General features: G+C 65.9%; 207 protein-coding genes, 4 tRNA genes, 1 other RNA gene and 1 pseudogene (1 of these 213 cut by a window edge). 103 read left to right on the top strand and 110 right to left on the bottom strand.

Annotated features, from left to right (window positions below):
* Positions 1-41: 41 nt before the first annotated feature.
* From tnpC to tnpA, 3 genes are all read right to left on the bottom strand, one after another.
* A complete protein-coding gene (tnpC, locus tag ACODRZ_RS04765) occupies positions 42-1,616 on the bottom strand; it encodes an IS66 family transposase (protein ID WP_488969965.1) in 1,575 nt (524 codons plus the stop codon).
* A gap of 129 nt (positions 1,617-1,745) precedes the next feature.
* Positions 1,746-2,099 carry an IS66 family insertion sequence element accessory protein TnpB gene (tnpB, locus tag ACODRZ_RS04770; protein ID WP_009822160.1) on the bottom strand — a complete coding sequence of 118 codons (354 nt, stop codon included), beginning with the start codon at positions 2,097-2,099 and terminating at the stop codon, positions 1,746-1,748.
* Entirely contained in the window at positions 2,096-2,551 is a 456-nt protein-coding gene (tnpA, locus tag ACODRZ_RS04775; protein ID WP_488969956.1) for an IS66-like element accessory protein TnpA, read from the bottom strand. The genes tnpB and tnpA overlap by 4 nt, the downstream gene beginning before the upstream one ends.
* Positions 2,552-2,672: 121 nt before the next feature.
* On the opposite strand from tnpA, the gene ACODRZ_RS04780 reads away from it, so the two are divergent.
* Positions 2,673-3,773 (top strand): hypothetical protein, encoded by a 1,101-nt coding sequence (locus ACODRZ_RS04780; RefSeq protein ID WP_488969955.1) that lies wholly within the window; start codon positions 2,673-2,675, stop codon positions 3,771-3,773.
* A gap of 22 nt (positions 3,774-3,795) precedes the next feature.
* Here ACODRZ_RS04780 and ACODRZ_RS04785 read toward each other — a convergent pair whose 3' ends face one another.
* The 6 genes from ACODRZ_RS04785 to ACODRZ_RS04810 form a co-directional block, all read right to left on the bottom strand.
* Positions 3,796-4,260, bottom strand: a complete 465-nt coding sequence (locus tag ACODRZ_RS04785) for a septal ring lytic transglycosylase RlpA family protein (protein WP_036523491.1) — start codon at positions 4,258-4,260, stop codon at positions 3,796-3,798.
* 156 nt (positions 4,261-4,416) lie between these two features.
* A complete protein-coding gene (locus tag ACODRZ_RS04790) occupies positions 4,417-5,637 on the bottom strand; it encodes an argininosuccinate synthase (RefSeq protein WP_488969954.1) in 1,221 nt (406 codons plus the stop codon).
* Between the two features lie 90 nt (positions 5,638-5,727).
* Positions 5,728-6,975 (bottom strand): class I SAM-dependent methyltransferase, encoded by a 1,248-nt coding sequence (locus tag ACODRZ_RS04795; RefSeq protein WP_488969953.1) that lies wholly within the window; start codon positions 6,973-6,975, stop codon positions 5,728-5,730.
* Positions 6,976-7,051: 76 nt separating this feature from the next.
* Entirely contained in the window at positions 7,052-7,789 is a 738-nt protein-coding gene (locus ACODRZ_RS04800) for an SDR family oxidoreductase (RefSeq protein ID WP_488969964.1), read from the bottom strand.
* 289 nt (positions 7,790-8,078) lie between these two features.
* Positions 8,079-8,405 carry a glycine zipper 2TM domain-containing protein gene (locus tag ACODRZ_RS04805; RefSeq protein WP_488969952.1) on the bottom strand — a complete coding sequence of 109 codons (327 nt, stop codon included), beginning with the start codon at positions 8,403-8,405 and terminating at the stop codon, positions 8,079-8,081.
* Positions 8,406-8,637: 232 nt separating this feature from the next.
* On the bottom strand, positions 8,638-9,051 hold the full coding sequence (locus ACODRZ_RS04810) for a glycine zipper 2TM domain-containing protein (RefSeq protein WP_488969951.1): 414 nt from the start codon (positions 9,049-9,051) through the stop codon (positions 8,638-8,640).
* Positions 9,052-9,214: 163 nt separating this feature from the next.
* Between ACODRZ_RS04810 and ACODRZ_RS04815 the strand changes: the two genes are divergently transcribed.
* Positions 9,215-10,057: a PhzF family phenazine biosynthesis protein gene (locus ACODRZ_RS04815; RefSeq protein WP_488969950.1), complete on the top strand. Its 843-nt coding sequence runs from the start codon at positions 9,215-9,217 to the stop codon at positions 10,055-10,057.
* A 125-nt stretch (positions 10,058-10,182) separates the two neighbouring features.
* Here ACODRZ_RS04815 and ACODRZ_RS04820 read toward each other — a convergent pair whose 3' ends face one another.
* The 3 genes from ACODRZ_RS04820 to ACODRZ_RS04830 all read right to left on the bottom strand — a co-directional run bounded on the left by ACODRZ_RS04820 (position 10,183) and on the right by ACODRZ_RS04830 (position 12,586).
* On the bottom strand, positions 10,183-11,346 hold the full coding sequence (locus ACODRZ_RS04820; RefSeq protein ID WP_488969949.1) for an FAS1-like dehydratase domain-containing protein: 1,164 nt from the start codon (positions 11,344-11,346) through the stop codon (positions 10,183-10,185).
* Between the two features lie 8 nt (positions 11,347-11,354).
* Entirely contained in the window at positions 11,355-11,870 is a 516-nt protein-coding gene (locus ACODRZ_RS04825; protein WP_488969948.1) for a nitroreductase/quinone reductase family protein, read from the bottom strand.
* A gap of 101 nt (positions 11,871-11,971) precedes the next feature.
* The gene (locus ACODRZ_RS04830; RefSeq protein ID WP_488969947.1) at positions 11,972-12,586 is read right to left on the bottom strand and encodes a TetR/AcrR family transcriptional regulator; all 615 of its coding nucleotides are present in this window, start codon (positions 12,584-12,586) and stop codon (positions 11,972-11,974) included.
* 68 nt (positions 12,587-12,654) lie between these two features.
* On the opposite strand from ACODRZ_RS04830, the gene ACODRZ_RS04835 reads away from it, so the two are divergent.
* The 4 genes from ACODRZ_RS04835 (at position 12,655) to ACODRZ_RS04850 (ending at position 17,564) form a co-directional block, all read left to right on the top strand.
* Positions 12,655-14,109, top strand: coding sequence for an efflux transporter outer membrane subunit (locus ACODRZ_RS04835; protein WP_488969946.1), 1,455 nt, complete (start codon positions 12,655-12,657; stop codon positions 14,107-14,109).
* On the top strand, positions 14,102-15,244 hold the full coding sequence (locus ACODRZ_RS04840) for an EmrA/EmrK family multidrug efflux transporter periplasmic adaptor subunit (protein ID WP_488969945.1): 1,143 nt from the start codon (positions 14,102-14,104) through the stop codon (positions 15,242-15,244). The genes ACODRZ_RS04835 and ACODRZ_RS04840 overlap by 8 nt, the downstream gene beginning before the upstream one ends.
* On the top strand, positions 15,244-16,794 hold the full coding sequence (locus tag ACODRZ_RS04845; protein ID WP_488969944.1) for a DHA2 family efflux MFS transporter permease subunit: 1,551 nt from the start codon (positions 15,244-15,246) through the stop codon (positions 16,792-16,794). The genes ACODRZ_RS04840 and ACODRZ_RS04845 overlap by 1 nt, the downstream gene beginning before the upstream one ends.
* Positions 16,795-16,958: 164 nt before the next feature.
* Complete coding sequence (locus tag ACODRZ_RS04850; protein WP_488969943.1) at positions 16,959-17,564, top strand: DUF938 domain-containing protein; 606 nt, start codon at positions 16,959-16,961, stop codon at positions 17,562-17,564.
* On the opposite strand, the gene ACODRZ_RS04855 is transcribed toward ACODRZ_RS04850, so the two are convergent.
* Positions 17,551-18,834, bottom strand: coding sequence for an MATE family efflux transporter (locus ACODRZ_RS04855; protein ID WP_488969963.1), 1,284 nt, complete (start codon positions 18,832-18,834; stop codon positions 17,551-17,553). The genes ACODRZ_RS04850 and ACODRZ_RS04855 overlap by 14 nt on opposite strands.
* A gap of 619 nt (positions 18,835-19,453) precedes the next feature.
* Between ACODRZ_RS04855 and ACODRZ_RS04860 the strand changes: the two genes are divergently transcribed.
* Positions 19,454-20,338 carry an alpha/beta fold hydrolase gene (locus ACODRZ_RS04860; protein WP_488969942.1) on the top strand — a complete coding sequence of 295 codons (885 nt, stop codon included), beginning with the start codon at positions 19,454-19,456 and terminating at the stop codon, positions 20,336-20,338.
* Between the two features lie 4 nt (positions 20,339-20,342).
* Here the strand turns inward: ACODRZ_RS04860 and ACODRZ_RS04865 are convergent, their stop codons facing one another.
* Both ACODRZ_RS04865 and ACODRZ_RS04870 read right to left on the bottom strand, forming a co-directional pair.
* Positions 20,343-21,602: a cytochrome P450 gene (locus tag ACODRZ_RS04865; protein WP_488969941.1), complete on the bottom strand. Its 1,260-nt coding sequence runs from the start codon at positions 21,600-21,602 to the stop codon at positions 20,343-20,345.
* A gap of 13 nt (positions 21,603-21,615) precedes the next feature.
* Complete coding sequence (locus ACODRZ_RS04870; RefSeq protein WP_488969940.1) at positions 21,616-21,942, bottom strand: 2Fe-2S iron-sulfur cluster-binding protein; 327 nt, start codon at positions 21,940-21,942, stop codon at positions 21,616-21,618.
* A 125-nt stretch (positions 21,943-22,067) separates the two neighbouring features.
* Between ACODRZ_RS04870 and ACODRZ_RS04875 the strand changes: the two genes are divergently transcribed.
* The gene (locus tag ACODRZ_RS04875) at positions 22,068-22,712 is read left to right on the top strand and encodes a TetR/AcrR family transcriptional regulator (protein ID WP_488969939.1); all 645 of its coding nucleotides are present in this window, start codon (positions 22,068-22,070) and stop codon (positions 22,710-22,712) included.
* A gap of 80 nt (positions 22,713-22,792) precedes the next feature.
* Here ACODRZ_RS04875 and ACODRZ_RS04880 read toward each other — a convergent pair whose 3' ends face one another.
* From ACODRZ_RS04880 to ACODRZ_RS04890, 3 genes are all read right to left on the bottom strand, one after another.
* Positions 22,793-24,880, bottom strand: coding sequence for a putative bifunctional diguanylate cyclase/phosphodiesterase (locus ACODRZ_RS04880; RefSeq protein WP_488986170.1), 2,088 nt, complete (start codon positions 24,878-24,880; stop codon positions 22,793-22,795).
* 231 nt (positions 24,881-25,111) lie between these two features.
* Entirely contained in the window at positions 25,112-25,282 is a 171-nt protein-coding gene (locus ACODRZ_RS04885; protein ID WP_488969937.1) for a hypothetical protein, read from the bottom strand.
* Positions 25,283-25,592: 310 nt separating this feature from the next.
* Positions 25,593-27,179: an isocitrate lyase gene (locus tag ACODRZ_RS04890; protein WP_488969936.1), complete on the bottom strand. Its 1,587-nt coding sequence runs from the start codon at positions 27,177-27,179 to the stop codon at positions 25,593-25,595.
* A gap of 294 nt (positions 27,180-27,473) precedes the next feature.
* Here ACODRZ_RS04890 and ACODRZ_RS04895 point away from each other — a divergent pair, with 294 nt between their 5' ends.
* Positions 27,474-28,871, top strand: a complete 1,398-nt coding sequence (locus ACODRZ_RS04895; protein WP_488969935.1) for a helix-turn-helix domain-containing protein — start codon at positions 27,474-27,476, stop codon at positions 28,869-28,871.
* 133 nt (positions 28,872-29,004) lie between these two features.
* Here ACODRZ_RS04895 and ACODRZ_RS04900 read toward each other — a convergent pair whose 3' ends face one another.
* The 5 genes from ACODRZ_RS04900 to ACODRZ_RS04920 all read right to left on the bottom strand — a co-directional run bounded on the left by ACODRZ_RS04900 (position 29,005) and on the right by ACODRZ_RS04920 (position 34,742).
* Positions 29,005-30,321, bottom strand: a complete 1,317-nt coding sequence (locus ACODRZ_RS04900; protein ID WP_488969934.1) for a cytochrome P450 — start codon at positions 30,319-30,321, stop codon at positions 29,005-29,007.
* Positions 30,321-31,520 (bottom strand): amidohydrolase family protein, encoded by a 1,200-nt coding sequence (locus ACODRZ_RS04905; protein WP_488969933.1) that lies wholly within the window; start codon positions 31,518-31,520, stop codon positions 30,321-30,323. The genes ACODRZ_RS04900 and ACODRZ_RS04905 overlap by 1 nt, the downstream gene beginning before the upstream one ends.
* A gap of 258 nt (positions 31,521-31,778) precedes the next feature.
* The gene (locus ACODRZ_RS04910; RefSeq protein WP_488969932.1) at positions 31,779-32,963 is read right to left on the bottom strand and encodes a thiolase family protein; all 1,185 of its coding nucleotides are present in this window, start codon (positions 32,961-32,963) and stop codon (positions 31,779-31,781) included.
* A 181-nt stretch (positions 32,964-33,144) separates the two neighbouring features.
* Positions 33,145-33,534 carry a Zn-ribbon domain-containing OB-fold protein gene (locus tag ACODRZ_RS04915; protein ID WP_488969931.1) on the bottom strand — a complete coding sequence of 130 codons (390 nt, stop codon included), beginning with the start codon at positions 33,532-33,534 and terminating at the stop codon, positions 33,145-33,147.
* Positions 33,534-34,742 (bottom strand): CaiB/BaiF CoA transferase family protein, encoded by a 1,209-nt coding sequence (locus ACODRZ_RS04920; RefSeq protein WP_488969930.1) that lies wholly within the window; start codon positions 34,740-34,742, stop codon positions 33,534-33,536. Before ACODRZ_RS04920 ends, ACODRZ_RS04915 begins: the two co-directional genes overlap by 1 nt.
* A 116-nt stretch (positions 34,743-34,858) precedes the next feature.
* Here ACODRZ_RS04920 and ACODRZ_RS04925 point away from each other — a divergent pair, with 116 nt between their 5' ends.
* On the top strand, positions 34,859-35,929 hold the full coding sequence (locus tag ACODRZ_RS04925; protein WP_488969929.1) for a phosphotransferase: 1,071 nt from the start codon (positions 34,859-34,861) through the stop codon (positions 35,927-35,929).
* A 100-nt stretch (positions 35,930-36,029) separates the two neighbouring features.
* Here the strand turns inward: ACODRZ_RS04925 and ACODRZ_RS04930 are convergent, their stop codons facing one another.
* Together ACODRZ_RS04930 and ACODRZ_RS04935 are read right to left on the bottom strand one after the other, a co-directional pair.
* Complete coding sequence (locus ACODRZ_RS04930; RefSeq protein ID WP_488969928.1) at positions 36,030-38,561, bottom strand: TonB-dependent receptor; 2,532 nt, start codon at positions 38,559-38,561, stop codon at positions 36,030-36,032.
* A gap of 337 nt (positions 38,562-38,898) precedes the next feature.
* Complete coding sequence (locus ACODRZ_RS04935; RefSeq protein WP_488969927.1) at positions 38,899-39,618, bottom strand: dienelactone hydrolase family protein; 720 nt, start codon at positions 39,616-39,618, stop codon at positions 38,899-38,901.
* Between the two features lie 118 nt (positions 39,619-39,736).
* Between ACODRZ_RS04935 and ACODRZ_RS04940 the strand changes: the two genes are divergently transcribed.
* The 5 genes from ACODRZ_RS04940 to ACODRZ_RS04960 all read left to right on the top strand — a co-directional run bounded on the left by ACODRZ_RS04940 (position 39,737) and on the right by ACODRZ_RS04960 (position 44,235).
* Positions 39,737-40,465 (top strand): TonB family protein, encoded by a 729-nt coding sequence (locus ACODRZ_RS04940; RefSeq protein WP_488969926.1) that lies wholly within the window; start codon positions 39,737-39,739, stop codon positions 40,463-40,465.
* A gap of 91 nt (positions 40,466-40,556) precedes the next feature.
* Positions 40,557-41,603, top strand: coding sequence for a mannose-1-phosphate guanylyltransferase (locus ACODRZ_RS04945; protein ID WP_488969925.1), 1,047 nt, complete (start codon positions 40,557-40,559; stop codon positions 41,601-41,603).
* A 10-nt stretch (positions 41,604-41,613) separates the two neighbouring features.
* Entirely contained in the window at positions 41,614-42,450 is an 837-nt protein-coding gene (locus ACODRZ_RS04950) for a class I mannose-6-phosphate isomerase (RefSeq protein ID WP_488969924.1), read from the top strand.
* A 17-nt stretch (positions 42,451-42,467) separates the two neighbouring features.
* Complete coding sequence (locus tag ACODRZ_RS04955; RefSeq protein ID WP_488969923.1) at positions 42,468-42,908, top strand: DUF2721 domain-containing protein; 441 nt, start codon at positions 42,468-42,470, stop codon at positions 42,906-42,908.
* Positions 42,909-42,975: 67 nt separating this feature from the next.
* Positions 42,976-44,235: an MFS transporter gene (locus tag ACODRZ_RS04960; RefSeq protein WP_488969922.1), complete on the top strand. Its 1,260-nt coding sequence runs from the start codon at positions 42,976-42,978 to the stop codon at positions 44,233-44,235.
* Here the strand turns inward: ACODRZ_RS04960 and ACODRZ_RS04965 are convergent.
* From ACODRZ_RS04965 to ACODRZ_RS04975, 3 genes are all read right to left on the bottom strand, one after another.
* Complete coding sequence (locus ACODRZ_RS04965; RefSeq protein ID WP_488969921.1) at positions 44,214-44,711, bottom strand: DUF421 domain-containing protein; 498 nt, start codon at positions 44,709-44,711, stop codon at positions 44,214-44,216. The two genes, ACODRZ_RS04960 and ACODRZ_RS04965, sit on opposite strands and share 22 nt — an antisense overlap.
* Positions 44,712-44,748: 37 nt before the next feature.
* On the bottom strand, positions 44,749-45,282 hold the full coding sequence (locus ACODRZ_RS04970; protein ID WP_488969920.1) for a hypothetical protein: 534 nt from the start codon (positions 45,280-45,282) through the stop codon (positions 44,749-44,751).
* 98 nt (positions 45,283-45,380) lie between these two features.
* A complete protein-coding gene (locus ACODRZ_RS04975; RefSeq protein ID WP_488969919.1) occupies positions 45,381-47,141 on the bottom strand; it encodes a fatty acyl-AMP ligase in 1,761 nt (586 codons plus the stop codon).
* Positions 47,142-47,291: 150 nt separating this feature from the next.
* Between ACODRZ_RS04975 and ACODRZ_RS04980 the strand changes: the two genes are divergently transcribed.
* The 5 genes and pseudogenes from ACODRZ_RS04980 to ACODRZ_RS05000 all read left to right on the top strand — a co-directional run.
* Complete coding sequence (locus ACODRZ_RS04980; RefSeq protein ID WP_488969918.1) at positions 47,292-47,852, top strand: regulatory protein RecX; 561 nt, start codon at positions 47,292-47,294, stop codon at positions 47,850-47,852.
* Positions 47,853-48,344 (top strand): DUF192 domain-containing protein, encoded by a 492-nt coding sequence (locus tag ACODRZ_RS04985; protein ID WP_488969917.1) that lies wholly within the window; start codon positions 47,853-47,855, stop codon positions 48,342-48,344.
* Between the two features lie 292 nt (positions 48,345-48,636).
* A complete protein-coding gene (locus tag ACODRZ_RS04990; protein WP_488969916.1) occupies positions 48,637-49,383 on the top strand; it encodes an SDR family oxidoreductase in 747 nt (248 codons plus the stop codon).
* A 60-nt stretch (positions 49,384-49,443) separates the two neighbouring features.
* Positions 49,444-49,851, top strand: a complete 408-nt coding sequence (locus ACODRZ_RS04995) for an NADH:ubiquinone oxidoreductase subunit NDUFA12 (protein ID WP_008830824.1) — start codon at positions 49,444-49,446, stop codon at positions 49,849-49,851.
* A 253-nt stretch (positions 49,852-50,104) separates the two neighbouring features.
* Positions 50,105-50,287: pseudogene (locus ACODRZ_RS05000) on the top strand (DUF2155 domain-containing protein); the annotation flags it as partial.
* 35 nt (positions 50,288-50,322) lie between these two features.
* On the opposite strand, the gene aat reads toward ACODRZ_RS05000, so the two are convergent.
* On the bottom strand, positions 50,323-51,120 hold the full coding sequence (gene aat / locus ACODRZ_RS05005) for a leucyl/phenylalanyl-tRNA--protein transferase (protein WP_488969915.1): 798 nt from the start codon (positions 51,118-51,120) through the stop codon (positions 50,323-50,325).
* A 113-nt stretch (positions 51,121-51,233) separates the two neighbouring features.
* On the opposite strand from aat, the gene ACODRZ_RS05010 reads away from it, so the two are divergent.
* The 8 genes from ACODRZ_RS05010 to ACODRZ_RS05045 all read left to right on the top strand — a co-directional run bounded on the left by ACODRZ_RS05010 (position 51,234) and on the right by ACODRZ_RS05045 (position 57,606).
* Positions 51,234-51,309, top strand: a tRNA-Trp gene (locus tag ACODRZ_RS05010).
* Positions 51,310-51,578: 269 nt separating this feature from the next.
* Positions 51,579-53,105 carry a hypothetical protein gene (locus ACODRZ_RS05015; RefSeq protein WP_488969914.1) on the top strand — a complete coding sequence of 509 codons (1,527 nt, stop codon included), beginning with the start codon at positions 51,579-51,581 and terminating at the stop codon, positions 53,103-53,105.
* A 133-nt stretch (positions 53,106-53,238) separates the two neighbouring features.
* Positions 53,239-53,433 (top strand): preprotein translocase subunit SecE, encoded by a 195-nt coding sequence (secE, locus tag ACODRZ_RS05020; protein WP_488969913.1) that lies wholly within the window; start codon positions 53,239-53,241, stop codon positions 53,431-53,433.
* Between the two features lie 28 nt (positions 53,434-53,461).
* On the top strand, positions 53,462-53,998 hold the full coding sequence (gene nusG, locus ACODRZ_RS05025) for a transcription termination/antitermination protein NusG (RefSeq protein WP_488969912.1): 537 nt from the start codon (positions 53,462-53,464) through the stop codon (positions 53,996-53,998).
* Between the two features lie 113 nt (positions 53,999-54,111).
* A complete protein-coding gene (locus tag ACODRZ_RS05030; protein ID WP_488969911.1) occupies positions 54,112-55,167 on the top strand; it encodes an acyltransferase family protein in 1,056 nt (351 codons plus the stop codon).
* Positions 55,168-55,336: 169 nt separating this feature from the next.
* Positions 55,337-55,768 (top strand): 50S ribosomal protein L11, encoded by a 432-nt coding sequence (gene rplK / locus ACODRZ_RS05035; RefSeq protein ID WP_008830816.1) that lies wholly within the window; start codon positions 55,337-55,339, stop codon positions 55,766-55,768.
* A 4-nt stretch (positions 55,769-55,772) separates the two neighbouring features.
* Entirely contained in the window at positions 55,773-56,471 is a 699-nt protein-coding gene (rplA, locus tag ACODRZ_RS05040) for a 50S ribosomal protein L1 (RefSeq protein ID WP_008830815.1), read from the top strand.
* Positions 56,472-56,757: 286 nt separating this feature from the next.
* The gene (locus ACODRZ_RS05045; protein ID WP_285017054.1) at positions 56,758-57,606 is read left to right on the top strand and encodes a TauD/TfdA dioxygenase family protein; all 849 of its coding nucleotides are present in this window, start codon (positions 56,758-56,760) and stop codon (positions 57,604-57,606) included.
* A 180-nt stretch (positions 57,607-57,786) separates the two neighbouring features.
* On the opposite strand, the gene ACODRZ_RS05050 is transcribed toward ACODRZ_RS05045, so the two are convergent.
* The 5 genes from ACODRZ_RS05050 to rimO all read right to left on the bottom strand — a co-directional run bounded on the left by ACODRZ_RS05050 (position 57,787) and on the right by rimO (position 61,758).
* Positions 57,787-58,344, bottom strand: coding sequence for a hypothetical protein (locus ACODRZ_RS05050; RefSeq protein WP_488969910.1), 558 nt, complete (start codon positions 58,342-58,344; stop codon positions 57,787-57,789).
* Complete coding sequence (locus ACODRZ_RS05055) at positions 58,334-59,095, bottom strand: competence/damage-inducible protein A (protein ID WP_488969909.1); 762 nt, start codon at positions 59,093-59,095, stop codon at positions 58,334-58,336. Before ACODRZ_RS05055 ends, ACODRZ_RS05050 begins: the two co-directional genes overlap by 11 nt.
* Before the next feature lie 79 nt (positions 59,096-59,174).
* Entirely contained in the window at positions 59,175-59,396 is a 222-nt protein-coding gene (locus tag ACODRZ_RS05060; protein ID WP_488969908.1) for a hypothetical protein, read from the bottom strand.
* Entirely contained in the window at positions 59,384-60,046 is a 663-nt protein-coding gene (gene tenA / locus ACODRZ_RS05065; RefSeq protein ID WP_488969907.1) for a thiaminase II, read from the bottom strand. Before tenA ends, ACODRZ_RS05060 begins: the two co-directional genes overlap by 13 nt.
* A 332-nt stretch (positions 60,047-60,378) precedes the next feature.
* Positions 60,379-61,758 (bottom strand): 30S ribosomal protein S12 methylthiotransferase RimO, encoded by a 1,380-nt coding sequence (rimO, locus tag ACODRZ_RS05070; protein WP_488969906.1) that lies wholly within the window; start codon positions 61,756-61,758, stop codon positions 60,379-60,381.
* Between the two features lie 150 nt (positions 61,759-61,908).
* Between rimO and ACODRZ_RS05075 the strand changes: the two genes are divergently transcribed.
* Positions 61,909-62,301, top strand: a complete 393-nt coding sequence (locus ACODRZ_RS05075; protein ID WP_488969905.1) for a DUF1761 domain-containing protein — start codon at positions 61,909-61,911, stop codon at positions 62,299-62,301.
* A gap of 156 nt (positions 62,302-62,457) precedes the next feature.
* On the opposite strand, the gene ACODRZ_RS05080 is transcribed toward ACODRZ_RS05075, so the two are convergent.
* The 5 genes from ACODRZ_RS05080 to ACODRZ_RS05100 all read right to left on the bottom strand — a co-directional run bounded on the left by ACODRZ_RS05080 (position 62,458) and on the right by ACODRZ_RS05100 (position 66,929).
* Positions 62,458-63,483 carry a potassium channel family protein gene (locus ACODRZ_RS05080; RefSeq protein WP_488969904.1) on the bottom strand — a complete coding sequence of 342 codons (1,026 nt, stop codon included), beginning with the start codon at positions 63,481-63,483 and terminating at the stop codon, positions 62,458-62,460.
* Complete coding sequence (locus ACODRZ_RS05085; protein WP_488969903.1) at positions 63,480-64,556, bottom strand: LysM peptidoglycan-binding domain-containing protein; 1,077 nt, start codon at positions 64,554-64,556, stop codon at positions 63,480-63,482. Before ACODRZ_RS05085 ends, ACODRZ_RS05080 begins: the two co-directional genes overlap by 4 nt.
* Positions 64,556-65,317, bottom strand: a complete 762-nt coding sequence (gene surE, locus ACODRZ_RS05090) for a 5'/3'-nucleotidase SurE (RefSeq protein WP_488969902.1) — start codon at positions 65,315-65,317, stop codon at positions 64,556-64,558. The genes ACODRZ_RS05085 and surE overlap by 1 nt, the downstream gene beginning before the upstream one ends.
* Before the next feature lie 158 nt (positions 65,318-65,475).
* Positions 65,476-66,756 carry a serine--tRNA ligase gene (gene serS, locus ACODRZ_RS05095; RefSeq protein WP_488969901.1) on the bottom strand — a complete coding sequence of 427 codons (1,281 nt, stop codon included), beginning with the start codon at positions 66,754-66,756 and terminating at the stop codon, positions 65,476-65,478.
* A gap of 98 nt (positions 66,757-66,854) precedes the next feature.
* Positions 66,855-66,929, bottom strand: a tRNA-Val gene (locus tag ACODRZ_RS05100).
* Between the two features lie 78 nt (positions 66,930-67,007).
* Here ACODRZ_RS05100 and ACODRZ_RS05105 point away from each other — a divergent pair.
* Positions 67,008-67,322 carry a DUF3297 family protein gene (locus ACODRZ_RS05105; RefSeq protein ID WP_488969900.1) on the top strand — a complete coding sequence of 105 codons (315 nt, stop codon included), beginning with the start codon at positions 67,008-67,010 and terminating at the stop codon, positions 67,320-67,322.
* Between the two features lie 66 nt (positions 67,323-67,388).
* Here ACODRZ_RS05105 and ACODRZ_RS05110 read toward each other — a convergent pair whose 3' ends face one another.
* Entirely contained in the window at positions 67,389-68,045 is a 657-nt protein-coding gene (locus tag ACODRZ_RS05110; RefSeq protein ID WP_488969899.1) for a CHAP domain-containing protein, read from the bottom strand.
* A gap of 296 nt (positions 68,046-68,341) precedes the next feature.
* Between ACODRZ_RS05110 and der the strand changes: the two genes are divergently transcribed.
* The gene (gene der, locus ACODRZ_RS05115) at positions 68,342-69,721 is read left to right on the top strand and encodes a ribosome biogenesis GTPase Der (protein ID WP_488969898.1); all 1,380 of its coding nucleotides are present in this window, start codon (positions 68,342-68,344) and stop codon (positions 69,719-69,721) included.
* 103 nt (positions 69,722-69,824) lie between these two features.
* Here the strand turns inward: der and ACODRZ_RS05120 are convergent, their stop codons facing one another.
* The 5 genes from ACODRZ_RS05120 to ACODRZ_RS05140 form a co-directional block, all read right to left on the bottom strand.
* Entirely contained in the window at positions 69,825-70,979 is a 1,155-nt protein-coding gene (locus ACODRZ_RS05120; protein WP_488969897.1) for an AI-2E family transporter, read from the bottom strand.
* Between the two features lie 199 nt (positions 70,980-71,178).
* Complete coding sequence (gene bfr, locus ACODRZ_RS05125) at positions 71,179-71,667, bottom strand: bacterioferritin (protein ID WP_232495929.1); 489 nt, start codon at positions 71,665-71,667, stop codon at positions 71,179-71,181.
* A 72-nt stretch (positions 71,668-71,739) separates the two neighbouring features.
* Positions 71,740-71,934, bottom strand: coding sequence for a (2Fe-2S)-binding protein (locus ACODRZ_RS05130; protein ID WP_488969896.1), 195 nt, complete (start codon positions 71,932-71,934; stop codon positions 71,740-71,742).
* 66 nt (positions 71,935-72,000) lie between these two features.
* Positions 72,001-73,281 (bottom strand): DUF418 domain-containing protein, encoded by a 1,281-nt coding sequence (locus ACODRZ_RS05135; RefSeq protein ID WP_488969895.1) that lies wholly within the window; start codon positions 73,279-73,281, stop codon positions 72,001-72,003.
* The gene (locus tag ACODRZ_RS05140; RefSeq protein WP_488969894.1) at positions 73,260-74,315 is read right to left on the bottom strand and encodes an SPOR domain-containing protein; all 1,056 of its coding nucleotides are present in this window, start codon (positions 74,313-74,315) and stop codon (positions 73,260-73,262) included. Before ACODRZ_RS05140 ends, ACODRZ_RS05135 begins: the two co-directional genes overlap by 22 nt.
* A gap of 219 nt (positions 74,316-74,534) precedes the next feature.
* Here ACODRZ_RS05140 and ACODRZ_RS05145 point away from each other — a divergent pair, with 219 nt between their 5' ends.
* Both ACODRZ_RS05145 and ACODRZ_RS05150 read left to right on the top strand, forming a co-directional pair.
* Complete coding sequence (locus ACODRZ_RS05145) at positions 74,535-75,254, top strand: AAA family ATPase (protein WP_488969893.1); 720 nt, start codon at positions 74,535-74,537, stop codon at positions 75,252-75,254.
* A gap of 15 nt (positions 75,255-75,269) precedes the next feature.
* A complete protein-coding gene (locus ACODRZ_RS05150) occupies positions 75,270-76,535 on the top strand; it encodes an SPOR domain-containing protein (protein WP_488969892.1) in 1,266 nt (421 codons plus the stop codon).
* A 173-nt stretch (positions 76,536-76,708) separates the two neighbouring features.
* Here ACODRZ_RS05150 and ACODRZ_RS05155 read toward each other — a convergent pair whose 3' ends face one another.
* Positions 76,709-77,962, bottom strand: a complete 1,254-nt coding sequence (locus ACODRZ_RS05155; protein ID WP_488969891.1) for a dihydroorotase — start codon at positions 77,960-77,962, stop codon at positions 76,709-76,711.
* Positions 77,959-78,939, bottom strand: a complete 981-nt coding sequence (locus tag ACODRZ_RS05160; protein WP_488969890.1) for an aspartate carbamoyltransferase catalytic subunit — start codon at positions 78,937-78,939, stop codon at positions 77,959-77,961. The genes ACODRZ_RS05155 and ACODRZ_RS05160 overlap by 4 nt, the downstream gene beginning before the upstream one ends.
* Positions 78,940-79,094: 155 nt before the next feature.
* On the opposite strand from ACODRZ_RS05160, the gene sppA reads away from it, so the two are divergent.
* Positions 79,095-80,993 (top strand): signal peptide peptidase SppA, encoded by a 1,899-nt coding sequence (gene sppA / locus ACODRZ_RS05165; RefSeq protein ID WP_488969889.1) that lies wholly within the window; start codon positions 79,095-79,097, stop codon positions 80,991-80,993.
* 184 nt (positions 80,994-81,177) lie between these two features.
* On the opposite strand, the gene ACODRZ_RS05170 is transcribed toward sppA, so the two are convergent.
* A complete protein-coding gene (locus tag ACODRZ_RS05170) occupies positions 81,178-81,342 on the bottom strand; it encodes a hypothetical protein (RefSeq protein WP_172705199.1) in 165 nt (54 codons plus the stop codon).
* Positions 81,343-81,486: 144 nt separating this feature from the next.
* Between ACODRZ_RS05170 and ACODRZ_RS05175 the strand changes: the two genes are divergently transcribed.
* Positions 81,487-81,571: transfer RNA gene (locus ACODRZ_RS05175), tRNA-Leu, on the top strand.
* A gap of 76 nt (positions 81,572-81,647) precedes the next feature.
* Positions 81,648-83,204: a trigger factor gene (gene tig / locus ACODRZ_RS05180; RefSeq protein ID WP_488969888.1), complete on the top strand. Its 1,557-nt coding sequence runs from the start codon at positions 81,648-81,650 to the stop codon at positions 83,202-83,204.
* 199 nt (positions 83,205-83,403) lie between these two features.
* Here the strand turns inward: tig and ACODRZ_RS05185 are convergent, their stop codons facing one another.
* Positions 83,404-84,048, bottom strand: a complete 645-nt coding sequence (locus tag ACODRZ_RS05185) for a hypothetical protein (protein WP_488969887.1) — start codon at positions 84,046-84,048, stop codon at positions 83,404-83,406.
* Positions 84,049-84,190: 142 nt separating this feature from the next.
* A complete protein-coding gene (locus ACODRZ_RS05190; protein ID WP_488969886.1) occupies positions 84,191-85,645 on the bottom strand; it encodes an amidase in 1,455 nt (484 codons plus the stop codon).
* Between the two features lie 1,032 nt (positions 85,646-86,677).
* Between ACODRZ_RS05190 and clpP the strand changes: the two genes are divergently transcribed.
* The 3 genes from clpP to ACODRZ_RS05205 all read left to right on the top strand — a co-directional run bounded on the left by clpP (position 86,678) and on the right by ACODRZ_RS05205 (position 89,734).
* Complete coding sequence (gene clpP / locus ACODRZ_RS05195; protein ID WP_488969885.1) at positions 86,678-87,346, top strand: ATP-dependent Clp endopeptidase proteolytic subunit ClpP; 669 nt, start codon at positions 86,678-86,680, stop codon at positions 87,344-87,346.
* 120 nt (positions 87,347-87,466) lie between these two features.
* On the top strand, positions 87,467-88,729 hold the full coding sequence (gene clpX, locus ACODRZ_RS05200) for an ATP-dependent Clp protease ATP-binding subunit ClpX (RefSeq protein WP_330702008.1): 1,263 nt from the start codon (positions 87,467-87,469) through the stop codon (positions 88,727-88,729).
* 153 nt (positions 88,730-88,882) lie between these two features.
* On the top strand, positions 88,883-89,734 hold the full coding sequence (locus ACODRZ_RS05205; RefSeq protein ID WP_488969884.1) for a VOC family protein: 852 nt from the start codon (positions 88,883-88,885) through the stop codon (positions 89,732-89,734).
* Here the strand turns inward: ACODRZ_RS05205 and ACODRZ_RS05210 are convergent, their stop codons facing one another.
* Positions 89,735-90,688 (bottom strand): cation diffusion facilitator family transporter, encoded by a 954-nt coding sequence (locus tag ACODRZ_RS05210; RefSeq protein ID WP_488969962.1) that lies wholly within the window; start codon positions 90,686-90,688, stop codon positions 89,735-89,737. It lies immediately after the preceding gene.
* A gap of 356 nt (positions 90,689-91,044) precedes the next feature.
* Between ACODRZ_RS05210 and ACODRZ_RS05215 the strand changes: the two genes are divergently transcribed.
* Positions 91,045-93,675, top strand: coding sequence for a TonB-dependent receptor (locus ACODRZ_RS05215; protein WP_488969883.1), 2,631 nt, complete (start codon positions 91,045-91,047; stop codon positions 93,673-93,675).
* Between the two features lie 381 nt (positions 93,676-94,056).
* Here the strand turns inward: ACODRZ_RS05215 and mtgA are convergent, their stop codons facing one another.
* Positions 94,057-94,722: a monofunctional biosynthetic peptidoglycan transglycosylase gene (gene mtgA / locus ACODRZ_RS05220; RefSeq protein ID WP_488969882.1), complete on the bottom strand. Its 666-nt coding sequence runs from the start codon at positions 94,720-94,722 to the stop codon at positions 94,057-94,059.
* Positions 94,723-94,906: 184 nt separating this feature from the next.
* Between mtgA and ACODRZ_RS05225 the strand changes: the two genes are divergently transcribed.
* Complete coding sequence (locus ACODRZ_RS05225; protein ID WP_488969881.1) at positions 94,907-96,136, top strand: MFS transporter; 1,230 nt, start codon at positions 94,907-94,909, stop codon at positions 96,134-96,136.
* Between the two features lie 60 nt (positions 96,137-96,196).
* Here ACODRZ_RS05225 and rpoH read toward each other — a convergent pair whose 3' ends face one another.
* Both rpoH and ACODRZ_RS05235 read right to left on the bottom strand, forming a co-directional pair.
* Positions 96,197-97,102 carry an RNA polymerase sigma factor RpoH gene (rpoH, locus tag ACODRZ_RS05230; protein WP_271184712.1) on the bottom strand — a complete coding sequence of 302 codons (906 nt, stop codon included), beginning with the start codon at positions 97,100-97,102 and terminating at the stop codon, positions 96,197-96,199.
* A gap of 89 nt (positions 97,103-97,191) precedes the next feature.
* Entirely contained in the window at positions 97,192-98,133 is a 942-nt protein-coding gene (locus tag ACODRZ_RS05235) for an RluA family pseudouridine synthase (protein ID WP_488969880.1), read from the bottom strand.
* Between the two features lie 18 nt (positions 98,134-98,151).
* On the opposite strand from ACODRZ_RS05235, the gene ACODRZ_RS05240 reads away from it, so the two are divergent.
* From ACODRZ_RS05240 to rnpB, 4 genes are all read left to right on the top strand, one after another.
* The gene (locus ACODRZ_RS05240; RefSeq protein WP_488969879.1) at positions 98,152-98,544 is read left to right on the top strand and encodes a M67 family metallopeptidase; all 393 of its coding nucleotides are present in this window, start codon (positions 98,152-98,154) and stop codon (positions 98,542-98,544) included.
* Between the two features lie 38 nt (positions 98,545-98,582).
* On the top strand, positions 98,583-99,224 hold the full coding sequence (locus tag ACODRZ_RS05245; RefSeq protein ID WP_488969878.1) for a histidine phosphotransferase family protein: 642 nt from the start codon (positions 98,583-98,585) through the stop codon (positions 99,222-99,224).
* A 32-nt stretch (positions 99,225-99,256) separates the two neighbouring features.
* Entirely contained in the window at positions 99,257-99,961 is a 705-nt protein-coding gene (locus ACODRZ_RS05250; protein ID WP_488969877.1) for an N-acetylmuramoyl-L-alanine amidase, read from the top strand.
* Between the two features lie 9 nt (positions 99,962-99,970).
* Positions 99,971-100,422: RNase P RNA component class A (rnpB, locus tag ACODRZ_RS05255), an RNA gene on the top strand.
* Between the two features lie 23 nt (positions 100,423-100,445).
* Here rnpB and ACODRZ_RS05260 read toward each other — a convergent pair.
* Positions 100,446-101,237 (bottom strand): metallophosphoesterase, encoded by a 792-nt coding sequence (locus ACODRZ_RS05260; protein ID WP_488969876.1) that lies wholly within the window; start codon positions 101,235-101,237, stop codon positions 100,446-100,448.
* A gap of 245 nt (positions 101,238-101,482) precedes the next feature.
* Here ACODRZ_RS05260 and ACODRZ_RS05265 point away from each other — a divergent pair, with 245 nt between their 5' ends.
* Positions 101,483-102,247 (top strand): TorF family putative porin, encoded by a 765-nt coding sequence (locus ACODRZ_RS05265; protein WP_488969875.1) that lies wholly within the window; start codon positions 101,483-101,485, stop codon positions 102,245-102,247.
* 53 nt (positions 102,248-102,300) lie between these two features.
* Here ACODRZ_RS05265 and ACODRZ_RS05270 read toward each other — a convergent pair whose 3' ends face one another.
* Positions 102,301-103,056 carry an SIMPL domain-containing protein gene (locus tag ACODRZ_RS05270; RefSeq protein WP_488969961.1) on the bottom strand — a complete coding sequence of 252 codons (756 nt, stop codon included), beginning with the start codon at positions 103,054-103,056 and terminating at the stop codon, positions 102,301-102,303.
* A gap of 94 nt (positions 103,057-103,150) precedes the next feature.
* On the opposite strand from ACODRZ_RS05270, the gene ACODRZ_RS05275 reads away from it, so the two are divergent.
* The 6 genes from ACODRZ_RS05275 to ACODRZ_RS05300 all read left to right on the top strand — a co-directional run bounded on the left by ACODRZ_RS05275 (position 103,151) and on the right by ACODRZ_RS05300 (position 109,680).
* Positions 103,151-103,582, top strand: a complete 432-nt coding sequence (locus ACODRZ_RS05275) for a VOC family protein (protein ID WP_488969874.1) — start codon at positions 103,151-103,153, stop codon at positions 103,580-103,582.
* A gap of 137 nt (positions 103,583-103,719) precedes the next feature.
* The gene (locus tag ACODRZ_RS05280; protein WP_488969873.1) at positions 103,720-105,135 is read left to right on the top strand and encodes a glycosyl transferase family protein; all 1,416 of its coding nucleotides are present in this window, start codon (positions 103,720-103,722) and stop codon (positions 105,133-105,135) included.
* Between the two features lie 452 nt (positions 105,136-105,587).
* On the top strand, positions 105,588-106,217 hold the full coding sequence (locus tag ACODRZ_RS05285; RefSeq protein WP_488969872.1) for a hypothetical protein: 630 nt from the start codon (positions 105,588-105,590) through the stop codon (positions 106,215-106,217).
* Positions 106,218-106,263: 46 nt separating this feature from the next.
* Positions 106,264-107,178 carry a sulfite exporter TauE/SafE family protein gene (locus ACODRZ_RS05290; RefSeq protein WP_008828324.1) on the top strand — a complete coding sequence of 305 codons (915 nt, stop codon included), beginning with the start codon at positions 106,264-106,266 and terminating at the stop codon, positions 107,176-107,178.
* Positions 107,175-107,927 carry a TIGR02186 family protein gene (locus tag ACODRZ_RS05295; protein WP_008828323.1) on the top strand — a complete coding sequence of 251 codons (753 nt, stop codon included), beginning with the start codon at positions 107,175-107,177 and terminating at the stop codon, positions 107,925-107,927. The genes ACODRZ_RS05290 and ACODRZ_RS05295 overlap by 4 nt, the downstream gene beginning before the upstream one ends.
* A gap of 91 nt (positions 107,928-108,018) precedes the next feature.
* Positions 108,019-109,680: an ATP-binding protein gene (locus ACODRZ_RS05300; RefSeq protein ID WP_488969960.1), complete on the top strand. Its 1,662-nt coding sequence runs from the start codon at positions 108,019-108,021 to the stop codon at positions 109,678-109,680.
* Between the two features lies 1 nt (position 109,681).
* Here the strand turns inward: ACODRZ_RS05300 and ACODRZ_RS05305 are convergent, their stop codons facing one another.
* From ACODRZ_RS05305 to ACODRZ_RS05315, 3 genes are all read right to left on the bottom strand, one after another.
* Positions 109,682-111,121, bottom strand: coding sequence for an MATE family efflux transporter (locus ACODRZ_RS05305; protein ID WP_488969871.1), 1,440 nt, complete (start codon positions 111,119-111,121; stop codon positions 109,682-109,684).
* Positions 111,118-111,864 (bottom strand): 7-carboxy-7-deazaguanine synthase QueE, encoded by a 747-nt coding sequence (locus tag ACODRZ_RS05310; protein WP_069708089.1) that lies wholly within the window; start codon positions 111,862-111,864, stop codon positions 111,118-111,120. The genes ACODRZ_RS05305 and ACODRZ_RS05310 overlap by 4 nt, the downstream gene beginning before the upstream one ends.
* 401 nt (positions 111,865-112,265) lie before the next feature.
* On the bottom strand, positions 112,266-114,956 hold the full coding sequence (locus ACODRZ_RS05315; RefSeq protein WP_488969870.1) for a valine--tRNA ligase: 2,691 nt from the start codon (positions 114,954-114,956) through the stop codon (positions 112,266-112,268).
* A gap of 260 nt (positions 114,957-115,216) precedes the next feature.
* Here ACODRZ_RS05315 and ACODRZ_RS05320 point away from each other — a divergent pair, with 260 nt between their 5' ends.
* From ACODRZ_RS05320 to ACODRZ_RS05340, 5 genes are all read left to right on the top strand, one after another.
* Positions 115,217-116,332, top strand: coding sequence for an ABC transporter permease (locus tag ACODRZ_RS05320; protein WP_488969869.1), 1,116 nt, complete (start codon positions 115,217-115,219; stop codon positions 116,330-116,332).
* Positions 116,329-117,222 carry an ABC transporter ATP-binding protein gene (locus tag ACODRZ_RS05325; protein WP_488969868.1) on the top strand — a complete coding sequence of 298 codons (894 nt, stop codon included), beginning with the start codon at positions 116,329-116,331 and terminating at the stop codon, positions 117,220-117,222. Before ACODRZ_RS05320 ends, ACODRZ_RS05325 begins: the two co-directional genes overlap by 4 nt.
* A gap of 11 nt (positions 117,223-117,233) precedes the next feature.
* Positions 117,234-118,172 carry an MlaD family protein gene (locus ACODRZ_RS05330; protein ID WP_271184726.1) on the top strand — a complete coding sequence of 313 codons (939 nt, stop codon included), beginning with the start codon at positions 117,234-117,236 and terminating at the stop codon, positions 118,170-118,172.
* A gap of 11 nt (positions 118,173-118,183) precedes the next feature.
* On the top strand, positions 118,184-118,777 hold the full coding sequence (locus tag ACODRZ_RS05335; RefSeq protein WP_488969867.1) for an ABC-type transport auxiliary lipoprotein family protein: 594 nt from the start codon (positions 118,184-118,186) through the stop codon (positions 118,775-118,777).
* A gap of 418 nt (positions 118,778-119,195) precedes the next feature.
* Positions 119,196-119,750 (top strand): outer membrane protein, encoded by a 555-nt coding sequence (locus ACODRZ_RS05340; protein WP_488969866.1) that lies wholly within the window; start codon positions 119,196-119,198, stop codon positions 119,748-119,750.
* Between the two features lie 83 nt (positions 119,751-119,833).
* Here ACODRZ_RS05340 and ACODRZ_RS05345 read toward each other — a convergent pair whose 3' ends face one another.
* From ACODRZ_RS05345 to ACODRZ_RS05365, 5 genes are read right to left on the bottom strand one after another with little or no spacing between them, the layout of a single operon-like run.
* A complete protein-coding gene (locus ACODRZ_RS05345) occupies positions 119,834-120,526 on the bottom strand; it encodes an ATP12 family chaperone protein (protein WP_488969865.1) in 693 nt (230 codons plus the stop codon).
* Positions 120,523-120,750, bottom strand: coding sequence for a hypothetical protein (locus ACODRZ_RS05350; RefSeq protein ID WP_488969864.1), 228 nt, complete (start codon positions 120,748-120,750; stop codon positions 120,523-120,525). The genes ACODRZ_RS05345 and ACODRZ_RS05350 overlap by 4 nt, the downstream gene beginning before the upstream one ends.
* Positions 120,747-121,397, bottom strand: a complete 651-nt coding sequence (locus tag ACODRZ_RS05355) for an HAD-IA family hydrolase (RefSeq protein ID WP_488969863.1) — start codon at positions 121,395-121,397, stop codon at positions 120,747-120,749. Before ACODRZ_RS05355 ends, ACODRZ_RS05350 begins: the two co-directional genes overlap by 4 nt.
* Entirely contained in the window at positions 121,394-122,683 is a 1,290-nt protein-coding gene (locus tag ACODRZ_RS05360) for an RluA family pseudouridine synthase (protein ID WP_488969862.1), read from the bottom strand. The genes ACODRZ_RS05355 and ACODRZ_RS05360 overlap by 4 nt, the downstream gene beginning before the upstream one ends.
* Complete coding sequence (locus ACODRZ_RS05365) at positions 122,680-123,087, bottom strand: CrcB family protein (protein WP_488969861.1); 408 nt, start codon at positions 123,085-123,087, stop codon at positions 122,680-122,682. The genes ACODRZ_RS05360 and ACODRZ_RS05365 overlap by 4 nt, the downstream gene beginning before the upstream one ends.
* A gap of 201 nt (positions 123,088-123,288) precedes the next feature.
* Here ACODRZ_RS05365 and rpsU point away from each other — a divergent pair, with 201 nt between their 5' ends.
* The 6 genes from rpsU (at position 123,289) to gatB (ending at position 128,241) form a co-directional block, all read left to right on the top strand.
* Positions 123,289-123,495 carry a 30S ribosomal protein S21 gene (gene rpsU / locus ACODRZ_RS05370; protein WP_008832565.1) on the top strand — a complete coding sequence of 69 codons (207 nt, stop codon included), beginning with the start codon at positions 123,289-123,291 and terminating at the stop codon, positions 123,493-123,495.
* Positions 123,496-123,660: 165 nt separating this feature from the next.
* Positions 123,661-124,215 carry an FKBP-type peptidyl-prolyl cis-trans isomerase gene (locus ACODRZ_RS05375; protein ID WP_488969860.1) on the top strand — a complete coding sequence of 185 codons (555 nt, stop codon included), beginning with the start codon at positions 123,661-123,663 and terminating at the stop codon, positions 124,213-124,215.
* On the top strand, positions 124,212-124,706 hold the full coding sequence (locus ACODRZ_RS05380) for an FKBP-type peptidyl-prolyl cis-trans isomerase (RefSeq protein WP_488969859.1): 495 nt from the start codon (positions 124,212-124,214) through the stop codon (positions 124,704-124,706). The genes ACODRZ_RS05375 and ACODRZ_RS05380 overlap by 4 nt, the downstream gene beginning before the upstream one ends.
* Positions 124,707-124,821: 115 nt before the next feature.
* Complete coding sequence (gene gatC, locus ACODRZ_RS05385) at positions 124,822-125,124, top strand: Asp-tRNA(Asn)/Glu-tRNA(Gln) amidotransferase subunit GatC (RefSeq protein ID WP_488969858.1); 303 nt, start codon at positions 124,822-124,824, stop codon at positions 125,122-125,124.
* Between the two features lie 134 nt (positions 125,125-125,258).
* Positions 125,259-126,743 carry an Asp-tRNA(Asn)/Glu-tRNA(Gln) amidotransferase subunit GatA gene (gene gatA / locus ACODRZ_RS05390; RefSeq protein ID WP_488969857.1) on the top strand — a complete coding sequence of 495 codons (1,485 nt, stop codon included), beginning with the start codon at positions 125,259-125,261 and terminating at the stop codon, positions 126,741-126,743.
* Position 126,744: 1 nt separating this feature from the next.
* Complete coding sequence (gene gatB, locus ACODRZ_RS05395) at positions 126,745-128,241, top strand: Asp-tRNA(Asn)/Glu-tRNA(Gln) amidotransferase subunit GatB (RefSeq protein WP_488969856.1); 1,497 nt, start codon at positions 126,745-126,747, stop codon at positions 128,239-128,241.
* Positions 128,242-128,576: 335 nt separating this feature from the next.
* On the opposite strand, the gene ACODRZ_RS05400 is transcribed toward gatB, so the two are convergent.
* The 3 genes from ACODRZ_RS05400 to ACODRZ_RS05410 form a co-directional block, all read right to left on the bottom strand.
* Entirely contained in the window at positions 128,577-128,882 is a 306-nt protein-coding gene (locus ACODRZ_RS05400) for a hypothetical protein (protein ID WP_488969855.1), read from the bottom strand.
* On the bottom strand, positions 128,879-131,803 hold the full coding sequence (locus tag ACODRZ_RS05405) for a M16 family metallopeptidase (RefSeq protein WP_488969854.1): 2,925 nt from the start codon (positions 131,801-131,803) through the stop codon (positions 128,879-128,881). The genes ACODRZ_RS05400 and ACODRZ_RS05405 overlap by 4 nt, the downstream gene beginning before the upstream one ends.
* A 175-nt stretch (positions 131,804-131,978) precedes the next feature.
* On the bottom strand, positions 131,979-132,434 hold the full coding sequence (locus ACODRZ_RS05410) for a nuclear transport factor 2 family protein (protein ID WP_488969853.1): 456 nt from the start codon (positions 132,432-132,434) through the stop codon (positions 131,979-131,981).
* Positions 132,435-132,827: 393 nt separating this feature from the next.
* Here ACODRZ_RS05410 and clpB point away from each other — a divergent pair, with 393 nt between their 5' ends.
* Entirely contained in the window at positions 132,828-135,407 is a 2,580-nt protein-coding gene (gene clpB, locus ACODRZ_RS05415; RefSeq protein ID WP_488969852.1) for an ATP-dependent chaperone ClpB, read from the top strand.
* A gap of 62 nt (positions 135,408-135,469) precedes the next feature.
* Here the strand turns inward: clpB and ACODRZ_RS05420 are convergent, their stop codons facing one another.
* Both ACODRZ_RS05420 and ACODRZ_RS05425 read right to left on the bottom strand, forming a co-directional pair.
* Complete coding sequence (locus tag ACODRZ_RS05420) at positions 135,470-138,442, bottom strand: TonB-dependent receptor domain-containing protein (protein WP_488969851.1); 2,973 nt, start codon at positions 138,440-138,442, stop codon at positions 135,470-135,472.
* 271 nt (positions 138,443-138,713) lie between these two features.
* Positions 138,714-141,719 (bottom strand): TonB-dependent receptor plug domain-containing protein, encoded by a 3,006-nt coding sequence (locus ACODRZ_RS05425; RefSeq protein ID WP_488969850.1) that lies wholly within the window; start codon positions 141,717-141,719, stop codon positions 138,714-138,716.
* A 468-nt stretch (positions 141,720-142,187) separates the two neighbouring features.
* On the opposite strand from ACODRZ_RS05425, the gene ACODRZ_RS05430 reads away from it, so the two are divergent.
* The 4 genes from ACODRZ_RS05430 (at position 142,188) to ACODRZ_RS05445 (ending at position 145,132) form a co-directional block, all read left to right on the top strand.
* Positions 142,188-142,973 carry an SDR family oxidoreductase gene (locus ACODRZ_RS05430; RefSeq protein ID WP_488969849.1) on the top strand — a complete coding sequence of 262 codons (786 nt, stop codon included), beginning with the start codon at positions 142,188-142,190 and terminating at the stop codon, positions 142,971-142,973.
* Between the two features lie 6 nt (positions 142,974-142,979).
* A complete protein-coding gene (locus ACODRZ_RS05435) occupies positions 142,980-143,618 on the top strand; it encodes a TetR family transcriptional regulator (protein ID WP_488969848.1) in 639 nt (212 codons plus the stop codon).
* Positions 143,618-143,899: a hypothetical protein gene (locus ACODRZ_RS05440; RefSeq protein WP_488969847.1), complete on the top strand. Its 282-nt coding sequence runs from the start codon at positions 143,618-143,620 to the stop codon at positions 143,897-143,899. Before ACODRZ_RS05435 ends, ACODRZ_RS05440 begins: the two co-directional genes overlap by 1 nt.
* 81 nt (positions 143,900-143,980) lie before the next feature.
* The gene (locus ACODRZ_RS05445; protein ID WP_488969846.1) at positions 143,981-145,132 is read left to right on the top strand and encodes an acyltransferase family protein; all 1,152 of its coding nucleotides are present in this window, start codon (positions 143,981-143,983) and stop codon (positions 145,130-145,132) included.
* Positions 145,133-145,141: 9 nt separating this feature from the next.
* Here ACODRZ_RS05445 and ACODRZ_RS05450 read toward each other — a convergent pair whose 3' ends face one another.
* From ACODRZ_RS05450 to ACODRZ_RS05480, 7 genes are all read right to left on the bottom strand, one after another.
* Positions 145,142-146,155 carry a type II secretion system F family protein gene (locus ACODRZ_RS05450; protein ID WP_488969845.1) on the bottom strand — a complete coding sequence of 338 codons (1,014 nt, stop codon included), beginning with the start codon at positions 146,153-146,155 and terminating at the stop codon, positions 145,142-145,144.
* A 10-nt stretch (positions 146,156-146,165) separates the two neighbouring features.
* A complete protein-coding gene (locus tag ACODRZ_RS05455; protein WP_488969844.1) occupies positions 146,166-147,137 on the bottom strand; it encodes a type II secretion system F family protein in 972 nt (323 codons plus the stop codon).
* A gap of 42 nt (positions 147,138-147,179) precedes the next feature.
* On the bottom strand, positions 147,180-148,445 hold the full coding sequence (locus tag ACODRZ_RS05460; RefSeq protein ID WP_488969959.1) for a pilus assembly protein CpaE: 1,266 nt from the start codon (positions 148,443-148,445) through the stop codon (positions 147,180-147,182).
* A 5-nt stretch (positions 148,446-148,450) separates the two neighbouring features.
* Entirely contained in the window at positions 148,451-149,089 is a 639-nt protein-coding gene (locus ACODRZ_RS05465) for a CpaD family pilus assembly protein (protein ID WP_488969843.1), read from the bottom strand.
* An 18-nt stretch (positions 149,090-149,107) separates the two neighbouring features.
* Complete coding sequence (locus ACODRZ_RS05470) at positions 149,108-150,649, bottom strand: type II and III secretion system protein family protein (RefSeq protein WP_488969842.1); 1,542 nt, start codon at positions 150,647-150,649, stop codon at positions 149,108-149,110.
* 47 nt (positions 150,650-150,696) lie between these two features.
* The gene (gene cpaB / locus ACODRZ_RS05475; protein WP_488969841.1) at positions 150,697-151,707 is read right to left on the bottom strand and encodes a Flp pilus assembly protein CpaB; all 1,011 of its coding nucleotides are present in this window, start codon (positions 151,705-151,707) and stop codon (positions 150,697-150,699) included.
* Between the two features lie 102 nt (positions 151,708-151,809).
* The gene (locus ACODRZ_RS05480) at positions 151,810-152,532 is read right to left on the bottom strand and encodes an A24 family peptidase (RefSeq protein ID WP_488969840.1); all 723 of its coding nucleotides are present in this window, start codon (positions 152,530-152,532) and stop codon (positions 151,810-151,812) included.
* 97 nt (positions 152,533-152,629) lie between these two features.
* Between ACODRZ_RS05480 and ACODRZ_RS05485 the strand changes: the two genes are divergently transcribed.
* The 3 genes from ACODRZ_RS05485 to ACODRZ_RS05495 all read left to right on the top strand — a co-directional run bounded on the left by ACODRZ_RS05485 (position 152,630) and on the right by ACODRZ_RS05495 (position 155,074).
* Positions 152,630-153,613 carry an alpha/beta hydrolase gene (locus ACODRZ_RS05485; RefSeq protein ID WP_488969839.1) on the top strand — a complete coding sequence of 328 codons (984 nt, stop codon included), beginning with the start codon at positions 152,630-152,632 and terminating at the stop codon, positions 153,611-153,613.
* Positions 153,614-153,724: 111 nt separating this feature from the next.
* Positions 153,725-154,810, top strand: a complete 1,086-nt coding sequence (locus tag ACODRZ_RS05490; RefSeq protein ID WP_488969838.1) for an NAD(P)/FAD-dependent oxidoreductase — start codon at positions 153,725-153,727, stop codon at positions 154,808-154,810.
* Positions 154,811-154,891: 81 nt separating this feature from the next.
* On the top strand, positions 154,892-155,074 hold the full coding sequence (locus ACODRZ_RS05495; protein ID WP_232494084.1) for a YegP family protein: 183 nt from the start codon (positions 154,892-154,894) through the stop codon (positions 155,072-155,074).
* Positions 155,075-155,077: 3 nt separating this feature from the next.
* Here ACODRZ_RS05495 and ACODRZ_RS05500 read toward each other — a convergent pair whose 3' ends face one another.
* The 4 genes from ACODRZ_RS05500 to ispH form a co-directional block, all read right to left on the bottom strand.
* Positions 155,078-156,196, bottom strand: coding sequence for an FUSC family protein (locus tag ACODRZ_RS05500; protein WP_488969837.1), 1,119 nt, complete (start codon positions 156,194-156,196; stop codon positions 155,078-155,080).
* 131 nt (positions 156,197-156,327) lie between these two features.
* Positions 156,328-156,762: a ribonuclease HI gene (rnhA, locus tag ACODRZ_RS05505; protein WP_488969836.1), complete on the bottom strand. Its 435-nt coding sequence runs from the start codon at positions 156,760-156,762 to the stop codon at positions 156,328-156,330.
* On the bottom strand, positions 156,759-157,748 hold the full coding sequence (gene thrB / locus ACODRZ_RS05510) for a homoserine kinase (RefSeq protein WP_488969835.1): 990 nt from the start codon (positions 157,746-157,748) through the stop codon (positions 156,759-156,761). The genes rnhA and thrB overlap by 4 nt, the downstream gene beginning before the upstream one ends.
* Entirely contained in the window at positions 157,748-158,722 is a 975-nt protein-coding gene (gene ispH, locus ACODRZ_RS05515; RefSeq protein WP_488969834.1) for a 4-hydroxy-3-methylbut-2-enyl diphosphate reductase, read from the bottom strand. Before ispH ends, thrB begins: the two co-directional genes overlap by 1 nt.
* Before the next feature lie 68 nt (positions 158,723-158,790).
* Between ispH and ACODRZ_RS05520 the strand changes: the two genes are divergently transcribed.
* Complete coding sequence (locus ACODRZ_RS05520; RefSeq protein ID WP_488969833.1) at positions 158,791-159,450, top strand: hypothetical protein; 660 nt, start codon at positions 158,791-158,793, stop codon at positions 159,448-159,450.
* 64 nt (positions 159,451-159,514) lie between these two features.
* Here ACODRZ_RS05520 and ACODRZ_RS05525 read toward each other — a convergent pair whose 3' ends face one another.
* The 6 genes from ACODRZ_RS05525 to ACODRZ_RS05550 all read right to left on the bottom strand — a co-directional run bounded on the left by ACODRZ_RS05525 (position 159,515) and on the right by ACODRZ_RS05550 (position 163,229).
* Positions 159,515-160,267, bottom strand: coding sequence for a lysophospholipid acyltransferase family protein (locus ACODRZ_RS05525; RefSeq protein ID WP_488969832.1), 753 nt, complete (start codon positions 160,265-160,267; stop codon positions 159,515-159,517).
* A gap of 20 nt (positions 160,268-160,287) precedes the next feature.
* Positions 160,288-160,731 carry a Fur family transcriptional regulator gene (locus tag ACODRZ_RS05530; protein WP_488969831.1) on the bottom strand — a complete coding sequence of 148 codons (444 nt, stop codon included), beginning with the start codon at positions 160,729-160,731 and terminating at the stop codon, positions 160,288-160,290.
* 188 nt (positions 160,732-160,919) lie between these two features.
* Positions 160,920-161,366 carry a Ros/MucR family transcriptional regulator gene (locus ACODRZ_RS05535; protein ID WP_103098264.1) on the bottom strand — a complete coding sequence of 149 codons (447 nt, stop codon included), beginning with the start codon at positions 161,364-161,366 and terminating at the stop codon, positions 160,920-160,922.
* Between the two features lie 168 nt (positions 161,367-161,534).
* The gene (locus ACODRZ_RS05540) at positions 161,535-161,993 is read right to left on the bottom strand and encodes a GNAT family N-acetyltransferase (RefSeq protein WP_488969830.1); all 459 of its coding nucleotides are present in this window, start codon (positions 161,991-161,993) and stop codon (positions 161,535-161,537) included.
* The gene (tsaB, locus tag ACODRZ_RS05545; protein WP_488969829.1) at positions 161,990-162,619 is read right to left on the bottom strand and encodes a tRNA (adenosine(37)-N6)-threonylcarbamoyltransferase complex dimerization subunit type 1 TsaB; all 630 of its coding nucleotides are present in this window, start codon (positions 162,617-162,619) and stop codon (positions 161,990-161,992) included. Before tsaB ends, ACODRZ_RS05540 begins: the two co-directional genes overlap by 4 nt.
* A gap of 34 nt (positions 162,620-162,653) precedes the next feature.
* Entirely contained in the window at positions 162,654-163,229 is a 576-nt protein-coding gene (locus ACODRZ_RS05550) for a NifU family protein (protein WP_488969828.1), read from the bottom strand.
* A gap of 129 nt (positions 163,230-163,358) precedes the next feature.
* Between ACODRZ_RS05550 and ACODRZ_RS05555 the strand changes: the two genes are divergently transcribed.
* From ACODRZ_RS05555 to ACODRZ_RS05565, 3 genes are all read left to right on the top strand, one after another.
* Positions 163,359-166,346 carry a M16 family metallopeptidase gene (locus ACODRZ_RS05555; protein WP_488969827.1) on the top strand — a complete coding sequence of 996 codons (2,988 nt, stop codon included), beginning with the start codon at positions 163,359-163,361 and terminating at the stop codon, positions 166,344-166,346.
* 285 nt (positions 166,347-166,631) lie between these two features.
* Positions 166,632-168,005: a class II 3-deoxy-7-phosphoheptulonate synthase gene (locus tag ACODRZ_RS05560; RefSeq protein ID WP_488969826.1), complete on the top strand. Its 1,374-nt coding sequence runs from the start codon at positions 166,632-166,634 to the stop codon at positions 168,003-168,005.
* A 233-nt stretch (positions 168,006-168,238) separates the two neighbouring features.
* Entirely contained in the window at positions 168,239-170,119 is a 1,881-nt protein-coding gene (locus ACODRZ_RS05565) for a CocE/NonD family hydrolase (protein WP_488969825.1), read from the top strand.
* Positions 170,120-170,261: 142 nt separating this feature from the next.
* Here ACODRZ_RS05565 and ACODRZ_RS05570 read toward each other — a convergent pair whose 3' ends face one another.
* Both ACODRZ_RS05570 and ACODRZ_RS05575 read right to left on the bottom strand, forming a co-directional pair.
* Positions 170,262-172,013 carry a chloride channel protein gene (locus ACODRZ_RS05570; protein ID WP_488969824.1) on the bottom strand — a complete coding sequence of 584 codons (1,752 nt, stop codon included), beginning with the start codon at positions 172,011-172,013 and terminating at the stop codon, positions 170,262-170,264.
* A 133-nt stretch (positions 172,014-172,146) separates the two neighbouring features.
* Positions 172,147-172,941, bottom strand: coding sequence for an SDR family oxidoreductase (locus ACODRZ_RS05575; protein WP_488969823.1), 795 nt, complete (start codon positions 172,939-172,941; stop codon positions 172,147-172,149).
* A gap of 191 nt (positions 172,942-173,132) precedes the next feature.
* On the opposite strand from ACODRZ_RS05575, the gene ACODRZ_RS05580 reads away from it, so the two are divergent.
* On the top strand, positions 173,133-173,951 hold the full coding sequence (locus tag ACODRZ_RS05580; RefSeq protein ID WP_488969822.1) for a transporter: 819 nt from the start codon (positions 173,133-173,135) through the stop codon (positions 173,949-173,951).
* 9 nt (positions 173,952-173,960) lie between these two features.
* Here the strand turns inward: ACODRZ_RS05580 and ACODRZ_RS05585 are convergent, their stop codons facing one another.
* The 7 genes from ACODRZ_RS05585 to ACODRZ_RS05615 all read right to left on the bottom strand — a co-directional run bounded on the left by ACODRZ_RS05585 (position 173,961) and on the right by ACODRZ_RS05615 (position 181,527).
* On the bottom strand, positions 173,961-174,404 hold the full coding sequence (locus ACODRZ_RS05585; RefSeq protein WP_488969821.1) for an Rrf2 family transcriptional regulator: 444 nt from the start codon (positions 174,402-174,404) through the stop codon (positions 173,961-173,963).
* Positions 174,405-174,539: 135 nt separating this feature from the next.
* On the bottom strand, positions 174,540-175,193 hold the full coding sequence (locus tag ACODRZ_RS05590; RefSeq protein WP_488969820.1) for a YjbE family putative metal transport protein: 654 nt from the start codon (positions 175,191-175,193) through the stop codon (positions 174,540-174,542).
* Positions 175,190-176,260 (bottom strand): D-alanine--D-alanine ligase family protein, encoded by a 1,071-nt coding sequence (locus ACODRZ_RS05595; protein WP_488969819.1) that lies wholly within the window; start codon positions 176,258-176,260, stop codon positions 175,190-175,192. Before ACODRZ_RS05595 ends, ACODRZ_RS05590 begins: the two co-directional genes overlap by 4 nt.
* Positions 176,253-177,326: an AbrB family transcriptional regulator gene (locus tag ACODRZ_RS05600; protein ID WP_488969818.1), complete on the bottom strand. Its 1,074-nt coding sequence runs from the start codon at positions 177,324-177,326 to the stop codon at positions 176,253-176,255. The genes ACODRZ_RS05595 and ACODRZ_RS05600 overlap by 8 nt, the downstream gene beginning before the upstream one ends.
* A 279-nt stretch (positions 177,327-177,605) precedes the next feature.
* Positions 177,606-178,907 (bottom strand): CitMHS family transporter, encoded by a 1,302-nt coding sequence (locus ACODRZ_RS05605; protein WP_488969817.1) that lies wholly within the window; start codon positions 178,905-178,907, stop codon positions 177,606-177,608.
* 41 nt (positions 178,908-178,948) lie between these two features.
* Positions 178,949-180,433: an OprO/OprP family phosphate-selective porin gene (locus tag ACODRZ_RS05610; RefSeq protein WP_488969816.1), complete on the bottom strand. Its 1,485-nt coding sequence runs from the start codon at positions 180,431-180,433 to the stop codon at positions 178,949-178,951.
* Positions 180,430-181,527 (bottom strand): ABC transporter substrate-binding protein, encoded by a 1,098-nt coding sequence (locus tag ACODRZ_RS05615; protein ID WP_488969815.1) that lies wholly within the window; start codon positions 181,525-181,527, stop codon positions 180,430-180,432. Before ACODRZ_RS05615 ends, ACODRZ_RS05610 begins: the two co-directional genes overlap by 4 nt.
* A 96-nt stretch (positions 181,528-181,623) precedes the next feature.
* Between ACODRZ_RS05615 and ACODRZ_RS05620 the strand changes: the two genes are divergently transcribed.
* From ACODRZ_RS05620 to ACODRZ_RS05635, 4 genes are all read left to right on the top strand, one after another.
* Positions 181,624-182,289, top strand: a complete 666-nt coding sequence (locus tag ACODRZ_RS05620; RefSeq protein ID WP_488969814.1) for a response regulator — start codon at positions 181,624-181,626, stop codon at positions 182,287-182,289.
* 148 nt (positions 182,290-182,437) lie between these two features.
* The gene (locus tag ACODRZ_RS05625) at positions 182,438-183,799 is read left to right on the top strand and encodes a sensor histidine kinase (RefSeq protein ID WP_488986171.1); all 1,362 of its coding nucleotides are present in this window, start codon (positions 182,438-182,440) and stop codon (positions 183,797-183,799) included.
* Positions 183,800-183,903: 104 nt separating this feature from the next.
* Entirely contained in the window at positions 183,904-184,581 is a 678-nt protein-coding gene (locus tag ACODRZ_RS05630) for a response regulator transcription factor (protein ID WP_488969812.1), read from the top strand.
* Positions 184,578-185,930, top strand: a complete 1,353-nt coding sequence (locus tag ACODRZ_RS05635; RefSeq protein ID WP_488969811.1) for a sensor histidine kinase — start codon at positions 184,578-184,580, stop codon at positions 185,928-185,930. Before ACODRZ_RS05630 ends, ACODRZ_RS05635 begins: the two co-directional genes overlap by 4 nt.
* A gap of 300 nt (positions 185,931-186,230) precedes the next feature.
* Here ACODRZ_RS05635 and ACODRZ_RS05640 read toward each other — a convergent pair whose 3' ends face one another.
* The 4 genes from ACODRZ_RS05640 to yghU form a co-directional block, all read right to left on the bottom strand.
* On the bottom strand, positions 186,231-188,726 hold the full coding sequence (locus ACODRZ_RS05640) for a TonB-dependent receptor (protein WP_488969810.1): 2,496 nt from the start codon (positions 188,724-188,726) through the stop codon (positions 186,231-186,233).
* 198 nt (positions 188,727-188,924) lie between these two features.
* A complete protein-coding gene (locus ACODRZ_RS05645) occupies positions 188,925-189,947 on the bottom strand; it encodes a CorA family divalent cation transporter (protein ID WP_488969809.1) in 1,023 nt (340 codons plus the stop codon).
* Between the two features lie 74 nt (positions 189,948-190,021).
* Positions 190,022-190,096: transfer RNA gene (locus ACODRZ_RS05650), tRNA-Gln, on the bottom strand.
* A gap of 101 nt (positions 190,097-190,197) precedes the next feature.
* Complete coding sequence (gene yghU, locus ACODRZ_RS05655) at positions 190,198-191,043, bottom strand: glutathione-dependent disulfide-bond oxidoreductase (RefSeq protein ID WP_488969808.1); 846 nt, start codon at positions 191,041-191,043, stop codon at positions 190,198-190,200.
* A 188-nt stretch (positions 191,044-191,231) separates the two neighbouring features.
* Between yghU and ACODRZ_RS05660 the strand changes: the two genes are divergently transcribed.
* A complete protein-coding gene (locus ACODRZ_RS05660) occupies positions 191,232-191,819 on the top strand; it encodes a DUF7700 domain-containing protein (protein ID WP_488969807.1) in 588 nt (195 codons plus the stop codon).
* 21 nt (positions 191,820-191,840) lie between these two features.
* Here the strand turns inward: ACODRZ_RS05660 and ACODRZ_RS05665 are convergent, their stop codons facing one another.
* Together ACODRZ_RS05665 and ACODRZ_RS05670 are read right to left on the bottom strand one after the other, a co-directional pair.
* Positions 191,841-192,941: a branched-chain amino acid aminotransferase gene (locus ACODRZ_RS05665; protein WP_488969806.1), complete on the bottom strand. Its 1,101-nt coding sequence runs from the start codon at positions 192,939-192,941 to the stop codon at positions 191,841-191,843.
* Between the two features lie 697 nt (positions 192,942-193,638).
* Complete coding sequence (locus ACODRZ_RS05670; protein WP_488969805.1) at positions 193,639-194,247, bottom strand: hypothetical protein; 609 nt, start codon at positions 194,245-194,247, stop codon at positions 193,639-193,641.
* Here ACODRZ_RS05670 and ACODRZ_RS05675 point away from each other — a divergent pair.
* The 7 genes from ACODRZ_RS05675 (at position 194,246) to ACODRZ_RS05705 (ending at position 199,258) form a co-directional block, all read left to right on the top strand.
* A complete protein-coding gene (locus ACODRZ_RS05675) occupies positions 194,246-195,022 on the top strand; it encodes a TlyA family RNA methyltransferase (RefSeq protein WP_488969804.1) in 777 nt (258 codons plus the stop codon). The two genes, ACODRZ_RS05670 and ACODRZ_RS05675, sit on opposite strands and share 2 nt — an antisense overlap.
* Positions 195,023-195,125: 103 nt before the next feature.
* Positions 195,126-195,680 carry a TspO/MBR family protein gene (locus tag ACODRZ_RS05680; RefSeq protein ID WP_488969803.1) on the top strand — a complete coding sequence of 185 codons (555 nt, stop codon included), beginning with the start codon at positions 195,126-195,128 and terminating at the stop codon, positions 195,678-195,680.
* A 54-nt stretch (positions 195,681-195,734) separates the two neighbouring features.
* Positions 195,735-195,986, top strand: coding sequence for an accessory factor UbiK family protein (locus tag ACODRZ_RS05685; RefSeq protein ID WP_488969802.1), 252 nt, complete (start codon positions 195,735-195,737; stop codon positions 195,984-195,986).
* Between the two features lie 79 nt (positions 195,987-196,065).
* On the top strand, positions 196,066-196,314 hold the full coding sequence (locus ACODRZ_RS05690; protein WP_488969801.1) for a hypothetical protein: 249 nt from the start codon (positions 196,066-196,068) through the stop codon (positions 196,312-196,314).
* Positions 196,315-196,341: 27 nt separating this feature from the next.
* Positions 196,342-196,947 (top strand): DNA repair protein RecO, encoded by a 606-nt coding sequence (gene recO / locus ACODRZ_RS05695; RefSeq protein ID WP_488969800.1) that lies wholly within the window; start codon positions 196,342-196,344, stop codon positions 196,945-196,947.
* Between the two features lie 12 nt (positions 196,948-196,959).
* Positions 196,960-198,003: a 3-isopropylmalate dehydrogenase gene (gene leuB, locus ACODRZ_RS05700; RefSeq protein WP_488969799.1), complete on the top strand. Its 1,044-nt coding sequence runs from the start codon at positions 196,960-196,962 to the stop codon at positions 198,001-198,003.
* Between the two features lie 58 nt (positions 198,004-198,061).
* A complete protein-coding gene (locus ACODRZ_RS05705; protein ID WP_488969798.1) occupies positions 198,062-199,258 on the top strand; it encodes a glycosyltransferase in 1,197 nt (398 codons plus the stop codon).
* A gap of 198 nt (positions 199,259-199,456) precedes the next feature.
* On the opposite strand, the gene ACODRZ_RS05710 is transcribed toward ACODRZ_RS05705, so the two are convergent.
* Positions 199,457-200,737 (bottom strand): phospholipid carrier-dependent glycosyltransferase, encoded by a 1,281-nt coding sequence (locus tag ACODRZ_RS05710; protein ID WP_488969797.1) that lies wholly within the window; start codon positions 200,735-200,737, stop codon positions 199,457-199,459.
* Positions 200,738-200,817: 80 nt separating this feature from the next.
* Between ACODRZ_RS05710 and ACODRZ_RS05715 the strand changes: the two genes are divergently transcribed.
* From ACODRZ_RS05715 to ACODRZ_RS05725, 3 genes are all read left to right on the top strand, one after another.
* Complete coding sequence (locus tag ACODRZ_RS05715; RefSeq protein WP_488969796.1) at positions 200,818-202,026, top strand: trans-sulfuration enzyme family protein; 1,209 nt, start codon at positions 200,818-200,820, stop codon at positions 202,024-202,026.
* A 272-nt stretch (positions 202,027-202,298) separates the two neighbouring features.
* Positions 202,299-202,697: a Co2+/Mg2+ efflux protein ApaG gene (apaG, locus tag ACODRZ_RS05720; protein WP_488969795.1), complete on the top strand. Its 399-nt coding sequence runs from the start codon at positions 202,299-202,301 to the stop codon at positions 202,695-202,697.
* Positions 202,698-202,734: 37 nt separating this feature from the next.
* Positions 202,735-203,523, top strand: coding sequence for a LysR family transcriptional regulator (locus ACODRZ_RS05725; protein WP_488969794.1), 789 nt, complete (start codon positions 202,735-202,737; stop codon positions 203,521-203,523).
* A gap of 139 nt (positions 203,524-203,662) precedes the next feature.
* Here the strand turns inward: ACODRZ_RS05725 and rlmN are convergent, their stop codons facing one another.
* Positions 203,663-204,982: a dual-specificity RNA methyltransferase RlmN gene (rlmN, locus tag ACODRZ_RS05730; protein WP_488969793.1), complete on the bottom strand. Its 1,320-nt coding sequence runs from the start codon at positions 204,980-204,982 to the stop codon at positions 203,663-203,665.
* Positions 204,983-205,272: 290 nt separating this feature from the next.
* Between rlmN and ACODRZ_RS05735 the strand changes: the two genes are divergently transcribed.
* Positions 205,273-205,944: an outer membrane protein gene (locus ACODRZ_RS05735; RefSeq protein WP_488969792.1), complete on the top strand. Its 672-nt coding sequence runs from the start codon at positions 205,273-205,275 to the stop codon at positions 205,942-205,944.
* A 53-nt stretch (positions 205,945-205,997) separates the two neighbouring features.
* On the opposite strand, the gene ACODRZ_RS05740 is transcribed toward ACODRZ_RS05735, so the two are convergent.
* The 5 genes from ACODRZ_RS05740 to ACODRZ_RS05760 are packed head-to-tail and all read right to left on the bottom strand — an operon-like array spanning position 205,998 to position 210,084.
* Positions 205,998-206,492 carry a hypothetical protein gene (locus ACODRZ_RS05740; protein ID WP_488969791.1) on the bottom strand — a complete coding sequence of 165 codons (495 nt, stop codon included), beginning with the start codon at positions 206,490-206,492 and terminating at the stop codon, positions 205,998-206,000.
* 1 nt (position 206,493) lies between these two features.
* Entirely contained in the window at positions 206,494-207,267 is a 774-nt protein-coding gene (locus ACODRZ_RS05745; protein WP_488969958.1) for a TSUP family transporter, read from the bottom strand.
* On the bottom strand, positions 207,267-207,746 hold the full coding sequence (gene greB, locus ACODRZ_RS05750; protein ID WP_488969790.1) for a transcription elongation factor GreB: 480 nt from the start codon (positions 207,744-207,746) through the stop codon (positions 207,267-207,269). Before greB ends, ACODRZ_RS05745 begins: the two co-directional genes overlap by 1 nt.
* A 30-nt stretch (positions 207,747-207,776) precedes the next feature.
* Positions 207,777-208,073 carry a hypothetical protein gene (locus tag ACODRZ_RS05755; RefSeq protein WP_488969789.1) on the bottom strand — a complete coding sequence of 99 codons (297 nt, stop codon included), beginning with the start codon at positions 208,071-208,073 and terminating at the stop codon, positions 207,777-207,779.
* A gap of 19 nt (positions 208,074-208,092) precedes the next feature.
* The gene (locus tag ACODRZ_RS05760; protein WP_488969788.1) at positions 208,093-210,084 is read right to left on the bottom strand and encodes a lytic transglycosylase domain-containing protein; all 1,992 of its coding nucleotides are present in this window, start codon (positions 210,082-210,084) and stop codon (positions 208,093-208,095) included.
* Positions 210,085-210,184: 100 nt separating this feature from the next.
* Between ACODRZ_RS05760 and dapA the strand changes: the two genes are divergently transcribed.
* From dapA to ACODRZ_RS05800, 8 genes are all read left to right on the top strand, one after another.
* The gene (gene dapA / locus ACODRZ_RS05765; protein ID WP_008831276.1) at positions 210,185-211,066 is read left to right on the top strand and encodes a 4-hydroxy-tetrahydrodipicolinate synthase; all 882 of its coding nucleotides are present in this window, start codon (positions 210,185-210,187) and stop codon (positions 211,064-211,066) included.
* Positions 211,067-211,251: 185 nt separating this feature from the next.
* Positions 211,252-211,734 carry an SsrA-binding protein SmpB gene (gene smpB / locus ACODRZ_RS05770; protein ID WP_429274281.1) on the top strand — a complete coding sequence of 161 codons (483 nt, stop codon included), beginning with the start codon at positions 211,252-211,254 and terminating at the stop codon, positions 211,732-211,734.
* Between the two features lie 8 nt (positions 211,735-211,742).
* Positions 211,743-212,330 (top strand): DUF2062 domain-containing protein, encoded by a 588-nt coding sequence (locus tag ACODRZ_RS05775; protein WP_488969787.1) that lies wholly within the window; start codon positions 211,743-211,745, stop codon positions 212,328-212,330.
* Entirely contained in the window at positions 212,327-214,747 is a 2,421-nt protein-coding gene (locus ACODRZ_RS05780; RefSeq protein WP_488969786.1) for a hybrid sensor histidine kinase/response regulator, read from the top strand. The genes ACODRZ_RS05775 and ACODRZ_RS05780 overlap by 4 nt, the downstream gene beginning before the upstream one ends.
* A 110-nt stretch (positions 214,748-214,857) precedes the next feature.
* Positions 214,858-215,931 (top strand): recombinase RecA, encoded by a 1,074-nt coding sequence (gene recA / locus ACODRZ_RS05785; protein ID WP_488969785.1) that lies wholly within the window; start codon positions 214,858-214,860, stop codon positions 215,929-215,931.
* 405 nt (positions 215,932-216,336) lie between these two features.
* Positions 216,337-218,985, top strand: a complete 2,649-nt coding sequence (gene alaS, locus ACODRZ_RS05790; RefSeq protein WP_488969784.1) for an alanine--tRNA ligase — start codon at positions 216,337-216,339, stop codon at positions 218,983-218,985.
* Positions 218,982-219,479, top strand: a complete 498-nt coding sequence (locus ACODRZ_RS05795) for a hypothetical protein (protein WP_488969783.1) — start codon at positions 218,982-218,984, stop codon at positions 219,477-219,479. Before alaS ends, ACODRZ_RS05795 begins: the two co-directional genes overlap by 4 nt.
* Complete coding sequence (locus tag ACODRZ_RS05800; protein ID WP_488969782.1) at positions 219,472-220,416, top strand: glutaminase; 945 nt, start codon at positions 219,472-219,474, stop codon at positions 220,414-220,416. Before ACODRZ_RS05795 ends, ACODRZ_RS05800 begins: the two co-directional genes overlap by 8 nt.
* A gap of 83 nt (positions 220,417-220,499) precedes the next feature.
* Here ACODRZ_RS05800 and ACODRZ_RS05805 read toward each other — a convergent pair whose 3' ends face one another.
* Positions 220,500-221,465 (bottom strand): DMT family transporter, encoded by a 966-nt coding sequence (locus tag ACODRZ_RS05805; RefSeq protein WP_488969781.1) that lies wholly within the window; start codon positions 221,463-221,465, stop codon positions 220,500-220,502.
* Positions 221,466-221,567: 102 nt separating this feature from the next.
* Here ACODRZ_RS05805 and ACODRZ_RS05810 point away from each other — a divergent pair, with 102 nt between their 5' ends.
* On the top strand, positions 221,568-222,044 hold the full coding sequence (locus ACODRZ_RS05810; protein ID WP_488969780.1) for an Lrp/AsnC family transcriptional regulator: 477 nt from the start codon (positions 221,568-221,570) through the stop codon (positions 222,042-222,044).
* Here the strand turns inward: ACODRZ_RS05810 and ACODRZ_RS05815 are convergent.
* Positions 222,041-223,819 carry a cation:proton antiporter domain-containing protein gene (locus tag ACODRZ_RS05815; protein ID WP_488969779.1) on the bottom strand — a complete coding sequence of 593 codons (1,779 nt, stop codon included), beginning with the start codon at positions 223,817-223,819 and terminating at the stop codon, positions 222,041-222,043. The genes ACODRZ_RS05810 and ACODRZ_RS05815 overlap by 4 nt on opposite strands.
* A gap of 101 nt (positions 223,820-223,920) precedes the next feature.
* Here ACODRZ_RS05815 and ACODRZ_RS05820 point away from each other — a divergent pair, with 101 nt between their 5' ends.
* Together ACODRZ_RS05820 and ACODRZ_RS05825 are read left to right on the top strand one after the other, a co-directional pair.
* The gene (locus tag ACODRZ_RS05820; protein WP_488969778.1) at positions 223,921-224,715 is read left to right on the top strand and encodes an outer membrane protein assembly factor BamD; all 795 of its coding nucleotides are present in this window, start codon (positions 223,921-223,923) and stop codon (positions 224,713-224,715) included.
* A 432-nt stretch (positions 224,716-225,147) separates the two neighbouring features.
* Positions 225,148-225,805, top strand: the beginning of a protein-coding gene (locus ACODRZ_RS05825) for a TonB-dependent receptor (RefSeq protein WP_488969777.1). The gene runs 1,889 nt beyond the window's last position; the window shows 658 of its 2,547 coding nt (coding positions 1-658); it begins with the start codon at positions 225,148-225,150; the stop codon falls past the right edge of the window.

The raw sequence follows: 225,805 nt of genomic DNA on the forward strand, positions 1-225,805 counted from the left end.
TGGGGAACAGCACAATGGCTGAAACCTCCCAAAATGCGCGTTCATTCCGGCGGGGTGGCCCAGTTCCATGGCAGCAACTCGTCGATTCGGTTGATCGGATGCCCTGTGCCGATGCGGTCGAGGACGTCAGCCAGCCATTCCTGCGGATTGACGCCGTTGAGTTTGGCCGTTTCCAGCAGTGAATACATGGCAGCAGCACGCTCCCCACCACAGTCGGCACCTGCAAAAAGCCAGTTCTTCCTGCCGAGGCATATACCCCGCAGGGCATTCTCTGCCGGATTGTTGTCGATCTCCAGCCTGCCGTCGTCGGTGTATGTGAGCAGCTGCAGCTTGAGCTTCACGGCATAGCGCAGGGCCTCAGCCAGCGGCGACCGGGCCGATGCCTTGGACAGCACATGATCCGCCCAGGCGAAGAAATCGAGCGCCTTGAGCTTTGAGAGCTTCCGAGCCTTGCGACGAAAATCTGCGGGTTCGCGCACGATCTGCCGCTCAACGTCGTAAAGCTCACCGATCATCTGCAGCCCATCGAGCGCAGCCGAGTTCGGGTCTGCCTTGTAGACATCGTTCAGCTTGCGCCCGGCATGAGCCCAGCACGCAACGGGCGTGATCGGCGCTGGCTGGCGGTCACTTGCGTATAGGCGCTCGAAACCGGCATAAGCATCCGCCTGCAGGAAGCCCGCAAAGGTCTTGAGATGCTCGCGCGGTCGCTCGCCCTTGCGATCCGGGCTGTAGCGGAACAGCGCTGCCGGCTTGTCCAGATGGCTCCATCGTCGGTTATCGCGGAGATACACCCATAGCCTGCCGGTTGCCGTCTTCCCGGTCCCCGGCGCCAGCACCGGGACGGGTGTGTCATCGGCATGGAGCTTCACGCTGGCCATGACGTGATCGGCGATCCGATCGACCAGCGGTTGCAGCAACCAGCTTACCTGGCCGAGCCAGTCCGCCATTGTCGAGCGACTGATCTCCACACCTTCGCGGGCGTAGATCTGCGACTGACGGTATAAGGGCAGGTGATCGGCGAACTTGGAAACGATGACGTGGGCAAGCAAGCCAGGCCCCGCACGGCCCCGCGGCACGGGAAGCGCCGGGGCTGGTGCCTGGCTGATCGCATCGCAGCTGTTGCAGGAAAGCTTGGGCCGAACATGACGGACGACGCGGAAGCAACCGGGGACATACTCCAGCACTTCGGTCACGTCCTCGCCGAGCTTGCCCATCGTGCCCCCACAGGCGGAGCAGCCGTCGGCATCCGGTGCTACGTGCATGACCTCATCGCGAGGAAGGTGGTCGGGCAGCGGAGCACGGCGAGGCTTGCGAGGGGCAGCCTTGGCCGAAGTATCTTCGGGCACATGCCCCTCGATCACGCACTCGGCATGGGCATGCTCGGCCTCGAGATCCTCCAGTGTCAGCTCGAGTTGATCGGCCTGAAGAGAAAGGCGTTCCGACGACTGACCGAACTTCATGCGCCGGAGGCGGGCCAGTTGGACCTTGAACTTCTCGATCTGCAGCGCCGTCAGCTTAATCGAGTTCTGGGCCGTCTCGAGCTTCTGGCGGGTCGCTTCATGGGCCGCCCGTTCGGCTTCCAGCGCCTGTTCCGAGGCAGCCAGACGTGCGCGCATCGCCGCGGCAAAAGCGCGCAGTTCTGCGGGGTCAACAGGGAGTTCGAGATCGTCGGGAGACACGCTTCCCGATAGCAGAATCCGGCCTTCCGCCCAAGCAGAAAGCCCAGAAATGCGGCGATTATCACATCAAATCTGCACCGGCAGGCGGGGCGGATCAGGGGCCACTGTGCGCCGCCAATCCATCGCTTCGATCAGCAGCGCAAACTGCGCTGGGGTCAGCACGACACCACCTTCGATGAGCGGCGGCCAGACGAAACGGCTGCGTTCCAAACGCTTGGCGAACAGGCAGAGCCCGGTGCCATCCCAGTGCAGCGCCTTCAGGTAATTGCCGCTCTTGCTGCGAAACAGGAAGACATGCCCGCCGTAGGGCTCGACCGCGAATAGCGGGCGGACCAATGCTGCCAGCCCATCGAAGCCAAGCCGCATGCTGACCGGCTTGCTCGCCAGATAGACCTTGGTTCCAGGCGCCAGCGAAATCACGACACGTCCCGGAATGCCCGTAGAACGCGGGCCAGCGCCTTCTCGTTAACGTAGCTGTCCACCGACAGGCGAACGCCGCTGGGCAGATCTACGTCTATCGCGCCGGGGCGGGCGCCAGGGTGCGGGCGGATCAGTTCCTCCGCTGAAGGCATCGACGACGAAACAGGTCGCGGCACCTTCTTGGGCTCGGGCATCGCCGGCGCGGCCACAGGCTCTGCCGTCATGATTGCCCCGTAGGGAATGAACTCGAGCGCCTCACTGGCGATTGCTGCTGCCTGGCGGCGCGCCGATCGCCAGTTATAGATCAAGCTCTCGGCAATCTCGTGGCGCTCAGCAATCTGGCGGACCGATACGCCGTCTGCATCCGCCTCGGCGAGGATCGCTGCCTTCTCGGCATCCGAAAACTTCCTGCGCCGTTCGGTACGCGCGATGATCTCCACCCGATTCTTCACTTGGCCTCCTTCTGGAGTCCAGAAAGAGACTCCTTAGCGGAGGTCCATCAGCGCCGAGCCTGAATGCCGCAACACGCGGGAGGCCGTACGCTTACATCCTTCGGATGGTCCCCCTCCCCCGTTGGGGGAGGAACAGGCGCCTCGGTTCGGGCGGGGGTGGGTTCCCGCCTCGCGCGACATTGGTATTCCGGGCGATCAGGCGAGCACTTCGTCGGCCTCGGGCGCGGCGGAAAGGGTCCGGGAGCGCGAGGGCGATGGCCCTCGCATTGTCTCTTCTCCTTCTCCCCATGTCTCGCACACCGCGTGGGACGCCGACCGCAAGGTGCGGTTCCTCGACCAACTCTCGCAGAAGGGCGACGTGCGGGCCGCGTGTGCTTTCGTGGGGATGAGCCGGACTTCGGCTTATCTGCTGCGGCGGCGCGATGCGGTGTTTGCGGATGCGTGGACGGCGGCTCTGGTGCTGGCGCGGCGGCATGTCGAGGAGGTGCTGGCGACGCGGGCGCTCGATGGGGTGGAGGAGGCGGTGTGGTTCCGGGGGGAGCTGGTCGGGGTGCGGCGGCGGTATGACTCGCGGTTGCTGCTGGCGCATCTGGCGCGGCTCGATGTGGCGGGCGAGGGGCATGAGGCTCTGGCCGAGCGGTTCGACGAGGTGCTGGCGCTCGTCGCCGGGGAGGAGCCTTGCGCGGATGTGCCGGGGATGGAGGCGGGCGCGGCGCTGCCTCCGGAGCGGGCGGACTATGTCGCGGCGGCGGGGGAGGCGCGGTTCGGCGATGCGCGGGAGGCGTGGCTCGACACGGTGGATGCGATCGATGCTGCGGCCGGGTACGTGCGGCCGCTGGACGAGGGGGAGGCGGCAGCCGGGGATGGGGCCGAGGCGCCGGACTATCCGGAGGCGCCGGTGCGCGGGCCTTTCCTGCGCGAGAGCGGCGCGCAGTGGGATCGCTGGCAGGCGCGCGCTTTCGCCCGGGTGGACGGGGCGCTCTGGGGCGGGGAGGGCGCGGCGCCGATGGAGTACAAGTCGCTGGAAGGCGGGGGCGGAGTTGCCGCTCTGGACCGTGTAAACCGTGTAAACCTGCTCGCGCTTCGTCGATGGGGAAGCACGGCTGGGCAAAAGTCTTCGGAGGCCGGGAACGCTTGTCCGGCTTCGCTGTTATCGAGTGTGAAGGCCGGCGCGGCGCTTCCCCCACCCCCTCCCAGCTGCGCCGGCCGACCTTTTTCCTGAAAAGTCAGCCTTGCGAGTCGGATCAGTTGCCGAGGACGGCCAGTTCGACCTTGCCGCTGCCCATGCGGGTGATGCCGAGTTCGTCGGCGGCGGCGTCGGACAGGTCGATCACGCGGTTGCCGTGGAAGGGGCCGCGATCGTTGATAGTGACGACGACGACTTCGCCGTTGGCCGGGTTGGTGACCTGCACCTGCGTGCCGAAGGGCAGGGTGCGGTGCGCGGCGGTCAGTCCGTCGGGCGCGTAACGCTCGCCGCTGGCGGTGCGGGCGCCCTTGAGGTGGCGGCCGTAGAAGCTGGCGATGCCGCCTGCGATCGGGGTGACCTGGATGTCGTCGTCTTCGGGCGCGGTGAGGACGGCGGGAACTTCTGCGGCGGCGACGGCGTTGACGCCAGCGACAGGAGCAAGAACGAGAGCTTGCGAAGCTACCGGGGCTTCAGCCTGAGCGGGGCCTGCGAAGGGCAGGACGACGGCAGCGCACAGCGCCATCAGGCTTACGGCTCGAACTTGCAAAACTTACCCCGCTTCGTCGTTGACGATGGCGGAGTCGTACCGGCGCGGGTTCCCGAAGGCCATAGATGCAAAAGCGGCCCGTCGCGCTTTGGCAACGGGCCGCCGGACTCTGTTAACCTGCGAGCAAGGTGTTCAGCGCGAATCCCGCTGGGCCAGCAGGCGCAGGCGAAGGGCGTTGAGCTTGATGAAGCCCGCCGCATCCTTCTGGTCGTAGGCGCCGGCATCGTCCTCGAACGTGACGTGGCGTTCGGAGTAGAGCGAGTCGGCGCTCTTGCGGCCGACCACCGAGACCGAGCCCTTGTAGAGCTTGAGGCGCACGGTGCCGTTGACGCGGGCCTGCGAGTGGTCGATCGCGGCCTGCAGCATCTCGCGCTCGGGGGCGAACCAGAAGCCGTTGTAGATGAGCTCCGCGTACTTGGGCATGAGCTCGTCCTTGAGGTGCGCTGCGCCGCGATCGAGCGTGATCTGCTCGATGCCGCGGTGGGCGCGGGCGTAGATCTCGCCGCCCGGCGTCTCGTACATGCCGCGCGACTTCATGCCGACGAAGCGGTTCTCGACGAGGTCGAGGCGGCCGATGCCGTGCTTGCGGCCAAGCTCGTTGAGCTGGGTGAGGAGGGTCGCCGGGCTCATCGCCACGCCGTTGAGGGCGACGCCGTCACCCTTCTCGAAGTCGATGGTGATGTATTCCGGCGCATCCGGCGCGTCTTCCGGGTTGACGGTGCGCGAGTAAACGTAGTCGGGGGTCTCTTCCCACGGGTCTTCCAGCACCTTGCCCTCGGACGAGGTGTGCAGGAGGTTGGCGTCGGTCGAGAAGGGGCTTTCGCCGCGCTTGTCCTTGGGGACGGGGATCTGGTGCTTTTCGGCCCAGGCGATCAGGGCGGTGCGGCTGGTGAGATCCCACTCGCGCCAGGGGGCGATGACCTTGATGTTCGGGTCGAGCGCGTAGGCCGAGAGTTCGAAGCGGACCTGGTCGTTGCCCTTGCCGGTGGCGCCATGCGCGACGGCGTCGGCGCCGGTCTCGTGGGCGATCTCGATCAGGCGCTTTGAGATCAGCGGGCGGGCGATCGAGGTGCCGAGGAGATAGTCGCCCTCGTAGCGGGCGTTGGCGCGCATCATCGGGAAGACGAAGTCGCGCACGAATTCCTCGCGCAGGTCGTCGATGTAGATGTTCTGGTCCGGCAGGCCCATCAGCTTGGCCTTGGCGCGGGCGGGTTCGAGTTCCTCGCCCTGGCCGAGGTCGGCGGTGAAGGTGACGACCTCGCAGTTGTAGGTGACCTGCAGCCACTTGAGGATGACGCTGGTGTCGAGGCCGCCGGAGTAGGCGAGGACGACCTTCTTGATGCTGTCGGACATGGGGACGGGCTTTCGCGGCATGAGCGGTGGAAGTTTGGGCGCGCGGCTAGCAGGTGCGCCCAAACTTCGCAATCGGGTATCGGGGCGGGGTTACGCGCCCAGCAGCACCTTCTCACCCTCGGCGATGTAGTCGCGGGTGAGGGGCAGGGCGTGGCGGGAGCGGGTATACTGGATCTGGTAGTTGCACATGCCGCCGCTCTCGAAGGCGGCGGTGGCGCCGGAGAGGTAGAAGATCCACATGCGGTAGAAGCGCTCGTCCATCAGGGCGACGATGGCCTCCTTGTTGGCGACGCAGCGCTTGTACCATTCGCGCAGGGTCTTGGCGTAGTGGAGGCGCAGGTTCTCGACGTCGGTGGCGATCAGGCGGACCTTTTCGCTCGATTCCACCGTTTCGCTCAGCGCCGGGATGTAGCCGCCGGGGAAGATGTATTTGCGGGTGAAGGCGTCGGTCGAGCCGGGGCCGCCCATGCGGCCGATTGTGTGGAGGAGCATCACGCCCTCGTCGTCCAGCAGGGTCGCGCAGTCGCGGAAGAAACGGTCGAACTGGGCCTGGCCGACGTGCTCGAACATGCCGACCGAGACGATGCGCTCGAACTTGTCGCCGCGCGCGGCGAGGTCGCGGTAGTCGATCAGCTCGAAGTCGATGCGGCCCGATACCCCGGCGTCGATGGCGCGTTGGCGGGCGAGAACCAGCTGTTCCTCGCTGAGCGTGATGCCCTTGACCGAGACGTCGAAATGCTTGGCGAGGTAGATCGCCATGCCGCCCCAGCCGCAGCCGATGTCGAGCACTTTCTGGCCCGGTTCGATCGCCAGCTTGGCGGCGATGTGGGCGAGCTTGGCGGTCTGCGCCTGCTCCAGCGTGATGTCGTCAGAAGGCCAGTAGGCGCAGGAATACTGCATGTGTTCGGTGTCGAGGAACAGGTTGTAGAGGTCGTTGCCCACGTCGTAGTGGTGGGCGATGTTCTTCTTGGCGCTCGCGGCGCGGTTGATGCCGTCGACGAGAGTGACGGCCTTGCCGATCACCTTCTTGAGCGCGGTCTGCTCCTTCAGTTCGCCGCCCTTGTCCCACCGCGCGTTGGCGCGCAGCAGGTAGACGAGGTCCATGATATCGCCACGCTCGACGTCGAGCTGGCCGTCCATGAAGGCCTCGGCGGCGCCGAGGCGGGGATCGCGCAGGATGCGACGTTCGGCGCCTTTGTCGGTGAGCCGGATGCGGACGTGGGGAAAGCCTTCTGCGGGGGTTCCAAAGCGACGGACGGAGCCGTCGGGGCGGGCCAGTTCGAGCACGCCCTGTCGGACGCCGCGCTCGAGGAAGCGGTCAAGTATGCCGAGTGCCATCAGGGGTTTGTGCGGGGGTAATTACCCTCATGCAAGGGGGCTTGTGTTGAGAAATGCACAATGGGGCTTCCCAACCCTATTCCCGCGCCAGAAACAGCACGTCACGCTTCTGTGCCAGCAGGTGTTGGCCGGAATCGACGTAAAGCGTCTCTCCGCTATCAAGCCAGCCGCCGGCAAGGAACAGCGCCGCGCCCGCGACGTCTTCGGCCGTGGCGCGGCGTCCGAGAAGGTTCATGCGGTGCGAGACTTCGGCTTCCGCCTCGCTCTGGTCGTGGCTTGCGAGGATGGCGCCGGGGGCGATCCCGTAGACGCGGTCGTCCTCCATACGCCGGGCCATGGAGAGCATCGGAATGGTTGCGGAAAGCGCATGCTTGCTCATGGTGTAGGAGAAGAAGTCCGGATTCGGATTGAGCAGCTTCTGGTCGGTGACGTGGATCAGCCGCTTCCCGCCGGAGGCACGGGCATGGGCAAGAAATGCCTGGCCGAGCCGCGCGGGCGTTGCGGCGTTCACCCGCATGGCGGCGGTAAAGGTATCCGGCTCCAGCACGTCGGCCGTGTCGAGGTCGAACACGCCGGCGCAGTTTACCAGCACGCGCCAGTCGTCGAGGCGGGCGGCGAGGCCCTCCACCATGGCGGGGCCTTCATCCCAGTCATCGAGGTTGCATGATACGATCTCGGCACTCGGCAGGCTTGCCGCGAGCGCCTCGGCCTGCGCCTGCGAGTGCCCGTAATGGATCACCACATGCCAGCCCGCCGCACCAAAGGCGCGGGCGATGGCGGCACCGATGCGCTTGGCGCCGCCGGTCACCAGCATGGCGGGGCGGCTCACTGCGCGGCCTCATAAAGTGACACATGAGGTTTACACGGTTTACACGGTCCAGAAGAAGAACTTCCGCCCTTTCCGAAAGGGCTTCCCGGGCCGAAGGCAGGCGAGCCGGTCATGAATGCAAGTCGCTGAAACATGGCCGCATTGGAGCATAGGCAGCGGGTGTAGGAAAGGCTCGATCCACCGATCGCACCGGCGGATGGCCACACCGCGGGCAAAGCAAAAGGCGCGCCGCCTTTCGGGCGACGCGCCTTTCACACGGGACTGCAGGCAGGGATCAGCGGCAGCGCGGACGATCGCCGCCACGGTCGATCTCGCGGCCGAGGACGGCGCCACCGGCGGCGCCGAGCAGGGTGCCGACGGTGCGATCACCGCGGGTGTCGATCGCGCGGCCGGCAAGGGCGCCGGCAACGCCGCCGACCAGCAGGCCGGTGGTGCCATTGGACCTCTTGCAGCGGTAGCGGCCGTCATTGCCGCGCCAGTACTTGACGCCGCGATCGTTGTGGTAGCGACGGTGATCGCGAGCCTCGGCCGGAGCGGTAAAGGCGACGGTCGCCGGAATGGTGAGCGCCATCATAGTGGCGGCGAGAATGGTCTTACGCATGATATGTGCCCTCATCGTTGCGTGGGAATGATCTGGTAACGCCGCTTTTCGTTCATTGATCCACAACGTCAGATGAACGAACGGCGGCAGGTAAAAATCTGTGACGAAGTGCGCCGGGATAGCGATGAAGTGAGGGAAATGTTTCTTCCGGAAACAAAAATACCTCCTCACCGCAAAAGCGCGCGGCCCTTTCGGACCGCGCGCTTCTTGTTTCAAAAGGGATAATCTCAGTTCAGCGGCACTGGATGTCGCCCTTGTCGATCTCGCGCCCCAGCGCTCCGCCGAGGACGCCGCCCAGGATCGTGCCGATGGTCTTGTCACCACGACCGGCGATCTGGTTACCCGCCAGCGCGCCCACGCCGGCACCGATGATCAGGCCGGTCGTCCCGTTGTCGCGCTTGCAATAGTAGCGGCCGTCATTGCCGCGCCAGACACGGTCGTTGCGGGTGATGCGGCGCGGTTCACGATAGCGTCCGCGCGAATCGTACATGTCGCGGCGGTCGTGGCGATCGTGTCGGTCGTACCGGTCATGGTCGCGGCGGCCGTGCGCGGGCGCCCATGGCGGCGGATCGCCCAGCACCGGTGCGACGGGCAGGGCAGTGATAGTGGCGGCAAAGGCCGCCATCGCCAGCAGGGACTTCTTCATGGTTCAAACTCCTGCGATAATTCTTGTTCGAGAACCCGATCGGTCTGGACCCGCACTTCGCAACGGGCGATGAACCGCCGGGCAGGTCGGGAGCGTAAGGGACAAGTTGGACCCGGACTGCGACGAAACGTTCAAAAGTGCAATTAGCTCCGAAAGGCATGCCATGTTTCTCGATCTCGTCGATGTTTTCGGCTCCGGCCCGCTCAGTGGTAATCCGCTGGCGGTCGTGCGCGGCGGTGAGGGGCTGAGCGATGCACAGATGCTGCGCCTGACGCAGTGGCTGGGTTATTCGGAAACGACCTTCCTGCTGCCGCCGACCGATCCGGCCGCCGACTACCGCGTGCGTATCTTTTATCCGGCGGGCGAACTGCCTTTCGCGGGCCATCCGACGCTGGGCAGCGCCCATGCCTGGCTCGCCGCCGGTGGAGTGCCGCAGACGGAGGGCCGCGTGGTGCAGGAATGCGGCATCGGTCTCGTCGAGGTGCGCCGCGACGGCGAGCGGCTGGCGTTCCATGCGCCGCCGCTGATCCGTTCCGGGCCGCTCGATGCCGAAGATCGCGCCGAGACGCTGCGCCTGACCGGGGTGGATGAGGCGCAGGTCGTTGCGGCTGTCCATGCCGCCAACGGGCCGGGGTGGAAACTGCTGCACCTCGCCTCCGCCGAGGCGGTACTGGCGGCCGAGCCCGTCGCTCGCGCGCCGAAGGGGACCGACGTGGCGCTGCTGGGGCCTTGCGCTCCGGGCGGCGCAGCGCAGTTCGAGTTGCGGGCGTTCTTCGCCGACCCGGCGGGCAAGATGGTCGAGGACCCGGTGACCGGCAGCCTCAACGCGGCGGTGGCGCAGTACCTCTTCGCCAGCGGGCAGGCCGAGGGCAGCTATGTCGCTGCGCAGGGCCGCAAGGTCGGGGCGGACGGGCTGGTCTATTGCTCTCAGGACGAGAGCGACGACGTGTGGATCGCCGGGTGCGTGGAGACGGTTTCGACGGGCGGGGCGCTGTTCCCGGCGTAACAGGTTTGTGTTGCGCGTGACACAAACCCCACCCCGCTCAGTCTGAGCTTGTCGAAGGCCCCGAGGCGGGGCGCGAGGCCCGATGCTTCGACAAGCTCAGCATGAGCGGCGTGGGGTGATGGTGTTCAGCCCGCCTTTTTCGGCAGGGCGATCTCGGCCGAACCGGTGCACATCGTCGTGCCCTTCTGGTTCTTCATCAGGTGCTTCACATGGATAAGGTGGCGGCCCTGATCGTCCACCGACTTCTCGGTGACTTCGGCGGTCTGGATCGTCACGTCTCCGGTCAGGGCAGGGCCGCGATAGTTGGCGATCGAATGCACCACCATGCCGTGCTGCCCGGCCCAGCCCGAGAGGTAGTCGGTCACCCATGAGCCCATCGAGGCGCCGTAACCGTAGCCGCGCGGCATGCCGATGCGGCGGGCATATTTGGCGAACAGGTGCCCGCGCGAGGGGCCGTAATAGGCGCCGTCGGTGAGGAACGGGTTCACCTTGAGCATGTCGGGGTCGTTCTCGTACCCCGCCATTTCGCGCGTGAAGCCGAGGCCCTCGAGGTCCTGCTTGCGCAAGTCGAGCGTGCCCCAGGTGTTGACGATATAGGCGCGCCACTCGGTCGCGAAGCTGGCGATGGAATGGGGGCCGAAGACACGCTCGGGCAACTGGTCGCCCACTGCCACGTCGTCCCACCAGCGTTCGTTGCTGCCGAGTTCCTGGAGCATCTTCACCCAGGCGAAGCGGCGCTCCTCCATCTCCTCCAGCGCTTCGTCGGTCCATTCGGGTTCCTCGAAGTCGTCGGTCTTGACGCTGTCGCCGCCCGCTGCCGCGCGGTAGCGGATCGAGGTGGAGCGCTGGCGGGCGATCTCCTCGCCCTTCTGGTTGGAATAGTTGTTGTCGCCGCGCTGGAAGCAGGTGGGGCCGAAGCCGGTCTGTTTGACGGTATAGTCGAAGGGTATGCGGGTGTTGGTGATCACGTCGCCCGGCTCGATCCGCGGGCCGTGGAACCACCACTCGTCGCCGCCGAACAGCAGGTGCGAGTTTTCGATCCGGCCGACGCAGGCAGGTGCGGCGCCGTGGCCGTCGTCGGTGGCGATGGCGAAGCTCTGCGGTGCGACGAGGCGGCCCCATACGCTCGCTTCGGCATGGCCGGGATCGAAGTGGGCGAGGTTGGGGTAATGCATCGCGTGGACCCAGCGGCGGATGTCGTTGGGGGCGATGGCCTCGCGCAAGGGCGAGAAGTCCATCGGCTTGCCGAGGTAATTGTCGATGTCGCTGCAGTCGAAGTCGTCGCTCATATGCTCTCTCAGAATTGCCTGATGCCGGTGGCGTCTTCGGCCTTGAATATGGGGATCGGCTCGATGGCCTTGAGCATGACCAGCGGGATCACGCGGTCCGTCGCCTGCTGGTAGCTTGCGTAGAAGGGGTGGCAGTCGGTCAGGAAGGCCCAGACCTTGTCGCGCTCGGCCCCTTCGGGTTCGCGCCAGGTGGCGCGGAAGGCTTGCGTGGCGACCTGGAAGTCGACCGTCTCGGCCTCGCGGATGTTGAGATACCAGGCGGGGTGATGGTCGGCGCCGCCCTTGGAGGCGCAGATCACGACCTCGCCGCCGATGTCGGCGTAGCAAAGGGGCGTGATGAAGACCTTGCCGCTCTTGCGGCCGACGTACTTGACCAGACAGTGCGTGGCGAAGGACCGGCCGCCGACGGGCGTGATGTCCATGATGTGACCCTGCGCGCCGCCTGACGACAGGTACATGTCGCGGTGCTCGACCACCCAGTCCTTGCGCGTGTCGCGGATCGCGGCCGACGTGTCGTCGCTCATGGGCTTCTCCTCTCCTCCCGAGCCGAGGCGCGAGGATGGGGGAGGGGAGAGCCCTGCGTCCAATCCCGAATGGGAACGCCGGGCAGTGATCGCCCGAGCGTTTAGGCCGCGTCCTTCTCCGGCGGCCAGACGCTGTGCGAGAGGAGGTTGTCGACGAAGGCCTCGTGCTGGGCCTGCCCGACGGGGTCGGGGCGCAGCAGCACGTCGGTGCGATAACCGGTCACCGCCGCGACCGTCAACTGGGTCAGCCGCTGCGCCTCGTCATGTTCGAAGCGGGTGGCGAAGAAGTCCGCGATCGCGCAGCGCAGCTTCACCGGGCCGCGCGTGTAGAAGGTTTCCTTGATCTCGGGAAACCGCTCACCCTCGCTCACCACGAGGCGGTAGAGCATGACCGAATTGGCGCGCAGCAGGCAGTCGATGAAGCGCAGGCACGCGCGGCGCAGCGCCGGGACCGAGAAGGTCTGCCCGGTCAGCACTTCCTCCACATCGCGCGCGAACGTCTCCACGTGGAGGTCGACGACGGCGGTGAACAGCTCCTCCTTGGACGCGAAGTGCGCCCACAAGGTTGCCTTCGATCCGCCCACGGTATCGGCGATCGCGGACATCGTCGTCTCGGCGTAACCTTGTTCGAGGAACATGCCCGAGGCGACCTGCACGATCTCCGCGCGCTTGCGGGCCTTGTTCGCCTCGCGCTTCGAGATTCCTGTGTTTTCCATCATGGTGTACTCTGCAGTACAGTTTTTTATTGACAGAAACAAGCCGGCAAACGATTTGGACCGTACCGATGAGTACAAAATTCTCCCCCCGAGTCGCGACGGCCGCCTTGCTGATCGCCTCCAGCTCGCTCGCCGGGTGCGGTGCGCCCGACCTTGGGCCACGTCCCGAACTGCGCCCGCCGTCGACCCTCGACAGCGCCGCCTCGATCCAGGGCACCGCTGCCGAATGGCCGCAGGAGCGCTGGTGGGCCGCTTACGGCGATCCCCAGCTCGACGGTCTGGTGGACGAGGCGATCAAGGGTTCGCCCGATGTCGCCACCGCGCTGGCCCGCATCCGTCAGGCACAGGGCGCGCTCGAATCCTCGCGCGCCGCGCTGCTGCCCAAGATCGGCGGGCAGGGTTCCGCCTCGGTCGAGAAGCAGAGCTACAACAACGGCACCCCGGCAGAAGCGCTGCCGAAGGGCTGGAAGGACTATGGCATGCTTGCCTTGTCCGCCAACCTCAACCTCGACATCTGGGGCAAGAACCGCGCGCTGCTCGCTGCCGCGACGTCTGCTGCCGAAGCCGCCGTCGCCGACGAGCGACAGGCCGAACTGGTGCTCGCCTCCGAAGTCGTGTCGTCCTACTTCGACCTCGGCCGCCTGCTCGAACGCCAGAAGGTGCTCGACGAGACGCTGGCCGCGCGTGAAAGCTCGGCCAAGCTGGTCGGCCAGCGCGTGACGCAGGGCCTCGACAACCAGAGCCCGCTGCGCCAGTCCAACGCCGAAGCCGCCCGCGCGCGCATCGACGTCGCCGCCAACCGCGAACAGATCGAGAAGCGCCGCCACGCGCTCGCGGCGCTGCTCGGCGCCGGTCCCGACCGCACCCTGACGCTCACCCCCCCGTCGATCGCGAAGATCGCCGCGACGCCGGTGCCGACCGATGCGGGTATCGCACTCGCCGGTCGCCGCCCCGACATCGTCATGGCGCGCAAGCTGGTGCAGGCGGCCGACAAGGGCGTCGAGTACGCCAAGAAGTCGTTCCTTCCCGACATTTCGCTGAGCGGCCTCATCGGCCTCAGCTCGCTCGGCATCTCGCACTTGTTCGACGACGGTTCGGACTATGGCAGCGCGGGCGCGGCGGTGAGCCTGCCGATCTTCCAGGGCGGCGCGCTTTCGGGCCGCTATCGCCTCGCGCGCGGCGGCTATGACACGATGGTCGCCAGCTACAACAAGTCGGTGATCGGCGCGCTTCAGGAAGTCGCCGACGCGCTTTCCACCCGCACCTCGGCCGCCGAGCAGGAGCGCCATGCGTTCGAAGCCCGGACCGAGGCCAATGCCGCCTACGGCCTTGCGCTCCAGCGCTACAAGGCCGGCCTGAGCACCTACATCGACGTGCTCAGCGCCGAGACCACCGCGCTCGACACCCGCCTCGGCGCGGTCGACGCCCACTTCGCCACGCTCGCCAGCGAAGTCGCGCTCAAGCGCGCCCTGGGCGGCGGATATGCAGACGATTCAGCCAAGAAAGCCACCTCCGATGAGTGACCAGACCCCTAACGGCGAAGCCGCTCCCGAAACCGTCGTGGACAAGAGCAAGCGCAAGAACCTCCTGCTCGGCCTCGGCGGCGCGGTCGTGGTGATCGGCGGCCTGTGGTTCCTCTATGCGGAATTCATCGGCAGCCGCACCGTCTCGACCGACAATGCCTATGTCGCCGGTGAGAACGCGCAGGTCACCCCGCTGACCTCTGGCCGCGTGATCGAGGTGCTCGTCACCGACACCCAGCCGGTGCGCAAGGGCCAGCTGCTGTTCCGCATCGAGGACTCCGACCAGAAGATCGCGGTCCAGCAGGCCGAAGCCAACCTTGCGATGATGCAGCGCCGTTACGGCCAGTCGATCGCCAACAACGCGGCGCTGGGCGCCGCCGCAGGGGCGAGCGACGCGCAGATCAACACCGCGCGCGCCGGGCTCGCCTCCGCGCAGGCGACGCTGACCAAGGCTCAGGAAGACTACAAGCGCCGTGCCGCCCTTTCGGGCACCGGTGCGGTGTCGAACGAGGAACTGACCACCGCGCGTCAGGCGCTGGACTCGGCCAAGGCATCCTACCAGCAGGCTCAGGCTGCCGTTTCGCAGGCGCAGGAAAACGCCCGCAGTGCCCGCCGCCAGGAAGAGGCCGCCGTCGCGCTCACCAAGGGCACGACCCTGCAGACCGCACCGGAGATCCTGCAGGCGCAGGCCCAGCTGGAGCAGGCGAAGCTCGACCTCGAACGCACCATCGTGCGCGCGCCGATCGACGGCGTCGTGTCCCGGCGCAGCATCCAGGTCGGCCAGCGCATCCAGAGCGGGCAGGCGGCGATGACCGTCGTGCCGGTGGGTGAGCTGTACGTCGATGCGAATTTCAAGGAAGACCAGCTCGGCAAGGTCCGCTCGGGCCAGAAGGCCGAGCTGACTTCCGACTTCTACGGCGGCGACGTGGTCTACCACGGCAAGGTCGTCGGCTTTTCGGGCGGCACCGGCGCGGCGTTCTCGCTGATCCCGGCGCAGAACGCGACCGGCAACTGGATCAAGGTGGTGCAGCGCCTGCCGGTGCGCATCCAGCTCGATCCCAAGGAGTTGAAGGAACATCCGCTGCGCATCGGCCTGTCGATGGAAGCCGAGATCGACCTGACGGACAACGACTGATGGCCGGCGGCGCTCCGGCTGCAGCGGCGCAGGAAGGCGGCCCCCCGCTGACCGGCGCCAGGCTGATCCTGGCGGGCTTCGTGCTCGCCATGGCCAACTTCATCGTCGTGCTCGACACCACGATCGCCAACGTCTCGGTGCCGCACATCGCGGGCGGCCTTGCCGTCTCGGTGTCGAGCGGCACCTGGGTCATCACGTCCTATGCGGTCGCCGAGGCGATCTGCGTGCCGCTGACGGGCTGGCTCGCCAACCGCTTCGGCACCTTGCGGGTGTTCATGTTCTCGCTGATCGGCTTCGGGATATTCTCGACGCTGTGCGGGCTTTCGGGGACGCTCTCGGCGCTGGTCATCTTCCGTCTCGGGCAGGGCTTCTGCGGCGGGCCGCTGATGCCGCTGACGCAGACGCTGATGCTGAAGATCTTCCCCAAGGAGATGCAGCCCAAGGCCATGGCGATGTGGGCGATGACGGTCGTGACCGCGCCGATCGCCGGTCCGATCCTGGGCGGCTACATCTCCGACAACTGGTCGTGGGAGTGGATCTTCTTCATCAACGTGCCGATCGTGGCGCTGATCTTCTTCGGCGTGGCGGTGCTGCTGCGCGGGCAGGAAACGCCGACCCAGAAGCTGCCGATCGACAAGATCGGGCTGGCGCTGCTGGTGATCTTCGTCGGCGCGTTCCAGATGATGCTCGATCTCGGCCGTGACGAGGACTGGTTCTCGTCCACCAAGATCGTCGCGCTGGCGTGCATAGCGGGCGTGTTCTTCATCGCCTTCCTGATATGGGAACTGACCGAGGAACACCCGATCGTGAACCTCAGTGTGTTCCGTTATCGAGGGTTCTCCGCCTCGACGGCCTCGCTGACGATCGCCTTCGGTACGTACTTTGCCTCTATCGTGATCATCCCGCAGTGGTTGCAGACCTCGATGGGCTACACCGCGACCGAGGCGGGCAGGGCGATGGCGTTCTCGGGCGTGCTGGCGGTGGTCGCATCGCCTTTCGTGCCTGCGCTGATGAAGCGGTTCGATCCGCGCCTGCTGGTGTTCGTCGGCGTCTCGTGGATCGGCGTGTGTTCGCTGATGCGCATGACCTGGTCGACCGACATCACGTTCTGGACGATCGCCATCCCGCAACTGCTGCAGGGGGTCGGCGTCTCGCTGATGATCGTGCCGCTGACGACGATCAGCCTCAGTTCGGTGCAGCCGCACGAGACGGCCTCCGCCGCCGGTATCGCCAACTTCGGGCGAACCCTTGCAGGCGCGGTGGCGACGGCGATCATCACTACCGTGTGGAGCGACATGTCGCGCTCGCGCAGCGCTGACCTGTCTGGCGTGCTCAACGGGGCGGACGCGACCTCGCAGGCGCTCCAGCAGCAGGGCTTCAGTGCCGAGCAGGCGCGCGTAGCGATCGCGCAGCTGGTCGAGAACCAGGGTACAGCGGTCGCGACGGGCGAACTGTTCGTGATCAGCGCCATCGCCCTGTTCCTTGCCGCGATGACCATCTGGCTGGCCCCGCGCCCGCCCAAGAACGTGAAGCCCTCTTCAGGGCACTGATCGAGACAGCCGGCGTCTCCGCCCCCGAAACAGGAGATGCCGGCGCGTCGGCCGGACCGAAAGCACAGACAGCCCCCCAGTCCCCCCGCTTTCCATCCGGCCGACGCACCTTTCGGGCGCAGTTGGCCCTTGCCGACGCGGGCTGCTGATCCCATTGCAAGCCAATGGAAAACGATGCCCGCCGAGAGGCTCCCGCCACTGCCCGCAACCGTGACCCGATCCTGTCGGTCCTGCGCGATGTACTGCCGGTGTCGGGGCATGTGCTGGAGGTCGCCAGCGGCACCGGCGAACATGCTGTCCACTTCGCTGCCGCCTTGCCCGACCTCGTCTGGCAGCCGACCGATCCCGACGTTCAGGCCCGCGCCTCGATCGCGGCGTGGGCGGAGCAGGCGGGACTGGCGAACCTGCGCGCGCCGCTGGAACTGGACGCGGCTTCGCAGGAATGGCCGGTGGCTGAGGCACAGGCGGTCGTCTGCATCAACATGATCCACATCAGCCCCTGGAACGCGACCGAGGGCCTCATGGCCGGTGCCGCGCGGGTGCTGGAATCGGGCTATCCGCTGGTGCTCTACGGTCCCTATCGGCGCGGGGGGCTGACGCTCGAGCCCAGCAACGCGGCCTTCGACGAGGATCTCAAGCGGCGCAACCCGCAATGGGGCCTGCGCAGCGTTGAGACCGTGCGCGCCTGCGCGCTGGACAACGGGCTCGCCTTCGACCGCCTCGTCGAGATGCCGGCCAACAACCTCATGCTCGTCTTCAGGAAGCGCTGAAGCCGCGCCGGACCAGGCGCGGCAGCATGAGCGCCTGACCCACCGCGCGGCCACCGAACAACACCGCGAAAGCCGCCCACAGCCCATGGTTGCCGAGCGGCTGGAGCGTCCATAGCAGGACGAGATAGCCCGCCATCGCCGCCGCCATCGTCCCCAGCATCGCCCGCGTCCAACCGGCGCCGACGAACACTCCGTCGAACACGAAGGAGGAGACGCCGAGCACCGGCAGCAGCGCCAGCCAGGGTGCGTACTGCGCTGTTGCGGCGATCACGGCGGGATCGGTGCTGAACGCCGCAGCAAGGCGCGCTCCGGCCAGCGCATAGAGCACCGCGACGGAGAGCCCGGTCACGCCGCCCCACACCAGCGCCGCGTGCACGGCGGCGGTGAAGCGCGCCCGCGACTGCGCGCCGAGCGCCTCTCCGCAGAGCACTTGCGCGCCGCTCTCGAACCCGTCGAGCAGCAGCGTCGCCAGCATGAAGATCTGGAACAGCACGCCGTTGGCGGCGAGCGTCACCGGCCCCGCGCGGGCACCGACGCGGGCAAACAGCAGGATCGAGCCGGTCAGCAGCAGCGTGCGCACGAACAGGTCGCGGTTGAGCGCGAAGAGGCGCGCCAGTTCGCCGCGCGCCCACGTTCGCTTGCGGCCGAGCGCCGCCAGCGCCTCGCCCGCCGCGCCCTTGCGCACGACGATCGCGGCGAGGAGGAGGAACTTGAGCCCTTCCGAACTTACCGTCGCCGTCGCCACGCCCGCGACGCCCCAGCCCACGACGAGCACCAGCAGCAGGTCGAGTGCGATGTGGACGAGGTTGGCGACGATCTCGACGACGAGCACATGGCGCACCTTGCGCCGTCCGATCAGCCAGCCCACCAGCACGCAGTTCGCCAGCCACACCGGCCCAGCCCAGTATCGGATCGCGACATAGCTGCGGGCGGCATCGCGCACCGGCCCCTCGGCACCGAGCAGGTCCAGGCCGAGGGGCACCGCCAGCGGCATGGCCATGAGCAGCACCGCGCCAATGCCGAGAGCGACGGCCATCGCGCGCGCCAGTGTCTCACCCGCATCGCCCCCGGCGGCATCATGCTCGCCGCGCCCTCTGCTTTGAGCGGTCAACGCCACGGTGCTGGTGCGCAGGAAATTGAACACGTTGAGCAGGCCCAGCATGAACTTCGCGCCAAGTTCGACGGCGCCTTGCGCGGGGGCGTCGCCAAGCCGACCGATCGCCCACATGTCTGCAAGGCCGAACAGCGCGGTCGCCACGTTGGTCAGCATCGCGGGCAGGGTGATCGCCCAGAGCTGGCGAGCGGGAGAGGGCGGCAGGGCGTTCACGACGCCACGATCTAGCCAAGCGCGTGGGCGGGAGCAAATGCGTCAGGGGATCGCCTGCGCGATCAGGACATATTGTCCCACCCCGAGCGAATCGCTCCGGGCGCACGATCCGCGGTTTTCCGGGCGTCAGCCTATGTTGCAACGCGGCGATGGGTCTAAAGTACGAGGCTCCCGGGCGCCGTATCGCTACGATGAGGGGTTGCCAAACCCGTGCAAATCAGGGAGATTGTCGAAAGTTGGTGGATCAGGCAGCTTTTGCTGCATCTGCGAGGAAATCGGCGCGCCGGAGTGATTATCTCATCCCCGGCGCGCTCTCTCCCAACACCGGTAAGGTTACATGAACCTTTCACCAACCACATTGCACAAGAATCCGGCTTTGGCAAAGCGGGAAATGCATTTCATGCTGCGCAACATGCGATTTTTTCGTCGCCCATTTCCCGCGCGTTTCTGCGGTGTTGCATGTCCTGCGCTGTCATCAGCGATACTCGGTGGGCGATGATTGGCGGGCACCTGTTGCGCATCCTTTCCACCGATGATCCGATGGGATGCGAAGGAGAGAGGCATGACCCGAATGGGCATCGACACCGCTGAATCGGGACAGGAACCGGACCCGCAGGCCGTCCTCGATTCGCTCGAGTCGCAGGCGCGCCGGGTCGAGACATCCTGCGGCGACGGGACAATGGTTTGGCGGATCTGGGGAGAGGGGGTGCCGCTGGTTCTTGCGCACGGTGCGCAAGGGTCATGGACGCATTGGGTCCGTAACATCGAGCGATTGTCCCGCCACCGGCAACTCATCGTGCCCGACCTGCCGGGACACGGCGATTCCGCCATGCCCGCGAGCGAGGATCACGCCGGCATCTCGGCGGCACTGGCAGAAGGGCTGAACGATATCCTCGGGGCTGGAAGGCTGCCCGTCGACTTGTGCGGCTTCTCGTTCGGGGGAGTGGCGCTGGCGCATCTGGCCGCGTTGCATCCCGGTGTGGCGCATCGGCTGGTCATCGTCGGCTGCGGCGGGCTGGATACGCCGATGGGGCATCCGCGCCTGGGGCGGATCAGCGGGCTGACGGGCGAAGCCCGCCTTGCCGCGCTCAAGGCGAACCTGCTTGGGCTGATGCTCCATCACCCGGACAGTGCGGACGACCTTGCGATCCACATGCTGTTGCCGACGGCCAAGGCCGCGCGTCTTCATGCATCGCCGCTGGTTCTGCCCGATCGGCTGGTTAAGGTACTGCCGGCGGTAAGGGTGGCCGTGGATGCGATCTGGGGTGCGCACGACCTGCCGCATCCGGACCCCGCCGCGCAGAAGGCGGCGCTCCGCACGGTCCAGCCCGACGCCGAGTTCCGCGTCGTCGAGGAAGCAGGGCACTGGGCGATGTACGAGCGCCCCGAGGCGTTCGAGGCGGCCCTGCTCGCAATTTTCGCAAGGCCGCCCCGCAAGGTGGGGTGAGGCCTTACCAGACCAGCGGCAGGTGCTCCGGTCCGATGACGCCGCCGGGACGGTACTCGATCCGCGTGCCCGGCTTCACCGAGAAGGCGGGGATGCGCTTCAGCCATTCCTGGAGGGCGATCTTCACCTCGAGCCGGGCGAGGTGCGCACCCATGCAACTGTGCACGCCCACGGTAAAGGCGAGGATCGTCTTGCGCGGCCGGTCGAAATCGACCTCCTTCGGGTTCGGGAACACTTCGGGGTCGAAGTTGCAGGCGGGGAGGATGAAGGTGACGCGGTCGCCCTTCTTCATCTGTACGCCGCGCATCTCGTAGTCCTTGTCGAGGACCCGGCCCGAGAACGTGACCGACCAGCGGCGCAGCAGTTCCTCGACGATCCTGTCGATGTCCTGCGGGCGGGAATGGATCTCGGCCAGCTTTTCGGGATGCTCGGCAAGGTAGAGCCAGATGTTGTTCAGCGTCGCGAACACGGTGTCGAGCCCGCCGATGAACAGGAAGCAGACGAAGCCGAAGATTTCCTTGTCCGACAGCGGCACGCCATCCGGGGCGGAATGGGCGATGCGGCTGACGACGCCGTCGTCCGGGTTCGCCTTCTTCTCCTCGATCGCCTGCTTGAGGTAGGCGGTGATCTTGCGCATCGAGTCCGCCATGATCGCGCGGTCGTTCGAATGGAGCAGCTTCACCGCCCAGTCGACGAACTCGTCGCGCATGTCCTGCGGCAGCCCCATGATATCGAGGAACACCGAAACCGGCAGCGGGCGGCCGTAGTCCTCGGTGAACTCGCAGGTTTCTCCGGCAGCCACCTTTGCCTCGATCGCGTCGATCAGGTCGTTGGCGCGCCGGCGGATCTGCTCTTCCAGCTTGAGCACGCCTTGGGGGCTGAACACTGGGTCGACGATGTTGCGGTACTTGCGATGGTGCGGCGGGTCGATCTCGATCGGGATGAAATAGAAATAGTCGTCCGGGTCGCGCGGGAAGGGCGTGGCGCCCTCGTTGGAGAAGACGTCCGGGTGGCGCAGGCCGAACAGCGCATCCTCATGCTTGATGAGGTGCCACATGTTGCCCATCGGGCTGACGTCGTAATAGATCGGCGGCTGCTTTTCATGCAGCGCGGCCATGAAGTCGTGGGGGTTCGCAAGAAAGTCCGGTCCGAAGGTGAGCCCTGACTGGCGGATCAGTTCGGGCGGTACATGGGCGGGAACCTGGTCCATCCCGACGTGGCGCGGGAAGCTGGGCGGGACGGGATTGGCGGCGTCGATCGGCATGGCGTCCTCTCCCTCAGAACTGCGTTTCGGGCAGGTGGACGATGAGCCCGTCGAGCGCGGGGGTGATCTCGATCTGGCACGACAGGCGGCTGGAGGGGCGAAGCTCGGTCGCTACCTGTTCCAGCAGTTCGGCCTCGGCATCGGAGGAGGGGCCGCCGGTGGTGTCGATCCAGTCCTCGTCGACGTAGCAGTGGCACGTCGCGCAGGAGAGACCGCCGCCGCACTCGCCGACGATGCCCTCGATCCCGCTGTAGAGCGCCCCGCGCATGACGTTTTCGCCCAGCGGCACGTCGACGCGCGTCTCGTGCCCGTCATGATCGACGTAAGTGACCTGCGGCATGGTTTCCTCTCTCGTTATCCTGTGAGAACATTGTTCTCATTCTTTTACGCCCGTGGGGGCGGCCAAGTCAATCGCGGGAAGCGCGGGGCTGGACCGGGGCCGCGCACGGGCGTAGCGCAAGGAGCATGACGACCGCCTATCCGCCGCTGTTCACCGCGCCCGAGACGTCCGAGGGCGATCGCACGCTCCTGCTCATCCGCACTGCCTACGACCTGCTCGACGAAGCGGGGCTGGAGGGGCTGACGATCCGCGCGGTGCTGGCGCGGGCGGGGCTGGCGCGGCGGGCGTTCTACGAACGGTTCCAGGGCAAGGACGATCTCGTGCTGGCGGTATTCGACAGCTCGCTGCGTGCGGCGGCGCTGCAGTTCCGGGAGATTACCGCGCGGTGCGAAGGGCCGGTGGAGGCGCTGCGCTTGATCGTGACCGGGATCGTGGTGGGCCAGCTCGGGCAGGACCGGATGGGGGCGAACCGACGCGGGGCAGCGCTCAGCCGGGAGCACTTGCGGCTCGCCCAGACGCGGCCTTCCGAACTGAACTCGGCGCTGGAACCGCTGCTCGACCTGATCGCGGGACACGTGACGGGCGGGATCGCGACCGGCGTGTTCCGGCAGGCCGATCCGCAATTGCAGGCGCGACTGGTCTACAACCTCGTCTCGACCACCGTGCATACCGTGCTGCTGGCGGAAGAAGAGGGCATCCCCGACCGCACCGGGCGCGAGGAACTGGCGGCCGAGCTGTGGGAATTCTGTCGCCGCGCGCTGGTGGCGTGACGGAACGAGGTTGCGAGGTCGGCTGTGACCCTTCGACACGCTCAGGGTGAGCGGGGTTGGAGCAGACCTCCCAATTCCATTCAGGCTGAGCTCGTCGAAGCCCCCGTAGGCATCGCCTTGCCGAACAGGTAGCCCTGTCCCTGGGTGCAGCCCTCGTCACGCAGGTATTCGCGTTCCATGTCGCTTTCGATCCCCTCGGCCGTCACGATCAGGCCGAGGCTGCGGCCGAGGCCGATCACGGCGCGGATGACGGCGCGTGAGTTGGCCTCGTGGTGCAGGTTCAGGATGAACGACTTGTCGATCTTGATCTTGGTGAAGGGGTAGTTGAGCAGGTAGCTCAGCGAGGAATAGCCGGTCCCGAAATCGTCGAGCGAGATGCCGATGCCGAAGGCGCGCAAGTTGCGGATGATCGCGGAAGGGCGCGGGCCTTTTTCCATCAGCACCGCCTCGGTGATCTCCAGTTCCAGACGCTCGGCGGCAAGGCCCGAGGTGGAGAGGGCGTTGATCACCGTGCTCAGCAGGTTGCCGTTGCGGAACTGCAGCGGCGAGACGTTGACCGCGACCTTGACGTGATCGGGCCACTGCATCGCCGCGCTGCACGCACTGCCGAGCACGAAGCGGCCGATCTGGTCGATCAGGCCGATCTCCTCGGCGAGCGGGACAAAAACGTCGGGCGGCACTCTGCCGCGTTCGGGATGGTTCCAGCGCAGCAGCGCCTCGTAGCACTCCACTTGTCCGCTCTGGAGGTCGACGATGGGCTGGTAGTGCACTTCCAGTCTGCCTTCGCGCACGGCGGCGCGCAGGTCGATCTCGAGGCGGTTCTTTTCCTGCGCGGCTGCGTCCATCCCCGATTCGAAGCTGCGGCAACTTCCGCGCCGCTCGCCCTTGGCGGCGTAGAGCGCGAGGTCGGCGTAGCGCAGCAGCGTCTCGGGATCACGGGTGTCGTAAGGCGCTGAAGCGACGCCGACCGTCGCGCCGATGTGGATCATGTGCCCCTGCACGAAGAACGGCTCCGACAGGGTAGTGATGATCGACTTGGACACCAGTTCCGCCTGCGTCATGCTGGAGCGGCGGAAGATCAGCGCGAACTCGTCGCCGCCGATGCGGCACAGCAGGGCTTCGGGCGGAATCAGTTCCCGCATGCGGCGGGCCGCCTCGGTAAGCACGATGTCGCCGAAGTGATGACCGTAGGTATCGTTGACCGGCTTGAAATGATCGAGATCGACCATTGCCAGCGTCACGGTGTCGTGCGGGCCGGCATCGGTCAGCAGTTCGTTGAGGTAAGTGCGACAATGCGATCGGTTGGCAAGGCCGGTGAGTTCGTCGTGGCGCGCCATGTGCGCCATGCGCTGCTCGATGCGGCGGCGCTCGGTGACGTCGAAAATCGAGACGATGGTGCCGGAAAAGCCCTCCAGGTCGGAGAGGCGCGTGGCGATTACCGTCTCGATGCAGCCGCCGTCGCGCCGCAGCATCTTCCAGCTGTCGCCGGTGTCGGCACGGTCGGTGACGAGCAGTTCGGCGGCGCGGGCACGCGATGCGGCGGGGAACAGTTCTTCGGCCGGAAGATCGACCATTTCGGGCGTGGTGTAGCCGAACAGCGCACATGCGGCTTCGTTGGCGGTGCGGATGCAGCCGCTCTCGCGATCATAGACGAACATCGCCAGCGGATTGCGCTCGAACAGCAGGCGGAAGGCTTCTTCCTTCTGCTTGAGGTCGGTGATGTCGACGCGCACGCCGATCGAACCGCCGCTGTCGAGGCGGCGCTCCTCGATCATGATGCAGCGCCCGTTCGACAGCCACTGTTCGTGACGGCGAGAGGGCTGGCGCAGCAGGTCGAGGCGGCTGGCCAGCCACTCCTCCTCGCGTCCGAGCGCTTCGGGATAGTCACCCCGCGCGATGCCGATGCGCAGTGCGTCGCCCAGTTTGGCGCCCCGCTTCAGCAGGTCCGCCGACTTCTCGTAAATCTGCGCGTACTGCTGGTTCCAGAGGATGTAGCGATCCTCCTCGTCGAGGAACACGATGCCCTGCGGAATCGCCTCGATCGCCTCGCGCAGGCGCGTTTCCGCCAGCGATGCAGCCTGCAGCGCGGTGTCGAGCGAAGGCAAGTCGCCGCCCTCCGCTAGGGTGAGCGCGAGTTCTTCGCCGGTTACGTCCTGTTTAAACCCCAAATACAACGCAGATCCCCATCTGGTTTGGAGCAGGCTATGAGGCATCAGGTTAATTTTCTGCCTATGGCGACAAAGACATGACTAACCGGGGCGCGGATTTTCAAGGCTCTGAGGGATGAATTTTTGGTAAGCGACCGACGATCATTTCTGCTCCCCGCGAATGCAAATGGCCCGCCGCACGAGGTGCGACGGGCCAAGCTTTCCTCCCCAGGAAAACTCTAGAAACGGCCTTCAACGGCGGACGGCGCTGCCGAGGCGGTGGTACAGGTTGGAGTACTTGGACGAGATCGGATCGTCCTCGTGCGCCTTGAGGTAGAAGACGACGGCTTCCTGCAGGAGCTTGAAGTCCTCGTTCGAGAGCACCGCGCGCGCGCGGGTCGGTTCTGCGGTCATGGTGGTCATGCTATGTCCTTTCCTTGCTTGCTTTGCGGGGTGCTTCCCCGTCCGGAGGGACTGCCCCTCCGGCTTCTCGTTTCCCGTCATCCTGAACTTGTTTCAGGATCCATCGGGCAGTTGGTCCCGGAGCGTTCCGGCGCGCGCTGCCCTGTCGGTTTGCCGTTTCAGCCACTGAGCTATCGGCTTGATGGACCCTGAAACAAGTTCAGGGTGACGGGGTGGATGTGACGGGTGCGGAGCGCGCACCCGTCGTCGAACTTACGCTGCGAACTGGTTCCCCCGCTGCCTCAGGCAGCGAACTGGTTCCCCCGCTGCCTCAGGCAGCGAACTGGTTCATCGTGTTGTGCGCGCCGCCGGCCTTCAGCGCCGCCTCGCCGGCGAAGTATTCCTTGTGGTCGTCGCCGAGGTCGGAGCCGGCCATGTTCTGGTGCTTCACGCAGGCGATACCCTGGCGGATCTCCTCGCGCTGCACGCCCTTCACGTAGCCGAGCATCCCGGCGTCACCGAAGTATTCCTTCGCCAGATTGTCGGTCGACAGCGCGGCGGTGTGGTACGTCGGCAGGGTGATGAGGTGGTGGAAGATGCCCGCCTCACGCGCCGCGTCCTTCTGGAAGGTGCGGATGCGCTCGTCGGCCTCTGCCGCCAGCTCGGTGGCGTCGTAGTCGATGCTCATCAGGCGCCCCCGGTCGAAGGCCGAGACGTCCTTGCCCGCCGCCTGCCAGGCATCGAAGACCTGCTGGCGGAAGTTGAGCGTCCAGTTGAAGCTGGGCGAGTTGTTGTAGACCAGCTTGGCGTTCGGGATCACCTCGCGGATGCGGCTGACCATTCCGCCGATCTGGCCGATGTGCGGCTTCTCGGTCTCGATCCACAGCAGGTCCGCGCCGTTCTGCAGGGCGTGGATGCTGTCGAGCACGCAGCGGTCCTCGCCGGTTCCCGAACGGAACTGGTAGAGGTTGCTGGGCAGGCGCTTGGGGCGAAGCAGCTTGCCGTCCCGGCTGATGAGAACGTCGCCGTGGCCGACCGTCTCGACTTCCTCGCAATCGAGGAAGGCGTTGTACTGGTCGCCGATGTCGCCCGCTTCACGGGTGAAGGCGATCTGCTTGGTGAGGCCGGCGCCGAGCGAGTCGGTGCGCGCCACGATCAGGCCCTCATCGACGCCCAGTTCCATGAAGGCGTAGCGGACCGCGCGGATCTTCGCGATGAAGTCCTCGTGCGGGACGGTGACCTTGCCGTCCTGGTGACCGCACTGCTTTTCGTCCGAGACCTGGTTCTCGATCTGGATGCAGCAGGCGCCCGCCTCGATGAACTTCTTGGCGAGGAGGTAGGTCGCCTCCGCATTGCCGAAGCCTGCGTCGATGTCGGCGACGATCGGCACCACGTGCGTTTCGTAGGCGTCGATGGCGTGTTCGATGCGCTTGGCCTCCACCTCGTCACCGCCCTCGCGGGCCTTGTCGAGATCGCGGAACAGGCCGCCCAGTTCGCGCGCATCGGCCTGGCGCAGGAAGGTGTACAGTTCCTCGATCAGCGCCGGAACCGACGTCTTCTCGTGCATCGACTGGTCGGGCAGCGGGCCGAACTCGCTGCGCAATGCCGCGACCATCCAGCCCGAGAGGTACAGGTAGCGCCCCTTGGTGGTGCCGAAGTGCTTCTTGATGGAGATCATCTTCTGCTGGCCGATGAAGCCGTGCCAGCAGCCCAGCGACTGTGTGTAGTTGGCGGGGTCGAGATCGTAAGCCGCCATATCCTCGCGCATGATGCGCGCGGTGTAGCGGGCGATGTCGAGGCCGGTCTGGAAGCGGTTCTGCAGGCGCATGCGGGCGACCGATTCGGCCTCGATCCCGTTCCAGTGGGTCTCGGTGCCGATCGTGGTGCCGGCTTCGATGATCTTGCTCTGGTAGGTCACGCTTTGAGTTCCTCTTCGCAGATGCGATTGCTTTCGATGGAGCCGAGGTAGTCGCGGTGACGGCGCGGCGGAATGGCGCGCGAGGTGCTGTTGTCAAACTTTACAGATGTTCTTTGTAAAGTTGTGTGGTAATTACAAGGCGGCTGTAAAAGCCACTTCGTCATCCCAGCGAAGGCTGGGACCGCTGGCAGTGTAGAGCCCAACTATCGGCAAGGTGTCCTGACGATAGTTGGCCGTAACAGGTCAGCGGGCCCAGCCTTCGCTGGGATGACGGGGGGTTGGATAGGGAGTGCAATGGCAGAGAATCGTCCCCTGTACCTTGGTCCGCGCCTGCGCCGCCTGCGCCGGGAACTCGGCCTGACGCAGCAGGCGATGGCCGACGATCTGGATATCTCGCCCAGCTACGTCGCCCTGCTGGAACGCAACCAGCGTCCGGTGACGGCGGACATGCTGCTGCGGCTGGCGAAGACCTACCGCCTCGACATCGCCGACATCGCAGGAGACGACGGGGAGGACTACGCGCGCCGCCTGACCGACGTACTGCGCGACCCGATCTTCGCCGACATCGACCTGCCCAAGCTGGAAGTCGCCGACCTCGCCACCAGCTTTCCCGGCGTCTCCGAAGCGCTCTTGCGGCTGCATCAGGCCTATACCCGCGAGGCGCAGGCGCTGGCCGAACAGCGCGCCGCCGGGCCGATGGCGGACGAGAATGAGCCCGTGCGCGAGGCGCAGCGCTTCCTTGCCGCCAACCGCAACTACTTCCACGCGCTCGATACCCGCGCCGAGGAACTGGCGGGCGAGATCGAGAAGGCAGGCGGGGCGACCGACTGGCTCGGCGCGAAGGGCGTGCGGGTACGCTTCCTGCCGCCTGACGTGCTGGTCGATTCGCTGCGCCGTTTCGACCGGCACAACCAGCAATTGCTGATCGCCGACACGCTCGACCATGCCAGCCGCGCGTTCCAGATCGCCACGCATGTCGCCCACACCGCGCTGCGTTCGGAGATCAAGCAGACGATCCGGGCCGAGGCGTTTTCCAGCCGTACCACCGCGACGCTGCTGCTGCGCGCGCTGGCGGGCTATGCGGCGGCGGCGATCGTCATGCCCTACGGCCGCTTCGCCCGCGCGGCCGATCAGCGGCGCTACGACATCGACGCCCTGTGCGCGCTGTTCGGCGCCAGTTTCGAGCAGGTGGCGCATCGCCTCACCACGCTGCAGCGGCCGGGGGAGGAGCGCGTCGGCTTCTTCTTCATCCGCGTGGACGAGGCGGGCAATGTCTCCAAGCGGCTGGACGGTGCGGGCTTCCCCTTCGCCGCGCATGGCGGCGGGTGCCCCTTGTGGAGCGTGCATCAGGTGTTTCGCCGTCCGGGCGAGATCGTGCCGCAATGGCTCGAACTGCCGGGCGGGGAGCGCTTCTTCTCGATCGCGCGCACGGTGACCGGTGGGGCAGCAGGCTACGGCGGTGCGCGGGTGGTGCGCGCGGTGGCTCTCGCCTGCGCGGCGGAGCAGGCGGGGCGGCTGGTCTATGCCGGAGGTGTGGACCCGGCGGGCGCGCCGACGACGCCGATCGGCGTCACCTGCCGCCTGTGCCAGCGAGCGGAATGCACCGCCCGCTCGGTCCCGCCGATCGGGCGCGACGTGCTGGCGGACGACTACCGCCGTGCCGCGCAGCCCTATACGTTCGCGGAGAGTTGAAACCCTTTCCCATCATCCCAGCGAAAGCTGGGACCGCTGGCCTGTTACGGCCAACTATCGTTCAAACGCCCTGGCGAGGGTTGGGTTTTACGCGGCCAGCGGTCCCAGCCTTCGCTGGGATGACGGGGTAAGGTTACCGCAGCAACACCGGCAGTCCCGACACGCCCTGCTGCTCCAGCCCGCCGGTCATGAACGGCGCGGGCGCTTCGGGATTGAGCCGCAGGTTCGGGAAGTGATCGAGCAGCGCGTTGATGCCGCGATTGATCTCCACCCGCGCCACGTTCATGCCGAGGCATCGGTGCGTGCCGAACCCGAAGGCAAGGTTGGTCTTCTTCGGCCGGAACAGATCGTATTCGTCGGGCCGTTCCCAGCGCGCGGGGTCGCGGTTGGCCGGGCCGAGGCCGAGTTCCAGCACTGCGCCCTTGGGGATCGCGTGGCCGTAAAGCTCGGTATCCTCCATCACCATGCGGTAGAAGTAAGGCGCGGTCGGATACCAGCGCAGGCTTTCCTCCACCGCATCGTCCACCAGCGAGCGGTCGGCGCGCACGGCGTCCAGTTGCTCGGGATGGGTGAGCAGGGCGTAGAGCGCGATGCCCATCTGCCGCCACGAGGTGCCGCCGCCCGCGACCATCACCAGCTTGACGTGCGCCATGATCTCGCGGTCGGTGAGGGCACGCGGTTCCTCGCCCGGCATCTGCAGCTTCATCGTGATGAGGAAGCTGACGAGATCGTCCTTCGGCTCCTGACGGCGGCGCGCGATCAGGCCCAGCACGGTGCTCTCGACGATCTTCGCGTTGGCCTGCCGCTGCTCCATCGTCACCGTCCGGCTCGAACTGGTGGAGTTGAGGTAGGCGTGGCGGAAACGCAGCGCCTCGTCACCGTCGAGGCCGATGGCGGTGGTGATCGTGTAGACCGGGATGCGCGCGCAGTAGTCGAGGTTGAGGTCGGCGCGCTCGCCCCGACCCATCCGCGCTATCAGGCGTTCGATGATGGTGTCGATGGTATGCTCGCGCCACCAGCCCATCGCCTCGGGCATGTTGAAGCGCGGCTGGATGGTGCGGCGATAGGCGCGGTGGAGCGGCGGGTCCATCTCGAGGATGCCCATGGTCTTCTCGCCCGCCGGGTTGTCGTGGCCCTGCACCGAGTTGGAGAACACCGCGGCATTGCGCAGCGCGGCTTCCACCGCCTCGAACGACAGCACCGTCCAGTGCGGTCGCCCCGCTGCACGCGCATGGCGCTCGTGCAGCGGCAGGCCGAGCAGTTCGCGCAGACGGCCTTTCAGAACAGGGCCTTGTTCCCGCAGTGCGTGGATGCGCGGCATGATTTCGGCCACTTCGACGAGGTTGCCGATCGCCTCCGCCTCGCGGCGCACGTCGTAGAGTTCCTCGTAGAGCGGGTCGTCGGCGGTGAGGACGTCGTCGTTCTCGGGCGCGGTGGGGGTGTCCAGCATCAGGCGATCCCCAGCAGCTTGCAGGCGTTGTCGTGGATGATCGCGCGCACGTCGGCCTCCGGCACGCCTTCGAAGTCGCGCAGGATGATCTCGCGCGACTTGGGGAAGGTCGTCTCCGAGTGGGGGTAGTCCGAGGACCACATGATGTTGCGCGCGCCCGGCAGGTCGCGGTTGAGGATGCCGGTGCGGTCCTGGATGAACGAGCCGTAGACGTTGCGGTCCATGTAATAGCTGGGCGGGTTCTTCAGCTGGCTTTCGGTCCAGAAACGCTGCCGTTCCCAGGTGCGGGTGATGTATTCGGTGTACCACGCGAACCAGCCCACGCCGCTTTCCATGCTGCCGATGCGCAAGTCCGGGAAGCGGTCGAAGATGCAGTTGAAGATGAAAATGCCGATGGGTTCGGCCATCGCCATCTTGCTCATCGGCATGTCGGGCAGGAAGAACTCCTTCTGCCCGAAGCGCGGCACCCGCGCGCCGAGGTGGAAGGTGATGACGAGGCCGTGGTCGCACACCGTCTTCCACAGCTTGTCGAACGCCGGGTCGGAATATTGCAGCGCGCCCTTGCTGTCGCCGGTCAGCGCCGAGACCTGCCCGTCCTTCATCGCCGCGATGCCGGACGAGGTCTTCCAGGCGTCCGGGTTCTGCGGGAAGGCGGGCAGGTTGATGGCGCGAAAGCCCTTCTTCGCAAGGCGCGTGACATGCGCGCACGTCTCGTCGATGTCGCGCATCGGCACGTAGCCGACCGGGTAGAGCCGGTCGGGCGCCACCGAGGCGAAGTCCATCACCCAGTTCTGGTACGCCTCGTAGCTGGCGACGTAGAGTTCGTTGTCGAAGGAGCCCAGCGGCCCGCCGCCGAACAGCAGCGCGGCATCCATGCCGTCGGCGTCCATGTCGGCGAGGCGGGTGGCGGGCTCCCAGACCGTGCGCTGGTCGGCGAGGCGGCCCTTCATCTTGAAGTTCTTGCCCTCGCGACCGGCCTGGTTGTTGATCATCATGAAGGGGCGGCGATTGCCCTCGAAGCAGATGTAGTCCCCGTCCTCGGCGTGCTCGATGAAGGGCGCGCGATCCTTGAGGTGGGCGGGGAGGTAGTCCTTCCACATGTCGTGCGGCGGATCGATGTGCGCGTCGGCGTCGAAGATCGGGCCGTACTTCCAGTCGGTAGCCGCGTTCGCGCGGATGGCAGGATCTGCTTCGCTCATGTCCGGTTCCTCTCGTCCCGATCTATTATTCTAAATTGCGAATTGATTATCGCATTAGTGAATGAGTCGGTCAAGGGCGTCCCCCGCGTCGCTTCTCGCTTCATCGTCACCCTGAACTTGTTTCAGGGTCCATCGCGCAGTTCAGGACGATGGGTCGTGTCGCCATCTGCACTGGCGTGGCTGCAGCCTCGGTGTGACACGCATGATGGACCCTGAAACAAGCTCAGGGTGACGCCGTGTGGGTACGAAGGGAGTGAATCAATCCCGCCGCAGGATCATCGCGCCGTAGCCGTAGCCGCCGTTCGAGACGATGCAGGTCCGCGCGTCCCGAACCTGTCGCCCGCCGCCCTGGCCCCAGAGCTGCACGGTGGCCTCATGTATGTGGCCGTAGCCGTGAAACCGCCCGGCCGAGAGCTGGCCGCCGCCGGTGTTGAGCGGCAGTTCGCCGTCCAGCGCGATCCGCTGCCCGCCCTCGGTGAAGCGGCAGGCCTCTCCCTTCGGCACGAGGCCGAGCGCCTCCAGCCACATCCACACGTGGATCGAGAACCCGTCGTAGATCTGCGCGCAGTCCATCTGGGTGGGCGTGAGGTCGGTGCGCTGCCACAGCATCGCCCCCGCGCGGTGGGCGGCGGGCAATTCGGTGAAGTCGCCCTCGTGGCGGCCGACCCACAGCCCGCCCACCGCCATGCCCATCGCCTCGATATGGAGCGGGGGATTGCGCAAGTCCTTCGCCGCATCACGGTGCGACAGGACGATCGCGGTCGAGCCGTCGATATGGCTGTCGCAGTCGAACAGCCTCAGCGGCGAGGAGATCACCCGCGCCGCAAGATAATCGTCGAGGGTGAGCGGCTTGCGGTAGATCGCATTGGGATTGTGCGCGGCGTTGGCGCGATTGTTGACGGCGATGGCGCCCAGTTGCGCCTCGTCGGCGCCGTACTTGTCGAAATAGGCCTGCGCGTAGAGTGCGAAGGTGTTGATCGGCGAGAGCGCGTCGTAGGGCACGGTCCAGGCGTTGTTGCCGTCGACCCGGTCCCGCGCGCCGGACATCAGGGTGGAGGCGCGCGAGGCGAGGCGCGCCTGCGCCTGCGCGACGCTGCGGAACACCACGACATGACGGGCGAGGCCGCAGGCGATCGCGGTCACCGCGTTGAAGATCGGCGCCATGTGGCTGAACCCCTCGGCGGAGGCGAGGATCCAGCGCGGCTCGATGCCGAGCACGGCGGCGGCTTCGGAGGGGCTGACCGGCGCGATGCCGCCGCCTTCGCTGCTCTTGCCGGGATACGTGGCGATCCCGTCGATGTCCGAGGGAGAGAGCCCTGCGTCGGCAATGGCGGCAAGGCAGGCGTCGGCGGTCAGTTGCAGCGCCGTGCGCGGGGAAGGGCGGCCGACCTCGGACTGCGCCGCGCCGGTGATGCACACGTGCTTTTCCGGGAGGTGGGTCATGCTCGCGCGCCCATCCGCCCAGACACGTCGTCACCCTGAACTTGTTTCAGGGTCCATTGTGCCTGAAACGCTGTGCTGTGAGGGGGTAAACCGAGGGACCCGCTGGTGAAGGTACGCTCCGGCACCAACTGCGCGATGGACCCTGAAACAAGTTCAGGGTGACGAAGCGGGGAGGGGAAGGTCATGCCGTGTCCTCCCGGAACATCGGCAGCCAGACGTCGTCGTGGTGCTCGAACTCGACCGTCAGCGGCATGCCGATGCGCACCTCTTTCCCAAGGACATTGGTGAAGAGGTAAAGCCGTGCCTGCTCCGCCAGTTCGACGACGCCGAACATGAAGGGCACGGCCAGCCCCGGCACCCACGCCTCATGATTCACCGTGTAGCTGGCGAGGCGGCCCTTGCCCGAAACCGGCTCCGGCGCGACTGCCTCGCTGCCGCAAGTGGAACAGCGCGGGAAGGGCGGGTGCTGATATGTGCCGCATTGTCCGCAGCGCTGGATGCGCAAGCGCCCGTCCTCGCCCGAGGTCCAGTAGAAGTCGGTCTCAGGCTCCAGCCTTGGCAGCTTGCGCATCAGAACACCACGCCCTGCATCTTGAGGTCGATGATCTCGTCCTCGGAGTAGCCCAGGCTTTCCAGCACCGCGTCGCTGTCGGCTCCGAGGTCAGGCGATCGGGTGGAGGCCAGCGGTATGCCGTCGAAGACCATCGGGAGGCCGACCATCGGGATTTGCGTGCCGTCGCCGTAATCGACGCGCTTGAGGTAGCCGTTGGCCTCTGCCTGCGCATCGTCCTTCATCTCGCCGACGTCCTGAACCACGTCCCACTGGCCCGACTGGCGTGAAAGCACGGCCTTCCATTCAGCCAGCGTCCGGCTCGCGAAGAGGGCCTTCACTTCGGCGTAGCAGGCATCGATGTTCGCCTTGCGCGCGGCGGCATCGGTAAAGCGCGGATCGGCGGCAAGGTCCGGACGTCCGGCAACCTCGCAGAAGGGTGCCCAGTACTTGTCCGCCTGCAACATGCACAGTGCGATGAAACGCCCGTCGGCCGTGCGGTAGTTGCTGACCAGTACGTTGTTGGGCTTGTCGGCGGGCGGCTTGGGGAACTTCTGCACCCCGTCCGCCGTCGCCTGGCAGACGTAGCGCTGCATCGACCACAGCGCGGTGCCCAGCAGCGACACGTCCACCGTCGATGCCTCGCCCGTCAGCGCCCGCCTGGCGATGGCGGCGCAGATCGCGCCCGAGAGCATCGAGCCCGACAGGGTATCGCCGAAGGCCGGTCCCGGCGGCCCGACCGGGTTGGGCGCGTCTGGTTCTGTCAGCGAGGAGGAGATACCCCCGCGCGCCCAGAAGGTGATGGCATCGTAGCCGCCTTTCTCGTGGTCCGGGCCATTGGGGCCGAGCGCGCTGCCGCTGGCGTAGATCAGGTCGGGGTATGCGCCCCGGATCGTCTCGGCATCGATCCGCATCGCGCGCCGCGCCGGGGGCAGCAGGTTGGTGAGGAATACGTCGGCATCCTCCAGCAGCCGGTCGAGCACCGCGCGCCCTGCCGCCTGCTTGAGATCGAGCGTCACCGAGCGCTTGCCGCGGTTATAGCTCTCCCATGAGTAGTCGATTTTCCCGCCCCCAAGACCGCCGATCGAAAGGCCCCGCAGCGGATCGCCGGTCGGCGGCTCGATCTTGATGACGTCGGCGCCAAGGTCCGCGAGCATCCCGCCGCAGGCAGGCACGAAGGCCCACATCGCCACTTCCACGACCTTGATGCCTTCCAGCGGCCTGCCCATCGGCTTCTCCCGTTTGCTACCATCGCTTGACCGATGAAATTCTATATTGCGAAGGATGGACCGAAATGGCGAATTAGGTCAAGCCGAAGGAACAGATATCGGGAAAGGGAAAAGGCATGTCGCAAGTCCTCGAAAGACCGCGTCCGGCGCAGCCGCAAGTCACGGTTCCGGCGACGCTGGAACAGGCGCTCGATCCGCAGTGGCTGCAAGGCGCGCTCGCCGGGATTGCCCAAGGGCGGACCATCGCCAAGGTCGAGCAGGTGGAAGTGATCCGCACCGTCGCCACCAAGGTGCGCTTCGCGGTGACTTTCGCTGACGGAGAGAAGCTGGGCTTCTGCCTCAAGGGGCTGCTCGACGTCGATGCGATGACGGCACGCGGCGGGCCGACCTGCGTGCTGGAATCGGACTTCTACAACAAGGTCGCCCCGGTTATCGCAGTCCGCGTACCCACGTGCGTGGCGACCGTGATCGACCGCGAGGCGCAGCAGGCGGTGACGATCATGCGCGATATCACCGTCGATGGCGCCCGGTTCTGCTCGGCGCTGGATCCCTTCACGGCGGACGATGCGCTGGAGAGCCTGCGGCAATTGTCGCTGCTGCACGCCCGCAGCGACTTGCTCGAAGGTGCGGACTGGATTCGTCCGCGCGCGGCGGAACTGGCGAAGATGAGCTACGTCACGCCCGAGGCCCTGCAGGAACTGCTGGACGGCCCGCGCGGCGACAACCTCTCCGCGCGCGTGCGAAGCGCGGCGAACCTGGCCGTGGCGATCAGGGCACTCGCCGCGCGCGACGGGGGGCGGCCGCAGTTCATGATCCATGGCGACGCCCACGCGGGCAATGTCTTCAGGACTGCGGAGGGAATGGGCGTGATCGACTGGCAACTGCTCCAGCGCGGCGGCTGGGCGCTTGACGTCGCCTATCATCTCAATGCCGTCCTGCCGACCGATGTGGCCGAGGTGGAGGAACGTCGCCTGCTCGGCGAGTACCTTGCGATGATGCGCGCGCACGGCATGGACATGCCTGCCGGGGAGGAGGCCTGGGCGCAGTATCGCGAGGGCGTGACCTACGGCTATTACTTGTGGTCGATTACCCGCCGCGTCGATCCGCCGATCATCGTCCAGTTCGTCGACCGGCTCGGCAAGGCGGTCATGCGGCACGACAGCTTCGGTCTGCTCGGCGTCGCCTGAGCCCATGAAAAAGCCACGCCGGTGACGGCGTGGCCGAGTTTCGGCCCGAAGGCCATGGGAACCCCGCGCACCTGGTGGCGCGGGGTTCTTGTTGTGGAGTTCAGCGTCCGAAGGCGTACTTCAGGCGCACGCCGTACATGCGCGGCGGGCCGTACATGAAGTCGCCGATGCCCGACGAATCGTAGCCGCCGCCCGCCGTCGTGCGGTATTTCTTATTGGTCACGTTCTGCGCGAACACGGCAAGGTCGAAGCCGCTGCCGCCGATGTCGTTGATCCCGGCGTTGAGGTTCAGCAGACTGTAGCTGGGGATCTGGTTGTTTCCATCGACCAGTTGCTTTGCCGTGTAAGTGAAGATCGCGCCGAAGGTCAGTTCGCCCACGTTCTCGCCGAGCGAGACCGAGTAGTCACCCGATAGCGTGAGCTTGTGCTTGGGCGAATAGGTCAGCGGGCCGCCGATCTCGCCGCGCGGGATGATCTGCTCGAACGGGCTGTCGGCCGAGAGCGTCGGCGGGGTGAGTTCCTTCAGTTCGGTATCGAGGTAGGCATAGCCTGCAGAAAGGCGCAGGCCCTGGAACGGCGTGATGCCTGCATCGACTTCCACGCCGCGGATCACCGACTTGCCTGCGTTGATGATCGCCGCGCCGCCGGCCAGCCCGCTGCCTTCCTTGGCGATCAGGGCACCGAAGACCTGCTGGTTCGAGAAGTCGTTCCAGAAACCGGCGATGTTGAAGTAGCCGGGCAGGGCGCCGCGGAACGTCAGCTTGGCGCCGACTTCGTAGGCGTCCACCTTCTCGGGTTTCGCCGTCTCGATGCCGGGGTTGGTGAAGTTGACCGTGCCCTGGCGATAGCCGCGTGCGTACTTGGCATAGATCAGGGTGTCGGGCGTCGGCTTGAAGTCGATGTCGATCAGCCAGGTCGGCTTGTTGGACTTGTTGACGATCCGCGTGCCGCAGGCCGAAGTGTCGCCCCCGTTGGCGAGCAGGTTCACGGTCGGGTGGTTGAGGCTGTCATTGCAAACCCGGCTGACCGGGATGGTGCCGGCACCCGGGATCGTCGCAAGCACCCAGCGGTTGCTCTCCGAATAGCCGTCGATCTTGTCGAATGTCCAGCGCCCGCCGAGGGTCAGCGCCAGCTGCTCGGTGAAGTTGTAGGTGCCCTGGGCGAAGATGCCGTGGTTGTCGAAATCCAGCTTGGTCCGCGATTCGGAGATGATGGCGCCGGGCACCGTCACGCCGGGCGCGATCGGCACGAGCGGCAGCCCGCCGGCGCAGTCCATCACGCCGGGATCGGTGCAATTGCCGTAGATGCCGGTACGCTGCTGGTTCCAGCCGATCGGACGGCTGAATTCGAGATAGCCGCCCACCACGAAGTTGAACTTGCCGTCGGCCGAACGGCCCTGCAGCTGCAGTTCCTCCGTCGTGGTGGATTCCGATGCCGCGTCGTAGCCGGGCTGGGTGCCGAGCTGGATGTAGTCGAAGCGCTGGCCGGGCAGGGGGCCGCCGCGCGACGCGAAGAACCGCGTGACGTCGGTGTTCGGGATGAAGAAATTGTCGCTGTAGAGCTGGAACTGGCTCTGCTCGCGATACTCGCCGTAGCTGACGATGTTCTTGAGCGTGAGCGTGTCGCTCGCCGCCCAGGTCGTAGTGTTGATGACTTGCCAGGTGCGCAGGAACATGCGCGGGTTGGGGTTGCTCACTTCGACATCGAGTGGCCCGTCTCCGCGTGCAGCCTGCCGGTCGATCTGGTCGCAGGCGGCGAGCGAGGTATAATAGCGGGACAGGCTGCCTCCCGCGAGGGGCGAAGCCGGATTGCGATCGCAGAATTCGTAGTGCGAGGCATAGCCGTTCGTATCCGAACGGCTGTAGTGGAAGATCGTGTAGTTCTCCAACTCGGGCGTCAGATCAGCGACGACGCTGAGGCGACCGTAGAAATAGTTGATGTCGTTGAAGTCCTTCGGGCCGATCCCCGAATGGTTCTTCATGTAGCCGTCGCGCTCGTTGCGGTCGATCGAGACGCGGACCTTGAAGGTATCGGCGAGCGGTGCGTTGAACACGGCCTGCAGGCGCTTCTGGTCGTAATTGCCGTAAGTGCCCTCGATCGAGGCTTCGAGCAGGTCGGTGGGCTTGGTCGGTACCAGCAGTACGGCGCCGCCGGTGGTGTTGCGGCCCTGCAGGGTGCCTTGCGGGCCTTTCAGCACCTGCACGTTCTGCAGGTCGGTGAAGGCGCCCGCGCCTACCGTGTTGCCGCCCGCCGTGCCGCCCTGCGCACGCACGCCCACGACGTCGGCGAAGTAGACGCCCACGGTCGGCGCGGTCGAGGCGTCCTGGTTGAAGCCGCGAATGGAGAAGGTCGATTTTTCAGGTCCGTAGCGGGTGTTGACCGAGAGCGAAGGGGTGAAGGCCGCAAGGTCGGAGGCGACCGCGATGTTGCGCTTCTGGATCTGGTCGCCGCTGAACACGGTGATCGAGATCGGCACGTCCTGCAGGCGCTCCTCGGTGCGACGTGCGGTGACGATGATCTCGTCCGGATTGATTCCCTGCGCCAGTGCCGGCGTTGCCGTCAGCCCCGCGAAGGCGACTGCCGGGACCGCGACAGTGCATGTGAGCCGACTCCTGAAATTCCTTGCAATCATGACCTCTCCTCTCCTCCGGAAACAATGTTCTCGTTATCGGCAGACGGTTCTGCGGGACGGCCGGCTCTTGCCGGTCCGCGCGGGAGTTCTCGGATAATCGAAGTCGGGGAAGCGCGCAGGTCCGACATGCCGGCCAGCTTTCGACGCCCCCCACAGCGCCTGTTTTCTCTCCCTGGTGCCGATGCCCGGCAGACCTTCTTGCCTGAGGGAAACACTACGAATCCCTCGTCTGTTTGCAAGGATAACTGCGAGGCATTCAGTTCACAATTGGGAACCATGTATCGAAAATACGAATTTTACTCGCATCGTTGCGAGATTGTAACACCTGTTCAGTCAATCATGCCGCGAGGGTCACTTCGAGGAGAGCCAGAGTGCCGCTCCAGGCAATTCGGTGTGCCGCGGCGTCATAGGCTATCCCCTCGGCGATACCGTCGTGGTCGGGGTCGGTGAAGGCGTGCCGTGCCTGCGCGAACTCGGTTGCGGAGTAGTCCGCGCCTGCGTGATCGAGTTCCGCGCGCAGGGCGTCGAAATCGGCGCGCGGGGCGTATGGGTCGCGCCCTCCCGTCCAGACGGCGATGCGTGCTGCGACGGCTCCGGGCGTCGCCGGGGCATGCGTGGCCAGCAGTCCGTGGACGCTCGACACCGCCCGTACAGGTGCGCCGCTGCGGGCAAGTTCCAGAACGCATTTGCCCCCGAAGCAGTAACCCACCGCCGCAATCCGCGCCGGATCGATGCCGGGCAGGGTGCGGATCGTCTCGAACCAGGTGACCACGCGATCCCGGAGCACTTCGGGCCGGCCCATGAGATCGGCGAAGTATCGTCCCGCCGACTGCGGAGTGGAGATGTCCGCGCCTCGCTCGTACATGCTGACGGCGATAGCGACATAGCCGCGATCAGCGAGTGCGCGGACCGCCGCCTCGAAGCTGGGGCCGGGGCCGGTGGCGCCGGGGATCATCAGGACCGCCGGATGGGGGCCGTGACCGTGCGGTCGGATGGCGAACCCTTCAAGGGCGATGCCGTCGTGATTGCAGGCAATCGGCTCGAATCTCTCGTCCATGGCTTCGCGCTCTCCCTGTGGTCGCAATTGCGAACGTTCTGTCGCCCAAGGGAATGGCGTTCGGCCTGAATCTTGTCAAAGGTTGCACCGCCTTGCACGCCCGTGCGATCACCGGAGCATGACGCGGACCGGATACAGGCAGGAGCGCAGGCCGCGCTGGAAAGTGGCGGCGGTAGTCCTCCTGATGCATGTCGTGGTCATCGCCGGATTGGTGCGGGCCTTCACGCCGGACCTTGCCACAAAAGTCGCGCGGACGGTGACGCAGGCTTTCACGATCCCGGCGGAGCCACCGTCGCCCGAGCCCAGCCCGCCCCCCGCCTCCGGCCGCGCCGCGCCGCGAGAGCAGGGGCACGCTGCCCCTCCCGGTCGCAAGGCGGCCCCGAAGCCGGTCGCCGCACCCCGGGCGCCGGTCGTGATCCGCCCGACGCAGGCGCCTCCCATCGCAGGGAAGGGGGCGGAGAATGCTGCCGGAGCTGCTGCGGCGGGCGAGGGCACGGGGGCGGCGGGCCTCGGATCGGGCACCGGTGCGGGCTCAGGCGGAGAGGGCGCCGGCGGAGGCGGTGGCAGCTCCCCTACAGTGAAGATCGCGGGTGACATCAATTCCGCGAGGGATTACCCGCGCGCCGGCCGGGACTTGCGGGTCGGGTCATCGGTGACCATCGACCTCAGGGTCGGCACCGATGGCCGCGTGGTCGCCTGCCGGGTGGTGCAGCCAAGCCCGGACCCGGAGGCCGACCGCGTGACGTGCGATCTTGCAACGCGCCGGTTCCGTTTCCGCCCCGGAAAAGATACTACGGGAAAACCAGTAGAAGCGACATTTCGCTGGCGACAACGCTGGTTTTATTGACGCAATACACAACCTGTAACGTTGCATTGCAGCAATCGGCGGCTATGACCATTGCACCGGTATCCGTCACCTGACGAGCGAAAACTCCCCTATGTCGACCCTTGTTCCTGTAATTCTCTGCGGCGGCAGCGGCACGCGGCTGTGGCCGCGCAGCCGGGCTGCGATGCCCAAGCCGTTCCTGCCGCTGGTCGGCACCAGCACCCTTTTCGAAGCGGCGCTGGCGCGCTGTCCCGGTTCCGAAGGCTTCGCGGCCCCGGTCGTGGTGACGGGCCACAAGCACCTCGCCCACGTGGAGGCGCAACTTGGCGGGGTCGAGGGCGCGCAGGTCATCGTCGAGCCTTCGGCGCGCAACACCGCCGCCGCCATCGCGCTTGCCGCCTGCCGCCTGCCGGAAGACGCGGTGATGCTCGTGTGCCCGAGCGACCACCACATCGGCAACAACGAAGCCTTCGCCGTCGCCGCTGCCACTGCGGCGGGGCTGGCGCAGCAGGGCTGGCTGGTCTCCTTCGGCATCGAGGCGACCCGGCCCGAGACCGGCTTCGGCTACCTCAAGCGCGGCGAGTCGATCCCGGAGCATGGAGCTTATCGCACCGCCCAGTTCGTCGAGAAGCCGGACCTCGAACGGGCCAAGGCTTTCCTTGCCGAGGGAATCTATGCCTGGAACGGCGGGATCTTTGCGTTCCGGGTGAAGGACTTCCTCGCCGAACTCGCGGCGCACCGGCCCGACGTTGCCGCCAGCGTCGCCGATGCGGTGGCGAAGGGGAGCGAAGACGGCCGGCGCTTCCATCCCGATGCGGCGACTTTCGCCGAGGTGCCCAGCGTCTCGGTGGATTACGCGGTGATGGAGAACACTTCCCGCGCGGCGATGGTGCCCGCCGACATGGACTGGTCGGACATCGGCAACTGGCAGGCGCTGCACGAGGCGCTCGACCGCGATGCGGACGGCAACTCGGTTCGCGGCCCGGGAGCCGTCGAGATGGTCGACTGCCGCAATGTGCTGGTGGACAGCGACGGCCCGCGCGTCTCGGTGATCGGGCTGGAGGACGTGATCGTCGTCGTCGACGGGGACGACATCATGATTACCACGGTTGCGGGCGTGCAGAAGGTCGGCAATCTTTCCGGCGCCAAAAATCAGTGAGGAATCGCCGATGACCGCTACCTGGACTTCCGTCTCGCTGCCGATCCGACAGGTCGAGAAGCCCTGGGGCATGGATGTCCTCCCCGCGCCGTTCAAGGCGCCCGAGGGCCAGCGCATCGGCGAAATCTGGTTCGAGCCGCCCGCCGCTCTGCCCGAGCTTCTGGTCAAGTATATCTTCGCCAGCGAGGCGCTGTCGGTGCAGGTCCATCCGTCCGACGCGCAGACGCTGGCCAAGGGCATCGGGCGGCAGGGCAAGGAGGAATGCTGGCTTATCGTCGATGCCGAGCCGGGCGCGAAGCTGGGCATCGGCTTCGACCAGGAACTCGGCGAGGACGCGATGCGCGCCGCCGCGCTCGACGGGTCGATCGAACACCTGATGACCTGGCATGACGTCGCGCCGGGCGACTTCTTCTACATTCCGGCCAACACCGTCCATGCCATCGGCGCGGGCGTGAGCCTGATCGAGGTGCAGCAGAACAGCGACATCACCTACCGCCTCTACGACTATGGGCGTCCGCGCGAACTGCATCTGGAAGAGGGCATGGCGGTGTCCCATGGCGAGCCCTATTCGCGAGGTCAGTGGCACAAGCACGTGCCGCTCGACGGTTCGCAGGTGCTGGTCGATGGCCCGCTCTTTGTGCTGGACCAGGTCGCGGGGGTGCCGTCGCGCGAAGTGGCGATGCGCTATCCCGATGCGCTGCTGGTGATTCCGCGCGAAGGCACGGTCGAAGTGGCTGGAGAGAGCATCGCTCCGGGCGCCTGCGCGCTGGCGATGAGCATCGACGACGTGCGATTTGCGGAAAACGCGGTGTGCCTGATCGCCAGGGCCTGTAAACTCCCGTCCTGAAGTTGCATGAGGGGCGCATGATCGTCCAGACCATCCAGTTGGCGTTGACGCCGGTGTTCGTGCTCGTGGCCATCGGCAATATCCTCAACATTCTCTCGACGCGGCTCGGGCGCGTGGTCGATCGCGCGCGTATCCTGCAGGAGCGGCACGGCACCACGCAGGGCATGGAGCACGACATCGTCGTCAGCGAACTGCGGCTGGTGAACCGGCGCATGACGCTGATCACTCATGCGGTGCGCTTCATGGTGCTCTCGGCGCTGGCTATCGGCGTGACGGTGGCGGTGCTGTTCCTCTCCGGGCTTGGCGGGATGGACTGGCATGCGGCGGCGGCGGTGACCTTCCTTGCCGCGATCGTGCTGCTGCTGTTCGCGCTGGTGCTGTTCCTGCGCGAGACGCAGGTGGCGGCGGACGCGCTGCGCATTCCCAGCGACTATCTGGAACTTCATCGACAGATTTAGCGCGCTATCGCCGCCGCGATTGGAGTCTGCGCGCTTTGCCCTAGTCTCTCCGGTGGGAGAGAAGAACATGGCTGATGGCGGGGCACTGCAGGAATGGAAGCGCGGCTGGCCGGTGGTCGTCGCGGCGATGGCGGGATTCTCGTTCTTCTCGGTGCTGCTCTCGGCGACCGGGCTGTTCATCGAGCCGCTGGAGCGGGCCTTCGGGTGGGACCGGGCGACGCTCTCGATGGGGCCGGCGATCGCGACCGCGGTGACCGCGCTCCTGTCGCCTTTCTACGGCGCGCTGATCGACCGCTTCGGCTCGCGGCGGCTGGGCGTCCCGGGCGTGATCGTGACGATGGCGGCCACCTGCATGTTCGCATTCGCCAATGGATCGAAGCTGCAATGGGTGGTCATGTGGATCGCCTTCGGACTGATCCTTACGTCCATCAAGTCGACGATCTGGACGACGGCGGTAGCCGGCACGTTCGACAGGGGCAGGGGCCTTGCGCTGGGCCTTGCGGTGACCGGGCCGGCCATCGCGCAGACCCTGGTGCCCCCGCTCGGCAATTTCCTGATCGAGAGTTTCGGCTGGCGCGCCGCCTATGTGTGTTTCGGCCTCGGCTGGGGCGGCGTGACGCTGCTGCTGTGCTGGCTGTTCCTGAGGGATGCTCATGACCGCAAGCCGAGAGGGGACGCAGCTTCGCGCACCGTGCTGCCGGGCCTGCACAAGCGCGAGGCACTGCGCAGCCTCGCGTTGATGCAGGTGGCGGTTTCCTCCTTCCTGGTGATGATGATGACCATAGGCCTGGGCATCCACCTCTTCCCGATCCTGACCGAGGCGGGCGTGGCGCGCAGCGAGGCCGCGTGGCTGCTGTCGCTGGGCGGCATCGCCGGGATCGTCGGCAAGCTGGTGACCGGCGCCCTGCTCGACCGGTTCCGACCGAACTGGACCGGCAGCCTGACGATGGGCGTGACGGCGGTGACTTTCGTGGTGCTGATCCGCTTCCTCGATTCGATGCCGGCGCTGATCGCGGCGCTCGTGATCAACGGTTATGCGGCGGGTTCCAAGACGCAGATCACTGCCTTCCTCACTGCCGGATATGCGGGAATGCGCAACTTCGGGATGATCTACGGCGTCATGTCGGCACTGGTGGCGCTGGCCTCCGGGCTTGGCCCCTGGATCGCGGGCAAGGTCTACGATGCCTCGGGCGGGTACGAGCCGTTCCTCTGGGCAGGGGCACTGGGCTGCGTGCTGGGCGGCGCGCTGCTGTTGGCGCTGCCGCCGATGCCCCGATGGGACCGGGATCGCGATGAGGCCCCCAGTCAGGCTGGCGCTGCGTCCTGACCGTAGCGGGGGTCGAGATCGCCGCCCGAGCCTGATGCGTCCTTGCGGATGAAGCTGATCTTGCCCTCCGGCTCCAGGATGGCCCAGGCGATCTGGTGAAGGCCGGAGATCCCAGCAAGGCGCATCTCGATGGCAAGTTCCGCATCGTCGATCCGCTCCTCGTCGAGGTTGCTCTTGAGCAGGCGGCCGTCTCGGACCAGCACCACCGGACGGCTCTCCAGCACCCGGCGAGCCTTGGGGGAGCGGTGTGAGATCACGCCCATCGCGAAGCTCCACGCCGCGAACGTGAAGATCGCCAGCATCGCGCCGGTCAGCGAGAAGTCCTGATGAGTCACGCCTTGCTGGATGAGGTCGCCGGTGACGATCAGCGAGACCAGTTCGAAGGGCGCCATCTGGCCCAGTTCGCGCTTCCCCATCAGGCGCAGCAAAACATAGACGAGGACGAACATCACCGAGGCGCGGATCACGATTTCCATCAGGACTCTCCGTTCTCTGGCGCATTCATCGTGGAATTCATGGCAGCACTGTCACCTTGACCGGCATCGTCAGCAGGGAGCGTTTCCCGTCCTCGATGCGGATGCTGCCGGACAGGGTGCGCAAGGCGCGCGGCTGGATCTGGCCGTCGAACTTCATACGAAAGCGTTCGCCCGCACGGACCTTGCCGAAGTGGTGGGCGTAGCGCCCGTCGAGCGCCTCGACGCTCTCGGCATCCGGCGTCAGCGTGTCGATGCTCATCCCGCGCCAGAGCGGCTGGTCTACCGCCACGACGAGGTCGGCGACGTCATGTCTGGGCGCGACGTTGAGCACCGTCTCGAACCAGTTGCCGCTGCGCAGCACAGGCTCGTATTCGAGCGTGGCGGCAGCGTCGGCGGCGCGGTACTCGGTGACTTTCGGCGGACCACCGCCCAGCCAGCCGGCGAGGGCGCTGCCCAGCACGACGACGAAGACAGCCGTGGCGACCGGCGTTCGCCAGCGGGCGAGGCGCGGCACCTCGCAATGAAGCGGATCAATGCCGTAAGGGGCTGGCGAAGGCGTGGCGGTTGACATGGCGGAGAAGAAAGCCGCCTGCAGGGGGGCGGTTCCCGCTCATGAAAAAGGCGGGGCACCTTGCGATGCCCCGCCTCATGCCATTCGTCGTGTGCCGATCAGGCCGCCAGCTTGAACGGCTCGATCTCGCCCGAGAGGTACAGCTTCTTCGCCTTGGCGCGGCTGAGCTTGCCCGAGCTGGTGCGCGGAAGGCTCTTGGGCGGCACCAGTTCGACCACGCAGTTCATGCCGGTGATCGAGCGCACCTTGTCACGGATCAGGTCGCGCAGCTCGAGGCGCTTGACCGGATCGGAGACGCGGCAGTGGACGAGCACGGCGGGGGCTTCCTCGCCGTTGTCCGTCTCCACCGAGAACGCCGCGATATCGCCGTGGTTGAAGCCGGGAAGCTGCTCCACGGCCCACTCGATGTCCTGCGGCCAGTGGTTCTTGCCGTTGATGATGATCATGTCCTTGGCGCGGCCGACGATGAACAGGTAGCCGTCGGTCATGTAGCCCATGTCGCCGGTGTCCAGCCATCCATCGACGAGGCACGCGGCGGTCGCCTCGGGGTCGCGGAAGTAGGAATGCATCACCGAAGTGCCGCGGCACCAGATCTTGCCGATCTTGTGGTCGCCCAGCGTGTCGCCGTTTTCGCCGCGGATCACCACTTCCATGTCGCGCACGGCCTTGCCGCAGTTGACGATGGCGCGGTAGCGGGCTGGGCGGTTGAGATCGCGCGGCGCGCCCGACAGGCGCTCCTCTTCGACCAGTTCGACGCGGATGCCTTCGCCCGGCGGCATGACGGTGACCGCCAGCGTCGCTTCAGCCAGGCCGTAGCTGGGCAGGAAGGCGGATGCCTTGAAGCCCGCATCGGCGAAGGCGTTGACGAAGCTCTGCATCACGTCCGGGCGGATCATGTCCGCGCCGTTGCCCGCAATGCGCCAGCGCGACAGGTCGAAACGATCGCTGACCGGGCTCTGGCTGGAAATGCGGCGCGCGCAGATGTCATAGCCGAAGGTCGGCGAATAGGACGCCGAAGTGCCCTTGTTGCGTGTGATGAGGTCCAGCCATGCCAGCGGGCGACGCGCGAAATCCTCGGTCTTGAGGTAATCGGCGGAAACCTGGTTGGCGATCAGCGACAGGAAGCAGCCGACGAGGCCCATGTCGTGATACCACGGCAGCCACGAGATGCAGCGGTCGCTGTCCTGGAACTGCATGCCGTGCGCGTGGCTGGCAAGGTTCGACAACAGCGAGCGGTGAGTCACCGCGACGCCGTGCGGGAAGCGGGTGGAGCCCGAGGAATATTGCAGGTAGCAGATATCGTCCGGATCGGCCTTGGGCAGCGCGACTTCGGGTGCATCTTTCGCAGCGAAATCGGCCCAGGTGGCATGGGCACAGCCCTGACGTTCGGCCGCAGCGGCGGTCATCGTGGCGATCTCGTCCGGGCCGATCAGCAGGATCGGGTCGGAGCTGGAGAGCTGCACGGCCAGCTGGTCGATGTAGTTGTCCTTGCCGCCGAAGCTGGTGGGCAGCGGCAGCGGCACCGGCCAGGCGCCCGCGTAGACCGCGCCGCAGAACAGCGCCGCGAAGTCCACGCCGGTTTCGGCAATGAGGGCGATGCGATCGTCCTTCTTCACGCCGCGCGCGATCAGCGCATAAGCGACCTTGAGCGCGTCTTCGCGCAGCTCCGAGAAGGGGTAGACGCGCGTGAGCGTGCCGCGCGGATCGTGGAAATTGAACCCGCGTTTGCCTGTGGCGGCATAGTCCAGGGCGTCGCCGAAGGTGGCGAAATCGGCGAAAATGCGCGGCAGCGCATCCTCGTTGGGGGTGGGGATAAGTGCCTGCCCCGTATTCGGCACCAGTTCGATGGTGTCGGCCATATGATCTAACCCGTTGTAGTTATACCGTTACTCTCGCGAGACCGGCGCTTCTATCCGGTCCAATCTGAACCGGAGGTAGCTGTGTTGCGTCCCAGTACGGTCTCACGCACTCTCCCCATTTCCAGCCGAGTGTGGCACGAATAGGGCAGCATGTCGGACAAGCGTCGCAATCCACAGCGTGGACCACACCCGCTCAACCCAACCCGTCTGGAGGAACTGGCGCTGGCCTATGTCGCGCGTTTCGCCACGACGCAAGCCAAGTTGCGCGGTTATCTGCAGCGCAAGCTGAGGGAGCGCGGCTGGTCGGAAGAGGATGCACCCGATCTGGAGGCGCTGGTCGAGCGCTATGCGCAGAAGGGCTACGTCGACGATGCCTCGTGGGCGCGGATGAAGGCGGGCAGCCTGCTGCGGCGGGGCTATGGCGCGCGCCGGGTGGGCGAGGCGTTGGGGCAGGCGGGGGTGGATGAGGCCCTGCGCGCCGAAGCCCGGCCCGACGTCACCGAGCAGCGCCGCGCGGCGCTGGTGCTGGCGCGGCGGCGGCGGTTCGGTCCGTTCGCCGTTCAGGCTGCGGAAGACCCGAAGGTGCAAGACCGGCAACTCGCCGCGCTGCTGCGCGCCGGGCACCCGCTCGACATCGCGCGCCGGATCGTCGAGAGCGAGGACGCCGACGCGCTCGAGGAATGGTGCGAGTCGGAATTCGGAGACTATTGAATGCGCCTGACCCGCTCCACGTTCGCCGTTTCGCTGCTGCTGGCCTTCGCCGCGTGCTCGCAAGGGGGGCAGGAGGCCACGGCCAAGGCATCCGCCACGCAGGCGGCGGTGCATCCGATTTCGGGCCTGCCGGTCAAGGACCTCAAGGTGAAGTCGGCGAACGGCACCCATGCGTTCCGGGTGGAGGTCGCCTCGACGTTCAAGGAGCAGGAGCACGGGTTGATGTTCCGCTCCGAGATGGGCGCGGACGAGGGCATGATCTTCCCGAACAAGCCGCCGCGCCGCTCCGCTTTCTGGATGCGCAATACGGTGATCCCGCTCGACATCATCTTCATCGGCACTGACCACCGCATCCTCAACATCGCGGCGAATGCAGTGCCTTATGACGAGACGCCGCTGCCTTCGGACGGCATCGCTGCGGGCGTGCTGGAACTGAACGGCGGCCGCGCGGCGCAGCTGGGCATCAAGGCGGGCGACAAGGTCAGCTGGTAAGAGGTTCGCTGGTAAGCGGGCGTCGTCCCGGACTTGATCCGGGACCGCTGGCAGTGGCCCGCCCACTTCGCGGCGAGGCGGCGCCTGACCCTTCGACAAGCTCAGGGTGAGCGGGATTGGGGTAACGCGCCTTCGCGCCTTAAAGTCTCACGTTTCAAACCCGTCCTCCAAATCCGCTCAGGCTGAGCTTGTCGAAGCCCCATCGGCAGGCCGCCGCCGCTGCCCAATAGGCGAGGTGCCTCCCGCGTCCCGTCTGCCCTAGCTTCCCTCTCGAACGACATGGGAGAGGCAAATGGGTTCGCTGACGGGAAAGACGGCGCTGGTGACCGGCGGTTCGCGCGGGATCGGCCGTGAGGTGGCTCTGAGGCTCGCGGCGGACGGCGCGCGGGTCTGCATCAACTACAACAGCAATGCGGGTGCGGCCGAGGAGGTCGTCTCGGCGATCCGCGATGCCGGGGGCGAGGCCTTTGCGCTGCAGGCCGACGTCGGCTCGGCCGAGGCCCTCGCGGCGATGTTCGCGGCCTTCGATAAAGAGGCGGACGGCCTCGACATCCTCGTCAATAACGCGGGAATCGGCGAGATGGCGACGATCGCCGAGACCGACGAGGCGCTCTACGACGCGATGATGCGGGTCAACGCCAAGGGGCCGTTCTTCGTCACGCAGGCGGCGCTGCCCCGGCTGCGCGGCGGCGGGCGGATCGTGAACCTCTCCTCCATGGTGGCGCGGGCGGCTTATGCCTCGTGCCTTGCCTATGCGATGAGCAAGGCGGCGGTCGAGCATTTCACCCGTTCGCTGGCGCAGGAGCTGGGCACGCGCGGGATCACCGTCAATGCCGTGGCGCCCGGCGCGACGATCACGGATTTCGCGCCCGCACTGTTCAACGATCCGGCGACGGTGGACTATCTCGCCTCGGTCGCGGCGCTCGGGCGGGTGGGGCAGCCGGGCGACGTCGCGCGGGTGATCGGCTTCCTGTGCGGTCCCGATGGCGCGTGGGTGACGGGTCAGGTGATCGAGGCGAGCGGCGGGATGCATTTGTAGTACCCGAAGATGCCTCTTCGCGCTTGCGTTGGGGGGCGCTTCGGGGCTAGTGCGCGGCACATGGGAATCCTGTCCAAGATCTTCACCTGGTGGGACGGCGCCACCATCGGCACCTCGCTCTGGAGCTCGCGCAATGGCGAGCATGTCGGCACCGACGCGCAGGGGAACAAGTACTATCGTTCCAAGAACGCGAAGGTGAAGACCACCGAGGGCTGGGATCGCCGCTGGGTGATCTACGCCGGCGCCAACGACGCCAGCAACGTCCCCGCCGAATGGCACGGCTGGCTGCACCACTCGTATGACGGCGTGCCCGAAAGCCATCTGCCCGCGCCGCGCATCTGGGAAGTGGACTACACCCCCAACGCCACCGGCACCGCGACCGCCTATCGCCCGCAGGGCGCGCTGGAGCGTGGCGGCCGCCGCGCCGCCGCCACCGGCGATTACGAAGCCTGGTCGCCGGAAGCCTGAGGGCTCACGGATGATTTGCGGGAGGGCTTCGGGGAGGGCTTTGACGGCACTCTCGTTGCTGTCGATCCTTACGGCTTGCGGCGGTGAACCTGCGCCCGAGGCGCAGGACACCAGCGTGCCCGATGCCATCGCCGGAATGCAGGCCGGTCCCGCGCAGGCCGCGAAGGGGCAGGAGATCGGCACGCCCAACAAGGACCGCGTGGTCACGCTGGGCGTCCTCAACAAGCGCAACAACCTGACGCAGGACCTGGTGATGAAGCCGGGCGAATCGCGCAGGCTGGGCAACCTCGTCGTCAAGGTCGCCACCTGCGAGAAGACGCTGCCCTGGGAAAAGCCTCAGGAAGAGGGCGCCTTCGTTCAGGTCTTCGTCGAGCAGCGTCGCACGACCGAGGAAAAGCTGGCCTGGAACAAGGTGTTCTCCGGCTGGCTGTTCAAGAACAACCCCGGTGCCAACGTGGTCGAGCACCCGGTCTACGACGTCTGGGTCAAGAGCTGCGCTATGAGCTTCCCGGGTGAAGAGGCGAGCCCGAGCGATTTCGCATCGCCGAGCAGGCCCTCGAACGCTGCGGGCAGTGAAAGCACTCCGGCCCCTGCGGCATCGCCGAGCGCCTCCCCGACGGCGGCCGATCCCGAGCCGGTCGAGGAACCCGCCGTCGAGCAGTGACCCGACTGGGCGGCCTGTAGCAGCGCCAGATATTTCTTCTGCGGCATCTCCACCGCGCCCAGCGAGGCGAGGTGCGAGGTCATGAACTGGCAGTCGAGGAGGGTGATGCCGCCCCGTCGCAGCGCCGCCACCAGCCAGCAAAGCGCGACCTTCGACGAATCGCTGACGCGCGAGAACATCGATTCGCCGCAGAACACCCGGTCGAAGCCGACGCCGTAGAGTCCGCCGACCAGTTCGCCATCGCGCCAGACCTCGATCGAATGCGCGTGGCCGAGGAAATGCAGGTTCTCGTAGCTGGCCTGGATGCGGTGGCTGATCCAGCTGTCCCCATCGTCGCCGTCGCGCGCCTGCCGGGGCGCCGCGCATTCGTCCATGACTTGCGAGAAGGCGCGGTTGCAGGTGACCTCGAACCGACCGCGCTTGAGCGTGCGGGCGAGGGAGGAGGATACGCGAAGCCCATCGAGCGGCAGGATCGCGCGCAGGCGCGGCTCGATCCAGAAGATCTCCGGATCGTCGCGCGCGTCGGACATGGGAAATATCCCGCTGCGATAGGCGAGCATCAGGAGTTCGGGCTCGATGATCGGATTTGAGCGGGGCGCGTGCACGCAAGCGTCCTAGCAGATGGGGATAACGAGCGCGAATCGACATATTCGCTCCGCCGGTCCACAATCGCCGCTTGCCATCGCGCAAGTCCTTCATTAGAGGCCCCCGAGCCCGCAGGAGTGTAGCTCAGTTGGTAGAGCATCGGTCTCCAAAACCGAGGGCCGTGGGTTCGAGTCCCTCCACTCCTGCCAGCATCTTCCCAAGATCGCGATAATCTTCCCTTCGGGGAGACCCGGATGACGGGCGCCGAAGTGTGCCCTGTGCGTGGGTGCTTCGACAAGCTCAGCATGACCCTTCGACAGGCTCAGGGTGAGCGGGGGAAGTGCCATACTCTCCAATCCGCTCATGCTGAGCTTGTCGAAGCACCATCGCGCAGGGCACCAAGTTCAATTGCGGGCCGAGTTGCTTTACGAGAGCCCGTTCGCCGATTCGGGCCACTAGCGGGAAGACACAGTCGCACATGCACGCCAGCGCGCATCCTGACGCCGTGGAGGCCGAAGCGGCCCCGACAAACGACACCTATAAGCGCACGCGCCACGAAGCCTTGTGGATGGGCATCGTCCTGTCGCTGCTGGCGATGCTGCCCGCGATCGTCGCCTGGGCGCCGCAGATGACCGACTATCCTTCGCACCTGGCCGGGTTCAAGGTCATGCTCGATCACGGGCACGACCCGTTCCTGACGCGCTATTTCCTGTTCAAGTGGGAATGGACCGGCAACCTCGGCGCCGAGTTGCTGATGGTGCCGCTCACGAAGATCATGGGGCTGGAAGCTGCGGGCCGCTTCATCGTCGCGGCCATTCCGTTCCTTACCGGCATGGCGATCATGGCGGTCGAATGGAGCCTTAGGAAGCGCATCGGCGTCGGCGCGATCCTGGCCTTCGCGATGATCTGGTCGCCTTCGTTCCTGATGGGCTTCCTCAACTATTCGCTGTCGATCGCCTTCGCGCTGTTCGTGCTGGCGGGCTGGGTGCGGCTGGAGAACTGGCGCTGGCGCTGGGCGGTGATGATCCCGGCCAGCTTCGTGGTGTGGCTGTGCCACGTCTCGGGCTGGGGCGTGATGGGCGTGCTGATCTTCGGCTACGAATGGTCGAAGCGCGCGAGCTGGCGTGACTGGCGGCCCTTCCTCAAACCCTGGCCGCTGATCTTCCCGCTGCTGCCGATGCTGCTCGGCGTGGGGTCCAACTCCAAGGTGTCCTACGGGCGTTTCGGGGTGCTCGAATACAAGTGGCAGATTCTTTACCGCGCGATGCGCAGCTATGACATGACCTTCGACATCGCCAGCCTGTGCGTGGTGGTGGCGGTGATCGTGGCGGCGCTGGCGATCCGCCGCTTCGACGGGCGCGTGGGCTGGGCGGCGCTGATCCTGCTGATCCTGACGCTGGTGGTGCCGCGCCAGATCTTCGGCGGCGACTATGCCGACTATCGCCTGAGCACCGCCGCGCTGCTGGTCGCGTGCCTCGCGATCGACTGGCCGGTGCCGCGCTGGGGCCTCGCGCTGGCGGGGCTGCTGTTCACCGCGCGCATCGCCGTCACCACGGTGGTCTGGTACGAGGACGCGCAGACCGCGCGCCAGCTCGTCACCGCGCTCGATTACGTCCCTGAAGGCTCTCGCGTGGCGACGGCGATCGCGATTCCCCGCCGCCAGTGGTTCTTCGGTCCGTTCGAACACTTCGGCAGTTACGCCGTGGTGCGTCGCAGCTCGATGGAGAATTCCAACTTCGCGCTGCCCGACGTTCACATGCTGTCGATGCGCGAGACGCGCTACCGTTTCAACGACCCGACGCAGCGTATTCTCTATAGCGACAGCCAGCGGATCGACTTGCGCAAGTTCAAGCCCGCGCGCCATGCCGACTACCTCTGGTACATCGGCACGAAGGCCCCGGTGGCGATCCCGGACGGGGCGCGGATCGTCTTCGCGACGCCCAACTCGTTCCTTGCACGCCTGCCGGACTCGGTGGACCTTGCAAATCCGGACAGTGGAAGCTAAATCCCCGTTTCCTCCCGACAGGCGGACTTCATCAGCCCCTCCCGGCCTCGGCCGGGGCGGCGATGGCCCCTAGGCGGAAGAATCGCAGAATTTTCCGCGACCAAAGCGGCATAGCTAAGAGAGCGACGTTAAGATGGCCAAGATCACCCCCGGCGAATTCATGCGCCAGGTTCAGGCGGAAACGCGCAAGATCCACTGGCCCTCGCGCCAGGAGACGGTCACGACCGCGATCTTCGTCGGCCTGATGACGGTGCTGCTGGCGGTGTTCTTCCTGGGCATCGACGCGCTGTTCGGCTGGATCGTCAGCGCTCTGCTGAACGCCCTTTGATCGCCAGAATACAGGACTGAGAGACGACATGGCCCGCTGGTACATCATCCACGCCTACTCCGGCTTCGAGAGCAAGGTTAAGGAAGCCATCATCGCCGAGGCCGAGCGTATCGGTCTTTCGCAGCTCGTCGAGGACGTGCAGGTTCCCTCGGAAACCGTGACCGAAGTGAAGCGCGGCAAGAAGGTCCAGACCGAGCGCAAGACGATGCCGGGTTACGTGCTCGCCAAGCTGACGCTGAACGACGACGTCTACCACCTCGTCAAGAACACCCCGAAGGTCACCGGCTTCCTCGGCGCCAACGGCAAGCCGCAGGCGATCAGCGAGAGCGAGGCCTCGCGCTACTTCGGCGCCGCCGAAGCCGCCGCCGCCGCACCGCGCAAGACCGTCTCGATCGACTACGAGATCGGCGATTCGGTCAAAGTGCTCGACGGCCCCTTCGCGAGCTTCAACGGCATCGTCGAGGAACTCGATTTCGAGAAGAGCCGCGTCAAGGTGGCGGTCTCGATCTTCGGCCGTGCTACCCCGGTGGAGCTGGAATTCGAGCACGTCGAACTCAGCAAGTAAGCTGCCGTCGCTTCGAGCGACGCGGCATACGACAAGAGACGCCCCGCCTCAGTGCGGGGCGTTTTGCGTTTGGGGAAACGGCGAATTAACCAGTTCCGGGCTAATCGGCCCGGATGGACAGGGGGCGCCTTCGATCGCTGGACGGGCTGCGCGGCATCGCTGCGTGCGGCGTCGCGTTCTTCTATCATCCACTGATCGAGTTCAATGCGCGGGCGATCGGGCATGCGCCCGCCGTCCTGCTCTGGCTGCGTACCTGGGGCTGGACCATGGTGGATCTGTTCTTTCTGATCTCCGGCTATGTCTTCGCCCAGGTCTATCTCGGGCGCGCCGGTGGCCGTGCAGGGCTGGAGCAGGCAGCGCTTCCCGACTTTGCCATGGCCCGGTTCGCGCGCCTCTATCCGTTGCATCTGCTTCTGCTGCTGGTGACCGCGGTGCTGTTTGCGTCGGAACCGGCCAACACTGCGGTAGCCTTCGTCGCACATCTGTTCATGATGCAGGCCTTCGTCGCCCCTGTCGGCCATACGTTCGACGGTCCGAGTTGGTCGCTTTCGGTCGAGGTTTTCTGCTACGCCATCTTCGCCGTCGCGGCGGCACGTGGCGATCAGGTGCTGAGGCGCATCACGGTGGCGACAGTGGTGCTGGCGCTGGGCTACATCGTCGTGCTTGGCGGGCGGGAAGGTGGTCCCTGGGCCGCCGACTGTCTCCCGCGCGGACTGCTGGGGTTTTTCCTGGGGCAACTCTTGTGGCGCTGCCGTGCGCAGTTGCAGGCGATATCGGTGCCGTTTCTCGTCGTCGTTCTTGTCCTCGGTCTTGGGATCGACATGGGCACGGCATGGAGCCCGCTGCCGCCGTTGTGCCTGCTGGCATGGCCTTGCGTCCTGGCTCTCGCGCTCCGTATCCCTGCGCTCGGGAGCCGGCCGATGGTCTGGCTGGGGGACCGCAGTTATACGATCTATCTCGTCCACTACCCGATCCTGCTTTGCTTCCGGCCGGAACTGAACGTGCAGCACAGCATCTGGCTGGCGTCTGCAGGAACGCTGGTTTACGTGGCGATCGTGCTGGCGGCCAGCGCGGCTGTCTACCGTTTCTTCGAGATGCCCGCCGGTCGCATGATCCGCGCTGCGTGGGCGCGTCGGCGCGAGGCGGCAAACGCGGTGGCCACGGTGTGAAACGGGCTCTTTCCTTTCATCCGATTCTCGTATAGGGGCGCCCCCTTCGGACATGGCTTCGCCGTGCCCGATTCCCTGCGGGAGGGACGCTGCTCACACGGCGGCCCGCCAAAACCGCTAGACATGAGCCTCGGGAAACCGGGGCGACAGTGTGAAAAGGAGCGGCCCCATGGCCAAGAAGATTACCGGTTACATCAAGCTGCAGGTCCCTGCAGGCAAGGCCAACCCGTCGCCGCCGATCGGTCCGGCTCTGGGTCAGCGCGGCGTGAACATCATGGAATTCTGCAAGGCGTTCAATGCCGCCACGCAGGAACTCGAGAACGGCATGCCGATCCCGACCATCATCACCGTCTACGCCGACCGCAGCTTCACCTTCGTCACGAAGACGCCGCCGGCCACCTTCCTCATCAAGAAGGCCGCCGGTCTGAAGTCGGGCTCGAAGGAGCCGGGCAAGATTTCCGCTGGCAAGATCGCGCGTTCGAAGCTGTCCGAGATCGCCCAGGTCAAGATGGCCGACCTCAATGCCAACGACATCGAGGCCGCAACGAAGATCATCGAAGGCTCCGCTCGCGCGATGGGCCTCGAAGTGGTGGAGGGCTGATCCCATGAAGCAGACCAAGAACCAGAAGGCTCTCGCAGCCAAGCTCGGCGACAACATGAAGCTCTACGGCGTTGACGAAGCGCTGCAGACCCTGCGTGACGTCAAGGCCACCAAGTTCGACGAGACCATCGAAGTCGCGATGAACCTGGGCGTCGATCCCCGCCACGCCGACCAGATGGTCCGCGGCATGGTTTCGCTGCCCGCAGGCACCGGCAAGACCGTTCGCGTCGCCGTGTTCGCCAAGGGTGACAAGGCTGCCGAGGCTCTCGCCGCCGGTGCCGACAAGGTTGGCGCCGAAGACCTCATGGAAGACATGCAGGCCGGCAACCTCGACTACGACCGCGTCATCGCCACCCCGGACATGATGGGCGTCGTCGGCCGTCTCGGCAAGCTGCTGGGTCCCAAGGGCCTGATGCCGAACCCGAAGTTGGGCACCGTCACCCCGAACGTGACGCAGGCCGTGAAGGACGCCAAGGGCGGCCAGATCGAGTTCCGCGTCGAGAAGCAGGGCATCATCCACGCCGGCATCGGCAAGATGTCGTTCTCGGATGCCGACCTGAAGACCAACTTCTCGGCTTTCGTGGACGCCATCGTCAAGGCGAAGCCCTCGGGCGCCAAGGGCAAGTACGTCCGCAAGATCTCGCTCTCGTCCTCGATGGGCCCGGGCCTCAAGATCGACACCACCGAGATCGCCGGCGCCTGATTCAGCGCTGACGTAAACGGACTTGAAGGGCCGGGAGGGAAACCTCCCGGCCCTTTTCGTTTGTGTCCCATTGGCGGGCTCGGTCGCGACCCTTCGACAAGCTCAGGGTGAGCGGGGTTCCTGATATGGCGCGTTAGCCCCATGCCCCCGTTCCCCACGCCCGTTCAGGCTGAGCTTGTCGAAGCCCGCCCCGGCGGTGTGTTCTCAAGCCCGTTTACGCCCGGCACCATAGGGTGTAATGGCGTGCTGTACATATGTTCAGCATAAAGCCGGGAGAGACGGCCAGATGGCTATCCGTTTCGAAGACATCAAGGAATTCATCGGTTCGCGCGTGATCTGGGACGACCGCGCCGACCTGTTCACGCCCGAGGCGGCCGCAGCGATTCGCGCCAAGGTGGAGGAGCGCACCGTTGTGGTGTTCCCGCAGGCGAACCTCACCGACCAGGAGCAGCTCGCCATCACCGAGGCGATGGGCGAGAAAATCCGCCTGACGGCGCGCAATAACGTGCAGAACAACGACCAGGACGTCTACCAGGTCACGCTGGACGAGAAGATCAACCCGCAGCCCGAATACGTGCTGGGCACTTTCTTCTGGCACATGGACGGCATTACCGTGGACATGCCGCCGCCCTTCGCGACGCTGCTATCCTGCCGCATCGCGCCCGACAAGGGCGGCGAGACCGAGTTCGCCAGCACGTATGCCGCTTACGAGGGCCTTCCCGAAGAGGAGAAGCAGGCGCTCGAGGGGCTGAAAGCGGTCCATTCGGTGCGCGCGAGCCTCTCGCCGATCGCCGATGCCATCCCGGAAAAGCACCGCGAGAAGGTGCTCGGCATCGGCCTGATCAAGGAGCATCCGCTGGTCTGGACGCACGAGTCGGGGCGCAAGTCGATGGTCATCGGCACCACGGCGGACCACATCGTCGGCATGGAAGTCCCGGCGGGCCGCGCCATGCTGATCCGCCTGCAGGAATGGGCGGCACAGCCCGCGTTCTCGCTGCGGCACAAGTGGACCAAGGGCGATTTCGTGATCTGGGATAACACCGGCGCGATGCACCGGGCGATCCCCTACGACAAGTCGACCGGGCGCATGATGCACCGCACCTCGATCGCCGGGACCGAGGCCGTCGCGGCGTAACGTTACGTCGTCCCGGACTTGATCCGGGACCGCTTCGGCGAACCGCCCATAGGACGGTGTGGGATGCGGGGGCTTCGACAAGCTCAGCGGTGACCCTTCGACAAGCTCAGGGTGAGCGGAGGTAGTGTAATGCCCTATCAATCCCGCTCAGGCTGAGCTTGTCGAAGCACCCGCCGATGATCAGCGCAGGTTCGCCGCCGTGTAGCACTCGACAAGGTAAGCCAGCGGGCGTCCGTCGGGCAGGACCAGCATCGCCTGATGCGTCGAGATCGTATCCGCCGGGCAATTCTCCGCCGGTCCCGCCACCGTCGCGAGCGGACGCCGCTTGAACCCGAGCGGGGCGACGACTTTGCCGAACGGCGTATTCGTCACGCGCAGAGCCTCGTTCATCGCGGGTGTCAGCCGTGCCGGGACGTACCAGTTCCACGCGACCGAAAGCACCGTGCCGCCGCAGCTCAGGCGCACATTGCGCAAGGCGAAAGTTTCGCCGCCCGCAAGCCTGAGATGCTCGCGCATCGCTGCGGGAGGAGCCTCGCCGCCGGTGGCCAGCGTCTGCGCGGTGATCCGCGGATCGGTGACGCCGCGCATGCCGCACCACTCCTCCAGCGCCAGGGTTGCGCTGTCGTGGCGGCGCAGGACCGTCTCGAACTGTTCCAGCGTGGCGGCGGGCATTGCAGGCGAAGTCGCGGAAGCCATCACGGCCATGATCGCAGCAGGCGCCGCAAGCTCAAATGCCACCGGGGACCGCCGGGCGGCCCATCGCCGCCAGTCCTTCGACGAGCGCGCGGGTGCAGGCGGCGAGATCCTCGGCGCTGACCGAACGGATCACGAAATTCGCGCCGGTGCGCCCTTCGCCCCAGAACGGGTAGGAGCCGATCTGGCAGGTCTCGAACGTCCTTTCGGTTTCGCGCAGCAGTTCGGCCACTTCGCTTTCGCCGACCCAGCAGCCGACCGTCTCGGACAGCAACGGCGCGCCGCCCTCGAGCTGGCCAGAAAGTGCGTCGAGCATGCCTGCGGTGATGCTGGGCACGCCGGCCATGATGAACACGTTGCCGCAGCGGATGCCCGGTGCCCCGGTGTAGCGATTGGGGATCAGGCTGGCACCGTCCGGCGTGCGCGCCATGCGCAGGCGCGCCTCGGTCAGGCCGCCGCGCGTGGTATAGTATTCTTCCAGGATCGCGCGGGCTTCGGGATGCACGATGACCGGCACGCCCAGCGCTTCGGCGATGGCGTCCACGGTGATGTCGTCATGCGTGGGGCCGATGCCGCCGGTGGTGAAGCAGTAGTCGTTGCGGGCGCGAAGAGTGTTCACCGCTTCGACGATCGACGGCGTCTCGTCGGCGACGACACGCACTTCCTTGAGGCGGATACCCTGGATCTGCAGCCAGGTGGCGACCTGGGCGATGTTCTTGTCGTGCGTGCGGCCCGAGAGGATTTCGTCGCCGATGACGACGAGGGCGGCGGTGAAGATTCGCTGCTGGGAAGCCATGGCGGTATCGCTAGGGCAAATGAACGCGCGGGGCTAGGGGGCTGGTTCCATCGCGCCACGCTGCCTCGCCCCAGTTCTTTCAATGGGCGGGTTCTTTCAATGGGTGCCAAAAAGAAAGGGCCGGTCCGAAGACCAGCCCTGTAGAAGTTTTGGGAGAGGATGCCTGAAAGGCCCGATCCTTATGTTCGGAATCGCCCTTTGCTGCAAATGCGAAAAGATTGAGCAAAGTTGCAAGGAATGCAACTTGTTCGATGCGCTCCATTAAACTGCAGTTAACTGCACGTTTTATCAGATCGGCCACGCCTCGACGCGCCAGGCGGAATCCCAGAACATCCACTCGAAACGGGTTGCGTTGCGGAAGGCGATGGCCATCGCATCGCGCGTCACCTGAGTCGCGTTCCCGGCAGCCTCGTCGACGAGGGCGCGGACGCGATCGGTCGCCTCGCCGAACGCGGGCGCGGCGTAAGTGTCGATCCACGCGGCATAGCGATTGGGCGAGACGGCACGCGGCTTCACGTCGCAGCCGACTTCCCAGTAGACCCAGAAGCAGGGGAGGATGCCTGCGATCAGTTCCTCGTAGCTGCGCGTCGCGGCCAGTGCGGAAAGATAACTGGTATAGGCGAGGCAGGCGGGCGTCGGCTCGCTGGCGGCCGCGATCTCTACAGTGACGCCGAACTGGGCGAAGAACGCCTGGTGCAACGCTTCCTCGACCTGCACGGCGACTTTGGCTCCGTCGGAGAATTCGAGGCGGCCGCTCGCGGTCGGTGCGCGCGCCGCAGCAAGAGCGAGGGCGCGGGAATACTCTGCGAGGTAGAGGCTGTCCTGCAGGATGTAATGCCGGAAGCTCTCGGGGGCGAGCGTTCCGGCGGCCAGTTCGTTCAGGAAGGGGTGATCGTGGATCGCCCGGCGCAGCGGTGCGACGTCCTCCCAAACCGTTTGGCTAAAGCTCATGCGCGAAGTTCCCTCGGATGCGAAAGTCGGGCGCGCTTAAAGCAGGATCGATCAAGAATGGCCATCTTCGTCATTGCGAGCGCAGCGAAGCAATCCAGGGCGGGTTACGCGGCCCTTTGCTTCGCTGCGCTCGCAATGACGAAGATACCTGCCTCGCGTCGCGGAACGCAGGCAAAAAGAAAGGGCCGGTCCGAAGACCAGCCCTGTAGAAGTTTTGGGAGAGGATGCCTGAAAGGCACCCCCCATATGCTGTCCAGAGCTGATTCCCGCAAACGCGCAAAGCGCTATCACAGTTGCATGTCTTGCAACGATGGCGCTGTGTGCGCTGAGCGTCAACTTTGCAAAACGGCCCCATAGAGGTCGTGCTCGTCCGCATCTTCGACAAGAACTTCAACGATATCACCAACTTGCAGGCCTGCAGCGTCACGCAGGAAGACGTTGCCATCGATCTCGGGTGCATCGGCCTGCGAGCGGCCGGTTGCGCCGACGTCACCGTCGTCGTCCGCCTCGCCCACTTCGTCGATGATGACAGGCAGGACGCGGCCGACCTTGGCGGCGAGCTTGGCGGCGCTGATCGCGGCGGTCTTTTCCATGATCCGCTGGTAGCGCTCTTCCTTGACCTCTTCCGGCACCGGATCGGGCAGGTGGTTGGCCGAGGCGCCTTCGACCGGTTCGAAGCGGAAGGCGCCGACGCGGTCGAGCTGCGCTTCGTCGAGCCAGTCGAGCAGGTACTGGAAGTCCGCCTCGGTCTCGCCGGGGAAGCCGACGACGAAGCTGGAGCGAATGGCGATGTCCGGGCAGATCTCGCGCCACTTGTGGATGCGGTCGAGCACCTTGGCCTCGTTTGCCGGGCGCTTCATCGCCTTGAGCACCAACGGCGCCGCGTGCTGGAACGGAATGTCGAGGTAGGGCGTGATCAGCCCTTCGGCCATCAGCGGGATGACGTTGTCGACATGCGGATAGGGGTAGACGTAGTGCAGGCGCACCCACGGCTTGCGGCCCTGCGCGTCCTTCAGGCCGCCGAGTTCGCGGGCGAGGTCGGTCATGTGGGTGCGGACCGCGTGGTCCTTCCACATGCGTTCCTCGTGGCGAACGTCGACGCCGTAGGCCGAGGTGTCCTGGCTGATGACGAGCAGTTCGCGCGTCCCGGCCTGCACCAGCTTTTCCGCTTCGCGCAGCACCGCGTCGATGCGGCGGCTCGCCAGCTTGCCGCGCAAGGACGGGATGATGCAAAACGAGCAGGCGTGGTTGCAGCCCTCGGAAATCTTGAGATAGCCGTAGTGGCGCGGCGTCAGCTTGACGCCGGCGTCGTCATAGGCCTGCGGGATCAGGTCGAGGTAGGGCGAGAGTTCGGGCGGGGCCGCCTCGTGCACCGCCTCGACGACCGCCTCGTACTGATGCGCGCCGGTCACCGCGAGGACTTGCGGGAACTTGGCGCGGATCGCTTCGGCCTCGTTGCCCATGCAGCCGGTCACGATCACGCGGCCGTTCTCGGCGATCGCCTCGCCGATCGCGGCAAGGCTTTCTTCCTTCGCGGAATCGAGGAAGCCGCAGGTGTTGACGAGCACGACGTCGGCGCCGGAATAGTCCGGGCTCATGTCGTAGCCGTCCGCGCGCAGGCGGGTGAGGATGCGCTCTGAATCGACGAGCGCTTTCGGGCAGCCGAGGCTGACCATGCCGACTTTCGGCGGGGAGGGGAGTTCGATAGCCATGGGATTGGCGCGCCCGATACTCGGAAATGGGCTGCGAGTCACGAAAAACGAACTTTGCGGGTGATTCGCAAAACTTGCACAAGTGCACGGAGCCTGCAAGACAGGGTAGCAGGGGCACGGGGGCGCACCTAAGGGAAGGATTACGCGAAGATGGGTCCGGTGAACTGGCTGGCGGTAATGCTGGCGGCGGCGCTTGCGGTGGTGATCGGGGTATTGTGGCACGGGCAGCCGTTCCAGGACGGGCGCCAGTTCGTGCCCGGAAAGGGTGAGCGTTTCGGCAATTACCTGACGGCGATCATCGTCTTCCTGATCGGCGCGGCCATGCTCGGGCACAGCCTTGCGCGGATCGGCCCCGATACGCTGGCGCTCAAGCCCTGGCTTTATTTCATGCAGAGCGGCGGGCTGGCGATCGCCTTCGTCATTCCCGCAGTCTGGATCACCCACGTGCGCAACCGCACCGAGCCGATGCGCCGGGTGATCGACTGCGCGTTCTGGCTGGTCGCCTATCTGGCGATGGGGCTGGTGTTCTGGGTGTTCGGGTAGACCTCGAAAATCCCGTCATCCCAGCGTAGGCTGGGACCGCTGGAGGTCCTGCGCCCAACTCTCGTCAACGCGCCTCCATGCTATGTGGTTTTTTACGGCAAGCGGTCCCAGCCTACGCTGGGATGACGGGATTTGCTGCAACAACGAGAACAGGCCTCAAGGCGTGACCGCGATCTCCACGATCAGATCGCCGGCCTGCAGCACTTTCGCGCCGGGCTCCCAGAAGCCGATGCACTGCTCGCCGCGATAGATGCGCACGCCCTTGCCGGTTGCGAGCTGATCGAGCGATTTGCCGATCTCCTCCGGCTGCACCGGGCGTTCCACCAGTTGCACCCGCCCGTCCACCGAGGCGAGGTCGGACATGTATTCGGCTATGTGCTGCCCTTCGGCCGAGCCTGCCAGCAACAGGCCAGTGAAGCGCACCGGGTTGATGACGTTGTCCGCACCCGCCTGCCGCGCAAGCAGTTCGTTGTCGTCCGCGCGCACCACCACGGTGATCGGCACGCCGGGCGCAAGGTGACGCGCGGTCAGCACGATCAGGATCGAGGTGTCGTCACGCCCCGCCGAGACGAGGATGGTGCGCGCGGCATCGATCCTCACGGCGGCCAGCGTCTCGTCGCGGGTAGCGTCGCCTTCCAGCACGTTGCAGCCCTGCTGCTCGGCATGGCGCAGCCGTCCGGCGGAGGGATCGACGACGACGATGCAGGCCGGGTCGGTCCCGCGCGCGATCAGTTCCTGCACCGCCTGCGAGCCGCTGACGCCGAAGCCCAGCACGACGACATGGTCGGACAGGCGTTCCTGAATGCGCTTCATGCGCCAGCTCTCCCAGCTATGCTTGATGAAGTAGTTGTAGGCGGTGCCCACGAAGATGAAGATCACCGCGAAGCGGATCGGCGTGACGATCACCGCCTCGATCAGCCGCGACTTGTCGCTGACGGGCGCGATGTCGCCGAAGCCCGTCGTGGTGATCGAGATCATCGTGAAGTAGAACACGTCGAGGAAGCTGACGGTCCCGTCGTGCGTGTCTTTCAGGCCGTCGCGGTCGATCCAGTGGATCAGCACCACGAACATCACCAGCGCGAAGGCGCCGCCCAGCCTGAGGCAAAGGTCCGCCCAAACCGGCAGGTCCACCGCGCGCTTGAGCGGCTTCGCCAGCTTGGGAGGCAGCTTCGGCTTTTTCACGGAACCTTGGGCAACTGGCTCAGCGGATCGACGGGCTGGCCGTCCTGGCGCACTTCGAAGTGCAGTTCGCTGCCCTTGGCGCGCCCGGTTTTACCGACGAGGCCGATGCGCTCTCCGGCGGCGACTTTCGCGCCTTCCTTCACCGTCACGCGGCTGAGGAAGCCATAGGCGGTGAACCAGCCGTCGCCGTGATCGAGCACGACGAGGTTGCCGAACTGGTCCTTCTCGGCGCCTGCGAACTTGACGATTCCGGCGGCGGCGGCGCGGACCATGGTGCCGGTGGGGGCCGGGATGTCGATGCCGTCGTGATAGTCCGAACCCGTCGCATAGCCGCGCCGAACGGTGCCGGTCAGCGGCCATGCGAAGCGCGCGGAGCGGGAAGCAGGCGCGGCGACCGGCTTCAGTGCGGGCGCGATGGTCTTCGCGGCTCCCTTGGGCGGTTCGATCAGCGTCGGGATCAGCAGGTTCTGGCCCGGCTTCACCGGCGCGGCCGGGTCGAGGTTGTTGGCGAGCGCGATCTGCTCCCACGGCACGGCCGTGTCCATCGAGATCGAGAAGCCGGTCTCTCCGGTCTTCACCAGATGACGGCCGGTGCGCGGAATCTTCAGCTTCTGGCCTACGCGCACGTCATAGGGCGGCTGCAGGCCGTTGGCTTCGGCGATGAGCACGCGGGGCACCTTGGCGCGCGCGGCGATGCCGCCCAGCGTCTCGCCGGTGGCGACGAGGTGTTCGGTCTCGTACTCCGGCGCGCCGGGCGCGGAGGGGGTACGCGCCTCGATCACGCGGGCGGCGGTGGCGACTTTCTTTGCGGCGGGCGCGGCGGCGTCGGCGGTGCGGGCGACTTGCGCCGTCTTGCTCAGGCGCGGAATCGCCAGCTTCTGGCCGACGCGGACCACGTAGGGCTCCTTGAGCGCGTTGGCCTTGACGATGGCGCTCGCGGAGACGCCTGCGCGGTTGGCGATGCCGTTCAGCGTTTCGCCGGACGCGACGATGTGCACCGTCTCTTCCTCGGCGGGTGCGGCGTAAGCGGGTGTGCTCGCAAGGGCGGCTGCGAGGAAGAGGGCGCGCTTCATCAGGCGAAACGCTCCGCCAGCGCCTGCATCGAGGCATCGTGCGTCAGGTCGAGGTGCAGCGGCGTCACCGCAATGTAGCCTTCCGAGATCGCTTCGAGGTCGGTGTTGTGGCCCAAGGTGTGCTCGATCCCGTGGAGACCGAACCAGTAATACGGGAAACCACGCGGGTCGCGGCCCTCGACGACCGATCCGCGCGCGTAGTCGTGGAAGCCCTGACGCACCACCCGGATGCCCTTGATCGCATCGGCGGCAAGCGCGGGGAAGTTGACGTTGACCAGCGTGCGCGGCGCGAAGGGCTGGTCCAGCAGCGGGCGCAGCACTTTGGCGCCCCAGGCTTCGGCCGCGGCGAAGTCCACGCCGTCGCCCATGTCCTCGCGCGAGGGGACCTGGCTCAACGCGATCGAGCGGATGCCCGCCATCGCCCCTTCCATCGCGGCCGAGACGGTTCCCGAATACGTCACGTCATCGCCGAGGTTGGCGCCGCGATTGACACCCGAGAGGATCAGGTCGGGCGGTCCGGGCAGCGCCTTGCGCAGGCCCATCGTCACCGAATCGGTCGGCGTGCCGGTCACCGAGAAGCGCTTTTCCGCATGCTGGCGCATCCGCACCGGGCGGGTCAGCGTCAGCGAGTGGCCTGCGCCGGACTGTTCCTCGCTCGGCGCGCAGATCCAGATGTCGTCGGAAAGCTGCGCGGCGATCTTCTCCAGCACGTAGAGGCCGGGGGCGTTGATGCCGTCGTCGTTCGTGAGGAGAATGCGCATATTCGTGCCTTTAACCATAGTTGCGTGCAGGCGTCGCGTTAAAATCCCATCTTCGACAGGCTCAGCCTGACCCTTCGACAAGCTCAGGGTGAGCGGGGGTGGTGTAAACCTCTCAAACCCGCTCAGGCTGAGCTTGTCGAAGCCCCGGCAAGCTTACGCTACGCCAGCGCTTCCAGCTTCTCGATGCCGCCCATCCAGGGTTTCAGCACCTCGGGCACCAGAACCGAGCCGTCTTCCTGCTGATAGTTTTCGAGAACCGCGACCAGCGTGCGGCCGACAGCAAGGCCCGAGCCGTTCAGCGTATGCACGAACTCGGTCTTCTTCGAGCCTTCCGGCTTGTAGCGCGCGTTCATGCGGCGGGCCTGATAATCGCCGCAGTTCGAGATCGAGCTGATCTCGCGGTAAGCGGCCTGACCCGGCAGCCATACTTCGAGGTCGAAGGTCTTTCGCGCGGTGGCGCCCATGTCGCCCGCGCAGAGCAGCACCTTGCGGTAGGGCAGGCCGAGTGCTTCGAGGATACCCTCTGCGGCCTTGACCATGCGCTCGTGCTCGGCCTCGCTCTCTTCCGGCTTGGCGATGGTGACGAGTTCGACCTTCTCGAACTGATGCTGGCGGATGAACCCGCGCGTGTCGCGCCCGGCCGCGCCCGCTTCCGAGCGGAAGCAGGGGGTGAGGGCGGTCATGCGCAGCGGCAGCGTTTCGGGGGTGAGGATTTCACCGGCGACCGCGTTGGTCAGCGAAACTTCGGCGGTCGGGATCAGCCAGCGGCCGTCGGTGGTGCGGAACAGATCCTCGGAGAACTTGGGCAACTGACCGGTGCCGTAGACGGCTTCGTCCTTGACCAGCAGCGGCACGGCGCATTCCATGTAGCCGTTGGTCGCGGTCTGCGTGTCGAGCATGAACTGCGCCAGCGCGCGGTGCAGGCGCGCCATCTGGCCCTTGAGGAAGGTGAACCGCGCGCCCGACAGCTTAGCCCCCGTCTCGAAATCGAGGCCAAGCGCGGGGCCGAGGTCGGCGTGTTCCTTCGGCGTGAAGGCGAATTCGCGCGGGGTGCCCCAGCGCGAGACTTCGACGTTCTGCGATTCGTCTTCGCCGTCCGGGACTTCGGCGACGGGGATGTTGGGCAGGCCCGCCAGCGCGTCCTGAAGCTGCGCGGAAAGCTCCTTCTCCTCGGCTTCGAGCGCGGGGAGAGTGTCCTTGAGCGTCGCGACTTCGGCCTTGAGCGCCTCGGCCGTGGCGGTGTCGCCCGAGCCCATGGCCTTGCCGATCGCCTTGGAGGCTTCGTTGCGGCGGTTCTGCCCCTCCTGCATGCGCGTGGCGACGGCGCGGCGCTGCTCGTCGAGGGCGACGAGGCTGGCGGCGACGGGCGCTACGCCCCGGCGGGCGAGGCCGGCGTCGAAGGCTTCGGGGTTTTCGCGGATCTGGCGGATGTCGTGCATAGTGCTCGCGCCTATGCCGCGCGGGCGTTGCGCCTGCAAGACGCCCGAACCGAAATGCCACCGATGTCGAGGGAAAAACCGCCATCCTTGGGTAAGGATGGTGGGCGCGACAGGGATTGAACCTGTGACCCCACCCGTGTGAAGGGTGTGCTCTACCGCTGAGCTACGCGCCCGCTCCGTTAGCGGAAGCGCGCCTTTAGACAGGCCGGATCGAATTGACAAGCGGGGAATGCAAGATAAATCGCTGCGGCATGACTGAAGATAACACCACGCCCGAATCCGCACCCGTCGCCTCGGCTTCCGACGTGCCGCCCGATCACCTTGCCATCAATCCGCGCAGCCCGTTCTTCGATCAGGACAAGCTGCAGCGCGGCGTCGGCATCCGCTTCAAGGGCACGGTGCGCACCAATGTCGAGGAATACTCCATCTCCGAAGGCTGGGTGCGCGTGCAGGCGGGCAAGACGCTCGACCGCAAGGGCAATCCGCTGACCGTCAAACTGATGGGTCCGGTCGAGGCATGGTACGAAGACCTCGGCGAGAACCCGCCGGTTGCCAAGAAGGACTGAGCGCCAAAACGAAAAAACGCGCCGTCGCAAGGGCGAGGGCGCGCTTTTTTCGGAGGGGTGAGAAGGTTAGAAGTTACCGGCGATGATGTCGCCGATAGGGTCGCTGCGGCGGCCCTTTTTCCTGGCGGGCTTCGCGGCGCTGACGGCGGCGAGCCGTGCTTCACCGCGATCGGGTGCCGCCTCCTTGAACTTCGTGCCCGGCTTGGCGTTGTAGATGAAGCCCGAGACCGGCCAGTGCGTATTGCCCAGACTGCGTGACGGCCCGTACCAGATGCGCACTTCGCTCCAGTCGTTGTTCGGCGAGACGTCGAGGGCGGTGACGTTGCGTTCGATCTCGCCGGGTACCGACCAGTTGGCGTGGCTGAGCAGCACCGTGCGCGTATCGACGATGCGGCTGACGGTGGCGACATGGCCGAGCTTCGAATTGTTGAACGGCTTGATCGCCATCACCGCGCCCACGCGCGGCGCGGCGCCGGTGGCATAGCGGCCCTTGGCCTGACCCCACCAGGTCCAGGCATCGCCGTAAAGCTGGATGCCCGAAGTGGTGCGCGCATAAGGCACGCATTCGAGGTGGCCGGGCGTATTGGGTACGCTTGCTGCCGAACCCGCCCCGCTGTCGCGCCCGCCGTCCGCATCGATGACGGTGGCGGCGATTGCGGGTGCGGGAAGCATGCTCGCCAGAGCGAGCGCCGCCGCAGTGCAGATGTGTCGAAAAGCCCTCATGAACGCCGTTGTGCCCTCGGAAGATTGCCATGCGTCTTCCGGGGTTGGTTAACGACGAGCGGCCAAAAGGTTCCGGCGAAGCTTTTCGAACCCGCACAAATTAAGACAATCAATCGATTGCAACACCGTTAACGCGGCTTATCCTCCCTCCCAGACCTGCCTGCAAGTGCAGGCAATCAGCGGGTTTTTCGTGAAGCCGGCAGGGCGGATGGGAAGCAATGCAGCCTCTGTCCGAGACAGTGCGAATCACCGCAAAGCTTGCCAAATCCGCAGGAAATGACCAAGCGGGTGGGATCATGCTTCCCCAAGTCATCATTATAGGCCGACCCAACGTCGGCAAGTCCACGCTGTTCAACCGACTCGTCGGCAAGAAGCTGGCGCTCGTGGACGACCAGCCCGGCGTCACGCGCGACCGTCGTTTCGGCGATGCGGAACTGCTCGGCCTCAAATTCCAGATCGTCGACACTGCCGGATGGGAGGACGACGAAGCCGAAACGCTGCCCGGTCGCATGCGCAAGCAGACCGAAGCGGCGCTGGAAACCGCCGATGTCGCGCTGTTCGTGGTGGACGCGCGCGCGGGCCTGACCCCGCTCGACGAGGAGATCGGCAACTGGCTGCGCGCGTCGCCGGTGCCGGTGATCCTGCTCGCCAACAAGGCGGAAGGCCGCGCGGGCGAGGGCGGGCTGCTGGAGGCCTATTCGCTGGGCCTCGGCGATCCGGTCGGCATCTCGGCCGAGCACGGCGAGGGCATGGCCGATCTGTTCGAATCGCTGCTGCCCATCCTCGACCCGCTGCAGCCCGAGGAAAATCCTTTCCCCGAAGAGCTGGACGAGGAAGCGATGCTGCGCGCGCCGCTCAAGCTGGCGATCGTCGGCCGTCCGAATGCGGGCAAGTCCACGCTGATCAACAAGCTGCTGGGCGAGGACCGCCTGCTGACGGGGCCGGAAGCGGGCATTACCCGCGATTCGATCACGATCCAGTGGGACTGGACCGATCCCAAGACGAAGGACGTGCGCCAGCTTCACCTCATCGACACGGCGGGCATGCGCAAGCGCGCCAACGTGGTCGAGAAGCTGGAGCGCATGGCTGTGGCCGACGCACGCCATGCGATCGACTTTGCCGAAGTCGTGGTGCTGCTGCTCGACGCCACGCGCGGGCTGGAGCACCAGGACCTGACGATCGCCTCCAAGGTGCTGGAGGAAGGCCGCGCGCTGATGATCGCGATCAACAAGTGGGACGTGGCCGAGGACGCCTCGGGCCTGTTCAACGGCATTCGCGGGGCGCTGGATGACGGGCTCGCACAGGTGCGCGGGCTGCCGCTGCTGGCGGTTTCGGCGCGTACCGGCAAGGGGCTCGACGACCTGATCGCCGCCGCCTTCTCGATCCGCGAGGCGTGGAGCAAGCGCGTGCCGACTTCGGCGCTCAACCGCTGGTTTGACGATGCGCTCTCCGCCAACCCGCCGCCGGCGCCGGGCGGCAAGCGCATCAAGCTGCGCTACATCACGCAGGCGAAGACCCGTCCGCCGGGCTTCGTGGTGTTCGGCACGCGCCTCGATCTGTTGCCGGAGAGCTACAAGCGCTATCTCATCAACGGGATGCGGCGTGAACTGGGCTTTGAATCGGTGCCGATCCGCCTGAACCTGCGCAGCGCGAAGAACCCCTTCGCGAAGGATTGAGGGGAAACCCACCTTCCGTCATTGCCAGCGAAGCGAAGCAATCCAGTGCAGTTGCACCGCCCTGGATTGCTTCGCTTCGCTGGCAATGACGAGTTTGTATGGTTTACGAAGGATGCGCCACCGCTTCCTCTACAGCCTTCGCGGCGCCAGCCTCGGTCTGCACCGGGATTGGCGAGCCTTCCGCCACGGCCGTCTTGGCCTCGCGCCGGTCGCGGTGCTGGTTCCACACCGCGATGAACAGCGCGGCGATCACCGGGCCGATGATGAAGCCGTTGAGGCCGAACAGTTCCAGCCCTGACAGTGTCGCGATCAGTACCACGAAATCGGGCAGGCGGGTGTCTCGGCCGACGAGTATGGGGCGCAGCACGTTATCGACCATGCCGATGATGAACACGCCGCAGAACACCACGATCCCGCCGTTTACGGTGTTTCCGGAAGCGAACAGGTAGATCGCGGCGGGCACCCAGATGATCCCGGTGCCGACGGCGGGCAGCAGCGAGAAGAAGCCCATCAGCACGCCCCAGATCACCGCGCCCTCGATGCCCAGCACCGAGAACAGCAGCCCGCCGAGCAGCCCTTGCACCACCGCGACGACCACGGTCCCGCGCATCGTCGCGCGCACGACCAGCAGGAAGTTCTGGATCAGCGCATCGCGCGTGTCGGCGTGGAGCGGCATGCTGGTGCGCACCATCTCGCCGTAACGGTCGCCATCGCGCAGCAGGAAGTAGCTGAGGTAGAGCATCACGCCCAGCGCCGCGACGAAGCTCAGCGCGCCCTGGCCGACCGAGAGCACGCGGCCTGCGACGGTCTGCAACCCGCTGGTGATGCTGGAGCCGAACTGGCGGCGGATCGTCTCGAAATCGTTAAGGCCATATTCGGCGACGAGATTGCGCACGCGGTGCGGCAGTGCGCTCTGCACCTGCTGGACGATGCGGCCGAAGTCGATCTGCCCGGTGGTGATCTTCTGGTAGAGCACCGTCGCCTCGTTGACGATGCTGATGCCGAGCAGGATCGTCGGCACCACGAACAGTGCGATCAGGCCGAACAGAACGATCGAGGCGGCAAGGTTCTTGCGCCCGTTCAGCCGGTCGGCGAGCTTCGCGGTCATCGGCTGGAACATGATCGCGGCGACCACGCCCCACAGGACAGCGCCGAAATAGGGGGCAAGCAGATAGGCCCCGGCCAGGGAAATAAGCACTACGAGGACGGCGAAGCCGACATCCTCGGTCTGTAAACCACGCTTTTCGTCAGATCCCATTACCATCCCTTACAACGCAAAACCGCCGCTGCCATCCGATAAACGACGGCAGCGGCGGCGGTTCCCGTTGGAAGCACGGTGGTCCGTCATTGCGAGCGAAGCGAAGCAACCCAGGGCAGCATTACGCCGCCCTGGGTTGCTTCGCTTCGCTCGCAATGACGAAGTGGTGGGGCAGGTCTTTCAGACACCGCCCCTCTGATCAGGATTCCGATTCGCCCGCCGGCTTGCTCTGCAGCTGGCAGTAGTTCTGGATGCCCATGCGGGCGATCATATCGAACTGCTTCTCGAGGAAGTCGACGTGCTCTTCCTCGCTCTCGAGGATGCGGGCGAAGATCTCGCGGCTGACGAAGTCGCGCACGCTCTCGCAATGGGCGATGGCTTCCTTGAGCATCGGGATCGCGTCGTATTCGAGCGCGAGGTCGGCCTTCAGGATTTCCTCGACCGTTTCGCCGACGCGCAGCTTGCCCAGGTTCTGAAAGTTGGGGAGGCCGTCGAGATAGAGGATGCGATCGGCCAGCACGTCGGCGTGCTTCATTTCGTCGATCGATTCGTGACGCTCGTACTCGGCAAGCTTCTTGATGCCCCAGTTGTCCAGCATGCGGTAATGCAGCCAGTACTGGTTGATTGCGGTGAGCTCGTTGAACAGCGCCTTGTTCAGAAACTCGATAACCTTGAGGTCGCCCTTCATCGCGCGGAAACTCCTATGCTGGAGCCGCGGCCTATATCCGGCAATGTCGAGTCGGGCAAGTCAGGTCATGAGTTATGCGGCGGCAGCTATTCCCATTCCGGCGGACGAAAGTTCGTCGGCGATGATGTCTTCGGCTTCGTCCAGGCACTGACGGCACTGCGGGGTGCGGCCGATCGAGCCGTAGATCGCTTCGGCATTGCCGCGCACACGGCGGGCTGCGCAGCGAAGTTCGGTCTCTCGGATGGCATTGCAGATGCACACGTACATGAGCGAATCCTTGTGTTCTTCGCTCAATATATGCGAGTGCGAATAGATCGCAATAGCGAAAATGCGTCAGGCTATGCGATTGTTCAGCGGGCGGTGCTCCACGAGCGACCGCCAGAGCCACTCCAGCGGCCCACGGCGGAAATGCTGCAGCCAAACGGGGCTCCACGCCAGCATCATTGCCCAGCCGCCAAGCACGAAGAGCCATTGCCGCGAAGGCGGAACCTGACCGTAGAGCCCGAGACCCCAGCCGTAGAATACGAAAGTCATGACGAGGCTGGTGGCGATATAGTTGCTGAACGCCATGCGCCCGGCGGCGATCAGGCGGCGGCCGAGCCAGGTCGGAGCGATTCGCGGCGCGGCGAGGACGAGGAGCCCGGCATAGCCGACGCCGCCCAGCACGTGCGGCATGGCGAGGCCCCAGACGAGCGCGGCCTGCATCGCGACGGCAGGGAAATGGCGCGGCCAGGCCCAGCCGAGGAACATCACCGTCAGGGCCATCCCCGCGAACGTGCAGGCGAGCGAAACTTCGATCAGGCGCTTGCGGCGCAGCCCTCCATCGAAGAAGCCGCCGCGATAGAGCACCATGCCGATCAGCATCAGCGGCAGCGTCTCGGAAAACGAGCCGGAGATCATCTGGATCTGCCAGAACGGCCGCTCGACCAGCTTGACGCGCAGCAGGTCCAGCCAGCCGAGCCGGGCCTCGCGCATTTCCTGCATCGCCCAGTCGTACATCGGTTCGAGCCGGGCCGCGAGCAGGCGCAGTTGTTCCGCCGTGGCGACATGATCGCGCACCGCATGTTCGGCATCGATGGCGGTCGCGGCGTCGAACATGCCCCAGATGTGCCAGGCGTAGTACAGGGCCAGGGCGATCCACAGCAGCATCCGGTCGCTGAGCGGGCGCATCAGCAGCGCCGCGATGCCGCAGGCGGCGTAGAGGAACAGGATGTCGCCCCACCACAGCAACAGGTAATGCGCGATACCCAGCAGCAGCAGCCAGCCGAGCCGTCGCAGCTGGATCTGGTCGCCGTCGCGCCCGGCGGCTTCGGCGCGTTCGTGGAACAGCACCAGCCCGGCGCCGAACAGCAGGGTGAACAGCGCCCGCATCTTGCCCTCGAAGAACAGGAAGCTGAACGCCCATGCGGCCTCGTCGAGCGCGCTGACGGGATGGAGCAGGGTGGGCGTCGTCGTGCCGATCATCGGCCCGGCGAACCCGGCGATGTTGATCGCGAGGATGCCGAGCACGGCGATGCCGCGGATCAGGTCGAGCGTTTCCAGCCGCGCCGGGACGGCAGCGGGGGCATCCTCTTCGCTGAGGTCGGAGAGGGTCAGTCCCTGCTCGCCAGACACCCGAAGCCACCGGCGGTCAGGCGGGCGCAGGCGGCGTCGGCCTCGGCCTTCGAGGCAAAGCCGGTAGCCTGCAGCTTCGTCAGCCGTCCTGCGGGCACCAGTGCCCGCGGATGACCGGCGAGTTCGGGGCGGCCCTTGATCTTGCCCCATAGCGCCTCGGCATTGCCGAGAACGCCGAAGGCGCCGAGCTGGACCCGCCACGGGCCGGAAGCGGCCGGTTTTGGTGCTGCTAGCTTTGGTGTCGGAGCTGGTTGCGGCTTTGGTGTGGCCTTGACGGGTGCAGGAGCGGCGCTGCGGGGCAGGGTCTCGCTCGTCCCGGCGGCGTGGGCGGCTTCGGTGACGGCGCGCTTCGCCTCGATCACTTCGGGCGCGCGGACCGGCTCTGCCGTGGCGAGGCGGGTGCCGAGTTCGGCCGAGGCGCTCTGACGCTGGCGATTGGCCTGCGTTTCGGCGGCGATCTTCTGGGCGAGGACCACGCTCTTCTGGCGATCGGCCAACGGAATGTTGCGGTCCATCTGCTCCAGCGCGCTCTTGGCTTGCGGGAGCCCGGCGGCCTGCGCGAGACTGGCCAGCGCATAGGCGCGCACCCAGTCCTTGGGCACCAGGTCGCCGTTGAAGTGCGCAACGCCGAGGATGTATTGCGCGCGCGGATCGCCGCGCGCGGCCGAATTCTGGATATAAGGCAGGGCGCGCTGGCGTTCACCGCGCTGGAACAGCAGCAGGCCGTAGGCGTCGGCAGCCTGCACATGGCCCTTGGCGGCGGCCTTGCCGTAGAGGTCTTCGGCACGGGTCAGGTCAAGCGGTTCGCCCCGGCCGAGCTTGTAGGCCTGCGCGAGGTTGAACTGCGCATCGGGATCGCCCTGATTGGCGAGCGGCTGCCAGATGCGCACGGCGTCGTCGTAATTGCCGCTGGACCAAGCATCGACGCCGTCCTTGACGCTGGTTCCGGCCACCTCGGCGGCTTGGCTCGCGCTCCACGCAGGTGCCGCGAGCGCCACCGTGGCGGCAGTGAGTATCGGGAGAATCTTGCTCACGTCGTCGGTATTCCGGTGCTGCCCCGTGGAAGGTTCAATATCCGCATGAACCACGGATCGAGGTAAGCGAAAAGCGTTAACGTGGGGTGCACTCTGAATCGTCACGCCTGGCGCGGTGAATGCCCGCTTGAGCCGATCTAAGCAATTAACCGTAAATTAGGAACGATCTGGCACTCCCCTGTCGCAGGGCACGGCGCCCGCCGTACAGGGGAATCGGTTTTGCGCGTTTTGGCTTTGGCATCGCAGAAGGGCGGATCGGGCAAGACGACGCTGTCCGGCCACCTCGCCGTACAGGCCGAGCGCGCCGGTGCCGGGCCGGTCGTGCTGATCGACATCGACCCGCAGGGCTCGCTTTCCGACTGGTGGAACGAGCGTGAGGCGCAGACGCCCGCGTTCGCACAGACTACCGTTGCACGGCTTGCGGCGGACCTTCAGGTGCTGCGCCAGCAGGGCTTCAAGCTGGCGGTGATCGATACGCCGCCCGCCATCACGTTGGCGATCCAGAGCGTCATCGCCGTCGCCGAACTCATCGTCATCCCGACCCGTCCAAGCCCGCACGACTTGCGCGCGGTGGGCGCCACCGTCGACTTGTGCGAGCGGTCGGGCAAACCGCTGGTCTTCGTGGTCAACGGCGCCACGCCCAAGGCGCGCATCACCGCCGAGGCCGCCGTCGCGCTCTCGCAGCACGGCACCGTGGCGCCGGTCACCGTGCATCAGCGCACCGATTTCGCGGCCTCGATGATCGACGGCCGCACCGTCATGGAGATCGACCCGAACGGTCGCTCCGCCGCCGAGATGGCCGCCTTGTGGGCCTATGTCGCCGACCGTCTCGAAAAGAATTTCCGCCGCACGATCTTTGCCGCGCCCGCTGTCGGACAGCCGGTGCAGGGAGGCGTGCTGCGTCCGGTGGGCGGCTTCGGCCGCCGCGTTCCGGCCTGATTTGGGGTAGATGCAATGAAGAACCGTCACAGCAACAGCGCACGTAACGCAGGCTTCACCTTGTGCTCGGCCATGGTCGCGGCGCTGCTCGCGGGCTGCGCGGGTGGGGGCCATGGTGTCGCCAGCGCGGGTGATACGCGCGTGGCCGAGGGGCAGCTTGTCGGGGTCGGGGAAGGCGTCAACGACGGGGCGCTCTCGAAAATCGAGGCGCGCGTCGCCAAGTCGCCGCGCGACATGGGCGCTCGCTCGGCATTGGCGCAAGGCTACCTTGCCGCGGGTCGCTTCAATTCGGCTGCCACGACCTTCGAGGACGCGCTGGCGCTGGGCGACCGCAGCCCGCGCACGGGGCTTAGCCTCGCGCTTGCCTACATTGGTTCGGGCCGCAAGGCCGAGGCGCTCGACGTTCTGCAGCGCTTTGCCGACAAGCTCCCGGCGAGCGACTACGGCCTCGCCGTGGCGCTGGCGGGCCAGCCTGCGCAGGGCGTCGAAGTGCTTTCGCAGGCCGTGCGCGGCGGCGAGAACAACGCCAAGACGCGCCAGAACCTTGCCTATGCTTATGCCCTCGACGGCCGCTGGGCCGAGGCGCGGGTGATCGCGTCGCAGGATGTCTCGGGCGATGAACTCGAAGCGCGCCTGCAGGACTGGGGCGCGAAGGCGAGCCCCGACCAGGGCCGCGCGCGCGTCGCCGGTCTGCTGGGCACACCGCTGCGCCTCGATCCGGGCCAGCCGACGGCGCTGGCGCTGAACGGTGTCGATCATACCCCGCGCGTGATGATGGCGGCGGCCGAGCCGGTTGCGGAACTCCCCGCCACTGATGAGGCCGCGCCTGCTCCGGTCTTCGCCGAGGCGCCCGCGCCGGCGATGGCGGTGGCGGACGAAGCACCGCGTCGCTCTATCGAGCGTGCGTTCGACGGCAGCCTCGCGCGTATGCAGAAGCCGCAGGTGAAGAAGGCGGCGGTAAAGGCCGCTCCCGTGCCTCAGACCGGGAGCCATCTGGTGCAACTCGGTTCGTTCAGCACGATGGACGGCGCCAAGCGCGCCTGGGCGATCTTCCAGAAGCGCGATCCCTCGCTGCGCGGCCATGCGCTGCGGATCACCGAGGCTGACGTCAATGGGCGTCGCTACTATCGCGTCGCGGCCGAAGGCTTCGCGCGCGGCGTGGCGCAGTCGATGTGCTCGACGGTCAAGGGACGGGGCGGCGAATGCCTCGCCTATGAGGACGGTCGCTCGCTGCCGGGCGCGGTCGCTGCGCGCGGCAGGCCGATGCTGGCGAGCCGCTGAAGTTTCAAAAGTTCCATGTGAACCTTTGCACGGCCCTTTCGTCCTGCGGGACGGAAGGGTCTTTTCTTGTACTCTTCACTTCGTCATTGCGAGCGTAGCGAAGCAATCCAGGTCTGTCGGACGCCGCCCTGGATTGCTTCGCTACGCTCGCAATGACGAAAGGAGGGGGTGGTTTACCCGCCGGTCTTCTTCATTCGCACCGCGACGCCGCCCTTGAACAGTGCGAGGACGCGGCCCTGCACCGGCTGGCGGTCGAACGGGGTGTTGCCCGCAGCGGCGGCCATCTTGTCCGAATTGACGATCCACGGCCGCTCGGGATCGAGCACCGCGATGTCCGCCTCTGCACCGACTGCCAGCGCACCTGCATTCACACCCAGCAGCTTCGCCGGATTGCCTGCGATCAGTTCGAAGGCGCGGGCCATGTCGATCACGCCGTCGCGCACGAGGCTCATCGTCAGCGGCAGCAGCGTCTCCGCGCCCGCCATGCCGGGGGCCGAATCGCTGAACGGCAGGCGCTTGTCCTCCGGTCCGCGCGGATCGTGGCCCGAGGCGATCAAGTCGATGGTGCCGTCGGCGATTGCGGCGACGACGGCGCGGCGGTCCGCCTCGCAGCGCAGCGCGGGCGAGAGGTGGGTGAAGGTGCGGAACGCCCCGATCGCAAGGTCGGAGAGCATGAAGTAGGCCGGGCTGACACCCGCTGTCACCTTCAGCCCACGTGCCTTGGCCGCGCGCACCAGTTCCAGACCCGCAGCGGTCGTCACGTTGCGGAAGTGGATCGCGGCACTAGCCATCTCGGCCAGTGCAATGTCACGGGCGATGGCGAGCGCTTCCGCCTGCGCAGGCGCGCTGGGGAGGCCCAGACGGGTCGCCATCTCGCCCGCCGTGGCGACGGCATTGCCGACGATCCCGGCGTCCTCGGCATGGGCGATGACGACCATGCCCAGCATCCCGGTGTACTGCAGCAAGCGCAGCATCGTGCCCGAATCGCCGATCCAGCGTCGCCCGGTGCAGACCGCGCGCGCACCGGCATCGCGCATCATCGCGATCTCGGCGAGCGCCTTGCCCTCCAGCCCCTGCGTCGCGGCGGCGAGCGGGTGGACCCAGAAGTCCGGCTTGCCCGACTGCGCCGCGAAGCGCACCCGCGCCGAGACGTCGAGCGGCGGGTTCTGGTCGGGCATCAGCGCGGCGCGGGTGATCCCGCCGAAGTGGAACGCGGGCTTGTCGATCGCGAAGACGCCGATGTCGACGAGACCCGGCGCGACGATCTGGCCGCGCGCGTCATGCACGGTGTCGCCGTCCTGCGGGGCGACGTCGGCGCCGATCGCGGTGATGAACCCGCCTTCGCAGCGCACCGCGCCGGTCTGGATCGAGCCGTCGGCCAGCAGCACGCGGCCATTGGTGACGGTAAGGGGTGCGTGAAGGCTCATGCCCAGCCCTCCATCTTGCGGCCTTTTCGGGTGAGGGCATCGAGGCAGGCCATGCGGATCGCCACGCCCATTTCCACCTGCGTGGTGATCATCGAGCGCTCCACATGGTCGGCGACGTTGCTGTCGATCTCGACGCCGCGGTTCATCGGACCCGGGTGCATGACCAGCGCGTTCGATTCGGCCAGTTCCAGCCGGTCGAGCGTCAGCCCGTAGAGGTGGCGGTATTCGCGCGGGGAGGGGATGAACTGGCCTTCCATGCGCTCCATCTGCAGCCGCAGCATCATGACCACGTCCGCGCCTTTCAGCGCTGCGTCGAAGTCGTGGAACACCGTCACGCCCATCTGCTCGATGTCGGCGGGCATCAGCGCGGGCGGCGCGCAGACCCGCACGTCGGCGCCTAGCGAGGCGAGGCACAGGATGTTCGAACGCGCCACGCGACTGTGCAGGATATCGCCGCAGATCGTCACCCGCAGGCCGTTGAAGGCGCGCTTGGCCTGCCGGATCGTCAGCGCATCGAGCAGCGCCTGCGTCGGGTGTTCGTGCTGCCCGTCACCGGCGTTGAGCACCGGGCAGTCCACCTTGTCGGCGATCAGCTGCACTGCGCCCGAGGAGGCATGGCGGATGACGATGGCGTCGGCGCGCATGGCGTTGAGCGTCATCGCCGTGTCGATCAGGGTCTCGCCCTTCTTCACGCTGGAGGTGGCGACGGCCATGTTCACCACGTCGGCGCCGAGGCGCTTGCCCGCGATCTCGAAGCTCAGAAGCGTGCGCGTCGAGTTCTCGAAGAAGGCGTTGATGATGGTGAGGCCGGAGAGCAGCTCGACCCGCTTCTGCGCGCCCCGGTTCATCTCGACCCACTGTTCCGCCTCGTCGAGCAGGAACCAGATCTGGTGCGGGGCTAGCCCTGCGATGCCCGTGAGGCCGCGATGCGGAAAGGCGAGGGCGCCTGCCGGATAGGTGTATTCTGGAGGTGTCATTAAAGACCACGCCATAGGCGGGAGGGCGGGGCTGGGCAAGGGCGATCCGGTCATTCCTCCCCCGCCGGGAAAAGGAATGGAACCGCTTTGGTGCCCGCCTCTTTCCTATCCCGCACTGCAGCAGGTAAGGCTGTATGCGAAAGGCAGGTCGATACATGAGATTCGCGCGCAAGGTCTGGAAGTTGCTGGTCGCCGTGAAGGACGCGCTGGCGCTGCTGTTCCTGCTGGCTTTCTTCGGAGTGATCTACGCCGCGCTCTCGGCGCGGCCGGTCGGCGGCAAGGTGGAGAACGGGGCGTTGCTGCTCGAACTCGACGGCACCGTGGTCGAGGAAAAGAGCAAGGTCGATCCGCTCCAGCTGCTGACTTCCGGGGGCGAGCAGGTCCACGAATTCCAGGCCCGCGACGTCGAGCGCGCGCTGCGGCTGGCGGCGAGCGACAAGCGGATTAAGGCAGTCGTCCTCGATCTCTCGCGCTTCATGGGCGGGCGCTACGTCCACCTGCACGATATCGGCGCGGCCATCGACGAAGTGCGCAAGGCGGGCAAGCCGGTGCTGACGTTTGCCAATCTCTATGCCGACGACGGTGTGCAGTTGGCGGCCCACGCCAGCGAGGCCTGGGTCGATCCGATGGGCGGCGCCTTCGTGGCGGGACCGGGCGGCAACCTGCAGTTCTACAAGGGTCTTTTCGACAAGTACGGAGTCAACGCGCATGTCTACCGCGTCGGCACCTACAAGTCGGCGGTCGAGCCCTACATGCGCACCGATCTCTCGCCCGAGGCGCGCGAGGACTTCAAGCTGATCCTCGATTCGCAGTGGAACGCCCTGCGCGCCGAGATCGCGAAGGTGCGGCCCAAAGCGCAGCTCGATCGCATGGTCGCGGACCCGGTCGGCTGGAACAAGGCCCACGGCAACGACATGGCCGAGGCCGCGAAGGCGGCGGGCCTGATCGACCGCATCGGCGACCAGACCGAGTTCGAGGCCCGCGTCGAGAAACTGGTGGGCGAAACCACGATCGGCCATTCGGACAAGGACGCGCCGGACTACGCGCATACCGGGCTGGCGACCTGGCTGGCGGCGAACCCGGTGAAGGGGGAGGGCGCCAAGATCGGCGTCGTCACCATCGCCGGAGAGATCGTCGACGGTGATGCCGGTCCCGGCACGGCGGGCGGCGACCGCATCGCCGCGCTGCTCGACGAGAACCGCGAAGAAGGCATGAAGGCGCTGGTCGTGCGGATCGATTCGCCGGGAGGCTCGGTCATGGCGTCGGAGCGTATCCGCCGCGCGATCCAGCGCTGGCGCGATGCCAAGATCCCGGTCGTGGTGTCGATGGGCACGATGGCGGCGAGCGGCGGGTACTGGGTCTCGACGCCCGGCCAGCGCGTGTTCGCGGAACCCGCGACGATCACCGGCTCGATCGGCGTCTTCGCCTTCGTGCCCAGCTTCGAGAAGACGCTGGCGGACTTCGGCGTGACCAGCGACGGGGTGCGTTCCACGCCGCTGGCCGGGCAGCCGGACATTCTCGGCGGCTTCACGCCGGAGGTGGAGGCGATGCTGCAGGGCTCGGTCGAGAGCATCTACGGCAAGTTCCTCGGCATCGTCGGCAAGGCGCGCGGCAAGACGCCGCAGCAGGTCGACGTGATCGCTCAGGGCCGCGTGTGGCCGGGTGCGGACGGGCAGCGGCTCGGTCTCGTCGACCAGATGGGCGGGCTGGATGACGCGCTCGCCTATGCGGCGAAGCTGGGCGGCGTGGGCAACGGCAAGTGGCAGGCGGTCTATTTGGAGGAACCGGAGGATTCGTTCAGCGCCTTCGTGCAGAGCATGACGTCCGGTTCGCAGGAACAGGCGGCGGCTTACGACTTCGCCGGGCTGGTGGCGCAGCGTCAGCGGCTGCAGATGGCGCAGGCGGTGGCGCGGCTCGACGGTGTGCTGGGCGCGCAGGGCGTGCAGGCGTACTGCCTCGCCTGTGCGGCCGGGCCGGACTATCGCGCGGTGGCGAAGCCGGTGGGTGAGGGTTCGACCGTGGCGATGCTCGCGCGGCTGGCGGGGTGGAAGTAGGCGGACAGGACAGCGCGCGGCCCTTCGACAAGCTCAGGGCGAGCGGGGTTGGGGTATCCTTCCCCGTTCCCGCTTTTCCCTCCTCGCTCCCAACCTCTCGTCATTGCGACCGAAGCGAACCAAACCAGGGCGGCAAAACACTGCCCTGGATTGGTTCGCTTCGCTCGCAATGACGAAATGAGGCTCAATCCGGCGGCGGCAGTTCCACCGGCGCCTCATCGGGCTGATCGAAGTCCGGACCCTGCGGCGGCGTCTCGTCCGGACCGCCGGGCACACCCGGGTCATTTCCGGGCGTCGGGATTTCCGCAGGCGTGTCGCCGGGGCTGTAGACGGGTGGCTGGGTGGCCATGTTGATCTCGCTCCTCTCGCCCCCTCGCACACATAACCCAGCGCAGGCACGATCCGTTCCGTGACAGCATAGCGACTCGTCGCACTTGCCCTTTTCTCCGGCTGCCATTAATGGCCCGTCCCTTGAGTTTCAGGCTACACTCATGCGGGCGTGGCGGAATTGGTAGACGCGCTGGTTTTAGGTACCAGTATCGAAAGATGTGGGGGTTCGAGTCCCTTCGCCCGCACCAATCCGTCACCTGTGCGAGGGTAGGCCAAGGTAATGCTGGCCGAGAGGCCCTTTGGATTGCACAGGAAGGCATCGAAATGCAGATTGTCGAGACGACCAACGAGGGCCTGAAGCGCGCCTACACGGTCACCATCCCCGCCGCCACGATCACCTCGAAGGTCGAGGGTGAGGTCAAGAAGATCGCCCCGCAGGTGAAGATGCCCGGCTTCCGCGCCGGCAAGGTTCCCGCGAACCTCGTCAAGAAGCTGCACGGCCCGGCGATCCACCAGGAAGCGCTGAACACCTCGATCCGTGAAGCCATGGACAAGCTGGTGGCCGACAACGCCCTGCGCCCCGCCATGAACCCCGACGTCAAGCTGACCGACGGCTACGAAGAGGGCAAGGACGCCGAACTGACCGTCAGCCTCGAAATCCTGCCCACCATCGCCGCGCCCTCGCTCGACGGCCTGAAGCTCGACAAGCTGACCGTGCCCGTCTCGGACGAAGCCGTCACCGAAGCGGTCGAGAACATCGCCAAGCAGCAGCAGCGCTTCGAGACCAAGGACGGCGCGGCCGCTGACGGCGACCAGCTGATCATCGACTTCACCGGCAAGCTCGACGGCGTCGAGTTCGAAGGCGGCAAGGCCGAGAAGGCTCCGCTGGTGATCGGTTCGGGTCGCTTCATCCCCGGCTTCGAAGAGCAGCTGGGCGGCGCCAAGGCCGGTGACGAGCGCACCATCACCGTGACCTTCCCCGAGGACTACCCGGCCGAGAACCTCGCCGGCAAGGAAACCACCTTCGACATCGTCGTCCACGAAGTGAAGGCTCCCGCCGAATCGAAGCTCGACGACGACTTCGCCAAGGAACTGGGCCTTGAGAGCCTGGAGCAGCTGCAGGGCCTGCTGCGCGGCCAGCTGGAGCAGGAAACTGCCGGCCTGACCCGCACCGCCATGAAGCGCTCGCTGCTCGACCAGCTGGCCGCCGGCCATGACTTCGACGTGCCGCCGACCATGGTGGAAGCCGAATTCTCGCAGATCTGGCAGCAGCTGATCCAGGAAGCGCAGAACGAGGAAGACCCGGCTGCCGCTCTCGAAGAGATCGAGGCCGAGAAGGACGACTACCGCAAGATCGCCGAGCGCCGCGTGCGTCTGGGCCTTCTCCTGTCGGAAATCGGCCAGGCCAACGGTGTCGAAGTGACCCAGCAGGAAATGTCGATGCTGGTCTCGCAGGCCGCGTCGCAGTACCGCCCGGAAGACCGCCAGCGCTTCGTCCAGTACGTGCAGCAGGATCCGATGATGGCCGCCCAGCTGCGCGCCCCGCTCTATGAGGACAAGGTCGTCGACTTCCTCATCGAGAAGGCCGAAGTCACCGAGCGCGAAGTGACCCGCGACGAACTGCAGGCCGCGATCGAAGCCGACGCCGACGGCGAGAAGCCCGCTGCCGAGGCGAAGCCGAAGAAGGCTCCGGCCAAGAAGGCTGCCAAGAAGGACGAAGCCGCAGCCGACGAAGCTGCCGCCGAGGAAAAGCCGAAGAAGGCTCCCGCCAAGAAGGCCGCCGCCAAGAAGGACGAGGCCACTGAAGAGGCTCCGGCCGACGAAGCGAAGCCCGCCAAGAAGGCGCCTGCCAAGAAGAAGGCCGCTGCCAAGGAGGACTGATCCTTCCTTTGCGGTTCGACCGATAGCGAAAAGGCCCGGTGCAGCGATGCGCCGGGCCTTTTTGTGTTCGGACGAGGGGCCTTCGGCAAGCTCAGGCTGAGCGGAATCGAGGGCAAATAAGCGCGAGCGAAACGCGGGGCGAACCTCAACCCCGCTCAGGCTGAGCTTGTCGAAGCCCGACCGCGACCTCGGGCCGTCATCAGTCCCCGATCTTCCCGAACGGCACCAGCTTGCGCGCCAGTTCCGCCGCCGCCTTGCCGTTGTTCGCCCGCAGCGAGGGCAGCACGGAGAGCGCCGCGCGCTTCATCAGGGCGTCGAGCGGAGTCGCCGCCTGTCCGGTCGCGGCGGCTTCGGCCCAGCGCCTTGCCTGCGCGATGTCGCTGGGGTCGTTGCGGATCTGCAGCAGCGCGGCGAGGCCGGGGTAGAACGCCCGGTCGCCGCCGAGCGCCACCGCCTTCGCAAGCGCGGTTTCTCCGGCCGAGGCCCGCGCGCCCAGCGCCGTGCGCGCAAGGAACCCGCCGAGTTCGTCCACCGCTCCAAGGTGCCATCCCGCGATCACCATCTGTGCCTCGGCATCGCGCGGGTTCTGCGTCGCCAGCTTTTGGAATATGTCGAGCGAGGCGCGCACGTCGCTCCGGCTGCGCGTCAGCTTGCCGCGATAACCTATGGCGATGGCCCGTTGCAGCGTGGCCTCGTGATCGCCGGGGCGGGCGGCGAGGATCTTCTCCGACGCCGTGATCGCCTGCGCCACCAACTTGAGCGCCTGCGGTTTGGTCGCGGTCTGGAACGCAGCGGTCGTCAGCAGTTCGCGAGGGGTGTCGGCGAAGGCGGCGACAGGCGCCATGGAAACGATTGCACTTACGGCTAGCAACGTCGATCGGTACACAGGGTCTCCTGCGATGCGGGAACTGGCACGATGGCTCAAGATTGGGGCGCCCGCCAGTCACTATCGTCGCGGCGCGCGTCCCGATCGTCCCGTTTTCGTCCTATTGCGCCCAGTTGCGTAAGGCCGGAGCGGTCAGTTTCGCGCTGCGCGACCGTTCGTAGGCGGCGCCGATCCGCAGCACTTTGGCATCGTCCCATTTCCCGGCCATGAACGAAATCCCCACCGGTAACCCCTCGACCGTGCCCATCGGCACCGAGAGGTGCGGATAGCCCGCGATCGCCGCCAGCGATCCGGCGCCGACGTCGACGAAGTTGTCGCCCAGCACAGGGTCGATCGGCCAGGCCGGGCTGGTCGTCGGCGCGACGAGCACATCGACGTCGTACTTCCTGAGCAGGGCGTCGATCCCCTCGGCCCCGGCGAGGCGCCGCGCGTCATCGCGGGCCTTGGCGTAAGCGGCGTCATCGGTGGCGGCGAGGGCCTTCTCGAACGTCTCCTGCCCGTACCAGCGCAGTTCCTCGGCGGCGTGGGCCTTGTTGAAGGCGATCAGCCCGGTGAGGTCGCGCGCCGGGATCGTGGCGGGCGTTCCGGCCAGATAGGCATTCACGCCCTCGCGGAATTCGTGGAGCATGACCGTGAATTCGGCCTTGCCCAGTTGCGCATCGGGCTGGAAGTCGATCTCGACGACTTGCGCGCCATTGCGCTTCATGTCGTCGAGCGCGGTCTCGAACAGGGCGGTGAGCGCGGGCATTGTGCCCACCTGACGACGCAGCACGCCGACGCGCACGGCCTTGAGGCTGACTTTGCCGAGGCCCACCGTGAAATCGGGCTTGTGTCGGTTCGCCTCGGCCGTGGCCGGGTCGGCGGGGTCACTGCCAGCAATCGCATTGAGCAGCAGCGCGGCGTCGGCGACTGTCCAGGCCATCGGCCCGGCGGTATCCTGGCTAGAGCTGATCGGCACGATATGGGTGCGGCTGACGAGGCCGACCGTGGGCTTGAACCCCACGAGGCCCATCACCGAGGCCGGGCAGGTGATCGAGCCGTCGGTCTCCGTACCGATCGCCGCCCAGGCCATCCCCGCCGCCACCGCCGCGCCGCTGCCCGAGGACGAGCCGCAAGGGCTGCGATCGAGCGCGTAAGGGTTCCTCGTCTGCCTGCCGACCGCGCTCCAGCCGCTCGACGAGTGATCGCCCCGGAAGTTGGCCCATTCGGAGAGGTTGGTCTTGCCCAGGATCACCGCGCCCGCGCCGCGCAGCTTTGCCACCAGCGGGGCGTCGCGGCCCGTGGCGTTATCCTTCAGCGCGAGGCTGCCCGCCGTGGTGGGCATGTCGCGCGTCTCGATGTTGTCCTTGATCAGCACCGCGCGCCCGGCGAGCGGGCCTTTGCCCTTGATGGCCAGCGATTCCGGCGGGGCCACGGCCACGACGGCGTGGATTGCCGGGCCGCTGTCGTCGATCGCCTCGATCCGCTTGAGGTAGGTTTCCGGTGTCTCCTGTGCGGCGGCGGGATGCGGAAAGGCGGCGAGCAGGCCGAGGGTGAGGATGGAAGGGCGGTTCACGGAAAAGGCTCCCGGCGGGGTGGAGCGCAGCACGATGGCGGAAGCGGGGGGGCGGTGCCAGCGCCCATTGTGGCTTTTTTGATGCGGGGGAGGGGATGACGGCACGGGGTGGGAAGTTAGACCTGTCCCGAGGGGCTACGTCATCCTGAACTCGTTTCAGGATCCATCGGGCGGTTTGTGCTGAAGCGTAGTGCCGCAAATCGCCGTCTCGGTTTGTTAATCACAAACCTTAGCTATCGGCCTGATGGACCCTGAAACAAGTTCAGGGTGACGGTGGGTTTGGGTGGCTAGCGGACAATACAGTCTCAATTAGGCAAATGACAGTTCTGGCAGTCCCTGTCGAAAGGCCAGTAAGGCATAAACAACGAAAAATAACGCTTGCCGCACTCACCGCAGTTCCAAAAGAGCCTTGTGATAGTAAACGCTGCTTGCCCAAGCAGCATCAATGGCATGCTTACGAGTAACGCCAGAACGCTGAGCGGAGTGTATTCGGGCGCAAACAGAAACGTTAATATAGGTAAGTTAAATGATATGATTGGCGGTATGATTCCAATTACGGTTAGCCAAAACCGCGCGCGCTCGTGTGTCATCTGGAAGAAAATTCCACCCAATATCGCCTCATGTTTTTCCGACAGGTCGATATTTTAGCTGGCTTATTAATGACCGCAACGGGGCGCTTGCCGAAGGCCGGCTTTCCTACACGCGGTCGGCACCGGTAGATTGCGCCGATGCCCCATCCGATCGCCCCACACCGCACAAGGTTACACCGCAAGGTTACACCTCAGCCTCACAAGGTGACACATCACGCGCGAAAAGTGTCGTCTTACCCCGGCAAGGTGACACTTTTAGGCTCCAAGGTGAAACCTTCTCCCCCTGGACCGTGTAAACCGTGTAAACCCAGCCACCTTATGCACCCCGGGCGGCGCCTCCAGCGGCTTCTCCCCCGTCCATTCACGCCTGATAGGTTAACCCCCTTGAACATCGCGCATTGCCACGCGACATAGGCGGGGCAAAATCGCAAAGAGGACTCCCATGCTCGACCTGTTCGGCGCTTCGAACGCCCAAGGAAAGTTCACCACCGATCCCGTGACGGGCGCACTCGTGCCGATGGTCGTCGAGCAGACCAGCCGCGGCGAACGTTCGTTCGACATCTATTCGCGCCTGCTGCGTGAGCGCATCGTGTTCATCACCGGCCAGGTGGAAGACCACATGGCCTCGCTCATCGTCGCGCAGCTGCTGTTCCTGGAATCGGAGAACCCGACCAAGGACATCTCGATGTACATCAACTCGCCGGGCGGCGTGGTGACGGCCGGCATGGCGATCCACGACACCATGCAGTACATCAAGCCGCGCGTCTCGACCGTGTGCATCGGCCAGGCCGCCTCGATGGGCAGCTTCCTGCTCGCCGCCGGCGAACCGGGCATGCGCATCGCGCTGCCGAATGCGCGCATCATGGTCCACCAGCCCTCGGGCGGCGCGCAGGGCATGGCCAGCGACATCGAGATTCAGGCCCGCGAAATCCTGCGCATGCGCCGCCGCCTGAACGATCTCTACGTGAAGTACACCGGCAAGTCGCTCGACGATATCGAGAAGGCGATGGACCGCGACACTTTCCTCGAAGCCGACGAAGCGCTGGCATTCGGCCTCGTCGACAAGGTCTTCGAAACCCGCCCCGACGCCGACAAGCCGGCGGAGGCGTAACGTCCTGAAGCGGGACCGGGGCCTTCAGTCTCCGTCAAGCATTTGGCGGTAGGATTGCAAAACCGGTCCTTGACGGGCTAGAGTGAGCGAGTCGCCTCGGTTGGAGGCTAAAGACGGAAAATGACGAAATTGAGCGGATCTGACGCGAAAAGCACCCTTTACTGCAGCTTCTGCGGCAAGTCGCAGCACGAAGTGCGCAAGCTGATCGCGGGGCCTACGGTTTTCATCTGCGACGAATGTGTCGAGCTTTGCAACGACATCATCCGCGAAGAAACCAAGGCGGGCATTGCCGGTCGCAAGGAAGGCGAGATCGTCTCCCCGCGCGACATCTGCGAGATGCTGAACGACTATGTGATCGGCCAGGAACGCGCCAAGCGCGTCCTGTCGGTGGCTGTCCACAACCATTACAAGCGCCTCAAGCACAGCGGCAAGCAGGGCGACGTCGAACTGTCGAAGTCGAACATCCTGCTCGTCGGGCCGACCGGTTCGGGCAAGACGCTGCTGGCGCAGACGCTGGCGCGCACCTTCGACGTGCCGTTCACCATGGCCGACGCCACCACGCTGACCGAAGCCGGTTACGTGGGCGAGGACGTGGAGAACATCATCCTCAAGCTGCTGCAGGCTTCCGACTACAACGTCGAGAAGGCGCAGCAGGGCATCGTCTACATCGACGAGATCGACAAGATCAGCCGCAAGGCCGAGAACCCGTCGATCACGCGCGACGTTTCCGGTGAGGGCGTGCAGCAGGCGCTGCTCAAGCTGATGGAAGGCACGACCGCCTCGGTTCCGCCGCAGGGTGGCCGCAAGCATCCGCAGCAGGAATTCCTGCAGGTGGACACGACCAACATCCTGTTCATCTGCGGCGGCGCTTTCGCGGGCCTTGACAAGATCATCGCCGACCGCCTGCAGAAGCGCTCGATCGGTTTCGGCGCGCATGTCGCCGATCCGGACAAGCGCCGCGTGGGCGAACTGCTCCAGAAGGCGGAGCCGGAGGATCTCCTCAAGTTCGGCCTGATCCCCGAATTCGTCGGCCGCCTGCCGGTGATCGCGACCCTCAACGACCTCGACATCGAGGCGCTGGTCAAGATCCTCAAGGAGCCGAAGAACGCGCTGGTCAAGCAGTATGCGCGCCTGTTCGAGCTGGAAGACGTGGAGCTGACCTTCACCGACGATGCGCTCGAGGCGATCGCCAAGAAGGCGATCGAGCGCAAGACCGGCGCGCGCGGCCTGCGTTCGATCGTGGAAGGGCTGCTGCTCGACACCATGTTCGACCTGCCGACCGAGCGTGACATAGCCGAAGTCGTCGTCGACAAGGACGTGGTCGAGGGCCGCAAGGAACCTGTCCGCGTGCTCAAGGGCGACAAGGCGGAAGCTGCGGCTTAAGCCTCAGTCGATGCAAAACGAAAAGGGCCGTCCGCCGAGAGGTGGGCGGCCCTTTTCGTTCGCGGCGGAGTGATATCGCCGGGACGCGCGGCCTTCGGCTTGGCATTCCTCGCGGGCATCCGCACTCTGCCGGAAAAGGCAGGGGAGAGACAGATGGCCGCGCGCATTCCGGTTTCGCGGATAATCCATACGATCCACGCGGTCGGCGACATTCACGCGGCGCGAGCGCTCTATCAGGATGCGCTGGGCGGGCTGGTCTTCGCCGAGAACTACTTTCCCGCCGAGGACCGCGATGCGGCATTGCTTTACGTCACCGACCACATGGTCGAGCCGATGGCGCCGCGCCATGTCGATGATCTCGCCAAGCCCTTTGCCCGCCAGTTCGCCCGGATCGGGCAGGCGTTCCATTCCTTCGAGATCAAGGTCGCCGACGGCAAGGCCGCCAGCGCCGCCTTTCGTGAGGCCGGGTGCACGGTCGCCAGCGATTACGGCGTGTTCTTCTTCGTGAAGCCGGAATCGACCGGCGGCGTGCTCCTGGAAGTGTGTGAACTGCCGATGCCCAACGACCCGTGGGAGCGCGACAACTGGGATTCGCGGGTCGGGGCTGGGCATCACTGTACCGTGTCGGGCCTTGACCACATCGCCTGCGTCACCGCCCACATCGACGCCGCGCTTCGTTTCTTCACCGAGGTCGTCGATGGGGAGCTGCTGGACGATGCACGCACGGATCTGCCCCAGCCGGGACGGCGGGTGCTCGTGCGCCTGGGTGATACGCGAGTCGCCTGGGTGCAGCCCGACGATACGCGGGCCGGGCCGCTCGGGACGTTCCTGCAGAGGGCGCAGAACGGAATCTATGCGCTCGTCTGGAAGGTCGCCGATGCGGATCGGGCAAGTGCACACTTCGCCGGAAAGCTGCAGCTGCGCCTGACCGCCGAGGGCTGCATATCGCGGGGTTTCGCGATCGTGCCGGAGGACTTCCTCGGCGCCCGGCACGAATTCGTCTAGCTAGACGACTGCCTCGCTTTCAAGGGCGCAGGGGCTGTGATCGTCGGTCTCGATCTGGATGGTCGGGTGGCCGATGCCGAACTCGTGTTCGAGGTCATGCGCCAATGCATGTAGGAAACCGTCGCCGGGCTGCCCGCCAGGCATGACAAGGTGGGCGGTGAGGGCGGTTTCGGTCGTGCTCATCGGCCAGATGTGAAGGTCGTGGACGCGCTCGACACCGGGCCGCGCTTCCAGGAACGCGCGCACGCGGGGGCCGTCGATGCCTTCGGGAACGCCGAGCATGCCCATGCGCAGCGAGTCGCGCAGCAGGCCCCAGCTGGACCATGCGATCACGACGGTAATCACGAGGGAGGTGACGGGATCGACCAGCGCCCAACCGGTCCAGGTGATCAGCAGCCCCGCCAGCACGACGCCGACCGAGACCAGCGCATCGGCCATGAGGTGCACGAAGGCGCCTCGCAAGTTGAGGTCTGACTTCGAGCCTTTTGCGAACAGCAGTGCCGAAAGCCCGTTCACCGCGATGCCGATTCCCGCGACGATCATCATCGTGGTGCCGCCGACCGGCTCGGGATCTGCAAGGCGGCGCACCGTCTCGACCAGGATCGCACCGATCGCCACCCACAACAGCGCCGCATTGGCGATCGCGGCCAGGATCGAAGAGCTCTTGAGTCCGTAAGTGAACCGCTCCGAGGGTGGGCGGGCCGAAAGCACGGCCGCCGCCCACGCCAGCGCCAGCGACAGTACGTCCGAAAGGTTGTGCCCGGCATCGGCCATCAGCGCCATGGAGCCGCTGACAAAACCTGCGATCACCTCGGCGATCACGAAGACGAGGTTGAGCGAGACGGCGATGGCGAAAGCGCGGCCGGGATTGGCCGGCGCCGCATGTGCGTGATGATGTCCGTGGCCATGATGATGACCATGGCCGTGATGATGGTGATGATGACCTGCGCCCATGGCCGTGCAGTGCCACGAGCCCCCCATCGCCATCAAGCTATGACGTAACATCACGCTTGCATTACATTTTTGCCCTGTTGCGGGCGCAACAACACTTTCGGTTCCACGTGACATTTATGCCGCAGTGCAATATCGCATGTATCCTGCAATATATTGAAATATATGCAATTTTTTGCGGTAAAGCGTGTTGTGTTACGTCTGTGTCACAAAATTTCGCGTTCGCGCACGCATTTGAGTCCTCACCGTCAGAAAGTTGTCATATCCCGCTGCTCTTAGCAGCCGCAGCAAATGCGGCCGGGCTCAAGCGTTCGTCGCACATTGTGATCACTCCAGTCTGACAAGATCAGGGGCATAGAATGAAACTCACCTCCCTCCTCTCCACGGCGACCAGCACCATCGCCGTCGGCGCCGCCTTCATCGCGGTTCCCGCCTTCGCCCAGTCGACCGGTTCGGCCGACTTCGACAACACCATCATCGTCACCGGCACGCACATCGGCGAAGGCATTGCCGGCGTCCGCACGCCCGATTCGCCCAAGGCGAAGGTCGAGATCGGTCAGGAAATCATCGGTGCACAGCGCGCCGGCCAGTCGGTCAACGAGATCATCAACCTGGTTCCTGGCGTCAGCTTCACGAACAACGACCCCTGGGGTTCGTCGGGCGGTTCGTTCACCATCCGCGGTTTCGATTCGAGCCGTATCTCGCAGACATTCGACGGCATTCCGCTGAACGATTCGGGTAACTACGCAGTCTATTCGAACCAGCAGGTCGATGGTGAAATCATCGAGCGCGTCAACGTCAACCTCGGCTCCACCGACGTCGACAGCCCGACCGCGGCTGCAGTCGGCGGCACCGTCAACATCAACACCAAGGTTCCCGACGAGCAGTTCGGCGTGATGACCAGCATGTCCTACGGTGACGTGGTGGCCGATGGTTCGGGCGGCTCGGACCGTTCGTACCAGCGCATGTTCGCAAAGGTTGAAACCGGCGATCTGACCTCCAGCGGTCTGCGCGCCTACTTCACCGGTTCGTATGCCCGCAACGGCGCTGCCTTCGCCAACTACGGCAAGGTCGAGAAGAAGCAGTTCAACACCAAGATCTACCAGCCGATCGGCGACAACGGCGACTTCGTGTCGATTGCCGGTCACTACAACGAAAACCGCAATAACTTCGGCGGTTCGCCGCTGCGCGCTTCGGCCTTCACCGGTGACAAGTCGGCTCGCTTCTACGAGATCGACGGCGGCTATCCCTGTACCGTAGCTGCAGCCAACCCCGGCGTCGCAGACGCGACCAACAGCTGCGGCACCTCGTTCGAGCGTCGCTACAACCCGTCGAATACCGGCAACGTGCGCTTTGCCTCGCTGTTTCACCTGACCGAAAAGCTGACCCTGTCAGTCGATGCGGCCTATCAGTACACCAAGGCCAACGGCGGCGGCACGACCGGTGCCTACGAGCGTGAGTACACCGCAAATGGCTTCACCGGCACCGGCAACTATGGCGGCAGCTTCTACTTCGGCCGCGACCTCAACGGCGATGGTGATCTGCTCGACCGCGTGACCCTGCTGCAGCCGAGCCAGACCAAGACCAACCGCTATGTTGCGATCACCAACCTGGCCTACGAAATCAACGACACGAACCGCGTTCGTCTGTCGTACTCGTTCGATCGCGCGCATCACCGCCAGACCGGCGCGGCGGGCTTCCTGAAGGCCAACGGTGAGCCCTTCGACGTGTTCCCGATCAACGATCCGCTGACCGACGATGCCGGCAACGTCCTGCAGAAGCGCGATCGTAATTCCTACGCCACCCTTCACAAGGTCGCGGCGGAATACCTCGGCCGCTTCTTCGACGAAGCCCTCACGGTTCAGCTCGGCGTCGCCGCGCCGTTCTTCAAGCGCGACCTCAACCAGAACTGCTTCACCACCAGCACCGGCGGCAGCTCCGGCGCGTTCGTGAACTGCGTTCCGGCCGACCAGGCTGCGGCCTATGCCGCTGCCAACCCGTATGTCTACAATGCGACCACGGGCAAGGCGACAGGCGCCGCACTGCCGCAGTCGCGCAAGCTGAACTACGACAAGATCCTGCCCAACGTCGGCGCCACCTTCCGCATCACCCCGGAAGTCAGCATCGCGGGCAGCTATTCGAAGAACCTCTCGGTTCCGAGCACCGACACGCTGTACAACTCGTTCTACTTCCCGGCGAACGATCCCTCGTCGTACCGCACCCCGGAAACCTCGGACAGCTTTGACCTGAGCCTGCGTTACTCGACGCCGGTGGTCCAGGCTGCGCTGACCGGCTGGTACTCGTCGTACAACAACCGTCTCGTCACGGCGTATGACATCGACGGCAACGCGACCGACACCAACCTGGGCAAGGTTAAGAAGTACGGCATCGACGCCAGCGTCTCGGTCCGTCCGATCCAGCCGCTATCGCTCTATGCCTTCGGTTCGTGGATCAAGTCGGAAATCCAGGATGACGTGGTCACCAGCTCCTGTGCTCCGGCCAGCGACATCGCTCGTGCTGGGCTGTGCTACGGCGTTACCAACACGGTCAACGGCGTCACCTCCACCGTCAACTACCTGCGCACCGCCGGCAAGCGTGAGCGTGCCGCTCCTGAATGGCTGTTCGGTGGTCGCGCGCAGCTCGATCTGGGTGACTTCCAGTTCGGCGCTCAGGCCAAGTACACCGGCTCGCGCTTCCTGAACGACATCAACGGCGAAATCCAGACGGTGAACGACGGTCGTACTCCGGCCACCGTCTTCCCGGGCGCCAAGTTCAAGAGCTACACCGTGGTAGACCTCAACCTGCGCTACAAGCTGGAGAGCCTGGGCCTTGCCAAGAGCGAGATCCAGCTCAACGTGACGAACCTGTTCGACAAGTACTACGTCGGTTCGTTCAGCGGCGGTCTCGACACTCTGTCGAGCTCGACCAATGCGTTCGTGAACTTCGGTTCGCCGCGTGCGATCAGCGCTACGCTCATCATGGGCTTCTGATCGACGCCATCCGGCAACGGAAACAGGAAAGGGGGAGGAACCGCAGGGTTCCTCCCCCTTTTTCTTTTGGGCGAGGACGACGACCGTGTCACGTCGCGTCAAATGCCGCGCTAGCGTGGCTTAGGCACTTGGAGAAAAAGGCTGCAGCGCGGTGCCGTATGATCCCGTTTTCCTACAGGTGCGGCGACGGGGTATCGTGCGCAGATGCGCGGTACCTGTCCCTCTTTCCTGTTCACCCCCGTCCCGTCCGACGAATGGCCTGGCCGTGCGATATCGGGTTCCGAGCAGGCGTCATCTCCCTCTCCAGGACCGTGTAAACCGTGTAAACCGTGTAAACCCAAGGTGACACCTTGCGCGGGGCGCCGGGCGTCACCTTCGTCATTACTCGTAGACGCAGGAGTCGTAGCCGCCGCGCTTCACGGTGCCGATTCGCGCTGCGATCGTGTTGCCATAGCGGCGGGTGAAGCCGGCGGGGTTCTTGACCGAGCGGGTCTTGGGGCTGGGCAGGGCGGCGGCCATGCGGCCCGCCTCGGCAGGGGAAAGATGCGCGGCGGACTTGCCGAAGTAGCGCTGCGACCCGGCCTCGACGCCGTAGGTACCGATGCCGGTCTCGGCGACGTTGAGGTAGACTTCCATGATCCGGCGCTTGTCCCACAGGTTTTCGATCAGGAAAGTGAACCAGACCTCCAGTCCCTTGCGCAAATAGCGGGTCCAGCCTTCGCCTTGCCACAGGAAGACATTCTTGGCGGTCTGCTGGCTGATCGTCGAGCCGCCGCGGATGCGGCCTCCCCTGGCGTTGCGCTCCATGGCCTTTTCGATGGCATCGGTGTCGAAGCCGTTGTGCGTGCAGAACTTGCCGTCTTCGGCGGCGACGACGGCGGCGACCATGTTGCGGTCGATGCGGCTGAGAGGCACCCAGTCCTTCGTGATGCCGTTGCCGTCCACCAGCATCGTCACCGTCACCGGCGGCGGCACGAAGCGGTAGAGCACCGTCAGGCCCACGCTGATCGCAATGAACCACACGATGATCTTGGCAAGGAGACGCATGGACGCAGGAAGCCTCTGAAACGGTCGGGAGTCTTCTCTCTAATCGAAATGCCCGGCATTGCGCCAGCACCGGTGCGCGCTACGCCCGGCCGATACATGTATTCGTAATATCGACGTTTCATTTGCAGTATGGACAATTCTCCCGGATACATCTGCAGGATAAGAGGAACGGGAGAACAGGCGCATGGCGGCATCCTTCGGCGTGGGATGGAGGCAGGTGGCGGTCGGCTTCATGCTGCTGGCGGCGACCGGTATGGTGGCGGCGACCTATTCGATCGTCGCGGTGCCCCTGGCCCGCGAGTTCCGGCCGAGTCGCACTGTGCTCATGCTGGCGATGACCGTGATGTCGGGCACCAGCGCGGTGCTCGCGCCGTTGCTGGGAATGGTGATGGACCGGTTTCCGCTCCGTCGCCTGATGGTGGCAGGCGGAGTGCTGCTCGCGTCAGGCTATGTGGCGATCTCGCTGACGACCTCGTTCATGCAGGTGCTGGTGGTCTTCGCGGTGTTGATCGCGCCCGCCAACGTGCTGACCGGCCCGGTGGCGATCACGGTGCTGCTCTCGCGCTGGTTCGCGCAGAAGCGGGGAAGGGCGGTGGGTATTGCCATCGCCGGGATTTCGGCGGGGGGGTTCGTGTTTCCCTTGGTCCTCTCGGGTCTGATGGCCGCCTTCGAATGGCGCGTGGCACTGCGGGCGCTGGCTGCAGTGCTGCTGGTCTGGGTGATCCCGATGGCGCTGCTGGTGGTCGATCGGCCGTCGGACCGGGGGCTCAATCCGGATGGCGCGGAGGAGGCGCCCCCGCAGGCCCGCGAGGAACTGGCGCGCGCGCCGATTTCAGCCCGCGCGATCCTGACCGACCCCGCGTTCTGGATGATCGCGCTGACCGTTTCGATCGTGACGGCAGGGATGAAGGGGATGGTCACGAACCTAGCACCGCTTGCCATCGATACGGGGGCTACGGCCGCTCAGGCGGCGCCGCTGATCTCGATCTACGCGGCCTGCGCCTTCGTGGCGAAACTGGGCTTCGCGGCTCTGGCCGACAAGGTTGGGCCAAGGGCGCTGATGCTTTGCGCGCTCGGCGGCTTCGCGGCCGGGATGGCCTGCATGACCCAGGCGCACGCAGGCTACGAGGTCATTGCGCTGGGTGTGGCAGTGACCGGGCTGTTCGGCGGCATGATGGTCCCGGCCGAAAGTTATCTTGCGCCCCGCATCTTCGGGCAGCGCGGAGTGGGCAGGGCGATGGGGCTGCTCTCGGGCGCGATCCTGCTAGCGATGCTGGCGACGCCGCCGCTCTACGGTCTGATCTATGATCTCACCGGCAGTTACGCCGGCATGTTCTGGACGTTCGCTGGAGTGGCGCTGGTGGCGCTGCTATGGGTGCCCATGCTGAGACTGCACCCTCGGCAAACCGCATGAAAAAAGCCGGGTCATCCTCGCGGACGACCCGGCTTCTTGTTATCGCAGTATGTCCGGAAATTACGCCGGCAGTAGGCGCTTTTCGCCGGCGATACGGTTCATCGCCTTCTGCAGCTTTTCGAAAGCGCGCACCTCGATCTGGCGCACACGCTCACGGCTGACCGAGTAGACCTGGCTCAGTTCCTCCAGCGTCTTGGGATCGTCGGTCAGACGGCGCTCCGTCAGTATGTCCCGCTCGCGCTCGTTGAGCGAACCCATGGCTTCGACCAGCATGTCGTGGCGTACCGAGGCTTCCTCGGCATCCGCGACGGTCTCGTCCTGCAGCGGGCGGTCATCCTGCAGGATGTCCATCCACTGACCTTCGCCTTCTTCGCGCAGGGAGACGTTCAGCGAGGCATCGCCGCCCATCATCATGCGGCGGTTCATGTTGACCACCTCGGTCTGCGAAACACCCAGCGTCGTCGCGATCTTGGCGACGTCGTCGGGGTGCAGATCGGTGTCCTCGTAGGCATCGAGGTTCTTCTTCATCCGGCGCAGGTTGAAGAACAGCTTCTTCTGCGCGGCGGTCGTGCCCATCTTCACGAGGCTCCACGAACGCAGGATGTACTCCTGGATCGAGGCCTTGATCCACCACATCGCATAAGTGGCGAGGCGGAAGCCGCGCTCGGGCTCGAACTTCTTGACGCCCTGCATCAGGCCGATGTTCCCTTCGGAAATCAGCTCGGACACGGGCAGGCCGTAGCCGCGATAACCCATGGCGATCTTGGAAACCAGACGCAGGTGGCTGGTGACGAGCTGCGCCGCGGCTTCCGGATCCTGATGTTCCGAATAGCGCTTCGCCAGCATGTATTCCTGCTCAGGAGCCAGGATCGGGAACTTGCGGATCTCCGACAAATAGCGGTTGAGGCTTTGCTCACCGCCCAGGGCCGGGACACTCGGCAGGTTTCGATTATTGCTCACGATCATCCGTCCTTTCTAGGTCGGTCACGGTCTAGGACCCTTCATAGGCGTCTTAGCTTGTGACCACCTCTATACGTTAGCATGGATTTGCGATTTCAGTGTCGCAGTTCGTCGATCAGTGTCCGCATATCGTCGGGCAAGGGACTGACGAAATGGACCCTTTCTTGTGAAACGGGGTGAACGAACCCGAGTTCCGCAGCGTGGAGCGCCTGGCGGGAAAAACCGAGTCGGGAAAGAATCGGTCGCAGCGGAGAAGGAGTTCGCCCATAGACAGGATCTCCCAATAGCGCATGGCCGATTGACGCCATGTGAACACGGACCTGATGCGTGCGGCCCGTTTCAAGTCGGCATTCGATCAGGGTGGCGCCGCGCAGCGCTTCCAGCGTGCGGAAATGCGTGACCGCGTGCTTGCCGCGACCGTCCTCCACCAGCGCCATCTTCTTGCGGTCGTGCGACGATCGGGCGATTGAACCGCGCACGGTTCCGGCCACCGGGATCGGCCTCCCGCCGACGACGGCATTGTAGGCGCGCTCAATCGAATGGTCGGCGAACTGGACGGCCAACCCTTCGTGCGCCTTGTCGGTCTTGGCGACGACGAGGAGGCCCGAGGTGTCCTTGTCGATGCGATGGACGATTCCGGGACGCGCGACGCCGCCGATGCCGGACAGCTGGCCTCGGCAGTGGTGGAGCAGGGCGTTCACGAGCGTTCCGTCGAGATTGCCCGCCGCCGGGTGGACGACGAGTCCGGCGGGCTTGTCCACGATGATCAGGTGTTCGTCCTCGTAGACCACGACAAGAGGAATATCCTGCGGCACCGCCTCTGCGGGCGTAGCCTCGGGCACGTCGATGACAAACGGTGTTCCGGCATCCACTTTCAGCGAGGCCTGTGCCACGGGCTTTCCGGCGAGCGAGACGCGGCCTTCACCCATCAGCGCCTTGATGCGTTCGCGCGACAGGCCGCTGACTTCGGCCAGCGCCTTGTCTATCCGGCCGCCGCTGACGACTTCGCCTTCGATGATGTTTGTAAGCGCCCCCATTGCGCGTAGGATTTGGGGATGATCGTCGAACTGACAAGTGGTGTTCTTGCAACATTGCATGAGGATGCGCGCAGCGCTGCTCCCGAAGAATGCTGCGGACTGTTGCTTGGGCGCGGTCAACGGATAGGCGAAGCGCGGGCTGCGGCGAATCTGGCGGAAAACCGCCATGTTCACTTCGAGATCGACCCCGTCGTGCTGCTGGCGGCGCACAAGGAGGCGCGGGCGGGTGGGCCGGAAGTGATCGGCTACTATCACTCTCATCCTACGGGGATTTGCGTGCCTTCGGCGACCGATCGGGAACATTCCACCGGGGATTCGCGCATCTGGGCGATCATCTCGGACAGCGAGGTTGCTTTCTGGCGCGATAACGCCAATGGATTCGAGGCCCTGTCGTTCCGCGTCGTCGAATAGCAGGCCGCGTCAGAAGTACGAAAGAGCAGTCCAAGCCCATGACCACGAGTTCGATCGAACTTGCCAGCCTCCTGTGTTCGCGCCTTTGCCATGACATGCTCAGCCCCGTCGGTGCGCTGACCAACGGGCTCGAACTGCTGGCGGACGAGAAAGACCCGGAGATGCGCCAGCGCTGCTTCGAACTTCTCGACCAGAGCGCCCGTATCTCGACCGATAAGCTCAAGTTCTTCCGCCTCGCCTTTGGTGCGGCCGGTGGCTTCGGCGAAATGGTGGCGGTGAGCGAGGCCAAGGTGCTCGTCGACGCGCTTGTCGCGAATAACCCGCGGATTACGCTCGCCTGGGCGCTGCCAAGCGACTCGCTGCCCAAGGCCGCGATCAAGACGCTGCTGAACTTTGCGCTCATCGGGCTGGAAGCGCTGCCGCGTGGCGGCACTTTGGAAATCGCCGCAGAATACCGCGATAACCACAGTGAACTCGTCGTGCGCGCGGCCGGGCCGCGAATCGCCTTCGATCGATCGGTGGGCTCTGCCCTTGAAGGCACGCTGCCGGAGGGTGAACTGTCGAGTCGCACGGCGCCGGCCGCGATGCTGCATCAACTCGCCGTCGAACTGTCCGGACAGCTGCAGTATGTGCTGGCAGAAGACGCGCTGGTACTCGGCGCGATGCTGCCGAGGGCCTGACGGCAGGGAACGGGAAAGGAGGCGCGACGAAGATGAACCGCTGGCTCGTCAATCGCACCGTCGCCTCCCCCAACTGGAACGAGCGCAAGCTGCCGATCACCATGGTCGTGCTGCACTACACCGGTATGAAATCCGCGGACGAGGCACTGGAACGCATGTGCGATCCGGCTGCGGAGGTCTCCGCGCACTACATGATCGACGAAGAGGGCATGGTCACCTCGCTGGTCCCCGAGGACAAGCGGGCCTGGCATGCGGGTCGCTCGTACTGGCGCGGCGAGACTGACGTGAATTCGGCCAGCATTGGCATCGAACTGGTCAACCCCGGCCACGAATGGGGCTATCGTCCGTTTCCCGAACCGCAGATGGACGCATTGCTGCCGCTGCTGGCGGATATCATGGACCGCCACGATATTCCCCGCGCGAACGTCGTTGCGCACTCAGACATCGCGCCTGCCCGCAAGCAGGACCCGGGCGAATATTTCGACTGGAACCGCCTCGGCGAACTCGGCCTCGCGCTGGAGATTCCGAAGGCAAAGATGAACCTGTTCTACGACAACCCCGGCGCCTTCTACCTCGCGCTGGAGCGGTTTGGCTACGACATCTCCGACGGCCGCGCTGCCGTCACCGCGTTCCAGCGCCGCTGGCGGCCGATCTTCATGGATGGCGAGATCGATGGAGAAATCGGCGGCATCCTGTTCGAACTGCTGTTGGAACGCGATACCGGCCGTGCTAGGTGACCGCCCGCGCCGGGGAGCCGGGCAGCCGCGGGGTCGCAAGACCGCGAGGAAAGTCCGGGCTCCACGAAACAAGGGTGGCAGGTAACGCCTGCCGGGCGAGGGCGGTTTTCAGACCGTCCGAAGCCTAGGGAAAGTGCCACAGAGAGCAAACCGCCGATGTTTTTCCTCACGGAAGAGCAGGTAAGGGTGAAAGGGTGCAGTAAGAGCGCACCGCGCTGCCGGTAACGGTAAGCGGCTTGGTAAACCCCACCCGGAGCAAGACCGAATAGGGGCTGCGCGCCGGCGTCTCGCGAAAGCGGGGGAGATCGGCGGGTTCGTTTCGGACCCAGGCAGCCCGGGTTGGTCGCTTGAGCGAGGCAGCGATGTCTCGCCTAGAGGAATGGCTGCCACCGCGGCGTAAGGTCCCTCTCTTTGGGAGACCACGCCAGGTACAGAACCCGGCTTACAGGCTCCCCGGCGCGTTCAGGGCCTTTTGAACAGGATTTCAGGCCGCTTCGCTGCAGGCCGCGTCGGCCTGGTCGCTTGCCGTCAGGAACCAGCGCTCGGTTTCCTGCAGGCCGATCGCGGTCAGCGTACCGTGCAGGAATGCGCCGGTATCGATGCCGATGCGATTGTCGCGCAGGTCAGGTTCCGGAGTGATCGTATGTCCATGTACAACGAAGGCCCCGAAATCGCCGCGATGGCTCAGGAAAGGCTCGCGAATCCACCGACAGTCGCGGCCGAGCTGGTGTTCGAGCGGCGTGTCGGGACGTACCCCGGCATGGACGAAGACGTAGTCGCCCATGCGCACCATCTTCTTGAAGCCGTCGAGGAATTCGAAGTCTTCCTCGGGGATGACCTCGTTCATCAGGCGCTGCATCTCTTCCGCATCGGCCGAGAGCAGGGTGTCCTTGTCTATCCCGTAGGAGAGTATCGTCTCCAGCCCGCCGAACTTGAGGAAACCGCGCATGGCGTCAGCGTCCTTGCGCGCGACCAGCAGCATTTCCTCATGGTTGCCCTGAACGAACTCGACCTCCCGCTCGCGCGCCCACTGTCGGGCACGGGCGACGACGCCGGCGCTGTCATCGCCCCGGTCGATGAGATCGCCCAGCAGCACGACGGTCGTATGTGCACGCCCGCGCGCAGCATCGTCTCGCTCGATGATATGGATGAGGTCCTCGAAGAGGTCGGCGCGGCCATGGATGTCACCCACGGCATAGACCCGTTCCCCTAACGGGATCGAAGGGGCTCGCCGTTGATCGGGGCGGCCCATGAGCTTGCGTATGGCGTTCAGCATTTATTGCGCTGCGGTATAAACTGCCCGGTCCCTCTGCACAACCCGTAGACACTACCAGGAATTTCAGTGGCAAAAAGTCCACACATCATTTCTTGAATGTTGCTGCATCGAAATTTTTCTTGTGCGGTTTCTAGCTGCAGTGCAGCAATATTGGGCCGTTGCAATCGAAGTCCGGGACGAGACTTCATGCGGCGGATGCAGGTGGGACGAAGCATCAAAGACAATAATCTTGTGAGGGAAACACCATGCTCTTGTCCGTCCGCGGCGTCATTGCCGCCACTCTCCTTGCGGGCACTGCGCTTTCCGCAGCTCCGGCATTTGCGCAGGATGCCGAGGCGCCCAAGGAAATCACCATCACCGGCAGCGCGGCCCTGACCAGCGACTATCGCTTTCGCGGCGTGTCGCAGTCCGGTGGCGACATCGCGATTCAGGGCGGTATCACCGTCGCGCATTCGAGCGGCTTTTACATCGCGACCTGGGGTTCTTCGATCGACCTCGGCGACACTTACGGCAGCACCGAACTCGACATCTTCGGCGGGTGGACCGGCGAAGTCACGCCTGGGCTGACGCTGGATGCCGGTCTCCTGTACTACTCCTACCCGAACGGCCACGTCGGCACGGCTGAATTCTTCGAGCCTTACGCCTCGGTCTCCGGCCAGGTCGGCCCGGCGAAGGTGAAGGTCGGCGCCAACTACGCCTGGAAGCAGACGGCGCTGCCGAATTTCGCGGGCACTGCCAAGCACGACAACCTCTATCTCTACACCAACGTCGATATCGGTATCCCGAACACGCCGCTGACGGTTTCGGGCCACCTCGGCTATACCGATGGCGCGCTGGCTCCGTGCTACTACTGCAACGCGGACAAGACCGGCCTCGACTGGTCGATCGGCGCTTCCGCCACCCTCTACGGCCCGCTCTCGGTGAGCCTGTCCTATGTCGGCGTCACCGGGCCGAGCGTCGACAGCTACACCGACGATACCGTGGTTGCGACGCTTACCGCCGCGTTCTGATCGTAATCGGATAACAGGAGGACGCCCGCCCGGAACGATCCGGGCGGGTTTTCTCATTTCAGGTAGAAGTCGATCGTCGTGACGACGCGCACCTTTTTGTAAGGCGTGTCGGACTGGCCCCAGCCACCACCGGAATCACCGTCTCGGGCTTCGATGGAAAAGTAGCCTTGTGCCGCGCTCTTGATCGCGCCCACTTCGGCTCCGCTGTCCTTGGCGAACTGCTCGGCGGCCGAACGCGCGTCCCGGGTCGCGGCGGCGACCATCTTCGGCTTGATGCCGTTGAGCTTGGTGAAGGTATAGGCCATCCCCGAGCCTTCCTCGAGGATCACGCCGCGCCGCACCAGGTCGAACTGGCGGCGGACGGCATTCTGGGCACGCTTGATGTCGGTGGTGCGCAGGCTCACGCGCTGGCGCACCGTGAAGCTCACGATACCGTTGTCCTTCGTCTGATTGACATTGACTCCTGTCGGCTGCAGCGCCTCGGCCGGAAAGCCCAGTTCCTGGAAGAATGCGCGAATCTGGGCCGTGTCGCGGTCGACGCTCGCCTGTGCGGTGGCGAGGTCGGGCGCCGTGGCGGAATAACTGATGGTCCAGGTTGCAAGGTCGGCGGTGACGTCGCGCTCGGCGAGACCCTTGACCGTCACCGCGCGGTCCGCGCGCTGCGCCCGCTTGATGCCATCTCCCAGCGCGAAGCCGCCGATGATAATGCCCACTGCCAAGATCGTCGCGCTGGCCAGCCATCGACCGGTGGCGCCTTCGAGGCGAGCGATGCCCTTGTGCTGACTTTCGACGGAACTATCTTCGCTCATCGCACTCTCCCTGATCGTCACCGTCTGATGCACGCAGGTGGGTGTATGTGCGATGAACTGTTCCAAAATGTCGATGAAATGAAAAAGGCCTCCCATGACCCGCTACTTGCACACCATGATTCGCGTGACCGATCCCGATGAGACCATTCGTTTCTTCGAACTCGTCGGTTTGAAGGAAACGCGCCGGTTCTCCAGCGAACAGGGGCGCTTCACGCTGATCTACCTCGCTGCGCCCGGGCAGGAAGAAGCGGAGGTCGAACTGACCTATAATTGGCCGGCAGAGGACGGATCGGCCGAGGCTTATTCCGGTGGCCGCAATTTCGGTCACCTCGCATTCCAGGTTCCTAACATCTACGAAACCTGTCAGCGCCTTCAAGATGGGGGCGTGACCATCAACCGCCCGCCGCGCGACGGGCACATGGCTTTTGTGCGCACCCCAGACGGCATTTCGATCGAGCTGTTGCAGGATGGTCGTCTCGAACCCGCTGAACCCTGGGCGAGCATGCCCAACGTGGGCGCGTGGTAAACAGCCTCAAGGCGCTGTTAACTTTGTGAAACGCTGCACCTTCGCATTTGCGAAGAGGGTGCCCCCACCCATAAGCTGCATCCAGAGGTCGATTATAGGGGACAGGTCGACCTCTGGCTTTGCAGCCGGGGGAAAGTGTGCAGGTATCGCAGGCGTTCATTGATGTCGTAGGCTATGTGCAGATGTTCGAGCAGGAACTGCTGCTGTTCGTGGCATTCTGGCTGGTCGTCGGTGCGCTGGATGAATTCGCGATCGACCTGTTCTGGATCGCCTTGCGGCTGACGGGTCGATCGCGAGATTCGCACATCGCGAAGGCAGAGATGGTCGCGCCGCTTTCCGGTCGGGCCGCCATCATGATCGCCGCATGGCGAGAGGCGGAAGTGATCGGCCACACGGTCAGTCACGCACTGGCCAGTTGGCGACAGCAGGAATTCACGTTTTACATTGGTTGCTACTGCAACGACCCTGACACGATTGCTGCGGTGATCGAGGCCGCGCGCGGCGATCCGCGTGTCCGGGTGGTAGTTTGCGACCGGCCTGGCCCGACCACCAAGGCGGACTGCCTGAACCGGGTATACGCGGCGCTTTGCGCCGACGAGGACCGCTACGACTGGCGCTATCGCTCGGTCGTCCTTCATGACGCCGAAGACATGGTGCATCCGGCGGAGCTTGCCGTCATCGACCGGACGTTGCGCCATGCGGATTTCGTGCAACTGCCTGTTCGACCCGAACTGCAACCGGCATCGCCATGGGTCGCGGCTCACTATGCGGATGAGTTTGCCGAGTCCCACGGCAAGGCCATGATCGTGCGCGATGCGCTGGGTGCGGCCTTGCCTGCCGCAGGCGTAGGGTGCGGTTTTTCGCGAGAGATGATCGCCCGCATCGCCAGGCACCGGGGACGAGATGGCGGTCCTTTCGCGGCCGAATGCCTCACCGAAGACTACGAGCTTGGGCTTCTGGTGCGCCGGGAGGGGGGAGCTTCGCGCTTTTTGCGGGTTCGGGACGAGGCGGGCGAACTCGTTGCCACGCGCGCCTACTTTCCCGCGCAGATTTCCGATTCGGTGCGGCAGAAATCACGCTGGATTCATGGGATTTCGTTTCAGGGGTGGGATCGGCTGGGCTGGGGGCGCGGGCTTGCAGACCATTGGATGGCCGTGCGGGACCGGCGAGGTCCGCTTACCGCGCTGGTGCTGGCCTGCAGTTACGTGTTGCTGCTGATCGAGGCCGCTTTGCACCTGCTCGAATGGCAGGGCCTCATCGAAGGCGCGCAAGTGTCGCCCATGCTGCAGGCGCTGTTGACGATCTGCATGGCGAGCTTCGTGTGGCGGAGCGGCTTTCGATGCTACTTCACCGCTCGCGAGTACGGGCTGGTCGAGGGGCTTGGCGCAGTTCCCCGCATCGTCGTTGCCAATGCCATCGCCATTCTGGCCGGGCGACGTGCTCTCGTCAGTTACATGCTGACCTTGAGGGGGGGCGCGGTGCTCTGGGAAAAGACCGAGCATGTAGGGCATCCGACGCTGCTGGGTTCCCATCCGCGAGCAGTCGCGCTGTGAGTGGCGGCACTATTTCGCGCGGGCATCCGCTGCTGGCCCTGCTCGCCGTGCTGGGCGGTTGGGTAGGAGGACGCGCGGCCACTTGGGAGCCGCCGGTGTCGAAAGCAGCACCCGCCGGCATGACCAAGAGGCAGGATGGTCCCGCGTTCCAGTCGCTGCCCGGGTACATCGATTTCGAGCCTCAGGTCCCTCCGGCCACGCCCTACGCTGCACCGAACGGGCCGCTCGTTCGCTATATCATGACCTACCCTGGGGCGGTTGGGCTCGCTCCTTCGTCCCGCGCCGGCGAGCTATCGGAATTTCCGCATCTGCGCGAGGATTTCGCTGACTTGCAGCCTCTGCCGCGCTTTTTCGCACCCGAAGGGCAGAGGGCCGTCGCCGTATCCCCGGCGACGGGAATGCCCATGGCACGGGGGCGGCCACGCCGTTGGTCGATGGATGCGTGGACACTGATGCGCCGTGACAGCGGGAGTGCTCCGGCCTCGGTCGGAGCGCTGCCGGGAACTTACGGTGCAAGTCAGGCAGGCGGCATCTTGCGTTACCGCCTCGCACTGGCAAGTCCTCATCGTCCGACGGCCTACTTGCGCAGCACTTCGACGACTGGGCGGATTCGCGAAACCATGGCGGCGATGGGGTTTTCGGCCCGGCCTTTCGCGGCCTTTCCGGTCATCGCGGCGCTGGAAGGGCGCATGACCGACCAGATGGGGCAGCGCAGGGTGCAGGGCGCCGCCATGGCCATCACCGAACTACCGCCATTTCCCTTGCTCGCGGGCTTTCGGGGAGAGACTTACGGGCAGGCCGGCTATGTCGCCGGCCGCTACGCGACCCCCTTTGCGGACGGACAGTTTCGTGCCGACCGTGCCCTGCTGACCCTTGGCGCTGCGGACATGCGGATCGGCGGAGGGCTATGGGGTGGCGCGCAGAAGGGAGCTGCACGACTCGATGCGGGGCCGACGGCCGCGATAGCTGTGCCTATTGGACGCGGCGTCAACGGCCGGGTCGCGGTGGACTGGCGCTTCCGCCTTGCCGGAGACGCATTGCCGGGTTCCGGACCCGCCCTGACGCTATCCGCAGGATTCTGAAACGCGCCTTTTCCGAGAGGCCATGCTGCGGTAGCGAGTGGGGGCAATGGACGTTTACCTCCCCATCGCCAACCTTTCGGTCAACGGCCTCATCATCGTCGCGCTGGGGGCGCTGACCGGCGTGCTTTCGGGCATGTTCGGCGTAGGCGGCGGGTTCCTGACGACGCCGTTGATGATCTTCTACGGTATCCCGCCCACTGTCGCCGCCGCGTCCGCCGCAAGCCAGGTCACGGGCGCCAGCGTCTCGGGCGTCTTCGCGCATACCCGGCGGGGCGGCGTGGACTACCAGATGGGCGCGGTCATGGTAGCCGGCGGCATCATGGGCACCGGGCTCGGCTCGCTGCTGTTCAACCTGCTCGAGCGGCTGGGCCAGATCGATACGGTCATCAACATCCTCTACGTCGTGCTGCTCGGCTCGATCGGCGGCTTGATGGCCAAGGAGAGCATCCAGTCGATCCGCGCCGAGCGTACCGGGATTCCCATCGCCGCCAGGAAGCGCCGCCATCACCCGATGGTCGCGAGCCTGCCGATGCGCTGGCGCTTCTATCGCTCGGGCCTCTACATCTCGCCGCTGGCGCCGCTGCTGCTGGGGATCGGCACCGGCATCCTGACGATGCTGATGGGCATCGGCGGCGGCTTCGTGCTGGTCCCGGCGATGCTCTATATTCTCGGCATGAGCGCCAATGTCGTCGTCGGCACCTCCCTGTTCCAGATCCTTTTCGTGACGATGGCGACGACGATGATGCACGCGCTGACGACTCACGCGGTCGACATCGTGCTCGCATCGCTGCTGCTGCTTGGCTCGGTGTCCGGCGCTCAGGTCGGCGCGCAGTTCGCGCAGAAGGCTAGTCCGGTGAAACTGCGCCTGATCCTCGCCGTCATCGTGCTGCTGGTCGCCGGGCGCATGGCGCTGGGCCTCGGCTATCGGCCTGACGAGATCTATACGGTCGCGCCGCTGTGAGGGTGTGGCTCGCACTGCTGGCGCTCGTCGCGCTGACCGGTGCGCGCGACCCGATCCTCGTGCCCGAAGTCTCGCAGCATGAAGTCGATCTGCAGCAGGGCTTCACCGGCACCGAACTGCTGCTTTTCGGGGCGGTGCTGACACCGGAAGGCTCCCGCGCGGCGCAGGACTACGACATCGTCGTCGTGCTCAAGGGGCCGACCCAGTCCATTGTCCTGCGCGAAAAGCAGAAGGTCGCGGGCGTCTGGATCAACGCTGCCAGCACCGAACTGCGCAGCGCGCCGAGCTACTACGCCATCGCTTCGAGTCGGCCGATCGCCGACATCGTCGACGACAAGACGGCGGCGATCTATGAGCTTGGGCTCAAGTGGCTGCAGCTGTCGCCGATCGGCGCGATCGATCCCGACGAACAGGCGCGTTTCTCTTCGGGGCTGGTCGATCTCAACCGCCGCATCGGTCTCTACCGAGAGGAGGAGGGCGGCGTGACGGTCAAGGAGCAGGTGCTTTACCAGGCCCGGATCGAACTGCCCTCGCGCGTGCCGACGGGCATCTATACCGCAGAAACTTTCGCCATTTCCAAGGGCCGGGTGGTCGCGTCGGCGAGCAGCCAGGTCGAGGTGCGCAAGCTCGGCATCGAGCGCGCCATTGCCAATTTCGCGGAGGATTACGGCTTCGCCTATGGCCTGCTGGCGGTATTCGTCTCGGTGGCGATGGGCTGGCTGGCCGGCCGCCTTTTCGCGCTGATCTGATATACGATGTCGTCTTTAGGCGGAAATTAACCTCGTCGCTGGTAGCCACCGCAATCGGTTGCCATACAAATGCGATGGGTTGACGAAGCGGATGCATCTCGACGGTCTCGACAGATTTCAAGACCCCCGGACCGATGCGGAGCCGGTCGCCGGGGATGGGCTCGAGCCGATCGGCGTCGTCCTCGACGTGAGCGGCGCGGGCAGCCGCATCGCCTTCGATCTCGAGCGCCTGAACGAGATCACCGCCGCGGATGATCCTTCGGTGGCGATGTCCGGACAGGTGAGCAGCCAGGTCAAGATTCGCGTCGGCACCGGCTGGCTGCTGGCCAGCGTCCGTAACCAGAAGCAGGACGGCCGCGTGGCGGGCGTGCTGTCCGAAGTCGATTTTCTCGGTGAGGGTCTAGAGGAGCGCCAGACCGGCCGCATCCACGGGTTCCGGCGGGGCGTCACGCGCTTCCCGATCCCGGGCGCGCTGGTCTACCCGGCGACCAGCGACGACCTTCGGCAGATCTACGCCAGCGACGGACGCTCGGCGATCCAGGTTGGCAACGTCTATCCCACCCGCGACATTCGCGCGGGGCTTTACGTGGATGCGCTGCTGGGCAAGCACTTCGCGCTGCTCGGCTCGACCGGCACCGGCAAATCGACCAGCGCCGCGCTGATCCTCCACCGCATCTGCGAGCATGCGCCCGAAGGCCACATCATCATGGTCGATCCGCACGGCGAGTACGCGGCGGCGTTTCGCGATACCGGCGTGATCCTCGACGTCTCGAACCTGCAGATGCCGTATTGGCTGATGAACTTCGAGGAGCACTGCGAAATCCTGCTGACCTCTCGCGGGGACGAGCGGCAGCTTGACGCGGAGATCCTCGGCAAGGCGCTGCTGGAGGCGCGCTCGAAGAATCGGCTGGCCGAGCAGATGGGCAAGATCACGGTGGATTCGCCGATTCCCTACCTGCTGTCGGACCTCGGCAATATCCTGAACAACGCGATGGGCAAGCTCGACAAGGGCCATACCAGCGCGCCCTACCTGCGCATCCGCAACAAGCTGGACGAGATGAAGTCCGACCCGCGCTACCAGTTCATGTTCTCCGGCATGCTGGTGGGCGACGTGATGGCGGACTTCATTTCCAAGCTGTTCCGCCTGCCGTCGCGCGGGCGGCCGATCTCGATCATCGACGTCTCCGGCGTGCCGACGGAGATCACCTCCACCGTAGTCGCGGTGCTCAGCCGCATGGTCTTCGACTTCGCCGTCTGGGCACGCGAGGAGGAGACGCGGCCGATCCTGCTCGTCTGCGAAGAAGCGCATCGCTACGTGCCGAACGAGAAGAACGCTGATGGCTCTTCGGTCGGTCGCATCCTCTCGCGCATCGCCAAGGAGGGGCGCAAGTACGGGATTTCGCTGGGCCTCATCACGCAGCGGCCGTCCGATCTGGCAGAGGGCGTGCTGTCGCAGTGCGGCACGATCATCTCGATGCGCCTCAACAACGAGCGCGATCAGGCCTTCGTGCGCGCTGCCATGCCTGAGGGTGCGCGCGGGTTCCTCGATTCGATCCCGGCGCTGCGCAACCGCGAGTGCATCGTCTGTGGCGAGGGCGTGGCGATCCCGATGCGCGTTTCGTTCGACGACCTCGAGGAGCGCAAGCGGCCGGCTTCGGCGGACCCCTCGTTCACGCAACTGTGGAACCGCAGCGGCGGCGAGGAAGAGATGGTCCTGCGCACCGTGCAGCGCTGGCGCGCGCAGGGGCGTTAAATCAGCCCTTGAACGCCCGGCGCCAGCGGCCCGAGCGGTAATAGGCCAGCGTCAGGATCACCGTCAGCGACGAGCCGACCGGATAGGCCCACCACACCGCCTCGCTGCCGATGAACGGGCGGGCGATGGCATAAAAGCCCAGACGCCCCGGATAGAGGCCGAGGAAAAGCAGCACCAACGGCGCCACCACGGCGCCGTAAGCGCGCATCGTGCCGGTCAGGATCATCGTGATCGAGACGATCACGAACGAGGCGGTGCAGACCACCTGGATATGCTCGGCGATGGGCAGGGCGGGGCTCTGGCCGCCGAGGAACAGCGCCAGCAGCGGCCTGTCGAATCCGACGATCAGCGCGGCCACGGCGGTCGACATGACGAGGTTGGTGCCCATGCCGGTCAGCGTCACCTTGCTGACGCGGCCATGGTCACCGGCGCCCAGCGATTGCGCGACCATCGCGCTGACGGCCGAGCCGATCGCGAAGGCGGGCATTTGCAGATAGTTCCACAGCTGCAGCGAAGCGCCGTAGGCGGCCGCCGCGTCCAGCCCCTCGCGGTTGACGAGGCTCACCATGATGAGGCCCGCCGAGGATACGATCAGCATCTGCGCGCCCATCGGCAGACCCTTGGCCAGCACATAGCGAAGGTCCTCTCCGCGCGGGGTCAGGTAGCCGAGTTCGGGGCCGCGCAGGCGCAGCGGCAGGTCCTTGCGGTAGATCACCCAGATCTGCAGCACCATGCCCGCCGTGTTGGCGATGGCGGTGGCGATGGCCGACCCTGCGACGCCCAAGGTCGGCAGCGGGCCGACGCCGATGATCAGCAGCGGGTTGAACACGATGTCGAGCACCACAGCCAGGATCATGGCGTAGAGCGGCGTCTTGGAATCGCCGACGCCGCGCATGCCCATCGAGACGATCATGTTCACGCTCGCCAGCGGGATCGTCACGAAGATCACCTGCAGGTAAGCGAGCGCATCGGCGCGGCTGGCGGCCGGTGTGCCGAGCTTGTCGAGCAGGGCGCCCGCGCCGAACCAGCCGATCAGACCCGTCGCGATCGAGATCAGGATGCAGAAACCGACGCCGGTGCCGAAGGTACGCCGAGCCGCCTCGATGTCACGCGCGCCGAAGTGCTGGCCCACGCGCACCGTCGTCGCCATGCCGAAGCCGAAGACGGCCGCGAAGACGAGGAACATCACGATGTTGGCATTGGCTGTCGCCGCCAGCGCGCTCTCGCCGAGCAGGCGCCCGACCCAGATCGCGTTGACCGAGCCGTTCAGCGTCTGCAGCACGTTGGACAGCAGCATCGGGATCGAGAAGAACAGCAGCGTCTTCAGGATCGGGCCTTTGGTGAGATCGCCGCGCATCGCCGGGCGCGCGGGCGCTTCGACCTGCGGAGTGTCGGCGGTCGAGCTGTCCTCGCACAGCGGGATGGGCGATGCTTCGTTCATGTGCCTCTCGTGTCGCCCCACAGGTGGATGTGCAAGCGGTCCGTGAACCGCAAGCCATGCTGCGAGCAGAAATCCGCCAGCCAGCCCGACCGTTCCCGAATGACATCGCTGGAGCGGCCTTCGGGCATCAGGAACAGGCGGGCGCCGGGGATGGCGTAAGTCTGTTGCAGGGCCATGACTTCGTCGAGGTCGTCGCGGGTGGCGACGACGAACTTGAAGAAGGCGCGCGGTTCAGCGGCCCAGGCGGCGAGGCGTTCGGGCAGCAGGGCGAGGGTATCGGGGTTGCCGCTGTGCGCCAGCTTGGGGCTGACGTTGTATTGGTCGATCCGGGCGTCGAGCGCAGGGTGCGGGGCGACGGTGGAGTTGGTCTCGACTTCGACGTGCATGCCGGGGCGGATTTCGTCGAGCGCCTTGACCATGCGGGCGAGCGCGGCGCCCTGCAGCAACGGCTCACCGCCGGTGATGACGAGGCGGTCGGGCACCAGATCGGCCACCGCCTGCGCGAGGTCCGCTTCCTCCATCGTCACCTGGTTCTCGCGCCGTTCGAAGGCGAGGTCGTCGCGGTGGAAGCGGTTGTCGCCGGTGAAGCGCCAGGTGTAGGCGGTGTCGCACCACTGGCACGCGAGGTTGCAGCGCGAGAGGCGCACGAACGTGCTCGGTCTGCCCATCGAGGGGCCTTCGCCCTGCAGCGAGGCGAAGATTTCCGGCTGGCCGGGGGTGGTGGTCGCTAAGGTGAGGGTCATGGTTTCAGGGGATCATCGGGGCGTCACAAGGTGACAGGGTTTACACGGTTTACACGGTCCAGAGGGAAAAGGTGTCACCTTGGGCCGATTTGGCGGTGAAAGTGTCACCTTGCGGGCGAAACCTGTCACCTTGCGGTGAAAAAGTGTCACCTTGCAGCACGAGAAGTGTCACCTTGCGCGACGTGCATGTGTAACCGTGGGGAGAAGCGGACATGGCGCGATCATGGCAGAGGCCGCCGCTGTAGGACAGCGCATCCTCCCCGGTACGGAGAGGGGGACCACCCGCAGGGTGGTGGAGGGGCACAGGCGGCTTACGTGACGCCTGCCTGCAGACATCACGCGAACCGAGGGTGCCCCTCCACCATGCTTCGCATGGTCCCCCTCCCCCGATGGGGGAGGATTCAGCCCAGCCGCGCCAGTGCCGCCGCCAGACGCTCCGCCTCGGCCGAGTGCGCGGCGTGGTCGGCGCGGGCCTTCTCGACCGCCTCGGGCTTGGCCTTCTGCGCGAAGGCCGGGTTATCGAGGCGCTTGCCCAGCGAATCCCGCTCCTTGATCGAGGCGGCATGCGCCTTTTCCAGACGGGCCTTCTCGGCGGCGATGTCGATCACGCCTTCGAGCGGGATCGCCAGCATTGCGTCGCCCGCGCCGACCTGCATCGCCGCGCCCGCAGGGGCAGCCTCGAAGCGGATGCCGTCGAGGCGGGCGAGGCGGTCCACCACTGCCGGATTGCGCTCGATCACGGCGCGCGTCTCGGCGGAAGGGTCGGCGAGGTAGGCGGTCAGGCGCGCGCCGGGCGAGATCCCCAGTTCCGCCTTGGCACCGCGCAAGTTGCCGACCAGCGCGATCAGCCACTCGACTTCGGCCTTGGCCTCGGCGTCCACCGCAGCCTCGGGCGCGGGCCATGCGGCGACGATCAGTTCGGCCTCGCGGGTGCCGGTCTTGCTCCACAGCTCTTCGGTGACGAAGGGCATGAAGGGGTGCAGCATGACGAGGATCTGGTCGAGCACCCAGCCGGCGACGGCCTTGGTCTCGTCATCGAACGAACCCTTGATGAGTTCGATGTACCAGTCGCAGAACTGGTTCCAGACGAAGTGGTAGATCGCGTTGGCGGCAGCGTCGAAGCGCAAGTCGGCCATCGCCTTGTCGAGCGCAGCGACGGTCTCGACGACTTCGCCGATGATCCAGCGGTTGACCGCCGAGGTCGCCTTGGGCGCGGCTACCGAGGTGCTGCCGACGATGCCGTTGGACTGGCAGAAGCGCGCGGCGTTCCACAGCTTGGTGGCGAAGTTGCGGTAACCCTCGACGCGCTTTTCATCCATCTTCACGTCACGGCCCTGGCTTTCCATGGCGGTCATGAAGAAACGCAGCGCGTCGGCGCCGTATTGGTCGATGAGGCCCAGCGGATCGACGACGTTGCCCTTGGACTTGGACATCTTCTGCCCGTCGGCGGCGCGCACGAGGCCATGGAGGTAGAGCCGCTTCCACGGCACTTCCTTCATGAAGTGGATGCCCTGCATCGCCATGCGCGCATCCCAGAAGAACAGGATGTCGAAGCCCGAGACGAGCAGGTCGTTGGGGTAGTGCTTCTTGAGCAGCGCCGAATCCTGATCCGGCCAGCCCAGCGTCGCGAATGGCCACAGCGCCGAAGAGAACCACGTATCGAGCACGTCGTTGTCGCGGGTCAGCGCCTTGTTACCGGCGAGGGCCTGCGCCTCTTCCTCGGTCTCGGCCACGAAGATCTCGCCGTCTTCGGAGTACCAAGCCGGGATGCGGTGTCCCCACCACAGCTGGCGGCTGACGCACCACGGTTGGATGTTCTCCATCCAGTTGAAGAAAGTCTTCTCCCACGACTTCGGGACGATCTCGATCGAGCCGTTGCGCACCGCTTCCATCGGCGGGATGGCGAGGGTGGCGGCATCGACGTACCACTGGTCGGTCAGCCACGGCTCGATCACCACGCCGCCGCGGTCGCCGTAGGGCGTCGCGATGGTGCGCGGCTCGGCGTCGTGCAGGGCTTCGTTGCCTTCCTTGTCCTTGGTGACGTGCGGGATCAGGAGGCCCAGTTCCTTCATCGCCTCGACCACGGCGGTACGCGCCTCGAAACGGTCCAGCCCGATGAAGTGGTGCGGGATCAGGCCGTCCGCCGTCTGGCAGACCTTCGCCTCGGCATCGAGCATGTTGAGCATGTCGCGCGCCTCGATCCCGGCGCGCTTGCCGACCTCGAAGTCGTTGAAGTCATGCCCCGGGGTGATCTTCACCGCGCCCGAGCCCAGTTCCGGGTCGGCGTGCTCGTCCGCCACGATGGGGATCTCGCGGCCGGTGATCGGCAGGGTGACGGTCGCCCCGCGCTCCAGCAGCGGCTTGTAGCGCTCGTCGGCGGGGTTCACCGCGACGGCCATGTCGGCCAGCATCGTCTCGGGCCGCGTGGTGGCGACCTCGATATGGCCCGAACCGTCCGAGAGCGGATAGTTGAAGTGCCAGAAGTGGCCCTGGATCTCGCGCGTCTCGACCTCGAGGTCGCTGATCGCGGTCTTGAGCTTGGGGTCCCAGTTCACCAGCCGCTTGTCGCGGTAGATCAGGCCCTGCTTGTGCAGGTCGACGAAGACCTTGACCACGGCCTTGGTGAAGTGCGGGTCCATGGTGAACTGCTCGCGGCTCCAGTCCATCGAGCAGCCGAGGCGGCGCAGCTGGCCGGTGATGGTGCCGCCGCTTTCGGCCTTCCATTCCCAGACCTTCTCGATGAAGGCTTCGCGCGTGTAGTTGGTGCGCTTGTCCTGGCGCTGTTCCATCTGGCGTTCGACCACCATCTGCGTGGCGATGCCCGCATGGTCGGTGCCGACCACCCACAGCGCGTCCTTGCCGCGCAGGCGCTCGTAGCGGATCACCACGTCCTGCAGCGTGTTGTCGAGCGCGTGGCCGATGTGGAGCGAGCCCGTCACGTTCGGCGGCGGGTTGACGATGGTGAAGGGCGCGGCATCGGGGCGCTCGGGGCGGAACAGGTTGTTCTGCTCCCAGTGGGCGTACCACTTGGCCTCGATCCCGGCGGGGTCGAAAGTCTTGTCGAGAGCGGGTTCTGCGATCTGGTCGGTCATGGCCGGGGCCATGCCAAAGGGCGGGTTTCGGCGCAAGGACGATTCCCCGTCATCCCAGCGAAGGCTGGGACTGCTGGCCGCGTAAAGCCCACCCCTCGGCAGGGCGTACTGACGATAGGTGGCATTAACAGGCCAGCGGTCCCAGCCTTCGCTGGGATGACGAAGTGTGTTGGGTGACGGGGTGCAATCAAAGTGACACATCTCGTCGCCACCATGGAACATCTTGCCGGTCCATGGTTTTTCCCCCAAAGCGAGCGAACATGCGGGAATGGGCTGAATTCACCCTGTCGGAAAACGACCAAGGCGCCGACCATGTCCTGGCGCTGAAGGGACCGCTTTGCGTTCATTCGCTGGGCAATCTTGACGCCAAGCTGCATGGCCTGAGCGGGAATTTCACCCGCGTGGACATGTCCGGCGTCACCGATATCGACACCACCGGCGCCTGGCTCGTCACGCACTACGCTAACCAGCGCGGGCTGGAGATCACCGGAGAGAACGAGCAGGCGCGCCGCCTCTTCGCCGCCATTGGCAACATGCACGAGCATGAGGCCGAGCCGGAACCCAAGCTGCCCTTCATCACTCGTCAGTTGGACGAACTCGGCGATCTGATGGCGAACTGGGGGCAGGGCATCGTCAAGGTGCTCGACTTCCTGGGCGAACTGATCCTCGCCCTCGGCGCGGTGATCCGCCGCCCGTCGAAGCTACGCGGCACCGCGCTGGTGTTCCACATGCAGTACGTGGGCATCAACTCGCTGTGGATCATCGGGCTGATGAGCTTCCTCATCGGTATCGTCATCGCGCAGCAGGGCGCGGTGCAGCTGGCGCAGTTCGGCGCGGAATTCTACACGATCAACCTCACCGGCCGCCTGTCGATGCGCGAGCTGGGCATCCTGATGACCTCGATCATGGTCGCGGGCCGCTCGGGATCGGCCTTCGCGGCGCAGATCGGCACGATGAAGCTGACCGAGGAAGTGGACGCGATGCGGACCATCGGTGTCTCGCCGGTGCAGGCGCTGGTAGTGCCGCGCGTGCTGGCCTCGATGCTGATGATGCCGCTGCTGGGCTTTTACAGCTCGGTCCTTGCGATCATCGGCGGCGCGACTATCGGCGGCCTCGCGCTCGACATTCCATTCTGGACGTTCCTGCAGCGCACGCAGGAAGTGGTGCCGATCACCGACGTTTGGATCGGGCTGATCAAGGCGCCGGTCTTCGCGCTGATCGTGGCGCTGGCGGGCTGCTACCAGGGCATGCAGGTGACCGCCAACGCGGAGGAAGTCGGCGCACGCACGACGCAGGCGGTGGTCACCGCGATCTTCACGGTGATCGTCCTCGACGCCTTCTTCGCCATCTTCTTCACGAAAATCGGTTGGGCATGACGGACCTCTCGGACGATTATCAGGGCGAATACCCGATCCTCGTCGAAGGGCTGCGCAGCGCCTTCGGTGAGCACGTGATCCACGAGGACCTCGACCTCAAGGTCCGCAAGGGCGAGATCCTGGGCGTCGTCGGCGGTTCGGGCACCGGCAAGTCGGTGCTGATGCGCTCGATCATCGGGCTGCAGCAGCCGGCCGAGGGCAGCATCACCGTGCTCGGTCACAGGATCGGCGAGGCGACCGAGGACGAGGACATCGACCTGCGCTCGCGCTGGGGCGTGCTGTTCCAGGGCGGCGCGCTGTTCTCGACCTTGACCGTGGGTGAGAACGTCGAAGTCCCGCTCAAGCAGTTCTTCCCCGAGATCACCCCGGCGCTGCGGGCCGAGATCGCCCGCTTCAAGGTGCGCCTCTCAGGGCTCCCGGAAAACGCCGCGTTCAAGTTCCCGAGCGAGCTTTCGGGCGGCATGAAGAAGCGCGCCGGTCTTGCCCGCGCGCTGGCGCTGGACCCTGAACTGCTGTTCCTCGACGAGCCGACCGCGGGCCTCGATCCCATCGGCGCCGCCGCGTTCGACAGCCTGACGCGCGAGCTGAAGGAAACGCTGGGGCTCACCGTCTTCCTCATCACCCATGACCTCGACACGCTCTACGCCATCTGCGACCGGGTGGCGGTGCTGGCGGACAAGAAGGTCATCGCGGTAGGCACGATCCCGGAACTGCTGGCGCTCGACCATCCGTGGATTCAGGAATATTTCAACGGTCCGCGTGGCCGTGCGGCGCTTGTCGCGAAGGACGATCCGCCGATGTCCGAACAGGCATTGCCGGAACAGGAAGCCGCCGAGGCGGTTCAAGCTAGTTCGCCGTCCGACACGGACAGCAAGAAGTCGGAGGCATAGGGGCGCAGGCGATGGAAACCAAAGCCAATCACGTCTGGGTCGGAGTCGTCACGCTTGTCCTGCTGGCGGCGCTCGCGGCGTTCGTCATCTGGATCGCGCGGCTCAACGAAGGCGCCCAGAACGAATACGACATCTTCTTCAAGCAGTCGGTGGACGGTTTGGCCAAGGGGTCGGAAGTCGGCTATGCGGGCGTGCCTTCGGGGCAGGTCACGCAGATCGAGCTGTGGCCGCAGGACCCCAGCTTCGTGCGCGTGCGCGTCAAGGTCGATGAGAAGGTGCCGATCACCGTGGGCACCACCGCGACCATCCAGGGCAGCTTCACCGGCGTTTCCGACATCCAGCTCGAGGGCGCCGTCAAGGGCGCGCCGCTACTGACCGAGCCCGGACCGGAAGGCGTGCCGGTCATCCCGACCAAGCGCGGGGGCTTCGGCGAACTGCTGACCAACGCGCCGCTGCTGATGGAACGCCTCGCCACGCTGACCGAGAACCTCAACCAGCTGATGAGCGCGGAAAACCGCAAGTCGATCACCGGCATCCTTGCCAACACCGACAAGATGACGAAGGACCTCTCGCAGGCGACGCCGCAGCTGCGCGCGACGATGAGCGAGCTTCAGGCTACGCTCAAGCAGGGCACGCAGACCCTCGCCGCATTCGAGGGCGTGGCGCACAAGGCCGACGACCTGCTGGGCGACGAGGGCAGTTCGCTGGCCGAACAGCTGCGCAAGACTCTGGCTTCCGCACAGAAGTCGATGGACCAGCTCGACAAGACGATGGCCCATGCGCAGCCCGCGCTGGACCAGGTGTCCGAGCAGACGCTGCCCGCCGCCGAAAGCGCGATCCGCGACTTGCGCGCGACCAGCAAGGCGCTGCGCAGCCTGACCGAGAAGATCGACGAGCAGGGCGCCGGAGCGCTGCTCAAGGGGCAGAAGCTGCCCGACTATAAGCCGTGAGGGGTATCGCGATGAACCGTTTTGGCCATGGACTGATGGCGGCCGCCGCCGCGCTCACCCTGTCGGCTTGCGTGAGCCTCGGTACCAAGCCGCCCGACGAACTGCTCAAGCTGACCGCGCAGGATTCGGCTCCGGCCGGGGCGACGGCTAGCGGCCAGCTCTCGGATGCGATCGTAGTGCTCGATCCCGAATCCGATCGCGGTCTCGACGTGCTGCGCGTGCCGGTGACGGTGGACAACTCCAGCGTTGCGTATCTCAAGGACGCGCTGTGGGTGGAAAAGCCGACGCGCCAGTTCCGCTCCCTGCTGGCGGAGACCCTGCGCGCGCGCACCGGACAACTGGTGGTCGAGGGCGGCGATTTCGAGGTTACCGGCAAGACGCTCATCGGCGGCCGCCTGCTGCAGATGGGCTATGATGCGCAGCGCAGCGCGGTCGTCGTCCGCTTCGATGCGGTACGCTCGGAGCGCGGCACCGGCCCCCTGCAGACGAAGCGCTTCGAGGCGGTTGTGAACGGCGTCGAGGCCAAGGCCAAGCCAGTCGGCGCAGCGCTCAACCAGGCGGCGAACGACGTCGCGCGGCAGGTGGCGGATTGGATAAAGGGCTGAGGGCTTGCTGCTGTCGGGCGAGGGCTTCGACAGGCGCAGTCTGAGAGGGAGGTGAAGGATGTGCCTTCACCTTTCCTGTCATCTCAACTTCGCTCATCCTGACCTCGTCGAAGGACTGTCGCACCATGTCTCGGCTAAAGAGCGCCATGGTAAGCGTTGTCGCGATATAAAAGAGGCGAACAAAAAAGTTCTTTCTCGGGCAGATCCTTTACATCGCTGCAAACGAATGAATTGACGCGAAACGGCGGGCAGATCCGCTTCTTCCACCATCGTCACTGTTGCTTGACTGCAACAGTGACAGTTCGATGACAATTCGGAAACAACTCTCTGGTTTGACGGCAAATTCTCGCCCGCTAAGGGGCGCCTCCCCGCTGCCGGCAACGGCGCGGGTGCGACAAGAATATTGCAGGAGCATACCATGAAGAAGTTCGTCCCGGTGGCCGTGGCCGCCGCGCTGTTCGCCGTTCCGGCCGTTGCCCAGGCACAGGCATTCGTCCAGGCGGAAGCCGGTCTCGACGTGGTGTCGGCCGAGGGCGAGTCCGAAGCCAACATCGGTTACGGCGCGACGGTGGGCTACGACATGCCGATCTCGAACGGCATGTTCGTGGGCGTGCAGGCGACCTACGCCGACAGCGAGACCAAGCGTTGCGAGCGCGATGGCGACACCAAGGCATGCCTCGAAGCCGGTCGCGACGTCGCGATCCTGGCCCGCGTCGGCACGCGCATCACCGACAAGAGCAGCTTCTACCTCATGGGCGGCTATGCCAATGCCCGCGCCGAAGTGAACGCATACGTCGATGACGTCGATGGCGTTGCCGGTATCCGCACCGATCTCGACGGCTTCCGCCTCGGCGCAGGCTACCAGTACGATCTGAACGAGAAGTTCTTCGTGAAGGCCGAGTACCGCTACTCGAACTACCAGTCCGACGTCAGCCGCCACAACGGCGTCATCGCGATCGGCGCCAAGTTCTGATCTCAGGACAGGGGCGGGCGCCGATGGCGTCCGCTCTTGCTGAAAGACCCGCCCGGCTTGTGCCGTGGCGGGTCTTTTCCGTTTCAGCGAGAGAGTGCGGCCAGCGACATCGCAAGTTTGAACGCCTCGAAGCGGGCGGCGCGGCGTTCGGTGGCTTCCCAGTCCTCGCCCCAGAGTTCGACCTGCCAGTCGGCCTCGAGTTCGGCGGCCTGCCACAAGGCTTCGGCATCGGCGCCGGGCCGGATCGCCTCCAGCGCGATCACGAGCGAGGCCGAGAGGCTGGACAGCATCTTGAGTGCAGCCAGTTCGAAATCACTGCAGGCGTCCAGTTCGCTGCGCAGGTGCACCAGGGTCGCTTCGGGCTGGGGCTTGTGAATGATCCCGGAGATGCGCGCGAAAGTGACGCCGAGCCGCGTTTCGGCCGCCGCGAGCACCGGCTCCCACACCTCCTGCTGGCGCTTGTAGAGCGCCTCGTCCGGGTCGGCGCGATAGCACAGGGTGTCGGTCTCGGCATAAGGCAGGAGTTCGGCGATGACGGTGCCGCGCGCGGGCGCAACGGCGTCGATCGCGAAGTCGGCAAGATCGCGGTAGTGGAAGGTCGCAGCGTCGATCACCTCGCCCTGTCCAGCCCATTCGGCGGCGAGGGCCTGCGCCAGCGCCTGCGTCGGCACGACTTGCGGGCGGCCGCCGGCGGTGCGGATCGGGCGGCCGTCGAGGACCGCGCACCAGCTGTTTTCGGCCTGCTCGGCGGTCGCTTCCTTGTAGAAACGCTTCATTTGGGTGTGCGCCACTTTCTGACGAGAACGGGCGGAAGGACGAAAGCGCCCATCACGCCGAAGCTGAGGAATGCGAACCCGACGATTTGCGGCGCGCCTGAAAGAATGCGTCCGCTCGTCGTCAGGATGCCCAGCAGCACGCCGACGACGCCCAGAATGCGCACGATATTGATGATCGCGAAGCGCAGCACGGCGGGGTCGCGACCGAGGTTCGGCTGCTTCACTTGAGTAGATGCTCCAGCAGCTGCGCCGGGGTCTCGGCGACCATTTCGGCGCCCGCCTCGGTCAGTTCGCGCGGGTGGTGATAGCCCCAGTCGACGCCGATGGCGCGGACTTGCGCGGCGCTCGCCATCTGCATGTCGTAGGCGGTATCGCCGATCATCACCGCTTCCGATGCCTGCGCCCCCGCCTCGAACAGCGCCTCTTCCAGCATGGCAGGGTGGGGCTTGGAGGGGTGGCGGTCGGCGGTCTGCAAGGTCACGAAGAGGTCGGCGATGCCGTTCGCCTCAAGACAGAAGCCAAGGCCGCGATCCGACATGCCGGTGGCGACGCCCAGCGTCCAGCCATTCGCATGAAGGGCGCGCAAGGTGTCCTCGATCCCCGGGAACAGCGGCTGGGCGACACGGCCCTGTTCGCGCGCGGTGCGGAACGAGAGCTTGTAGGCCTCGGCCATGGCGTGCTGCTGTTCGGCGTCCGAATCGGGCAGTAACTGGCGGATCGCCTGAGGCAGCGAAAGCCCGACCGCACGCCGGATGCTCCCGCGCGTCGGTGCAGGCAGCGAGAAGGCGGCGAAGGCCGCCTCCATCGCCTCGCAGATCGGCGCCTGACCGTCCACGAGGGTGCCGTCGCAGTCGAAGACCGCCAGTTTCACCGGGACCTGCCTCGCGGCGCGCCGCCGGGCCTGGGACCAGAGCGCGCGCCGGTGCGTCCGCCGGTGCTGGGACCGGAAGGCTTGCCACCGGCACGCGCGGGTTTGCCGCCGGGCTTCCCGAACGACTTGCCCGCAGGCTTGCCGGGTGCCTTTCCGCCGGGCTTGCTGCCCGGCTTGCTCAGTCGTGTCTGGCCCGAGCCGGGGCCTTCGCTGCGCTTGCGTCGCTCGCCACGGCGTTCCTTGCGGTATTCCTTGGCGTGCTGCTTGGCGGCCTTCTTCTGGTCTTCCTTGGTGAACTCGGCCGGAGCCTCGATCTCGAAGTCGCCTTCCGATTCGACGAAGCCCAGCTGCTCCAGCGAATTGGCGAAGTGTTCGGGCAAGGGGGCGGTGACGTCCAGCGGGGCGCCGTCCGGATGCTCGATCAGCAGGCGGCGTGCGTGGAGGTGCATCTTGCGGCTGATCGAGCCGGTCAGGAACGCCTCCTGCCCGCCATACTTGCCGTCGCCGACGATCGGGTGGCCGATCGCCGCCATGTGGACGCGCAGCTGGTGGGTGCGGCCCGTCAGCGGGTGCAGCTCGACCCAGGCCGCGCGGTTGCCGGCGCGGTCGATCACGCGGTAGCGGGTGCGGGCGGTCTGCCCTTCCTTCTCGTCCACGTGCATCTTCTCGCCGCCGGTGCCCGGCTGCTTGGCGAGCGGCAGTTCGATCATGCCGTCATTGATGCTCGGCACGCCGACCACCAGCGCCCAGTAGATCTTCTTGGCGGTGCGGCCGGAGAATCGCTTCGAGAAGAACGCCGCGCTGCCCGGCGTGCGGGCGATCAGCAGGACACCCGAGGTGTCCTTGTCGAGCCGGTGGACGAGGCGCGGGCGCGGGCCCTTCTCGACATAGGCGTCGAGCAGCCCGTCCACATGCTCCTTCATGCCCGAGCCGCCCTGCGTGGCGAGGCCCGGCGGCTTGTTGAGCACGATCGCGGCGCGATCCTGCGTCAGCACCATCGAATCGGCGAGTTCGATCTCGGCCTCGGTCAGTTCGCGGCGAGGGCGTTCGCCGTTGGCGCTGGCCTTCTGCTCGCCACCGGGAGGCACGCGCAGGGTCTGGCCCGCTTCCAGCCGGGTATCCACGTCGGCGCGCTTGCCGTCGACGCGAATCTGGCCGGTGCGCGCCCAGCGCGAGACCATCGCGAAGCCCACCTTGGGCAAGTGCCGCTTGAACCAGCGGTCGAGGCGGACGCCGTCGTCATCCTGACCGACGGTGAATTGACGGACGATATCGATATTGCTCATGCCACGCTCCGCATAACAAAAAGGCCGAGGAACAGGCCGCCGAATCCGGCGAGCAGTGACAGGGCGGTATAAAAGGCAGCGGTGGCGATCTCGCCCCGCTGGATCAAGGTGGCGAAATCGAGGCTCATCGACGAAAACGTCGTGAACCCGCCCAGCACGCCGATGCCAAGCAGCAGGCGGGTGCCTTCGCCGGAACTTCCGAAGCGGGCGAGCCACCCGGCGAGAACGCCCATCAGCACGCTGCCGACGACGTTGACGGTGAGGGTGCCATAAGGAAAGACGCCCGCGCGCACCGGGCCGAGCGCAGCGGTCCAGCCGCGCCCGACGAGGAAGCGCAGCCACGAGCCGAACGCGCCGCCGAGGGCCACATATAGCGAGGCCAGTATAAAGGAAGGTTGGGGCATGGCGCCGCCTTAGCCGCGAATGGCCGAGAATCCAACTCGCTGCGGCTTAAGTCTTGTCTTCGAGGCGTCACTTTGCTAACGGGCCGCTCAATCAGCTGCCTCCGAGTCCGGCGGCGGCCTTTTATTGGCTCTAGATTCGCAGCACGCCGCGCCGAACCGGATGCGTGGCGGCTTCGTCTGTTTTGTGAGGTGTTTCGGTTTATGCAGATTCTCGTCCGCGACAACAACGTCGATCAGGCTCTTCGTGCGCTCAAGAAGAAGCTGCAGCGTGAAGGCGTGTATCGTGAGATGAAGCTGCGCCGTCACTTCGAGAAGCCCTCGGAAAAGCGCGCTCGCGAAAAGGCTGCCGCCGTTCGCCGCGCTCGCAAGCTTGAGCGCAAGCGCGCCGAGCGCGACGGCTCGAAGTAAGAGCTTTCCTGCGCTTTTGCGCAGGGCACCTTTAAATCTGGATCAGCGGCTTGAATGCCGCGCCGGGTTGAGCCATGAGGGCGCGGAATCACCATTCCGCGCCCTTTGTGCATCTGCAAGGGATGTCCTGCCCGGGCGCTTCAGAAGAATACGAGGGCATAGACGATGACCGAGATCACCCGCGTTGCGCTGCAGCCGATCGAAAAGGGCGCCATTTCCAAGATCTGGATCGGTGTCGTCGCCATCGCGCTGGCCTCGGCCGGTGTCGCCTATGCCGCGCTGCCGCCCGCGCCCACCGTCAAGACGCTGACCGCCGGCACCGGCGCCTCGCCGACGATGGAAGACGTCGTGCTCATCAATTACAAGGGCATGCTGACCGACGGCAAGGTGTTCGACGAGAACAAGAACTATCCCAACCCCGTCGCGCAGTTCGTGCCCGGCTTCTCCAAGGCGCTGATGAAGATGCAGCGCGGCGGCAAGTATGACGTCACTATCCCCGCCGAGCTGGCCTACGGCGCCAATCCGCCAGCCGGTTCGCCGATCCCCGCGAACGCCGACCTCAAGTTCGAAGTCGAGCTGATCGACTACAAGAGCCTTGCCGAAATCCGCCAGCAGCAGCAGATCCTGCAGCAGCTTCAGCAGATGCAGGGCGGCGCGGGTGCTCCGGGCGCCCCGGGTGCTATGCCTCCGGGTGCGGCTGCTCCGGTTCCGGCACAGTGAAGTCAGCGATCGCGGCGCTGCTGCTCGCGGCAGCGCCCTCGGCGGTGTTCGCCCAAGCTGCGTCGAAGCCTGCCGCTCCGGCGGCGACGCCCGCGGCTCCGCAAGTCAAGGTCGAGGCGATCAAGGCCGGCACCGGCGGCAAGCCGCCCGAGCATGGCTACGTACTCATCAACTACAAGGGCATGCTGCAGGACGGCACCGTGTTCGACCAGAACGAACAGATGCCGATGGCGCTTGACGAAGTCGTTCCCGGCTTCGCTCAAGGGTTGCTCCAGATGGAGCGTGGCGGGCGTTATCGCCTGACCATTCCGCCCGAACTGGGCTACGGCGCCGAGGCGTCCGGCCCGATCCCGGCGAATTCCACGCTGGTCTTCGAGATCGACCTGCTCGACTTCAAGACGCCCGAGGAAATCCAGGCGATGATGGCGCAGATGCAGGCCCAGGCCCAGGCGGCCCAGCAGCAGGGCGGGGCGGCCAAGCCCGCCCAGTGACCGTCTCGGGGCGACGCAAGCTTGAAGCCGCGCCGCCCCGCTGCTAGCGCACCGCTATCGAATTTCCGCCCGCCGTGCTTCCATGCGCGGCGGGCTCAACCGTAAAGGGAAAGCCATGTCGGTCGATACCGCAACCGTGGCGAAGATCGCCAGCCTCGCGCGCATCAAGGTGAGCGAGCAGGAACTTGAGGCCATGGTGCCCGAACTGAACGGCATCCTCGCCTGGGTGGAGCAACTCGGGCAGGTCGATACCGACGGTGTCGAGCCGATGACCGCCGTGATCCCCAACACCCTGCGCCTGCGCGACGACGTCATCAACGCCGACCCGCTGACCGGCGGCGACAAGCGCGACGCGGTGCTGGCGAATGCCCCGGCGGCCGAACACGGCTTCTTCGGCGTGCCCAAGGTAATCGAGTAAGCGACTTCGCTTTGGCCCGATCCTTCGACAAGCTCAGGATGAGCGGTGTTTTGGGGGAGAGGGACTTTGTACCTATTCCCGCTCATCCTGAGCTTGTCGAAGGATGCAGCAGCACACAAAATCTGGAATGCAGCATGACTGACATTACCGACCTTGGCGTAGCCGCCATCCGCGACGGCGTCGCCGCCGGAACCTTCTCCGCCGTCGAAGTGGCCGAGGCGTTCAACGCCAATGTCGCAGCGGCGCAGGACGCGCTGAACGCCTTCATCGTCGCCACGCCCGACCACGCGATCGCAGCCGCGAAGGCCATCGACGCCAAGCGCGCCGCCGGCGAAGCGCTCGGCCCTATGGGCGGCGTGCCGATCGGCATGAAGGACCTGTTCACCACCAACGGCGTGCAGACCACCGCCGCCAGCCACATCCTCGAAGGCTTCGTGCCGCAGTACGAATCGACTGTCTCGCAGAAGCTGTGGGACGCGGGCGCTGGCCTGCTGGGCAAGCTCAACCTCGACCAGTTCGCGATGGGCTCCTCGAACGAGAGCAGCCACTTCGGCTCGGTCGTGTCGCCCTGGCGTCGCCCCGGCAGCAATGCGCCGCTGACGGCGGGCGGTTCCTCGGGCGGCTCCTCGGCGGCGATCGCGGCGCGCCTTGCGCCCGCCGCCACCGGCACCGACACCGGCGGTTCGATCCGCCAGCCCGCCGCCTACACCGGCACCACCGGCATCAAGCCGACCTACGGACGCTGCTCGCGCTGGGGCGTGGTGGCCTATGCCAGCTCGCTCGATCAGGCGGGGGCGATGGCGCGCGACGTCACCGACTGCGCGATCATGCTGGAAAGCATGGCCGGTTTCGATCCCAAGGACGCGACCAGCCTGAACCTGCCCGTGCCGGACTGGACCGCCGCGCTCTCGGGCGACCTCAAGGGCAAGAAGGTCGGCATCCCGAAGGAATACCGCGTCGATGGGATGCCTGCCGAAATCGAGGCGATCTGGGAGCAGGGCATCGCCTGGCTCAAGGACGCGGGCGCCGAAGTGGTCGAAGTCTCGCTGCCGCACACGCAGTATGCGCTGGCGACCTACTACATCATCGCGCCTGCCGAAGCCTCGTCGAACCTCGCGCGCTATGACGGCGTGCGCTACGGCCTGCGGGACCTGCCCGACGGTGCGGGCCTGCAGGACATGTACGCCGCAACCCGCGCTGACGGCTTCGGGGCCGAGGTCAAGCGCCGTATCCTGATCGGCACTTATGTGCTGTCGGCGGGCTTCTACGACGCCTACTATACGAAGGCGCAGAAGGTCCGCGCGCTGATCTCGCAGGACTTCGCCAAGGCGTTCGAGCAGGTCGATGTCCTCCTGACCCCGACCGCGCCGAGCGCTGCGTTCGCACTGGGTGAGAGCAACGAAGACCCGATCGCGATGTACCTCAACGACGTGTTTACGGTCCCGGCCTCGCTGGCGGGCCTGCCCGCGATGTCGGTGCCCGCGGGCCTCGACGCGCAGGGGCTGCCGCTGGGCCTCCAGATCATCGGCCGCCCGCTCGACGAGCAGGGCGTACTGAATGCGGGCCTCGCCATCGAGGGCCGCGCAGGATTCACGGCGAAGCCGGAGAAGTGGTGGTAATATGAGCACATATCGCATCCAGGGCGCCACCGGGGACTGGGAGGTCGTGATCGGCCTCGAGATCCATGCGCAGGTCACGTCCAATTCCAAGCTGTTCTCCGGCTCGGCGACGGTGTTCGGCGCGGAGCCGAACACGCAGGTCTCGCTGATCGACGCGGCGATGCCGGGCATGCTGCCGGTGCCGAACGGTGAGTGCATCCGTCAGGCTGTGCGCACCGGCATGGCGATCGACGCGCAGATCAACAAGTGGTCGCGCTTCGATCGCAAGAACTACTTCTATGCCGATCTTCCGCAGGGCTACCAGATCAGCCAGCTGTACCACCCGCTCGTCGGCGAAGGCTCGCTGACGATCGAGGCGGACGAGAAGGCCGGTATCCCCGAGGACAAGGTCATTGGCATCGAGCGCATCCACGTCGAGCAGGACGCAGGCAAGCTGATGCACGATCAGCACCCGACGATGTCCTACGTCGATCTCAACCGTTCGGGCGTGGCGCTGATGGAGATCGTCAGCCGCCCGGACATGCGCTCGCCCGCAGAGGCAGGCGCTTACGTGTCGAAGCTGCGCACGATCCTGCGCTATGTCGGCTCGTGCGACGGCAACATGGATCAGGGCTCGATGCGCTGCGACGTCAACGTCTCGGTGCGCAAGCCGGGTGACGAGTTCGGTACCCGCACCGAAACCAAGAACGTCAACTCGGTCCGCTTCGTCATGCAGACGATCGAGCACGAGGCGAACCGTCAGGTCGACGTGATCGAGGGCGGCGGCAAGATCGTGCAGGAAACCCGCCTGTTCGACCCGAACAGCGGCACCACCCGCTCGATGCGCTCGAAGGAAGACGCGCACGATTATCGCTACTTCCCCGATCCCGACCTGCTGCCGCTGGAACTGGACGATGCCTTCCTGGAGGCGTGCCGCGCCTCTCTGCCCGAACTGCCCGACGCCAAGCGCGCGCGCTATGAAGGCGAACTGGGGCTGTCGGCCTACAACGCCGCCGTGCTGACCACCGACGTCGATACGTTCCAGTGGTTCGAGGCGCTGCTGGCCGAGACCGCTTCGGCGCAGGGCAAGGCGCCCGCCGAAGTCGCCAAGCAGGCGGCGAACTGGCTGATCTCGGAGTTCTTCGGCGCGCTCAACAAGCTGGGCAAGAGCCTTGAGGATTCGCCGGTCAGCCATGCGCAGGCCGCCGAACTGCTGGCGCTGGTCGGCAAGGGCACGATCTCCGGCTCGATCGCCAAGCAGGTGCTGGAGATCATGCTGGAGACCGGCGATGGCGCCGAAGCCATCGTCGAGCGCGAGGGGCTGAAGCAGGAATCGGACACCGGCGCCATCGAGGCCAAGGTGGACGAAATCCTTGCCGCCAATGCCGACAAGGTTGCGCAGTACCGCGAGGGCAAGGTGGCGCTGTTCGGCTTCTTCGTCGGCCAGACGATGAAGGCGATGCAGGGCAAGGCCAACCCTCAGGTCGTCAACGAGATCCTGAAAGCCAAGCTGGGCTGACGCTTAACAAGGCTCGCGAAAAAAGCCGCCGCACCGTTTCTTCGGTGCGGCGGCTTTTTTGTGTCCGCTGTGCAACTCTTGTTGTCCCGTGGTGGGACCGTTCGCAATAATCCGCTTGTATTCGCAATTTGCGGTGCTATCGATTGCGCGAAGACCGGGGGGGTCTTTCCAACAATTTCGCGCTGGCGTGCCCAAGGGGCATCGTTTGCGCATCTGGCGGTGCGGAGCAGGCGGCTCCGTGCGCTGCACAAGCTCACCTGGGGGGGTGAGGGGGCCCGGCATTGCGCCACAGTGGAGCGCGCGATGTCGGGCCTTTGCCCCCTCGGATGCTTCCGTCAGCCCGCGCGGCGGGTTCCGGTCAGCTCCATCGCGCCGAACATTCCGGCCTTCACCGTTCCCGTCAGTGCATTGCCCTCGACCGTCGCGGAGCAGTCGAGGTCCATCGGCATCGGCACGGTCATCTTCATCGACCACGTCAGCTTCTGCCCGGCGATGCGGCCGTCGGTAATATCCATGCTGCCGAGGTCGCCGGTGATGTTCCCGGAGAAGCTGTCGCCTGCTCCGGGTTCGATGGTTAGGACGCCCTTCTGGCGGCCCAGCGGGGTATTGGTGACGCAGTCGTAGGTGCCGGCAACGGTCATTCGGATGCTCCTTCGCTGTCGTTCTCGCCTTGGCCTGGACCGCCGGGGGCGGGGCGGACCTCTACGGGCAAACCCAGAGCCTTGAGCTGCGGTTCCACGACCTTGCGGTCGCCGACGATCACCCAGGTCAGGTCGGCGGGCTGCAGGTACTGTGCTGCCGCCGCGCCGATGCGCCTGGCATCGATGCCGCGATAGGTCTGCGCCAGCTTGACGTAGTAGTCCTCGGGCCGCCCCAGCCGGTCGTTCTTGACGATGGCGGAGAGCACTTGCGCGTTCGTCTCGAAATCGTTTGGCAGGCTGCGGATCGCGCCGTCGGTGACGCGCTGGTACTCCTCGGCCGAGATCGGCTGCTTGGTCGGCAGGGCGCCCATGTCGGCGATGATGGCCCGGATCGAATCGCCGGTGCGGTCGGCCTGCACGGGTGCCATGACCTGCATCATCACCGGCCCGGTCGCCTGGCTGATCCCCGAGCGCACCCCGTAGCTCCAGCCCTTCTCCTCGCGAATGTCGAGGTTGAGGCGCGAGAGGAAGCCGTTGCCGACGACGTCGTTGGCGAGCATCAGCGATTCCTCGTTCGGGGTGCGGCCGGTCAGCGGCAGCACGCGCCCGGCGAGGATCACCGACTGCGGCGAGTTCGGCCGGTCGATCAGCACCACGCGCGACGCAGGTGTGGGCGTGGTGGTGTCGAGCGGCTTGACCGGCTTGGGCGCGGCCGGGGCCTTCCAGCCGCCGAACGCCTTTTCCAGCAGCGGCTTCAGTTCCGCCATCGTCACGTCGCCGACCACGGTGATCCGGGCGAGGTCGGGGCGCAGCCACTTGGCATGGGCGGCGCGCAGCGCCTCGGGCGTGAGGGCGGCAAGCGCGGTGTCGCTGCCGAGGCCGTCGCCCGGCTGCGCATAAGGATGCGTGCCGAAGAGTTCGCCGCTCAAAGTGCGGGAAGCCAGCGCGCTCGGCGTCGACTGGGCCTGCGCCAGTTCGGCCTGAGCCTGACTGCGCGCGCGGTCGAAATCGGCCTGCGCGAAGGCGGGGTGGAGCAGCACGTCGGAGGCCAGCGCCAGCGTGGGCGCGAGGTTGTCGCTCAGTGCGCTCAGCGTCAGGCTGCTGGTATCGAGGCTGGCATTCGTTCCGATCGAGGCGCCGAGACGCTCCTGTTCCTCGGCGATCTGGGTGGCGTTGCGGGTCCTGGTGCCTTCTTCCAGCATGCCGAGCATGAGCCCCTGCGTGCCCGGCGTGTCGAGCGCGTCGGCGGCATAACCGGCGTCGAAGTCGATCGACATGACCAGCTTGGGCACCGTGGTCCGCCGCGCCAGCGTGACGGGGATGCCGTTCGAGAGCGTTGCGCGCTCGATCGCCGGGAAGGCGAGAGCGCCGACCGGGGCGACCGGCGGCGCGGTGCGCTTGGGCGCGGGGGCGAGCTTCGCGGCCTTGGCGGCCTTGCCCGGTGCGGCGGGCGGGTTGGTCGCTTCGTCGCCCCAGCCGCCCATCTTCGCGCCGTCCTCGGTGCGCGCGCCCGGCACCACGGCGATCTTGTAGACCGGGCGGCCGAGCCACCTGGCCATCGCGGTCCGCACGGCGTCCGGCGTCAGCGCGGCGATGGCCTGAAGGTCCGCCTTGTACTTGGCCGGATCGTTCGAATAGACCTGCCCTTCGGCCAGCGTCGCGCCCTTGCCGGAGAAGCCGCCGACCTGCTCCAGCCCGCCGATCTCGCTCGACAGGATCGAGGTGACGGCGCGGCGTACTTCGTCCTCGCTCGGCCCCTTGGCGACGAAATCGGCGATGACCTTGTCGAGTGCGGCTTCGGCGGCAGCGCGCTGGATGCCCGGTTTCACGTCCATCGAGGCGTCGAGGAAGCTGGCCTGTTCGAAAGTCATGGCCGATGCGGTGACGGAGACGGCAAGCTGCTGCCCGCGCACCAGTTCGTTGTCCAGCCGCGAGCTGGCGAGCCCGCCGAGGATGTGCATGCCGATGCGCAGCGCCGGTGCGTCGGCATCGTTGAGGCCCGGCCCGCTCCAGTCGCGGCTGAGGCGCAGGGTCGGCACCTGATCGGTCAGGTCGCGCGAGAGCGGCGCGGGCAGGGTGACAGGCCCGGCCGAGACGGGCGCGATGTCAGGGCCCTTGGGGATGGCGCCGAACCACTTTTCGACCTTGGGCCGCGCGGTCGCCGCATCGATGTCGCCCGAGAGGACGAGGACGACGTTGTTGGGGCCGTAGTGGTCGGTGAACCACTTGCGCACGTCGGTCAGGCTGGCGGCGTCGAGGTCGGCCATCGAGCCGATCGTTGAGTGGTGATAGGGGTGGCCGACCGGGAACAGGCCCTCGGCCACGGTATATTCGGCGAGGCCGTAAGGCTGGTTGTCGCCCTGCCGCTTCTCGTTCTGGACGACGCCGCGCTGCTTGTTGAGCTTGTCCTGCGTGACGGCGGGGAGCAGCGCGCCCATGCGGTCGCTCTCCATGAATAGCGCCAGGTCGAGCGCGCCGGTGGGCACCGTCTCGATGTAGTTGGTGCGGTCGTACCAGGTGGAGCCGTTGGTCGAGGTGGACCCCGCCGCCTCCAGCGGAATGTCGAAGTTGGGCACGTTGGAAGAGCCGCCGAAGAACAGGTGCTCGTACAAGTGCGCGAAGCCGGTCTTGCCGCGCGGCTCGTTCTTGGACCCGACCTTGTAGTAGAGCGTGACGCCGACGATCGGCGCCTTGCGGTCGGTGTGAACGATGGTGGTCAGGCCGTTGGCGAGGACGAACTTGTCGTAGGGAATGTCGACCTTGGCGACCAGTTCCTGCGGTGAGGCCGCTGCGGGCTGGGCTGGTGCAGGCGGCGCTGTCGGCGTGCTGGCAACCGGTGTGCCCGAGGGGGCGGTAGCGCAGGCTGAGAGGAGGAGGGCGGCGGCGAGAGCGCTCAGGCTCGACGTGGGGGCGGGTCGCATGGGTGGGAGGTTAGCAGCTTGTTTTCGTGTGGCCAGCGGCGTTTTTGCCCACCCCTGCCCCCTCCCGCAGGCGGGAGGGGAATGCGAGATCAGCGGCTCCCCCCTTCCCGCCTGCGGGAGGGGCAGCGAGACTTAGGCCGAAGGCTTTAGTCGCAGCGGGGTGGGCGTGGCCGCCTCACCCCCGCTTGAAGATCTGCCCCGAATCGAACAGCGAAATCCGCCATTCCCCATCACCGTCGCGGCGGCATTCCATCTTCACGTCGGCCACTGCCAGCGGATCGCAGTACGTGTCGAAAGGCCCGTCGCCCAGCGCTGCGAAGAACACCAGCAGGTAGCCGACTTTCGCATGGTCCTCGCCCTCGAACCCGACGCGCAGCGAGGTGATGATATGGCGCATGGTCATGAGGCCCGCGCCTGCCTTCATGGTCTCTGCGCGGCCCTTGTAGAACGCCTCGACCGCCTCCAGCCCCTCGCGCCACTGGCCGCCGACGTTGTAGCGCACGTCCTGCGACAGGCAGCCGGTCTCGCGCATCTCCAGGCCGTTGTGGATGTCGAGTTCGTCGCCCCACTCGTAGATCACCTGCTTGATCGCGAGGACGTCCGCCGCCTGCTGGGGTGTGAATTTCGCCATAGAGCCTCTTCCCGTCGGGTTATCGCGCCAAGGCTAGGGCAGGGCTTGCGGCGGGGCTAGCGGACGCCTTGCATTACCGCCCCGGCGAAGGCCGCATAGATATCGCTGCCCCATATTCGTCATTGCGAGCGAAGCGAAGCAATCCAGGGCGGTTTGAGTCTGCCCTGGTTTGCTACGCTACGCTCGCAATGACGATCGGAGGGAACGAAACGCCCTCTGGCAAATCGGCAACGGGCACCCATCTTTGCCTCGGCAGCCGGTTCGGGCTCCGCGTCCCTTGCGCCCGATCAAGGATTTCGGGCATTTCGCAGACTAAGGAAAAATTCGGGTGATCAGCCCTTGTGTTGCATATAAGCAACACCATATCGGCGGGATCAGGAGGCACATTCCACAATGAATCTCGAAAAGTTCACTGACCGCGCCAAGGGTTTCCTGCAGGCCGCACAGACCGTCGCGATCCGTCTGAACCACCAGCGCATCGCGCCCGAGCATATCCTCAAGGCCCTGCTCGACGACCCCGAGGGCATGGCCGCCGGGCTCATCAAGCGTGCCGGTGGCAACCCGGTCTTCGCGACGCAGGAACTCGACAGGGCGCTGGCGAAGATCCCGGCCGTGTCGGGGAGCGGCGCCGCCGGTTCGCCCGGCCTCGACAACGATGCCGTGCGCGTTCTCGACGCCGCCGAGCAGGCGGCGACCAAGGCGGGCGACAGCTTCGTTACCGTCGAGCGCCTGCTGCTGGGCCTCGTGCTGGCGACGACCACGCCTGCGGGTCAGGCACTCAAGGCCGGCAACGTCACGGCGCAAGCGCTGGAGGCGGCAATCACCGAACTGCGCGGCGGCCGCACGGCTGACAGCGCGGGCGCGGAGAACGCCTACGACGCGATGAAGAAGTATGCCCGCGATCTCACGCAGGCGGCGAAGGACGGCAAGCTCGATCCGGTCATCGGCCGCGACGAGGAGATTCGCCGCACCATCCAGATCCTCGCGCGGCGCACCAAGAACAACCCGGTGCTGATCGGTGACCCCGGCGTCGGCAAGACCGCCATCGCTGAGGGCCTTGCGCTGCGCATCGCCAATGGCGACGTGCCGGACAGCCTCAAGGACCGCAGCCTGATGTCGCTCGACATGGGCTCGCTGATCGCGGGCGCCAAGTACCGCGGCGAGTTCGAGGAGCGCCTGAAGGCCGTGCTCGACGAAGTGAAGGGCGCGGACGGCCAGATCATCCTGTTCATCGACGAGATGCACACGCTGATCGGTGCGGGCGCGTCCGAAGGCTCGATGGATGCGGGCAACCTGCTCAAGCCTGCGCTGGCGCGCGGCGAACTGCACTGCATCGGCGCGACCACGCTCGACGAATACCAGAAGTACGTCGAGAAGGACGCCGCCCTGCAGCGCCGTTTTCAGCCCGTCTTCGTTGGCGAACCCACGGTCGAGGACACCATCTCGATCCTGCGCGGGCTCAAGGAGAAGTACGAGCTGCACCACGGCGTGCGCATCACCGACGGCGCGATCGTGGCGGCGGCGACGCTGTCCAACCGCTACATCACCAACCGCTTCCTGCCCGACAAGGCGATCGACCTCATGGACGAGGCCGCCAGCCGCATCCGCATGGAAGTGGAAAGCAAGCCCGAGGAGATCGAAAAGCTCGACCGCCGCATCGTGCAGCTCAAGATCGAGGAAATGGCGCTCGGCAAGGAGAGCGATTCCGCATCGAAGGACCGGCTCGCAGCGCTGCGCGTGGAACTCAGCAACCTCGAACAGCAGTCGAGCGAGCTGACGACCCGTTGGCAGAACGAGCGCGACAAGATCGCCGCCGAGGGCAAGCTCAAGGAACAGCTCGACGCCGCGCGTATCGAACTGGAGCAGGCGCAGCGCGGCGGCGACTACGCCAAGGCGGGCGAACTGTCCTACTCGACGATCCCTTCGCTGGAGGCGAAACTGGCCGAGGCGCAGGCATCTGCCGGGAACGCCTTGCTGCGCGAGGAAGTGACCGAGGATGACATCGCCGGTGTCGTCAGCCGCTGGACCGGAGTTCCGGTCGACCGCATGCTGGAAGGCGAGCGCGAGAAGCTGCTCAAGATGGAGGAGATCATCGGCGGCCGCGTGATCGGCCAGACCGATGCCGTCGCCGCCGTCTCCAAGGCGGTGCGGCGCGCGCGTGCCGGTCTGCAGGACCCGAACCGGCCGCTCGGCTCGTTCCTGTTCCTCGGCCCCACGGGCGTCGGCAAGACCGAGCTGACCAAGGCGCTGGCGGGCTTCCTGTTCGACGACGACACCGCGATGGTGCGCATCGACATGTCGGAGTTCATGGAAAAGCACGCGGTCGCCCGCCTGATCGGCGCGCCTCCGGGCTACGTGGGCTACGAGGAAGGCGGCGTGCTGACAGAGGCGGTGCGGCGGCGGCCCTATCAGGTCGTGCTGTTCGACGAGGTGGAGAAGGCGCATTCCGACGTCTTCAACGTGCTGCTGCAGGTGCTCGACGACGGGCGCCTGACCGACGGACAGGGCCGCGTGGTGGACTTCACCAACACGCTCATCATCCTGACCTCGAACCTCGGCAGCCAGTATCTCGCTGGTCTCGACGAGGGCGTGGACGTGGCCACGGTCGAGCCGCAGGTGATGGAAGTGGTGCGCGGGCATTTCCGGCCCGAGTTCCTCAACCGCCTCGACGAGATCGTGCTGTTCCACCGTCTCGGGCAGGAGCACATGGCGCCGATCGTCGATATCCAGGTCGCCCGCGTGCAGAAGCTGCTCAAGGACCGCAAGATCGTGCTCGACCTCTCGGAATCGGCGAAGCGCTGGCTGGGCCGGGTTGGTTACGATCCGGTCTACGGCGCGCGGCCGTTGAAGCGCGCGGTGCAGAGGTATCTGCAGGACCCGCTGGCGGAGAAGCTGCTCGGCGGCGAAATCCCGGACGGCTCGCACGTCCGGATCGAGGACGGCGACGGTGCGCTGGCGATCAGCGTGGAATGACGGAAACGGGCCGGGAAGCAATGCTTCCCGGCCCGAATTTCAGGGCAATCGTGATCTGAAGATCAGAACACGTTGGCCTTTACGCCCATGAAGAACGAACGGCCGACCGCGCTGATCGGATAGGCCACTGCGCCCACGTCTGGCTTGGTGTCGAACAGGTTGTTGATACCGCCGTAGAGCGTGAAGCGGTCATCCACGTTGTACGATGCGTACAGTTCGTGCTCCCACTTTTCCTTGTACCAGATGTAGCCGGCGGGGACGTAGTCAGGGTTCGCCGCTTCCTGCTCGCGCGTGACCCGGCGGGTCTTGTCCCACCAGTTGATGCCGTAGTTGAGCGAGAAGGGACCCTTGATCCAGGTAAGGTCGAAGGTCGCGCTGAACTTCGGAGCCGGATAGTCCGCGCTGTCCAGTTCGTTTTCGGCAGTGGCGCCCGGCGAAGGCACGAATTCCAGCTTGTCGAGGTAATTGCCCACAAGGCTGACCATGAAGCTGCCCACCGCAGGCGAAACCTCGAAGCGGTACTTGAGGTTCACGTCCAGACCGGCGGTTTCGTAGGACGCGACATTCTGCGGGACGACGCTGAAGCTGTTGATATAGCCGTTGCTGCTGCTGCGAGAGATCAGCGAGCAGTACTGATTGTCCAGTGTCGGCTGGTCGTAGCATAGATCCACGATGTCCTGGGCGGTCGAGTAGTTGATCGCCTTGGTGATGCGGATGTTGTACCAATCCGCGCTCAGCATCAGGCCGGGCAGGAACTGCGGGCGCAGGACGACACCGGCGGTCCAGGTCTTGGCCTTTTCTTCGTTCAGGTTGGGATTGCCGCCCTGCGTACCGAGAAGACTGCTGTTCTGAGGAGAGGTGGCGTCGTTGGCGGGGTCGAACCCGGCCTGATCAACGCCCACCGCAGCAAGTGCGGCGGCGCAGTTGGCCGCTCGGGTAGAGGTGCCTTCGGCGATGCGTTCCGGACCGCAGGGGTCGGTGATGAACTCGTACCCGCCGCTGGTGCCCGCGAAGAGTTCGGTGATGTTCGGCGCGCGGACCGAGACCGAATAGGTGCCACGGAACGAGATGTCCTGGACCGGCGCATAAGTGCCGTTGACGTTCCAGGCGGTAGTTGAACCGACCGTGGAATAGTCGGACAGGCGCAGTGCTGCGCCGAGGCTGAATTCATGCGCGAGCGGCTGGTCGAGGAAGATCGGCAGGCGGACTTCCGCGTAGGCTTCTTTCACATCGAACGAACCAGTGTCGATCGTCGCCTGGGCGCTGTCGGCCAGGAAACCGTTCTGCGTGTAGTAGGAGGGAACCTGCCTGCTGGTTTCCTTGCGGTACTCCGCACCTACGGCGAAGCCGATCGGCCCGCCGGGAAGTTCGAAGAACGCACCGGTATCACCCGAAATCGATGCCGATGCGACGTACTGGCGCAGGCGGGCGTAGTCGGTGTGCGTGGCGAGGATGAAGTCCAGCGCTTCTTTCGAAGGGGAGCCATTGCCGAGCACGTTCAGCGGGACGCACTGGCCGGGCTGGAAGGTCAGCGGCGCGCCGGAGTAATAGGGAGACCCGAAGCTGTTACCCAGGATCTCGGTCTGGCCCGGCAGGTTGATGCGGCAGGTGACGCCGCCGTTGCCGTCTGAAACGGCGTCGAGCGCGGCCGAGTAGCGGTCGAGGATGCGATCTCCCGAGGACGTCGCGCGCTGGGTCGACTGACCGAACACGAACGAGGCGTCGTACTTCAGGTGCTCCGACAGGTCACCGTTGGCGCCGACGACGGTGCGCCACAGCTCGCGATTCAGTTCCGAGCGCCGGATCCCGAAATCGAAGTTGTCGCGGCTGACGAGGGCGCCATCGGGCGCGTCCGCCCCGAAGCGCTCGTTCAGGTAATAGTTGTCGGCGAACAGTTCGGTGTAGAAATCATAAGTCGGCTGGGCGAAGGTATAGGCCTTCGACTTCACGTACTTGGCTTCGGCATAGAGGTTCAGGGCCGGGCTGACCTCGTAGTGGGTCATGGCATTGAAGATGTGGCGGCGCAGGTACGGCGTGTAGTCGCCATAGTACGAATCGCGCGGCGTGCTGTCTCCGCCGACGGTAAACGCGGTGCCGGGGATGTAGGTGCCCAGGTTGTAGGGGGTACCTTCGCCGGTGAAGTCGGGCACGCCGTCGAAATCGACGTCGATCGCGCCTCCCATCGAGCTGTCGGCCCAGCGCAGGTTGTTCATCAGGATGCGGTCGGGCACGTTGGGGTCGTCGCCCGCCGAGCCCGGGGCTCCGTCGTTCGGATTGCGCACGAAAGTCCAGGTCGGTCCGGTCTTGCTGTAGTTCAGGCGCTTCGTCTGGGCGAAACGATCGGACTTGTTGAATTCGTAGGCAAAGGTGATGTTGCCCTTGCCATCCGCGAAGTTCGTGCCGGCCGTCGCGGCGATGAACTTCTCGCCGGCATCGCCGCGTTGCGAGATGGAATTCTGCGCACGGATGCGAAGGCCTTCGAAGTCCTTCTTCATTATGAAGTTGACCACGCCCGACACGCCGTCAGCGCCGTAGATCGCCGAAACGCCGCCCGTGAGCACGTCCACGCTCTCGATCAGGTCGGTCGGAATGGTGTTGGTATCGACCGACGCGGTGCCCGGATAGCCTGCCACGTGGCGGCGGCCATCGACGAGGACCAGCGTGCGCGAGGTGCCGAGGTTGCGCAGGCTCAACAGGTTCACGCCGGTAAGCTGCCCGTTCGGCAGGTTCGAACCGGCCGAATCGATGGCGCGGCGAGAGCCGAGGAGAGCCGGGCTCTGGGCCAGGAATTCCGTGATGTTGACCTGGCCGGACTGCTCGATCGTTTCCGATGTGATCGAAACCACGGGATTGGGATTATCGAAGCCGGCGGGCGTCGAGATGCGCGTGCCGGTGACGATGATGGAATCGGCGGCGTCTTCGTTGCCGGTGGTCTGGGCGGTGGTGTCTTGCGCCATGGCGGGAGTGGCCGCCAGGACGGTCATCGCCGGAATGACCGCGACGCCAAGAAGCAGGGCGCTTCTTGCAGTTTTCATGATGTGTCCCCTTGTTGCACTTCGGACCCCGGAAATGGTCCGCGAACCGTTGCGGTCAGCAGAGGTTCATGAACGCATCCTGCCTTCGCGCTTCGCGACTGCAACAAGGAATTGAAGTAATTGCGAAATTTTTCTGCCGCAGAGTTGTAACAATACAACATCAATCGACAATTTTTGTGTGCACATTTCAACACAATCTTCGGGCGGGCAAAAGAAAAGGGCGGCCTCGTGCGAGGCCGCCCCATCCAGTTTCGCGTATAACGTAGTGACTTTAGAAGTCGACCTTCGCACCGACGCGCAGGTAGCGACCGATGATGTTCGCACCCGCAAATGCAGGGTTGTAGTTATAGATGCCGTAGGCAGCATTCACGTCTACCGGCGCCTTGATGTCGAAAACGTTCATGACGTTCGCGTAGATCGAGAAGTTATCGTTGATCTTCTGGTTGATCGACAGGTCGACGTTCCAGATGTCCTTGCTCCGGCACTGGACCGGGGTGCCGTCCTCGTAGGAGATCAGGCCAGCTTCGACGTTGCCAGCGCAGTCGCTGGTGCTCATGCCGTAGTCGATCTGGGCGGTATTCACGCCCCTGGTGTAGTACGCCGTCACGGTCACCGAGGTGTCCTTGTACTGCAGCGTGTTCTGCCAGCTGCCGCGCCACTTGGGCGAGCCCGAGCACGAGGTGATGTTGCAGGGACTGAGCGTACCGTCGTAACGCAGCGTGCCGTCTTCGGTCGCCAGCTTGTACTTCAACGTGTAGGACGCATCGAGTTGGCTGATGAAGCGCAGGTCGCTGGTCAGCTCGTAGTCGGCGTTGATGCCGAAGTCGATGCCGCTGACGGACTGCGAACCCGCGTTCTGGTACGGGGTCTGGATGAAGCCCAGGCGCGGAAGCGCGGTGGGGTGTGCATCATCAGGCGTGCCCGGTACCACGACGGTGTTGGGAAGGTCCACCACGCCGTTGTTGAGGTAATAAGCATCCACGTAAGGCTTGATGTTGGTCACACCGGTGATCAGGTTCTTGATCTTGATGTGCCAGAAATCGACGCTGAATGACACGTTGCGGATCGGCTCGACGACGATGCCCGCAGTGAACGAGGTCGACTTTTCGGGCTTCAGCGACGGGTTGCCGGTCTGCGTCAGGCCGATGCTGTAGGTGCCCTGGGTGTAGTTGCCCTCGGTGCCGTCGGCATTGGCGTGTGCGGCGCAGAAATCGACGTAGACATCGCAGTTGATGCTCTGGTTGCCGAGATAGCCAGTGGTCGGCAGGCCGAACGCTTCGTTGAAGCTCGGAATGCGGAAGCCCTTCGAGAAGGTGCCGCGCAGCACGACTTCATCGATCGGCGTGACCTTCAGGCCCAGCTTGGGCGAGAAGTTCTTCTGACCGGTCGAGTACTTGTCGTAACGGCCCGAAGCGGTCAACTCGACCTGATCGAGAACCGGAGCCTGGAGTTCGAAGAACGCCGACTTGACGTTACGCGAACCCTCGGCGCCGACTGCGTTGATCGAGTAGTAGCGATCGAACGGGTTGGCGTCGTTGGCCGGGTTGGCCGACGGTGAGTTGATTGATTCGTGGCGATAGGCAACGCCGACCGCAGCCTGCATCGCACCGCCCGGCAGCTGGAACAGGTCCTTGGCGAGGGTCGCCTGAGCCTGCCATAGCTTCGAGACCGAAGTGTTGCGGCTGACCGGGGCGATGTAATCCCACACTTCCTGCGAGTTTGCAGTCGGATCGACGAAGTTGAAGGAGCCGTTGGCGGCTACGTCCATCACCCGCGACGGGATGATGTAGTTGGACTGCGTGCGCTTCAGGCGGACTTCCGAAGCGGTGACGTTCACGCCGTAGCGCCAGTCGTCGCCGAACGAGCCCTCGACGCCGACAACGCCGCGCAGCGCCCGGGTGTTGGTGTCGTCGGTGCGCATGAACGGCGAGCGCAGGAGGACCTGGGCGCGCTGGCCGGCAGCCGCGTAGGGGTTGTTCGGGTTGAGGACGCCGTTGCTGGCGTCGCAGCCCGTGTTCAGGCTGTTGAAGGTGCCCTGGCCGGCGGCGCAGACGTAGACCGGCAGCAGCACGTTATAGGCGGTCGGCTGGACCTGACCCGGCGTGGCCGCAGGCGTGCCGTTGAGACCCAGCGGCGTGAGTGCGGCCGAGGTCTTGGTCTTGTAGTAAGTGCCCATGGCGTAGAACTGCGCACGATCACCCAAGTTGACCGTCGCGCGGCCGGTGAAGCCGTAGCGCTCGATCGCCGGCTGCAGCATCTGGTAGTCGTTCTGGTAATCGACTTCGCATGCGCCGCTCAGCGGAGCAGTGGGCGAGGTGCCGATGTTCGGGTTCACGGCATAGGGGCCGCAGCCGACCGTCGGATTGAGGTAGTCGAAACGGCCCGAACCGGTGTTGGCACCCGCGGCGACGGGACGTACCAGGGACACGTTGGGGGTCGAGAACAGGCCGTTGAACACACCCGATTCCGGCGTGTAGCCGTTCCAGTTATGGTTCGCCATGCAGCTGCTGCCGTCGGCCTTGCAGATGGCGGTCAGGTCGGTCGAGTTGTATGGGTAGGCGCGATCGCGTGCCCAGAGGTCGTCCTGCTTTTGGTATTCACCCGAAAGGTAGACGTTGAAGCCCTGTTCGGCGAGGTCGCCGTAGCCGACGGTCAGGTCGAGGCGCTGTTCGCCGTAATCGCCGCGATCGGAAATGCCGAGCGAGCCGTTCGCGTGAACGCCCTGGATTTCCTTCTTGGTGATGATGTTGACCACACCGGCGATGGCGTCGGCGCCGTAAGTCGACGATGCACCGTCCTTGAGGACTTCGATGCGCTCGATGATCGCGTTGGGAATCGAGTTGAGGTCGACGAAGTTACGCTGGCCGTCGTCGGCAAGCGGGTACGGTGCGAGGCGCAGGCCATCGACGATCGACAGGGTGTTCTGCACGGTCAGGCCGCGAAGCGACGGGGCGTTGGCACCTGCGGCGAAGTTGGAACCGGTATTCCAGCCGCTGGCGATGGTGCCTGCGCCGTTGGCGCTCAGGCGTTGGAGCGCTTCGGACGCGGTGTTGATGCCGCGCTTCTGCAGGTTGTCCGACGACAGGACCGTCACCGGCGAGGCGGTTTCCTTGTCGGTCTGGCGCAGGATCGAGCCGGTGACGACGATGACGCCCTCGTCGCTCGAATCGGTTGCTCCCTGCGGGGCAGCCTGTGCGTGCGCAGTGCCGCACAGCAGTGCGAAAGCCGTAAGGCTCGTCGCGCCGCACAGCGCGGCCTTCTGGATGGTGGTTTTCACTTTTGTGTCCCTTGTTGCTTCGTTCACCAGACGGATGCGTGACCAAGTCCGCCTGGAGACCCGTTGCCGGCTTTCGGATGCGCGCACGCATCGTGATGCCATGTGAAATCTTGTTGCACCGTAGGGTTCTCCTTTCAACGGAATTTGCCGCGTTCCGAAAATTGGGTTGGCGATTGTGGCAATGACGCAACAGGTGTGCGCGACGGGTCGTCACCCGAATGCAACCGCATAAGGATTCCAGCCGATTAGCCGGAACAATAGACCTGTTGCATATGGGCATTGTCCACATTGTTTCTTGCGCAGGGCATCGCCCCGGTGAAATCCTGTTGCGCGGTTGCAAAACCCTTTCGCGCAATGGATTGACCCGTCGGCACGACGCATTTAACCGATTGATTAAATCGCTTCGCGCAAAATGGATGGCCCGCTTCGCGTGATGGGCATAGGGCGCGAAAGAGAAAGGAAATCGGCATGAAACTCGACAGCTCGGTCGCCGCGGTAGTCACCGGCGCAGCCTCGGGCCTTGGCGCGGCTACGGCACGCGCTCTGGCGGAAAAGGGCGTGAAAGTCGCGATCTTCGACCTCAATGCGGAGGCAGGGGAGGCGCTTGCGGCGGAGATCGACGGGGTGTTCTGCGCAGTCAACGTGACTGACGAGGACAGCGTCGTCGCCGGATTCGCGAAGGCGCGTGCGGCGCATGGGGTCGAGCGGGTGCTGGTCAACTGCGCAGGGATCGCGCCGGCCGCCAAGACCGTCGGCCGGAACCGCGAGACAGGCGAGCCTAGGTCGCACGACATGGCCCTGTTCGAGAAGGCGATCGCGATCAATCTGGTCGGCACCTTCCGCTGCATCAGCAAGTCGGCCGCAGGTATGGCGGGGCTCGAGCCGATGGACGCGGCTGGTTCGCGCGGCGCCATCGTCAATACCGCCAGCGTCGCCGCGCAGGACGGGCAGATCGGCCAGGCCGCCTACGCCGCGTCGAAGGGCGGTGTGCTGGCGATGACGCTGCCGGTCGCGCGCGATCTCATGGGCGAGGGCATCCGCGTCAACACGATCCTGCCGGGCATCTTCGAGACGCCGATGATGGCGGGAATGCCCCAAAGTGTGCAGGATGCGCTGGCGGCGATGGTGCCGTTCCCGAAGCGGCTGGGCAAGCCGGAGGAATATGCGAAGCTGGCGCTGTTCATGCTGGAGCACGATTATCTCAACGGCGAATCAATCCGTCTCGACGGCGCGATCCGCATGGGGCCGAAGTAAGCGCGGATGAAGGAAAGATCCGTCTCCGCCGTGGAAGTCGCGCCTCCCGGGGCACGTGCGATGCTGCTCGACACGGCCAGCGCGATCATGCGCGACGGCGACGTGATCGACATCTCGCTGTCGGAACTGAGCCTGCGTTCGGGGCTGAATTCGGCGCTGGTGAAGTATTATTTCGGCAACAAGGCGGGGCTGCTCAAGGCGCTGCTCGACAGGGACTGGGAGGCGATCGTCGCCAGTGTCGATGCGCTGGTCGCCAAGGACGGGTGGGAGCCCGAGGCCAAGTTGCGGCGCCACTTGTGGAAGGTCGTCGATACCTTCTACGAGGTGCCGTATCTCAACCGCCTGACCATGCGCATGGTGCGCGAGAGCGACGACACCGAGGCGCGGCGCATCGCCGATTGCTATCTCTCGCCGATCTACCGCGCCTATGAGCAGCTGATCGGTGACGGCGTGCGGGCAGGGGTGTTCCGGGAGATCGATCCGCAGTTGTTCTACTTCACCGTGACGGGCGCGGTGGACCGTTTCTTCTCGGCGCGGCTGGTGCTCAAGCACTGCTTCGACCAGGATACGCTGACGGAGGAACTGCGCGACCGTTACCGCGAGCATACCATCGACATCATCATGGCGGGCATTCTCGCGCACTGATGGCCCGGAAGAAGAAGCGCTACCTCACCGCGACGATGGCGGACGGCTACGTGAAGACGATCGGGCCGACGGCGGATACGTTCACGCATTACTGGCGCGTGGTGGCAGAACTGCAGAACGGCAAGACCGAGGTGTTCTGGGGGCATGTGCGCTCGCTCGCGGAGGCGAAGAAGAAGCGGTTGCCGTTGGACGAGGCGGCGAAGATGCGTGGCTGGAAGGGATTTGCCTTCGAGATCGCGGAGCTTGTCGAGACGGACGGTCCGTCAGGTCACGAGGACTGACGAGGCGCTTGACAGCCGATGCCATCGGATTGATTTCACAGCCGTGTCGGGCTCGGTTGGGGCGCCTGTACTGGGGAAATCATGACGGCTTCGGCGGGTGAGGCGGGCGACTTGCACACCGGGAAGCACCGCCTCACGCAATTGGAGGCGGTGCGTGGAATTGCTTCGCTGGTCGTGGTGCTTCATCATTTCGCGCTCGGTTTCGCCCCGGGAATACGACTACGGTTCCCGGACGGCATCGCCGGGACACCGTTGTTCTGCCTGGTCAACGGTTCGGCGGCGGTAACGCTGTTCTTCGTGTTGTCCGGTTTCGTGCTGACGCGCCGCTATTTCGATCGCGGCCGGGCAGGAGGTGAACTGGCGATAGCCGCGGCCAAGCGAATGCCGAGGCTGTGGGTTCCCACGACCGCCTCGGCGATCCTCGCGTGGCTGGTGTTCAGTCTTGACCTGACATGGAACGTCGAGGCAGCGCGGTCGACCGGCAGCGACTGGCTGAGGCTATATGCCAACGCCGGCTTTCCGGCAGTCTACCACCCCGACATCGCGATGGTCATGGAGCAGAGCGTCACGCTTTTCTTTCACCCCGCCAATCCGGGGCTCGTCAACACAAACCTCTGGACGATGTATTTCGAGCTGTTCGGCAGCATGCTGTGCTTCGCCATAGTTTGGCTGCTGCGTACCATGGATGCGCGACGCTGGTGGTCCGCCGTGCCTGCCGGCATCACGGTTCTGGCGCTGATCGCGGTGCTGGGAGCGGCGGCGCTGCCGTTCCTGCTGGGGGCATGCCTGGCCAGATTCTACCGGCATGACAGGCTGTCGTTGTCGATGATCGCTGGTATCGGGCTCGCCCTGGCAGGGCTGGCACTGTGCGGCATGGACGGTTTCGTCGCCGAGAACCTCGGTTCCGTCACGATCCTCTTCGCGGTCCTCGCCTGTCCGTCGCTGGCGCGCGGGTTGTCCGGACGCTTCGGCAGCTTTCTGGGGCGCTATTCCTTTCCGCTCTATCTGGTCCACCTGACGGTGATCCTGTCGGCATCCAGCTTCGTGTTCGTGAAACTCATCGACACGGGCGTGGACAAGGCGCTCGTATTGCTGGGCACGGGAGCGGTCACGCTGGCATTAACCTTTCTCGTGGCGGCGCCCTTCGTCGCGCTCGAAGAATGGTGGGTGCCCACGCTCAATCGGGTTGCCGGTGTCGTGCAGCGTAGGTTCTCGCCTTCGCGGCCGGCATAGGGGCCGACGTCAGCCCGCCTTGCCCGGACCGGAGCCGGAGAATGCGTCGCCGATCGAGCATGCAGCGGGTCCAAGGATCACGACGAACAGCGTCGGCAGGATGAACAGGATCAGCGGCACGGTCATGATAGCAGGCAGGCGCGCGGCCTTTTCCTCGGCGCGCATCATGCGTTCGTTGCGGAATTCGGCGGAGAGCACGCGCAGGGCCGAGGCCAGCGGCGTACCGTAGCGCTCGGTCTGGACCATCGTCGTCACCACGCCCTTCACGGCGTCGAGGTTGACGCGATAGGCGAGGTTCTCGAAGGCCTGGCGGCGCTCGGTGAGGAACGAGAGTTCGATCGAGGTCATCGAGAACTCGTCGCCCAGTTCAGGATAGGCTCGGCCCAACTCGCGCGAGACGCGCTCGAAGGCGGCGTCGACGGTCAGGCCCGCCTCGGCGCAGATGACGAGCAGGTCGAGCGCATCGGGCAGGCCCTTGCGGATCGCGTCGGTACGCTTGGAGACGAGGTTCTGGATGTAGATGTCCGGCCCCTTGTATCCCGCCAGCACCATGGCTGCGAAGCCCATGAACTTCTTGAAGTCCGACCACTCGGGGAAATAATTGATGCCGTAGATCACCAGCGCGGCGAAACCGCCGAGCGCGATCGGCGCGACAAGGCGCGCGAAGACGACCGCGACGGCCCATTCCTTGTTGCGGATGCCGGCCTGCGCAAGCTTCTGCTCGATCGTCTTGATCTGGCTGTCCTGCAGCATCCGAGCCTTGCCGAGGAACGCACCCATCCGGTCGGTGGTGTCGTTGCGGCGGATGAGGCTCTGGCGCTTGCGGGCGGTGGTGATGATGCCCGCCTTGAGCTGTTCGCGCCGGGCGTTCAGCGCCTTGACGCGCTTCTGCATCGGGTCGCGGATGGTGATCGCGGTATAGATCGCGAAGAGCACCGCAGCGGCCGCGACGATGGTGAGCAGTGTCCCGACGTAAGTGACGTCGAAGCCGAGGAGTGTGGGACCGGCGGGTTGTTCGAGCATGTGCTGGTCCTCAGATCTCGAAGCTGACCATCTTGGCCATGATGAAGGCACCGATGCCCATCCAGATGGCGCCGCCGATGCCGGCGACCATCAGGCGCTCGTCGATGAAGAACTGGCCGATGTACTGGGGGCTGATCCACCAGATCATGAAGAAGACGATGAACGGCAGCGAGCCGACGATATAGGCCGAAGCCTTGGATTCCGAACTCATCGCACGGATCTTGAGCTTCATCTGCGCGCGCTTGCGCAGCACGTCCGACAGGTTCGCCAGCGTCTCCGCCAGGTTGCCGCCCGTCTCGCGCTGGATCGCCAGGGTGATGCAGAAGAAGTTGAATTCGGGCATGTTCAGGCGGTCGGCGGTTTCCTGAAGGGCGTCCTCCATGGTCTTGCCGACTTTCATGCGGTCGGTGATCAGCTTGAACTCCTCGGCGACGGGGCCGGGGATTTCCTGTGATACGATCGTCAGCGTCTCCGATACCGGCAGGCCCGAGCGCAGGCCGCGCACGAGCAGGTCGATGGCGTCGGCGAACTTGACGGTGAAGGCGTTGGAGCGGCGCTTGATGAAGTGGCCGACGACCATGTGCGGCAGCCCTGCGCCGACGAAGACGCCAAAGGCCAGCGCCAGGAACATCGCGCCCGTCTTCATGAACAGCAGCAGCGTTATCACCGCGCCGAGGCCGATCGAGCCGTAGAGATACTGCTGCAAGCTCCAGGGCAGGCCCGAACGATGCAGGCGCAGCGCCAGCGCTTCCGCGCGCGAGGCGGAGCCGGCGATCTGGTGGATCCTCGGCTTGCGGGCGGCGACGGCGCGGCGCATCTGCGCCTCCAGCCGATCGCTGGCGTTGTTCGAGTGGCGGAAGCGGACGGACTTAAGGCGCCGGGTCGATTCCTTCTTGGGCGACGGTCCGGACAGCAGAGCCCAGACGAGCAGCGCGAAGCCGGTAAGCCCCGTCGTTACCATGATGACCTGAAGGAAGTTCATAGCCGTTACCGAACCTTGAGCCGTTACCGAACCTGGCGTCTCTTACGAGGACGCGGGGGCCTTCTTCTTTGCCTTGGGCATCATCGCCTTGAGGTCGAACTTGCCGAGCAGCGATGGCTTCGCGACGGCGGCGTCCTCGCCGATGTCGGCGATGTCGCGGGCGAGGTCGCGCAGCACTGCGCCGGCCTTCGTCGCGCGGTTGGCATCGGCGAACGTCTGGCCCAGCTTCGCGGCCATCGATGCGGCCTTGAGGTCATAGGGGATCGACACGTCGATGCGGGTTTCGATCGAGGCCTCGAAGTCGGCCTTGCTGATCTCCGCCAGCGTCGGCTGGACCTTGTTGGCGACCACGATCACGCGGGTCTGCGGCGCATTGGCCTTGAACCACGAGAGCAGGCGAATGGTGTCGCGCGCCGAGGCCAGCGTCATTTCCGTCACCAGAACCGCGACGCCGAGGTCGGCGACGAGCTGGGGGAAGTTGATCAGCATGTTGCGCGGCATGTCCACCACGGTCATCTCGAACGCGGCGCGGAACTCTTCGGCCAGCTGCTGAAAGGCGGAGCCGTCGGTCAGCAGCGGCGCGTTGATCGGCGCCTCGGCGGAGAGGATCGCGAGATTGTCATTGGCACGGATCATGGCGCGTTCGATGAACAGGCCGTCGATGCGGCTGGGGTTCTCGATCGCGTCGGTCAGGCCGCGGCCCGGTTCCAGGTCGAGGCACAGGGCACCGGTGCCGAAGTGGATGTCGAGGTCAAGCAGCGCGGTGGGCAGCTTGTGGTCGGTGCTGAACAGCCACGCCAGCGAAGTCGCCAGCGTCGAGGCGCCGACGCCGCCGCGCGTGCCGATCACGGCGGTCGAGACATGCTGCTTTCCCGCGCCAGTGTCGGCCACGCGCGGGGTAGAGAACACCGACTGCGCCTGAGCCAGCGCATCGCGCACGGCAGCGGGCTGCAGCGGCTTGAGCAGGTAGTCGTGGATACCGCTGGCGATGAGGTCGCGATACAGGCGCACGTCGTTGACCTGGCCCACGGCGACAACGACCGTGCCCGGCTCACAGACTTCGGCCAGCGCGTTGATGTCGCTCAGCGGGTCGCCGCTCTCCGACAGGTCGACGAGCAGGATGTTCGGGCTGGCCGATATCGACAGCGACTGGACGGCATTGCGCAGGCCGCCCTTGTGGCACTTCTCCGGCTGCCAGCCCATCTCGATGGCGATCGGGCGCAGCACGTCGAGCGAAGCCTCGTCGCACAGGAACGCGGCGAACTGGTCGCGACCGCCGGGGCCGCCTGTCTTCCAGGGAGCGTTCATGGCCATCAGTTTTCCTTGCTGCCGGTCTGTGAGACCGAGTTGCCCTTGCCGGTCGTCCCGGCGGCGCGATAGGCGCCGATCGCCTTGTTCGACGTCATCGTCGCGGTCGATCCGGTGTCGGTCTGGCCGTGGATCAGGTCTTCCGGATTGGCGACCATGGCGGCGAGGTTGGAATTGACCGCGCAGCCGTAGTTGGTCGAGGTGGCGTTGCCCGGATTGAAGTCGCTCTTGGCCGACCAGTCGGGACAACCCGGGACATAGGCCCTGGCGCGGTTGATGGTGATGCGCGCGGTGCCCTCGGGCACGGTGCCGGTCCGGGCGGATGCCTCGTCGAGGACGACGCCGTAGCGATCGGCCACAGTCGCGATGGCGCTGCGGGTCGCGGCGCTCATGTTCGGGTCGTCGACCGTGACGCGATCGCCGTACTTGAGGCCCATGGCGTCGAACCAGCCGGCAAGACGGCCCTGTTCGCCATAGGCGAGGCCCGAACTGCCGCTGGTGACGTCGATGCTGTAGGCCGAAGTCTCGACCACCGGCTGGTGGACCGAATAGACGGAACTGTTGGTGGGCACGCCGCCGCAGGCCGCCAGCGAGAGGCCGAGGCTCAGGACGATGGCGGTACGGGCGAGAGTAGCTTTGCGCATGGTGGTCACCTTTCTCGCTTAGAAGCTGAAGCCGGGCTTGGCGGAGTCGTCGGAAGCGGTACGCCGGGCCTTCTTGTCCTTGGACCGGACGGGATCTGCGGCGCCGACGCCCTGACCGATGTTGGGGCCGGTTGCGCCGGAAGGCGCCTTGGTTGCTTCGGGCCGCCTTTCGCCGCTCGCGCTGTCGCTCTCCATGTTGCCGAGGATGCGCTGCAGTTCGTTGGGCGAATGGAAGCCGTCGGTCGGCAGGGCGATCTGCGAGGCCGAATTCATCGGGTTCACCAGATAAGGGGTGACGATGATCACCAGTTCGGTCTCGCCGCGCTTGTAGCTGGTCGAGCGGAACAGCGAGCCGAGGATCGGCAGATCGCCTGCGCCGGGCATCTTCTGGATGGTGTTGGTCGCGCTGTTGCTCAGCAGGCCCGCGATCATGAAGCTCTGGCCGGAACCGAGTTCGATGGTCGTCTCGGTACGGCGCACGGTGAGCGCCGGGATTTCGTAGCCATTAAGGGTAACGGCGCCCTCGCTCGAAAGCTCGGAAACCTCGGGGCGCACCCGCATCGAGATGCGGCCGTTGGCCAGCACGGTGGGCGTGTAGCTGAGGCTGACCCCGTACTTCTTGTATTCGATCGACGTCGATCCGAGGCCCTGGCTAAGCGGGATCGGGAACTCGCCGCCCGCAAGGAAGTCGGCCGTCTCGCCCGAGAGCGCGGTGAGGTTGGGCTGCGCCAGCGTGCTGACGAGGCCGATCGTCTCGCCCGCGTCGAGCGCGCCGAGCAGGTCGATGCCGAGCAGCTTGCCGCCCAGGCCCAGCGTGGTGCCGGTGGCGTTGGGGGTTATGGACGAGGCGCCGGTGCTTGCGTCGTCGCCAACGATGATCGGGCCGCCGTGCGTGTACTGCGGGAACTTGCCCGAGCCCTGGCCGATCACGAACTTGGCTCCGGTAGAGGCGTCCGAGCTGGTTATGTTGACGCTCATTGATTTCACCAGCGAGCGGCTGACCTCGGCGATGCGAACCTGCAGGTTGACCTGCAGCGGCGTCGCGATGCGCAGGCGGCTGATGACGTTGGAGTCCTTGCCCGCGTAAGCCAGGACGAGGCGTTCAGCCTCCGCGGCGTCTTCGGGGTTCTTCACCGTGCCGGTCAGCAGGAAGGTGTTCGAGCCCATCGTCGAGACTCCGATCTTCGCGTCCGGCATGGCGAGGCGCAGCATCGAATCGACACTGTCGAGGTTCGATCCAACGCGCACCGTGCCCGACCAGACGACCGCGCCCGCCGCATTGCTGGCGTAGACCGTGGTAGTGCCGCCTGCCTTGCCGAACACGTAGAACTGCTTCGCCGACTTGACCTGCACGTCAGCGACCGCGTCGTTGGCGACGAAGACGTCGGCCATCGAACCCGGAACGTTGACGAGCTGGCCACTGCCGATCGACAGGCTGACGTCCTGTGCCGGGTGGACGACCGAGGCGGTCTGGGCCTCGGCGGGCGCGACGCTCACGGCGGCCAGAGAGGGCACGGCAGTGGCGGCGATCAGTGCGGACTTGAGAAGACGCTGCTTCATCGAGATGCCCTCAAAGGGTGACGGACGGTGCGTGGACGCGGTCATCGTTACTTGCCCACCGGCTCTACGGTGGTTTCCTTGCCGCGGGTCACGCGGACCACGGGGCCGACATGGACCGGGGCTGCGGCCATCTGCGGCGCGGCGCCGACGGCGGGAGCGGCCGGGGCAGGGGCGCTGCCGCCCTGTGCCGGGCGCGACGAGCGCTGGAAGCGGGAGACATCGGCACCGGTGACGTAAGTGGTGGCGCCGTCCATCGGGCGGTTCATGGCCTGGCTCATGAACTTCTCTTCCTGCTCGCGGGTCGCGCCTTCGGGCAGCTTGACGTCGCCGCTGGCGAGGATGCGGTCGAATTCGCCCTGGTTGTCGGAGATCGAACGCAGCGACAGGCTGAGCGTGCCGATGGTCTGCGCGACGGCGACCTTCTCGGCGATGCGCGGGGTCACTTCGAGGGTGACGGTGCGAAAGCCCTGCACGACGGTCTTGCCGTCCTCCACCGTGCTGGCGGTGGCCTGGTCGGTGGCAAGAACGCGCAGGTTGCGCAGGATCGTCTCGGCGGTGCGCAGCGAATCGCCTTCGCCCTTCACGTCCTGCGTGAGAACGAGGTCGATGCGGTCGCCCGGGAACACGAAGCCGCCGACGCCGGTGTCGGCCGAGACCGAGATGGTGACGGCGCGCATGCCCGGCCCGAGCGCTGCGGCAAGGAACCCGCGATCGCCCGGCGCGACGAGCGCGCCTTGTGTCAGCGGCTGGCCGGCGGTGATCGGAAAGCGCACGACGGTGCCGAGCAGCTTGGTCATGTCGGCCTTGCCGTCGACGTAGTAGGCGTCCTGGACGAGGTTGTCCGGCCAGCTCTGGAACGACACCGAATCGGCGGTGATGATCGTGCCCACCGGCAGCGCGCGCTGGGCGACCAGCACTTTGGGTCCGTTCTGCTCGGCAGCGGGGACGGCCCCGGCCTGCGGTGCGGCGCCGCCTGCGAACATCGTCCTCGCAGCAAACGCGGTAAAGGCTGCGACGAGCAGCGCAACCGCGAGCAGCACCACTTTCTTCCTGTCCATGGCCTGGAAAGCCCCTTAGCAAAATCCCCGAACTGTTCGGACTTATGAGGTAAATTGGTTAAGAACGGGTTCACCCCGTTACTTGCGTAAACCGCGTTAGTTTCAGCCCCCGATTCCGGCCGACATTCCCGCCGAATGCGCGCTCACGAGCGTCTGCGAGCCCATCACCCACAGCGATGCGGCGGCGATGGCGATGCCGTAGGGCACCTCGATTCGCGACTTTTGGCGGCGCATGATGTGGCGCATCCCGAAGAGGAACAGGCCCAGCACCACCAGCACGGCGAGCGGGATCGCCCAGAGGCTCGGCAACGCGGCGGCGACAGCTTCCAGCGTCGCGGGCGCGACTACCGGACGATGCGTCGCGATGGCGAAGACGATGGAGCCCGCGCACCACACCCACGCGAAGACGACGAGCCCGGCGAGAGTGTCGCGCACCATCTCGCTGCGCCCCGGCGTCATGTTGAAGGCGGCCATGGCGAGCGAGGCTCCGCCGCCCAGCACCGCCATGAGCACGACCAGTTGCATGAAGGCCGCAGGCGAGAACCAAAGCGCCAGCGCGGTCAGCAGCTTGACGTCGCCGCCGCCCATCTGGCCGATGGCAAAGAGCACGCAGGCCACCGCGAAAGTCGCCGCCGCCAGCCCGATCTGAACGCCGATGTCGAAAGGACCGAGCCCCATCGCCAGCCACCACAGCGGCGCGGCGAGCGCGATGCCCAGGTTCAGCCAGTTGTCGATGTGCCGCGCGCGCAAGTCGGTGAACGCTGCGACGAGCAGCGCCGTTGCCAATGCGGCCAGCAGTGCGTAGGAAAATACAGCGCCCGTCATGCTTTTCACCCTATCGGATCGAGAGCGCTCTACCTCGGCAACCGCTACCAAATAGTAACCACGACATATCGATCACGAACCGGGGCTTCCCATCATAGTGACCTCTGCCGTCGAAAGTTTCGCCCAGTCCCCCGCACGCCGGGCAATTCCTGCCGAGGCGCGCGAATCGCGCTGGGCTCTGCCTGACGGTCACCAGTTGCGCCGGATAGATTGGCAGGGCGGCAGACGCGGCTCGATCCTGTTCATGCCCGGACGCGGCGACGCTTACGAGAAATGGCTGGAAACCCTCGATGGCTGGCATCGCGAGGGCTGGCACGTCACGTCGGCGGACTGGCGCGGGCAGGCGGGTTCGGGGCGTCTCGGCCGCGATGCGGCGACCGGGCACGTCCCGGACTTCGCGCTCTGGGTAAAGGATTACGCCGCGCTCTATGCCGACTGGGCCGCCTCGACGCCGGGGCCGCACATTGCCGTCGCGCATTCTATGGGCGGGCAGATCGTGCTGCGCGTGGTGGCGGAAGGCGCCGTGCGGCCCGATGCGCTGGTGCTCTCGGCGCCTATGCTGGGCATTCACCCGACGTGGATCCCCGCGAGCGTGCTGCACCGGGTCGCGCGCGGCATCGTCCGGCTCGGCGATCCGCGTCGTCCGGCGTGGAAGGGCGGCGAGAAGCCCGGCGCCCAGCCGAAGGCCCGCAGCCTGCTGCTCACCCACGACGAGAGCCGCTACGACGACGAGGACTGGTGGCGCCGCAAGCGTCCGGTCATCGGCATGGGCGCGGCAAGCTGGGGCTGGATCGAGCGCGCGCTCGCCTCGATCCGCTCGCTGGAGCAGCCCGGCGTGCTGGAGGCGGTCGAGATCCCGGTCTTGCTGCTGGGCACCAGCATCGACGGCCTCGTATCCTGGCATGCGATCCGCCGCGCGGCAGAACGCCTGCCGCATGGCGAACTCGTCGCCTTCGGGACCGAGTGCCGCCACGAGATCCTGCGCGAAGTCGATCCGGTACGCACCCGCGCGCTCAATGCCATCAGGGATTTTCTCGATCGCCGTGCGTCGCCGCAGGGGGCTTCGACAAGCTCAGCCTGAGCGGAGGTAGTGCAAATCTCTCAAATCCGCTCAGGCTGAGCTTGTCGAAGCCCCATCCGCACCAAACTGCGCTTCCACATCGCAGCGCACTTGCTCTAGGGGCTGACCGCGATGGAAGCAGCGTTCGATATCGTCGTCGTCGGGGCCGGCATGGCCGGGGCATCTCTGGCCGCGGCCATCGGCACGCGCGCAAGGGTGCTCATGCTGGAAGCCGAGGAGCGGCCGGGCTATCACGCCACTGGCCGCTCCGCCGCCTTCTGGACCGAGAGTTACGGCGGTCCCGGGGTTCAGCCGCTGACCACCGCGTCCGGGCCGACCTTGCGCGAACTCGGCGTCCTGACCCCGCGCGGCGCACTGACGCTCGGCCGGGCAGGGCAGGAACGGGAAGTCGAACTTTTCGCCGAGCGCTACCGTGCTGCAGGGGTGGAAATGCACCTGCTAAGCCGCGCGGAGATCGGCGTCCGCGTGCCCGGCCTGTGCCCCGAATGGACCTGCGGCGCACTGGAGCCGAGCACGTGCGACATCGATGTGGCCTCGCTTCATCAGCACTACCTTGCTGCGGCTCGCCGCGCAGGCGTTGAGTTGTGGTGCCGCGCCGGACTGACGGCGGCGCGGCGCAACGCCGATGGCTGGGCGCTGACGCTCGCGGACGGGCGGCAGGTGCAGACGGGCGTGCTGGTGAACGCGGCCGGAGCCTGGGCGGATACCGTGGCACGGCTTGCGGGCATCGCCCCGCTCGGCATCGCGCCCTATCGCCGCACGATCGCGCAAGTCGCCGTCGCCGCCGAGGTGCCCGACGACCTGCCGCTGGTGCTCGACGTGGCGGAGACGTTCTATTTCAAGCCGGAGAGCGGCCGCCTCTGGCTCAGCCCGCATGACGAGACACCGAGTGCGCCGTGCGACGCCGCGCCCGAGGAGATCGACGTGGCCCTTGCGGTCGACCGCTTCGAGCACGTCGTGGACTGGGCGGTCGAGCGGGTGGAGCATCGCTGGGCGGGCCTGCGCTCCTTCGCGCCGGACCGTTTGCCGGTCTACGGCTTCGCGCCCGGGGATACGGCGTTCTTCTGGTTCGCCGGGCAGGGCGGCTTCGGCATCCAGACCGCTCCGGCCGCCGCCGATCTCGGCGCGCGGCTGCTCATGGGCGAGGCGCCGGGCGAGGTCGATCCGGTTCCGTTCGCGCCGGACCGCTTGGGCTGAGTTCGGCCTTCGCGGCGCTTGCGTCCATGCACGCAAATTGCTCATCTGCGGATGGGGAAGGATTCCCGAGGAGAGTCGCAAATGGCCCACCGTTTCGAAATCCGGAAGAACAAGGCCGGAGAGTTCGTCGCCTACTTCTGCTATAACTCCGAGACTATGTTCTGGACCGAAGGCTATTCCAGCAAGGCCAGCGCGAAGAGCGCGATCGAATCGCTCAAGAAGAACGGCCCCGCCGCCGAAGTGGTCGATACGACCACTGACTGAGCATCATTCCGCGTTCGGGGCGTCCGGGGAGCCTTGCGGCACCTTGCGCCCCGGCGCGACGAAGTGCCAGGCGAGCAGGACCGGTTCCAGCACTGCCATGCCGACGAAAACGCTCAGCAGGCGCTGGGCGGCCGGGCTGGCGGCGGCGTCGGAGTAGCTGTCGGGTACCAGCACGACCAGCACCGCCAGCGTGAACTGCAGGCCAAGATAAGTGACCTTGGGCAGGCCGTTCTCGATATGACGGCCGATGACGATGCCAAGGCAGGTGCCGGCGATGAGCACCGGTGCGCTTCCTTGCGCCAGAAGCAGCACGACCAGCGCAAGTCCGCCGCCCGCGATACAGCCAAGCGCGCGTTGGAACAGCCGCCGGGATACGGGGACGAAGCCGCTCGCGCCGATCCCGGCGACCGGCACGATCATCACCGCCATGATCGTCACTGCCGCCTGGGGTAGCTCGGGCAGGTCGAACAGCGCGTGGAGCAGCGGCAGCATCGCGATGGCGAGCCCCGCCTGCGATGCATGACGCGCCGCGTGAGGGTGCCAGCGCATCCGGTCCGGCGGGGCTTTCCTGTCCATCCACCAGCGCTTGCCCGTCAATGCTCCCGCAGTGAGGCTCACCAGCGTACAGGCGACGGTGCCCGCCACGACTTCCAGCAGGCGCGTCTGGGCGAAATGAATGGTGTCGAGGTCGGGCCGCTCGATCTTGTCGAACAGGATCATCTCGAAGGTCAGGCCGAACAGCAGCCAGGCGTAGGCGCGCCGAGCGGTCAGCATTCCGTAGAGGCCGATGGCACCAACAAGCTCTGCCGCGATCATCGCCAGGGGCAGGGAATGGGCCGCATAAGGCACCACTACTAGCGCGAGGCCCGAGCCCAGCGCGGTGCCGACAATGCGCATCACGCCGCGCACGAGTGTCTCGGCGACGTCGCTCTTGAGCAGCACGAAGGCGCTGAAAGCGGCCCATGAGACCATCTCGGCGCCGATGGCATGGGCGATGACGATCGCCAGCAGCACCGAGGCGACGCAGGCCCACTCGTCCGCCATGCGCGGCCCTGGAGTGACGAGGGCGCGGATTTCGGTCTTGAGGATGGGAGGGAGGGTTGTCGGCAGAGTCAGCTTCATTTTACTCGTCATCCCCGCGAAGGCGGGGACCCATCTGATGACTGCGCGACACGAGAAAACGGGAGATGGGGTGCCACCTCCGCGGGGATGGCGGCAAAGATCGAGGCAGGCAAGGCTTCACCCCACCGTGATCACGCCGCCGCCTTTGCCGCGTCGCTCGCCAGCTTGTCGACGCGCTCGTTCTCGACGTGACCGGCATGGCCGCGCACCCATTGCCATTCGACCTTGTGGCGCGCTGCGGCCTCGATAAGGTCGTGCCACAGGTCGGCATTGCGCACCGGCTGCTTGCTGGCGTTGATCCAGCCCTTCTTCTTCCAGCCGTGGACCCACTTGGTGATCCCGTCGATGACGTACTTGCTGTCAGTGAACAGGGTGACGTCGCACGGCTCGATCAGGGCATTGAGACCCTTGATCGCGGCGGTCATTTCCATGCGGTTGTTGGTGGTGTCCTTCTCTCCGCCGGACAATTCCTTTTCATGCTGCCCCATGCGCAGCAGCACGCCCCAGCCGCCGGGGCCGGGATTGCCCTTGCAGGCACCATCGGTGAAGATTTCTACCTGCTTCACGCGAAGACTCCCGAATTGGCGGGACTGGCATAGAATTCGAGGCGCCGTGCGAAGGCCATGGGGTCCTTGGGCGTCACCAGCGCGTCGGCGGGAGTGTTGAGCCAGTCGTAGGCGCGCGTTGCAAGGAAGCGCATTGCCGCCCCGCGGGCCAGCAGCGGCAGCGCGGCACGTTCCGCCTCGTCCAGCGGTCGCACCGCGAGGTAGCCCTCGAGGAGGGCATCGGAAAGCGCCGGGTCGAACCGGGCGCCGTCGGAACTGAAGCACCATGCAGCGTGTGTCACGGCAACGTCGTAAGCGAACAGGTCGGTGCAGGCGAAGTAGAAGTCGATGAGTCCTGTAACCTTGTCGCCGAGCATCAGCACATTATCGGGAAACAGGTCGGCGTGGATCACGCCGCGCGGCAAGTCCGCGGGCCATTGCTCGGCCAGCAGCGCAAGTTCGCGCTCGACGATGCGTCCGAGTTCCGGGTGGATCGATTCGAGCCCCTCTCGCCCGCAGTCCTTCAGCAGTTGCTGCCAGGCGGGCAGCGCCAGCGAGTTCTCGCGCGAGGCCGGGAAGTCGGCCGCCGCCAGATGGATCTGCGCCAGTGCGCCGCCTACGGAGCGGGCCTGTCCGGGCGTGGGTTCGGAAACCGAGACGCCGGGCAGGAACTCGATCAGCGCCAGCGCCTTGTCGCCGTCGGGCGTGCGGTGGAGGCGATGGCTTGCGCCCTCGCGATCGTGCATCGTTCGGGCGACGGGCGCACCATGTCCGGCCAGATGGTCCAGCAGGTCGAGGAAGAACGGAAGGTCCGCGATCTCGGTGCGGCTCTCGAACATGGTGAGGATGAAGCGGCGGCATTCGCCGTTCGTGTCCTGCGTCTCGATCAGCCAGTTGCTGTTGGATACGCCTTCGGCGATGCCCTTGGCCGAAACCAGCGAGCCGACCTCGAACGCGGCGATGATCCCGGCCATTTCCTCGGCGCCGAGCCGTGTGTAGACAGCCATCAGCGCACCAACTGGCGGGGCAGCTTGAAGGTCATGTGCTCCTGCGCGGTCACGACTTCCTCGGTCGCGACCTCGCGCAGGGTCTTGATGCGGGCGATGACCTCGTTGACCAGTTCCTCGGGTGCCGATGCGCCTGCCGTCAGGCCCACCGTAGCGATGCCCTGCAGCCATTCGGGATCGATGTCGGCGGCGCGCTGGATCATCCGGCCGGGAACGCCGCAACGCTCGGCCACTTCGACCAGCCGCAGCGAATTGGAGCTCTTGGGCGAGCCGATGACCAGCACCAGTTCGCACTGCGGCGCGATCTGCTTGACCGCAGCCTGCCGGTTGGAAGTGGCGTAGCAGATGTCCTCTGCCTTGGGCGCGACGACTTGCGGGAAGCGCTCCTCGATCGCCTTGATGATGGCGTGGGTGTCGTCGACCGAAAGGGTCGTCTGCGACAGGTAGGACAGTTCTGTTTCGGGCGCGAAGGCAAGGGCGGCGACGTCCTCGACCGTTTCCACCAGTGTCATGTTGCCTTCGGGAACCTGTCCGAAAGTGCCGATCACTTCCGGGTGCCCGGCATGGCCGATGAACAGGATGTGGCGACCCGCCTCGATCTGGCGCTCGGCCTGGCGGTGGACCTTGCTGACCAGCGGGCAGGTGGCGTCGAGCCATTCGAGGCCGCGCTCGGTGGCGGCGGCGGGGACCGACTTTGGCACGCCGTGGGCGCTGAAGATCACCGGCACGCCGTCCGGCACTTCGTCCAGTTCCTCGACGAAGATCGCGCCCTTGGCCTTCAGGCTGTCGACGACGAACTTGTTATGGACGATCTCGTGGCGCACGTAGACAGGCGCGCCGTAAAGCTCGATCGCGCGCTCGACGATCTCGATGGCGCGGTCTACCCCGGCGCAGAAGCCGCGCGGGGCGGCGATCAGGAGGCGGATCGGGCTGTCGGCGGCACTCGCCGTCGTGGACTGAAAGGGCGCGTTCATGTTCGTCCCCCTAGCGCTTTGCCGCGCGCCTCGCTAGGGCAAGCGCACGCCATTCGAGGAAGTTCACGATGAATGCACGCCGCCTGACCGCTACTGTCCTGTGCTCCGCCGCCGCGATGACCGCGCTGAGCGGGTGCAAGACCAAGGGCGAGATCGTGGTTGATCAGGGCGTCGGCATCACCGCCGTGCGTTCGAAGTGCCCGGCGGTCGGCATTCCCGACTACACCGGCGACATCACGACCTTCCGTGGCCCGGCCAAGACCGCCGATGCCATCGACGTCACCGCCTCGATGACGCAGGTGCGCGCGCAGTGCGACGAAGCCGTGGGCGAGAAGGTGACCTCGACGGTGACGTTCCAGGTGCTTGGCCGCCGCAGTGACACTGCCGGTGCGCGTCAGGTGACGCTGCCGTTCTTCGTGAGCGTGCTGCAGGGCGGCACTTCGGTGATCTCCAAGCGCGTGGGCAATGTGACGCTCAGCTTCGCGGACGGTCAGGCCCGTGCGCAGGCGAACGTCAGCACCAACGCCTTCATCGACCGCGCCGCCGCGACGCTGCCCGACGAGATCCGCGACCGCATCACCCGCAAGCGCAAGGCGGGTGATACCGATGCCGCCGTCGATCCGCTGTCCGATCCCGAGGTCAAGGCTGCGGTTGCGCGCGCTTCGTTTGAGGTGCTGGTCGGCTTCCAGCTCGACGAGGGGCAACTGGCCTACAACGCCACGCGCTGAGGCTGACGGCGGGGCAGGATCCCGTCGCCGTCGCGGGAATAGCGACGATATAATCGAAGCTGGGCTAGAGCCCCGTCCGCGCCGCTTCGATAGCGGTGCGAGCGGCGGCGGCCATGCGCTTGCGGTCGGCGCGATCCTCTGCTGACAGCGGGGGCAGGAAGTAGACTGTCAGGTCCACCGGCCGCCAGCGCGCCAGAATGGCGAGGGCATTGTCGAGCCCGGGCTCCTCCCCCACCCAGGCCACGGCGCGGGTTTCCGGGCCGTAGTCGAGCCAGACCGGCTGGACGGGAATGTCCGAATCGCCCTCGATCGCGGACAGTAGCGAGGACTTGAACGCCAGCGTGCCGGTGCCGTCGGAAGTCGTACCCTCGGGAAAGATGGTCAGCGCGCCGGTATCGCTTAGTGCGGCGCGCACCTGCTCGATCTGGGCGGAGACGCTGCGGCGCTCGTGGCGGGCGACGAAGACGGTGTCGTTCAGTTCGCAGAGCCAGCGCAGCGGGCCGATCTGCGCGAGGCCGTCATGCGCGACGAAGGCGCTGCCGGTCCGCCCGGCAATGGCGAGGATGTCCAGCCAGCTGACGTGATTGGCAAGGAAGAAGGTGCGCCGGGCGGGACGGGCGCCGCGAACCTGTATGCGCAGGCCGGCGATGGCGCCGATGCCGCGCAGGAAGCAGCGCGGGACCGGATTGCGCGCGGTGAACGGCGCAAAAACGTAGTAGAGCGCAACGCTCACGACCAGCAATGCCAGCATGGCCGCGAGACGCAACGCGATCAGCGGCCACCCCCAGGCCGCGATGCGGCGTCCGGCGAGGGGCATGGCCGTTGTCATGGTGTCGATCAGCGGCGCGGCGCGGGCTCGCCGTCTTCGCGGTCGAGGCGAACGCCGTAGAGTTCCATGCGGTGATCGACGAGGCGATAGCCGAGGCGTTCCGCGATCTGGCGCTGGAGCGACTCCAGCTCGGGGTCGACGAATTCGATGACCTGTCCGCTCTCGACGTCGATCATGTGGTCGTGATGTGCCTCGGGTGCGGCTTCGTAGCGGGCGCGGCCGTCGCCGAAATCGTGGCGGTCGAGGATACCCGCTTCTTCGAACAGCCGCACGGTGCGGTACACGGTGGCGATCGAGATGCCGGGGTCGATCGCGGTCGCACGTTCGTGCAGCCTTTCGACGTCGGGGTGGTCGGTGCTTTCCGAAAGGACCTTGGCGATCACGCGACGCTGTTCGGTGATACGCAGGCCGCGTTCGGCGCAGAGGGCTTCGATGTCGATGGGTTGGTTCACGGTGGACCTGTAAATCAAGAAGAAGGCGCACCGCCTAGATAAGGCGATGCGCCTGCAATCACAACCGAGTTGGACAGTCGCACATCAGGCCATGGTAATCGATCGCACCCTTTGTCCCCGGAAAATCGAATCTCCGTAACGCGAGTGCAGATGCGTCGAACGTCTGGCCTCAGGCGGCTGTCCGAAAATCAGGCTGCAGCCGTCTTGGGCTTGCGGCCGCGACGGGCGTTCGACTTGCGGCCGAGGCCGATCTTCTTCGCGAGTTCGCGGCGCTTTTCGGCGTAGTTGGGGGCGACCATCGGATAGTCGGCGGGCAGGTTCCAGCGCGCGCGATATTCTTCCGGGGTCATGTTGTAGTGCGTCATGAGGTGGCGCTTGAGCATCTTCAGCTTCTTGCCGTCCTCAAGGCAGACGATGTAGTCGGGCTTGACCGAGGCGCGCACCGAAACGGCGGGCTCAGGCTTTTCTTCCTCGACCACAGGCGCACCGCCGAGGCCGGCGAGGGCGCCGTAGACGTTGGTGATGAGGGTGGGCAGATCTTCGACCGAGACGCTGTTGTTGCTGACATGCGCGGCGACGATATCCGACGCGAGCGTGATCAGCGTCTCGTTCATGTCGGTCTGGATGGTTTCCATTTCTTGTACGTCCTTTGGGTGCGACCAAATTATGCGGGCAGCAAACCTTTGTAGATCTGCATTCGCGACGCAATGGACGATTTTAGCGACGAGTGCAAGTTTGATTCAAAGTTGCAGGTAACTTGCATTAATCGAATTGCGAATGAAAAGGGTCAATCCGGACCTATTTCAACCGATGTCGCAGGCAAATGTAACCGCGTCGAGCCGCTGACCGCTTGGCGTGCGATAGTATTCGCGTCTTTCGCCAATCGGGTAAAAGCCGAAATTTCTGTAAAGTGTTTCGGCGGAATTACCTCTTCTCATTTCGAGAAGCAATCTACGGGCGCCGCGACTGGTGGCGCCGATCCGAAGGTTTTCAAGGAGCTTGCGGCCAAGTCCCTGTCCTCGATCTTCCGGGTTTACGGCAAGAAGAAGAAGTTCTTCTTCTTCAAAGCCGGTGCGAGACAAGAAAAAACCGGATGCCGATTCGGTCTCGGCCGGTGTGTGACCTCGTGCACACAAGAGATGATAATGGCAGTTGCCGAACTTCAGCGCGTCTTCGACTTGGCGGCGGTTCCATGCTTCGCCGTAGACCGGGTCGAACGACGCGGTCATGACCGACATGATCCGGTCGATATCGTCGATCATGCTACCCCTGCAGGCAACTTGGCATCGGGGCCGCGTCCGTATAGCGGATGAGTCTCCACCGACAATGCTGCGGCAGGGAGGAGCGCGAAAGCGCGCGCATCGGGCAGCAGCGGCAGTGCGCGACCGTAATCGCGACGGGCGACCAGCGCTTCGCCCTGGCTTCCGACGACCAGTTCATCCGTCACGAGTTCGGCGGCGGCGTCGGGGCGCAGCGAGACGAGGTCGTGGATGCTGGTGCCATCGGCGGCAAAGCTTTCGACGAACCACTCGCCATGGCCGCCGGTCGTGACGACGGTAAGTGCCTGTGCGCCCTCGCTGTCGCGCGCCATCGCGGCGATCAGTGCCAGCGTGGGATAGCCGACTGTCGTAGCGCCCCATGCCAGCGCGAGCGCGCGGGCGGCCGCCAGGCCGACACGCACGCCGGTAAAGCTGCCGGGACCGAGGGCGACGGCAATACGATCGGCGCGTCCCTTGCCCGGAAGGGACGCGATCATCGGCACGAGCGCCTCGGCGTGGCCGCGCCCGAGCATGCGAAATTCACCCGCGACCAATGTATCGCCGGAAAACAGCGCGACCGAGCAGGCGTCGGTTGCGCTGTCGATCACCAGGGTGGAAGCGGTGGTCACGCGAATATTCCGCACCGCGCCGTCATCGCGCCGGTCAGGCCGCGCGGACTTCGCTGACTTCGGGGACGTAGTGCTTGAGCAGGCTTTCGATGCCGTGCTTGAGCGTCGCGCTCGACGAGGGGCAGCCTGAACAGGCGCCCTGCATCGAAAGGTAGACTACGCCTTCGCGAAAACCGCGATAGATGATGTCGCCGCCGTCGTTGGCGACGGCCGGACGCACGCGGCTTTCGATCAGGTCCTTGATCTGCGCGACGATGTCGGCATCGGCGGGATCGTCGCCATAATCATCGTCCTCGGCCGGGACCGAGAAGCCGCTGGCGTCGCCGCCGGTGAACAGCGGCGCTTCCGAAACGAAATGGTCGAGCAGGATCGCGACCACTTGCGGGCGCAGCGACGGCCACTCGACGCCGGGCGCGGCAGTAACCGCGATGAAGCTGCCGCCGAAGAACACGCTGACCACGTCGCCAAGGTCGAACAGCGCCTGCGCCAGCGGCGAGCTTTCCGCATCCTCGGGCGACAGGAATTCGCGCGTTCCCGAAGTCATGACCTGCCGACCGGGCAGGAACTTGAGCGTCGAGGGGTTGGGCGTGGTTTCGGTTTCGATGAACATGATGATTGCGATTTAGGTGAAGTGTCCGGAGGGTCAAGTGTGCAAGCGGCATGGATGCGGTGAAATGGGCGCCGAAATGACGGCGCTATTCACTGGCCCTTAAGGAGAGCCCTCCCTATACCTTGCGCAATGACGACCCCCACGCGCGCCGCCCGCTCGCTTTTCTGCGTGCTCCTTCTTGCTCAGGCACCGATCCCGCCGCTGCTCGCGCAGGACATCAAGCCCGTCGTGCCCTTGCAGGTGCAGAAGTCCGAGGGGCCGGGGACGCCGCCCGCGCCATTGCCGCCCGCCGGCGCGCCTGTTGTCGCCCCGACCGTGGGTCAGGCGGATCCTTGGCTCTACCGTGGCAGCGACATTCCGCACGATCCCGAATGGCACTTCGGCGAATTGTCGAACGGCGTGAAGTATGCCGTGCGCAAGAACGGCGTGCCGCCGGGCCAGGTCTCGATCCGTATCCGCGTCGATGCCGGTTCGCTTTATGAAACCGACAGCGAGCGCGGCTATGCCCACCTGCTCGAACACATGCTGTTCCGCCAGTCGAAGTACATTCCCGAGGGCACCGCGATCGCCGCGTTCCAGCGTCTTGGGGCGACTTTCGGAAGCGACACCAATGCGGTGACTTCCACCACGCAGACGGTGTTCAAGCTGGATTTGCCCAACGCCACGCCGACCTCGCTCGACGAGACGTTCAAGCTGATGAGCGGCATGGTCACGGCACCGACGCTCTCGGCCTCGAACCTCAAGCAGGACCTGCCGATCGTGCTGTCGGAAATGCGCGAGCGGGGCGGCGCCTCCAAGCGCGTGCAGGACGCGATGCAGAAGGTGCTCTACGCCGGGCAGCCGCTCGCCAACCGCGAGCCGATCGGCACCGTCGAATCGCTGACCTCGGCGACCCCGGCGAGCGTGCGGGCATTCTATTCGCGCTGGTATCGGCCGGACAACGTAGCGGTGATCGTTGCGGGCGACGTCGATCCCGCCATGCTGGAAAGCTACGTCAAGAAGTGGTTCACCGACTGGAAGGTGCCCGGTCCCAAGGCCGTGGCCCCCAGCTTCGGCGATCCCGAGGCACCTGCCGGCGCCGATCCCAGGAACCCGGTCGGCGAAACAAAGGTGCTGGTCGAGCCCGACCTGCCGCCCTCGCTGATGTACGCGGTGCTGCGCCCGTGGCGGCAGGTGATCGACAACATTCCCTACAACCAGGGCCTGATGACCGACGCGCTGGCGCAGGCGATCATCAATCGCCGTCTCGAATCGAAGGCTCGGGCAGGGGGCAGCTTCCTTTCCGCCTCGGTTAACCAGGACGACGTCTCGCGTTCGGCCGACGCCACGTTCGTGTCGGTGACGCCGCTCGGCGACGACTGGCAGGCGTCTTTGCGCGATGTACGCGCGGTGATCGCCGACGCGCTCACCCGCGCGCCCAGCCAGGCAGAGATCGACCGCGAGGCGGCGGAGATGGAAGTCGCCTTTCAGGTCCCGGTCGAGCAGCAGCGCATCCTGCCGGGCAGCAAGATCGCCGACGACCTCGTCAACGCGCTCGACATCCGCGAGACGGTGGCCGCGCCGCAGGACGTGCTGGACATCTTCCGCAAGTCCAAGCCGCTGTTTACCCCGCAGGCGGTGCTGGAGCACACCCGCAAGCTGTTCACCGGGAATGTTACCCGGGCGCTGTTCACCGTGCAGAAGGACGGCGCAGCGACCGACAAGGCACTGCAACTCGCGCTGTCCGAGCCGGTCAAGGCCGACGCCAGCGTGCGCACCGCGCTCAAGCCGATCTCCTTCGACAAGCTCCCCGCGATCGGCGCGCCGAAGAAGGCGGTCAGCGACGTGCCGACTGGCCTGCTGGAAATCGAGGAACTGACTTTCGCCAACGGCGTCAAGGCGATGCTGTGGCCAGTGGTCGAGGAACCGGGCCGCGTCATGGTCAAGGCGCGCTTCGGCGGTGGCTACCGCTCGATCGATCCGAAGGATGCGGCCTACATCACGCTGGGCAATTATGCGCTGGTCGGTTCGGGCCTTGCGACGCTGGGTCAGGACGATCTCGACCGCATCTCCACCGGCCGCAAGATGGGTTTCGATTTCGAGGTGCAGGATGCCTCGTTCCAGCTCTCAGCAGAGACGCGCCCGTCTGATCTTGCCGACCAACTCTATCTCTTCGCGGCCAAGCTGGACCTGCCCAAGTGGGACGTCGCGCCCTTCACCCGCGCCAAGGCGGCGGCGAAGATCCAGTATGCGACGTTCTCCACCTCGCCGCAGGGCGTTCTGAACCGCGACCTGCAGTTCTACCAGCGCGGGCAGGACAAGCGCTTCGCCACCCCGACGCCAGACCAGATCGAGGCGACCACCGCAGACGGCTTCAAGCGCGTCTGGAGCAAGGCGCTGAAGGAAGGCCCGGTCGAGGTGCAGATCTTCGGCGACTTCGACAAGACCGCTGCCATTGCCGCGCTGGAGAAGACCTTCGGTGCGCTCAAGTCCCGCCAGCCGGTGCCCGTGACCGCGACGGCGGCGAAGATGGACGTGCCGCAGCCTTCGGACAAGCCGATCGAGCTGATCCATCATGGCGACCCCGATCAGGCGGCGGCGGTTGTTTCATGGCCGACCGGTGGCGGCTCGATGGGCATCCGCGAATCGCGCCAGCTGGAAATCCTCACGCAGCTGTTCACCAACCGCCTGATGAACGCGGTGCGTGAGAAGCTGGGCGTGTCCTATGCGCCTTACGTCTACTCGCAGTGGCCAGTGGACCTTGCCGCGGGCGGCTCGATCACGGCAGTGGCGCAGGTCGATCCCAAGTCGGTGCCGGTGTTCTTCCAGACCGCCGACGAGATCGCGCAAGACCTCATCGCCAACCCGCCCACGGCGGACGAACTGGCGCTCGTCACCGAACCGCTGCGCCAGCAGGTGACCCGCGCGGCATCGAGCACCTCGTTCTTCATGAGCCAGCTCGAAGGCGCGACGACCGATCCCACGCGCATCGGCACCGTGCGCTCGGTGCTGAGCGACTATACCGTCACTACTCCGCAGGCGATGCAGGCGCTGGCGGCGCGGTATCTCGGCCGCGACCATTCGTGGCGGCTTGAGGTTATGCCCGAGGGCAAGGAAGGCGGCGTTGCGGGGAAGTAAGTAGAAGCCCACCCCCAGCCCCTCCCGCAGGCGGGAGGGGAGCAGGAACGTATCGCCCTCCCGCCTGCGGGAGGGCCGCGAGACTTGGCGATTTATCGCCTAGTCGCAGCGGGGTGGGCCTCCCACACACCCATCACGCAACCGATCACCATGATCGCCAAACCCGGCTTTGCAAAAATTGCCGACAGGCGCTAAAGGCCGCCCCTTGCTTGCGCCGCCCGGGAGGACCTGCGGCGCTTGGAAAAGCCCGCGCAATCAGGTGACGGGCCAGAGGAGTACGATACAGTGGCTACCAACTGGACACCGGAGAGCTGGAAGACGCAAGAGGCGCGCCACCTCCCGGTTTATGGCGATCAGGCGAAACTCAGCGAGGTCGAGGCCACGCTTGCGAAGTTTCCGCCGCTCGTCTTTGCCGGTGAAGCCCGTGCTCTGAAGGCCGACCTTGCCGAAGTCGCCGCCGGTCGCGGTTTCCTGCTCCAGGGCGGTGACTGCGCCGAGAGCTTCGCCGAATTCAGCGCCGACAACATCCGCGACAGCTTCCGCGTGCTGCTGCAGATGGCGGTCGTGCTGACCTTCGCCAGCAAGCAGCCGGTGGTGAAGCTGGGCCGCATGGCCGGCCAGTTCGCCAAGCCGCGCTCGGCCCCGACCGAGATGGTCGGCGGCGTCGAGATGCCCAGCTACTTCGGCGACATCATCAACGGCATCGAAGGCAACGCCGAGGCGCGCCGCAACGATCCCGAGCGCATGCTGCGCGCCTATGGTCAGTCGTCCTCGACGCTGAACCTGCTGCGCGCCTTCGCGCACGGCGGCTATGCCAACTTGCGCCAGGTCCACCAGTGGACGCTCGACCACATCGGCCGCAGCCCCTGGGGCGAGAAGTTCGCGCAGATGGCCGATCGCATCGGCGAAGCGCTCGACTTCATGGCGGCTTGCGGTGTCGAACCCAGCTCGGTCCCGCAGCTTCAGGGCACCGACTTCTACACCAGCCACGAAGCGCTGCTGCTCCCTTACGAGCAGGCGCTGACCCGCCGCGATTCGCTGACGGGTGACTGGTACGACTGCTCGGCGCACATGCTGTGGATCGGCGACCGCACCCGCTTCGAGGGCTCGGCCCACGTCGAATACCTGCGCGGCGTCGGCAACCCGATCGGCATGAAGTGCGGACCCAGCCTTGAGCCGGACGCGCTGTTGCGCATGCTCGACACGCTGAACCCGGGCCGCGAGCCGGGCCGCATGACGCTCATCAGCCGCTACGGCCACGACAAGGTCGAAGCCGGCCTGCCCAAGCTGGTGCGCGCGGTAAAGCGCGAAGGTCATCCGGTGGTGTGGTCGTGCGACCCGATGCACGGCAACGTCATCAAGTCCGACAGCGGCTTCAAGACCCGCCCGTTCGACCGCATCCTCGCCGAAGTGCGCGGCTTCTTCGCGGTCCACCGCGCGGAAGGCACGCATGCAGGCGGTATCCATATCGAGATGACCGGGCAGGACGTGACCGAGTGCACCGGCGGCGCCATCGCCATCACCGACGAGGCGCTGAAGGACCGTTACCACACGCACTGCGATCCGCGTCTGAATGGTGCGCAGTCGATCGAACTGGCGTTCGAGATGGCGGATCTGCTGAACCTTGAGGCTACTCAGGGGCAGAAGCAGGCGGCTTAAGGGGGATTAATGCAGGGGTTTACCACCCCTGCACCCCGTGAAATGGCTTCGGTGCGCGCGCAGCCACCGCAGTTCTAAATCGCGCCGCAGGTTTTTGATGTCTCCTGGCTCACCGTCCGGGATGACGATGCGGCGCGCGTGATCTCTACGAAATACGGGGTGCAGGGGTGGTAAACTCCTGCATTCTTCTTCCGTTCTTGACCCCATGAAATGCACGGTCCACCCATAGGATCATGACAAAGCATTTCCGCTACACGGCCGCCGTCGCGGCCCTCGCTCTTGCCTCGTCGCTTTCCGCGCAGGCACCCACCGACACCATGATGAACGAGCAGGTGAAGTCCTACGACTGGGTTCGCCCGCAGGCGGACTATGTGCGCAAGACGGTGATGATCCCCATGCGTGACGGGACAAAGCTGTTCACCGTCATCATCTACCGCAAGGGCACGCAGGACGGCCCGATCCTGCTCAGCCGTACGCCGTACAATGCGGACAAGATGAGCAGCCGCAACCGCAGCCAGAAGATCGAGGAAATCCTGCCCGTCGCCGATGCAGAGTTCGTCAATGACGGCTACATCCGCGTCTATCAGGACGTGCGCGGTCTGGACGGGTCCGAGGGCGACTACGTCATGAACCGCCCGTTGCGTGGGCCGCTCAACAAGACCAAGGTGGACCACGCCACCGACGCCTACGACACGATCGACTGGCTGGTGAAGAACGTGAAGGAGAGCAATGGCAAGGTCGGCATCACCGGCTCGTCGTATCTCGGCTTCACCTCGCTGATGGCGCTGATCGATCCGCACCCGGCGCTCAAGGCGGCGGTGCCGCAGAGCCCGATGGTCGACGGCTGGATGGGCGACGACTGGTTCCACAACGGCGCCTTCCGCATGTTCGGCTTCGATTACGATCTGGGCCAGACGGTGAAGAAGGGCGGCGGCGACGTTCCTCGCGGTGGTGGTGACGACTACACCGCCTATCTCGAAGGCGGTTCGGCGATGGACTACGCCAAGGCCTATGGCCTGCTCGACCTGCCGGTGGTGCGCAAGGTGCTGGAGCACCCGAGCTATGATGCATGGTGGCAGGGTCAGGCGGTCGACAAGCTGCTCGGCGCGCGCAAGCTGACGGTGCCGACCATGCTGGTGGTCGGCCAGTGGGATCAGGAAGACAGCTACGGCGCCCCGGCGGTCTATCAGGCGCTGAAGGCGGGCGGCAACGACAACGTCAGCCTCGTCATCGGTCCGTGGCGGCATTCTCAGGTGAACTACGAGGCGCGCGAACTCGGCCCGCTCAAGTGGGAGGGCGACACCGGCCTGCAGTTCCGCACACGCTACATGAAGCCGTTCTTCGACTGCCACCTCAAGACGAACGCGCCTGCCTGCGATACGCCGCCGGTGCTGACGTACGCCACGGGCGAGAACAAGTGGGAGGTGTCGCAGGCATGGCCGGCGGGTGCCTATACGCCGCTCTACCTCGGCGCGAATTCCTCGCTGTCGTGGACCAAGGGCGCGCCCGGGACCGACAGCTACGTCTCCGATCCCGCCAAGCCCGTGCCGATGCTGCCGCGCCCGGTCCACATGAAGGGCGATGAGTGGAAGACCTGGCTGGTGCAGGACCAGCGCTTCGCTGATGGCCGCACCGACGTGCTCAGCTACCAGACCGGCGTGCTCGACAAGCCCGTCCACATCAAGGGCGCACCCAAGGTGGACTTGCGGGCGGCGACGTCCGGGCAGGACAGCGACTATGTGGTCAAGCTGATCGACGTCTACCCGCAGGAGAACACCGCCGATCCGAAGATGGCGGGCTATCAGCTGGGTATCGGCATCGAGATCTTCCGCGGCCGCTACGTCGGCGGTTTCGACAAGCCGCAGGCGCTGGAGCCGGGCAAGGTCTACGACTTCAAGTGGGCGCTGCCCAACGTCGATCACGTGTTCCTGCCGGGCCACAAGATCATGGTGCAGGTGCAGTCGAGTCTGTTCCCGCTCTACGATCGCAATCCGCAGAGCTGGGTGCCCTCGATCATGGACGCCAAGCCCACGGACTACGTGAAGGCGACCGAGACGGTGCACTTCGGCGGCGAGCAGGCGAGTGCGGTGTGGCTGCCGGTGGCGCAGGATTGATCTGAAGGAAGGAAGTAAGGCCCACCCCCGACCCCTCCCGCAAGCGGGAGGGGAGAAGGAAGGATCAGCCCTCCCGCTCGCGGGAGCGCTGGGAGGCTTGGCCCGAAGGGCCTGGCCGGACGGGGTGAGCCTCTTCACACCCTCAATTCTCCCCGAACAGCTCCCGCTGCGAGGCTTCGATTTCCTCGAAGTAGCGTCGCCTCGCGTGCCGTTCGGTCACCACGCCGACGACGTTGCCGACGCCGTCCACCACCGCCAGTTCGTCCGCGACGGCGAGGTCGAAGGCTTTCAGCATGGCGCGGATGTCCGTCACCGGCGATAGGGTGTTCGCCTGCAGCGTCGCCAGCGTTCCCACTGCGACGTCGGGCGCAAGTTCGGGGTTGTAGGCCGAGGCGGTCGCCACGATCCCGGCGTAGTGCCCCTCGTCATCGAGCAGGATCGCCTTGCTCGTCGAACCCAGCGGCACTTGTGCGCGGAAGTCCGCGACCGAGAGGCTGGCCGCTGCGCTCTTCCAGTCCTTGCGCATGATGCGCCCGGCGGTCAGCGTCAGCATCCAGCCGATGTCCCGCGGGCTCCGGATGATCGAGCCGCGCACGTGCAGGCGCCAGGTGGAGAACGAATAGCCGAAGGTCTCGCGGGTCAGCGCGCTCGACACCAGCGAGGCGGTGAGCACCACGCCCATGAGCGAGAAGTCGTGCGTCGTCTCCAGCATCAGCATGGCGAGCGTCATCGGCCCGCCCACCACCGACACCGCGAGCGCCGACATGCCGACCAGCGCGGCGTCGTTGATGTCCAGCGCGATGCCAGCCATCGATGCCAGCGCGGCGAAGATCAGTCCCACCAGCGAACCGATGAACAGCGAGGCGAAGAACAGGCCGCCGCGAAACCCGAAGGCGATTGAGATGGCGGAAGCCAGCACCTTGAGCACCAGCACCGTGACGAGGAACTGCAGGGCGGGCTGCATCGCGATGTTGAGGTGCATCGCGCCGTGCCCGGCCGAAAGCGTCTGCGGCGTCACCATCGCCAGCGGCATCAGCAGCAGTCCGCCGATGACCGGTTTCCAGCGCGCGATACGGCCGCTTACGCCCTGCATCTTCTGCTCCGCGAACGTGACGAGGCGCATCATCGCGATGCCGACCAGCGCGCAGGCGAGGCCGAGCAGGGTGTAGATGAAATAGTGCCCCGTCGTCAGCGTGCGGTCGGCGGCGGTGGCGATGAGGTAGGGCTCCACCCCCAGCGCGCGGGTGACGAAGGCAGCGCCCAGCGCCGCTGCGACGACGGGCGCGATCGCGGCAGGCGTATATGTGCCGATGACGATTTCGAAGGCGTAGAACGCGCCCGCCAGCGGCGCGCCGAAGGCGGCGCCCACCGCCGCACCCGCGCCTGCGCCGACGAGCGTGCGCATGTCCGAGCGACGCAACTTGAACCACTGCCCCAAGACGGAAGCGACGCCACCGCCCATCTGCGCATAGGCCGCTTCCAGCCCGACCGAGGCGCCCGCGCCGTTGGAGAGGATCGTCTGGACCGAGATGACGAGGTTGTCAACGAAGGGAATGCGCCCGCTATGCAGTGCATTCGCCTCGACCACGTCGATGGGTGCGCGGCGGCGCTTGCGCAGCAGGTAGGCCATGCCGACGAGCACGAGGCCGCCCAATGGCAGCGCGAGCAGGCGCCACCAGTTGTGGATTTCCCCCAGCGCACTCAGGCGGTTGTCGCCGATGCCGTAGAGCACGCGCTGGATGGAGTGCGCGATGAACCCCTGCAGGTTCGTCAGCCACCCCGCCGCCAGCCCCGCGACGAGGGCCAGCACGATGAAGGCCATTTCGCTCGAGCGCAGCCGCTGGCGCTGCCGGATGGCCAGCCCCTTGAGTGCGTGAAGTCCCATGCGTCGCATCGGGCCGATTGGGCCGGGCGGGGAGGGGGAGTCAAGGGGAAGTAGGATGGGAAAAGACCCACCCCCGGCCCCTCCCGCAAGCGGGAGGGGAGAAACAGCGCCACGCCCTCCCGCCTGCGGGAGGGCCACAAAGCTACTTCGGCGGCATCCGGATAGCGCCGTCGAGACGGATGCACTGGCCATTGAAGTAGATGTTGCGCACCAGTTCGAGCACCAGCGAGCCGAACTCCTCAGGATTGCCGAGGCGGCGCGGGAAGGGCACTGCCTTGCCGAGATTCTCGTAGACCTCGGGCGCGTGCTCCTTGACGCGCAGCATGGGCGGTGTCGCGAAGGTGCCGGGCATGATCGCGTTGACGCGGATGCCCAGATCCATGAGGTCGCGCGCCATCGGCAGTACCATCGCGTTCACCGCGCCTTTGCCGCCGCCGTAGGCGACCTGCCCGATCTGCCCATCCTCTGCAGCGGCCGAGGAGGTGAGGATGATCGTGCCGCGTTCGCCGTCCTCGTTCAGGGTCTCAGCCGTTGCCATGCCCAGCGCCGCGATCGAGGCGACGCGGTAGGACGCGGTGAAGATGCCCTCGGCCGACTTGGCGATCTGCTCAGTCGGCGTGCGCTTGTAGGCGCCTGCCTTCTTGTCGAACGAGACGGTCTTGCCGCCGCCCGCGACGATCGCGCAGTGGACGACGATGCGCTCCTGTCCATGGGCTTCGCGCGCCTTGGTGAAACCGGCCTCGACGCTCTCCTCGCTGGTGATGTCGACGTTGCAGAACACGCCGCCGATCTCTGCCGCGAACGCTTGGCCAGCTTCCTCGCTGATGTCGAAGATGGCGACCTTGACGCCCGCATCGGCCAGCGCCTTCGCGCTCGCCCGGCCAAGGCCCGAGGCACCGCCGGTGACCACGGCGGCAAGGGTGTTGTCGATCTTCATGCTCGTCTCCCCGAATCGTATCGAGGGTCTGGCTAGCGCAGCCCGCTCCGCCGTGTCGCGGCACCGATGCTAACCTGGCGCAAGTATCGCTCGGGCGTCCTCCCGGCCTTTCGGCGGCTGGGCTTCCTTGCAAACGGGGAACTGAGTGCGACGAGCGGTATTCTGGCTGTTACCTTTCGAGGAGCCCGCCATTGCACAACCGCCTGACCGTCTCCCGACAGTTTGCTGTCCTTTGCCTCGTCGCAGCGTCGTCCGGATTGCCTTGCGCAGCATGGGCGGGCGAACGTGATTATTGCCCCGACCGTCCGGGCATTTCGACACCGGCTTGCACTCTGGCTCCGGGTGTATGGTCGGTCGAGACGGGTCTGGGCGACTGGACCTTCGATAAGGACGGCCGCGAGCGAGAGGATATCGTCCTTGTCGGCGATACCCGGGTGCGCCGGGGCATCTCCGACCATGCCGAATTGCATGTCGAATGGGCGGCCCTGGGACTGGGCCGCGTGCGGGACGGATCGGGCATCGAGCACGTCACCACCATCGGCGACGTTACGCTGGCCTTGCGGCGCAATCTCGCTAATCCGGATGGTTCGGGGCTTTCGGTGGCACTGATGTCATTCGTGACCCTGCCGGTCGGGCGCGAACCTGTAGGCGCCGGGGACTGGGGGGCGGGGCTGCAGGTACCGCTATCCTACGAGGTCTCCGATAAGGTGAGCCTCGTCACCACGACCGCCTTCGGGGCGGCGGTGGACGAGGATGGCCACGGCAGGCATTTCTCGTTCAATGAGGCGGTAGGCGCATCGCTGAAACTCGCGGCCGACCTTACCGCTACGGCGGAGTACCAGTTCACTGCGGACCGCGATCCTCAGCATCGCCATGACGAGCATCTTGCGGGACTATCGCTCGGCTGGCAGCCGGCGAACGACTTGCAGCTGGACGTCGGGGCCAATCGTGGGCTGGACCATGATGCTCCCGACATGGAAATCTATCTCGGGATTTCCCGGCGCTTCTGATCTTCGCGGTCAGAACGTTTCGTCGGCTGGTGCAAAACGCTCGAAGATGAGACGCAGGTCGTCACTGCGGATCAGCGCATCGGCCAGCGTGTACCGGTCCAGCACCTCGAGGAAGGCACGTGTTGCTTCGTTGAATACGCGCGGAAGGGTGCAGGCGGTGCGGACGATGCAGGTCGAGCAGTCCACCAGTTGAAAGCTCGTCTCGGTGCGCCGGACGATCTGGCCGATCGTGATCTCTTCCGCCGGGCGCCCCAGCCGCAGCCCGCCGCCGCGCCCGCGCACGGTTTCGAGGAAACCGGCCTGGCCCAGGTCCTGCACCACTTTCATCAGGTGGTTGCGCGAGATGTCATACGTCTGCGCGATTTCGGCGATGGAGGAGAGATCGCCTTCGTCCCGCGCACCGACATGCAGCAGTACGCGCACGGCATAGTCGGTGTAGCGGGTCAGTTGCACGCAGGCGTTCCGATGCTGGTCATGGGACACTCATGCCGTGCAAATGCAGTGGGATGCAACCCGTGCCGATACAATGTCTCATCGCGGGGCGATAAGACGGCAGGCGACGCATCGCCTGCCGTCCGTCCGGTTCGTTCAGAACAGGGCCATAATCCCGCGCGAAGGATCGACGAGGCCTTCCCAGATCATCTTGCCCGCGACCCACAGGATCACCATGAGGCCGACGTAGGCCAGCCAGCGGTAACGCTCGATCACGCGCGCCAGCACGTTGGCGGCAATGCCCATCAGCGCGACCGAGAGAATCAGGCCGACCGCCAGGATACCCGGATGGTCGCGCGCGGCGCCCGCCACCGCCAGCACGTTGTCGATGCTCATGCTGACGTCGGCGACGGCGACGGCCCAGGCCGCGCCCGCGAAGCTGCGCGGGGCAGACTTGGCGAGGCTCGAATCGAGTTCGTCGTCGCTGGGATCTTCGTGCAGTTCGCGCCACATCTTCCAGGCCACCCAGAGCAGCAGCAAGCCGCCCGCGAAGACGAGGCCAACGATCTGCATCAGTTGGCTGACCACAAGCGCGAAGGCGACGCGCAGCACCAGAGCCGCGATCACACCGATCATGATGACCTTGCGGCGCATCGCGGCCGGAAGCCCGGCGGCGAGCGCGCCGACGACGATCGCGTTGTCGGCGGCGAGCATGATGTCGATCAGCACCACCTGTCCAAAGGCGGACAGGGCGGACGGGCTCGTGATGTTGGAGAAGTCGGCAACGATATGCTGCCAAAGGTCGGTCATGCGGTATTGTCCCTGTTGGTCCACGCGCCGCGGATGGCCGCGACGAGCAGGTCTGCGTAGCGCCAGCCTATAGCGGCGGCGGCGATGGTGGAAAGGCTGTCCTCGTTGTCGCGGCCGGGTCGGCCCGCGCCGGTAAGGTTGGGTTTGATGTTGACGTCGAACAGCAGGTAGGCGCCGGTCGCGTCCTGTCGGCAGTCGATCCGCATCGGGGTGCGGATGCCGATGATCTGCGCCGCGCGCTCGCATGCGGCGGTGACGGCGACGATGGCCGGATCGGCGCATTCCTCGCCCGTCATCGCCGCGCTGTTGGTGCTGACGGGGACGTCGCCGTTGTAGGGCGCGACGTCGTCATGCTGGTCGAAGCGGCGAACCGGGGGCAGGGCGAAGGGGCCGGTTGCGCCCACTCGCGCTGCTGCGGGCATGACTGTGATGGTGATTTCCTGACCGGGCAGGAACTGCTCGATCATGATCGCGGTGCCGAACTTGCCGCCCTCGACGATGGCGCGGGTTCCCGCGATCATCTCTTCGAGGCTGCGCGCGACGCTGACGCCCTGACTGCCGCGCCCGCGCAGGGGCTTGACCACGAGCGGCAGGTGCTCCGCGACGGTGGCAAGCTGCGCCTCGATGTCGGGCGCGGCGCCATCGACCACCCAGGAACCAGCGACGGGCAGGCCCTCGGCGGCGAGGCGGGCGTTGGTGGCGGCCTTGTCGTCCACTTCCTGCATCGTGCGCGGATCGGGGCTGACCACCCATGCGCGTCGGCTGGCCGCTTCGATGGGGTGGCCGTCGAAGACTACGGTATTGGCCCAGAGGAGCGTTGCACCTGCGGCCAGCGCAGCGTCGATGCCTTCGGGGGTGTCAGGCCAGACCCAGTCGAACACGGACGTGGGATCGGGATCGGCCACCGGCGTCACCAGCGTGCAGCCTACCGAGCGCAGCGCCACGCCCATGTCGGCACCGCTGTCGGAATAGCCGCCGGGCTTGGCGTCCTTGCGCTGGCCGTCGATCACCGGCGGCTCGATCGCCTGATAGAGAATGGCGATTTTCTCGGCGAAGGGATCAGGCATCTCGGGTTCCCATGTACTTGAACGCGGCGGGCGCGCCGATGATGACCAGCACCACGCGGACGAGGTGGTGGACGACCACGAAGCTCGCCTCCAGCGCGAGGCTGAGGGCCACCATGCTCATCTCCGCCACGCCGCCCGGCGAGTAGGCCAGCGTCAGCAGCGCCGGGTCCAGCCCGGTAGCCCAGCCGATGCCGAATGCCCAGACGAAGGTTATGACCAGCAGGATCGCGGTCGATCCCGCCGCAAGCATCAGTGTGCGCAGCAGCGTCGGCAGGTCCAGCCCGACGAAGCGGCAGCCGATGGTGGCACCGAGGCCGACCTGCGCGGCGGCGATGGCCCATGCCGGAATGTGGAAGTCACTCAGGCCCGTGAGGTGGACGGCGGCGCTGACGAACAGCGGCCCCATCAGGTGCCACGCGGGGAGTTTCAGCGCGCGGCCGATCACGCTGCCGACGATCATGCAGCCTAGCGCCCATGGCAGCAAGGTCCAGTCGGCCACGCCCGAAACCTGGGGAGGAAGCGGGGCGTGGCCGGTCTCCGCCTCGAACAGGCGGATGAGGAAGGGGAGGATGAAGACGACGAGGAAGATCCGCGCGCCGTGGATCAGGCCGATCATGCGCTCGTCCGCGCCGCGCTCGGAGCCGAGGACGACCATCTCGGCGATGCCGCCGGGCATTCCAGCGAAGTAGGCGGTGGGCGGGTCGAACTTCGCGATCTTGCGGAAATAGAAGACGCAGGCGACGGCGGCGCTGGTCAGGAACAGCGGCAGCAGCGCAATCGGGACGATCCACTGTGCGGCCTGCGCGGCGATGCCGGGGTGGAATGCACTGCCGAGCACGACGCCCAGAACGGCGGACATCGGCCTGCGGGTGGCGGAACTCGCGGCGATCGGCAGGCGCGCGATGCTGCCTGCCGCGCACGCGGTCATCGATCCCAGCACCCACGGCAGCGGGGCATGGATCGACCAGAAAACAACGCCGCCGCACGCGCCGACGGCGAGTGCGGCGATGAAGCGCAGGATGACGCCCAGCGCCCCCGCCTCTCCGATGATCCCCCGCACCGTCATTGCGAGCCCCGCAGGGGCGCGGCAATCCAGCGCGGCGTGAGGCTGCCCTGGATTGCTTCGCTATGCTCGCAATGACGGAGTAGGGAGATCACTTCGAAGTACATCCATCGTCACCCTGAACTTGTTTCAGGGTCCATCCCCCGGTTTGCGCCGAAGGGGAGTTTCGCCAGCGGAACCGGCGGCTTACGGCCCGACGCTCAGGCCCACGCGGCCCGATGGACCCTGAAACGAGTTCAGGGTGACGGGGCGTGTGGGGAGAGGTCGGGCGCGCGTTCATGCTTAGCCGACGAACGGGAAGGCCAGCACCGCCATGCCCACCACGGTCATGACGAGGCAGCACAGCGCCGCCGGAACCAGCGTGAACTTCTGGTGGTCGGCCAGATCCACACCGGCAAGGCTCACCAGAAGGTAGGTCGAGGGCACCAGCGGGCTCAGCAGGTGGACCGGCTGGCCCATCAGCGAGGCGCGGGCGATCGCCATCGGCTCGACGCCGTAGTGCGCACCGGCTTCGGCCAGGATCGGCAGCATGCCGAAGTAGAAGGCGTCGTTCGAGATGAAGAACGTACCCGGCAGGCTGATGAGCGCGGTGATCGGCGCCATGTAGGGGCCGAGGACCGGCGGGATCAGGCCGACGACTTCCTTGCTCATCGCCTCGACCATGCCGGTGCCCGAGAGGATGCCGGTGAAGATGCCCGCCGCGAAGATCAGCGAGACGACCGAGAGGACGTTGCCCGCATGCGCGCTGATGCGCTCCTTCTGCGACTTGGTGTCGGGGTAGTTGGCGATCATCGAGATGGCGAACGCCAGCATCATCAGGATCGGCAGCGGCAGCACGCCCCAGACCAGCAGCACCAGCAGCGCGATGACGAGCGCGCCGTTGAACCAGATCATCTTCGGGCGGCGCGCTTCGGGCCACTGCGAGACGGCAAGGTCGCTGGCTTCCAGCGCGGCGAGGTTCTCAACCTTGCCGATGCGGCGGCGCTCTTTGCGGCCGAAGTAGATGGCGAGCGCGATCAGGAAGCCGAGGCCCGCGATCATGCCGGGAATCAGCGGCAGGAACAGCGCGGCCGGGTCCAGCTTCAGAGCGCTGGCGGCGCGGGCGGTCGGGCCGCCCCACGGCGTCAGGTTCATCACGCCGCTCGTCACCATCAGCAGGCAGACGAGGTACAGCCGGTTCATGTCGTAGCGCTTGTAGAGCGGCAGCATGGCCGCCATCGTGATGATGTAGGTGGTCGAACCGTCGCCATCGAGGCTGACGAGCGCGCACAGGACGACCGAGCCGATCAGGATCAGCATCGGGTCGCCGTGGACCAGCCGGATCAGCTTGCCGACCAGCGGGTCAAACAGGCCGGTGTCGGTCATGGTGCTGAAGAACAGGATCGCGAACAGCAGCATGACGCCGGTGGGCGCGAGGTTCTTGACGCCGTCGATCATCATGTCGCCCAGCCCCGCATGGAAGCCGGCGACAAGGGCGAAGAGGGTGGGCACGACGCTCAGCGCGACCAGCGGGGTCATCCGCTTGGTCATGATGAGCGTCATGAAGGTGGCCACCATCAGGAAGCCGATAAGGGCGAGACTCATTGTTGGTCCCCGGTTCTGGTCATGGTTTGAAAGGGAAAGGCTTAGAAGGTGACGCCGACGCGCGCGGTGAGCGTCTCGCCGTCATCCTTGCCGGTGTAGATTCCGGCGGTGTTCTCGGTGTTCCAGTGGATCGCGTTGACCTGGAAGCGCACGAAGCTGTTGAGATACCAGTTCGCGCCCAGCGTCGCCGCCCAGCCCTGTGCGGGTGTGGCGATGTCCTTGAATTCCAGGTTCTCGTAGCGCGCGGTCAACTCGATCGCGCCCGGGCCGCCGTCGAAGACGGGGCGCAGCACCTTGGGCTGGCCAAAGCTGCCGAGGCGCGGGTTGTAGGGCGGCAGGTCGCCGGTGATGAAGAAACCGCCCGAGACGCTCCACGCCTGCGTGACGAAGTCCGGGCGTCCGTTGTCGAGCCGCGCGTGGCGCTCGCCCGCCTCGGCCATGACCCACAGCGGGCCGCTGTAGCCGCCCAGTTCCGCGCCGTAGCCGGTGGTGCCGGTGCCGCCGATGATGTCGCCGGTCGACAGCCGCAGAGCGCCGTTGAAGCGGCCGCCGATCACGGTGTTGCGCCCCAGAGAGTTCTTGCCCGGCTGCAGGTGCTCGTCGAAGCCCCAGAGCCCCACGTGCAGCACCTGACGCGGCGATTTGATCGGGTTCCAGTGCGCGCGGGCGATCACGGTGCGGTTGTCCGAGGTGGACTGGTCGCCGTCGATACGGTCGCCGGTGACGGTCAGCGAGGCGTGGCCGGTCTTCCAGAACAGGCGCGGCATGATGCCGAGGCCATAGAAGGCGCGCTGCGGGATGATCGCGGTGGCGACCACGGTGCGCTCGGCGAACGGGGTGGAGTCCGAACCGGTCGAGCCTTCGAAGCTGCGGTCGTTGAACAAGTGGCCAACGCGCACGTCGTAGTCGAGGCCGGGCGCGATCTTGTTCTTCCAGCCGATGAAGGCGGTGACGACATCGACCGCGTTCTCCGAGAAATCGCTTTCGAACTGGTAGAACAAGTGGCTGCCGACGGTGCCTTCGAGGCCCATGCGCAGCGCGCGCATGCCGGTGGTCGTCAGGTTGCGGCCGTCGTACTTGGAGCCATGGGTGGTGCTGACGTCGGTGATGATGCGGCCGCGCGGCTTGAAGCTGAAGGTGCCGTCGCCCGAGTGGAATACCGGCAGGCCCTGGCCCCATTCGGTCGTCACGTCCGTCGCGGCGACGGCGGTGGCGCGCACGCGCTCGATGTCGCGCTCAGCGGGGCCGGGGGGAAGAAGCTGGGCCGCATAGGGCTGGGTCGAGAGGATGGTCGGCGCGGCCTGCTCGGGTTCGGCGGCAGCGACTACGGGAGCGCTTTGCTGCGGCGCTGCAGCAGCGGTGCGGGTGGCTTCCAGCGCATCGACGCGCTGGCGCAGCGAGGCGATCTCGGCGGCCTGCGCGCGCACCAGATTGGCGAGTTCGTCGCGCGTGGGGGCCTGCGCCAGCGCGGGGTTGGCACTTACCAGCGCAAGGAATGCTCCGCTGGCCATCAGAGTACGGGTCATGGTTTTTGTTCTCTCCCTGTGACGAGGGCAGCGTTCCATTCGCGCAGGAACCGCTGCCGGGTCAGGTGATCCAGATTGACGAGTAGTTGTGGCCCCACGCGCACGACGCGCGTCCGCTGGGCGGGTAGGCGGCGGGCGGGTACGTCGGTGCGCACCGGCCACAGACTGTGCCGGGCAAGCTGGGCCTGCCCCGCGCGCGAAAGAAGGAAATCGAGGAACAGCTTCGCCGCCGCCGGATGGCGCGCGTCCCGCCCGATGAAGGCGATGCGCGAAGTGACGAGTGTGTAGTCCCTGGGGAACACCACGCCGAGCTGCGGATTGCGCCGCGCCTGCTCCAGCGCGTAGGAGCCGATGACGTTGTACGCGATCGCCAGCTTGCCCGAGGCGACGCCCGCCAGCATCGGCTGGGTGCTGATTTCCAGAACGGGGCGCGTCGCGCCGATCGCCTCGACCAGCGAGCGGGTGTCGCGCGTCGCGAGGAAGTCCTGCGAGAGATAGAGATAGCCGGTGTGCGAGCGCGCGGCGTCGAACGTCGCGACCTTGCCGGTGAATTCCGCGCGGCGACGGCGCAGCAGTTCCTCGAGCCCCTGATGCGTGCGCGGGGCCAGGGCGTCGGGCACGATCTTGCGGTTGTAGACGAAGGCGATCGGCTCGGCGGTGACGCCGTAGCCCATGTTCTTCCATACCGCCGTCTCTGGCAGCGCGGGTTTCTCGGGGCTGGCGTATTGCTGCGCGTAGCCGTCGTTGATGAGCTTGATCTGCTGGTCCATCGCCGAGGACCACACGATGTCCGCAGAATACTGTCGGCTGCGCGTCTCGCGGGTGTAGCGCTGGTACATCTCGGTCGAGCCGAGATCGGCGTAGTAGACTGCCACACCGGGGAACAGCCGTTTGAACTCCGCCACCACCGGCACCATCTCGGCGCGGTCGGCATTGGCGTAGATGCGCACCTTGCCCTCGGCGCGGGCGTCGGCGATCAGCGTGTCGTAGCTGCGCGGATAACCGGCGGGGCGCTGCGGCGCTTCCGGCTTCTGCGCGGCTGCGGGACCGGCCAGAAGGACCGTGATTGCCAGAACAGGGGTGAAAGAACGCATTGTCGACTCCTCTCGCTTTCCGCCTCTATGTTCGGATAAGCAGCGCTCGATGATCTACGTTTTCAACCTGTCACCCACCTTTCATGGATTCCGGCCGTGAGAATCCTCATCGTCGAGGATGACGCCGCCCTTGCGCGTGGCATCGTTTCGCTGCTGCGCACGGCGGGTCATGCCGTCGATCACGTGGCGTGCGGGGAGGAAGCGCTGTCGGTTTCCGCTACCGAGCCGTACTCGCTGGTGATCCTCGATGTGGGGCTTCCCGACATCGACGGCTTTCAGGTGCTCGCGCGCCTGCGTGCACGCGGAGACCAGTCGCAAGTGCTGATGCTCACCGCGCGCGACGGTCTCGACGATCGCGTTCGCGGGTTGGACCTCGGCGCCGACGACTATTTGCGCAAGCCGTTCGAGGTGGAGGAACTGGAGGCTCGCGTGCGCGCGCTCGGCCGCCGCCGTGGCGGGGACGCCGCGCCTGAAATCCAGATAGGGGCGATGACGGTCAACCGCTCCACCGGCCGCGTGGAGGTGGCCGGGCGCCTCATCGAACTACGCCGCCGTGAATGGGCGGTGCTTGAGGCATTGGCCACGCGAGCGGGGCAAATCGTCAACCGCGAAACGCTGCAGGCCGAGGTCTTCGGCTTCGACGATCCGGTCGGCTCCAACGCGCTGGAGGTCAACGTCACCCGCCTGCGCAGCAAGCTGGCGCCGGATGGCCCGGCGATCCGTACCGTTCGCGGCGTCGGCTACATGCTGGACCGCGCGTGATGCGTGGACGCGGAGGTTTCGACAAGCTCAGCCTGAGCGGAACTGGGAGGTCCGCGCAACATCCGCCAGTCGGATTTGAGAGGTTTACTCTACCCCCGCTCACCCTGAGCTTGTCGAAGGGTCGCGCCTGCCCTCTCGAAGCGAGTCAATGAAGCGCGCTATATCCCTGCGCGTCCGCCTGCTGCTGGCGATGTTCGGGCCGCTGGCGGTGCTGGCGCTGGTGCTGGGGCTGCTCGGCTGGGTGCTCATCTCCGACGTCGTGCGCCGCACCAACGACCGCGTGCTGGGCGGCGCGCTGGGCGCCATCGCCGAGACCGTGCAGGTGGAGCGCGGCGAAGTCACTCTCGACCTGCCGCCCGCCGCTTTCGGCATGCTGGAGAACTCCGAGCGCGACAACGTCTACTACCGGATCGCCGTGGGCAATACGTTGCTCACCGGCTACGCGGACCTGCCCGCGCCCGACATTTCCGTGCTTTCCGTCGATGAGCCGCGCTTCCGTTTCGCGCAGTTTCGCGGCCAGCGCATCCGCATCGCCGAGATTCGCCGCAACCTGCCGCGTATCGCTGCGCCCGTTGTCGTGCAGGTGGCCGAGACGCTGCAGAACCGCAATTCCCTGCGCGACAAGCTGATGATCGCACTGCTGATCGGCGAGTGCGTGCTGGTCGGGATCGTCCTTCTGCTCATCCGCCCCGCGCTCGGCTGGAGCCTGCGCCCGCTCTCGGACCTGCGCGGGGTGATCGAGGCGCGCGACACCCGCGCCGCGCCGGATCTTTCGCCCTTGCGGACCGGCCCGCTGCCGAGCGAACTGCGCCCGCTTGCACGGTCTTTCGACCGGCTGCTGGGGCGGCTGGATGATGCCACGACCGGCATGCGTCGGTTCACCGCTGACGCCTCGCACCAGATGCGCACGCCGCTTTCCGTGCTGAAAGTCCAGGTCGCGCTGGCGCGGCGCGGCTCCGGCGAAGCGCTGCACGAGATCGAGGAGGCGACCGACCACCTCGAACGCCTGCTGACACAATTGCTTACGCTCGCCCGTGCGGACGAGGCGGGGGTGTTGCCGCCCGATCATGAAATCGATCTCAGGGAACTGAGCCGGCACGTGATCTCCCGCCGCATTCGTCAGGCGATCGAGGCGGATGTCGAACTGCTGCTGGAGGCAGGGGAAGGGTCATATCGCATCCACGGTCACCGCACTCTGGTGTTCGAGATGCTCTCCAATCTCGTGGACAACGCGATCCGCTACAACCACCCCGGCGGCATGGCGCAGATCGAACTGAGCGCGGAGGCGGGCATAGTCCGGCTCGCGGTCGTCGACACCGGGCCGGGCATCCCCGCTGACCTTCGCGAGATGGCGATGTCGCGCTTCGCCCGTCTGCAGGGGGAGAGCGGCCCGCCCGGAAGCGGCCTCGGCCTCGCCATAGTCAGGTCCACCGCCGAACGCATGGGCGCACAGCTCGAACTCGGCGATGCGGAGCCGGGCCTGCGGGTGACGGTGACTTTCGCGGCCTGACCGGCGGCGCCATCTCGCTAGTGGCCATGCGTGAAACCGGGCACTATGATGGGCCAATTCACCCTCGCGCTTTTCCGGAGCGCTTTTACACGGGGCACGTCCGCATGAGTCTGCAGATCCTCCTGGTCGAGGACGATCGCCATCTTCGCCGTCAGCTAGTGGAGCAACTCGGGCATTTCGAGCACGATGTGGAGACGGCGGGAGACGGGCCGGAGGCGCTGTCGCTGCTGGGCCGGCGTCCGTTCGACGCGGTCGTGCTCGACTGGATGCTGCCGACCATGGACGGCGTTACGGTGCTGCGTGAAATGCGCGAGCAGGGCATGGGGATGCCGGTGCTGATGCTGACCGCGCTCGGCCAGACGCTCGACAAGGTCGAGGGGCTGGAAGCAGGTGCCGACGACTACGTGGTGAAGCCGGTCGATCCGCTCGAACTGAATGCTCGGCTCAATGCTCTGGTGCGGGCACGGCGAACCAGCGACCAGCCCGGCGATACCGTCGCGGCGGGCGATATCGTCATCAGTCCTACCCGACTTATGGTCTGGCGCGGCGGACAGCCGCTGGCGCTCTCGCAGACCGAGTTTCGCCTGCTGCTTGCCCTGGCGCGCGATGCCGGAGAAGTGGTCACGCGGCCGATGCTGATCGAGCGGGTCTGGGGGCAGGACTTCGAGACGACGACCAACATCGTCGATGCCCATATCCGCCAGTTGCGCGTCAAGCTGCTGCAGCATGGTGACGACCCGATCGGCACCGTGCGCGGCATGGGGTATGTGCTGCGGGCATGAGGCCGCTCCCCCGATCCCTGCGCGGACTTACCGTCGTGTTCCTGGCGCTGTTTCTGACGGTGACGGCGCTGGCGGGGTTTGGAACCTTCTTCGCGACCGCGTCGATGGTGCGGGTACTTGTAGATGAACGCATCGAGTCGGAGAGCGAGGCGCTGGTGCCGCAGGGAACTACGCCCGACCGCGGGGAACTCAGCCGCCACATCATGCAGATGGCGCGCCAGCGCGACACCGGCGACCTCGGCGTGCTGCTGAGCGATGAGGAAGGGAATCCCATCGTTGGGAACGTGCGGCTGAACCGGGAACTTCCGCTGGGCTATTCCTCGCTCGATCGGCAGGATCGCATCGAGGGGTTGAGCGAAGGCCGCGTGTGGGTTCGCGAGATCGGTGGCGGGATGCGTCTCGCCATCTTTGCGGAGACGGAGCCGGTCGACAATTACTTCGCCGCGCGCCGCCGCATCTATTTTGCAGGCTTCGGCGCCATCGTGCTGGTGGTGCTGGCCGGGCTGCTCGCATTCCGGCGACTTGTCGGCAAGCGCATCGACGCGGTGCGCCATACGGCGGAATCGATCATCGAGGGTGATCTCGCCCAGCGCGTGCCGATGCCCGGTGACGGCGGCGAGTTCGACCAGCAGGCGGGCGCCTTCAACCGCATGCTCGACCGTATCGGACAACTGATGGGCGAGATCCGCAACGTTTCCAACGACATCTCGCACGAGATGCGTACCCCTCTGGCGCGGCTGCGCAATGAGCTCGCCCTGCTGGAGCAAAGCGCCGCCGCCGAGCCCGTGCGGGAGCGGGTGGCGATGGCGCGCATGCAGGCGGATGACCTGCTGGGCATGTTCGCTGCGATGCTGCGCATCGCCGAGATCGAGGACGGTTCGCGCCGCGCCGGTTTCCGGCTCCTCGACATGGGTGAACTGGCGGCCGAGATCGTCGAGATGGTGCAGCCCGTGGCGCAGGAGCGTGGCCAGCGCGTGCTGATGGAACGGGCCGACGAGGCGAAGCTCGTCGGCGACCGGCAGCTCCTGTCGCAGCTCCTGGTCAACATGCTGGAGAATGCCGTCCGGCACACGCCTGCGGGTACGCGGACAAGGGTCTCGGTCGCGCGCGAGGTAGGCGCCGTGGTGCTTGTCGTCACCGACGATGGCCCGGGAATCCCCGCAAGCCAGCGCGAGCATGTGATGCGCCGGTTTGGGCGTGTCGAGCGGGGAGGCCAAAACGGTGGGCAGGGCGGTGGACACGGTCTGGGCCTGCCGCTGATGGAGGCGATCGTGCGCCTGCATCGAGGAACGCTGGCGCTGGAGGATGCCGGGCCGGGCCTGCGCATCGTGGCGCGGTTGCCGGTTTGAAGCACTCCCGTCATCCCAGCGAAGGCTGGGACCGCAGGCCGACAAAACCCAACTATCGACCGGGCGTCTGAACGACAGCGGAAGGTAACACGCGAGCGGTCCCAGCCTTCGCTGGGATGACGGGCTATGTTGTGCCTTTCCGCAAAATCAAAAAGACCGGCGTGACGCGGGGGAGGCGTCACGCCGGTCCAGTAGCGGATCGTGCGGGGGCGGTTTGAGCGCCCGTCCCATCGTGAAGGGCGGATGCTCGCCCGCGCGACCTGCGGTATTCCCCCGGCCCGCGAAAGCCGGGGAAAATCGTCAGAACGCGATGCTCGCGTCGAGGCCGAAGGTGCGCGGCGCGTTGAAGTTGCCGTAGTCACCCAGGATGTTGCTGATCGAGCCGGTCGAAACGCTGGTGGTCGGCGCGCCGGGCAGGCTGTTCGACGGGTCGCGGCGGAAGACGTACTGCTCGTTGAAGATGTTGCGGCCCCACACGCCCAGCGTCAGCTTCTGGTTGCCCACGCCGATATCCGCCAGCGAAATGCGTCCGTTGAAGATCAGCGAGGCGTCGTTCTTGGTGGCGAACTGGTCGAAGGCCTGCGTCGCCTGCGAGTAGTTGCCGTCGAAGTGGAACTTCAGCTTGGTGTCGTTACCGCCGATCGGCAGCACGTAGTCGATCGAGCCGCTGGCCGCATTGCGCGGCGTGAACACGATATAGAACTGCTGGTCGACCGTGGTGCTGGCGCCGTTGGTGCCGGTGTAGGTGATCGGCACAAGCGGGATGTGCGTGTAAGTGTAGGCGTAGGATGCGTTCAGCGTCAGGCCGTCGATCGGCTCCAGCGTCAGGTCCGCCTCGATGCCGCGGATCTTGGTGGTGCCGGGGGCATTGATGGTGACGAGGTTGTTGTAGTTCGAACCGTTGAAGGACTGGATCGAGCTGATATCGACCTGGCTGTTCTTGCGGTCCATGATGTAGCCCGCCAGATTGAAGCGGCCGCGGTGATCCCAGAAGTCGCTCTTGAGGCCGATCTCGTAGGACTTCACGTCTTCCGGATTGAACGCCTGATAGTTCGCGGTGCGCGAGGATGCGCCGCCTGCGCGGTAGCCAGTGGCGTACTTCGCGTAGACGTGCAGGTCGTCCGACACGTCGTAGGCGAGGGTCGCCATCGGGTTGAAGCGGTTCCACGTCTTATCGAGCGGCGTGTAGCCCGCCGCTGCCGCCTTCGCGGTATCGACGTCGTAGTTCACGTTGCGCGAGAAGTGCAGGACGCCCTTCTTCTCATCATGCGTGTAGCGGCCGCCGACGGTCAGGTGGAGCTGCTCGGTGGCGTTGTAGGTCAGCTGGCCATAGGCGGCGTAGCTCTTCGACCAGACTTCCGAGGCGCGGTCGATCGAGCGGCAGCCGACGTCCGAGCCGAAGCCGCTCGAACCGGTGCAGCTGTCGAGGATCGTGTAGACCGGGTTGCCCGCGCTATCGAGGTAGACGCCGTTCGAGTTCGGCGTCGCCGCGTCGTCGCTGACGTGCTCGTTGAAGTAGAACAGGCCCGCGACGTAGTCGATCTTGCCCACGGTGCCGACGGCCTGCAGTTCCTGGCTGAACTGGTTCTGGTGCAGGTCGGCAAGGCTGTAGCGGCTGAAGCCACAGGGCTTGGCCTCGGTGCAGGCAGAGGTCAGGGTGACGACCGGTACGCGGTGCGCGCCGCCCGAGTTGTCCCACTGCGTCGCGTCCACGCCGCGCCATGCGGTGATCGCGCGCAGCTCGATTTCGGGCGAGACGGTCCACTTGAGGGTGTTGGTGAAGCCGTGGGTCTTGTCGACGCTGGGCTGTTGCGGCACGCCGATGTCGGCGGTCTTCATGCGGGTCTTGCCGTTGACGACGACGCCGGGAAGCAGCGGCTTAACCGTGCCGGTGAGGTTGGTGTACTGGGTGCCGGGCAGGGTGCAGGCAGCGCTGGCGGCCTGCGTTCCGGCGACGCAGCCGTTGGGGTTGTAGTTCAGCAACTGGCTGTAGAACGGCGTGTTGGCATCGCGCGCGACGTCGTAGGAGAAGTCGTCGGTGATGCCATCGATCGGCTGCCAGCGCACGGCGACGCGGCCGCCCTTGCGGTGATACTGGTTGAAGCCTGCCTGACCTTCCAGCGGGTTTTTGGTGGTCGGGTCCTGATGCTGCAGCACGCCGTCCAGCTTGACCGAGAAACCGGCCACTTCGGGCAGGTCGAGGTGGATGCTGCCGTTGTAGGCGCCGTAGTTGCCGACGCCGCCATCGATGCGGCCGCCGAACTCGCCGGTGGGGGCCTTCGAGACGATGCTGAGCGCGCCGCCTTCGGTGTTGCGGCCGAACAAGGTGCCCTGCGGACCCTTGAGCACTTCGACGCGCTCGACGTCGAACAGCGCGGCGTTCAGGCCGTGCTGGCGGCCCATGTAGACGCCGTCGACGTAGATGCCGACGCCCTGCTCACGCGCGGGCTGGTTGGCGTCGAGCGGCACGATGCCGCGGATGCCGATGGTCAGCGCGCTCTGGCGGGCTTCGAAAGTGGCGATGCGCAGCGAGGGAACGCCGCCGTCGGCCAGATCGTAAAGGCTCTGGACATGGCGGTCCTTGAGCGCGGCCTGGCTGACGACCGCGATCGAGATCGGGGTTTCCTGAAGATTGGTCTCGCGCTTGGTCGCGGTGACGACGATGTCGCCAAGGCCCGAATCCGCTGCTGCGTCCGCCGCTGTGTCGGCGGGAGCATCGGCCCAGGCGTTCGAAGCGCTCATGCTGGCGAGGATCGAGCCGGCGAGCAGCGTCGCGCGGACAACCTTATTCATCATATTGAATTTCCACCCTTTTTTGGCAGAATTTGTCTGCCTCGGGGCGGCTAATATGGCTGCATCACGACAGTTGTATGGATGTTCGATGACACCGGAGTCGCGTGACCTTCATCTTCGCCTCATCTTCGTGACAAGTGCTTGAAAGATGGCTGTAATCCGTCACGTCAACATTTTGAAAAAATCTCTCATTCCTGCAATCTAGCGGAAGAACCCCTTGCTCCTGAGGAACAGGTAGGTGGCCAAAGCGGTGCCTGCGGCGATTCCAGTGGCGACGAGGGTGCCGTGCGCTCCGCTGAAGGGCAGCCCCCCGGTGTTCATCCCGAACAGGCCTGTCACCAGCGTGGCGGGCAGCATCAGCGCGGTCATGACCGAGAGCAGGTAGAGGTTCTGGTTCGTTCGCTGGTCCTGCTGCAGGTCGAGTTCGTCGCGCAGCAGCCGCAATTGACCCTGCACTGCAAGGGCGTCGGCATCGAGGCCCTGCAGGCGCTGCGACAGTTTCTCGACCGTGGGCTGCAACGTCTCGGGCAGTTCGTCGTCCTGCTCCAGGCGCCGGAACACGCGCTGGGCGCCGTCGAGCATGCGGTGGATCTGCGCCAGCCGGCGACGGATGTCGAGGAGGTTGCGGCTCGTCGGCGGGTGATGCCCTTCGAGGAAGGCATCCTCGGCCGCCTGCACGTCGGCGGACAGGTTTCGGATGACCATGTCGATGTTCTGCGCCAGCGCGCCCACCAGCAGGTCGAGCGCCGCAGCCGCCCCGGTGACCCGCGCGCCTCCGCCGACCCGCTGCATCACGATATCGGCCGCGCCCAACGGATGACGCCTGGCGGTGACAATCAGCCCGCCCAGGATCGCCACCCGTAATGCGCCGACCCGCGCGGTGGCGCGCACGTCGAAATCCCGCTCGAAATCGTGGAGGATGCAGCACACCGCGCCGCTTTCGACGAGGGCACGCTGGTGCGAATCGGACGAGAGCAGAAGTTCGCGCGCGCCGACCGGGAATAGCGCCGACTGTTCGATCCATGCGCGGGTACCATGGTCGGCGAGATTGAGGTGCAGCCAGCGGAACCGACCTTCCGGTGCAGGGCCACAGGGCGCGGGTTCGTGGCTGCCGTCGGGCGCGAAGTCGAGGCCCCAGATGAGCCCGGGCGCAGCCGCTCCCGCCACGCCGAGCGCAGCGCTGAAATCCAGTGCAGGTCTGGCGGTCGGCTTGTCCGTATGCATTTCACGCGAACGAGGGCAGTGCTGCGCCTATAACACAGGCAGGCAACGGATCGAGGCGGGTCTGGGTGAAAAACTGGCTGGGGCGGCAGGATTCGAACCTGCGAATGCCGGTACCAAAAACCGGTGCCTTACCACTTGGCGACGCCCCAGCGGATCGGCATCGCATAGTGCTGCCGATCGGGAGAGGGGCGCTTAGCGTGTTGTTCCGGCGCTGGGAAGAGGTTTTTCCCCAGCACCGGACACATCACTCTCAGGCGTTCAGCACCGCGTCGATGTCGGCGGCGCTGTGGCGCTCGGGGACGAAGCCTTCGCCCTTGCGGTTGACGATGCGGCCGCGACGCACCGGCTCGCGGGCGCCCAGTTCCGTGCCCCAGCGCATGAGGTTTTCGTAGCTCGGCACGTCGAGGAAGGTCGCCGCGTCGCCGTAGGCGTCGCCGCGCACGAAGCCACCGAACCAGCCGTAGGCGGCCATGTCGGCGACGGTGTACTCGTCACCCGCAAGGTAGCGCGTCTCGCCGAGGCGCTTGTCCGCGACGTCGAGGATGCGCTTGGCCTCCATCGCGTAGCGGTCGATCGGGTACTGGTACTTTTCCGGCGCGTAGGCGTAGAAATGCCCGAAACCGCCGCCCAGCATCGGCGCGCTGCCCATTTGCCACATCAGCCAGTTCATGCATTCGGTACGGCCGGGGCCGGAGGTCGGCATGAAGGCGCCGAACTTCTCGGCAAGGTGGAACAGGATCGAGCCTGATTCGAAGACTCGCACCGGCTCCGGCCCGGACACGTCGAGCAGGGCCGGGATCTTGGAGTTCGGGTTGATCGACACGAACCCCGAGGAGAACTGGTCGCTGTCCGAAATCGAGATCAGCCATGCATCGTATTCGGCGGCGTATCCGGCGGCGAGCAGCTCCTCGAGCATGATCGTCACCTTCTGGCCGTTCGGCGTGCCGAGCGAATAGAGCTGGAAGGGGTGATCACCGCGCGGCAGTTCGCGTTCGAAGCGCGCCCCGGCGGTCGGGCGGTTGATGCTGGCGAACTCGCCGCCGTTGGGCTGGTCCCAGGTCCAGACCTTGGGCGGGGTATAGGTGAGATCGGCCATGCGGGAACGCTCCTTGGGAGTTGGAAGACGGCGCACAGGTAGGTTCGCAAGGGGGCGCCGACAAGGTCGGGACATGGCAATAAAGGCGCTTCGTCCGGACGTTCGATCAAGGCGGCGCGGTTGACAGCGGGAGGCTTCGTGCGCGCTATTCGCCTGCCGGACAAAGAGCACGACGGGAGACTTCAAGCATGACCACCACTGTCGTCGCGCGCCCCGTGGGCAACCGCACCGTCGAGACCATCCGGGGGCAGCATCACAAGTTCATGCTGATCCCGATGATCGAGCGCCATGCCCGCTGGTTCGATGCCGGGCCGGTGGCAATCGCCGTGGAAGCGCGCGCGCTGGGAGATTCGCCGCAGCGCATGGTCCGGGGGCCGAGCATCCACGTCTTCGATGCCGCGCGGACCGAGGAATACCTGCGCTTCGACGTCTTCGGCAAAGTGCTGCACTACCACTACATCCTGAATGCAGAGGGGCACAACGTGCTCTGGGGCTACGATCCGGACGTGAACGGGCCGATGATCCCGTGGGTCGTCGCGGCTTTGCGTGAAAGGTTGCCGATCATGCTGCGCCGTGCAGGCGCGGCGATACTGGCGGATGAAGTGGAGCAGCAGGGGTGGGACACTTCGGTCCTGCCGGATGTCGCGCGGGAGGCGACGGCGGCGCTTGCCCCGCGCGAGGACGACATGGTCAGGGCGCGCGAGGGAATGGACTGGATGTACGAATGGAAGCGTATCCATCCGCAATTCAACACGGTGGAGGAGGGGGAGTACTGAGCCTCCCCCAAATCCCCTGTTTCAGCCGATCTTGCGGATCCAGCCGTGGGTGTCCGGCGCTTCGCCACGCTGGATCGAGACGAGGCGGTTCTTCAGCTTGCCGGTCAGCTGGCCGGGGCCGCCGGTGCCGATGGTGAACTCGCCATCGCGGCCAGAAACCTTGCCGACCGGGGTGACGACCGCCGCCGTACCGCAGGCGAACGTCTCGATCAGCTTGCCCGAAGCGGCATCCTCACGCCACTGGTCGAGGCTGTAGCGGCCTTCCTTCACGGTCAGGCCTTCTTCGCGGGCGAGCTGGAGCAGGCTGTCGCGGGTGATGCCGGGCAGGATCGTGCCGGTCAGCTCGGGGGTCAGCAGGGTGCCGTCCTCGAACGCGAAGTAGAGGTTCATGCCGCCGAGTTCCTCGATCCACTTGTGCTCGGCGGCGTCGAGGAAGACGACCTGGTCATGGCCGCGCGCGATCGCTTCGGCCTGCGGCACGAGGCTGGCGGCGTAGTTGCCGCCGCACTTCGCCGCACCGGTGCCGCCGGGGGCGGCGCGGGTATAGTCCGAAACCCAGATCGAGACGGCAGGTGCGCCCGACTTGAAGTAGTTGCCTGCCGGGCTGGCGATGACGATGAACTTGTACTGCTTGGCCGGACGCACGCCGAGGAACGCCTCGGTCGCGATCATGAACGGGCGCAGGTAGAGCGAGGCGCCTTCGCCCTCAGGAATCCACGCGCGGTCGATCTGCACCAGCTTCTCGATGGCTTCGACGAAGACGCTCTCGGGCAGCGCGGGCATGGCGAGGCGCTCGGCCGACATGTTGAAGCGCGCGGCGTTGGCTTCGGGACGGAACAGCGCGATGGTGCCGTCGGCCTGCTTGTAAGCCTTGAGGCCCTCGAAGATTTCCTGCGCGTAATGCAGCACAGCAGCCGCCGGATCGAGCGGGATCGGCTGGCGAGGGCCGATTACCGCGTCATGCCAGCCCTGACCTTCGGTCCACTCGATCGTCACCATGTGGTCGGTGAAGTTGGTGCCGAAGCCCGGGTTCGCCAGCACGGCCGCGCGCGTCTCGGCGCTGGCGGGGGCGGGGTGGGCAAGGGTGGTGAAAGTCAGGCCGGCATCGGCGAAAGTCGCCATCGAACGTATCCTCAAGTCTGCAACTGGATTGCGCCGTTGAACGAAAATTTCACGGAATGCAACCCGAAAGCAATATTGCTACTCAAGCGTTCAGTCTTAGCACGATGGCCGGGCGAGGCAAATCCGTGCACCGACCTGCACGAAGCGCACAAAAAAGAAGCGCACAAATGAGAAGGGCCGCACCGGCTTGCCGGTACGGCCCTTCGCATGGTCAGCGGCCGGGAAGTGCCGCCAGCGAAGCCTTTATCGCTTGTGTATCAGCGATAATGCCTCGCGACGGAAATTGCCGACCTCTCTGCTGAACCATGAGACATCGGATCACCTCCTTTCGCGCTGTTTAGCCATAGTGCGCCGCTTTCACGGCTGGGACTTCGGCTGCTTCCGGGCGCGTATCCCGAAGGCCGTTGTCTTGAGTGAAATCTGGTATATTCCGCAGCGCACAACAAGTCTTGAAAACTAATTTTTTGCGGTCATGATCGGTACTTCCGGCCAGTTATCCCCAGCCGCGCGGTGACTTGAAAACGCTGCTTTTGGGGGCTCCCGAGTGCGGCCTGAAGTGGTGAAGCGGCGTCGGTTTACCGCCATTCCGGAATTTATCCGGCATGGCGGGTCGTCTTCAGGACAGTGTTGGCTGAGCACCCCGCAACGTAGGCTGTTCCTGCCGCGGCCCCGGCAAGTCCGGGCCGACGTATCGGTCTCAGCGGCAATCCTCGATCACGCGCGAGATTTCGGTCCAGCTCGGCATGTAGAGAGTGGGTTCGCCGGTCACGGACACGGCGAAGCGGCCCCGGCTGAAGGCCATTGCGTCGAGCACGGAATCGCGCGCGGGCAAGGTCGTCACGACGCCGCGCGGTGTGGCGGTGCCGGTTAGCGCGCGCGTGCCGGTCGAGGTGGTGATGGAGAAGCCCACGGCACCGGCCCTCGGAACTGCGGCGCGCAGGAGCGTGACGGTGCGCGCGGCGTCGCACTGGACGATTAACTGCCCGTTGCCGAACGTGGCCCCCGATTCACTGCCGTTTCCGGCGTAAGTCCAGTTGCCCGCCGTCTGCGGCGCGTCGCGCCAGTCTGCCGCCGGCGGTGGAGGAGGGGTGGTCTGAGGCATCGGGCGCGACGGCGGCACATGCGCGGCGGTGGGGGGCGGTGTCGGCGTGCTCGGCGGCGGAGGCACGCATCCGGAGAGCGCTGCCGTGGCAGTCGTTCCGAGAACAAGCAGGCGGGAAAGAGCGGTGGTGCGGCTGCGCGGATTTGCCTTCATGCCCGTGGTATGGAATGAGGCGCCGCCCATCTCAAGTGCGTACCTGATCATGACCGACCCGCTTCCGCCCCGTTTCGTCGAAAAGAAACCCGTGAAAACGCGGGTCGATCAGCTGCTCGTCGATCGCGGGCTGGCGGAAAGTCGTACCCGCGCACAGGCGTTGGTGCTGGCGGGGCTGGTGTTCTCAGGCGAGACCAAGATCGCCAAGCCCGGCCAGTCGGTGAAGGACGACGCTCCCATCGAGGTTCGCGGGCGCGACCATCCCTGGGTTTCGCGTGGGGGAATCAAGCTGGCCCATGCGATCGAGCATTTCGGCCTCGATCCGAAGGGTGCGGTCGCCATGGACATCGGCAGTTCGACCGGAGGCTTTACGGACGTGCTGCTTACGAACGGTGCCAGCCATGTGTTCGCCGTCGATTCGGGGACCAACCAGCTGGCCTGGAAGCTGCGCACCGATCCGCGCGTGACCGTGCTGGAGCAGACCAGCGCGCGCATTCTGACGCCCGAGCAGATCGACGCTCCCTGCGATTGGGTCGTCTGCGATGCCAGCTTCATCGGCCTGGCCAAGGTTCTCGAAGTGCCGCTGCGTCTCGCCGCGCCGCGTTGCCGGGTGGTGGCGCTGATCAAGCCGCAGTTCGAGGTCGGGCGCGGCGAAGTGGGCAAGGGCGGCGTCGTGCGCGATCCCGCGCTGCACGCTCGCGTCTGCGAGGAAGTGCGGGCGTGGCTCGAAGGCGACGGCTGGCAGATCCAGGGCATCGTCGAGAGCCCGATCAAGGGGCCGGAAGGAAACGTGGAATTTCTCGTTTCGGCACACCGGGGCGACTGAATCTGTCGTTACGGTGGTTCGCTAACGATTGCGCAGAGACCTGTCGCGTACCACAAACCGCGCCATTCTTGGGTAAATTCCTGATTCGGGACCTTTCTCGCGCATGACTCTGTTAGCTTCCCCCGGCCAGTTGCGCGCCAGCTTCCTGCGCTGGCTTCTTGTGTGCGTACCCGTGGTCGTGCTGCTGGGTTTCCTCTCCGGACAACTGGCGGGAAGCGGGCCGGGCAACCCGTGGTTCGACGAACTGGCGAAGCCGGCAGCCTTCCCGCCGCCGGTGACCTTCGGCATCGTATGGACCATACTCTACGTGATGATGGGCGTGGCGCTGGCAATGGTGCTGGCGGCGCGTGGTGCGCGTGGGCGCGCAATCGCGGTGCTCGCCTTTGCGGTGCAGTTCGTGCTGAACCTTGCCTGGTCGCCGGTGTTCTTCGGGATGCACCGGATGAGCGCGGCCCTGGTGCTGATCGCGGCGATCCTGCTGGCGGCGGTCGTGGCGACGGTGCTGTTCGCCCGTGTGCGGCCGGTGGCAGCCGCGCTGCTGGTGCCTTACCTGCTCTGGCTGGTCTTCGCGACGTACCTGAACTTCGCGTTCCTCCAGGCCAATCCCGGCATGGACGGGGCGCAGCGTTCGGGCGCGGTGGAGCGGTTCGACATCTGATCCCCTTTGCGTATACCTCTTGCACGGGGCGCCATGAGGCTCCATCTAGCGCCCATGCAAAGCGAAAACCCCTTCGTCGCCGACTTCGCCAAGATGTTGAACAGCGCCGCCGGCACTCTGGCGGGCATGGGCCGCGAAGCCCGCGATTCCGCGCGTGAGCGTGTGAAGGAGTTCATGGGCGACATGGACTTCGTCAGCCGCGAGGAATTCGACGCGGTCAAGGAACTCGCCGCCACCGCGCGCGCCGAGACCGAGTCGCTCAAGGCGCGCCTCGACGCGATCGAAGCGAAGCTGGGCGCTAACTGATTGACCGAGATGTGTGTGCCGGGAACGTTTCTCGCGCACGCAGGGTTGAACATCGCGAAGGCCCAGCAAGAGGGACACGATGTTCACGCAGCTCAATCCCACGATACCGCTCCACGTTGTCGGCAAGGGCGATGGCTATGCCATCGGCATGATCGACTATGGGCAGGAGCACAATCTGATCTGGGTCACAGCGCTCGACAATTCGGGCGAGATCTGGTGCGCGCCCAACCAGACCGTGCGCCTGGGGCGCAACTGGACGATGGGCCGCGCGGAAAACCCCCTCATCACCAAGGACAAGCAGGCCGAAGCGCAGGACGTTTGCAACTGAGGCGCTGACCGGCCAGAGGAGGGCGCGATGCATTTCCGCGCTCCCGCCCTTGTCTGCGCCGCCCTGCCGCATGGCGAAACCGCTGTCATCGCGCGCTTGCTGACCGCCGAGCACGGCCTCGTCGCGGCGTTCGTCGCGGGGGGCAGGGGGCGCGAACTGCGACCCGTCCTGATCCCCGGCAATACCGTCGAGGCGGACGTCCGCTCCAAATCCGAGACGCAGCTGCCTTTTGCCCGCGTCGAACTGCTGCACAGCCGCGCACCGTGGATCACCGAGCCGCTGCCTGCCGCTGCGATCGGGTGGGCTACTGTGCTTGCCGCCTCCGTGCTGCCCGAGCGCCAGCCGTTTCCCGCGCTCTATGATGCACTTTCGGGCGTGCTGGAGGCGATCTGCGTCGCGCCGTCCGCAAGGGGGTGGGCGATCGGCCTTCTGCGCTACGAGGTGCTGGTGCTGCGCGAACTCGGCTACGGCGTGAAAGTAGGCCGCCCGCCGGATGACGACTGGCCCGCCATGCTCTGCGCCTTCGATGCCATTGGTCGAGAATTGGCCCGCTACCCGCTTGCCGATCGCAGAAGAGACGTTATGGCGGCGCGCACCCTGCTGCGCGAGCGGCTGGCACGGATCGGTAACTGAGGAAGACGACACATGCGCATCGCTGTTTTTGCCGGAGACGGAATCGGTCCTGAAGTGACTGCAGAGGCGGTGCGCGTGCTCGAAGCGCTGAACATCGACGGTCTCGAGATGGTCGAGGGCGACGTCGGCGGCGCGGCCTATCGCAAGCATGGCCACCCGCTGCCGCCCGTGACGCTGGAAATCGCGCGCTCGTCTGACGCCATCCTGTTCGGCGCGGTTGGCGACTTCTCGCTCGACCATCTGGAGCGCGCGCTGCGCCCCGAACAGGCCGTGTTGGGGCTGCGCAAGGAACTGGGCCTGTTCGCCAACCTGCGGCCGGCGACGGTGTTCAAGGGCCTTGAGGACCTGTCCACCCTGCGCCCCGAAGTCTCGGGCAAGATCGACCTGTTGATCGTGCGCGAACTCAACGGCGACGTGTATTTCGGCGAGAAGGGCACCCGCACCCTCGAAGACGGCCGTCGTCAGGGCTGGGACATGATGTCCTACGCCGAGGACGAAGTGCGCCGCATCGCGCACGCCGGCTTCAAGGCCGCGCAGGGTCGTTCGAAGAAGCTGTGCTCGGTCGACAAGGCCAACGTGCTGGAAACCTCGCAGCTGTGGCGCGACGTGGTGATCGAGGTCTCGGCCGAATATCCCGACGTCGAACTCACCCACATGTACGTCGACAACGCGGCGATGCAGTTGGTGAAGAACCCCGGCGCCTTCGACGTCATCGTCACCGGCAACCTGTTCGGCGACATTCTTTCGGATCAGGCCAGCATGTGCGTCGGTTCGATCGGCCTGCTCGCCTCGGCCAGCCTCGCGGAAGGCACCTTCGGCCTCTACGAGCCGATCCACGGCTCGGCCCCGGACATCGCGGGCAAGGGCCTTGCCAACCCGATGGCGACGATCCTTTCGGCCGCCATGCTGCTGCGCCACTCCTTTGGTCTCGAAGCCGAAGCGGCTCGCGTCGAAGCCGCTGTCGCCGCCGCACTGGCCGACGGCATCAAGGGCGGTGATCTGGGCGGTTCGGCCGGCACGAAGGAAATCGGTGACGCGGTGCTCGCGCGCCTGTAAAGGTTGCGCGGACACGCAATAATCGTTTCTTGACGTTTACCACGTAAAAACAGGGCGCATGAACATTTCCACGACCGATCTCGCGCAGGCTTCCGAAGCCGCCGTTCGCGCCGTTTCGCCGCAGGCGAAGCCGCTTGAACTGGCGGTGGTCCTGCCGACCTACAACGAGCGCAAGAACATCGCGACGATGATCGAGCGACTCGACAAGGCGCTCGCCGGAATCGCGTGGGAAGCCATCTACGTCGATGACAACAGCCCCGACGGCACCTCGGACGAGGCGCGCCGTCTGTCGCTGTCGGACCCGCGCGTGCGCTGCATCCAGCGCATTGGCCGCCGTGGCCTTGCCAGCGCCGCGATCGAGGGCATGTGCTCCACCGCCGCGCCCGTCGTCGCGGTGATGGACGCGGACCACCAGCACGATCCGGCGCTGCTGCCGGGCATGCTCGCGGCGATCACCTCGGGCGAATACGACCTCGCCTATGCATCGCGCTTCGCCGAGGGCGCGAGCACCGAGGCATGGGGCCGCCCCGACCGCGTCAAGGCGTCGGGCTTCGCCAACCGTATCGCCAACAAGGTGACCGGGGTGGAACTGACCGACCCGATGAGCGGCTTCTTCATGCTGCGCACCCAGACCCTGCGCGCCGACGCGCACCGCCTTTCCGGCGTGGGCTTCAAGATCCTGCTCGACATCCTGGCGACGGTGGACACTCCGCTGCGCGTCAAGGAATTCCCCCTCAACTTCGCCGCGCGAGCAGAAGGCGAAAGCAAGCTGGACCAGACCGTCGTGTTCGAATTCCTCGTAGGGCTTTACGACAAGTGGCTGGGGCGGATCATCCCGACCCGTTTCGCGCTGTTCGGCACCGTGGGCGCCATGGGCGTGGTGGTGCAGCTGGCCGTGCTGTGGGTGATGCTCCACGTCGTCTTCGGCGAGCGTTTCGTCTACGGCAACTGGTCGGAGAGCACGACCTTCAACATCTCGAACACGATCGCCGCGCTGGTGGCGATGACGTTCAACTTCGTGCTCAACAACGAGCTGACCTATTCGGACAAGCGCCTGCGCGGCTTCGCGCCGCTGATGCGGGGCTGGGCTCAGTTCGCGCTGACCTGCTCGCTGGGCCTGCTGACCAACATCGGTTCGGCCGCCGTGCTCAAGACCATCGGCATCCATGATGTGCTGGCGGTGATCACCGGCGTGCTGCTGGCCTCGGTATTCAACTTCGCGCTCTCGTCGAAGTTTGTCTGGGGCAAGTACTGAGCTTCGCGTTTCAGCGCTGGAATTTACGAAAGAGCGGGCCAAACGGTCCGCTCTTTTTTTTTGTTCCTCCCCGAGCTTGTCTCGGGGAGGGGGACCGCTCGCGTAGCGAGTGGTGGAGGGGGAACTCGCAAACTTCGCCCCTCCGTCAGCGCTTCGCGCTGCCACCTCCCCGAGACAAGCTCGGGGAGGAATTGAGGCTCACCGCCAGCTGGGCAGCCACATCCACACGTTGTAGGCGTCCTTGAACGGCAGCGGCCAGCCCGAGATGATCGGGTAGAACACCACGAACAGCGCCAGCGCTAGGCCGAAGACCCACCGCGCCACCAGTCGCCAGCGGTCGCGCCGGTCCCACAAGGCGTCGAGGCCGAGCGCCAGCAGCGCCATCAGGAATGCGCCGGGCAGGAGGTAGTGGTAGTAGAACTGCACCGGCTTGCCGTTGACCGCCCACATGCCCACGCACACGAAGTAGAGCACGGCGAAGAACAGCACGTCGCGGCGGCGGTGGAACAGCGCGGCCCACACACTCCAGAAGAACGCGAGGAGCCCGGCGATCATCGCCATGGGGTTGCCGATCATCACCACGCCGCGATGGGCGCCGTCGACGTTCTGGAACAGATACCAGATGCCCCGCCAGTCGACGATCCACTGATACCAGTAGGTCTTGTAAGGGTGCGGCTTCTTCACACTGTCCTGCAGGCGCACCATGAGTTCATGCTGCTCGACGAAGCCCCAGGGCGAGAGCGTGTGGTGCGGATAGAACATCGCCGGGATGAACGTCGCCCAGTAGACCGCGATCGGCAGCAGGCCGAGCCACAGTGCGGCTTCGATCAGGCTCACGCCCTTGATCGGCCCGGCTCCGCGCTTGCCGATGAAGACCGGTCCGGTATCCGCGATACGCATCGCCAGGAAGGCGAGGCCCGGCATCGCCAGCGCCGGAGCGCCGCTCCACTTCGCGCCCAGCGACAGGCCGAGCGCAACGCCGCTCAGGATCAGATGCACCCGCGCGATGCTGGTGCGCTTCGCCCGCCATGCGGCCGCGAACTGCCACAGGCCGACCATGCATAGGCCCGCCGCGATCATGTCGAGCATGGCGATGCGGCTCTGGACGAACCACATGAAGTTTGTGGCCAGCAGCGCCGTCGCCAGCACCGTCGCTCGGCGCAGCTGCGTGACATGCCAGACCAGCCGCGCGAAGGCGAACAGGCCAAGCCCGCCGAACAGTGCCGGGCCGATTCGCCATGCCAGCGGCTTGTCGCCGAGGAAGTGGATGGCGGTCGCTATCACTTCCTTGGCGAACAACGGATGCTCGCGGTTGGCGGGGATCAGTTCCAGCAGCTTGAGCGCGGCGGGGACGTAGTGGACCTCGTCGAAGTAATAGCGCGAGGGTATCGTCAGCCGCCACAGCACCAGCGCCTGGAACGCCGCGACGATGAGAAGGCACCAGCCGAGCGGATCGCGATTCTGACGTGAGAGGGGCATCGGATGCGCGGATAAAGTGGGGCGCGGGTTTGGGCAAGCGCGCTTGCACAGACTCGCGCGCACCCTTAGAGGCTTGCGCTATGAAACGCACCACCGGACAGGACCGCAGCCAGACCCAGAGCTGGCGCCCCGCAACCCGCGCCATCCGCGGAGGCACCTGGCGCTCGGAAATGGGCGAGACCAGCGAGGCGCTGTTCCTGACGTCGGGCTACAGCTACGACGATGCCGCCACGGTCGCCGCCCGCTTCCAGGGCGACGAGGAAGGCATGACCTACTCGCGCCTGCAGAACCCGACGGTGGCGATGCTGGAGGAGCGCATCGCTCTCCTCGAAGGCGCCGAGGCGTGCCGCACTCAGGCCACCGGCATGGCGGCGATGACCGCTGCGCTGCTGTGCCAGCTTTCGGCGGGCGACCACATGGTGAGCGCGCGCGCCGCCTTCGGTTCGTGCCGCTGGCTGGGCGACCACCTGCTGCCGCGCTTCGGCGTCGAGGTGACGCTGGTGGACGCCGGTGACACCGCGCAGTGGGAAGCGGCGATCCGCCCCAACACCAAGGTCTTTTTCTTCGAGACCCCGGCGAACCCGACCATGGGCGTCGCCGACCTCGCCGCCATCGCCGAGATCGCCAAGGCGCACGGCATCACCACGGTCGTCGACAACGCCTTCTGCTCGCCCGCGCTGCAGCGGCCGATGGAGTTCGGCATCGATGTCGTCGCCTACTCCGCGACCAAGCTGATGGACGGGCAGGGCCGCGTCCTTGCTGGCGCCGTCTGCGGATCGGAAGCCTTCATCAACGACGTGCTGCTGCCGTTCCAGCGCAACACCGGGCCGAACCTCTCGCCGTTCAACGCCTGGGTCGTGCTCAAGGGCCTCGAGACGCTGGACCTGCGCGCCAAGAAGCAGAGCGAGAACGCGCTGGCTCTCGGCAAGTTCATGGAAGATCGGGTGCCCACGATCCTGCACCCCTGGCTCGACAGCCACCCGGCGCAGGCGCTGGCGATGAAGCAGATGGATGCTTGCGGGCCGATCTTCTCCTTCGTGCTCGACGGCGGCCGCGAACAGGCACACGGGTTGCTCGATGCGCTCAAGCTCATCGACATATCGAACAACATCGGCGACTCGCGTTCGCTGATGTGCCACCCGGCCTCGACCACGCACCACAACATGGGGGCGGAAGGCCGCGAGGCGATGGGCATCGGCGAAGGCATGCTGCGCATCAACGTCGGCCTCGAGGATATCGAAGACCTCAAGGAAGACATGGATCAGGCGTTGAAGGCCATCGGCCTTTAAGGAGGGGGCTTCCCTCCTCGGCGCCTCTCCATACTCTTCGTCACCCTGAACTTGTTTCAGGGTCCATCCCGCGGTTTGATCGGAAAGTCCGGATCACCATCGGCGAAAGCGGTTTGCTGCCGCGAGCATTGGCCTGCGCTGCATGATGGACCCTGAAACAAGTTCAGGGTGACTGTGGCGTAGGGCTCGGGCGGATCGCTTTTTACCCTCGGAACCTTGTCCACTTCTACACGGTTGTAGCCTGAAAGAATCGTGGTTAGGTTGCCCGTATCATGAAGGAACTGTTCCAGCACTCCGCGATCACTGACGGCCTCACCGTTCGCGTGGCCGTCAATTTCCTGCCCGAGCAATCGCGTATCGAGGCGGGGAAATGGTTCTGGGTCTACCACATCCGGATCGAGAACGAGACCGACCACACGCTCCAGCTGATGACCCGCCATTGGCGCATCACCGATGCCAACGGCAAGGTCGATGTGGTCGAGGGCGAAGGCGTCGTCGGCGAACAGCCGGTGCTCGAACCGGGCCGCAGCCACGATTACGTCTCGGGCTGTCCGCTCTCCACGCCGCAGGGCTCGATGGAGGGGTACTACACCTTCCGCCGCGACGATGGCGAGCAGTTCCGCGCGAATATCCCGTTCTTTCCGCTCGCGGCGCCCGCGACTGCAGGCTGATATTGCCCCGCGCGAATGTGGCGCTTAGGGAAGCGTCATGAAGCGCACGCACCTGCCCCTTAACGCCCTGCGCGTCTTCGACGCAGCGGCGCGCCATCTCTCGTTCACTCGTGCTGCCGACGAGCTGGCGGTGACGCCTGCCGCCGTCGGCCAGCAGATCCGCGCGCTGGAAGACCTGCTCGGCGTGGTGCTGTTCCGCCGCACCAGCAAGGGGCTGGAACTGACCGAAGAGGCGGGCGCCGGCCTTGCCGCGCTGCGCAGCGGGTTCCTCCATTTCGAGGATGCGGTGCAGGCGATGCAGGCGGGCCAGTCGAGCCACGTCTACACCATCGCTGCCCCGCGCGAATTCTTCGCCGCCTGGCTGGCGCCGCGTCTTGCTGCGTTCCGCGCCGCCAATCCGCAGGTGCGCTACGTGCTCGTCGATGGCGAACTGACTGACTTTACCGAAGCGAACCTCGACCTCGCGGTGCGCTGGACCGATGGTCCGGGCGACCTCGAAGGCGTGGCGCTGGGGGCGGCCGAATGGGTCGAAGTGGGCTCGGGCGACTGGATCGGCTGGCCGGGCGACCCCGAGCCGGACGGGGAGGGCGAGGAAGCCAAGCCGCCGGTCCTGGTCAGCGATGCCGGGCAGGCGATCGCGGCTGCGCTCGCCGGAATCGGTCGTGCGCGCATTCCGGCGCTGCTTGCGGCGGGTGTTGCAGGGCGTGATGCCGCGGTGGGTGAGCCGACGCCGAGCCGTCGTGGCTACTGGCTGGTCGCGCCGACGCCGCAGTGGCGGCAGAAGAAGGTCAAGGAACTGGTCGCGGCGCTTACCGGGGATCAGTGAGGCCGCAGCCTCGCGCACGGTCCTTCGACAAGCTCAGGACGAGCGGGGTTTTGTAAAAACTCCCGCTCGCAACGGCGAACAGTGCGGTTCCCGCTCAGGCTGAGCTTGTCGAAGCCCCGGCGTGCGGGGCGCGGGCCGCTCAGCCCAGCAGCGCCGCTTCCTTCTCCGCCAGCAGGCGGTCGATCTCGGCGCGGCTCTTCTTTTCCGCCGCCGTCTTGAGCTGACCGCAGGCCGCATCGATGTCACGCCCGCGCGGGGTACGGACCGGCGCGGAGATACCGCCCTGAAACACGATTTCCGAGAACGAGCGGATGCGCTCGGGCGTCGAGCATTCGTAAGGCGCGCCGGGCCAGGGGTTGAACGGGATCAGGTTCACCTTGGCGGGCAGCTTGTAGTGCTTGAGCAGGCGGACCAGCTCGCGCGCGTCGTCGTCGCTGTCGTTCTTGTCCTTGAGCATCACGTATTCGAAAGTGATACGCCGGGCGTTGGAAGCGCGCGGATAGTCGGCGCAGGCCTGCAGCAGCTGCTCGATGCCGTACTTCTTGTTCACCGGCACGATCTCGTCGCGCACTTCCTTGGTCACCGCGTGAAGCGAGACGGCAAGGTTCACGCCGATCTCCTCGCCGCAGCGCTCCATCTGCGGGATCACGCCCGAGGTGGAGAGGGTGATGCGGCGCTTCGACAGGGCGAGGCCGTCACCGTCCATCACCAGCTTGAGCGCATCGCGCACGTTGTCGAAGTTGTAGAGCGGCTCGCCCATGCCCATCATCACGATGTTGGTCAGCAGGCGCCCGTCCGAGGTGTAGGAGCCCTCGTCTTCTTCATCATCGAGGCCCGCCATCGTCGCGAGGCGGCTATCGTCGGCGCTCTTGGGCCATTCGCCAAGCGAATCGCGCGCCAGCATGACTTGGCCGACGATCTCGCCCACCGTCAGGTTGCGCACGAGGCGCATGGTGCCGGTGTGGCAGAAGCGGCAGTTGAGCGTGCAGCCGACCTGCGAAGAGACGCAGAGCGTCCCGCGATCGGCGTCGGGGATGAACACCATCTCGAAGTCGTGCGCGTCCGCCGTGCGCAGCAGCCACTTGCGGGTGCCGTCGCTGGAATGCTGCGCCTCCACGATCTCCGGGCGGCCGATGACGAAGCGTTCGGCCAGCCAGGGGCGCATGGTCTTGGCGATGTCGGTCATCGCCTCGAACTCGGTCACGCCGCGGTGGTAGAGCCAGTGGTAGACCTGCTTGGCGCGCAGCTTGGCGGCCTTTACGTCCAGTCCCGCGCCCTCGAACAGCTCGGCGATGCGCTTCTTGGGTAGGCCGATGAGGTCGATACGCCCGTCTTCGCGCGGGGTCACGCCGTCCACCAGGGAGGGACGCGCCACGGTCATCGGGTCGACGTTGCCCGGGATCGGCGTGAGGCCGGCGGCGGTCGAAACCGCTGCGGTGGAGGTGTGCTGCTCTGACATGATCGGCGGGCATATAGTGCATATCGCCCCGAAACGGAAGATGCCCGCCCGCGCGAGCCTACGCGAACGGTGAGCGCTTGGTCAGGTTCCCGTCACACATCGCGCGGAGAACTCCGTCCATCGACGCAGTGTTGCCAAAAAACATCAACGTTTTCGTTGTGTTAGGTTCAGGAAACTCCGGGCGGTCCATCCGCTTTTGACCATTCCAAGGCGGGGCGACCCGCTTGCTGGAAGCCCGATGGGCAAGCGGGAACAGCCCGCCTCACGGGATCGTTTTTGGAGTACCGTTTATGAAGAAGATCCTTGTTTGTCTCGCCGCAGGAACCGCGATGGCCTCGGCCGCTCCGGCCTTCGCGCAGAACGTCGCCCCGGTCGATCCGTTCTCGCAATTCCACGTCGAGGCCCTGGGTGGTTACGACGTGACCAAGGCGGGGAGCAGCGTCGATGACGACGTCAATGAGGACAACGATCAGTCGATCGACGGCTTCACCTATGGCGTCGGTGCGGGTTACGATTTCCGAGCCGGCAATCTGGTGTTCGGTCCCGAGGCCGAAGTGACGTGGTCCACCGCCAAGACCAAGTTCAACGACGGCGACTTCGAGGGCTTCGGCCTCGGCAACGTCAAGACCAACCGCGACCTCTACGTCGGTGCGCGCGTCGGCTACGTGATCAGCCCGAAGACGATGCTCTATGCCAAGGGCGGCTACACCAACGCCAAGTTCGACGTGAACAGCACCTTCGGCACCGTCGAGACCAACCGCGACATCGATGCCGACGGCTGGCGCATCGGCGCGGGCGTCGAGCAGGCGGTGACGAACAACGTCTTCGCCAAGCTCGAATACCGTTACTCGAACTACAGCAAGGGCGAGATCGACTACACGAACGAGATCCCCGACAGCCAGCGCTTCGGCCTCGACCTCGACCGTCATCAGGTCATGGCGGGCGTGGGCGTGCGCTTCTAAGGCTTCACGGCCTCATGGCGAGGGAAGGGCGGGGCTGCGGCTCCGCCCTTCTTCTATCTGAGCCGGGCGCAGCCTATCAGCGCGGCGTCCATCGCCGAGGCCGCGCCGGGCAGGACATAGGTATCGCCGAAAGGCAGGCCCCGGCTGTCGCGCGCACCGATGGTCATCGAGCGGGCAGAGCGCATGGCGGCGGTGATCGCGGCGTTGTCGGCATCGCTGCGCGGCCATGCATCGCCGCCGCCGCCGGTCAGTTGCAGGCGTCGGTCGCCGATACGCAGGGTGATCACCGCATTCTGGGCGAGCTTGCGGGAGAGCCGGAAATGAACCTGTCCGCGCGCGCCGCGTCGGGGCCATGTGCCGATAGCCGCGTAAGGTTGGTAATCGCGCCGCTTCGCGCTCGGCTCGGCCTTGGCGATGGCATAGCAGCGCGGAACCAGTGGATCGCGAAATGCGCCCCATGTGCCGTAGAGGCCGAGGCTCTCGCGGGCCTCGGCAGGCGCGGCAAACGCGAGGCATGACAGGGTCAGCAGGGCCGCGAAACGAAGCATTTCAGAACAGGCTCCACAGCGGGTTCTTCGGGTCGGAGAGCAGCTTCACCGTCAGCGCGAAGGACATGACGACGAGCAGCGGCCGCACGCCCTTGCCTCCGTAGCGGATCGCGAGGCGCGCGCCGACCTGGTTGCCTGCGACGTTCGCCGCCGCCATGCCCGCGCCCAGTAGCCACAGTACCTTGCCGCCCGCGATCATCGCCAGCAGCCCGGCGACGTTGGTGGACAGGTTCAGGAACTTGGTATTGGCGATCGCGCGCACGAGGCCGAGCCCGCCCAGCGCCACCAGCGCCGTCGTCAGGAACGAGCCGGTGCCGGGGCCGAAGAAGCCGTCGTAGAAACCGATGCCGGTGGTGATCAGCGTCAGCCCCACGCGGCCGACGCGGGCGTGGCGATCGACCTCACTCATCGGCGGGGCGAGCAGGAAGTAGAGGCCCATCGCGATCAGCAGCACCGGCACGAAGGCGGCGAGGAACTTGGGGTCGACGAACTGCACCGCCGTTCCGCCCGCTACCGAGCCGACGAAGGCGCCGAGCGCCGGAAAGGCGAAGGCCTTGAGGTCGACATGCCCGGCGCGGTGGAAGGTCAGGAAGGCGGAGGACGTGCCGATGGTGCTCTGCAGCTTGTTGGTCGCCAGCGCCGAGACCGGAGGTATGCCCGCTGCCATCAGCGCGGGGATCGTCAGCAGCCCGCCGCCACCTGCCAGCGCGTCGATCCCGCCTGCAAGAAAGGCGATGGCGATGAGGAAGCCGATGGCCTCTACGCTCAGTTCGATCATGGGTAACTTACCGCCATGATCTCCCATTCCTTCTCGCCCGACGGCAGGCGCACGATGCGCAGGTCGCCTACGCCTGCACCGCGTAGGGCGCGGGCGATCGGAGCGCTCCAGCCGATGCGGCCGGTCGAGGCGTCCTGTTCGTCATCGCCGACGATGGTGATGGTCAGGCGCTCGTCGTCCTCGTCGGCGAGTTCGACGGTGGCGCCGAAGAACACTTTGCCGCGCTCGGTCTGCTCGGCGGGATCGACGACGCGCAGTGCCTTCATGCGGCGGGCGAGGAAGGCCAGTTCGCGGTCGATCTCGCGCATGCGCTTGCGGCCGTAGAGGTAGTCGCCGTTCTCGGAGCGGTCGCCGTTGCCCGCCGCCCACGACACGATCTCGACGATCTCGGGGCGCTCCTTGCCGAGCAGGTGGTCGTAGCGGGCGCGCAGGGCAGCCATGCCTGAAGGAGAGATGGGAGGACCGGCGGGTTTCATGCCGCCGCTGATAAGGCGAGTGTCGCGCGATTAGAAGCGGCGTTTGCGCGTCATCAACCATGCCAGCGAGCAGGTGCTCACGAGCGGGCCGATCCAGTCGATCCACTGGTCGAGCTTGGGCCAGACCCGCAGGTCGAACGGCCCCCACCACGGCATGTTCGCGCGCAGGCCGTGGCCGAACTGCTCGATCCAGCGATATTCCGCCTGCGCCGCCTCGCGCCCGATGAAATAGGCGCTGGCGAGCGCTGCGCCGGTCCACCAGTTCCCGGTGAGCCGGGCGACGATGGCCTGCACCGCCAGCGCCAGCAGCGCATGTTCGAGATACATCACCGGAGGCGCAAACCGATCAGCCCGGCGTGCGCTTGCCCGGCATCAGGCGTGATAGCTTGTTGGCGCCGTTGTAGTCGGACTTCTCCGGATACATCGTCTCGTAGACCACGGCGTTTTCCAGCACGCGCTGGACGTAGTTCTTGGTCTCGTAGATCGGGATCTGCTCCAGCCAGTCGAGCCATTCGACGGAGCCGGTGCGCGGATCGCCATTGGCGCGCAGCCACTTGTTCACGTTGCCCGGCCCGGCATTGTAGGCTGCAATCGCCAGCGGCAGGGCACCGCCGAAGTAGTCCTTCACGCGGCGGAAATAGGCGTCGCCCAGCAGGATGTTGTAGCTGGGATCGCTGATCAGCGAGTCCTGATTGTAGGCAAGGCCCATCTTGCCCGCCTGTTCACGCGCGGTGCCGGGCATCAGCTGCATGAGGCCGCGTGCGCCAGCGTGGCTAAGGGCGTTCTGGGCGAACTGGCTTTCCTGCCGGGCGAGGGCGTGCACCATCGTCCAGTCGGTGCCCTGCGGGGTCGGTACCAGCGGGAAGGAAATCTTGCCGAACTGGTCGAACCCGCCTGCGTGTGCGCTCTGGCCCATGATCACGGCGAGGTCGCGGCGGCCGATCTCGCGCGCCAGATCGGCGACGAGCACGTAGTCCTCGGCGGTTTCGGCCTGATTGGAAATCTCGCGGTAGAACTGAACGCCGGTGCGCCAGTCGGCATCACGGGCGACGTCACGCACCGCGCGGGTGATCGGCAGCGAGGCGAAGGAGGTGCGCTGCGCCATGCTCGGCACCGCGCTCGGCCGGGTGTCGAGGTTGGGGATCGGGCGGCCCAGCCGTTCGAGCGAAAGCTGGCCGTAGAAGTATTGCGGATACTGCGCCGCCATCTCGAAATAGCGGTTGGCGCCTGCCGTGTCGCCACCCATCGCGGCGGCGCGGCCTGCCCAGTAGAAGCCCTTGGAGCGCGTGCCCGGCGTCTGCGCGGCGGCGCCGTAGCGATAGAACAGCGGTGCGGCCTGACGCGGGCTGGACAGGCTCCACAATGCCTTGGTCCCGCCCAGCCACATCAGCGTAGTGTAGTCGTCGCGCACCCGGAAGGACTGGCGGCTGACGTCGGTGCCGGGGGCGAAGGCGTCGTCGATCGAGGCGGCGATGCGCACGGCGCTGGAGGCATCGGCGGCCTTCGCGGCAGTGAGCAGTTCGCGCACCCACATTTCCGGCTGCGTGACCGGACGCGACAGCGGCGGGCGATCGGCGAGCAGGCTTATCGCACCTGCGCTGTTGCCCGAACGGCGCGCCTGCACCGCGCGGTTGTAGACGTAGCCCGGATCGGAAGCGATGCCCGAGGGCAGCCTCATGCCCAACGTGCCGGGGGCGGAGCCCTGCAGCATCGTCAGCCGCTCCATGAATTCGGCGCGGCGCGCGGCGGAGACGAACGAAATCTGCCGCTCGGCCTGCGCGGTTTCGCCCTGCCACAGCAGCGCATCCATGCGCGCGTCGTGGTCGGCGGCGGTGAACTGGTTGCGGTAGAGGCCGAGGAGGGCGGCCTCGTCCGAATCGATCAGCGCGCCCATGCGCCAGGCGGCGACGGCATTGGTCGCGGCATCGGCGCGGCGCATCGTCGAGAGCGCCACGGCGTAGCGGCCCGCTGCACGGCTGCCGATCGGCGCGAAGCGGTCGAAATAGCCGATCACCGCCTGCGGCGAGGGCGATTCGGTCAGCAGCGCCTTTTCGGCATAGCCCCTGATCTTGTCCTGCTGCGGATAGCCCGGATACGTCAGCAGGAACGAGGTGTAGGCGGCAAAGCCCATGCGGTCGTTGGCACTGAGCAGCTTCCACTGGTCGATCGACTGGTGGACGTTCATGTCGTGCGTCTGCATCGACTGCGCCCGCGCCGCATCCCACTCGCGACCATCGGGCGTCCCGTAAGTAGACGTCGATTGTGCGAGTGCGGGAACGGCGAAAACGGCGAAAGAAATGCTCAGCAGCAGGTGGGGGGCGCGCAACATGCTGGACATTTTCTCAAGAGGCTCCTTATCAGGCGCTGAACGTGACGCTCGGCAAGCGGGGTTGTTCCCCGGCTGAGCGATCATTGAGCATCGCTAAGAGGTAAAGTCCATGTTCTCCGGCTCGATTCCCGCGCTTGTCACACCGTTTCGCGACGGGGCGTTCGACGAACAGGCTTTCCGCCGCCTCGTCGACTGGCAGATCGAATCGGGCTCCTCGGCGCTCGTTCCCTGCGGCACCACGGGTGAGAACTCGACGCTGTCCAATGCCGAGCATCATCGCGTCATCGAAGTCTGCATCGAGCAGGCGGCGGGCCGCGTGCCGATCATCGCGGGCTGCGGCAGCAACGACACGATGAACGCGCTGCTGCACATGAACTTCTCGAAGAAGTGCGGCGCGGCCGCCGCGCTGCTGGTCGCGCCTTACTACAATCGCCCGAGCCAGGCGGGCCTGCTGGCGCACTTCAGCTACCTTGCCGAGAACAACGACCTGCCGATCGTGCTCTACAACGTGCCCGGCCGCACCGTCACCGACCTGCTGCCCGAGACGGTCTGCGAACTCGCCCGCCGCTTCCCCGGCCGCTTCATCGCAATCAAGGACGCCAGCGGCGACCTCAGCCGCGTGACCGATCACCGCATGGGCATCGGCAAGGACTTCGTACAGCTTTGCGGCGACGACGAACTGGCTCTGCCGTTCAACGCGGCGGGCGGCGTCGGCTGCATTTCCGTCACCGCCAATGTCGCGCCGGCCCTGTGCGCCGAATTCCAGGCCGCCTGCGCCGCCAACGATCTGGAGAAGGCGCGCGAGCTGAACGACCGCCTCTACCCGCTGCACTACGCGATGTTCGAGGACAGCTCGCCGGGTCCGTGCAAGTACGCACTGGCGCAAGTCCACGACTGGATCGAGAACGAACTGCGCTTGCCGTTGGTGACGTGTGGCGAAGCGGCGATGAAGTCGGTGGACGAGGCGCTGGTCCACGCCGGGCTGGTTTGAGCACGGGACTTCGACAGGCTGTACCTGACCCTTCGACAAGCTCAGGGTGAGCGGAGGGCAACAACCCTAAACCCGCTCAGGCTGAGCTTGTCGAAGCCCTAATCTGCACGGCCGACCGCAGCGCGACGAAACCGGATCAAAGGGGCGTTTTCTTTTCGCCGTCTTGTCCCTACATGCGGCAGACCATGGCACGCCCTCAAAACTCCGTATTCGACAAGTTCAAGACCGTCGCGGAAAACCGCAAGGCGCGATTCGACTATCATATCGAGGACAAGTTCGAGGCCGGCATCGCGCTGACCGGCACCGAAGTGAAGTCGCTCCGTTTCGGCGAGGGTTCTATCGCCGAATCCTTTGCCGAGATTCGCGGCGGCGAATGCTGGCTGGTCAACGCCAACGTGCCTGAATTCAGCCACGGCAACCGCTTCAACCACACGCCCAAGCGCCCCCGCAAGCTGCTGCTGCACGAGCGGGAGATTTCCCGTCTGCAGGGCGCGGTGGAGCGCAAGGGCATGACGCTCGTGCCGCTGTCGATCTACTTCAACAGCCGGGGCCGCGCGAAAGTCGAACTCGCGCTCGCCAAGGGCAAGAACGCGGCCGACAAGCGCCAGACCATCAAGGACCGCGACTGGAAGCGCGACCAGGCCCGCATCATGCGCGACCACGGCTGAGGCGGGGGATGAGCGCACTCCTCCACCGCCTGTCCGTGTGGCTGCATCGCCAGATGCCGACCCACGCCCAGCTTGAGGGCAACCGCTTCACTGCGCCTTTCGCGCGGCGGCAGGAACTGTTCCGCTTCACCCGCCGCTCGGTCCCGCGCGGCATGGCGGTGGGCATGTTCATCGGCATCTTTGCGCTGATCCCGGGCGTCCAGATCGTCGGCGCGGCGCTGATGTGCGTGCCGTTTCGCGGCAACATCCCGCTGGCGGCGGCGGTGACTTTCATCTCCAACCCGTTCACGACGCTGCTGATCATCCTTCCGCTCGCGGTCTCGATCGGCAACAGCTTCGGCTACCACGCCGACATCGCCACCGTGAACGCGATGGTGCGCGAGGGCGCCGGGTTCCAGCAGTGGTGGCACTGGCTGCTCTCCGACACCGCGCCCGCCGTCGTGATCGGCCTGTTCATCCAGTCGGTGATCGCCGCTTTCGTCAGCTATTTCCTGACCTTGTGGTTCTGGCGCTGGTGGATCGGCCACAAGCACCGCGCCCGCCGCCTGCGGCCGAAGAGAGAGCGCATCGAAACCCCGACGGAAACCCCCGCATGAATTCCAGTCTACAGCGCCCCGGACTGCGCACTGACGTCCTCGTCGTCGTCGGAGCCCTGCTTCTGAGCGCCGTGCTGGTCTGGATCGTCTCGGGCGACGTGCTGCTGATGGGCACGTTCCTTGCCGCAATCCTCGTGTTCGGGGCAGGTGCATGGACGCTCGCCCGCCGCCGCGTGCCCGCCGCCGAGGTCGAATTCGCCCAGCCCGACTGGTCGGTCACCGTCGCCGGGATCGAGCGCCCGGACATGGCGATCGCCGTCACCGACCGTGCCGGGCGCCTGACTTGCGCCAATTCCTGCTTCGAGAACTGGTTCGGCCCCGCCGCCGCGCCGCCCAGCCTGCCCGTCCTGCCCGCCTCGCTGGAACGCCTCGCCGAAGCTACCCGCCGCGCCTGGCGCGACGGCCACGGCACCGCCGAGATCGCCAACGAGGACGGCGTCCACTGGCGCGCAGACGTGCGCCGCACCGGCCGGGGCGACGACTTCCTCGTCTGGCGCATCAGCGCCGTGGGATCGAGCGACCCGGTAGGCGAACTCGTCGCGCAACTCGACGGCAAGCTCGGGCGCGGTCTCGCCAAGGCGGGCATCGCCGCCGCCCTCGTCGATCCAGACGGCACCATCCGCGCCGCCAGCGCCGGTTTCGCCCTGCGCGCCACCGGCGATGCCCATGCCGACATGACCGGCGCCGATTTCGTCGCCCTGCTCGGCCAGGAAGAGGGCGAGCGCATCGGCTGGGCACGCGACGGCGGGCGCGGCGGCGCGCTGGTGCTCTACCACGTCCCCGTCACCGACCCCGACCGTACCGACGAGGCCGACCCCAACACCACCCCGTCGCTGATGCTCGTCGTCGAAGCCTCGCAGGGCATCGGCACCGGAGGCGGTGGCACCGGCTCCGCCCCGCATCTGGAAGCGCTGCTCAGCCAGTTGCCGCTCGGCCTCGCCATGGCCGACCGCGACGGGCGCCTGCTCTTCGCCAACCCCGCCTTCATGCGCGCCGCCGGCCACGAAGGGCAGGAGCCGCCGACTTACCCTACCGACCTCGTGGTCAAGGACGACAAGCGCGCGCTGTCCGAGGCGATCCGCCGCTTCGCCCAAGGCCCGGCGGCGGCGGGAGACCTCGCGATCCGCCTGACCAGCCAGTCGGACGACCCCGTCTCGCTCAGCCTCGCGGGCGTGCGCGGTCTTGGTGACGCCGCCGTGCTGCTCGGCCTTACCGATACCTCCGAGGAAATGCGCCTCAAGCGCCAGGTTGCGCAGGCCACCAAGATGCAGGCGGTCGGCCAGCTTGCGGGCGGCGTCGCGCACGATTTCAACAATGTGCTCACCGCGATCCTCGGCACCTGCGATCTCATGCTGATGCGCCATACGCCGGGCGATTCGGACTATGACGACATCCAGCAGATCCGCGCAAACTCCAATCGTGCCGCTTCGCTGACCCGCCAGCTGCTCGCCTTCTCGCGCCAGCAGACCCTGCGGCCCGAGGTGATTCAGGTGCCCGACGTCGTGGCCGACGTCTCGCAGATGCTGCGCCGCCTCATCGGGGAGAAGATCCAGCTTGCCGTCACGCACGACCGTGATCTCGGCCCCGTCCGCGCCGACCCGACGCAGCTGGAGCAGGTCATCGTCAACCTCTGCGTCAACGCCCGTGACGCCATGCAGTCGCGCGGCGACGGCGCGGGCAGGCTGACCCTCGCCACCCGCCGCATCACCACCACCGACGTGCGCGCGATGCGCTCCGAGATCATCCCGGCGGGTGAGTATACCGCGCTAATCGTCGAGGACACCGGCGGCGGCATCCCGCCCGAAATCCTCGGCAAGATCTTCGAGCCGTTCTTCACCACCAAGGAGCAGGGCAAGGGCACCGGCCTCGGCCTCTCGACGGTCTACGGCATCGTCAAGCAGTCCGGCGGCTTCATCTTCGCCGAGAGCGATCCGGGTAAGGGGACGCGCTTCACCGTCTACCTCCCGGTCCATCACGCGACCCCCGGCAGCCTGCCTGAGAAGGCGATCATCGCCCCCACTCCGCCGCCGACGCAGTGGGCGGGCGGCGGTTCGATCCTGCTGGTCGAGGACGAGGACCCGGTCCGCATCGTCGCCGAGCGCGCGCTCACCCGCCAGGGCTACAAGGTCACCTGCGCGCGCGACGGCGAAGAGGGCCTCGAACTGGTGGAAGAGGGCGGCCAGTTCGACCTCGTCGTCTCCGACGTCGTCATGCCCACGCTCGACGGTCCGGCCATGGCGCGCGAGATTCGCCGCTTCGCGCCCGACCTGCCGGTGCTGTTCATGTCCGGCTACGCGGAGGAGCAGCTGCGCAAGCAGATCGGCATCGCCAACGCCTGGTTTATGCCCAAGCCGTTCTCGGTCCAGCAGCTCTCCGAAAAAGTCGGGGAAGTTCTGGCGCAGACCGCAGCACGTTAAAAAACGGAAATCCGCCGAAGTTCTCCTCTTGTTCACGGGGAACAAAGTGGATACACGTCCTGCAATGACGTTGACCTTTCCGGTCACGCCGGTAGCAGGAGGGTAGTGACATGGCTGCTCAGCTCAAGCTGATCCAGGAAGGCAAGGAAAAGGACGCAATGGACCGTCAAAAGGCGCTCGAAGCCGCACTTGCGCAGATCGACCGTGCGTTCGGCAAGGGCTCTGCGATGAAGCTGGGCTCGAAGGAAGCGATGCAGGTTGAGGCGATCTCGACCGGTTCGCTGGGTCTCGACATCGCGCTGGGCGTCGGCGGCCTGCCGCGCGGCCGCGTGATCGAGATCTACGGTCCGGAAAGCTCGGGCAAGACCACGCTGGCGCTGCACTGCATCGCCGAAGCGCAGAAGACCGGCGGCACTGCCGCTTTCATCGACGCCGAACACGCGCTCGACCCGGTCTATGCCAAGAAGCTGGGCGTCAACATCGACGAACTGATCGTGTCGCAGCCGGATACCGGTGAACAGGCGCTGGAAATCGTCGATACGCTCGTGCGCTCGAACGCGATCGACGTGCTGGTCGTCGACTCGGTTGCCGCCCTCGTTCCCCGCGCCGAAATCGAAGGCGAGATGGGTGACAGCCACGTCGGCCTCCAGGCCCGCCTGATGAGCCAGTCGCTGCGCAAGCTGACCGGCTCGATCAGCCGCTCGCGCTGCATGGTGATCTTCATCAACCAGTTGCGCATGAAGATCGGCGTGATGTACGGCAACCCGGAAACGACCACGGGCGGCAACGCGCTCAAATTCTACGCCTCGGTCCGCCTTGACATCCGCCGCACCGGCGCGATCAAGGACCGCGACGAAGTCGTCGGCAACGCCACCCGCGTCAAGATCGTCAAGAACAAGGTCGCCCCGCCGTTCAAGCAGGTCGAATTCGACATCATGTACGGCGAAGGCGTCTCAAAGATCGGTGAAATACTCGACCTTGGGGTCAAGGCGGGCATCGTCGAGAAATCGGGTGCTTGGTTCAGCTACGATTCGATCCGCATCGGACAAGGGCGTGAGAACGCCAAGACCTACCTCAAGACCAACCCCGAAGTCTGCGACCGCCTTGAAAAGGCAATCCGCGCCAAGACCGACGGTCTGGCCGAGGAGATGATGGTCGGGCCTTCCGAGGAAGACGACAACTGATAGAGCGAAAGGCCCCGGCAGGAATGTCGGGGCTTTTTGTTTGGGAAGAGGTTTAAGGGGAAATGCGAGGGTTAACACCCTCGCGCTCCCGGGAATGTCGGCCTGGCGCCTTGCAGCAGCCTTGGTCTGCGAAGGATAGCACAGCGCTTCGTTTTCCTGCGGCGAAGCCGCCTTCAAAACTCACATAGCCTGTGGCGCTTCAATGCGGACTCAACGCCGCTGCACGCACGACGACGACAGGTAATGGGGGTGCAGGGGGGCTATGCTCCCCTACTTCATCTTCCCTTCTTCCGTAACCCACCCGCCACTATGGTGCAAAAACCGGCGTATCATCGCAATTCCCGACCAGTCTGACCGCAGACTCCCGCTTGCCGCCGCGCGCGGTGTCCATTATCGGCCCAAATCATGCAGACTACGAACGACATCCGCCGGTCCTTCCTCGACTACTTCGCCAGCAATGGTCATGAGGCCGTGCAGTCCGCGCCGCTCGTTCCTTACAACGATCCGACGCTGATGTTCGTCAATGCGGGCATGGTGCCGTTCAAGAACGTGTTCACCGGCCTCGAGACCCGCGCCACGCCGCGCGCGACGTCCTCGCAGAAGTGCGTTCGTGCGGGCGGCAAGCACAACGATCTCGACAACGTCGGCTACACCGCGCGCCATCACACATTCTTCGAAATGCTCGGCAATTTCTCGTTCGGCGATTACTTCAAGGAGCAGGCGATCACCCATGCGTGGACGCTGCTGACGAAGGAATGGGGCCTGCCGGTCGAGAAGCTGCTGGTCACCGTCTATCACACGGACGACGAGGCGTTCGATCTGTGGAAGAAGGTCGCGGGGCTGCCGGAGCAGAAGATCATCCGCATCCCCACGAAGGACAACTTCTGGGCGATGGGTGACGAAGGCCCGTGCGGTCCGTGCTCGGAAATCTTCTTCGACCATGGCGACCACATCTGGGGCGGCCCTCCGGGATCGCCGGAAGAGGACGGCGACCGCTTCATCGAGATCTGGAACCTCGTGTTCATGCAGTTCGAGCAGTCGGCGGGCGAGATCGTCGGCAACCTGCCCAAGCCCTCGATCGACACCGGCATGGGGCTGGAGCGCATCTCCGCCGTCATGCAGGGAGTGCATGACAACTACGACATCGACACCTTCAGGGCGCTGATCGCCGCGTCCGAAAGCCTGACCGGCGTTGCCGCCGAGGGTGACAGCCGCGCCAGCCACCGCGTGATCGCCGACCACCTGCGCTCCACCAGCTTCCTGCTGGCCGACGGCGTGCTGCCTTCGAACGAGGGCCGCGGCTACGTCCTGCGCCGCATCATGCGGCGGGCCATGCGCCATGCGCACCTGCTTGGTGCGAAGGATCCGTTGATGCACCGTCTGGTGCCCGCGCTGGTCGCCGAAATGGGCCAGGCCTATCCCGAACTCGGCCGCGCGCAGCCGCTGATTGAAGAGACCCTGGAGCGCGAGGAAATCCAGTTCCGCCGCACCCTGTCGAACGGCATCAAGCTGCTCGACGAGGCGACCGCTGGTATGGGCGAGGGCGGTGAGCTTCCGGGCGAGACCGCGTTCAAGCTCTACGATACTTACGGCTTCCCATACGATCTGACCGAAGACGCGCTGCGTTCGCGGGGCATCGCGGTCGACAAGGCCGGTTTCGACGCGGCCATGGCGCAGCAGAAGGCAGCCGCGCGCGCTGCGTGGAAGGGCTCGGGCCAGGCCGCCGACAGCGAAGTGTGGTTCGACATCGCCGAGCGCGAAGGCGCCAGCGAGTTCACCGGCTACACCTCGACCACCGGCGAAGGTCAGGTCGTCGCGCTGGTCAAGGACGGCAAGGAAGTCCAGTCCGCGAGCGCGGGCGACGCGGTCGTCGTGCTCACCAACCAGACCCCGTTCTACGGCGAATCAGGTGGTCAGGAAGGTGATCGCGGCATTATCTCGGGTGCCGGTGGCCTCAAGATCGACGTGACCGACACAGCCAAGCCGCTCGGCCGCCTGCACGCGATGAATGGCACGGTCGAAGCGGGCACGATCAAGGTCGGCGATGCCGTTTCCATGGCGGTCGATGTCGAGCGCCGTGACGCCGTGCGCGCCAATCACTCGGCCACTCACCTGCTGCATGCGGCGCTTCGCAACCGTCTGGGCGATCATGTCACGCAGAAGGGCTCGCTCGTCGCGGCCGATCGCCTGCGCTTCGACTTCTCGCATCCCAAGGCATTGTCCGAAGAGGACATCGCCGCGATCGAGGCCGAGGTGAACGCCGAAGTCCGCGCCAACGAGGCTGTGCTCACCCGCCTGATGACGCCGGAAGACGCCATCGGGGCAGGTGCGATGGCGCTGTTCGGCGAGAAGTACGGTGACGAAGTGCGCGTGCTCTCGATGGGCCGCAACTCGGGCGACCGCACGTATTCGGTCGAGCTTTGTGGTGGCACGCACGTGCGCGCCACCGGCGACATCGGCGTTTTCCGCATCGTTTCGGAAAGCGCCGTCTCCTCGGGCGTGCGCCGCATCGAGGCGATGACCGGCGAGGGCGCGCGTCAGTGGCTGGTCGGCCGTGAGGATGCGCTGAAGAATGCCGCCAGCCTGCTGCGCACGACGCCGGAGGACGTGGAAGCCCGCGTTGCCGCGCTGCTCGACGAGCGCCGCAAGCTGGAGCGTGAACTGGCCGAGGCAAAGAAGGCTCTCGCCCTTGGCGGTGGCGGTGCGAAGGCCGAGGCGGCCGACGAGGAGGTGAACGGCGTCAAGTTCTCAGGCCAGGTGCTCGAAGGGCTGGACCCCAAGGAACTGCGCGGATTGCTCGATCAGGCCAAGCAGCGCCTGGGCTCGGGCGTGGCGGCGATCGTCGCGGTGAACGAGGGCAAGGCGAGCATCGCCGCCGCCGTCACCGAGGATCTCACCGGCACCGTCAGCGCGGTCGAACTCGTCCGCAAGGGCGTCGAGGCGCTGGGCGGCAAGGGCGGCGGCGGCCGTGCCGACATGGCGCAGGGCGGCGGTCCGGACGGCGACAAGGCTGCCGAGGCCATCGCGGCGGTCAAGGCGGCGCTGGCGGGGTGATCACCGCGATACCGGAACGGTGGCGGCATCACGCCGCCGTTTTCGGTGTTCTGATGTTCCTTGTCGCGCCTTGGGTCGGGATATTTGGCGCTCAGGTGAAGCATGAGCGGGATTGCGGCGGGCGTGTGTATACGTTTTCCGAGGCTTTCGACGCCTGCTTCAACGACATGATTCCACCTGAATTCCTCTACGTTCCGGTCAGCCTGTTGGCTGCGCCGTTCTTTTTGGTGATTGCCTTCAGTCTCTGGGCGCCCGGGTTGCTCCATCGCGCGAGGAAATGGCGCCTGGCGCGTTTCGGAAATGCGGTGGACGATTACCCGGCCATGGCGATTCTTGCGTTGATCTTCGCGATCTGGCCGTTCTGGCGCGCGGTCTTGTATCCGGTCTTGTTTTCGGCGCTGCCGTATATTCTGTTCTGGAGCGCGTTCGGCTTGTGGTTTGTCGCCGCGGCATGGGCAGCGCGGCTTGCGGCGAAGGGGCGGCTGCGTGACTGACCTTGCCGAAATCGTCGTCGAAATCGCCGAGGAAATGCTGGCCGAGACCGAACGCGGCACTGTCGCCTCGTACATTCCGCCGCTGGCTTCGGTGCCGGTGGGCAAGTTCGGCATCGCCGTGGTCATGGCTGACGGGACGGTCCACGCGGCAGGCGATGCGGACGAGGCGTTCTCGATCCAGTCGATCTCCAAGGTCTTTGCGCTAACGCTGGCGCTTGGCGCGGTAGGCGACCAGCTCTGGCATCGCGTCGGAAGGGAGCCTTCCGGCAGCGCGTTCAACTCGATCGTCCAGCTGGAGACCGAGCACGGCATTCCGCGCAATCCGTTTATCAATGCCGGGGCCATCGTCGTGTGCGACGTGCTGCTGGGCCGGCTGCAGCCGCGCGAGGCGATCGGGCAGATGCTGCGGTTCGTTCGTGAACTGGCGGGCGACGACGATACCATCCGCATTGACGAAGCGGTCGCGCGAGCCGAGCAGGAAACCGGCTTTCGCAACATGGCGCTGGCCAACTACATGCGCGCCTTCGGGAATATCCATGGCGACGTGGAGCTGGTGCTGGGTACGTACTTCCATTTCTGCGCGCTCGCGATGAGCTGCCGGCAACTGGCGATGGCCGGGCGTTTCCTGATGGGAGACGGGCGGATCGCCAATGAACCCGGCGTCCACCGCGTCGTGACGAGCAAGCGGGCACGGCGCATCAATGCGCTGATGATGTCCTGCGGGCACTACGACAATTCGGGCGACTTCGCGTATCGCATCGGTCTGCCGGGCAAGTCGGGCGTCGGTGGCGGTATCCTGTCGGTCGCGCCCGGAATCGCCAGTATCGCTGTCTGGTCGCCGGGGTTGAACGAGGCCGGCAACTCGCATCTGGGGCAACTGGCGCTGGAGCGACTGGTGCAGCGCACCGGCTGGTCGGTGTTCGAGCCGAGGGTGTGAAGCGCCGGTGGCTTCGACAGGCTCAGCCTGAAGGGGTTTGAGAGTTCATACGATCCCCCGCTCATCCTGAGCTTGTCGATGGGTCATCCCGAGCTTGCGGATGCCTGCGCGCCATTGCCGCGATGTGCCGAAAGGCAGGTGATCACGCTTGCCACCACGAGCCCGAAGGCCGCCAGTTCCATTGCCGTCGGCAGCCTGCGTTCCCAGGCGAATCCGTAGATCAGCGCGAACAGCGTCTCGAACAGGATCATCTGGCCGACGAGGGTGAGCGGCAGCGTGCGGCTCATCCGGTTCCACAGCGCATTGCCGAAGATCGAGGCGAACAGGGCGACGGCGATGCACACCGACGCGAACGTGAGCCATTCGTGGGCCGGACGCCTCCAGTCCTCCAGCACGAGCGAGACGGGGAGGAGGAGCAGCGCCTGCGCGCCGGTGGCGAGGCCGGTAAGCAGGTTCCACTCGTGGACCGAAACCCTGGTGCGGGCGAGGCAGCGCGCATTGAGGATCGCGAACGTGGTCCAGGCGGCAAGGGCGCCGATCGCGCAGCCGAGGCCGGTCAGCTGCGTGGTTGCCGAGCCTGAAACGGGTGCGGCGAGGGCCTGCCAGCCGATGCACACGGCACCCCCTGCGCAGAGCAGCAGCGAGGGGGCGAGTCGATGCAGTGACACCGCGTTCCGGTCGCGGCTGCCGACGATGGTGACGGCGACCGGCAGGAACCCGATCACGAGCGAAGTCATGGCGACGCCGCCCGACTGTACGGCGCTGGCAAGGAAGACGAAGTAGGCGGTGTTGCCGAGCAGGGCGAGCCAGGCAAGGCTCCACCATTCGCGGCGAGTGAGCGCTGCGAAGACCTCGCGGCGGCGCGGTGCGATCAGGAGCGCCGAGGCGACGCCGTAGCACAGATAGCGGCCGACGCTCAGTTGCAGCGGAGAGAAGCTCCTGGCCAGTTCGGGGGCGAGGAACACCAGACCCCACAAGGCGCCCGCGCCCATGCCGCACAGCACGCCGGTGAGAGTGGTATCGGTTCGAATTGCAGTGCCGGTGGTCATGGTGAGTGCCGTTGAGTGCCGTTGTATGGTATGGGCGAATATCACCGGGCGATCGGGTTGTGCGCTCTTGATTTGGCAGCGAAACGCAACAAAAACTCGCATATGCCCAAGAAGACTGCCCCGCTCGATGGTTTCGACCGTGAAATCCTGCGTATCCTGCAGCGCGACAACAAGACGCCGCAGCGCATGATAGGCGAGGCGGTGAACCTCTCGGCGGCGGCGGTGCAGAGGCGTATCGCGGCGCTGGAGCAATCGGGCGTGATCGCGGGAAACGTCGCCCTGGTCGATCCGGCGGCGCTTTCGCTGACGGTTACCGCAATCGTCGAGGTCTTCCTGCGCGATGAGCGGACGGCCAGCATAGACCGCGCCAAGGCACTGTTCCGGGAAACCCCCGAAGTGCAGCAGTGCTACTACACGACCGGGGGGACCAGCTTCGTGCTGGTGGTCGTGACGGAGGACATGCGTGCCTACGAAGTGCTGACGCGGCGGTTGTTTTCCGACCACGAATGGGTGGCGAGCTTTCGCACGCTCGTCGCGCTCGACCGGGTCAAAAGCGGCGCCGAGGTGGCGATTCCCTAGGCCTTTTGGACCTCGCGCAGTTGTCCGGACTTCAGCGAGGGTTTCTCAGAAAGGCCGCCTCGCTCCATGATCATCTCGCGGAATTCGTCGCGCTTTTCGTGGATCGAGGCGATGATCGGCCCCATCGCCACGCCGGTTTCGACCAGCGCCGCTTCCGACAGCTGCAGCGAGCTTTCGAGCGTTTCGGGAACGGCGTAGCTGGCTCCGGCGCGGTAGAGCTGGGCGGCGTGGTCGGCATCGCGGGCGCGGGCGAGGATCGGCAGCTCAGGGAACTGCACGCGCAGCTTACGGACGATGCGCTGGGCGGTGACGGGTTCGTCCATGGTCAGGATCACCGCGGCCGAATCGGCTGCGCCCAGGCGCAACAGCGCATCGCCGCGCCCGGCATTGCCGAAAGCCACCGAATAGCCCAGGCGCCGCCCGTGCGCGACGAGATCGGCATCGCTGTCGATGGCGAGGTAGGGCCGTCCGTGACGGGTCAGCATGTCCGCGACGAGGTGGCCGACGCGGCCGAAACCGACGATCAGCGTGCGCGGCCTGCTGCCGTCGTCGGCGGGGCGGTGCGGTGTCTCGGCCCCGTCCACGCGCTTGCCCATGACCTTGCCGGCCATCGCCAGGAGCGGCGTCACGGTGAGGCCGAGCGCGGTGACGATCTGCCAGAACTGCGCGGTTCCGGGCTGGATGAGCTGGGCGGTGCTGGCCGCCGTGAGCACGATCAGCGTGGTCTCCGATGGGCTCGACATGAGGATGCCCGCCTCGGTCGCGGTGCCGCGCCGGGCGCCCATCACCCGCAGCATCACGCCGGTCACCACCGATTTGAGCACGATCACCACGACCGTCGCGATCAGGATCGAGGCAAGGTTTTCCCATACGACGTAAAGGTCGATGCTCATGCCGATGGTGATGAGGAAAACGCCGAGAGCGAGGCCCTTGAAGGGCTCCGTGATCTGTTCGACCTCGGAATGGTACTCGGTCTCGGCGATCAGCAGTCCTGCGACGAGGGCTCCGACGATCGGGGAAAGCCCTGCGGCGGCAGTCGCCAGAGAGGCGACGATCACCACCAGCAGGCTGGCGGCAAGGAACAGCTCGGGGCTCTTGGTACGGGCCGCCTGCGCAAAGAGCGGGGGCAGAAGGTAGCGGCCGAAAATCAACAGGCTGCCGACGACCACGGTGCCCCACAGCAGGGTGTTGAGCAGGTCGCTGACGCCGTCACCGGTATGCGGGCCGAGGGCGCCGAGCAGGAAGATGATGGGGACGAGCGCGATGTCCTCGAACAGCAGCATCGCCAGTGCGGCCTTGCCGACCGGGGTGGTCGTCTCGGTGATCTTGAGCACGAGCGCGGTGGAGGACAGGGCCAGGGCAAGGCCCAGCGCCATGGCGCCGGAGAAGCTCTGGCCGATCGCGGCGAGGATGAAGGTCAGCGACGCGGCGATGACGATCAGTTCGAGCGATCCGAGCCCGAAGACCATGCGCCGCATCTCCCACAAGCGGGCGAACGACAGTTCGAGGCCGATCGAGAACAGCAGCAGGATGATGCCGAATTCGGCGAAAATATCCAGCCCGTCGGGGTCCGTGATGGTCACGTAGTGCAGCCAGCGATGGTCGAACACGTGGCGGCCAAGGCCGAACGGGCCGACCAGCAGGCCGACCAGGATGAAGCCGATGACCGGCGTGATGCGGAAACGGTTGAACACCGGGATGACGATGCCCGCCGCGCCCAGGATCACCAGGGCGTCGGACATCATCGGGGAATAGAGATCGCTGCTGCCGGCCATGGTCCGACGCTAGCGCCTGCAACGCGCTGCGACAATTGCGCTGTCCACTCTCGCGCAACTTCACTTGGCGTTCAGCGAAGCGCTGGCTATAGACCCGTCCCATGTTCGCACGCTCGTCGCTCAAGACCGCCATCCTCGCCGCCGCTACCGGGGCGATCGTTCTCACTGCCGGTTGCGGGGGACGCGCGAAGAACCGCGATACCGCCTACGTCGCGCGCGACGTGGACACGCTCTACGCGGCGGCCCAGCAACGCCTCGAAACCGGTCGCACCAAGCAGGCCGCAGCGCTGTTCGACGAAGTGGAGCGGCAGCACCCTTATTCGCCCTGGGCGCGCCGCGCACAGCTGATGAGCGCGTTCAGCTATTACGCCGCGCGCGATTACAACAAGGCGATCCAGTCGGCGCAGCGCTTCCTGTCGATCCACCCGGGTAACAAGGACGCGCCTTACGCTTATTACCTGATCTCGATCTGCTACTACGAGCAGATCAGCGACGTCACGCGCGATCAGAAGACCACGCAGCAGGCCAAGCAGGCACTGACCGACGTGATGCGCCGCTACCCCGGCACCACCTATGCGCGTGATGCGCAGCTCAAGATCGACCTCGTCAACGATCACCTCGCGGGCAAGGAAATGACCATCGGCCGCTCCTACGAGCGCAGCGGCAAGTGGCTGGCGGCGACGCTGCGCTTCCGCAACGTGGTCGATAACTTCCAGACCACCAGCCACACGCCCGAGGCGCTCTATCGCCTTGTCGAAGGCTACCTCTCGATGGGCATCCCCGAAGAGGCGCAGAAGGCTGCCGCGGTTCTCGAGCACAACTATCCCAACAGCGACTGGTACAGCCGCGCCTACAAGCTGATGGAAAAGCACGCGCCGCAGGACGTCGCGGCCTGACCTCCCGATCCTCTCCGAGCGTGCTCGGGGAGGGGGAGACATCCCATATTACGAAAATCACTCAACGGCGCGCATCGCGATGCGCGCCGTTGTTGTGCGTGCATGACACGCTGCCGCGATACCTCACCTCGTCGCCGCACAGTTTCGCTTTAGCGCCTGATAGCTGAAGTCTATTGTCCACCAATTCAGTTGAGATTAGAAAAGCTCAACAAGAGGCGAAACGGCCTGGAGGAAAAGTCATATGAGGGGCCGTGCGGTGCGACCGCAACTCTCCATGACCCTTCCCGGTCGGACCTGCAAGCCGCGCATTCGACCACGAAGCGCTGCCGGCAGGCCCTCGAGCCATACCTGCCGGCCCTGAGAGGGGGCAGGCCGACCAGGTGCACACCGGATCGCCGGATGCATTCAATTCCCTGACAAAGGATTTGAATAATGACTTCGTTCGTCCGCCAGACTCTTCTGGCCACCACCGTACTCGCTTCGGCGGCGCTCGGCTTCTCTGCGGCGCATGCCGAGGACGCTGCGCCCGCTGCCGCGACCGCTGCCCCGACCGCCGCGGGCGCTGACGACGAGCAGGCCCCGACCTCGGTAGGCACCGGCGCGCATGATCGCGGCGACGACATTCTGGCAACCGCGCGTCGCCGTCAGGAATCGAGCCAGGAAGTGCCGCTCGCAATTTCCGTCGTCGGTGGGGAGCACATCGACTCGACCGGCTCTTTCAACGTCGGCCGCCTGCAGCAGCTGACGCCGACGCTTCAGTATTATTCCTCGAACCCGCGCAACACCGCCGTCAACATTCGTGGCCTCGGCGTTCCGTTCGGCCTGACCAACGATGGTATCGAGCAGGGCGTCGGCATCTATGTCGATGACGTCTACAATTCGCGCGTGGCCTCGGCGACGTTCGACTTCCTCGACGTCGCCCAGATCGAGGTCCTGCGCGGGCCGCAAGGCACGCTTTATGGCAAGAACACCACGGCCGGCGCGATCAACATCACGACCAACCAGCCGACCTTCGATTTCGAGGGAAAGGCCGAAGTCTCCATCGGCAACTACAATTTCAAGCAGGCCAAGGCGGCGATCTCCGGCCCGC

The organism is Novosphingobium sp. FG90, assembly GCF_057808725.1.

Coding starts and splice junctions, on each gene's coding strand:
- ACODRZ_RS05120 (WP_488969897.1), bottom strand. CDS start 70,979: ATGGGATCTGACGAAAAGCGTGGTTTACAGACCGAGGATGTCGGCTTC.
- ACODRZ_RS05625 (WP_488986171.1), top strand. CDS start 182,438: ATGAAGCGCGCTATATCCCTGCGCGTCCGCCTGCTGCTGGCGATGTTC.
- ACODRZ_RS05690 (WP_488969801.1), top strand. CDS start 196,066: ATGTTCACGCAGCTCAATCCCACGATACCGCTCCACGTTGTCGGCAAG.
- ACODRZ_RS04920 (WP_488969930.1), bottom strand. CDS start 34,742: ATGGGCAGGCCGCTGGAAGGCATCAAGGTCGTGGAAGTGGCGATGTGG.
- ACODRZ_RS05630 (WP_488969812.1), top strand. CDS start 183,904: ATGAGTCTGCAGATCCTCCTGGTCGAGGACGATCGCCATCTTCGCCGT.
- ACODRZ_RS04930 (WP_488969928.1), bottom strand. CDS start 38,561: ATGATTGCAAGGAATTTCAGGAGTCGGCTCACATGCACTGTCGCGGTC.
- rimO (WP_488969906.1), bottom strand. CDS start 61,758: ATGGCTATCGAACTCCCCTCCCCGCCGAAAGTCGGCATGGTCAGCCTC.
- ACODRZ_RS04870 (WP_488969940.1), bottom strand. CDS start 21,942: ATGCCGCAGGTCACTTACGTCGATCATGACGGGCACGAGACGCGCGTC.
- tnpC (WP_488969965.1), bottom strand. CDS start 1,616: ATGCGCGCACGTCTGGCTGCCTCGGAACAGGCGCTGGAAGCCGAACGG.
- gatC (WP_488969858.1), top strand. CDS start 124,822: ATGTCGGTCGATACCGCAACCGTGGCGAAGATCGCCAGCCTCGCGCGC.
- yghU (WP_488969808.1), bottom strand. CDS start 191,043: ATGGCCGATCTCACCTATACCCCGCCCAAGGTCTGGACCTGGGACCAG.
- ACODRZ_RS05735 (WP_488969792.1), top strand. CDS start 205,273: ATGAAGAAGATCCTTGTTTGTCTCGCCGCAGGAACCGCGATGGCCTCG.
- ACODRZ_RS05500 (WP_488969837.1), bottom strand. CDS start 156,196: ATGAAGCTGACTCTGCCGACAACCCTCCCTCCCATCCTCAAGACCGAA.
- ACODRZ_RS05275 (WP_488969874.1), top strand. CDS start 103,151: ATGACCCGCTACTTGCACACCATGATTCGCGTGACCGATCCCGATGAG.
- ACODRZ_RS05575 (WP_488969823.1), bottom strand. CDS start 172,941: ATGAAGATCGACAACACCCTTGCCGCCGTGGTCACCGGCGGTGCCTCG.
- ACODRZ_RS05250 (WP_488969877.1), top strand. CDS start 99,257: ATGAACCGCTGGCTCGTCAATCGCACCGTCGCCTCCCCCAACTGGAAC.
- ACODRZ_RS05540 (WP_488969830.1), bottom strand. CDS start 161,993: ATGATCGACGATATCGACCGGATCATGTCGGTCATGACCGCGTCGTTC.
- ACODRZ_RS05665 (WP_488969806.1), bottom strand. CDS start 192,941: ATGGCGACTTTCGCCGATGCCGGCCTGACTTTCACCACCCTTGCCCAC.
- ACODRZ_RS05285 (WP_488969872.1), top strand. CDS start 105,588: ATGCGCCGTGACAGCGGGAGTGCTCCGGCCTCGGTCGGAGCGCTGCCG.
- ACODRZ_RS04940 (WP_488969926.1), top strand. CDS start 39,737: ATGACGCGGACCGGATACAGGCAGGAGCGCAGGCCGCGCTGGAAAGTG.
- ACODRZ_RS05210 (WP_488969962.1), bottom strand. CDS start 90,688: ATGGGCGCAGGTCATCATCACCATCATCACGGCCATGGTCATCATCAT.
- ACODRZ_RS04795 (WP_488969953.1), bottom strand. CDS start 6,975: ATGGCACTCGGCATACTTGACCGCTTCCTCGAGCGCGGCGTCCGACAG.
- gatB (WP_488969856.1), top strand. CDS start 126,745: ATGAGCACATATCGCATCCAGGGCGCCACCGGGGACTGGGAGGTCGTG.
- ACODRZ_RS05340 (WP_488969866.1), top strand. CDS start 119,196: ATGAAGAAGTTCGTCCCGGTGGCCGTGGCCGCCGCGCTGTTCGCCGTT.
- ACODRZ_RS05290 (WP_008828324.1), top strand. CDS start 106,264: ATGGACGTTTACCTCCCCATCGCCAACCTTTCGGTCAACGGCCTCATC.
- ACODRZ_RS05615 (WP_488969815.1), bottom strand. CDS start 181,527: ATGCGTTCTTTCACCCCTGTTCTGGCAATCACGGTCCTTCTGGCCGGT.
- ACODRZ_RS05075 (WP_488969905.1), top strand. CDS start 61,909: ATGGGTCCGGTGAACTGGCTGGCGGTAATGCTGGCGGCGGCGCTTGCG.
- ACODRZ_RS05375 (WP_488969860.1), top strand. CDS start 123,661: ATGACCGAGATCACCCGCGTTGCGCTGCAGCCGATCGAAAAGGGCGCC.
- ACODRZ_RS04980 (WP_488969918.1), top strand. CDS start 47,292: ATGTCGGACAAGCGTCGCAATCCACAGCGTGGACCACACCCGCTCAAC.
- ACODRZ_RS04965 (WP_488969921.1), bottom strand. CDS start 44,711: ATGGAAATCGTGATCCGCGCCTCGGTGATGTTCGTCCTCGTCTATGTT.
- ACODRZ_RS05045 (WP_285017054.1), top strand. CDS start 56,758: ATGGCTATCCGTTTCGAAGACATCAAGGAATTCATCGGTTCGCGCGTG.
- ACODRZ_RS05680 (WP_488969803.1), top strand. CDS start 195,126: ATGACTCTGTTAGCTTCCCCCGGCCAGTTGCGCGCCAGCTTCCTGCGC.
- ACODRZ_RS05525 (WP_488969832.1), bottom strand. CDS start 160,267: ATGCCCCTCGCCGGACGCCGCATCGCGGCCTGGGGGTGGCCGCTGATC.
- ACODRZ_RS04895 (WP_488969935.1), top strand. CDS start 27,474: ATGGCAGAGAATCGTCCCCTGTACCTTGGTCCGCGCCTGCGCCGCCTG.
- ACODRZ_RS05675 (WP_488969804.1), top strand. CDS start 194,246: ATGACCGACCCGCTTCCGCCCCGTTTCGTCGAAAAGAAACCCGTGAAA.
- ACODRZ_RS05570 (WP_488969824.1), bottom strand. CDS start 172,013: ATGCGACGCATGGGACTTCACGCACTCAAGGGGCTGGCCATCCGGCAG.
- ACODRZ_RS04855 (WP_488969963.1), bottom strand. CDS start 18,834: ATGCTGACCAACGTGGCGACCGCGCTGTTCGGCCTTGCAGACATGTGG.
- recO (WP_488969800.1), top strand. CDS start 196,342: ATGCATTTCCGCGCTCCCGCCCTTGTCTGCGCCGCCCTGCCGCATGGC.
- clpP (WP_488969885.1), top strand. CDS start 86,678: ATGCTCGACCTGTTCGGCGCTTCGAACGCCCAAGGAAAGTTCACCACC.
- ACODRZ_RS05105 (WP_488969900.1), top strand. CDS start 67,008: ATGACTGAAGATAACACCACGCCCGAATCCGCACCCGTCGCCTCGGCT.
- ACODRZ_RS05635 (WP_488969811.1), top strand. CDS start 184,578: ATGAGGCCGCTCCCCCGATCCCTGCGCGGACTTACCGTCGTGTTCCTG.
- ACODRZ_RS05455 (WP_488969844.1), bottom strand. CDS start 147,137: ATGAACTTCCTTCAGGTCATCATGGTAACGACGGGGCTTACCGGCTTC.
- ACODRZ_RS04845 (WP_488969944.1), top strand. CDS start 15,244: ATGGCCGGCGGCGCTCCGGCTGCAGCGGCGCAGGAAGGCGGCCCCCCG.
- ACODRZ_RS04995 (WP_008830824.1), top strand. CDS start 49,444: ATGGGAATCCTGTCCAAGATCTTCACCTGGTGGGACGGCGCCACCATC.
- ACODRZ_RS05360 (WP_488969862.1), bottom strand. CDS start 122,683: ATGAGCAATATCGATATCGTCCGTCAATTCACCGTCGGTCAGGATGAC.
- ACODRZ_RS04990 (WP_488969916.1), top strand. CDS start 48,637: ATGGGTTCGCTGACGGGAAAGACGGCGCTGGTGACCGGCGGTTCGCGC.
- ACODRZ_RS04840 (WP_488969945.1), top strand. CDS start 14,102: ATGAGTGACCAGACCCCTAACGGCGAAGCCGCTCCCGAAACCGTCGTG.
- ACODRZ_RS05160 (WP_488969890.1), bottom strand. CDS start 78,939: ATGACACCTCCAGAATACACCTATCCGGCAGGCGCCCTCGCCTTTCCG.
- ACODRZ_RS05015 (WP_488969914.1), top strand. CDS start 51,579: ATGCACGCCAGCGCGCATCCTGACGCCGTGGAGGCCGAAGCGGCCCCG.
- ispH (WP_488969834.1), bottom strand. CDS start 158,722: ATGAACGCGCCCTTTCAGTCCACGACGGCGAGTGCCGCCGACAGCCCG.
- ACODRZ_RS05685 (WP_488969802.1), top strand. CDS start 195,735: ATGCAAAGCGAAAACCCCTTCGTCGCCGACTTCGCCAAGATGTTGAAC.
- ACODRZ_RS04815 (WP_488969950.1), top strand. CDS start 9,215: ATGTTTCTCGATCTCGTCGATGTTTTCGGCTCCGGCCCGCTCAGTGGT.
- ACODRZ_RS05520 (WP_488969833.1), top strand. CDS start 158,791: ATGAATGCACGCCGCCTGACCGCTACTGTCCTGTGCTCCGCCGCCGCG.
- leuB (WP_488969799.1), top strand. CDS start 196,960: ATGCGCATCGCTGTTTTTGCCGGAGACGGAATCGGTCCTGAAGTGACT.
- ACODRZ_RS05715 (WP_488969796.1), top strand. CDS start 200,818: ATGAAACGCACCACCGGACAGGACCGCAGCCAGACCCAGAGCTGGCGC.
- ACODRZ_RS05435 (WP_488969848.1), top strand. CDS start 142,980: ATGAAGGAAAGATCCGTCTCCGCCGTGGAAGTCGCGCCTCCCGGGGCA.
- rplK (WP_008830816.1), top strand. CDS start 55,337: ATGGCCAAGAAGATTACCGGTTACATCAAGCTGCAGGTCCCTGCAGGC.
- ACODRZ_RS04785 (WP_036523491.1), bottom strand. CDS start 4,260: ATGGCGCTGTGCGCTGCCGTCGTCCTGCCCTTCGCAGGCCCCGCTCAG.
- cpaB (WP_488969841.1), bottom strand. CDS start 151,707: ATGGACAGGAAGAAAGTGGTGCTGCTCGCGGTTGCGCTGCTCGTCGCA.
- ACODRZ_RS04950 (WP_488969924.1), top strand. CDS start 41,614: ATGACCGCTACCTGGACTTCCGTCTCGCTGCCGATCCGACAGGTCGAG.
- ACODRZ_RS04900 (WP_488969934.1), bottom strand. CDS start 30,321: ATGCTGGACACCCCCACCGCGCCCGAGAACGACGACGTCCTCACCGCC.
- ACODRZ_RS04955 (WP_488969923.1), top strand. CDS start 42,468: ATGATCGTCCAGACCATCCAGTTGGCGTTGACGCCGGTGTTCGTGCTC.
- ACODRZ_RS05610 (WP_488969816.1), bottom strand. CDS start 180,433: ATGACCCGTACTCTGATGGCCAGCGGAGCATTCCTTGCGCTGGTAAGT.
- ACODRZ_RS05670 (WP_488969805.1), bottom strand. CDS start 194,247: ATGATCAGGTACGCACTTGAGATGGGCGGCGCCTCATTCCATACCACG.
- ACODRZ_RS05410 (WP_488969853.1), bottom strand. CDS start 132,434: ATGGCGAAATTCACACCCCAGCAGGCGGCGGACGTCCTCGCGATCAAG.
- ACODRZ_RS05235 (WP_488969880.1), bottom strand. CDS start 98,133: ATGGGGGCGCTTACAAACATCATCGAAGGCGAAGTCGTCAGCGGCGGC.
- tig (WP_488969888.1), top strand. CDS start 81,648: ATGCAGATTGTCGAGACGACCAACGAGGGCCTGAAGCGCGCCTACACG.
- ACODRZ_RS05300 (WP_488969960.1), top strand. CDS start 108,019: ATGCATCTCGACGGTCTCGACAGATTTCAAGACCCCCGGACCGATGCG.
- ACODRZ_RS05710 (WP_488969797.1), bottom strand. CDS start 200,737: ATGCCCCTCTCACGTCAGAATCGCGATCCGCTCGGCTGGTGCCTTCTC.
- surE (WP_488969902.1), bottom strand. CDS start 65,317: ATGCGCATTCTCCTCACGAACGACGACGGCATCAACGCCCCCGGCCTC.
- ACODRZ_RS04970 (WP_488969920.1), bottom strand. CDS start 45,282: ATGTCAACCGCCACGCCTTCGCCAGCCCCTTACGGCATTGATCCGCTT.
- ACODRZ_RS05365 (WP_488969861.1), bottom strand. CDS start 123,087: ATGCCCCAACCTTCCTTTATACTGGCCTCGCTATATGTGGCCCTCGGC.
- ACODRZ_RS05450 (WP_488969845.1), bottom strand. CDS start 146,155: ATGCTCGAACAACCCGCCGGTCCCACACTCCTCGGCTTCGACGTCACT.
- ACODRZ_RS04960 (WP_488969922.1), top strand. CDS start 42,976: ATGGCTGATGGCGGGGCACTGCAGGAATGGAAGCGCGGCTGGCCGGTG.
- rpoH (WP_271184712.1), bottom strand. CDS start 97,102: ATGATCGTGAGCAATAATCGAAACCTGCCGAGTGTCCCGGCCCTGGGC.
- ACODRZ_RS05595 (WP_488969819.1), bottom strand. CDS start 176,260: ATGCCTGATCCCTTCGCCGAGAAAATCGCCATTCTCTATCAGGCGATC.
- ACODRZ_RS05315 (WP_488969870.1), bottom strand. CDS start 114,956: ATGACCGACCAGATCGCAGAACCCGCTCTCGACAAGACTTTCGACCCC.
- ACODRZ_RS05440 (WP_488969847.1), top strand. CDS start 143,618: ATGGCCCGGAAGAAGAAGCGCTACCTCACCGCGACGATGGCGGACGGC.
- ACODRZ_RS04825 (WP_488969948.1), bottom strand. CDS start 11,870: ATGAGCGACGACACGTCGGCCGCGATCCGCGACACGCGCAAGGACTGG.
- ACODRZ_RS05810 (WP_488969780.1), top strand. CDS start 221,568: ATGCCCAAGAAGACTGCCCCGCTCGATGGTTTCGACCGTGAAATCCTG.
- ACODRZ_RS05420 (WP_488969851.1), bottom strand. CDS start 138,442: ATGAAAACTGCAAGAAGCGCCCTGCTTCTTGGCGTCGCGGTCATTCCG.
- ACODRZ_RS05185 (WP_488969887.1), bottom strand. CDS start 84,048: ATGGCGCCTGTCGCCGCCTTCGCCGACACCCCTCGCGAACTGCTGACG.
- ACODRZ_RS04800 (WP_488969964.1), bottom strand. CDS start 7,789: ATGCTGGTGACCGGCGGCGCCAAGCGCATCGGTGCCGCCATCGCCCGC.
- ACODRZ_RS05490 (WP_488969838.1), top strand. CDS start 153,725: ATGGAAGCAGCGTTCGATATCGTCGTCGTCGGGGCCGGCATGGCCGGG.
- ACODRZ_RS05460 (WP_488969959.1), bottom strand. CDS start 148,445: ATGAACGCTCCCTGGAAGACAGGCGGCCCCGGCGGTCGCGACCAGTTC.
- ACODRZ_RS05325 (WP_488969868.1), top strand. CDS start 116,329: ATGACGGACCTCTCGGACGATTATCAGGGCGAATACCCGATCCTCGTC.
- ACODRZ_RS05085 (WP_488969903.1), bottom strand. CDS start 64,556: ATGAAGCGCGCCCTCTTCCTCGCAGCCGCCCTTGCGAGCACACCCGCT.
- ACODRZ_RS05335 (WP_488969867.1), top strand. CDS start 118,184: ATGAACCGTTTTGGCCATGGACTGATGGCGGCCGCCGCCGCGCTCACC.
- tenA (WP_488969907.1), bottom strand. CDS start 60,046: ATGAGCTTTAGCCAAACGGTTTGGGAGGACGTCGCACCGCTGCGCCGG.
- serS (WP_488969901.1), bottom strand. CDS start 66,756: ATGCACGACATCCGCCAGATCCGCGAAAACCCCGAAGCCTTCGACGCC.
- ACODRZ_RS04935 (WP_488969927.1), bottom strand. CDS start 39,618: ATGGACGAGAGATTCGAGCCGATTGCCTGCAATCACGACGGCATCGCC.
- clpX (WP_330702008.1), top strand. CDS start 87,467: ATGACGAAATTGAGCGGATCTGACGCGAAAAGCACCCTTTACTGCAGC.
- ACODRZ_RS04835 (WP_488969946.1), top strand. CDS start 12,655: ATGAGTACAAAATTCTCCCCCCGAGTCGCGACGGCCGCCTTGCTGATC.
- ACODRZ_RS05705 (WP_488969798.1), top strand. CDS start 198,062: ATGAACATTTCCACGACCGATCTCGCGCAGGCTTCCGAAGCCGCCGTT.
- ACODRZ_RS04910 (WP_488969932.1), bottom strand. CDS start 32,963: ATGACCCACCTCCCGGAAAAGCACGTGTGCATCACCGGCGCGGCGCAG.
- ACODRZ_RS04875 (WP_488969939.1), top strand. CDS start 22,068: ATGACGACCGCCTATCCGCCGCTGTTCACCGCGCCCGAGACGTCCGAG.
- ACODRZ_RS05330 (WP_271184726.1), top strand. CDS start 117,234: ATGGAAACCAAAGCCAATCACGTCTGGGTCGGAGTCGTCACGCTTGTC.
- ACODRZ_RS05815 (WP_488969779.1), bottom strand. CDS start 223,819: ATGGCCGGCAGCAGCGATCTCTATTCCCCGATGATGTCCGACGCCCTG.
- ACODRZ_RS05405 (WP_488969854.1), bottom strand. CDS start 131,803: ATGCGACCCGCCCCCACGTCGAGCCTGAGCGCTCTCGCCGCCGCCCTC.
- ACODRZ_RS04865 (WP_488969941.1), bottom strand. CDS start 21,602: ATGCCGATCGACGCCGCCAATCCCGTCCCGCCCAGCTTCCCGCGCCAC.
- apaG (WP_488969795.1), top strand. CDS start 202,299: ATGAAGGAACTGTTCCAGCACTCCGCGATCACTGACGGCCTCACCGTT.
- ACODRZ_RS04945 (WP_488969925.1), top strand. CDS start 40,557: ATGTCGACCCTTGTTCCTGTAATTCTCTGCGGCGGCAGCGGCACGCGG.
- secE (WP_488969913.1), top strand. CDS start 53,239: ATGGCCAAGATCACCCCCGGCGAATTCATGCGCCAGGTTCAGGCGGAA.
- ACODRZ_RS05565 (WP_488969825.1), top strand. CDS start 168,239: ATGACAAAGCATTTCCGCTACACGGCCGCCGTCGCGGCCCTCGCTCTT.
- ACODRZ_RS05400 (WP_488969855.1), bottom strand. CDS start 128,882: ATGACCGTTGCCGGCACCTACGACTGCGTCACCAATACCCCGCTGGGC.
- ACODRZ_RS05130 (WP_488969896.1), bottom strand. CDS start 71,934: ATGTACGTGTGCATCTGCAATGCCATCCGAGAGACCGAACTTCGCTGC.
- ACODRZ_RS05470 (WP_488969842.1), bottom strand. CDS start 150,649: ATGAAGCAGCGTCTTCTCAAGTCCGCACTGATCGCCGCCACTGCCGTG.
- ACODRZ_RS04790 (WP_488969954.1), bottom strand. CDS start 5,637: ATGTCCGACAGCATCAAGAAGGTCGTCCTCGCCTACTCCGGCGGCCTC.
- ACODRZ_RS04925 (WP_488969929.1), top strand. CDS start 34,859: ATGTCGCAAGTCCTCGAAAGACCGCGTCCGGCGCAGCCGCAAGTCACG.
- ACODRZ_RS05215 (WP_488969883.1), top strand. CDS start 91,045: ATGAAACTCACCTCCCTCCTCTCCACGGCGACCAGCACCATCGCCGTC.
- ACODRZ_RS05245 (WP_488969878.1), top strand. CDS start 98,583: ATGACCACGAGTTCGATCGAACTTGCCAGCCTCCTGTGTTCGCGCCTT.
- ACODRZ_RS05725 (WP_488969794.1), top strand. CDS start 202,735: ATGAAGCGCACGCACCTGCCCCTTAACGCCCTGCGCGTCTTCGACGCA.
- ACODRZ_RS04975 (WP_488969919.1), bottom strand. CDS start 47,141: ATGGCCGACACCATCGAACTGGTGCCGAATACGGGGCAGGCACTTATC.
- ACODRZ_RS05150 (WP_488969892.1), top strand. CDS start 75,270: ATGAAGAACCGTCACAGCAACAGCGCACGTAACGCAGGCTTCACCTTG.
- ACODRZ_RS05550 (WP_488969828.1), bottom strand. CDS start 163,229: ATGTTCATCGAAACCGAAACCACGCCCAACCCCTCGACGCTCAAGTTC.
- ACODRZ_RS05535 (WP_103098264.1), bottom strand. CDS start 161,366: ATGGAAACCATCCAGACCGACATGAACGAGACGCTGATCACGCTCGCG.
- ACODRZ_RS05820 (WP_488969778.1), top strand. CDS start 223,921: ATGTTCGCACGCTCGTCGCTCAAGACCGCCATCCTCGCCGCCGCTACC.
- ACODRZ_RS05320 (WP_488969869.1), top strand. CDS start 115,217: ATGCGGGAATGGGCTGAATTCACCCTGTCGGAAAACGACCAAGGCGCC.
- recA (WP_488969785.1), top strand. CDS start 214,858: ATGGCTGCTCAGCTCAAGCTGATCCAGGAAGGCAAGGAAAAGGACGCA.
- ACODRZ_RS04850 (WP_488969943.1), top strand. CDS start 16,959: ATGGAAAACGATGCCCGCCGAGAGGCTCCCGCCACTGCCCGCAACCGT.
- ACODRZ_RS05660 (WP_488969807.1), top strand. CDS start 191,232: ATGACCACCACTGTCGTCGCGCGCCCCGTGGGCAACCGCACCGTCGAG.
- rpsU (WP_008832565.1), top strand. CDS start 123,289: ATGCAGATTCTCGTCCGCGACAACAACGTCGATCAGGCTCTTCGTGCG.
- ACODRZ_RS05110 (WP_488969899.1), bottom strand. CDS start 68,045: ATGAGGGCTTTTCGACACATCTGCACTGCGGCGGCGCTCGCTCTGGCG.
- ACODRZ_RS05265 (WP_488969875.1), top strand. CDS start 101,483: ATGCTCTTGTCCGTCCGCGGCGTCATTGCCGCCACTCTCCTTGCGGGC.
- ACODRZ_RS05465 (WP_488969843.1), bottom strand. CDS start 149,089: ATGCGCAAAGCTACTCTCGCCCGTACCGCCATCGTCCTGAGCCTCGGC.
- ACODRZ_RS05445 (WP_488969846.1), top strand. CDS start 143,981: ATGACGGCTTCGGCGGGTGAGGCGGGCGACTTGCACACCGGGAAGCAC.
- ACODRZ_RS05590 (WP_488969820.1), bottom strand. CDS start 175,193: ATGACCGACCTTTGGCAGCATATCGTTGCCGACTTCTCCAACATCACG.
- mtgA (WP_488969882.1), bottom strand. CDS start 94,722: ATGCGTCTCCTTGCCAAGATCATCGTGTGGTTCATTGCGATCAGCGTG.
- rlmN (WP_488969793.1), bottom strand. CDS start 204,982: ATGTCAGAGCAGCACACCTCCACCGCAGCGGTTTCGACCGCCGCCGGC.
- ACODRZ_RS05270 (WP_488969961.1), bottom strand. CDS start 103,056: ATGAGCGAAGATAGTTCCGTCGAAAGTCAGCACAAGGGCATCGCTCGC.
- ACODRZ_RS05805 (WP_488969781.1), bottom strand. CDS start 221,465: ATGACCACCGGCACTGCAATTCGAACCGATACCACTCTCACCGGCGTG.
- ACODRZ_RS05030 (WP_488969911.1), top strand. CDS start 54,112: ATGGACAGGGGGCGCCTTCGATCGCTGGACGGGCTGCGCGGCATCGCT.
- ACODRZ_RS05430 (WP_488969849.1), top strand. CDS start 142,188: ATGAAACTCGACAGCTCGGTCGCCGCGGTAGTCACCGGCGCAGCCTCG.
- smpB (WP_429274281.1), top strand. CDS start 211,252: ATGGCACGCCCTCAAAACTCCGTATTCGACAAGTTCAAGACCGTCGCG.
- ACODRZ_RS05495 (WP_232494084.1), top strand. CDS start 154,892: ATGGCCCACCGTTTCGAAATCCGGAAGAACAAGGCCGGAGAGTTCGTC.
- ACODRZ_RS05640 (WP_488969810.1), bottom strand. CDS start 188,726: ATGATGAATAAGGTTGTCCGCGCGACGCTGCTCGCCGGCTCGATCCTC.
- ACODRZ_RS05755 (WP_488969789.1), bottom strand. CDS start 208,073: ATGTATCTCGAACATGCGCTGCTGGCGCTGGCGGTGCAGGCCATCGTC.
- ACODRZ_RS05225 (WP_488969881.1), top strand. CDS start 94,907: ATGGCGGCATCCTTCGGCGTGGGATGGAGGCAGGTGGCGGTCGGCTTC.
- ACODRZ_RS05555 (WP_488969827.1), top strand. CDS start 163,359: ATGACGACCCCCACGCGCGCCGCCCGCTCGCTTTTCTGCGTGCTCCTT.
- ACODRZ_RS04805 (WP_488969952.1), bottom strand. CDS start 8,405: ATGCGTAAGACCATTCTCGCCGCCACTATGATGGCGCTCACCATTCCG.
- ACODRZ_RS05780 (WP_488969786.1), top strand. CDS start 212,327: ATGAATTCCAGTCTACAGCGCCCCGGACTGCGCACTGACGTCCTCGTC.
- der (WP_488969898.1), top strand. CDS start 68,342: ATGCTTCCCCAAGTCATCATTATAGGCCGACCCAACGTCGGCAAGTCC.
- nusG (WP_488969912.1), top strand. CDS start 53,462: ATGGCCCGCTGGTACATCATCCACGCCTACTCCGGCTTCGAGAGCAAG.
- ACODRZ_RS05205 (WP_488969884.1), top strand. CDS start 88,883: ATGGCCGCGCGCATTCCGGTTTCGCGGATAATCCATACGATCCACGCG.
- ACODRZ_RS04820 (WP_488969949.1), bottom strand. CDS start 11,346: ATGAGCGACGACTTCGACTGCAGCGACATCGACAATTACCTCGGCAAG.
- ACODRZ_RS05310 (WP_069708089.1), bottom strand. CDS start 111,864: ATGACCCTCACCTTAGCGACCACCACCCCCGGCCAGCCGGAAATCTTC.
- ACODRZ_RS04830 (WP_488969947.1), bottom strand. CDS start 12,586: ATGGAAAACACAGGAATCTCGAAGCGCGAGGCGAACAAGGCCCGCAAG.
- ACODRZ_RS04905 (WP_488969933.1), bottom strand. CDS start 31,520: ATGAGCGAAGCAGATCCTGCCATCCGCGCGAACGCGGCTACCGACTGG.
- bfr (WP_232495929.1), bottom strand. CDS start 71,667: ATGAAGGGCGACCTCAAGGTTATCGAGTTTCTGAACAAGGCGCTGTTC.
- ACODRZ_RS04985 (WP_488969917.1), top strand. CDS start 47,853: ATGCGCCTGACCCGCTCCACGTTCGCCGTTTCGCTGCTGCTGGCCTTC.
- ACODRZ_RS05170 (WP_172705199.1), bottom strand. CDS start 81,342: ATGGCCACCCAGCCACCCGTCTACAGCCCCGGCGACACGCCTGCGGAA.
- thrB (WP_488969835.1), bottom strand. CDS start 157,748: ATGGCTGTCTACACACGGCTCGGCGCCGAGGAAATGGCCGGGATCATC.
- alaS (WP_488969784.1), top strand. CDS start 216,337: ATGCAGACTACGAACGACATCCGCCGGTCCTTCCTCGACTACTTCGCC.
- ACODRZ_RS05480 (WP_488969840.1), bottom strand. CDS start 152,532: ATGACGGGCGCTGTATTTTCCTACGCACTGCTGGCCGCATTGGCAACG.
- ACODRZ_RS05155 (WP_488969891.1), bottom strand. CDS start 77,962: ATGAGCCTTCACGCACCCCTTACCGTCACCAATGGCCGCGTGCTGCTG.
- ACODRZ_RS04915 (WP_488969931.1), bottom strand. CDS start 33,534: ATGCGCAAGCTGCCAAGGCTGGAGCCTGAGACCGACTTCTACTGGACC.
- ACODRZ_RS05600 (WP_488969818.1), bottom strand. CDS start 177,326: ATGACGGTGCGGGGGATCATCGGAGAGGCGGGGGCGCTGGGCGTCATC.
- ACODRZ_RS04860 (WP_488969942.1), top strand. CDS start 19,454: ATGACCCGAATGGGCATCGACACCGCTGAATCGGGACAGGAACCGGAC.
- ACODRZ_RS05605 (WP_488969817.1), bottom strand. CDS start 178,907: ATGAGTCTCGCCCTTATCGGCTTCCTGATGGTGGCCACCTTCATGACG.
- ACODRZ_RS05760 (WP_488969788.1), bottom strand. CDS start 210,084: ATGTCCAGCATGTTGCGCGCCCCCCACCTGCTGCTGAGCATTTCTTTC.
- ACODRZ_RS04885 (WP_488969937.1), bottom strand. CDS start 25,282: ATGACCACCATGACCGCAGAACCGACCCGCGCGCGCGCGGTGCTCTCG.
- greB (WP_488969790.1), bottom strand. CDS start 207,746: ATGAAACCCGCCGGTCCTCCCATCTCTCCTTCAGGCATGGCTGCCCTG.
- ACODRZ_RS05240 (WP_488969879.1), top strand. CDS start 98,152: ATGATCGTCGAACTGACAAGTGGTGTTCTTGCAACATTGCATGAGGAT.
- ACODRZ_RS05305 (WP_488969871.1), bottom strand. CDS start 111,121: ATGAACGAAGCATCGCCCATCCCGCTGTGCGAGGACAGCTCGACCGCC.
- ACODRZ_RS05055 (WP_488969909.1), bottom strand. CDS start 59,095: ATGGCTTCCCAGCAGCGAATCTTCACCGCCGCCCTCGTCGTCATCGGC.
- ACODRZ_RS05775 (WP_488969787.1), top strand. CDS start 211,743: ATGAGCGCACTCCTCCACCGCCTGTCCGTGTGGCTGCATCGCCAGATG.
- ACODRZ_RS05740 (WP_488969791.1), bottom strand. CDS start 206,492: ATGCTTCGTTTCGCGGCCCTGCTGACCCTGTCATGCCTCGCGTTTGCC.
- ACODRZ_RS05260 (WP_488969876.1), bottom strand. CDS start 101,237: ATGCTGAACGCCATACGCAAGCTCATGGGCCGCCCCGATCAACGGCGA.
- gatA (WP_488969857.1), top strand. CDS start 125,259: ATGACTGACATTACCGACCTTGGCGTAGCCGCCATCCGCGACGGCGTC.
- ACODRZ_RS04810 (WP_488969951.1), bottom strand. CDS start 9,051: ATGAAGAAGTCCCTGCTGGCGATGGCGGCCTTTGCCGCCACTATCACT.
- clpB (WP_488969852.1), top strand. CDS start 132,828: ATGAATCTCGAAAAGTTCACTGACCGCGCCAAGGGTTTCCTGCAGGCC.
- rplA (WP_008830815.1), top strand. CDS start 55,773: ATGAAGCAGACCAAGAACCAGAAGGCTCTCGCAGCCAAGCTCGGCGAC.
- ACODRZ_RS05345 (WP_488969865.1), bottom strand. CDS start 120,526: ATGAAGCGTTTCTACAAGGAAGCGACCGCCGAGCAGGCCGAAAACAGC.
- dapA (WP_008831276.1), top strand. CDS start 210,185: ATGTTCTCCGGCTCGATTCCCGCGCTTGTCACACCGTTTCGCGACGGG.
- sppA (WP_488969889.1), top strand. CDS start 79,095: ATGAGATTCGCGCGCAAGGTCTGGAAGTTGCTGGTCGCCGTGAAGGAC.
- ACODRZ_RS05645 (WP_488969809.1), bottom strand. CDS start 189,947: ATGCATACGGACAAGCCGACCGCCAGACCTGCACTGGATTTCAGCGCT.